225 protein-coding genes, 5 tRNA genes and 1 pseudogene (1 of these 231 only partly in view) are annotated in these 227,441 nt (G+C 66.3%); 115 read left to right on the top strand and 116 right to left on the bottom strand.

The annotated features are described in order from the left end of the window. From ASE70_RS01165 to dapA, 11 genes are all read right to left on the bottom strand, one after another. On the bottom strand, positions 1–241 hold the beginning of the coding sequence (locus ASE70_RS01165) for a glutathione S-transferase family protein (protein WP_200925580.1). The gene continues 407 nt to the left of window position 1, outside the view; only the first 241 of its 648 coding nucleotides appear in the window; the start codon lies at positions 239–241; its stop codon lies off the left edge, out of view. Positions 242–438: 197 nt separating this feature from the next. Further along, positions 439–1,533, bottom strand: a complete 1,095-nt coding sequence (recA, locus tag ASE70_RS01160; RefSeq protein WP_200909460.1) for a recombinase RecA — start codon at positions 1,531–1,533, stop codon at positions 439–441. A gap of 220 nt (positions 1,534–1,753) precedes the next feature. Further along, entirely contained in the window at positions 1,754–3,328 is a 1,575-nt protein-coding gene (locus ASE70_RS01155) for an MFS transporter (protein WP_056500482.1), read from the bottom strand. Between the two features lie 80 nt (positions 3,329–3,408). Next, positions 3,409–4,548 (bottom strand): hypothetical protein, encoded by a 1,140-nt coding sequence (locus tag ASE70_RS01150; protein WP_056500479.1) that lies wholly within the window; start codon positions 4,546–4,548, stop codon positions 3,409–3,411. A 190-nt stretch (positions 4,549–4,738) separates the two neighbouring features. Beyond that, positions 4,739–5,092 carry a response regulator gene (locus tag ASE70_RS01145; protein WP_056403449.1) on the bottom strand — a complete coding sequence of 118 codons (354 nt, stop codon included), beginning with the start codon at positions 5,090–5,092 and terminating at the stop codon, positions 4,739–4,741. Between the two features lie 55 nt (positions 5,093–5,147). After that, on the bottom strand, positions 5,148–7,535 hold the full coding sequence (locus ASE70_RS01140) for an ATP-binding protein (protein ID WP_056500477.1): 2,388 nt from the start codon (positions 7,533–7,535) through the stop codon (positions 5,148–5,150). Between the two features lie 510 nt (positions 7,536–8,045). After that, on the bottom strand, positions 8,046–10,109 hold the full coding sequence (locus ASE70_RS01135) for a M13 family metallopeptidase (RefSeq protein WP_056500812.1): 2,064 nt from the start codon (positions 10,107–10,109) through the stop codon (positions 8,046–8,048). Positions 10,110–10,339: 230 nt separating this feature from the next. Beyond that, complete coding sequence (locus ASE70_RS01130) at positions 10,340–10,921, bottom strand: DUF2062 domain-containing protein (RefSeq protein WP_443024818.1); 582 nt, start codon at positions 10,919–10,921, stop codon at positions 10,340–10,342. Beyond that, positions 10,914–11,396, bottom strand: coding sequence for an SsrA-binding protein SmpB (gene smpB / locus ASE70_RS01125; RefSeq protein ID WP_055759935.1), 483 nt, complete (start codon positions 11,394–11,396; stop codon positions 10,914–10,916). Before smpB ends, ASE70_RS01130 begins: the two co-directional genes overlap by 8 nt. A 184-nt stretch (positions 11,397–11,580) precedes the next feature. Next, on the bottom strand, positions 11,581–14,193 hold the full coding sequence (locus ASE70_RS01120) for an ATP-binding protein (RefSeq protein ID WP_056500473.1): 2,613 nt from the start codon (positions 14,191–14,193) through the stop codon (positions 11,581–11,583). A 65-nt stretch (positions 14,194–14,258) separates the two neighbouring features. Further along, positions 14,259–15,143 carry a 4-hydroxy-tetrahydrodipicolinate synthase gene (gene dapA / locus ASE70_RS01115; protein WP_056500470.1) on the bottom strand — a complete coding sequence of 295 codons (885 nt, stop codon included), beginning with the start codon at positions 15,141–15,143 and terminating at the stop codon, positions 14,259–14,261. Between the two features lie 78 nt (positions 15,144–15,221). Here dapA and ASE70_RS01110 point away from each other — a divergent pair, with 78 nt between their 5' ends. The 3 genes from ASE70_RS01110 (at position 15,222) to ASE70_RS01100 (ending at position 18,791) form a co-directional block, all read left to right on the top strand. Further along, positions 15,222–17,261 (top strand): lytic transglycosylase domain-containing protein, encoded by a 2,040-nt coding sequence (locus tag ASE70_RS01110; protein WP_056500469.1) that lies wholly within the window; start codon positions 15,222–15,224, stop codon positions 17,259–17,261. Beyond that, positions 17,258–17,740: a transcription elongation factor GreB gene (gene greB / locus ASE70_RS01105; protein ID WP_056403437.1), complete on the top strand. Its 483-nt coding sequence runs from the start codon at positions 17,258–17,260 to the stop codon at positions 17,738–17,740. Before ASE70_RS01110 ends, greB begins: the two co-directional genes overlap by 4 nt. Positions 17,741–18,014: 274 nt before the next feature. Beyond that, positions 18,015–18,791 (top strand): NYN domain-containing protein, encoded by a 777-nt coding sequence (locus ASE70_RS01100; protein ID WP_056403434.1) that lies wholly within the window; start codon positions 18,015–18,017, stop codon positions 18,789–18,791. Between the two features lie 338 nt (positions 18,792–19,129). Here ASE70_RS01100 and ASE70_RS01095 read toward each other — a convergent pair whose 3' ends face one another. After that, the gene (locus ASE70_RS01095) at positions 19,130–19,483 is read right to left on the bottom strand and encodes a hypothetical protein (protein ID WP_156347518.1); all 354 of its coding nucleotides are present in this window, start codon (positions 19,481–19,483) and stop codon (positions 19,130–19,132) included. Positions 19,484–19,493: 10 nt separating this feature from the next. Beyond that, positions 19,494–21,173: an energy-dependent translational throttle protein EttA gene (gene ettA, locus ASE70_RS01090; protein WP_056403428.1), complete on the bottom strand. Its 1,680-nt coding sequence runs from the start codon at positions 21,171–21,173 to the stop codon at positions 19,494–19,496. A gap of 295 nt (positions 21,174–21,468) precedes the next feature. Between ettA and ASE70_RS01085 the strand changes: the two genes are divergently transcribed. The 8 genes from ASE70_RS01085 (at position 21,469) to ASE70_RS01055 (ending at position 27,997) form a co-directional block, all read left to right on the top strand. Further along, positions 21,469–22,827, top strand: a complete 1,359-nt coding sequence (locus ASE70_RS01085; RefSeq protein WP_056500467.1) for a M20/M25/M40 family metallo-hydrolase — start codon at positions 21,469–21,471, stop codon at positions 22,825–22,827. A 142-nt stretch (positions 22,828–22,969) separates the two neighbouring features. Beyond that, the gene (locus ASE70_RS01080; protein ID WP_055999903.1) at positions 22,970–23,215 is read left to right on the top strand and encodes a hypothetical protein; all 246 of its coding nucleotides are present in this window, start codon (positions 22,970–22,972) and stop codon (positions 23,213–23,215) included. 281 nt (positions 23,216–23,496) lie between these two features. Further along, positions 23,497–23,970 (top strand): nuclear transport factor 2 family protein, encoded by a 474-nt coding sequence (locus ASE70_RS01075; RefSeq protein ID WP_056403422.1) that lies wholly within the window; start codon positions 23,497–23,499, stop codon positions 23,968–23,970. A gap of 38 nt (positions 23,971–24,008) precedes the next feature. After that, positions 24,009–24,836 carry a hypothetical protein gene (locus ASE70_RS01070; RefSeq protein ID WP_056500464.1) on the top strand — a complete coding sequence of 276 codons (828 nt, stop codon included), beginning with the start codon at positions 24,009–24,011 and terminating at the stop codon, positions 24,834–24,836. A 156-nt stretch (positions 24,837–24,992) separates the two neighbouring features. After that, entirely contained in the window at positions 24,993–25,406 is a 414-nt protein-coding gene (locus tag ASE70_RS20945) for a DUF3253 domain-containing protein (protein WP_327196818.1), read from the top strand. Then, positions 25,312–25,533 carry a hypothetical protein gene (locus ASE70_RS01065; protein ID WP_327196817.1) on the top strand — a complete coding sequence of 74 codons (222 nt, stop codon included), beginning with the start codon at positions 25,312–25,314 and terminating at the stop codon, positions 25,531–25,533. Before ASE70_RS20945 ends, ASE70_RS01065 begins: the two co-directional genes overlap by 95 nt. 109 nt (positions 25,534–25,642) lie before the next feature. Beyond that, a complete protein-coding gene (locus ASE70_RS01060; protein ID WP_056500459.1) occupies positions 25,643–26,767 on the top strand; it encodes a metallophosphoesterase in 1,125 nt (374 codons plus the stop codon). A 57-nt stretch (positions 26,768–26,824) separates the two neighbouring features. Further along, the gene (locus ASE70_RS01055) at positions 26,825–27,997 is read left to right on the top strand and encodes a winged helix-turn-helix domain-containing protein (protein WP_056500449.1); all 1,173 of its coding nucleotides are present in this window, start codon (positions 26,825–26,827) and stop codon (positions 27,995–27,997) included. Positions 27,998–28,100: 103 nt separating this feature from the next. Here ASE70_RS01055 and ASE70_RS01050 read toward each other — a convergent pair. The 3 genes from ASE70_RS01050 to ASE70_RS01040 all read right to left on the bottom strand — a co-directional run bounded on the left by ASE70_RS01050 (position 28,101) and on the right by ASE70_RS01040 (position 29,393). Next, positions 28,101–28,177, bottom strand: a tRNA-Pro gene (locus ASE70_RS01050). Positions 28,178–28,226: 49 nt separating this feature from the next. Next, a tRNA-Ile gene (locus ASE70_RS01045) sits at positions 28,227–28,302 on the bottom strand. A gap of 65 nt (positions 28,303–28,367) precedes the next feature. Then, positions 28,368–29,393: a LacI family DNA-binding transcriptional regulator gene (locus tag ASE70_RS01040; protein WP_056403409.1), complete on the bottom strand. Its 1,026-nt coding sequence runs from the start codon at positions 29,391–29,393 to the stop codon at positions 28,368–28,370. 169 nt (positions 29,394–29,562) lie between these two features. Between ASE70_RS01040 and ASE70_RS01035 the strand changes: the two genes are divergently transcribed. Continuing rightward, positions 29,563–30,438 carry an ROK family protein gene (locus ASE70_RS01035; RefSeq protein ID WP_056500446.1) on the top strand — a complete coding sequence of 292 codons (876 nt, stop codon included), beginning with the start codon at positions 29,563–29,565 and terminating at the stop codon, positions 30,436–30,438. A gap of 28 nt (positions 30,439–30,466) precedes the next feature. After that, on the top strand, positions 30,467–31,285 hold the full coding sequence (locus ASE70_RS01030) for an IclR family transcriptional regulator (RefSeq protein ID WP_056500443.1): 819 nt from the start codon (positions 30,467–30,469) through the stop codon (positions 31,283–31,285). On the opposite strand, the gene ASE70_RS01025 is transcribed toward ASE70_RS01030, so the two are convergent. Both ASE70_RS01025 and ASE70_RS01020 read right to left on the bottom strand, forming a co-directional pair. After that, the gene (locus ASE70_RS01025) at positions 31,222–31,458 is read right to left on the bottom strand and encodes a hypothetical protein (protein ID WP_056500440.1); all 237 of its coding nucleotides are present in this window, start codon (positions 31,456–31,458) and stop codon (positions 31,222–31,224) included. The genes ASE70_RS01030 and ASE70_RS01025 overlap by 64 nt on opposite strands. 213 nt (positions 31,459–31,671) lie before the next feature. Next, complete coding sequence (locus ASE70_RS01020) at positions 31,672–33,957, bottom strand: glycoside hydrolase family 3 N-terminal domain-containing protein (protein WP_056500438.1); 2,286 nt, start codon at positions 33,955–33,957, stop codon at positions 31,672–31,674. A 169-nt stretch (positions 33,958–34,126) separates the two neighbouring features. Between ASE70_RS01020 and ASE70_RS01015 the strand changes: the two genes are divergently transcribed. From ASE70_RS01015 to aat, 9 genes are all read left to right on the top strand, one after another. Further along, the gene (locus ASE70_RS01015) at positions 34,127–35,155 is read left to right on the top strand and encodes a LacI family DNA-binding transcriptional regulator (RefSeq protein ID WP_056500434.1); all 1,029 of its coding nucleotides are present in this window, start codon (positions 34,127–34,129) and stop codon (positions 35,153–35,155) included. Beyond that, positions 35,152–38,133: a TonB-dependent receptor gene (locus tag ASE70_RS01010; RefSeq protein WP_056500431.1), complete on the top strand. Its 2,982-nt coding sequence runs from the start codon at positions 35,152–35,154 to the stop codon at positions 38,131–38,133. Before ASE70_RS01015 ends, ASE70_RS01010 begins: the two co-directional genes overlap by 4 nt. Before the next feature lie 73 nt (positions 38,134–38,206). Then, positions 38,207–39,604, top strand: coding sequence for a glucoamylase family protein (locus ASE70_RS01005; RefSeq protein ID WP_056500428.1), 1,398 nt, complete (start codon positions 38,207–38,209; stop codon positions 39,602–39,604). A gap of 224 nt (positions 39,605–39,828) precedes the next feature. Next, positions 39,829–40,803, top strand: coding sequence for a cytochrome c oxidase subunit II (gene coxB, locus ASE70_RS01000; protein WP_056500425.1), 975 nt, complete (start codon positions 39,829–39,831; stop codon positions 40,801–40,803). Beyond that, on the top strand, positions 40,800–43,325 hold the full coding sequence (gene ctaD, locus ASE70_RS00995) for a cytochrome c oxidase subunit I (protein WP_056500422.1): 2,526 nt from the start codon (positions 40,800–40,802) through the stop codon (positions 43,323–43,325). Before coxB ends, ctaD (ASE70_RS00995) begins: the two co-directional genes overlap by 4 nt. Further along, positions 43,322–43,702, top strand: coding sequence for a hypothetical protein (locus ASE70_RS00990; protein ID WP_056500421.1), 381 nt, complete (start codon positions 43,322–43,324; stop codon positions 43,700–43,702). The genes ctaD (ASE70_RS00995) and ASE70_RS00990 overlap by 4 nt, the downstream gene beginning before the upstream one ends. Beyond that, entirely contained in the window at positions 43,699–44,292 is a 594-nt protein-coding gene (locus ASE70_RS00985) for a cytochrome c oxidase assembly protein (protein ID WP_056500419.1), read from the top strand. Before ASE70_RS00990 ends, ASE70_RS00985 begins: the two co-directional genes overlap by 4 nt. Then, complete coding sequence (locus tag ASE70_RS00980; RefSeq protein WP_056500417.1) at positions 44,289–45,338, top strand: c-type cytochrome; 1,050 nt, start codon at positions 44,289–44,291, stop codon at positions 45,336–45,338. Before ASE70_RS00985 ends, ASE70_RS00980 begins: the two co-directional genes overlap by 4 nt. A gap of 48 nt (positions 45,339–45,386) precedes the next feature. Next, positions 45,387–46,127 carry a leucyl/phenylalanyl-tRNA--protein transferase gene (aat, locus tag ASE70_RS00975; protein ID WP_056403377.1) on the top strand — a complete coding sequence of 247 codons (741 nt, stop codon included), beginning with the start codon at positions 45,387–45,389 and terminating at the stop codon, positions 46,125–46,127. A gap of 35 nt (positions 46,128–46,162) precedes the next feature. Here the strand turns inward: aat and ASE70_RS19455 are convergent. The 5 genes and pseudogenes from ASE70_RS19455 to ASE70_RS00955 form a co-directional block, all read right to left on the bottom strand. Beyond that, positions 46,163–46,396 (bottom strand): annotated as a pseudogene (locus ASE70_RS19455) (DUF2155 domain-containing protein); the annotation flags it as partial. 215 nt (positions 46,397–46,611) lie between these two features. Next, the gene (locus tag ASE70_RS00970) at positions 46,612–47,004 is read right to left on the bottom strand and encodes an NADH:ubiquinone oxidoreductase subunit NDUFA12 (protein ID WP_055995212.1); all 393 of its coding nucleotides are present in this window, start codon (positions 47,002–47,004) and stop codon (positions 46,612–46,614) included. Between the two features lie 45 nt (positions 47,005–47,049). After that, positions 47,050–47,541 carry a DUF192 domain-containing protein gene (locus ASE70_RS00965; RefSeq protein WP_235512416.1) on the bottom strand — a complete coding sequence of 164 codons (492 nt, stop codon included), beginning with the start codon at positions 47,539–47,541 and terminating at the stop codon, positions 47,050–47,052. A gap of 4 nt (positions 47,542–47,545) precedes the next feature. Beyond that, on the bottom strand, positions 47,546–48,067 hold the full coding sequence (locus ASE70_RS00960) for a cold-shock protein (RefSeq protein WP_056500806.1): 522 nt from the start codon (positions 48,065–48,067) through the stop codon (positions 47,546–47,548). A 130-nt stretch (positions 48,068–48,197) separates the two neighbouring features. Beyond that, the gene (locus ASE70_RS00955) at positions 48,198–48,728 is read right to left on the bottom strand and encodes a regulatory protein RecX (protein WP_156355892.1); all 531 of its coding nucleotides are present in this window, start codon (positions 48,726–48,728) and stop codon (positions 48,198–48,200) included. Positions 48,729–48,854: 126 nt separating this feature from the next. Between ASE70_RS00955 and ASE70_RS00950 the strand changes: the two genes are divergently transcribed. From ASE70_RS00950 to nusG, 6 genes are all read left to right on the top strand, one after another. Continuing rightward, on the top strand, positions 48,855–50,609 hold the full coding sequence (locus ASE70_RS00950; protein ID WP_056500413.1) for a fatty acyl-AMP ligase: 1,755 nt from the start codon (positions 48,855–48,857) through the stop codon (positions 50,607–50,609). A gap of 103 nt (positions 50,610–50,712) precedes the next feature. Further along, positions 50,713–50,788 (top strand) — tRNA-Trp (locus ASE70_RS00945). A gap of 26 nt (positions 50,789–50,814) precedes the next feature. Further along, the gene (locus ASE70_RS00940; protein ID WP_082439090.1) at positions 50,815–51,402 is read left to right on the top strand and encodes a YqaA family protein; all 588 of its coding nucleotides are present in this window, start codon (positions 50,815–50,817) and stop codon (positions 51,400–51,402) included. Between the two features lie 91 nt (positions 51,403–51,493). Continuing rightward, complete coding sequence (locus ASE70_RS00935) at positions 51,494–52,156, top strand: outer membrane beta-barrel protein (RefSeq protein WP_056500411.1); 663 nt, start codon at positions 51,494–51,496, stop codon at positions 52,154–52,156. Positions 52,157–52,439: 283 nt separating this feature from the next. Beyond that, the gene (gene secE / locus ASE70_RS00930) at positions 52,440–52,637 is read left to right on the top strand and encodes a preprotein translocase subunit SecE (RefSeq protein ID WP_055995225.1); all 198 of its coding nucleotides are present in this window, start codon (positions 52,440–52,442) and stop codon (positions 52,635–52,637) included. Positions 52,638–52,682: 45 nt separating this feature from the next. Beyond that, on the top strand, positions 52,683–53,222 hold the full coding sequence (gene nusG / locus ASE70_RS00925) for a transcription termination/antitermination protein NusG (RefSeq protein ID WP_055995227.1): 540 nt from the start codon (positions 52,683–52,685) through the stop codon (positions 53,220–53,222). A gap of 157 nt (positions 53,223–53,379) precedes the next feature. Here nusG and ASE70_RS19450 read toward each other — a convergent pair whose 3' ends face one another. The 4 genes from ASE70_RS19450 to ASE70_RS00915 form a co-directional block, all read right to left on the bottom strand. After that, positions 53,380–54,312 carry a DUF6414 family protein gene (locus ASE70_RS19450; RefSeq protein WP_443024817.1) on the bottom strand — a complete coding sequence of 311 codons (933 nt, stop codon included), beginning with the start codon at positions 54,310–54,312 and terminating at the stop codon, positions 53,380–53,382. Next, on the bottom strand, positions 54,245–54,421 hold the full coding sequence (locus tag ASE70_RS19445; protein ID WP_156355888.1) for a hypothetical protein: 177 nt from the start codon (positions 54,419–54,421) through the stop codon (positions 54,245–54,247). The genes ASE70_RS19450 and ASE70_RS19445 overlap by 68 nt, the downstream gene beginning before the upstream one ends. A 186-nt stretch (positions 54,422–54,607) precedes the next feature. Then, on the bottom strand, positions 54,608–55,105 hold the full coding sequence (locus tag ASE70_RS00920) for a hypothetical protein (protein ID WP_056500409.1): 498 nt from the start codon (positions 55,103–55,105) through the stop codon (positions 54,608–54,610). A gap of 192 nt (positions 55,106–55,297) precedes the next feature. Beyond that, positions 55,298–56,131, bottom strand: coding sequence for a hypothetical protein (locus ASE70_RS00915; protein WP_056500407.1), 834 nt, complete (start codon positions 56,129–56,131; stop codon positions 55,298–55,300). Between the two features lie 157 nt (positions 56,132–56,288). Here ASE70_RS00915 and rplK point away from each other — a divergent pair, with 157 nt between their 5' ends. Both rplK and rplA read left to right on the top strand, forming a co-directional pair. Beyond that, positions 56,289–56,726: a 50S ribosomal protein L11 gene (rplK, locus tag ASE70_RS00910; protein ID WP_055995235.1), complete on the top strand. Its 438-nt coding sequence runs from the start codon at positions 56,289–56,291 to the stop codon at positions 56,724–56,726. Between the two features lie 4 nt (positions 56,727–56,730). After that, complete coding sequence (gene rplA, locus ASE70_RS00905; RefSeq protein ID WP_055995239.1) at positions 56,731–57,429, top strand: 50S ribosomal protein L1; 699 nt, start codon at positions 56,731–56,733, stop codon at positions 57,427–57,429. 242 nt (positions 57,430–57,671) lie between these two features. On the opposite strand, the gene ASE70_RS00900 is transcribed toward rplA, so the two are convergent. The 3 genes from ASE70_RS00900 to ASE70_RS00890 are packed head-to-tail and all read right to left on the bottom strand — an operon-like array spanning position 57,672 to position 60,878. After that, on the bottom strand, positions 57,672–58,166 hold the full coding sequence (locus ASE70_RS00900) for a nucleoside deaminase (protein WP_056500404.1): 495 nt from the start codon (positions 58,164–58,166) through the stop codon (positions 57,672–57,674). Between the two features lie 46 nt (positions 58,167–58,212). Further along, on the bottom strand, positions 58,213–59,199 hold the full coding sequence (locus ASE70_RS00895) for a polysaccharide deacetylase family protein (protein ID WP_056500401.1): 987 nt from the start codon (positions 59,197–59,199) through the stop codon (positions 58,213–58,215). Beyond that, positions 59,199–60,878, bottom strand: a complete 1,680-nt coding sequence (locus tag ASE70_RS00890) for a sensor histidine kinase (protein ID WP_056500398.1) — start codon at positions 60,876–60,878, stop codon at positions 59,199–59,201. Before ASE70_RS00890 ends, ASE70_RS00895 begins: the two co-directional genes overlap by 1 nt. Positions 60,879–61,056: 178 nt before the next feature. Between ASE70_RS00890 and ASE70_RS00885 the strand changes: the two genes are divergently transcribed. The 8 genes from ASE70_RS00885 (at position 61,057) to ASE70_RS00855 (ending at position 67,722) form a co-directional block, all read left to right on the top strand. Next, complete coding sequence (locus tag ASE70_RS00885) at positions 61,057–61,524, top strand: Lrp/AsnC family transcriptional regulator (protein WP_056403342.1); 468 nt, start codon at positions 61,057–61,059, stop codon at positions 61,522–61,524. Between the two features lie 385 nt (positions 61,525–61,909). Then, the gene (locus ASE70_RS00880) at positions 61,910–62,431 is read left to right on the top strand and encodes a CvpA family protein (protein WP_056403339.1); all 522 of its coding nucleotides are present in this window, start codon (positions 61,910–61,912) and stop codon (positions 62,429–62,431) included. Positions 62,432–62,480: 49 nt separating this feature from the next. Continuing rightward, entirely contained in the window at positions 62,481–62,915 is a 435-nt protein-coding gene (locus ASE70_RS00875) for an iron-sulfur cluster assembly scaffold protein (protein ID WP_056403336.1), read from the top strand. Continuing rightward, entirely contained in the window at positions 62,915–64,699 is a 1,785-nt protein-coding gene (locus tag ASE70_RS00870; RefSeq protein WP_056500394.1) for a cation:proton antiporter domain-containing protein, read from the top strand. Before ASE70_RS00875 ends, ASE70_RS00870 begins: the two co-directional genes overlap by 1 nt. Next, entirely contained in the window at positions 64,696–65,058 is a 363-nt protein-coding gene (locus ASE70_RS00865) for a diacylglycerol kinase (RefSeq protein ID WP_056500390.1), read from the top strand. Before ASE70_RS00870 ends, ASE70_RS00865 begins: the two co-directional genes overlap by 4 nt. Before the next feature lie 120 nt (positions 65,059–65,178). Next, complete coding sequence (locus ASE70_RS20265; protein WP_200909573.1) at positions 65,179–65,319, top strand: hypothetical protein; 141 nt, start codon at positions 65,179–65,181, stop codon at positions 65,317–65,319. Next, positions 65,312–66,667 carry a putative O-glycosylation ligase, exosortase A system-associated gene (locus ASE70_RS00860; RefSeq protein WP_056403327.1) on the top strand — a complete coding sequence of 452 codons (1,356 nt, stop codon included), beginning with the start codon at positions 65,312–65,314 and terminating at the stop codon, positions 66,665–66,667. Before ASE70_RS20265 ends, ASE70_RS00860 begins: the two co-directional genes overlap by 8 nt. Then, entirely contained in the window at positions 66,664–67,722 is a 1,059-nt protein-coding gene (locus tag ASE70_RS00855; RefSeq protein WP_056500388.1) for an acyltransferase family protein, read from the top strand. Before ASE70_RS00860 ends, ASE70_RS00855 begins: the two co-directional genes overlap by 4 nt. A 351-nt stretch (positions 67,723–68,073) precedes the next feature. Here ASE70_RS00855 and ASE70_RS00850 read toward each other — a convergent pair whose 3' ends face one another. Continuing rightward, positions 68,074–68,628, bottom strand: coding sequence for a type 1 glutamine amidotransferase domain-containing protein (locus ASE70_RS00850; protein ID WP_056403323.1), 555 nt, complete (start codon positions 68,626–68,628; stop codon positions 68,074–68,076). Positions 68,629–68,733: 105 nt separating this feature from the next. Here ASE70_RS00850 and ASE70_RS00845 point away from each other — a divergent pair, with 105 nt between their 5' ends. The 5 genes from ASE70_RS00845 to ASE70_RS00825 all read left to right on the top strand — a co-directional run bounded on the left by ASE70_RS00845 (position 68,734) and on the right by ASE70_RS00825 (position 73,313). Continuing rightward, positions 68,734–69,762 carry a DNA topoisomerase IB gene (locus ASE70_RS00845; protein WP_056500385.1) on the top strand — a complete coding sequence of 343 codons (1,029 nt, stop codon included), beginning with the start codon at positions 68,734–68,736 and terminating at the stop codon, positions 69,760–69,762. 9 nt (positions 69,763–69,771) lie between these two features. Further along, positions 69,772–70,923: a mechanosensitive ion channel family protein gene (locus tag ASE70_RS00840; protein ID WP_082450469.1), complete on the top strand. Its 1,152-nt coding sequence runs from the start codon at positions 69,772–69,774 to the stop codon at positions 70,921–70,923. Between the two features lie 122 nt (positions 70,924–71,045). Further along, positions 71,046–71,501: a MaoC family dehydratase gene (locus ASE70_RS00835; protein WP_082439088.1), complete on the top strand. Its 456-nt coding sequence runs from the start codon at positions 71,046–71,048 to the stop codon at positions 71,499–71,501. A 13-nt stretch (positions 71,502–71,514) separates the two neighbouring features. Further along, positions 71,515–72,693 (top strand): acetyl-CoA C-acyltransferase, encoded by a 1,179-nt coding sequence (locus ASE70_RS00830; protein ID WP_056500382.1) that lies wholly within the window; start codon positions 71,515–71,517, stop codon positions 72,691–72,693. A 62-nt stretch (positions 72,694–72,755) separates the two neighbouring features. Next, a complete protein-coding gene (locus ASE70_RS00825; protein WP_056500378.1) occupies positions 72,756–73,313 on the top strand; it encodes a hypothetical protein in 558 nt (185 codons plus the stop codon). 90 nt (positions 73,314–73,403) lie between these two features. On the opposite strand, the gene ASE70_RS00820 is transcribed toward ASE70_RS00825, so the two are convergent. Then, positions 73,404–74,492 carry a branched-chain amino acid aminotransferase gene (locus ASE70_RS00820; RefSeq protein WP_056500376.1) on the bottom strand — a complete coding sequence of 363 codons (1,089 nt, stop codon included), beginning with the start codon at positions 74,490–74,492 and terminating at the stop codon, positions 73,404–73,406. Between the two features lie 58 nt (positions 74,493–74,550). On the opposite strand from ASE70_RS00820, the gene ASE70_RS00815 reads away from it, so the two are divergent. Then, complete coding sequence (locus ASE70_RS00815) at positions 74,551–75,054, top strand: MarR family winged helix-turn-helix transcriptional regulator (protein ID WP_055997103.1); 504 nt, start codon at positions 74,551–74,553, stop codon at positions 75,052–75,054. Position 75,055: 1 nt separating this feature from the next. Here ASE70_RS00815 and bla read toward each other — a convergent pair whose 3' ends face one another. From bla to ASE70_RS00785, 6 genes are all read right to left on the bottom strand, one after another. Next, positions 75,056–75,910 carry a subclass B3 metallo-beta-lactamase gene (gene bla / locus ASE70_RS00810; protein ID WP_056500371.1) on the bottom strand — a complete coding sequence of 285 codons (855 nt, stop codon included), beginning with the start codon at positions 75,908–75,910 and terminating at the stop codon, positions 75,056–75,058. Continuing rightward, positions 75,907–76,710 carry a pyrroline-5-carboxylate reductase gene (proC, locus tag ASE70_RS00805; protein ID WP_056500369.1) on the bottom strand — a complete coding sequence of 268 codons (804 nt, stop codon included), beginning with the start codon at positions 76,708–76,710 and terminating at the stop codon, positions 75,907–75,909. The genes bla and proC overlap by 4 nt, the downstream gene beginning before the upstream one ends. Beyond that, complete coding sequence (locus ASE70_RS00800) at positions 76,707–77,207, bottom strand: YbjN domain-containing protein (protein ID WP_056500364.1); 501 nt, start codon at positions 77,205–77,207, stop codon at positions 76,707–76,709. The genes proC and ASE70_RS00800 overlap by 4 nt, the downstream gene beginning before the upstream one ends. A 61-nt stretch (positions 77,208–77,268) precedes the next feature. Next, the gene (locus ASE70_RS00795; RefSeq protein WP_056500361.1) at positions 77,269–77,565 is read right to left on the bottom strand and encodes an accessory factor UbiK family protein; all 297 of its coding nucleotides are present in this window, start codon (positions 77,563–77,565) and stop codon (positions 77,269–77,271) included. 42 nt (positions 77,566–77,607) lie between these two features. Continuing rightward, the gene (locus ASE70_RS00790) at positions 77,608–78,162 is read right to left on the bottom strand and encodes a TspO/MBR family protein (protein WP_056403291.1); all 555 of its coding nucleotides are present in this window, start codon (positions 78,160–78,162) and stop codon (positions 77,608–77,610) included. 81 nt (positions 78,163–78,243) lie between these two features. After that, on the bottom strand, positions 78,244–78,990 hold the full coding sequence (locus ASE70_RS00785) for a TlyA family RNA methyltransferase (protein ID WP_056403289.1): 747 nt from the start codon (positions 78,988–78,990) through the stop codon (positions 78,244–78,246). 178 nt (positions 78,991–79,168) lie between these two features. On the opposite strand from ASE70_RS00785, the gene ASE70_RS00780 reads away from it, so the two are divergent. Next, entirely contained in the window at positions 79,169–79,837 is a 669-nt protein-coding gene (locus tag ASE70_RS00780) for an RBBP9/YdeN family alpha/beta hydrolase (protein ID WP_056403286.1), read from the top strand. Positions 79,838–79,985: 148 nt separating this feature from the next. Here ASE70_RS00780 and ASE70_RS00775 read toward each other — a convergent pair whose 3' ends face one another. From ASE70_RS00775 to ASE70_RS00745, 7 genes are all read right to left on the bottom strand, one after another. Beyond that, positions 79,986–80,396 (bottom strand): hypothetical protein, encoded by a 411-nt coding sequence (locus tag ASE70_RS00775; protein WP_056403283.1) that lies wholly within the window; start codon positions 80,394–80,396, stop codon positions 79,986–79,988. Beyond that, positions 80,393–82,315: a 1-deoxy-D-xylulose-5-phosphate synthase gene (dxs, locus tag ASE70_RS00770; protein ID WP_056500800.1), complete on the bottom strand. Its 1,923-nt coding sequence runs from the start codon at positions 82,313–82,315 to the stop codon at positions 80,393–80,395. The genes ASE70_RS00775 and dxs overlap by 4 nt, the downstream gene beginning before the upstream one ends. Positions 82,316–82,401: 86 nt before the next feature. Next, positions 82,402–82,872, bottom strand: a complete 471-nt coding sequence (locus ASE70_RS00765; protein WP_055995302.1) for a Fur family transcriptional regulator — start codon at positions 82,870–82,872, stop codon at positions 82,402–82,404. 40 nt (positions 82,873–82,912) lie between these two features. Then, on the bottom strand, positions 82,913–83,293 hold the full coding sequence (locus ASE70_RS00760) for a MerC domain-containing protein (RefSeq protein ID WP_055997110.1): 381 nt from the start codon (positions 83,291–83,293) through the stop codon (positions 82,913–82,915). A 101-nt stretch (positions 83,294–83,394) separates the two neighbouring features. Beyond that, positions 83,395–83,661 (bottom strand): UvrB/UvrC motif-containing protein, encoded by a 267-nt coding sequence (locus ASE70_RS00755; protein WP_056500358.1) that lies wholly within the window; start codon positions 83,659–83,661, stop codon positions 83,395–83,397. 31 nt (positions 83,662–83,692) lie between these two features. Further along, positions 83,693–84,010 carry a DUF2218 domain-containing protein gene (locus tag ASE70_RS00750; RefSeq protein ID WP_056500356.1) on the bottom strand — a complete coding sequence of 106 codons (318 nt, stop codon included), beginning with the start codon at positions 84,008–84,010 and terminating at the stop codon, positions 83,693–83,695. Further along, the gene (locus ASE70_RS00745) at positions 84,007–84,558 is read right to left on the bottom strand and encodes a PadR family transcriptional regulator (RefSeq protein WP_156355884.1); all 552 of its coding nucleotides are present in this window, start codon (positions 84,556–84,558) and stop codon (positions 84,007–84,009) included. The genes ASE70_RS00750 and ASE70_RS00745 overlap by 4 nt, the downstream gene beginning before the upstream one ends. Positions 84,559–84,649: 91 nt before the next feature. On the opposite strand from ASE70_RS00745, the gene ASE70_RS00740 reads away from it, so the two are divergent. The 4 genes from ASE70_RS00740 to ASE70_RS00725 all read left to right on the top strand — a co-directional run bounded on the left by ASE70_RS00740 (position 84,650) and on the right by ASE70_RS00725 (position 87,322). Then, complete coding sequence (locus ASE70_RS00740) at positions 84,650–85,954, top strand: replication-associated recombination protein A (RefSeq protein WP_056500352.1); 1,305 nt, start codon at positions 84,650–84,652, stop codon at positions 85,952–85,954. Then, entirely contained in the window at positions 85,951–86,280 is a 330-nt protein-coding gene (locus ASE70_RS00735; RefSeq protein ID WP_056500349.1) for a hypothetical protein, read from the top strand. Before ASE70_RS00740 ends, ASE70_RS00735 begins: the two co-directional genes overlap by 4 nt. Further along, positions 86,241–87,158 carry a hypothetical protein gene (locus tag ASE70_RS00730; RefSeq protein ID WP_235519502.1) on the top strand — a complete coding sequence of 306 codons (918 nt, stop codon included), beginning with the start codon at positions 86,241–86,243 and terminating at the stop codon, positions 87,156–87,158. The genes ASE70_RS00735 and ASE70_RS00730 overlap by 40 nt, the downstream gene beginning before the upstream one ends. Positions 87,159–87,248: 90 nt before the next feature. Then, positions 87,249–87,322 (top strand) — tRNA-Thr (locus ASE70_RS00725). A 32-nt stretch (positions 87,323–87,354) separates the two neighbouring features. Here ASE70_RS00725 and ASE70_RS00720 read toward each other — a convergent pair. Together ASE70_RS00720 and ASE70_RS00715 are read right to left on the bottom strand one after the other, a co-directional pair. Beyond that, the gene (locus tag ASE70_RS00720; RefSeq protein WP_056500345.1) at positions 87,355–88,035 is read right to left on the bottom strand and encodes a response regulator transcription factor; all 681 of its coding nucleotides are present in this window, start codon (positions 88,033–88,035) and stop codon (positions 87,355–87,357) included. Next, on the bottom strand, positions 88,032–89,543 hold the full coding sequence (locus tag ASE70_RS00715) for a sensor histidine kinase (protein ID WP_056500342.1): 1,512 nt from the start codon (positions 89,541–89,543) through the stop codon (positions 88,032–88,034). Before ASE70_RS00715 ends, ASE70_RS00720 begins: the two co-directional genes overlap by 4 nt. A 228-nt stretch (positions 89,544–89,771) precedes the next feature. Here ASE70_RS00715 and ASE70_RS19440 point away from each other — a divergent pair, with 228 nt between their 5' ends. Together ASE70_RS19440 and ASE70_RS00710 are read left to right on the top strand one after the other, a co-directional pair. Further along, positions 89,772–89,927: a hypothetical protein gene (locus tag ASE70_RS19440; protein ID WP_156347512.1), complete on the top strand. Its 156-nt coding sequence runs from the start codon at positions 89,772–89,774 to the stop codon at positions 89,925–89,927. Continuing rightward, a complete protein-coding gene (locus ASE70_RS00710; RefSeq protein WP_056500338.1) occupies positions 89,927–90,133 on the top strand; it encodes a hypothetical protein in 207 nt (68 codons plus the stop codon). Before ASE70_RS19440 ends, ASE70_RS00710 begins: the two co-directional genes overlap by 1 nt. Before the next feature lie 23 nt (positions 90,134–90,156). Here the strand turns inward: ASE70_RS00710 and ASE70_RS00705 are convergent, their stop codons facing one another. Genes ASE70_RS00705 through ASE70_RS00660 form a run of 10 tightly spaced genes read right to left on the bottom strand, consistent with a single transcriptional unit; the run spans position 90,157 to position 98,723 of the window. Then, complete coding sequence (locus ASE70_RS00705; RefSeq protein WP_056403252.1) at positions 90,157–90,435, bottom strand: hypothetical protein; 279 nt, start codon at positions 90,433–90,435, stop codon at positions 90,157–90,159. Further along, complete coding sequence (locus tag ASE70_RS00700) at positions 90,432–91,436, bottom strand: chemotaxis protein CheB (RefSeq protein WP_235512413.1); 1,005 nt, start codon at positions 91,434–91,436, stop codon at positions 90,432–90,434. The genes ASE70_RS00705 and ASE70_RS00700 overlap by 4 nt, the downstream gene beginning before the upstream one ends. 33 nt (positions 91,437–91,469) lie before the next feature. Beyond that, a complete protein-coding gene (locus tag ASE70_RS00695) occupies positions 91,470–91,907 on the bottom strand; it encodes a chemotaxis protein CheW (RefSeq protein ID WP_055995334.1) in 438 nt (145 codons plus the stop codon). 26 nt (positions 91,908–91,933) lie between these two features. Next, positions 91,934–92,296, bottom strand: coding sequence for a response regulator (locus tag ASE70_RS00690; protein WP_055995337.1), 363 nt, complete (start codon positions 92,294–92,296; stop codon positions 91,934–91,936). Between the two features lie 29 nt (positions 92,297–92,325). Further along, positions 92,326–92,883, bottom strand: coding sequence for a chemotaxis protein CheD (locus tag ASE70_RS00685; protein WP_235512412.1), 558 nt, complete (start codon positions 92,881–92,883; stop codon positions 92,326–92,328). Then, on the bottom strand, positions 92,871–93,899 hold the full coding sequence (locus tag ASE70_RS00680) for a protein-glutamate methylesterase/protein-glutamine glutaminase (protein ID WP_056500334.1): 1,029 nt from the start codon (positions 93,897–93,899) through the stop codon (positions 92,871–92,873). Before ASE70_RS00680 ends, ASE70_RS00685 begins: the two co-directional genes overlap by 13 nt. Next, the gene (locus ASE70_RS00675) at positions 93,896–94,759 is read right to left on the bottom strand and encodes a CheR family methyltransferase (protein ID WP_056500331.1); all 864 of its coding nucleotides are present in this window, start codon (positions 94,757–94,759) and stop codon (positions 93,896–93,898) included. The genes ASE70_RS00680 and ASE70_RS00675 overlap by 4 nt, the downstream gene beginning before the upstream one ends. Next, positions 94,756–96,933, bottom strand: a complete 2,178-nt coding sequence (locus tag ASE70_RS00670; protein WP_056500328.1) for a chemotaxis protein CheA — start codon at positions 96,931–96,933, stop codon at positions 94,756–94,758. Before ASE70_RS00670 ends, ASE70_RS00675 begins: the two co-directional genes overlap by 4 nt. A 15-nt stretch (positions 96,934–96,948) precedes the next feature. Beyond that, positions 96,949–97,212 (bottom strand): STAS domain-containing protein, encoded by a 264-nt coding sequence (locus ASE70_RS00665; RefSeq protein ID WP_156355882.1) that lies wholly within the window; start codon positions 97,210–97,212, stop codon positions 96,949–96,951. Positions 97,213–97,253: 41 nt separating this feature from the next. Continuing rightward, entirely contained in the window at positions 97,254–98,723 is a 1,470-nt protein-coding gene (locus ASE70_RS00660; protein ID WP_056500323.1) for a methyl-accepting chemotaxis protein, read from the bottom strand. 291 nt (positions 98,724–99,014) lie between these two features. On the opposite strand from ASE70_RS00660, the gene ASE70_RS00655 reads away from it, so the two are divergent. The 4 genes from ASE70_RS00655 to ASE70_RS00640 all read left to right on the top strand — a co-directional run bounded on the left by ASE70_RS00655 (position 99,015) and on the right by ASE70_RS00640 (position 105,453). Continuing rightward, on the top strand, positions 99,015–102,161 hold the full coding sequence (locus tag ASE70_RS00655; protein WP_056500320.1) for a TonB-dependent receptor: 3,147 nt from the start codon (positions 99,015–99,017) through the stop codon (positions 102,159–102,161). 102 nt (positions 102,162–102,263) lie between these two features. Next, the gene (locus ASE70_RS00650) at positions 102,264–102,965 is read left to right on the top strand and encodes a SapC family protein (protein ID WP_056403228.1); all 702 of its coding nucleotides are present in this window, start codon (positions 102,264–102,266) and stop codon (positions 102,963–102,965) included. Next, entirely contained in the window at positions 102,962–103,981 is a 1,020-nt protein-coding gene (locus ASE70_RS00645) for a cupin-like domain-containing protein (RefSeq protein ID WP_056403227.1), read from the top strand. The genes ASE70_RS00650 and ASE70_RS00645 overlap by 4 nt, the downstream gene beginning before the upstream one ends. After that, the gene (locus tag ASE70_RS00640; protein WP_056500319.1) at positions 103,978–105,453 is read left to right on the top strand and encodes a tryptophan halogenase family protein; all 1,476 of its coding nucleotides are present in this window, start codon (positions 103,978–103,980) and stop codon (positions 105,451–105,453) included. Before ASE70_RS00645 ends, ASE70_RS00640 begins: the two co-directional genes overlap by 4 nt. Before the next feature lie 22 nt (positions 105,454–105,475). On the opposite strand, the gene ASE70_RS00635 is transcribed toward ASE70_RS00640, so the two are convergent. The 4 genes from ASE70_RS00635 to ASE70_RS00620 all read right to left on the bottom strand — a co-directional run bounded on the left by ASE70_RS00635 (position 105,476) and on the right by ASE70_RS00620 (position 108,030). After that, positions 105,476–105,841 carry a PilZ domain-containing protein gene (locus tag ASE70_RS00635; RefSeq protein WP_162235902.1) on the bottom strand — a complete coding sequence of 122 codons (366 nt, stop codon included), beginning with the start codon at positions 105,839–105,841 and terminating at the stop codon, positions 105,476–105,478. A 62-nt stretch (positions 105,842–105,903) separates the two neighbouring features. Then, positions 105,904–105,988: transfer RNA gene (locus ASE70_RS00630), tRNA-Leu, on the bottom strand. A 42-nt stretch (positions 105,989–106,030) separates the two neighbouring features. Continuing rightward, positions 106,031–106,447: a DUF805 domain-containing protein gene (locus ASE70_RS00625; RefSeq protein ID WP_235519500.1), complete on the bottom strand. Its 417-nt coding sequence runs from the start codon at positions 106,445–106,447 to the stop codon at positions 106,031–106,033. Positions 106,448–106,524: 77 nt separating this feature from the next. Continuing rightward, complete coding sequence (locus tag ASE70_RS00620) at positions 106,525–108,030, bottom strand: YifB family Mg chelatase-like AAA ATPase (protein ID WP_056500311.1); 1,506 nt, start codon at positions 108,028–108,030, stop codon at positions 106,525–106,527. A gap of 114 nt (positions 108,031–108,144) precedes the next feature. On the opposite strand from ASE70_RS00620, the gene ASE70_RS00615 reads away from it, so the two are divergent. The 7 genes from ASE70_RS00615 to ASE70_RS00590 all read left to right on the top strand — a co-directional run bounded on the left by ASE70_RS00615 (position 108,145) and on the right by ASE70_RS00590 (position 112,317). Next, positions 108,145–108,426: a hypothetical protein gene (locus tag ASE70_RS00615; RefSeq protein WP_056403211.1), complete on the top strand. Its 282-nt coding sequence runs from the start codon at positions 108,145–108,147 to the stop codon at positions 108,424–108,426. A gap of 73 nt (positions 108,427–108,499) precedes the next feature. Then, complete coding sequence (gene rpmH, locus ASE70_RS18995) at positions 108,500–108,634, top strand: 50S ribosomal protein L34 (protein ID WP_055760361.1); 135 nt, start codon at positions 108,500–108,502, stop codon at positions 108,632–108,634. A gap of 5 nt (positions 108,635–108,639) precedes the next feature. Next, a complete protein-coding gene (gene rnpA / locus ASE70_RS00610; RefSeq protein ID WP_056403208.1) occupies positions 108,640–108,972 on the top strand; it encodes a ribonuclease P protein component in 333 nt (110 codons plus the stop codon). Positions 108,973–109,001: 29 nt separating this feature from the next. Further along, on the top strand, positions 109,002–109,214 hold the full coding sequence (yidD, locus tag ASE70_RS00605; RefSeq protein ID WP_056403487.1) for a membrane protein insertion efficiency factor YidD: 213 nt from the start codon (positions 109,002–109,004) through the stop codon (positions 109,212–109,214). A gap of 16 nt (positions 109,215–109,230) precedes the next feature. Then, a complete protein-coding gene (gene yidC / locus ASE70_RS00600; RefSeq protein ID WP_056500305.1) occupies positions 109,231–110,928 on the top strand; it encodes a membrane protein insertase YidC in 1,698 nt (565 codons plus the stop codon). Continuing rightward, positions 110,925–111,593: a ribosome biogenesis GTP-binding protein YihA/YsxC gene (gene yihA / locus ASE70_RS00595; protein WP_055995385.1), complete on the top strand. Its 669-nt coding sequence runs from the start codon at positions 110,925–110,927 to the stop codon at positions 111,591–111,593. The genes yidC and yihA overlap by 4 nt, the downstream gene beginning before the upstream one ends. A gap of 55 nt (positions 111,594–111,648) precedes the next feature. Continuing rightward, positions 111,649–112,317, top strand: coding sequence for a glutathione S-transferase family protein (locus ASE70_RS00590; protein ID WP_056403200.1), 669 nt, complete (start codon positions 111,649–111,651; stop codon positions 112,315–112,317). 25 nt (positions 112,318–112,342) lie between these two features. On the opposite strand, the gene ASE70_RS00585 is transcribed toward ASE70_RS00590, so the two are convergent. Next, complete coding sequence (locus ASE70_RS00585; protein ID WP_235519497.1) at positions 112,343–113,101, bottom strand: alpha/beta fold hydrolase; 759 nt, start codon at positions 113,099–113,101, stop codon at positions 112,343–112,345. Continuing rightward, the gene (locus ASE70_RS00580) at positions 113,088–113,525 is read right to left on the bottom strand and encodes a GFA family protein (protein WP_056500297.1); all 438 of its coding nucleotides are present in this window, start codon (positions 113,523–113,525) and stop codon (positions 113,088–113,090) included. Before ASE70_RS00580 ends, ASE70_RS00585 begins: the two co-directional genes overlap by 14 nt. A gap of 243 nt (positions 113,526–113,768) precedes the next feature. Here ASE70_RS00580 and ASE70_RS00575 point away from each other — a divergent pair, with 243 nt between their 5' ends. Further along, positions 113,769–114,308: a YitT family protein gene (locus tag ASE70_RS00575; protein ID WP_082439084.1), complete on the top strand. Its 540-nt coding sequence runs from the start codon at positions 113,769–113,771 to the stop codon at positions 114,306–114,308. 120 nt (positions 114,309–114,428) lie between these two features. On the opposite strand, the gene ASE70_RS20940 is transcribed toward ASE70_RS00575, so the two are convergent. From ASE70_RS20940 to ASE70_RS00550, 5 genes are all read right to left on the bottom strand, one after another. Next, positions 114,429–115,127: a methyl-accepting chemotaxis protein gene (locus ASE70_RS20940; RefSeq protein WP_056500295.1), complete on the bottom strand. Its 699-nt coding sequence runs from the start codon at positions 115,125–115,127 to the stop codon at positions 114,429–114,431. Between the two features lie 82 nt (positions 115,128–115,209). Beyond that, positions 115,210–116,235, bottom strand: coding sequence for an aspartate-semialdehyde dehydrogenase (locus ASE70_RS00565; protein ID WP_056403186.1), 1,026 nt, complete (start codon positions 116,233–116,235; stop codon positions 115,210–115,212). Between the two features lie 59 nt (positions 116,236–116,294). Continuing rightward, positions 116,295–117,653: a DUF418 domain-containing protein gene (locus tag ASE70_RS00560; protein WP_056500293.1), complete on the bottom strand. Its 1,359-nt coding sequence runs from the start codon at positions 117,651–117,653 to the stop codon at positions 116,295–116,297. Between the two features lie 75 nt (positions 117,654–117,728). Continuing rightward, positions 117,729–119,948: a S9 family peptidase gene (locus tag ASE70_RS00555; RefSeq protein ID WP_056500291.1), complete on the bottom strand. Its 2,220-nt coding sequence runs from the start codon at positions 119,946–119,948 to the stop codon at positions 117,729–117,731. A 222-nt stretch (positions 119,949–120,170) separates the two neighbouring features. Next, positions 120,171–120,653, bottom strand: a complete 483-nt coding sequence (locus ASE70_RS00550) for an SH3 domain-containing protein (RefSeq protein WP_056500287.1) — start codon at positions 120,651–120,653, stop codon at positions 120,171–120,173. Positions 120,654–120,751: 98 nt separating this feature from the next. Between ASE70_RS00550 and ASE70_RS00545 the strand changes: the two genes are divergently transcribed. Then, on the top strand, positions 120,752–121,753 hold the full coding sequence (locus ASE70_RS00545) for a 2-hydroxyacid dehydrogenase (RefSeq protein ID WP_056500283.1): 1,002 nt from the start codon (positions 120,752–120,754) through the stop codon (positions 121,751–121,753). Between the two features lie 43 nt (positions 121,754–121,796). Here ASE70_RS00545 and ASE70_RS00540 read toward each other — a convergent pair whose 3' ends face one another. Further along, complete coding sequence (locus ASE70_RS00540; protein WP_056500280.1) at positions 121,797–122,276, bottom strand: hypothetical protein; 480 nt, start codon at positions 122,274–122,276, stop codon at positions 121,797–121,799. Between the two features lie 368 nt (positions 122,277–122,644). Then, positions 122,645–123,325: a glutamine amidotransferase-related protein gene (locus tag ASE70_RS00535; RefSeq protein WP_056500275.1), complete on the bottom strand. Its 681-nt coding sequence runs from the start codon at positions 123,323–123,325 to the stop codon at positions 122,645–122,647. A gap of 127 nt (positions 123,326–123,452) precedes the next feature. Between ASE70_RS00535 and ASE70_RS00530 the strand changes: the two genes are divergently transcribed. Continuing rightward, the gene (locus ASE70_RS00530; protein ID WP_056500272.1) at positions 123,453–123,647 is read left to right on the top strand and encodes a hypothetical protein; all 195 of its coding nucleotides are present in this window, start codon (positions 123,453–123,455) and stop codon (positions 123,645–123,647) included. Positions 123,648–123,682: 35 nt separating this feature from the next. On the opposite strand, the gene ASE70_RS00525 is transcribed toward ASE70_RS00530, so the two are convergent. The 4 genes from ASE70_RS00525 to ASE70_RS00510 all read right to left on the bottom strand — a co-directional run bounded on the left by ASE70_RS00525 (position 123,683) and on the right by ASE70_RS00510 (position 127,721). Continuing rightward, a complete protein-coding gene (locus ASE70_RS00525; RefSeq protein ID WP_056500267.1) occupies positions 123,683–124,144 on the bottom strand; it encodes a hypothetical protein in 462 nt (153 codons plus the stop codon). Further along, positions 124,144–125,547 carry an NAD(P)H-dependent flavin oxidoreductase gene (locus tag ASE70_RS00520; RefSeq protein ID WP_056500789.1) on the bottom strand — a complete coding sequence of 468 codons (1,404 nt, stop codon included), beginning with the start codon at positions 125,545–125,547 and terminating at the stop codon, positions 124,144–124,146. Before ASE70_RS00520 ends, ASE70_RS00525 begins: the two co-directional genes overlap by 1 nt. A gap of 162 nt (positions 125,548–125,709) precedes the next feature. Beyond that, on the bottom strand, positions 125,710–126,846 hold the full coding sequence (locus ASE70_RS00515) for a glycosyltransferase (RefSeq protein ID WP_056500265.1): 1,137 nt from the start codon (positions 126,844–126,846) through the stop codon (positions 125,710–125,712). Beyond that, the gene (locus ASE70_RS00510; RefSeq protein WP_056403148.1) at positions 126,843–127,721 is read right to left on the bottom strand and encodes an alpha/beta fold hydrolase; all 879 of its coding nucleotides are present in this window, start codon (positions 127,719–127,721) and stop codon (positions 126,843–126,845) included. Before ASE70_RS00510 ends, ASE70_RS00515 begins: the two co-directional genes overlap by 4 nt. An 18-nt stretch (positions 127,722–127,739) precedes the next feature. Between ASE70_RS00510 and ASE70_RS00505 the strand changes: the two genes are divergently transcribed. The 8 genes from ASE70_RS00505 to ASE70_RS00470 all read left to right on the top strand — a co-directional run bounded on the left by ASE70_RS00505 (position 127,740) and on the right by ASE70_RS00470 (position 135,288). After that, positions 127,740–129,143, top strand: coding sequence for a protein adenylyltransferase SelO family protein (locus tag ASE70_RS00505; RefSeq protein ID WP_056500262.1), 1,404 nt, complete (start codon positions 127,740–127,742; stop codon positions 129,141–129,143). Between the two features lie 86 nt (positions 129,144–129,229). After that, positions 129,230–130,639 carry a succinylglutamate-semialdehyde dehydrogenase gene (gene astD, locus ASE70_RS00500; protein WP_056403141.1) on the top strand — a complete coding sequence of 470 codons (1,410 nt, stop codon included), beginning with the start codon at positions 129,230–129,232 and terminating at the stop codon, positions 130,637–130,639. Positions 130,640–130,716: 77 nt separating this feature from the next. Further along, entirely contained in the window at positions 130,717–131,505 is a 789-nt protein-coding gene (cobA, locus tag ASE70_RS00495; RefSeq protein ID WP_056403138.1) for a uroporphyrinogen-III C-methyltransferase, read from the top strand. Beyond that, positions 131,502–131,798, top strand: a complete 297-nt coding sequence (locus ASE70_RS00490) for a DUF2849 domain-containing protein (protein WP_056403135.1) — start codon at positions 131,502–131,504, stop codon at positions 131,796–131,798. Before cobA ends, ASE70_RS00490 begins: the two co-directional genes overlap by 4 nt. A 149-nt stretch (positions 131,799–131,947) precedes the next feature. Further along, the gene (locus tag ASE70_RS00485; RefSeq protein ID WP_056500259.1) at positions 131,948–133,582 is read left to right on the top strand and encodes a nitrite/sulfite reductase; all 1,635 of its coding nucleotides are present in this window, start codon (positions 131,948–131,950) and stop codon (positions 133,580–133,582) included. Next, a complete protein-coding gene (locus ASE70_RS00480; RefSeq protein WP_056500255.1) occupies positions 133,575–134,000 on the top strand; it encodes a DUF934 domain-containing protein in 426 nt (141 codons plus the stop codon). The genes ASE70_RS00485 and ASE70_RS00480 overlap by 8 nt, the downstream gene beginning before the upstream one ends. Next, on the top strand, positions 133,993–134,778 hold the full coding sequence (locus ASE70_RS00475; RefSeq protein ID WP_056403127.1) for a phosphoadenylyl-sulfate reductase: 786 nt from the start codon (positions 133,993–133,995) through the stop codon (positions 134,776–134,778). The genes ASE70_RS00480 and ASE70_RS00475 overlap by 8 nt, the downstream gene beginning before the upstream one ends. Positions 134,779–134,820: 42 nt before the next feature. Next, on the top strand, positions 134,821–135,288 hold the full coding sequence (locus ASE70_RS00470; RefSeq protein WP_056500253.1) for a hypothetical protein: 468 nt from the start codon (positions 134,821–134,823) through the stop codon (positions 135,286–135,288). Positions 135,289–135,447: 159 nt separating this feature from the next. On the opposite strand, the gene ASE70_RS00465 is transcribed toward ASE70_RS00470, so the two are convergent. The 9 genes from ASE70_RS00465 to ASE70_RS00425 are packed head-to-tail and all read right to left on the bottom strand — an operon-like array spanning position 135,448 to position 144,105. Continuing rightward, on the bottom strand, positions 135,448–137,124 hold the full coding sequence (locus tag ASE70_RS00465) for a GMC family oxidoreductase (protein WP_056500251.1): 1,677 nt from the start codon (positions 137,122–137,124) through the stop codon (positions 135,448–135,450). A gap of 23 nt (positions 137,125–137,147) precedes the next feature. Continuing rightward, positions 137,148–137,981: a sugar phosphate isomerase/epimerase family protein gene (locus tag ASE70_RS00460; RefSeq protein ID WP_056403118.1), complete on the bottom strand. Its 834-nt coding sequence runs from the start codon at positions 137,979–137,981 to the stop codon at positions 137,148–137,150. Next, positions 137,978–138,547 (bottom strand): gluconate 2-dehydrogenase subunit 3 family protein, encoded by a 570-nt coding sequence (locus ASE70_RS00455; protein ID WP_056403115.1) that lies wholly within the window; start codon positions 138,545–138,547, stop codon positions 137,978–137,980. The genes ASE70_RS00460 and ASE70_RS00455 overlap by 4 nt, the downstream gene beginning before the upstream one ends. After that, positions 138,544–139,377: a 3-keto-disaccharide hydrolase gene (locus ASE70_RS00450; RefSeq protein ID WP_235519493.1), complete on the bottom strand. Its 834-nt coding sequence runs from the start codon at positions 139,375–139,377 to the stop codon at positions 138,544–138,546. The genes ASE70_RS00455 and ASE70_RS00450 overlap by 4 nt, the downstream gene beginning before the upstream one ends. A 10-nt stretch (positions 139,378–139,387) precedes the next feature. After that, positions 139,388–140,311, bottom strand: a complete 924-nt coding sequence (locus ASE70_RS00445; RefSeq protein ID WP_235519490.1) for a hydroxypyruvate isomerase family protein — start codon at positions 140,309–140,311, stop codon at positions 139,388–139,390. Continuing rightward, positions 140,308–140,685: a c-type cytochrome gene (locus tag ASE70_RS00440; RefSeq protein WP_156355878.1), complete on the bottom strand. Its 378-nt coding sequence runs from the start codon at positions 140,683–140,685 to the stop codon at positions 140,308–140,310. Before ASE70_RS00440 ends, ASE70_RS00445 begins: the two co-directional genes overlap by 4 nt. A 2-nt stretch (positions 140,686–140,687) precedes the next feature. Beyond that, a complete protein-coding gene (locus tag ASE70_RS00435; RefSeq protein ID WP_056500247.1) occupies positions 140,688–141,830 on the bottom strand; it encodes a Gfo/Idh/MocA family protein in 1,143 nt (380 codons plus the stop codon). After that, positions 141,827–142,885 carry a sugar phosphate isomerase/epimerase family protein gene (locus ASE70_RS00430; RefSeq protein WP_056500243.1) on the bottom strand — a complete coding sequence of 353 codons (1,059 nt, stop codon included), beginning with the start codon at positions 142,883–142,885 and terminating at the stop codon, positions 141,827–141,829. The genes ASE70_RS00435 and ASE70_RS00430 overlap by 4 nt, the downstream gene beginning before the upstream one ends. Further along, positions 142,882–144,105 carry an MFS transporter gene (locus ASE70_RS00425; protein WP_235519488.1) on the bottom strand — a complete coding sequence of 408 codons (1,224 nt, stop codon included), beginning with the start codon at positions 144,103–144,105 and terminating at the stop codon, positions 142,882–142,884. The genes ASE70_RS00430 and ASE70_RS00425 overlap by 4 nt, the downstream gene beginning before the upstream one ends. 187 nt (positions 144,106–144,292) lie before the next feature. On the opposite strand from ASE70_RS00425, the gene ASE70_RS00420 reads away from it, so the two are divergent. After that, entirely contained in the window at positions 144,293–145,309 is a 1,017-nt protein-coding gene (locus tag ASE70_RS00420; protein ID WP_056500239.1) for a cupin-like domain-containing protein, read from the top strand. Here the strand turns inward: ASE70_RS00420 and ASE70_RS00415 are convergent. From ASE70_RS00415 to ASE70_RS00400, 4 genes are read right to left on the bottom strand one after another with little or no spacing between them, the layout of a single operon-like run. Next, a complete protein-coding gene (locus ASE70_RS00415; RefSeq protein ID WP_056500237.1) occupies positions 145,306–146,817 on the bottom strand; it encodes a tryptophan halogenase family protein in 1,512 nt (503 codons plus the stop codon). The genes ASE70_RS00420 and ASE70_RS00415 overlap by 4 nt on opposite strands. Then, a complete protein-coding gene (locus tag ASE70_RS00410) occupies positions 146,814–148,328 on the bottom strand; it encodes a tryptophan halogenase family protein (protein ID WP_056500232.1) in 1,515 nt (504 codons plus the stop codon). Before ASE70_RS00410 ends, ASE70_RS00415 begins: the two co-directional genes overlap by 4 nt. Continuing rightward, positions 148,325–149,728 carry a tryptophan 7-halogenase gene (locus ASE70_RS00405; protein WP_235519486.1) on the bottom strand — a complete coding sequence of 468 codons (1,404 nt, stop codon included), beginning with the start codon at positions 149,726–149,728 and terminating at the stop codon, positions 148,325–148,327. The genes ASE70_RS00410 and ASE70_RS00405 overlap by 4 nt, the downstream gene beginning before the upstream one ends. Positions 149,729–149,758: 30 nt before the next feature. Further along, positions 149,759–151,279: a tryptophan halogenase family protein gene (locus ASE70_RS00400; RefSeq protein WP_268795528.1), complete on the bottom strand. Its 1,521-nt coding sequence runs from the start codon at positions 151,277–151,279 to the stop codon at positions 149,759–149,761. Positions 151,280–151,637: 358 nt separating this feature from the next. On the opposite strand from ASE70_RS00400, the gene ASE70_RS00395 reads away from it, so the two are divergent. Then, positions 151,638–155,039, top strand: coding sequence for a TonB-dependent receptor (locus tag ASE70_RS00395; RefSeq protein WP_056500228.1), 3,402 nt, complete (start codon positions 151,638–151,640; stop codon positions 155,037–155,039). A 73-nt stretch (positions 155,040–155,112) separates the two neighbouring features. On the opposite strand, the gene ASE70_RS00390 is transcribed toward ASE70_RS00395, so the two are convergent. After that, a complete protein-coding gene (locus tag ASE70_RS00390; protein ID WP_055995492.1) occupies positions 155,113–156,624 on the bottom strand; it encodes a replicative DNA helicase in 1,512 nt (503 codons plus the stop codon). A 91-nt stretch (positions 156,625–156,715) separates the two neighbouring features. Between ASE70_RS00390 and ASE70_RS00385 the strand changes: the two genes are divergently transcribed. From ASE70_RS00385 to ASE70_RS00365, 5 genes are all read left to right on the top strand, one after another. Further along, entirely contained in the window at positions 156,716–157,198 is a 483-nt protein-coding gene (locus ASE70_RS00385) for a UPF0262 family protein (protein WP_056500225.1), read from the top strand. Beyond that, the gene (locus tag ASE70_RS00380) at positions 157,198–157,866 is read left to right on the top strand and encodes a GH25 family lysozyme (protein ID WP_056500221.1); all 669 of its coding nucleotides are present in this window, start codon (positions 157,198–157,200) and stop codon (positions 157,864–157,866) included. Before ASE70_RS00385 ends, ASE70_RS00380 begins: the two co-directional genes overlap by 1 nt. After that, positions 157,863–158,309: a cytidine deaminase gene (locus ASE70_RS00375; RefSeq protein ID WP_056403081.1), complete on the top strand. Its 447-nt coding sequence runs from the start codon at positions 157,863–157,865 to the stop codon at positions 158,307–158,309. Before ASE70_RS00380 ends, ASE70_RS00375 begins: the two co-directional genes overlap by 4 nt. 84 nt (positions 158,310–158,393) lie before the next feature. Beyond that, the gene (gene dcd / locus ASE70_RS00370; RefSeq protein WP_056500218.1) at positions 158,394–158,948 is read left to right on the top strand and encodes a dCTP deaminase; all 555 of its coding nucleotides are present in this window, start codon (positions 158,394–158,396) and stop codon (positions 158,946–158,948) included. A 2-nt stretch (positions 158,949–158,950) separates the two neighbouring features. Further along, the gene (locus ASE70_RS00365) at positions 158,951–159,172 is read left to right on the top strand and encodes a hypothetical protein (protein ID WP_055995508.1); all 222 of its coding nucleotides are present in this window, start codon (positions 158,951–158,953) and stop codon (positions 159,170–159,172) included. Here ASE70_RS00365 and ASE70_RS00360 read toward each other — a convergent pair. Then, positions 159,118–161,283: a ComEC/Rec2 family competence protein gene (locus ASE70_RS00360; RefSeq protein ID WP_235519484.1), complete on the bottom strand. Its 2,166-nt coding sequence runs from the start codon at positions 161,281–161,283 to the stop codon at positions 159,118–159,120. The two genes, ASE70_RS00365 and ASE70_RS00360, sit on opposite strands and share 55 nt — an antisense overlap. Before the next feature lie 64 nt (positions 161,284–161,347). Between ASE70_RS00360 and gltX the strand changes: the two genes are divergently transcribed. The 14 genes from gltX to ASE70_RS00290 all read left to right on the top strand — a co-directional run bounded on the left by gltX (position 161,348) and on the right by ASE70_RS00290 (position 176,466). Beyond that, entirely contained in the window at positions 161,348–162,778 is a 1,431-nt protein-coding gene (gltX, locus tag ASE70_RS00355; RefSeq protein WP_056500215.1) for a glutamate--tRNA ligase, read from the top strand. A gap of 18 nt (positions 162,779–162,796) precedes the next feature. Next, positions 162,797–164,080, top strand: coding sequence for a citrate synthase (locus ASE70_RS00350; protein WP_056403075.1), 1,284 nt, complete (start codon positions 162,797–162,799; stop codon positions 164,078–164,080). A 25-nt stretch (positions 164,081–164,105) separates the two neighbouring features. Further along, entirely contained in the window at positions 164,106–164,288 is a 183-nt protein-coding gene (locus tag ASE70_RS00345; RefSeq protein ID WP_055997145.1) for a hypothetical protein, read from the top strand. Positions 164,289–164,594: 306 nt separating this feature from the next. Further along, positions 164,595–164,870 carry an STAS domain-containing protein gene (locus ASE70_RS21045; RefSeq protein WP_056403073.1) on the top strand — a complete coding sequence of 92 codons (276 nt, stop codon included), beginning with the start codon at positions 164,595–164,597 and terminating at the stop codon, positions 164,868–164,870. Continuing rightward, positions 164,867–165,235: a response regulator gene (locus ASE70_RS00335; protein ID WP_055995518.1), complete on the top strand. Its 369-nt coding sequence runs from the start codon at positions 164,867–164,869 to the stop codon at positions 165,233–165,235. Before ASE70_RS21045 ends, ASE70_RS00335 begins: the two co-directional genes overlap by 4 nt. Beyond that, a complete protein-coding gene (locus ASE70_RS00330; RefSeq protein ID WP_443024815.1) occupies positions 165,235–167,226 on the top strand; it encodes a chemotaxis protein CheA in 1,992 nt (663 codons plus the stop codon). The genes ASE70_RS00335 and ASE70_RS00330 overlap by 1 nt, the downstream gene beginning before the upstream one ends. Beyond that, positions 167,213–167,737 carry a chemotaxis protein CheW gene (locus ASE70_RS00325; RefSeq protein WP_056403067.1) on the top strand — a complete coding sequence of 175 codons (525 nt, stop codon included), beginning with the start codon at positions 167,213–167,215 and terminating at the stop codon, positions 167,735–167,737. Before ASE70_RS00330 ends, ASE70_RS00325 begins: the two co-directional genes overlap by 14 nt. Positions 167,738–167,759: 22 nt before the next feature. After that, positions 167,760–169,562 carry a methyl-accepting chemotaxis protein gene (locus ASE70_RS00320; RefSeq protein ID WP_056500211.1) on the top strand — a complete coding sequence of 601 codons (1,803 nt, stop codon included), beginning with the start codon at positions 167,760–167,762 and terminating at the stop codon, positions 169,560–169,562. After that, the gene (locus ASE70_RS00315) at positions 169,559–170,038 is read left to right on the top strand and encodes a chemotaxis protein CheW (RefSeq protein ID WP_082450463.1); all 480 of its coding nucleotides are present in this window, start codon (positions 169,559–169,561) and stop codon (positions 170,036–170,038) included. Before ASE70_RS00320 ends, ASE70_RS00315 begins: the two co-directional genes overlap by 4 nt. A gap of 91 nt (positions 170,039–170,129) precedes the next feature. Beyond that, the gene (locus ASE70_RS00310) at positions 170,130–172,061 is read left to right on the top strand and encodes a methyl-accepting chemotaxis protein (RefSeq protein ID WP_235519481.1); all 1,932 of its coding nucleotides are present in this window, start codon (positions 170,130–170,132) and stop codon (positions 172,059–172,061) included. Between the two features lie 79 nt (positions 172,062–172,140). Then, positions 172,141–172,989 carry a CheR family methyltransferase gene (locus ASE70_RS00305; protein WP_056500208.1) on the top strand — a complete coding sequence of 283 codons (849 nt, stop codon included), beginning with the start codon at positions 172,141–172,143 and terminating at the stop codon, positions 172,987–172,989. Positions 172,990–172,991: 2 nt separating this feature from the next. After that, entirely contained in the window at positions 172,992–174,068 is a 1,077-nt protein-coding gene (locus ASE70_RS00300) for a protein-glutamate methylesterase/protein-glutamine glutaminase (RefSeq protein ID WP_056500206.1), read from the top strand. 45 nt (positions 174,069–174,113) lie between these two features. After that, positions 174,114–175,805, top strand: a complete 1,692-nt coding sequence (locus ASE70_RS00295; protein ID WP_056500204.1) for a hypothetical protein — start codon at positions 174,114–174,116, stop codon at positions 175,803–175,805. Between the two features lie 82 nt (positions 175,806–175,887). Continuing rightward, the gene (locus ASE70_RS00290; RefSeq protein ID WP_056500202.1) at positions 175,888–176,466 is read left to right on the top strand and encodes a biliverdin-producing heme oxygenase; all 579 of its coding nucleotides are present in this window, start codon (positions 175,888–175,890) and stop codon (positions 176,464–176,466) included. Here ASE70_RS00290 and ASE70_RS00285 read toward each other — a convergent pair. Genes ASE70_RS00285 through ASE70_RS00265 form a run of 5 tightly spaced genes read right to left on the bottom strand, consistent with a single transcriptional unit; the run spans position 176,443 to position 181,930 of the window. Beyond that, positions 176,443–177,051: a TetR/AcrR family transcriptional regulator gene (locus ASE70_RS00285; RefSeq protein WP_056403055.1), complete on the bottom strand. Its 609-nt coding sequence runs from the start codon at positions 177,049–177,051 to the stop codon at positions 176,443–176,445. The two genes, ASE70_RS00290 and ASE70_RS00285, sit on opposite strands and share 24 nt — an antisense overlap. Positions 177,052–177,105: 54 nt before the next feature. Continuing rightward, positions 177,106–178,491 carry a sensor histidine kinase gene (locus ASE70_RS00280; RefSeq protein ID WP_056500762.1) on the bottom strand — a complete coding sequence of 462 codons (1,386 nt, stop codon included), beginning with the start codon at positions 178,489–178,491 and terminating at the stop codon, positions 177,106–177,108. Positions 178,492–178,496: 5 nt separating this feature from the next. Continuing rightward, positions 178,497–179,591, bottom strand: a complete 1,095-nt coding sequence (locus tag ASE70_RS00275; protein ID WP_056500200.1) for a DUF2336 domain-containing protein — start codon at positions 179,589–179,591, stop codon at positions 178,497–178,499. A 35-nt stretch (positions 179,592–179,626) separates the two neighbouring features. After that, positions 179,627–180,799, bottom strand: a complete 1,173-nt coding sequence (locus ASE70_RS00270; RefSeq protein ID WP_056403046.1) for a hypothetical protein — start codon at positions 180,797–180,799, stop codon at positions 179,627–179,629. A 9-nt stretch (positions 180,800–180,808) separates the two neighbouring features. Then, positions 180,809–181,930, bottom strand: coding sequence for an anhydro-N-acetylmuramic acid kinase (locus tag ASE70_RS00265; RefSeq protein ID WP_082450514.1), 1,122 nt, complete (start codon positions 181,928–181,930; stop codon positions 180,809–180,811). 113 nt (positions 181,931–182,043) lie between these two features. Between ASE70_RS00265 and tyrS the strand changes: the two genes are divergently transcribed. After that, positions 182,044–183,270 carry a tyrosine--tRNA ligase gene (gene tyrS, locus ASE70_RS00260; protein WP_056500756.1) on the top strand — a complete coding sequence of 409 codons (1,227 nt, stop codon included), beginning with the start codon at positions 182,044–182,046 and terminating at the stop codon, positions 183,268–183,270. Positions 183,271–183,414: 144 nt separating this feature from the next. On the opposite strand, the gene ASE70_RS00255 is transcribed toward tyrS, so the two are convergent. Together ASE70_RS00255 and recG are read right to left on the bottom strand one after the other, a co-directional pair. Continuing rightward, positions 183,415–183,855 carry a DMT family transporter gene (locus tag ASE70_RS00255; protein WP_056500196.1) on the bottom strand — a complete coding sequence of 147 codons (441 nt, stop codon included), beginning with the start codon at positions 183,853–183,855 and terminating at the stop codon, positions 183,415–183,417. A 247-nt stretch (positions 183,856–184,102) separates the two neighbouring features. Then, on the bottom strand, positions 184,103–186,163 hold the full coding sequence (gene recG, locus ASE70_RS00250) for an ATP-dependent DNA helicase RecG (RefSeq protein WP_056403039.1): 2,061 nt from the start codon (positions 186,161–186,163) through the stop codon (positions 184,103–184,105). A 70-nt stretch (positions 186,164–186,233) separates the two neighbouring features. On the opposite strand from recG, the gene ASE70_RS00245 reads away from it, so the two are divergent. Continuing rightward, a complete protein-coding gene (locus ASE70_RS00245; RefSeq protein ID WP_056403036.1) occupies positions 186,234–186,500 on the top strand; it encodes an FAD assembly factor SdhE in 267 nt (88 codons plus the stop codon). A 115-nt stretch (positions 186,501–186,615) separates the two neighbouring features. Next, complete coding sequence (gene mfd / locus ASE70_RS00240) at positions 186,616–190,074, top strand: transcription-repair coupling factor (RefSeq protein ID WP_056403033.1); 3,459 nt, start codon at positions 186,616–186,618, stop codon at positions 190,072–190,074. A 293-nt stretch (positions 190,075–190,367) separates the two neighbouring features. On the opposite strand, the gene ASE70_RS00235 is transcribed toward mfd, so the two are convergent. The 3 genes from ASE70_RS00235 to ASE70_RS19435 are packed head-to-tail and all read right to left on the bottom strand — an operon-like array spanning position 190,368 to position 192,312. Next, a complete protein-coding gene (locus tag ASE70_RS00235; protein WP_082450461.1) occupies positions 190,368–191,375 on the bottom strand; it encodes a sensor histidine kinase in 1,008 nt (335 codons plus the stop codon). Next, on the bottom strand, positions 191,365–192,003 hold the full coding sequence (locus tag ASE70_RS00230) for an AI-2E family transporter (protein WP_268795531.1): 639 nt from the start codon (positions 192,001–192,003) through the stop codon (positions 191,365–191,367). Before ASE70_RS00230 ends, ASE70_RS00235 begins: the two co-directional genes overlap by 11 nt. 3 nt (positions 192,004–192,006) lie before the next feature. Beyond that, positions 192,007–192,312 (bottom strand): hypothetical protein, encoded by a 306-nt coding sequence (locus ASE70_RS19435; protein WP_056500190.1) that lies wholly within the window; start codon positions 192,310–192,312, stop codon positions 192,007–192,009. A gap of 2 nt (positions 192,313–192,314) precedes the next feature. Between ASE70_RS19435 and ASE70_RS19430 the strand changes: the two genes are divergently transcribed. From ASE70_RS19430 to ASE70_RS00205, 4 genes are all read left to right on the top strand, one after another. Next, on the top strand, positions 192,315–192,671 hold the full coding sequence (locus ASE70_RS19430; protein WP_235519478.1) for a cytochrome c oxidase subunit II: 357 nt from the start codon (positions 192,315–192,317) through the stop codon (positions 192,669–192,671). Then, entirely contained in the window at positions 192,668–195,118 is a 2,451-nt protein-coding gene (gene ctaD, locus ASE70_RS00215) for a cytochrome c oxidase subunit I (protein ID WP_056500186.1), read from the top strand. Before ASE70_RS19430 ends, ctaD (ASE70_RS00215) begins: the two co-directional genes overlap by 4 nt. Beyond that, positions 195,115–195,426, top strand: a complete 312-nt coding sequence (locus ASE70_RS00210; protein WP_056403025.1) for a hypothetical protein — start codon at positions 195,115–195,117, stop codon at positions 195,424–195,426. Before ctaD (ASE70_RS00215) ends, ASE70_RS00210 begins: the two co-directional genes overlap by 4 nt. Positions 195,427–195,490: 64 nt before the next feature. Further along, complete coding sequence (locus tag ASE70_RS00205; RefSeq protein WP_082450456.1) at positions 195,491–197,944, top strand: outer membrane protein assembly factor BamB family protein; 2,454 nt, start codon at positions 195,491–195,493, stop codon at positions 197,942–197,944. Between the two features lie 668 nt (positions 197,945–198,612). Here the strand turns inward: ASE70_RS00205 and ASE70_RS00200 are convergent. The 5 genes from ASE70_RS00200 to ASE70_RS00180 form a co-directional block, all read right to left on the bottom strand. Further along, positions 198,613–199,995 carry a porin gene (locus ASE70_RS00200; protein WP_056500181.1) on the bottom strand — a complete coding sequence of 461 codons (1,383 nt, stop codon included), beginning with the start codon at positions 199,993–199,995 and terminating at the stop codon, positions 198,613–198,615. Positions 199,996–200,061: 66 nt separating this feature from the next. Next, complete coding sequence (lpdA, locus tag ASE70_RS00195) at positions 200,062–201,474, bottom strand: dihydrolipoyl dehydrogenase (RefSeq protein WP_056500179.1); 1,413 nt, start codon at positions 201,472–201,474, stop codon at positions 200,062–200,064. A gap of 66 nt (positions 201,475–201,540) precedes the next feature. After that, positions 201,541–201,930, bottom strand: a complete 390-nt coding sequence (locus ASE70_RS00190; RefSeq protein WP_056403017.1) for an acyl-CoA thioesterase — start codon at positions 201,928–201,930, stop codon at positions 201,541–201,543. Next, positions 201,917–202,141, bottom strand: a complete 225-nt coding sequence (locus ASE70_RS00185; RefSeq protein WP_235512401.1) for a hypothetical protein — start codon at positions 202,139–202,141, stop codon at positions 201,917–201,919. The genes ASE70_RS00190 and ASE70_RS00185 overlap by 14 nt, the downstream gene beginning before the upstream one ends. After that, complete coding sequence (locus ASE70_RS00180) at positions 202,142–203,500, bottom strand: pyruvate dehydrogenase complex dihydrolipoamide acetyltransferase (RefSeq protein ID WP_056403014.1); 1,359 nt, start codon at positions 203,498–203,500, stop codon at positions 202,142–202,144. It lies immediately after the preceding gene. Positions 203,501–203,628: 128 nt separating this feature from the next. Here ASE70_RS00180 and ASE70_RS00175 point away from each other — a divergent pair, with 128 nt between their 5' ends. Together ASE70_RS00175 and ASE70_RS00170 are read left to right on the top strand one after the other, a co-directional pair. Further along, positions 203,629–204,084 (top strand): universal stress protein, encoded by a 456-nt coding sequence (locus tag ASE70_RS00175; RefSeq protein WP_056403454.1) that lies wholly within the window; start codon positions 203,629–203,631, stop codon positions 204,082–204,084. Between the two features lie 407 nt (positions 204,085–204,491). After that, entirely contained in the window at positions 204,492–205,781 is a 1,290-nt protein-coding gene (locus ASE70_RS00170; protein ID WP_056500176.1) for a M20/M25/M40 family metallo-hydrolase, read from the top strand. A 6-nt stretch (positions 205,782–205,787) separates the two neighbouring features. On the opposite strand, the gene ASE70_RS00165 is transcribed toward ASE70_RS00170, so the two are convergent. From ASE70_RS00165 to ASE70_RS00150, 4 genes are all read right to left on the bottom strand, one after another. Continuing rightward, complete coding sequence (locus ASE70_RS00165; protein WP_056500174.1) at positions 205,788–206,867, bottom strand: RcnB family protein; 1,080 nt, start codon at positions 206,865–206,867, stop codon at positions 205,788–205,790. Positions 206,868–206,971: 104 nt separating this feature from the next. Next, a complete protein-coding gene (locus ASE70_RS00160) occupies positions 206,972–207,454 on the bottom strand; it encodes a GAF domain-containing protein (RefSeq protein ID WP_056500170.1) in 483 nt (160 codons plus the stop codon). 170 nt (positions 207,455–207,624) lie between these two features. Further along, complete coding sequence (gene arfB / locus ASE70_RS00155) at positions 207,625–208,050, bottom strand: alternative ribosome rescue aminoacyl-tRNA hydrolase ArfB (protein WP_056403003.1); 426 nt, start codon at positions 208,048–208,050, stop codon at positions 207,625–207,627. Position 208,051: 1 nt separating this feature from the next. Beyond that, complete coding sequence (locus tag ASE70_RS00150) at positions 208,052–208,705, bottom strand: RluA family pseudouridine synthase (protein ID WP_056500167.1); 654 nt, start codon at positions 208,703–208,705, stop codon at positions 208,052–208,054. Between the two features lie 104 nt (positions 208,706–208,809). Between ASE70_RS00150 and ASE70_RS20260 the strand changes: the two genes are divergently transcribed. Further along, entirely contained in the window at positions 208,810–209,559 is a 750-nt protein-coding gene (locus tag ASE70_RS20260) for a M15 family metallopeptidase (protein WP_056500164.1), read from the top strand. A gap of 188 nt (positions 209,560–209,747) precedes the next feature. On the opposite strand, the gene ASE70_RS00140 is transcribed toward ASE70_RS20260, so the two are convergent. The 3 genes from ASE70_RS00140 to ASE70_RS00130 all read right to left on the bottom strand — a co-directional run bounded on the left by ASE70_RS00140 (position 209,748) and on the right by ASE70_RS00130 (position 212,212). Next, entirely contained in the window at positions 209,748–210,740 is a 993-nt protein-coding gene (locus ASE70_RS00140; RefSeq protein WP_235512400.1) for a glycoside hydrolase family 43 protein, read from the bottom strand. Between the two features lie 142 nt (positions 210,741–210,882). Then, entirely contained in the window at positions 210,883–211,485 is a 603-nt protein-coding gene (gene wrbA / locus ASE70_RS00135; RefSeq protein ID WP_056500161.1) for an NAD(P)H:quinone oxidoreductase, read from the bottom strand. 28 nt (positions 211,486–211,513) lie between these two features. Further along, positions 211,514–212,212, bottom strand: a complete 699-nt coding sequence (locus tag ASE70_RS00130; protein ID WP_056402991.1) for a pirin family protein — start codon at positions 212,210–212,212, stop codon at positions 211,514–211,516. A 92-nt stretch (positions 212,213–212,304) separates the two neighbouring features. Between ASE70_RS00130 and ASE70_RS00125 the strand changes: the two genes are divergently transcribed. Both ASE70_RS00125 and ctrA read left to right on the top strand, forming a co-directional pair. Then, entirely contained in the window at positions 212,305–213,207 is a 903-nt protein-coding gene (locus tag ASE70_RS00125; protein ID WP_056500158.1) for a LysR family transcriptional regulator, read from the top strand. Between the two features lie 151 nt (positions 213,208–213,358). Further along, a complete protein-coding gene (gene ctrA / locus ASE70_RS00120) occupies positions 213,359–214,060 on the top strand; it encodes a response regulator transcription factor CtrA (RefSeq protein ID WP_056500155.1) in 702 nt (233 codons plus the stop codon). A 555-nt stretch (positions 214,061–214,615) separates the two neighbouring features. On the opposite strand, the gene ASE70_RS00115 is transcribed toward ctrA, so the two are convergent. The 4 genes from ASE70_RS00115 to ASE70_RS00100 all read right to left on the bottom strand — a co-directional run bounded on the left by ASE70_RS00115 (position 214,616) and on the right by ASE70_RS00100 (position 219,212). Continuing rightward, positions 214,616–215,284, bottom strand: a complete 669-nt coding sequence (locus tag ASE70_RS00115) for a L,D-transpeptidase family protein (protein ID WP_056500153.1) — start codon at positions 215,282–215,284, stop codon at positions 214,616–214,618. Positions 215,285–215,493: 209 nt separating this feature from the next. Beyond that, entirely contained in the window at positions 215,494–217,167 is a 1,674-nt protein-coding gene (locus ASE70_RS00110; RefSeq protein WP_056500150.1) for an amidohydrolase, read from the bottom strand. Then, positions 217,164–218,030 carry an NAD(P)-dependent oxidoreductase gene (locus tag ASE70_RS00105; RefSeq protein WP_056500146.1) on the bottom strand — a complete coding sequence of 289 codons (867 nt, stop codon included), beginning with the start codon at positions 218,028–218,030 and terminating at the stop codon, positions 217,164–217,166. Before ASE70_RS00105 ends, ASE70_RS00110 begins: the two co-directional genes overlap by 4 nt. Before the next feature lie 207 nt (positions 218,031–218,237). Further along, positions 218,238–219,212: an SDR family oxidoreductase gene (locus tag ASE70_RS00100; RefSeq protein ID WP_056500143.1), complete on the bottom strand. Its 975-nt coding sequence runs from the start codon at positions 219,210–219,212 to the stop codon at positions 218,238–218,240. Positions 219,213–219,305: 93 nt separating this feature from the next. Between ASE70_RS00100 and ASE70_RS00095 the strand changes: the two genes are divergently transcribed. The 3 genes from ASE70_RS00095 to ASE70_RS00085 all read left to right on the top strand — a co-directional run bounded on the left by ASE70_RS00095 (position 219,306) and on the right by ASE70_RS00085 (position 221,877). Next, positions 219,306–220,547, top strand: coding sequence for a threonine ammonia-lyase (locus ASE70_RS00095; protein ID WP_056401955.1), 1,242 nt, complete (start codon positions 219,306–219,308; stop codon positions 220,545–220,547). 128 nt (positions 220,548–220,675) lie between these two features. After that, positions 220,676–221,464: an arginyltransferase gene (locus ASE70_RS00090; protein ID WP_056401952.1), complete on the top strand. Its 789-nt coding sequence runs from the start codon at positions 220,676–220,678 to the stop codon at positions 221,462–221,464. Further along, a complete protein-coding gene (locus tag ASE70_RS00085) occupies positions 221,461–221,877 on the top strand; it encodes a hypothetical protein (protein WP_056500140.1) in 417 nt (138 codons plus the stop codon). The genes ASE70_RS00090 and ASE70_RS00085 overlap by 4 nt, the downstream gene beginning before the upstream one ends. Positions 221,878–222,119: 242 nt before the next feature. Here the strand turns inward: ASE70_RS00085 and ykgO are convergent, their stop codons facing one another. Beyond that, entirely contained in the window at positions 222,120–222,245 is a 126-nt protein-coding gene (gene ykgO, locus ASE70_RS00080) for a type B 50S ribosomal protein L36 (RefSeq protein WP_055755695.1), read from the bottom strand. Between the two features lie 190 nt (positions 222,246–222,435). Between ykgO and ASE70_RS00075 the strand changes: the two genes are divergently transcribed. The 6 genes from ASE70_RS00075 to ASE70_RS00050 all read left to right on the top strand — a co-directional run bounded on the left by ASE70_RS00075 (position 222,436) and on the right by ASE70_RS00050 (position 227,414). Then, positions 222,436–223,050 (top strand): DUF4136 domain-containing protein, encoded by a 615-nt coding sequence (locus tag ASE70_RS00075; RefSeq protein ID WP_056500138.1) that lies wholly within the window; start codon positions 222,436–222,438, stop codon positions 223,048–223,050. Continuing rightward, on the top strand, positions 223,047–224,159 hold the full coding sequence (locus tag ASE70_RS00070; protein ID WP_056500136.1) for a M14 family metallopeptidase: 1,113 nt from the start codon (positions 223,047–223,049) through the stop codon (positions 224,157–224,159). The genes ASE70_RS00075 and ASE70_RS00070 overlap by 4 nt, the downstream gene beginning before the upstream one ends. Then, complete coding sequence (locus tag ASE70_RS00065; RefSeq protein ID WP_056500132.1) at positions 224,156–224,611, top strand: GNAT family N-acetyltransferase; 456 nt, start codon at positions 224,156–224,158, stop codon at positions 224,609–224,611. The genes ASE70_RS00070 and ASE70_RS00065 overlap by 4 nt, the downstream gene beginning before the upstream one ends. A 36-nt stretch (positions 224,612–224,647) precedes the next feature. Beyond that, positions 224,648–225,334: a 2,3-diphosphoglycerate-dependent phosphoglycerate mutase gene (gene gpmA, locus ASE70_RS00060; protein ID WP_056500129.1), complete on the top strand. Its 687-nt coding sequence runs from the start codon at positions 224,648–224,650 to the stop codon at positions 225,332–225,334. Positions 225,335–225,873: 539 nt separating this feature from the next. Then, complete coding sequence (gene purE / locus ASE70_RS00055) at positions 225,874–226,359, top strand: 5-(carboxyamino)imidazole ribonucleotide mutase (protein WP_055995641.1); 486 nt, start codon at positions 225,874–225,876, stop codon at positions 226,357–226,359. Then, positions 226,356–227,414 carry a 5-(carboxyamino)imidazole ribonucleotide synthase gene (locus ASE70_RS00050; RefSeq protein WP_056500125.1) on the top strand — a complete coding sequence of 353 codons (1,059 nt, stop codon included), beginning with the start codon at positions 226,356–226,358 and terminating at the stop codon, positions 227,412–227,414. The genes purE and ASE70_RS00050 overlap by 4 nt, the downstream gene beginning before the upstream one ends. Positions 227,415–227,441 lie beyond the last annotated feature (27 nt).

The following is a 227,441-nucleotide window of genomic DNA, read 5'->3' as shown; positions in this document are numbered from 1 at the left end:
GATATTCGACGATCGCGCCGGTTTCGGCGACGACCAGCGCACCGCCGCTGCTGCCGGCGTTGCCATCCTCGATCACCGGCGACTTGCCCAAGGGGTGAATACGGCGCAGCTCCGGCGGTGCCAGCATCGTCGCCTTGTTCCGCTCATAGCGCTTCACCTCATAGGGAAGCCGCAATTCCTCGAGCAGCCAGAGGACGCGTTGCGAGCGGGAGTTTTCGAGGTGATGGACGACGATCATCAGCGACATTCCTGCACGGGTTCAGCGGATTGCTACTGCAATGCCGGTGGCGGGCGTCGGTTGCACGCGATCGAAGCAACGGCCCAAAAGTCACAAAGGTCACACTTGCCACGTGTTCACCAACGCGCCGCTCCCCCGGTGATGGATCGACGACAAGCGATCGACCGGGCAGCACCGTGCCGCCCGGTCGATCTGCCCGATCACATATCGTCGTCACCATCGTCGGCGTCGGGACCGGCCATCATCTCTTCCGCGACCTTTTCGGTGCGCTGGCGGATCGCCGCCTCCAGCTTGTCGCGCAGTTCGGGATGTTCGGTCAGGAAGTTCTTCGCGTTCTCACGCCCCTGCCCGATCCGAACGCTGTCATAGCTGAACCACGCGCCCGATTTCTCGACCAATCCGGCCTTCACGCCCAGATCGAGGATCTCGCCGATCTTCGAAATGCCCTGCCCGTACATGATGTCGAATTCGACCTGCTTGAACGGCGGTGCGACCTTGTTCTTCACCACCTTCACGCGGGTGGTGTTGCCGATGATCTCGTCGCGATCCTTGATCTGTCCGGTGCGACGGATGTCGAGGCGGACCGATGCGTAGAATTTCAGCGCGTTGCCGCCCGTCGTCGTCTCCGGATTGCCATACATCACGCCGATCTTCATGCGCAGCTGGTTGATGAAGATCACCATGCAGCGCGAGCGGCTGATCGATCCGGTCAGCTTGCGCAAGGACTGCGACATCAGCCGCGCCTGCAGGCCGACATGGCTGTCGCCCATCTCGCCCTCGATTTCGGCCCGCGGCACCAGCGCCGCGACCGAATCCACCACCAGCACGTCGATCGCGTTCGAGCGGACTAGCGTATCGACGATTTCCAGCGCCTGTTCACCGGTATCGGGCTGCGACACGATCAGTTCGTCGATGTTGACGCCCAGCTTCTTCGCATAGACCGGGTCGAGCGCGTGTTCGGCGTCGACAAAGGCGACGGTGCCGCCGCCCTTCTGCGCCTCTGCCAGCACATGCAGCGCCAGCGTGGTTTTCCCTGAGCTTTCCGGGCCGTACACTTCGATCACGCGCCCGCGCGGCAGGCCGCCGACGCCGAGCGCAATGTCGAGGCCGAGCGACCCGGTCGAGATCGCCTCGACCTGCATCGCTTCCTTCTGGCCCAGCTTCATCGCCGAACCCTTGCCGAATGCACGATCGATCTGCGCCAGCGCGGCGTCGAGCGCCTTTTGCCGTTCGCCTGCCGCCTTGTCGTTTGCCGCCGCCATCTTGCTATCGACCGCCTTCAGATTTGCCGCCATGTCCAGCCTTTCGCGTAGAGCAACCGCGTCGAGGGTTCAACGCGTCTGTTGGATTTGCATGTATTCGTTTTGTTCCCATTCCGCAAGCGGTGTGGTGATCGTGGCGGCGATTCAGGTTGTGGGGGGTGAACCGCGTTGCCAAGCTCGGGGGCGCGCTAACGAAGAAGAAGCGGGACCCCGGATCAAGTCCGGGGTGACGGTACTCTGGTTGGGCCCCCCCCTACCCCGCATGGCCGATCTGGCCGTTGTCGGCATCCAGATCGCGCAAATCACGCCCGCGGGTTTCGCGGCCGAACCATGCGACCAGCACCAGCGACAAGGCGGTCGGGACCATGACCATCAGCGACGACGCCCCCATCGACAGCGCGATGCCGGCGATCGTCAGCCCCTGCGCGATCAGGCCGCCGGCCTTGGTACAGGCGGCGACCCAGCCGGTCGCGCGGCCGCGCACCCGCATCGGGAAACTCTCGGCGGCGTAGGGCAGGACGATGGCGATGATGCCGTTGGTGCCGACGATCAGCAGCGCGACCGGCAGGACCGGGCTGCCGCTGCCCGCTAGTTCCAGCTGCAACACCAGCAGCAGCCCGGCAAGCGTCAGCGCGATCATGACGGCGAGCGACCATTTCGTGCTCCACCGGCTGTAGAGGAAGGCGGCGAGGAAGACGGTCGGAAAGGCGATCAGCGCGCTTTCGGCCAGCAACCGGCTCGACACGCCGACCGAATAGCCCTTGGCGACCAGATCGGCGGGGAGCCACAGCAACAGGCCGAAATTGACGAGGCCCCAGGACAGCGCACAGATGCTGAGCGCCGCCAGCTTGCCATAGAGTTTGACCCCGGTCAGCGCGGTCGCGCGCGGGCCGGTGATGCGGACGGATGCGCGGGTGGCGGTCGCGCCGAAACGGCGCATCACCGCCTCCGCCTCCTGCACCCGGCCGCGCGCCAGCAGGAACTTGGCGGACTCGGGAATCAGCGCGCCGAGCAGGACCAGCGTCAGCCCGGTCGGCAGATTGGCCAGCCACAGGATGCGCCAGCCAAAGACCGGTTGCAGGATCGCCGAAATGCCGCTGGCGGCGAAATAGCCGCCAACCGCGCCCAGCCCGCCGACCAGCACGAGGCTCCAGCCGCGATGGCGGTTGGGCATCATCTCGGCGAGCAGCGCATAGGTGACCGGCAACATGCCGCCCGCCGCCGCACCCATCATGAAACACATGGCGATGTTCCATGCGAGGCTGGGCATCGCGCCGCAGATCGACGTGCCGACGAACATCACCGCCGACAACAGGATCGACGCCTTTCGCCCATAGACGTCGGCGATCCAGCCCCATAGCACCGATCCGGTGACGGTGCCGGCGAGCGCGAAGAACGGCACCAGCGACACGGTACGTTTGGGCACGCCATATTCGGAAATCATGCCGGGCACGGTGAAGCCCAGCGACGCGGGCTTCATCACGTCGATGACGAGCGCCACGACCAGCACCGCCATCAGGCCCCAATGGGCGAGCGACAATTCGGCATCCTCGGGCGCGGCGACGACGATATCGGCAGCGGCGGCGCGCTGCGCGGCCAAGTTGCGCGGGAGCAGGCCATAGGCGGCGACCAGCGTGCCGAGCACGATCAGCGCCATGCCGCCCAGCATCATGCCGTCCATCGGCATGCCGGCCATGCGATAGCCCATCGACCGCGCCATCGCGAACATCGGCAGATGCGCGACGACCCCGATCGTCACCGCGACACAGCCGAGCACGAACGCCCAGACGGCCTGCCGGTCGGACAAGGTACTGTTGATCGAACCCATCGCCTGCCACTCCCCGATGCCGGGGTAGCGGGTGGCGGTCGCCCCGAGAAGACGGAATTATCGGGGTGACGGCCGATGGATCAACCGGTCGTGGTTTCCTGTGCCGCGCGGCGTTTGTGCAGGTCGCTCAACGCCTCGGTTTCGGTAAGGTCGACGATATGGGTGGTGAGCGTGCCGGTGCGGCGCCGGACCCGCGATCCCGTGGGCGTGCCAATGGTCGCGCGTACCGTGAAGCGGTCGATGCGATACAGGCCGGGATGACCGGGCGCGACGCTGAGCGGTACATAGCGGCGCTCGGCGACCTGCTTGACGATGCCCGAACGCCATTGGCCCAGACCGGCATCGCGCAGCACCTCCACGCCCGCCGTCCGGCCGTCGGGACGAATCCAGTATCCGACATCGGCAAAGCGGATTTCCGAATCATGCCACGGATTCACGCTGGCGACGAAGTTGATGTCGAAAACCGGTTTGGAAAAGAGCAGGCGCGGCTGTTCGTCGGCCGACTGACGCAACCGGGCGGCCAGCACGTCGATCGCGCCGTCATCGCCCTTGGCCACGGCGATACGCGCGTCGAGCATCGCGCGCAGGTCGGCCATCCGCCGGTCACCCGGCCCGGCCAGCGCCACGGCGTCGTCGGCGAGGCGGCGTGCCGTCCGGTAATCGCCGCGGGTCGAGGCCACGACCGCGCGGCGGAGCGCTGCACCGGCCGCCATCGCCGGTTGGTTGGCGGCAAGCGCGAGCCGCTGAACCGTGTGATACGCGTCGTCGGCCGCGTGGCTCTGCCCGATACCCAGCATCGTATCGCCGAACGTCAGTTGCTCGGTCATGGTCGCGAGGTTGGCATTGCCGAGATGGCGACGCAGGATCAGCAGGTTGTTGCGGGCCGATGCGGTCCATAGTTCGCGGTCGCCCTCATGTTCGGCGACGGTGGCCAGCGTCGCATACAGGCTGGACACCGGGCCGGGCAGCTGCGCGGCATGGTCGCGATTGCGCCGGATCGCCGCCCGCAATGTCTTGCGCGCGACGTCGTAGCGGCCGCCGGCAAATTGTTCGACCGACGCCTGGAGCGATGCCTCCACCTCCTCGGCGGGCGGGCAGCCGCGCGCGAGGCAGGCGGCGAGCGCGTCTTCGGCACGGTGGCCGACGACCACGATTTCATCGGGGGCCGCCGCCGGGGGATGGGCGATCTGGGCGAGCAGGAGCAGGGCCAATCCGGACATGGCCACAGGCTCGTTCCGGCTCTGCGGCTTGTCAAGCAGCGGTATACGAAGTTAGCGCGGTTTTCGATCAAGTTGCCGCACGAAAATTGCCCTGCGGACGGCCGCCGAAGATCCGTTTGGCAACTCGCGAAGGAGCAAGGTTCAGGGCAGTGCCGGCCCGCAAAACGCGCAACCGCGCATTTTCAGACAGTTAAGCGAGGTCGTTCAGCGCCTTCTCGACCGCGTCCATCGTGAACGGCTTCGACAGCACCGGACGGTCGCGGTGCGCGGCCTCAATCATGTCGCCCGACCCGCCGGTCGCCAGCACGAAGGGGATGCCCGCCGCCGCCAGCCGGTCCGCGACCGGCCAGCTCTTCTCCCCGGCGCGCAGATGCACGTCGAGGATCACCGCATCGATGCCGCCGCGATCGACGGCCGCCAGTGCCGCGCCGACATTGTCGGCAGTACCGGTGACGGTTCGACCGAGCAGATCGAGGAAATCCTCAAGCATCATGGCGATCAGGGGTTCATCCTCAACGACGAGGATCCGGGCGGGCGAAGTCATATGCGCGGTCCTTAGCGGTCAAAGCGGGAACACCGCAACAGGATTCCACGTACCATCAGGTGTTCGACAGCGCGTCGCGCGCCGCCGTGGCGAGTTGCTGGACCGAAAACGGCTTGGGCAGGAACGAAACTTGATCCAGATCAATCGATCGACGCAGCTGCTCTTCGGCGTAGCCCGACATGAACAGGATCGGCAAGGTCGGATAGACTTTGCGTACGTGGCCGACCATCGTCGGACCATCCATCGTCGGCATGACCACGTCGGAAATGAGCAGGTCGATATGCGGCCGGTCGGCGAGCAGTTCGAGCGCGACCTCGCCATTTTCGGCGGTCATCACGGTATAGCCCTGTCGGGTGAGCGCACGTTCGGCGATGGCGCGGACCATGTCCTCGTCCTCGACCAGCAGGATCGTGCCCGACCCCCATGCCGGCGCGGTCGGTTCGGTCTTGAGCTTCGGGTTGGTGCCAAGGCGCGGCGGTTCGGCGGCGGCGGCATGGACCGGCAGGTGGATGACGAAGGTCGCGCCGCGCCCGGCACGCGATTCGGCAAAGATATAGCCGCCCGACTGTTTGATGATGCCATAGACGGTCGACAGGCCGAGGCCGGTCCCCTTGCCCACTTCCTTGGTGGTGAAGAAGGGTTCGAAGATCTTCGGCAGGATTTCGGGTGGGATGCCGGTGCCGGTGTCGGACACCTTCATCGTCACATAATCGCCGATCGGCAGGACGTCGTCGTCCATCGCGCGGACTTCCTGCGCGCTGGTCGCCAGTGTTTCGATGGTCAGCACGTTGCGGTTGCCGCCCTGCGACAGCATCGCGTCGCGGGCATTGACCGCGAGGTTGACGACGACCTGTTCGAGCTGCCCCGGATCGGCGCGCACCGACCCCAGACCGCGCCCGTGATTGACGACCAGTTGCACCGTCTCCCCCAGCAGCCGCTTGAGCAGGTTCGAGACTTCGGAAATGACGTCGGGCAGCTGCAAGACCTGCGGGCGCAGCGTCTGCTGGCGCGAGAAGGCGAGCAGCTGGCGGGTCAGGCTGGCGGCGCGGTTCGAATTGGCGCGGATCTGCTGGATATCGTCATAATCGCTGTCGCCGGGCGAATGGCGCATCAGCATCAGGTCGCAATGGCCGATGATCGCGGTCAGGATGTTGTTGAAATCATGCGCGACACCGCCGGCGAGCTGGCCGACCGCCTGCATCTTGGTCGCCTGTGCCACCTGCCGCTTGAGCTTGCCCTCCTCGCCCGTATCGCGCAGCGACAGGACGACGGCGGCCTCGCCCAGCCCGCGCGCACCGGCAATGGTCAGCGCGATCGGTTCGTCGGAACGATCGGCCAGCCGGACCGCCATGTCGGCATTGTGCTGCGCGCCACCAGCGAACCGGCGGACGGCATCGGCCAGCGCGGCCTTGTCCTCACGCACCACCAGATCGCCCGGATAGAGTGGCGGCGCGACCGGATTGACGCCGGTCGCGCGGATGAAAGCGTCGTTCATGTGCAGGAAGCGCCCGTCGCGATCGACCAGCGCCATGCCGACCGGCAACAGCGACACGAGCGCGCGCACCTGCCCCGCCGATCCCGGCGCGGCGATCGGCATCAGCCCGACCGGCGCCTCCTCCTCGTCGAGCAACGCCACCAGCATCGGCCCGGCAGGATCGTCGGTAATCGGGACCTGTACGATGCGCAGCGGATCGCCGCCCAGCCCCTCGCGTTCGAAGCGCACCCGACCGCGATGGTCGGTGACGAGGAACCGCGCGAAATCGCGGCCCTCGATCGCGGCGTCCTCATTGCCGACGGCACGGGCGCGGAACACGCGGTTGGCAGCGCGGATCCGGCCATCGGGGCTGAGCAGCGCGAGCATCACGCCGGCGACGCCCAGCCGGTCGCCGGCGGTGCCGGCGATCATGTTGCGCATCGTCATCGCCTCGGCAATGACCTGCCCGCCTTCGAACTGCCAGACGAGCATGTTGTCCCCGGCGCGGCTGAGCGTCACGTTGAGCGGGGCATCGCCCTGCCGCACCGTCGCCCGCGCCTCGCCGTCGCGCCACGCCGACCGGGCGGCCCCCGCCAGCGTGTTGGCATCGACCCCGTCGCCCAGCACGCCCGGCGGCGTCGGATATCCGCCGAACATCGTCGCGAACCGGTCATTGGCGCTGACCAGCCGCCCGGCCCGGTCGGTCACCGCCAGCGCGAGCGGACAGGTGGCGGCGATCGCCTGCACCAGCGACCAGTCGACGCTCGGCTCGACGGGTTCGCGGGTATCGGTCCAGTGCAGCACCGCCTGCGCCACGCCGGCCAGCACCACCGCCGCCGCGGCGAAGCCGGTCGCTACGGCCACGCTGCCGATCAGCCACAGGACGATGGCACCCGCAACGACCCCGGCGGCAAGCGCAGTGATCAGGGGCAGGACCGGCGACGGGCCAGCGGAAAATTTCGGCAGCATGGTTAGGCTGTTGGGATGGTTGGCCCCCGCACGTCAAGCGTTGTGCGGGTGACAGGGTGCGGCGCGCCGGCCGGATGGCGGCAAACGGAATGTTTGCTTGTGCAAATTCACGTTCGTCGCATTTCGGGCCTCTCTCGACTGAACCGGGAGAGGGATACAGGGGCCTGCCAACTCGACTGGTTTACGAAGGTTGAGAGCAGGGTGAGATGAGCCTCGCGGCTCGCACGCTCGCATCAGCGAGCGCCCCCCTCCCAGCTTCGACTAAAGCCAATCGACATTAAGCTGTCAGGCCAGCGAAATTCTCCCCTTCCTGACAAGGGAGGGGCTGGGGGTGGGTCGGTCTGGGGCTGGGCGAGTCGCTTCCTCGCTGGCCAACCCACCCCCGACCCCTCCCTTGTCAGAGAGGGGAGAAGTCGAAACCTTACTGAATGTCGGTCGGCCCTAGGCCTTTGCAGATGCAAAGACCAAGTCTGCGCATCCCTCTCCCCTAACGGGGAGAGGGAACGGCATTTACCAGATGCGGACGCGCTGTTCGGGGGGCAGGAACAGATATTCGCCCGCCGCCGGCTTGTAACCCGAATACCACGGGTCGAGATTGCGGACGACCCACGCGCGCTGTTCGGACGGGCTGTGCGGATCGGTCAGCAGCCGCTGGCGCAGATTCGCCTCGCGGTAGCTGCGCCGCCACACCTGTGCCCAGCCGAGATAGAAACGCTGTTCGGGGGTGAAGCCGTCGATCGCCTTCTGCTCGCCCGGATAGGCATGGGAATAGGCATCCCATGCCGCGGTCAGCCCGGCCAGATCGGCGATATTTTCGCCCAGCGTCAACTCGCCCTTCACATGCATGCCGGGCAGCGGTTCGTAGGCGTCATATTGTTTGACCAGTGCGGCGGTGCGTTCGTCGAACCGCTTCACGTCCTCGGCGGTCCACCAGTCGGTCAGGCTGCCGTTGACGTCGTATTTGCGACCCTGATCGTCGAAATGGTGGCTGATTTCGTGCCCGATCACCGCGCCGATCGCGCCGTAATTGATCGCCGGATCGGCGTTGGGATCGAAGAAGGGCGGCTGCAGGATCGCGGCGGGGAACACGATCTCGTTCATGACCGGATTCGCATAGGCGTTCACCGTCATCGGCGTCATGAACCATTCCCATTTCTGGATCGGCTTGCCGAGATGCTGGACGTTGTAACGCTGCTGCCACTGGTTCGCGCGGACCATGTTGCCCAACGCGTCGCCGGGCGTAATCGTCAGGTCGCTCATGTCGCGCCACTGGTCGGGATAACCGATCTTGGGCGTGAACGCGGCCAGCTTGGCGCGCGCCTTCGCCTTGGTCTCGGGTGCCATCCAGTCGAGGTTATCGATCCGGCGGCCCATCGCCTCGGTCACGTTGCGGACCAGTTCGTCCGCCGCCGCCTTGGTCGCGGGCGGGAAGAATTTCGCGACATAGGCCTTGCTGACATCGTCGGCGACCGCCTCCGACGTGAAGTCGACCGCACGCTTCCACCGTTCCTCCTGCTGCGGCGTGCCCGACAGGACGGTGCCGTAAAAGGCGAAATTCTCGGCATCGAACGCCTTGGGCAGCACGCTCGCAAAATTGTCGAGCGAGCGGAGCAGCAACTGGTCTTTCAGCACGCCGATCGGGGCCGCGCCGATCACCCTGGCCATGCCGGTGAACGCGGTCGGCTGGGCGACGATCACATCGGGGGTGCTGGCACCGAGGGTGCGGAAATAGGTCGCGAAGTCGAACCCCGGCGCTTTGCGCTGCAGTTCGGCGACGGTCATCTTGTTATAGGTCTTGTTCGCGTCGCGGCTTTCGATCCGGGTCCAGTGCGCGCGGGCAATCTTCGTTTCGAAGTCGACGACCGCCTTGGCCCGCGCCGCTGCATTCGATTCACCCGCCAGCGTCAGCACCTTGGCGAGATGCGCTTCGTAGGCCTTGCGCGTTTCGACCAGCTTGGCGTCGGTCGACAGATAGTAATCGCGGTCGGGCAGGCCGATGCCGCCTTGTGCGCTCTGCAACGCATAGACCTGCGGCTGCTTGTCGTCAGGACCGACATAGGCACCGAACGGCCCGCCAACACCGGTCTGCGCTGCCTTCGCCGCGAGCGCGGCATAGCCGGCCTTGGACGAAAGGCCCTTGATTTCGGTCAGCCACGGCTGGATCGGGGCCAGCCCCTTCGCCTCGATCGCGTCGCTGTCGAGGAAGGTCGCATAGGCGACCCCGATCTTCGAGTTGGGATCGCCCTTCGCCTCATCGAGCAGCTCGCGGGTCCGCGTCTTCGACAGGTCGTCCAGCGCGGTGAACATGCCGTAGCTCGACTTGTCGGCGGGGATCGGCGTGATCTTTTCCCACGCGCCATTGGCATATTTGTAGAAATTGTCGCCCGGCTTCACCGCGCGATCCATGCCGGTGACGTCGAAGCCGAAGTCGCCGATCTCGGGCTTGGGTGCCGGCGCAGGCTCGGCCATGGCGGTCGCGGGGGTGGGCGTGGCCGTCTCGACGGGCTGCGTGGTCGCGCAGGCCGACAAAGCGGAAGCCGCGAGCAAGGTGGTCAGGACGAAACTACGCCGCATCGGGAAAGCCTCTTCGTATCGGGTGATACGGTCATGCTGCACCCCGGCATATCGATCGTCAATATCTGGTTTGACCCAAAAGGCCCTCTCGCGTCCTTTCCATCTCCGTTTGCTTCGAGCGCAGGTTCGAGCTTGTCGAGAACCGTAGTCGAGAAGGGGTTGCCCCAAACACAGGGTTCTCGACGGACGCTTCTCGACAAGCTCGAAGCTGCTCGAACCGAACGGAGATGCTATAGGGAAGCCCGCGCTCCATGCCCCCGCCGCTTCCACTTGGCGGCGATCCACCACCGCCAACCGAGCGCCGCGACCGCATAGCCCAGCACCGCGCCGACCACCGAGCACACGACCATGCCGAGCGCGGTCGCCGGGCCGACCTCCGCCACCAGCCATTCGAGCCAGCCCGGCGGCGTGGCGACGGCGTCGCCGATCGGCCGGCCCGGCACGACCCGGTCGAGGTGGAGCAACCATGCCCCGACCTTGTAATAGAGAATGAACAGCAGCGGCGTGGTGATCGGGTTGGTGAAGAAAGTGGTCAGCGCCGCCGCCGGCACATTGGCGCGAAGCGGCAGCGCGAGGACCGCCGACGCCGGAATCTGACCCAGCGGGATCAGGATGCCGGTAAACATGCCCAGCGCCACGCCGCGCGGGACCGAGCGGCGGGTGAATCGCCATAATTCGGGCGCGAGGACACGGTGCGCGACCGGCCGCAGGAAGCGGTTGGCCTCCATCGATTCGCGCGTCGGCAGGTTCGCGCGGACCCAGCGGAGCGCACGGCTGCCCAGCCCCCGGTCGTCGCCAGCGGGATCAGCCACGGTCGCGGAGCAACCTTCCCTGTTCACGCTTCCAGTCCCGTTCCTTGATGTGCTCGCGCTTGTCGTGGGTCTTGCGACCCTTGGCCAGTGCCAGTTCGACCTTCGCCCGCCCCTTGCCGTTGAAATACACCGATAGCGCGATCAGCGTCATGCCGTCGCGCGCCACCGCGCCGTGCATCTTGTTTATCTCACGTTCGTGAAGCAGCAGTTTACGCGGACGACGCGGTTCGTGATTGAAGCGGTTGCCGTGGCTGAATTCGGGGACGTTGGAATTGATGAGCCACACCTGCCCGTCGCGGACATCGGCATAGCTTTCGGCAATCGACCCCTCGCCGAAGCGCAACGCTTTCACTTCGGTGCCGGTCAGGGCGATCCCGGCCTCGTACACGGTGTCGATCTCGTAATCGAACCGCGCGCGGCGGTTTTCGGCGACGGTCTTTTTCTTGTCGAACAGCTGGGGACGCGGACGGCTCATGCGCGGGACATAGGAGGTCAGGGGGCGCAGGGGAAGCGCCGGCCGCAAAGTCCTCCCCGCCCCGCGGGGAGGGGGACCGCCGCGTAGCGGTGGTGGAGGGGGGTGGCGGCGCACCGCAGCGTTGCGTGTGCGGACCGCCCCCTCCACCAGCTTCGCTGGTCCCCCTCCCCGTGCCGGGGAGGACTTACGCGTCCAGCGCTTCCCGGACCTTCCTTGCCAGTTCGTCGACGTCGAACGGCTTGGGCAGCAACCGCGTCCCCGGATCGAGCACGCCGTTATGCACCACGGCGTTGCGGGTATAGCCGGTGGTGTAGAGCACGCGCAGTCCGGGGAACATGGTCAGCGCGCGGTCGGCAAGCTCGCGCCCGGTCATGCGCGGCATCACCACGTCGGTGAACAGCAGGGTCACCTGCAACCCGTTTTCGAGCATCTCGACCGCCTCGAACCCGTCCGACGCATGGAAGACGGTGTAGCCGAGATCGCGCAGCACCTCGACCGAGAAGCTGCGGACGCGCATCTCGTCCTCGACCACCAGGATCGATTCATGCGCGCCGCCGCCGCGCACCGGCCCGGTGGTCAGGCGGGGGGTCGGGGTCGGCGTCTCGCCATAGAAGCGCGGCAGATAGAGGCGGACCGTCGTCCCCACCCCCGGCTCGCTATAGATGCGAACATGCCCGCGCGACTGACGGACGAAGCCGAACACCTGGCTGAGGCCAAGGCCGGTGCCGCGCCCGACCGGTTTGGTGGTGAAGAACGGATCGAACGCCTTGGCCAGCACCTCGGGCGGCATGCCGGTGCCGGTATCGCTGACCGCGATCAGCACATATTGCCCGGCCGCCATGTCCGCCTCGCGCGCATAATCGTCGCCGACATGGGCGTTCGCGGTTTCGATCGTCAGCCGTCCGCCGTCGGGCATCGCGTCGCGGGCGTTGACGGCAAGATTAACGATCGCATTTTCGAGCTGCCCGCGATCGGCCTCCGCCCGCCACAGGCCGGCACCGAGCACCGTCTCCACCGCGATGCGTTCGCCCAGCGTCCGCGCGAGCAGGTCGGTCAGGTCGGCGATCAGGCGGTTGCCCTCGACCGGTTCGGGCGACAGCGGCGACTGGCGCGAAAAGGCGAGCAGCCGCTGGGTCAGCGCGGCGGCGCGGGTGGCGCCGTCCTTCGCCGCCTCGACATAGCCGCCGACATCGTAGCGACCGCTGGCGAGCCGCCGGTCGATCATGTCGAGCCCGCCGATCACCACCGCCAGCATATTGTTGAAATCATGCGCGATGCCGCCGGTCAGCTGGCCGACGGCCTCCATCTTCTGCAACTGGCGTACCTGGGTTTCGGCAGCGGCGCGGGCGGAGGCGGCGTCGTGGAGTTCGGTCGCGACCCGTTCGAGCTGCGCACCCTGTCGCCCGACCTTCGCCTCCAGCCGGAGCAGCGCATCGGCGCGCTGGATCGTGACCCAGCTGATCTCCGCGACTTCCTGCACCAGCGCGATTTCGCCCGGCAGCCAGTGGCGGGGTTCGGCATGACCGATGATGAGCAACCCTTCGAGCCGCCCGTCGCGCCGCAGCGGTACGGCAAGGCCCGACCTCGCGCTGTAGCTGGCGACGGTATCGGGCTCGAACCGGTCGTCCTGTGCAAAGGCGTCGGACACAACCGTCCGGCCGGCGCGCAGCAGCGACGTGTTGCTCCGGCCCATCCGGTCGATCGAATGATCGCCGATCAGCGGCGGCAGCGCGCCGTCGTTCCAACCGGCGATATAGCGGACACGATTCTCCCCGACCCGCGCGAAGCAGACGCGGTGGACGTCGAGCCGTTCGCCGAGCGCCCGGGCGGTGAACCGCATGATCGTTTCGGGATCGGTCGCCGCGCGCTGACGGGCGCTGAGCGACAGGACGAACTCGCGCTCGACCTTCGCCGCCAGCGTCGCCAGCTCGGCCTGTTTGCGGTCGTCGATGTCGTAGCTGACGCCAGGGAAATGGGCGGGGCGGCCTTCGTCGTCGAAGCTGCACCGGCCCTGCGCCGAGACCCAGCGGCTGGTCCCGTCGGCACGCACCACGCGATATTCGGCGATGAAGGTGCCGTCGCCCGCCGGGTCCATCGCCACCGCGATCTGCTCTTGCGCTCGTGGCAGATCGTCGGGGTGGATCGCGGCGAAGAAGGTGCCGATCGGCGCCCCCGCCTCCGCCACCGCCGGATCGACGCCGTAGAGCAAGGCGAAGCGCGAATCGGCGCGGACGACGTCGCCCTGCACGTCCCAGTCCCATGCGCCGATATGGCGGCCCGCCGACAATGCCTGTTGCAACCGTTCGTCGGCGGCGGCGCGCTCGCGCTCGGCCACGACGCGGGCGGTCGTCTCGCCGGTGACGCACAGCAGGCCCGCGACCCGGCCCTCATCGTCGAAGGCGGGGGAATAGGTGAAGCTCCACCAGCTGTCCTCGGGCTCGCCGGTGCGGGCGAGGTCGAGCTTCATGTCGGTCGCGGTGACGCTGCCGCCGGCCATCGTCTGCTCGACCAGCGGCAGCAATTCGTCCCAGATGTTCGACCAGACGATGTCGAATCGCTCGCCCAGCGCGCCGGCGATCCGGATGCCCAGCAACGGTCGATAGGCATCGTTATAGAAGCAGCGCAGCTCCGGCCCCCATGCCAGGAACATCGGCGTGGGGCAGGAGAGCATCATCGCCAGCAGCGATCGAAGCGATACCGGCCAGGAATCGATCGGGCCGAGCGACGTGCGCGACCAGTCATGGGCAGCGATCTCGCGACCGGTAATGGTCTGCTGCGACAGGTGTCCGTTAGGCATATGAACGACGTTTTACGATCGACGTGGTGCTCCCGCAATAACGGGTGGCGAAGCTCGACTGCATTTCAGCCGACCAGCCCGGCATGCGCCAGCGCGGCATCGACCGCCGCCCGCGACGCCGCCGACGGTGGCGTCATCGGCAGGCGCAGGTCGGTCGGAAAGCCCGGACGGACCCGGCCCAGCGCGTATTTGACCGGCCCCGGCGACGCATCGCTGAACAGTGCGTCGTGCAGCGGATAGAGCCGGTCCTGGATCGTCAGCGCCCGGCCATAATCGCCCGTCGCACACGCATCCTGAAACTCGGCGCACATTGCCGGCGCGACATTCGCGGTGACCGAGATCGCTCCCACCCCGCCCATCGCGTTGAAGGCGAGCGCCATGTCGTCATTGCCCGACAGTTGCGCGAAGCCGTTGCCGCAGCGGGCGCGATGTTCGGATACCCGCGCCATCTGTCCGGTCGCGTCCTTGATGCCCACGACGACATCGGGAAACGCCTTCACGATGCGCTCGACCGTCTCGACCGCGATGTCGGTGATGGTGCGGCCGGGGACGTTGTAGAGGACGATCGGCAGGCCGCCATCACGCGCCAGCACCTCGAAATGGCGGAACACACCTTCCTGATTGGGGCGGTTGTAATAGGGCGGAACGAGCAGCGCGGCGGCGGCACCCGCTGCCTTGGCGGCATGGATATGATGCAGCGCGACCGCGGTGTCGTTCGATCCGCAACCGGCGATCACCGGCACGCGCCCGGCGGCCTGATCGACGCAGACGCGCACGACATGGTCATGCTCCTCGATCGTCATCGTCGCCGCCTCGCCGGTGGTGCCGCACGGGACCAGCGCGCTCGATCCGCTTTCCACCTGCCAGTCGACCAGCGCGCGGAACGAGGCTTCGTCGAAATTGCCGTCCGCAAACGGCGTGACGAGCGCCGGGATCGAGCCGGAAAACATGGTGGTTGCGCTCCGTGGAGAGGGATTCGGGCCGAAAAGGTGGCGACAGATAGGGCGCGCTTCCATATCATGTCCAGTATGCTGACCACCGTGTTCAAGAGCGCGTTCCTGCTCACCGGCGTCGCGAGCGCCGCCATGGCCACCGGGCTGTTCCAGACCGCTCCGCAGATGGCCCCGCCCGCCAACCCCCTGCCCCGCGCGCAACCGGCCATGCCGGTCGCCCAGCCGATGGTGCAGCCGATGCCCGCACCGGTCCCCTATGATCCGATCCAGCCGGTGCTGTCCGAATGGAAACGCTTGCAGCAATCGGATAATTATCCGTTCGCCGACTATGCCCGGTTCCTGCTGACGCATCCGGGCTTTCCGGGCGAGACCAGCCGGCGCGCGGCGGCCGAAACGGTGCTGCCCGATGGCGGACAGGATGTGGCGACGGTGTTGCGCTTCTTCACCCGCTTCCCGCCGCGCACTGCCGCCGGGCAGTTGCGCTATGCCGAGGCGCTGGCGGCAAGCGGTCGCCTGCCCGAGGCGCAGATGGCGGCACGGGCGGCATGGCGGCGCGGCGTGTTGCGTCCCGCCGACGAGGCACAGTTGATCGGCCGGTTCGCCAGCGCGCTGGCCCCTGCCGATCACGACGCGCGGATGGACAGGCTGTTGTGGCAAGGGGCGACGACCGCCGGCCTGCGGCAGGTCGGCTATGTCTCGGCAGCGATGCGGCCGACGTTCGACGCGCGCATGGCGTTCCGCACCAATGCCGCCGACGCCAGCGTCCGCGCCGAGCAGGCGGGCGTCGATCGCGCCGATCCGGGCTATATCGCCGATCGCGCCAGCTGGCTGCGCGGATCGGGCCAGTCGGGGGCAGCGCGCGCCTATCTGGCGCAGCCGCGCCGGCTGTCGCGAAGCCCGGGCGATGTCGAGGAATGGCTCGAAGTCCTGCTGACCAATGCCCGCGCGGCGCAGGCGGACAGCCAATATGATCTTGCCTGGCGCATCGCGTCGCAGATCGACGACGCGTTTCCGGTGGGCACGGTCGTCGCCGATGCCGGCTATGGCGAGCGCGACGACTATACCAGCCTTGCGTGGCTGGCCGGCACGGTGGCGCTCCAGCAGCTGAACCGGCCGAGCGACGCGACCGGCATGTTCGCCCGCTATGCCAGCGGATCGCGTACGCCGACCGTACGGACCAAGGGCTATTACTGGGCGGGCCGCGCGGCGGAGGCGGCGGGTGACCGGCCGACCGCCGATCGCTGGTATGCGCAGGCCGCCGATCTGGGCGACCTGTTCTATGGCCAGTTGGCGAGTGAACGGATCGGCCGTCCGCTGCGCGCCCCGCCCGCGACCGCCGTCGCGACGGCGGTGCCGGCCGATCTTCGCACCGCCTATATGAACGGCGAGATCGCGCGGGCCGTCCGCTATCTGGGGCGCACCGGGCAATATGCCGACCAGAGCCTGTTCATCCGCAAGATCGCCGAGGATGCGCGCAGCGACACCGACCACGCGCTGGCGGTCGAACTGGCCAAAACGATCGACCGGCCCGACCTGGCGGTGATGGTCGGGCGCAGCGCGCTGCTGAACGGGCATAGCGACTATACGCTGGCAGGCTATCCGTCGGTGCCGGTCGGCGGGCCGCAACAGGACCAGTTCACGCTGATCCACGCGATCGCCCGACAGGAAAGCCAGTTCGACCGCACCGCCGTCAGCCGCGCCGGTGCGCGCGGGTTGATGCAGTTGATGCCGGGCACCGCGCGGGAGACCGCGACCAAGCTGGGCCTGACCTATAGCCCGACCGCATTGAACGACCCGGCGTTCAACATGGCGTTGGGATCGAGCTATATTCAGCGGATGCTCGATTATTATGGCGGCAGCTATCCGCTGGCGATCGCGGCGTACAATGCCGGGCCGGGCAATGTGAACAAGTTCCTGCGCGCCAATGGCGACCCGCGCACGCCGGGCGTCGACATGGTCGAATGGATCGAAAAGATCCCGCTGTCCGAAACGCGCGGCTATGTGCAGCGCGTGCTCGAAAATGCCGTCGTCTATGACCTGATCCATACCGACAAGGCGCGGTCGCGCGGGCCGAACAATCTGAGCTGGTATCTGGGGAAGAATCGACCGGGATGAACGAGCCGCGTCCGAATTATATCACCGCGGCGGGCTATGCCGTGTTGAAGGCCGAATATGACCAGTTGCTGGGCAGCGAGCGACCGAAGCTGGTCGACGTCATTGCATGGGCCGCGGGCAATGGCGACCGGTCGGAAAATGGCGACTATATCTATGGTCGCAAACGGCTGCGCGAGATCGACCGGCGATTGGGGTTCCTCGCCAAACGGATGAAGGCGGCGCGGGTCGTCGACCCCGCCGCGCAGACCGAACGCGGGCGGGCCTGGTTCGGCGCGACGGTCACAATCGCCGACGAGGACGACAACCACCGCACGCTGGAACTGGTCGGCGACGACGAAGCCGATGCCGGCCGTGGGCGGATCGGCTGGAATTCGCCAATGGCGCGCGCCCTGCGCGGAAGCGCGGTCGGCGACGTACGGACGGTGGTGCTGCCGGTCGGGGCCAAGGAGTATGAGGTGATGGCGATCGTCTATCCGTGAGGGTGGACTCCTGCCCCTTCGTCACCCCGGACTTGATCGGGACCTCTGCGGAAGTCGCGACCCGTCCCCCTGCCGTACCCCCGCGCAGGCGGGGGCCCAGGGTTCCAAGCGCAAACCGCTGTTCTGCTTGGCTCTGGACCCCCGCCTGCGCGGGGGTACGGTCAGTTTGCGGCTAAGATTACTATTTTCGCAGAGGTCTCGACTTGCTCCGGAGTGACAGGCGAGCGTTCGGCAGGCATGGCGGCGGGCGGGCAGCTGGGCTAGACCGTCGGCCATGATCCACCTCCCCCACCCCACCGGCAACGTCGCGTTGCTGATCGATGCCGACAATGCCGGTGCCGCCTATCTCGATTCGGTGCTGACGGTGCTGGCCGAGTTCGGCACGGTCAATGTCCGCCGCGCCTATGGTAATTGGGAAAAGCCGGGGCTGAAAAGCTGGAAGGCGCTGTTGATGCGCCACGGGATCGAGCCGTTCCAGCAATTCGACATTACCAAGGGCAAGAACGCGACCGACATGCGGATGACCATCGATGCGATGGACCTGTTGTTGCGCGGGCGGATCACCGGGTTCGGGATCATGTCGTCGGACAGCGATTTTATGCCGCTGGCGCAGCGCATCCGGCAGGAAGGGGTGCCGGTCTATGGCTTCGGCACCGACCGCACGCCCGAGGGCTTCCGCGAAAGCTGCACCCGGTTCATCGATGTCGGGTCGCTCGATGTCGAGGACGTCGCGAACATGCCGCTGCCACCGGCGATCGGCGGCGTGGCCGCGCCCGCCGCGACCCCGGCGGCCAAGCCGGCCCCCGCCCCGGCCCGCAAGCAGCAGAAGATCGACGCCGCGCTCGTGAAGCTGTTGTCCGACGCCTATGACGCGTCGAAGGTCGACAAGCGCGGCTTTGCCAGCCTGTCGGAAGTGGGGCAGCGCGCCGCCAACCGGTCGAGCTTCGATACGCGCAATTACGGGTTCAAACGCCTGTCGGACCTGATCGAGAAGGTGAAGGCGTTCGAGGTCGAGCGGCGCGATACCGGGGTGTTCGTGAAGCTGGTTTGAGGTCAACGCCTCACGATATCCGCTTGCTTCGAGGAGGTTCGAGCCTGTCGGGAACCGGAGGTCGAGAAGGCGGTGCCGCTACCCACAACCCCGTTCGTGCGGAGTAGGGGCTGAGCGAAGTCGAAGATCCGTATCGAAGCACCCGTGGCGGTCCTTCGATACGCCATTTCGACACGCTCTATGGCTACGCAGGACGAACGGTGGGATGCGTTGAACGAGATTCTCGACGGTCGGTTCTCGACAAGCGCGAACCGGCTCGAAGCAAACGGGAGCGGTGAGGCGAACGGGGCATGCCCCGGCCGGCCCCTGAACCCCTTCGGGCGACGGCATCGAAAGCACTATGCGGGCCCCGGCCGGGCGTCCTCGAACGCCAGCGTACCGCCCAGTTGCCGGGTCAGGCTGTTCACCATCCGCATGCCGAGGCTGGTCGGCCGCGACGCGGTCGGGTCCAGCCCCTTCGGGTAGCCCCGATCCGCGACCGTCATCGTCAGGGAGCCATCGGCGCACCGCGTTTCGATCCGCACCGGACTGGTGCCCTCGCCACAGGCATAGTTGACCGCGTTGGCTGCCCGCACGATGTCGTGGCTGCGCAGCGCAGTCCCGCCGAATTCGGCCGGAATCCGCTGCTGGTCGAGGCGGTAGCGGATCGCATCGGCGGGGTATTCCGACCCCGCCCCGTTTTCCTCGACCACCGGCAAGGGTTCAGCGCGTCAGCTTCTTGTATGCCAGACGGGTCGGACGATCGGCGGCATCGCCCATGCGGCGACGCTTGTCGGCCTCATAGGCTTCGAAATTGCCTTCGAACCATTCGACATGGCTGTCGCCTTCGAAGGCGAGGATATGAGTGCACAGGCGATCGAGGAAGAAGCGATCGTGGCTGATGACCACGGCGCAGCCCGCGAACGATTCCAGCGCCTCTTCGAGCGCCCGCAGCGTCTCGACGTCGAGGTCGTTGGTCGGCTCGTCGAGCAGCAGGACGTTGCCGCCCTCCTTGAGCATCTTGGCGATGTGGACGCGGTTGCGCTCACCGCCCGACAGCTGGCCGACCTTCTTCTGCTGGTCCTGCCCCTTGAAGTTGAACGCACCGACATAGGCGCGCGTGCCCAGTTCCTGCTTGCCGAAACGGAACACGTCGAGGCCGTCCGACACTTCTTCCCAGACATTCTTGTTGGGATCGAGATCGTCGCGCGACTGGTCGACATAGCCGAGCTTCACCGTCTGCCCGACCTCGATCGTGCCGCCATCGGGCTGTTCCTGCCCGGTGATGAGCTTGAACAGCGTCGATTTGCCCGCGCCGTTCGGGCCGATCACGCCGACGATGCCGCCCGGCGGCAGGTTGAAGTCAAGATTCTCGAACAGCAGCTTGTCGCCATAGGCCTTGGTGAGCCCTTCGGCCTCGATCACCTTGCCGCCGAGCCGGTCGGGAATCTGGATCAGGATCTGCGCCTTGCCGACGACGCGATTTTCCTGGTTCTTGACCAGTTCGTCGAAGGCGCGGATGCGGGCCTTGGACTTGGTCTGGCGCGCCTTGGGCGTCTGCCGCATCCATGCCAGCTCGTCCTGGATCGCCTTGGCCTTGCCGGCCTCGTCGCGCTCTTCCTGTTCGAGGCGCTTGGCCTTCTTTTCCAGATAGCCCGAATAGTTGGATTCATAGGTGTAGTAGCGCCCGCGATCGAGTTCGAGCACCCAGTTGACGACATTGTCGAGGAAGTACCGGTCGTGGGTCACGAGGATGACGTTGCCGGTATATTCCTTCAGGTAATTTTCCAGCCAGCCGACGCTTTCGGCGTCGAGATGGTTGGTCGGTTCGTCGAGCAGCAGGATTTGCGGCTTTTCGAGCAGCAGCTTGCACAGCGCGACGCGGCGCTTTTCACCACCCGACAGGTTTTCGACCGATGCGTCGCCCGGCGGGCAGCGCAACGCCTCCATCGCGATTTCGAGCTGGTTGTCGAGGCTCCAGCCGTCGACCGCATCGATCTTCGCCTGCAGTTCGCCCATTTCCTCGAGCAGCTTGTCGAAATCGGTATCGTCCTGCGGATCGCCCATTTCGGCCGAGATGGCGTTGAAGCGATCGACCAGATCGGCGACCGGACGGACGCCGTCCTTGACGTTCTCCATCACCGTCTTCGTGTTGTCGAGCTTGGGTTCCTGCGCCAGATAGCCGACCTTGATCCCCTCGGCGGCCCATGCCTCGCCGGTGAATTCGGTGTCCATCCCCGCCATGACCTTCATCAGCGTGGACTTGCCCGCGCCGTTCGGACCGATGATCGCGATCTTCGCGTCAGGCAGGAATTGCAGGTGGATGTTGTTCAGCACCGGCTTGTTCGCGCCGGGGAAGGTCTTGGTCAGACCCTTCATCACATAGCTGTACTGTACGGCCATTGCCGAAGGCTCCGTTTCGAATGTCGGGAAGGGGTATAAGCGTTTGCCGCGATGTAGCGACGGGCCGGGGACTTGGCAACGCGGGGAACTTTGGCGCGGCGGACCAATCCTCCCCGGCACGGGGAGGGGGACCATGCGAAGCATGGTGGAGGGGGATCGCCTCGCAACGCAACGGTTTCATATGCGGCTCTCCCCCTCCACCAGCTTCGCTGGTCATCCTCCCCGCCCACGGGGAGGATTTGCGTTCTTCCAAGCTGACCGTATGGAACGGCACAGAACCAAAAAGGGGAACTCCATGCGCCGTCTGCTCTTAGCCGCCCTTGCCCTGCCCCTGCCCGCGTTCGCGCAGCCGATGGACGTCGCCACTCTGCGCGATGCGGCGCTGAACGACACCGTCGCATGGGACATTACCGAGGGGCTGACGACCGAGATCGGCCCGCGTCTTGCCGGCACCCCCGACGAGGCGCGCGCCCGCGACTGGGCGATGACGCGGCTGAAGGCATTGGGGTTCAGCAATGTCCACATCGAACCCTATCAGATGCCGGTGTGGGTGCGGGGCGAGGAACGTGCCGCGATCGTCAGCCCCTTCCCACAGCCCCTGGCGATCACCGCGCTCGGCAATTCGGGAGCGACGCCGGCGAAGGGACTGGAAGCGGAGATCGTCTATTTCCCGACGCTCGACGATCTGAAGGCGGCGCCGGCCGGTAGCCTGAATGGCAAGATCGCGTTCGTCAGCCACGCCATGGCCGCAACGCAGGACGGGTCGAGCTATGGCGCGTTCGGCGCGGTCCGTCGCGCCGGCCCGGCGATCGCTGCGCAGAAGGGGGCGGCGGCGATCGTCATCCGCTCGGTCGGCACCGATCATCATCGCAACCCGCATGCCGGCAGCACCAGCTTCCCCGCCGGTACGACGCCCATCCCGGCGGGCGCGCTGTCGGTGCCCGACGCCGAACAGCTCGAACGCGTGCTGAAGCGCGGACAGCCGGTCCGGTTGCGCCTGACGCTGACCCCGCGCCAGATCGGCATGCGCGAATCGGGCAATGTCATCGCGGAGGTTCCGGGCAGCGATCCGGCCGCCGGGATCGTCCTGATCGGCGGGCATCTCGACAGCTGGGATCTCGGCACCGGCGCGATCGACGATGCCGCAGGTCTGGGCATCACCACCGCCGCCGCCAAGCGGATCATGGACGCCGGCCGTCCGCGCCGCACGATCCGGGTCGTGTGGTTCGGCGCGGAGGAGGTGGGCGGCGTCGGCGGCGCGGCTTATGCGAAGGCGCATGCCGGTGACCGCCATGCCGTGGCCGCGGAGAGCGATTTCGGGGCCGACCGCATCTGGAAGTTCGACGTCGCCCTGCCCCCCGAATCGACCGCGATCGGAGACCGTCTGGCGACCGCGCTCGCCCCGCTTGGCATCACGCGAGGAACCGCCGTGGCCGGGGACGGGACAGATATCGGGCCGACGCTGGCGCAAAATGTTGCAGCGGTTGATCTGGCCCAATCGGGGCTGCGCTACTTCGATCTGCACCACACGCCCGACGATACGCTGGACAAGGTCGACCCGGAACAATTGCGCCAGAACGTAGCGGCATGGACGGCGATGCTGGCCATCGTTACCAACGCGCCGGAACCGATCGGACCGTTTCGTCGCAAGTGACCAACGGTTAACCATTGGTCGCAAAGCCGCATTCTTGCCACAATTGGCGATTGACGACAGCGTGGAAGGCGCTATTGCGGCAACTTCGCGACGGCGGTGACGCCGGCCTCTCGCGAAATGGATTTCTCTGGGAGTTACCCTTATGAAGAAGATCATGCTCGTCGCCGCCGCAGCCGGCCTCCTCTCGGTCGCCGCTTGCAAGAACACCCCGACCGACAACGCCGCGGACGCAGCGTCGGACAACCTGGAAATGCTGGCCGACAACCTCGAAGCGCAGGCTGAGAACACGTCGAACGAAGCCGTTGCCGCCGACCTGATGAACGCTTCGGAAAACGCCGAAGACGCGTCGGACGCGATCGAGAATTCGGCCGAGCTGAACGGCATGTAATCCATGTTCCCGCGTCCTTCGGGGCACGGGAAACCGGATTTCGGAAAGGGCGCCCCCGGCAACGGTGGCGCCCTTTTTCGTGCGTGCAGAATCGTTACGCCGGCGATCCCACGATGGCACGAATAAGGCATTATTGCGGCCTGCCGGTCGCCGGCTTTCGGAAGGCCCGACCCGTCGCCGATGTCGCGGTACCGACCGGTACATCGCGATCTACTCCAAATAGATGACAGGCGGCGGCAGTGGATCGCGCTATGGTTTCCGCCATAGGCGGGAGGCGATCGGTGACCGGACATACGGGCAATTTTGGGAAATGGATCCTGCCGATGGCGGCGATCTTGCTGTTGGCGTCCCCCGCCCTCGCGCAACCGGCACCGGGGATCACCATGCCGCCCGAAATAGGTGCGGCCTATGGCCGGCTGGGCAATGCGATGATGGCACATGACGCCGCCGGGGTCAGGACCGTCTGGGCCGAGGATTTCGTGGTCAACGCGCCGAACAACGCCGTCCTGCGTCGCGAGGAGGTGATCGCGGCGATGGCACAGGACCTGATCGACTATCGCGATTTTCGCAAACATATCTCGCTGATCGACCGCAAGCCCGAGGTCACCGTAGTGATGGGGTATGATACCATGGTTCCGATCAAGGGACCGGGTGCCGGCAAGCAGGTGCTGCGCCCCTTCACCGATGTCTGGGCCAAGCGCAGTGGCGGATGGCAGCTTATCGCCCGGCAGGCGACGATCGCCGCAGCGCAGTAAGCCGGCACCGGCTCGGCGTCGCCACTTCGGGAGGTCTCATGCCCTATCGCCACGCGCACCGATGGTTGATCCTGTTGTTTCCGATGATCGCCCTCGCCTTCTGGCCCGGCTATTTCGGGCGATTGGGGACCGCGCCGTTCGCGCTGCATGCGCACGGCATCACCGCGACCGCATGGCTGGCGCTGCTGACCGCGCAAAGCTGGTCGATCGCCACCGGCCGCATAGCGTGGCACCGGGCAAGCGGCCTCGCCACGTTCGTCGTCCTGCCGCTGTTCGCTGCGGCAGGTCCGCTCGCGCTGCACAGCATGGCATCTTCGTGGCGGACCGATGCCGATCCATTCCACGCTGCCTATGGTGCCCGGTTGGCGATCGCCGACCTGATCGCCGGGGCGGCCGTGATCGCGATGGTCGCCTATGCGCTATGGCAGCGACGTCGGGTGGCGGTGCATGCGTCGGCGATGCTGGCAACGGCGCTGCTGGTGCTGCCGCCGATCCTCGGGCGGTTGCTGCCGGCGGTCCCCGGCTATCCGAGCGGCGGCGTGGCGGGGTTCGACGGATTTCACCTGTCGTTCGAACTCGCTAACCTCCTGACGCTGCTGATCGCGATCGTCCTTGCGATGCGCAGGGAGGCGCGCGGCGTCGGCTTTGCCTTTGCCGCGATCGCAACCGCCGCGCAGATGATCGCGTTCGAGACGATCGGCGATACCGACGCGTGGCACCGCTGCGCGATACTGCTGACCGATATGCCGCCGCTGCTGCTGGCAGTCGCCGCGATGCTGGCGAGCGGGGCGCTGCTATGGTGGGCATGGCATCTGGTCCCGCCCCGTACGACGATGCGGCGCGACGTTGCTCCTGCCAGTCTTTAGCGATCGATGATGCGCTCCCCTCACCGTCCGCCATCCTGCGCAACGGGGTGGTAAGGTCGGACGAAGCAAGCTCGGGCGGCGGTGACGCGTGACGAAGACGATCCCGCTGCATTCGCACAGCTTGACCGGGAGGCGTACGCGACCGACGTAGTCAAGATGACCGACGCACGCGCCACGACGCTGGACCTTCTCGCGCGGCGCGCGGCAGGCGCGACGATCTGCCCGAGCGAGGTGGCACGTGCGCTGTCACCGGAGGACTGGCGCAGTATGATGCCGTCGGTCCACGCGGCGGTCGACGGGCTGGTCCGCGACGGATCGGTGCGGCTGAGCTGGAAGGGGAAGCCGTTGGCGACGCGATCGGGACCGTACCGGATCGGCCGTTCGGGCGACGAATCAGGCCTGCCCTCTCCCGCACCGATCGGCGATACGCTACCCTGCGAACATGGCGAAAAAGAAGCGCTACCTGACCGCGACGATGGCCGACGGCTATGTGAAGACGATCGGTCCGACCGCCGCGCCGTTCACCCATTACTGGCGCATCGTCGCGCACCTGCACGACGGCAAGACTGAGGTCTTCTGGGGACACGCCACCTCCGTCCGGGACGCGGCGAGCAAGGAGGCGCTGACCGAACAGGCCGCGCGGCGGCACGGCTGGAAGGGCTTCGATTTCGAGATCGCCGAGCTTACCGAACATTGATGCCCTGCGTCCGGCAGGTGGCCGTTCGCGATCGCCAGTCGCATCGCGCGGCGAGCGGCGCTACAGCGGTACGATCCCGGGCAGATTGCCTGCCGACGCGCCTTGAAGGATGTCGATCATCTTCCTCGTCTTCCTGATACCCGCGATCTACGTCGCGTCCCGCACCCTGTGGCCATTGGCGCTGCCGCTGTGGAGCAAGGTCGTCGTGGCGCTGCTCCTGCTCGTCATATCGCAATATCACCTGTGGAGCAGGCTGTCCTCGGGTTCGGTCTTCGCCCCCGAATTCCCGCGCCCGGTCGTCATCCTCTTCAACTGGGCGTTCGGGGCGCTGGTGCTGCTGTGGCTGGTTCAGATCGTGCTCGATCTCGGGCTGCTGACGACGGCGGCCGTCCGGTGGCAAAGCGTGGGCTTGCCGGATGCCGCGCGATATGGCGCGATCGGTCTGGCGTCGGTGGCCAGCGCGATCGCGGTCGCCAATGCGGTCCGGGTCCCGCCGATCCGCGACGTCGCGGTCGAGATCGCGGGCCTGCCGCCGCAATTCGAAGGGTATCGCATCCTTCAATTGACCGACCTTCACATCAGCAAACTGTTTCCCGGAGCCTGGGCCAGCGCCGTCGTGGCCCGCGCCAACGCGGCGGGCAGCGACGTGATCGTCGTTACGGGCGACTTCATCGATGGCTCGGTCGATATGCGCCGTAAGGACGTGGAGCCGCTTCGCGCGCTTCGGGCTCCGGACGGCATCTGGGCGATCCCGGGCAACCACGAATATTTCTTCGACTATGCGGCATGGATGCGACACCTGACCGCGCTCGGCTTCCGGATGCTGCCCAATGCCCATATGGTCATCCGGCGCGGCAGTGCTGAACTGGTCGTCGCCGGCGTGACCGATCTGTCCGCCCCGAGCGTGGGTGAGGCCGGCCCGGACCTCGGGCTGGCGCTGCGCGGCGCACCGACCGATGCGCCGATCGTCCTGCTCGATCATCAACCGCGGCAAGCGCTAGACGCCGCCGCGAGGGGTGTGTCGCTGCAACTGTCCGGCCACACGCATGGCGGCATGATGATGGGTCTGGATCGGCTCGTCGCCCGCGCCAACGGGGGTTTCGTCGCGGGCCGCTATCGGGTCGGCGACATGACCCTGTACGTCAGCAACGGCACGGGGCTGTGGCCGGGGTTCGCGCTTCGCCTCGGCGTGCCATCGGAGATGACCCGCTTCACCTTGCGCGCAAAGCCGTAACGGATGGATGCGGTCACCGGATTGACGATAGCGCCCAACCACGACCATCGTCCCCGCATGACCATCTCGCTGGCCGATGCGCGACGCATGGCCCTCACGGCCCAAGGGTTCGGTCGGCCACAGCCCGTACCGACGACGGCGGCGCACCTTCGCAAGGTTGCCGATCGCATCGGCCTGTTCCAGATCGACAGCGTCAACGTCCTCGCCCGTGCGCAGTATTTGCCGGCTTTCTCACGGCTCGGTGGCTATGACCGATCGCTGCTCGAACAGGCCGCCTGGGGTCCGAAGCGGCAGCGCCGGTTCTTCGAATATTGGGCGCATGAGGCGTCGTTGTTGCCGCTCGACCTGCATCCACTCCTGCGGTGGCGGATGGCGCGCGCCGAGCGGGGCGAGATCGGCTATCGGGCGCTGCGCCGCTTCGCGACCGAACGCCGGGGCGAAGCGGACGCGGTGCTGGCCCGCATCGCCGCAGAGGGGCCGCTGACCGCCGCCGAGTTCGAGAACGGTTCGAGCCGCAGCGGCTGGTGGGAATGGAGCGACACGAAACATGTCCTCGAATGGCTGTTCTGGTCGGGCCGGATCACGACCACGACACGGCGGGGCAGCTTCGCGCGGGTCTACGACCTGCCCGAAAAGGTCCTGCCGCCCGCCGTTCTCGCCATGCCGACGCCGACCGTCGCCGAGGCGCAGCGCGCGCTGATCGAGCGTAGCGCGCGGGCGCTCGGCATCGCGACCGCGGTGGACCTGCGCGACTATTACCGGCTGAAACCCGGCGAGGCGGATCATGCCATCGCCGATCTGGCGGAGGACGGCGTGCTGGTCCCCGTCCGTGTCGAGGGCTGGAGCCAGAAGGCGTGGTGCCATCGCGACGCTTCGCCACCGCGGCGGGTGCGCGGGGCGGCGTTGCTGGCACCATTCGATCCGCTGATCTGGGAGCGTAGCCGCACCGAACGCCTGTTCGGTTTCCGCTACCGGATCGAAATCTACGTGCCGCAGGACCGGCGAACGCACGGCTATTACGTGCTGCCCTTCCTGCTGGACGAGGCGCTGGTCGCGCGGGTCGACCTGAAGGCGGACCGGCAAGCAGATGTGTTGCTGGCGCACCGCATCACGCTCGAACCCGGTGCGCCCGACGATAGCTTGCGCCGCTTGCAAGTCGAACTGGAGCGGATGGCGATATGGCTCGGCCTGTCGACGGTACGCGTCGGCGAGGTCGTCCGCCCCGGTTGAACCGCGCAGTTTGCGGTTCGGCAATCTCACGCCATCGCCGCCGATGGATATAACGGTTCCCGATCAACGAGTTGGCGACGCGAAATCCGCAAATTTTATAAGGTGGTCGGGGAGACAGGATTCGAACCTGCGACATCCTGCTCCCAAAGCAGGCGCGCTACCAGACTGCGCCACTCCCCGACGGAGGGTTGCGCCTAGGCCGGTATCGGCCGCGACGCAAGCAGGCATTTGGTGGGCCCGGCAGGACTCGAACCCGCAACCTAGCCGTTATGAGCGGCCAGCTCTAACCATTGAGCTACAGGCCCCACCTGCGGGCGCAGCGATAGCGTCGCCGCCCACGCCTGCGCAAGGGCGTTGATGCCCCTGCCCTTTATGCGGAGTCGCGTTCGACCAGAACCGGCTGCATCATGACCGACGGTGCATCCTCACCGGCGATGCGGCGGAACAGCGCCGACACCATCGCATCGGCACCGCGGGCGATGTCCTGTCGCACCGTCGTGATGCGCGGCATCGCGCTGAGCGCCAGTGGCAGGTCGTCATAGCCGACGACCGGCATGTCGTCGGGCACGCGGATGCCGCGATCGGCCAGCACCCGCAGCGTCGTCAGCGCGATCACGTCCGAAGCTGCCGCGATACCGTCGATCTCGCCACCGACGCGGTCGAGATGCGCGGTCACTTCCTGCACCATGATGTCGGAGGCGAGATGGGTGTCGAGCTGGATCGGCGGATGGTCGATCCCCGCCGCCGCCGTGGCGGATGCAACCCCTTCGTAACGCTGGCGGATTTCCGGGGCGCGCAGTTCGCCGAGAAAGGCGATGCGCCGCGCGCCGCGCGCGATCAGGCGCTCGCCGGCCAATCGGCCGCCGGCGATGTTGTCGGTCCCGACCGCACAATGCACCTGCCCCGGCAGACCGCTGCTGCCCCACGCGACGAGCGGGCGATAGCGGCGGGCGACGCGTTCGATCGTATCGACCTGATCCGACTGGCCGATCAGCAGGACGCCGTCCATCATCCCTGAATCGACGATCCGTTCCAGCCAGTCGGTCGCGTCGGGAATGATCCGCGACAGCATCAGGTCATAGCCGTCCTCGGTCAGCCGGTCGGCCAGAAAGCCCAGCATCGTCATAAAGAACGGATCCGACAAATGCTGTCGCCGTTCATGACCGAGCGGCACGACCACGCCGATCACCCCGGTACGCTGGGTCCGCAACCGGCTGGCCATTTGGTTGGGGCGAAAGCTGTGTTCGGTGGCGAGCGCCTGTATCCGGTCCCGTGTTTCCGCATTCACCAGCGACTTGCCGGCCAGCGCGCGCGACACGGTGCCCGGCGACACCCCGGCCAGTCGCGCCAGATCGGCAATGGTTCGCACCCGCGCCTTGTGTGAATCTTGCTCCATGCCGCTGCTTGTACGAACAAAAACTCGCGATCCGCCAGCAAAATATCTGCCCGTATTCCAATGTTGCAAACGATTGCGAAAGACGATAGCGGATTGGGTACGGCCAGTTTACTTGCGATATCGGGCATGAGTGCGGCACAACGCCGGCCGACTTGGGGGAGAAGATCGAATGCATTCCGACACGATCGTGGCCGGTGTGGAACTGGGCGGCACCAAATCGATCGCGGTGGTCGGGCGCGGTCGCGAGATCATCGACCGGTTCCGGGTACCGACGACCACCCCCGACGAAACGCTGGGCGCGATCGCGGCGAAACTGGCGCAGTGGCGGCAGGAACATCGCCCCGCCGCGATCGGCATCGCCAGTTTCGGGCCGATATCGGTCGCCGATGGCATCATGCTGCCGACCCCGAAACCCCATTGGGCGGGTGCCGACATCGTCGCCCCGCTGGCGCAGGGGTTCGACAAGATCGCATTCCATACCGACGTCACCGGCGCGGCGCTGGGGGAAGGCGCGTTCGGAGCCGGGGTCGGCCTGTCCGACTTCCTGTACGTCACGGTCGGTACGGGCGTCGGCATGGGGATCATCGCCGGCGGCCGACCGGTCACCGGCATGATGCATCCCGAAGCGGGACATATCCGCGTTCGCCGTCGCGCAGACGATTCCTTTGCCGGTGCCTGCCCGTTCCATGGCGACTGCCTGGAAGGGCTGGTCAGCGGGCCGGCGATCGCGGCGCGAACCGGCGGACCGGCGCATCTGCTGCCGGCCGACGATCCGGCATGGCGCGACGTCGCCGATGCGTTGGGCGAAGCGTTCGCGACGCTGTTCCTGACCCTCTCCCCTGCCCGGATCATCGTCGGCGGCGGGGTCGGGCTGGGCCAGCAGCAGGTGCTGCCGATGGTGCGCGAGCGGGTCGTCGCCGCGCTGGGCGGCTATCTGGGCTTCGTCGATGCCGGATCGATCGACGTGCGGATCGTCCCGGCGGCGCTGGGCGAAGAGGCCGGTCCGCTGGGTACGCTGGTGATGGCGCAAGACGCGCTGGCGTAACGTCGCGCGCTGATCCACAGTTCGCGCGATGAACGACAGCACCGAGGAACCGTCCGGCGCATCGCGCGGCACGCAGACGCTGATGCGCGGCCTCGATCTGGTCGAGGCATTGCGCGACGAGCCGCTGCGCGTCGCCGAACTGGCGCGTACGCTGGGTCTGAGCCGGACGACGACGCACCGGCTGGCGGCGGCGCTGGTCGAGCGCGGCTATGTCGCGCAGGCCGAGCGCGGCTTGCTGACGCTGGGGCCGACGTTGCTGCAACTGGGGTTCACCGCGCATCGGCGCATCGACCTGGTCCGCGTGGCGCGGTCGCGCATGGAGGCGCTGTCGGCCGACACCGGGCTATGCGTCTTTCTGGGGCGGCGCGATGGCGATCATTCGCTTCACCTCGACCGGGCGGCGGGACGACAGCGGCTGGAAGTATCGACCCGCCCCGGCGACCGGCGGCCGGTGGCAAAAACCGGGCTGGGCAAGGCATTGCTGTTCGACGAGCGCGACGACGGCCTTGCCCGGCTGTACCGCGCGACCGGTGCCGACGATGGAGCGAAGATCGACCAGTGGGTCGCCGACATGCGTGCCGATATCGCGCGCGGCCATGTGATCCACGACAGCGTCGGCAATGACGGCATCCGATCGATCGCCGCGCCGATCCGCGACGTGTCCGGGGAAATCGTCGCGGCGATCGGCATCGCCACCGCCGCGCAATATCTGACCCCGGACAAGGTCGCGGCGATCGGCCCGCAGGTCGCAGCGACCGCGCGGGCGATCAGCCGCGACCTGGGCTATGCCGACCCCGATCCTTCAGTGCCGGCAGCTTCATTTTCCTTGCCGCCTTCGCTGCCGTGATAGTCCTTCAGGCTCTGTCCACCGTCGAACCGGCCTTCCTCGCTGGCGCCGTGCGGATTGGGATAGGCGCCACCGCCTGACTCGCCGCCGCCGGGTGCGGTGTTGACGCCATCGGGCTTGGCGGTGTCGCTGCTGCTGCCCACCGCCTGATTGGGTTGTTTGTCGTCGGCCATCGCGTGCTTCTCCTTCTTCGGGAAGGGGTTAACGCGTCGGTGGGCGATGTGGGTGCGCTATAAAAGCCCTCTCCCCGCTTGCGGGGAGAGGGTTGGGAGAGGGGCAGTCATGAGCCCTGTCGCTGATTGCGCCCCTCTCCCCGGCCCTCTCCCCTGGCAGGGACCCACGAAAGTAATACTTTCGTGAGACCCGGATGGGGAGAGGGAGCAGGGTTACGCCAGCACGAAACTTCCATTCACGCCTTCCGCCTCGGCGGACGGCGCTACCCAGAGGCGGAAGCTGCCCGGTTCGACCACCGGCCGGTTCTGCACTCCGATGAAGCGCAGATCATTCGCCCGCAGGGTGAATTCGACGACCTTAGATTCACCCGGTGCCAATTCCACGCGCTGAAACGCCTTCAGTTCGCGCACCGGCCGGGTGATACTGGCGGCGACGTCGTGGATGTAAAGCTGCACCACTTCGGTCGCCGCCCGGGTCCCGCTATTCGTCACCCGCGCCCGAACCTTGAGCGCGCCGTCGCTGTTCAGCCGCCCATCGCCGAGGTCGAGATCGCTATAGGCGATCCGGCCATAGGTCAGCCCGTGCCCGAACGGGAAGCGCGCCGCATTCGGCCCCTCCCGGTACCGCGCCTTGTAGTCGGCGAGCGGCCCCGGCGGATTGGGGCGACCGGTCGTCTTGTGCGCATAATAATAGGGCTGCTGCCCGGTCGCATAGGGGAAGCTGACCGGCAGGCGCGCCGACGGACCGACATCGCCGAACAGGATGTCGGCGGTCGCCGGGCCGCTTTCCGATCCGAGAAACCACGTCACCAGAATGGCGCGCGCGTCGAGGACCGGCTTGTCGAGCACCATCGCCCGGCCGTTGCGCAGCAGGAGGACGGTCGGCTTGCCGGTCGCCAGCACCGCCTCCGCCAGATCGAGTTGCGCCTTGGGAATGCCGATATCGACGCGCGACTGCGCCTCGCCCGACATGCGTTGCGATTCACCGATCGCGAGCAGGACGATATCGGCCTGTGACGCCGCGATCACCGCCGCCTCGATTCCGCCGGGGATCGCATCGGTGATGCCCGATCCGTCGACGGCAGTGACCAGTTTGGGATCGGTGACAGCGGCGCGGACGCCGGTCAGCAGGTCGACCGCTTCCGCATCCGAACCATAGACGTTCCACGTTCCGATCAGCTCGCGCTGCCCCTGCACGAACGGTCCGATCAGCGCGATGCGCTTGCCCGTTTTGGGCAGCGGCAGCAGATCGCCGTCATTCTTGAGCATGACGATCGCCCGCGCGCCCGCCTCACGCGCCAGCTTCAGATGGGCGGCCGTGCGCACGCGCTGCTTTTCGCGGCGCGGATCGATACGGCGGAACGGATTGTCGAACAGACCGAGCTGTACCTTCAGCGCGAGTACGCGGCGGACCGCCTGATCGAGCCGCTGCATCGGGACCTCCCCCTTCGCGACCAGATCGGAGAGGTGCTTGAGATAGAAACCCGACTGCATCGACATGTCGACACCGGCGAGGAAGGCGAGCTTCGTCGCGTCGCGCGCATCGGCGGCGAAGCCGTGCGCGATCAGTTCCTCGTCGCCGGTATAGTCGGACACGACCAGCCCGCCGAACCCCCATTCCTTGCGCAGGATCGTGTCGAGCAGCCACGGATTGGCGGTCGCCGGTACCCCCGACAATTCGTTGAACGACGCCATCGTCGTCGGTGCCCCGGCCGCGAACGCCGTCTGGAACGGGGGAAAATAGGTCTCGCGCAGCGTCCGTTCGGACACGTCGACACTATTGTAGTCGAGCCCCGCCTCGCCCGCGCCATAGGCGGCGAAATGCTTGGCGCAGGCCGCGACCGCATCGTCGGCCATCAGGCCGCGCCGGCCCTGAAAGCCGCGCACCCGCGCATCGGCCATGGTCTTGCCGAGCAACAGGTCCTCCCCTGCCCCCTCGATCCCCCGACCCCAACGCTGGTCGCGGGCGATGTCGACCATCGGCGCGAAGGTCCAGTCGATACCGGCCGCCGACGCCTCGACCGCCGCCGCGCGCGCGGTCCGTTCGGCCAGATCGGCGTCGAACGTCCCCGCCTCGGCCAGCGGCATCGGAAAGACGGTGCGGAACCCATGGATGATGTCGGCGGCGAACAGCAACGGCACCTTCAGCCGCTGTTCCTTCATCGCGACGGTCTGCATCCGGCGCGCCATGTCGGCACCGTTGCCGTTGAACACGCCGGTCAGCCGCCCGGCACGGACCTGCGCCAGTTGTTCGTCGAACGTCGCCGTCGTGCCGATCGGATTGAGCGCATTCGCCGCACCGCCCGCCCATGCCGCCGCCATCAGCGTCAGTTGTCCGGCTTTCTCCTCGACGGTCATCTGCCCGATGAGCGTTTCGACCGATGTCGGCAGCCGATCGCCCGTCTGTGCCAGCAAGGCGCGCGCCGGAGAGGCGCTCCACGCGGCGATCGCGCCGGCACCCATCATGATGGCCCGTCGCGAAATGCGAATGTCTTCCATGCGATCCCCTCTGTGTCGTTGGCGCAACGAAACCGGCGCGCTTGTGTTTCGAATCTGTAGTTGAAGCGCGTTTTAAGATCATGTAACCGGTTACATCAAGAGCGATCGGCCGCAAGCCGACGGATTCGTCGCGACGGGCGCGACGATATGGGAGTGGAACGGAACCAGCATGGCGAACGCCACCATCCGCGATGTGGCTCGCGCGGCGGACGTGTCCGTCGCTTCGGTGTCGCGCGTGCTGAACGGCCATGACAATGTCCGCGCCGAACTGCGCGAACGGGTCGAGGTGGCGGCGGCCAGGCTCGGCTATGTGCCGCATGCCGGTGCGCGCTCCCTCAGCCTCGCCCGGTCGAATGCGATCGGTGTCGTCCTGCCCGACCTGCACGGCGAATTCTTTTCCGAACTGTTGCGCGGCATGGACCGCGAGGCGTCGGCGCGCGGCCTGCAACTGCTGCTGTCGAACATGCATGCCGATCCGGCGCGCGGCGTAGAGGCGCTGCGGACGATGCGCGGGCGGGTTGACGGCATGGTGGTGATGGCCCCGCACATCGACCCCGATCAGCTGTTCGCGCACCTGCCGACCGGCGTGCCGGTGGTGCTGGTCAACTGCGCGCCGCATCACCAGCCGCGCCCCGAACTGCGCATCGACAATGCGCGCGGAGCGCGGGCGATGGTCGATCATCTGGTCGCGACCGGACGACGCCGCATCCTGCATCTCGCCGGTCCGATCGGCAATATCGATGCCGAGGAACGGGTGACCGGCTACCGCGACGGCATCGCCGCTGCCGGGCTGCAACCCATGGTCGAACGCGGCACCTTCCTCGAAGAATCGGGCATCTCCCTCGCCGAAATGCTCGTTCGGGAGGGGCGCGACGTCGATGCCGTCTTCGCTGCGAACGACATGATGGCGATCGGCGTCCTGATGGGATTGCGGCGCGCCGGAGTGGCGGTGCCCGACCGGATCGCGGTCGCCGGGTTCGACGACGTGCCGCTCGCCCGACTGATCTCGCCATCGCTCACCACGCTGCGCATCGACATCGCCGACCTGGGCGCACGCGCCATCGCCCGCCTGACCGACCGGATCGGCGGTGCGGACGACCGCAGCATCGAACTTCGCGCACCGACCCTGATCGTGCGCGAGACGACTTCACCAAGGGAAGACCCGGAAAACCGGGAAGCAAGGGGAATATACGCATGAGGAATATGATGTTCCGCGCGGCACTCGCCGCCGCAACGACGCTGGCGACGGGTGCGGTGGTGGTGCCGATGGCACCCGCTTTGGCGCAGACCACGACAGCTTCGGTGCGCGGCACCGTCCGCGATGCCGCCGGTGCCGTCGTCGGTGGCGCGACCGTCGTCGCCACCTCGACCGGTACGAACCAGTCCTATCGCGCGACGACCGATACGACCGGTCGCTACACGCTGAATGGCATTCGTGCCGGTGGCTATTCGATCACGGTGACCGGTCCCGGTGGCGAAACCGCGACCAGCGAAGTCACTGTCGGCATCGCGCAGGCGGCAAGCCTCGACGTGACGCTGGGCGCGGCTGCCGCGCCGGGAACCCCAGACGAGACGGTCGCGGCCACTGGCGACGATACGATCGTCGTGACCGGCCGCCGCCTGATCGAAAGCCGGACCAGCGAAATCGCGACCAACGTGACGCAGGAACAACTCCGCACCCTGCCGCAGACAGATCGCAACTTCCTGTCGTTCGCGGCGCTCGCTCCCGGCGTTCGCTACAATGACAGCGAAACCAACAAGGGCATTCAGGCCGGCGCCTCGACCGCATCCCAGGTCAACGTGTTCATCGACGGCGTCAGCCTGAAGAACAAGCTGCGCGAAGGTGGGGTCGCCGGCCAGCAGAACAGCCGCGGCAACCCGTTCGGCCAGTTGGCGGTCCAGGAATTCCGCGTCCTGACCCAGAACTACAAGGCCGAGTACGAACAGGCCGGTTCGGCGATCATCACTGCCGTCACCAAATCGGGCACCAATGAATTCCATGGCGAAGCGTTCGGCCAATATACCGACCGTGGCCTGACCGAACGCAGCTTCCTCGATCGCCGTAACGATCGTGCCAAGCCAGCCTTCGAACGCAAACAGTACGGCGTTTCACTGGGCGGTCCGATCGTCAAGGACAAGCTGTTCTTCTTCGGAACTTACGAAGGCAACGATCAGGATCGTGCATTCATCGTCGATTCTACCGGCACGGTAGACAATATCAGAGCGTTCGAAGCCGCATCCGGTCGGCAGATCAGTGAATTCGAAGGTAATTTCGTCAGCCCGTTCCGGGCAGATTTCTACTTCGGGAAGCTGACGTTCACGCCGGACGATGCTCAGACGTTCGATTTGTCGTACAGCCGCCGGGAAGAGACCGACATCCAAGGCTTCGGTGGTAACGTCGCTTACGAATTTGCGGAAAACAAGCGCAACACCGTCGAAACGTATCTGCTGAAATGGACGTATCGAGGCGACAATTTCATCAACGAGGCTAATCTAAACTATCTCAACTACAACTTCAGCCCGACCTCATTGAACCCGCAGCAGTCAAGCTTCAACTACGATACGGTTATTCAGTTCGGCGGCCGGGAAGCATCCCGACGGGAAATTCAGCAGGGCTACACACTCCGTGACGATTTCACCTATACCGGTTTCGACGACCACGCGATCAAGGTTGGCGCTCGGGTCGAAGTGACCGATATCGAATTCTCGAACCTTGCCTTTCTGCAACCGGGTTACACCTTCCGGATTGATACAGTCGAGAATCCAAATACGAATCCGGCGAACGACACCAATTTCACCTTCCCAGCGGAAGCTCGTTTGGGCTTGGGAAATGGTACGGTTCGCGGATCGAACACTCAACTTGGCTTCTATGTTCAAGATGACTGGGACGTAACCGATCGGCTACAATTGAACCTCGGCCTTCGCTGGGATTACGAAACAAACGGCAACAATAATGATTTCGTAACCTCCGCCAACGCGGCCGCTGCGCTGCGTGCCTTACCCGTAACCAGCTATTTCAACCCGGAAAACTACATCAGCACGGGCGAAAACCGTAAACCCTTCGCCGGCGCATTCGCACCACGCTTCGGCTTTTCGTACGACGTCTTCGACAATGCAACGACGGTCATCTTTGGTGGCTTCGGACGCTATTACGATCGCAACAACTTCAATAATACCGTCGATGAACAATCGCGCACGATCAACCCGATCGGCGTCTTCCGCTTTTCACGCGATGGCCAGCCGCGCAACGGCCTGCAAACAGTCCTGTGGGATCCGCGCTATTTGACGCGCGAAGGGTTGCTGGAACTGCGTGCGACATCGACCAGCGGTGCGCCCGAATTGTTCGCGGTAAAAAATAACACCAAGCCGCCGGTCAACGACCAGGTCAGCCTCGGCGTCCGTCAGCAGCTGGGTCCGTGGCAGGTGTCGGTGACGGGGTCATATCAACGTGGTCGCAACGGCTACACCAACCTGTTCGCGACCCGGCAGAATGGTGGAATTGGCCCATGTTGCGATACTTCGCCCTTGGTCCCGTTCGGCTTCTCCAACGCGCTGATAGGCTTCGACGGACTGGATACCCGATACAAGGCGATCTACGTAACGGCAGACAAGCCCTACACCCAGACTTCGGGCTGGGGCGTTAACATTGCCTACACGCTCTCGAAGGGCGAGCAGAATGGCGGCGACCTGTTCAGCCTCGACGCCGTTACGCCGGACGATTACGGATGGCGGCCGCGCAACGGCGACGAACGTCACCGTGTCGTTGTGTCCGGTATCGTCGATTTGCCGTTGGGGTTCCAGTTCTCTACTCTCAGCACCTTTGGTAGCGGCCAAGCGTTCCGGGTGACCGACGGCACCAATGGCGCAACTTCCGGTTTCAACGAATTCAGCGCGCGGTATCCCAACGAAAACTGCCTCAAGGGCGTTTTCGCCTTCTGCGAGGTCAACCTGACCCTCGCGAACAAATTGAAGATCCTGGGTGGCGAAACCGAAATCGCAGTGGATCTACTCAATGCGTTCAACAACAATAACTTCTCCGGCTTCGATGATTTCTTCAACAACCAGATCAACCCTGAAACCGGGCGTGCGGTCGATACCCTAGACCCGGCACGGATCGGGCGAGACCTGTTGACCCTGCCGCGGCGCATCCAGTTCCGCGTCGGCTACCGCTTCTAACCCTCCCCCTCCCCTGTCGGGACAGGCACCGCGCCTGTCCCGGCAATTTCGTATGCCGCAAAGGGGCTTGCCCGTGATCGATCGCCGCCATTTCCTTGCCGCCAGCACCGCCGCGCTCGTCGCCGGGTGCACTGCACGGACCGGGATCGGCTCCGGGACCACGCCCGACCTGATTTCGGATGTGCAGCAGCGGGCGTTCCGGTTTTTCTGGGAAACTACCGATCCTGCGACCGGCCTTGCACCCGATCGCTGGCCTACCCCCAGTTTCGCGTCGATCGCGGCGGTCGGGTTTGCGCTGACGGCCTATGGCGTCGGCGAAAAACATGGCTGGATCACCCGCGAACAGCATCGCGCCCGCACGCTCGCCACGCTCGAATTCCTTGCCGCTGCGCCGCAGGGCGACGGCGAAACCGGGTTCAGCGGGTATAAGGGCTTTTTCTACCACTTCCTCGGCGTGACGAAGGGACTGCGGTTCGCGCGATGCGAATTGTCGACGATCGACACGTCGCTGCTACTGGGCGGCGTGCTGTTTGCGCAGAGCTGGTTCGATCGCGCCGACCCGCAGGAAGCGCGCATCCGCGATCTGGCCGAGCGGCTCTATCGCGCGGTCGAATGGGACTGGATCGTGCCGCGTGCGCCCTTCGTCTCGATGGGCTGGCATCCCGAAAGCGGCTTCATCCGGTCCGACTGGGATAGCTATAACGAAGGCATGATCCTGTACGTGCTGGCATTAGCCAGCCCGACACATCCGCTGCCGCCCGCGACCTGGGGCGCACTGACGCAGAAATTCGAAAGAAGCTGGGGCAATCGCTGGGGCGAGCCGCATCTGCAATTCGCGCCGATGTTCGGTCACCAATACAGCCATGTCTGGGTCGATTTCCGCAGCATCCGCGACCCCTATATCGCGTCCAAGGGCATCGATTATTTCGAGAACAGCCGTCGCGCGACCCATGCACAGCGCGCCTATGCCAAGGAGAATCCGGGCGGCAAGGTCGGCTATGGCGACGATTGCTGGGGGCTGACCGCCTGCGACGGCCCCGGCGATTTCACGGTGACGATCGATGGCCGCGAGCGCGAGTTCTTCAGCTATTCGGCACGTGGTCCCGGTGAACGCGACGACGGCACGCTGGCCCCGACGGCGGCGCTGGGATCGATCGCCTTCGCCCCCGACATCGTCACGCCGATGATCGGCAAGATGCATGCACGCTATGGTGCCGGCATCTATGACAAATACGGCTTTCTCGACGCATTCAATCCGACGCTGACCCGCACCGACGACCCGCTGAAACACGGCAAGATCGTACCCGGCGTCGGCTGGGTCGATGGCGATTATCTGGGCATCGATCAGGGACCGATCGTGCTGATGATCGAAAATCAACGCAGCGGCATGATCTGGGAAGTGATGCGGCGCAATCCGAATATCCGGCGCGGGCTGGAACGGGCCGGCTTCACCGGTGGCTGGCTGGCCTAAGCATCGCGCTGCGGACGGCAGTTCGGGTGCGCCCGGTGGCAGCGTCGATCCGGGCGAAGGGCGACCGGGTGTTGCCACGATCGATGGCAATCCGGCGTGGATCGCCGTGGCCGGTCCGCCCATCCCGGCGCGCACCGGACCGATCCGGATCGTGATGGAACGCAACCGCCAACATGTCGTTTCGTATCCGTGTCGGATACTCCGACGCTGGGCGAAGGGGGATTATGCGGGGCGTAAAGGCCAGTGGCGGGATAACCGCGCTGCTCGTTCTGGGGGGCTGTAATCGACATCAATCGGCGCTGACGGTCTTTGGCGAAGAGGCGGCGACCGTCCGTCACCTGACCATCGTGATGCTGATCGGCGCGATCGTGATCGCCTGCGGCGTCGCCGCGCTGATGATCGCCGCCGTCCGCGCGCCGGAGGGTCGACTGACCTTGTCGGGCGGCATGCGCCTGATCGGCTGGGTCGGTGGCGTGGTGCCGGTGGTCGTGCTGCTCGGACTGCTGCTCTACAGCCTGCCCGCGATGCGCCCGTTGCCGGTGGCGCAGAACGATCTGCGCATCGCGGTCGAGGGCGAGCAATTCTGGTGGCGCGTCCGGTATCAGCCGCCGGGTGCAGCGCCGGTCGTCACCGCCAACGAAATCCGGGTGCCGGTCGGCCGCACCGTACAGTTCGACCTGACCGCCGGCGACGTGATCCACAGCTTCTGGATCCCGGGCCTTGCGGGCAAGATGGACATGATCCCCGGTCGGACCAACCGGCTGATCGTCCGCGCGACGAAGCCCGGAACGTTCCGCGGCGTCTGCACCGAATTTTGCGGCCTCAGCCACGCACTGATGGCGTTCGACGTCGTGGCGATGGAGCCGGCCGCGTTCGACGCATGGCTGGCGAACGAGCGCCGTCCTGCCGCCCCCGCCGCCGATACCGCTGCGGGCGCGCGGGCCTTTGCCGCCAATGGCTGTGCCGGTTGCCATGCCATTGCCGGAACCGACGCCGCCGGCGCGATCGGTCCCGACCTGACCCATCTTGGCAGTCGCAGTTCGCTGGGCGCGGGGACGCAACCCATGACCCGCACCGCGCTGGTCCGCTTCATCACCGATGCGCCGGCGGTCAAACCCGGTGCGCGCATGCCCGCCTATCCGCAAATGCCGCGCCAAGATGCGCAGGCGATCGCCGCCTATCTGGAAAGCCTGAAATGAGCCTGCACGCGCAAGACGATCCCGCGCTCCGCGCCGCGCAGGAGGAACGCCTTCGCAAGGTATGGGCACCACCGCAGGGTATTTTCCTGCGCTGGACCGACTGCAACAACAACCGCGTCGGTGTGTGGTACACGCTGACCGCATTCGCCTTCATGCTGTTCGCGGGTGTGCTGGCGCTCATCATGCGCACGCAGCTGGCGGTACCCGACAACGACCTCGTCTCGGCAAACACCTTCAACCAGCTGTTCACGTTGCACGGCTCGATGATGATGTTCCTGTTCGCCGTACCGATGTTCGAAGCGGTATCGATCATCCTGTTGCCGCAGCTGCTGGGCGCACGCGACCTGCCGTTCCCGCGCCTGTCCGCCTTCGGCTACTGGTCGTTCCTGCTGGGCGGGGTGTTCGTCGGGGGATCGATCTTCTTCAACGCCGCGCCCGATGGCGGCTGGTTCATGTATCCGCCGCTCACCACCCGCACCGACCTGTCGGGGCTGGGTGCCGATATCTGGATGCTGGGCCTGTCCTTTATCGAAGTGTCGTCAGTGGCGGCGGCGGTTGAGCTGATCGTCGGTGTCCTCAAATGCCGGCCGCCGGGAATGCGGCTGAACCTGATGCCGCTCTATGCGTGGTACATCCTCGTCGTCGCGGTGATGATCCTGTTCGCCTTCCCGCCGCTGATCGCGGGCGACGTGCTGTTCGAAATGGAGCGGTTGCTCAACTGGCCGTTCTTTGACGCGGCGCGCGGCGGCGATCCGCTCTTGTGGCAGCACCTGTTCTGGATCTTCGGTCATCCGGAGGTCTACATCGTCTTCCTGCCGTCGATCGCGCTGTTCGCGATGATGATCCCGACCTTCGCGCAGCGGCATCTGCTGGGCTATCCGTGGATCGTGCTGGCGGCGGTCGGCACCGCATTCCTGTCGTTCGGGCTGTGGGTCCACCACATGTTCGCGACCGGCCTGCCCAAGATCAGCCTCGCCTTCTTCTCGGCCGCGTCCGAAGCCGTCGCGATCCCGACCGGTATCCAGATTTTCGCGTTCATAGCGACATTGTGGGCCGGCAAGGTGAAATGGTCGACGCCGCTGCTCTATGCGACCGGCAGTCTCGCCATCTTCGTCATCGGCGGCCTGACCGGGGTGATGGTCGCGATCGCACCGTTCGACTGGCAGGCGCACGACACCTATTTCGTGGTGGCGCACCTGCATTACGTGCTAATCGGCGGCACGTTGCTGCCGTTGTTCGGCGGGCTATATTATTACTGGCCGCTGATTACCGGCAAGAAACTGTCGGACCGGTTGGGGCGCACCGCCTTCTGGACACTATTCGTCGGTGCGAACCTGACCTTTTTCCCGATGCATTTCAGCGGGTTGTACGGCATGCCGCGCCGGGTCTTCACCTATCCGAGCGAACTAGGCATCGATTATCTCAACCTCGCCTCGACGATGGGGGCGTATCTGTTCGCGACCGGTACCGCGATCATCTGTTTCGATCTCGCCCGCTCGCCATGGCGGCAAAAGGCGCAGCGCAATCCGTGGAACGCCGGCACGCTCGAATGGCTGGCGCATCCCGATGACGAGGATTGGGGCATCCGTTCGGTACCGCTGATCGAAAGCCGCTACCCGATCTGGGACCAGAAGGATTTCGTGAAGAAGGTCGACGAAGGCCGCTACTTCCTCCCCGATGCCGAGGAGGGGCGGCGTGAGACGATCGTGACCACCGTACTCGATGCGCGCCCGCTCTACGTCGTGCGCCTCGGCACGCCCAGCTGGGTGCCGATGCTGACCGCGATCGCGCTGGGCAGCGTGTTCATCCTGACCACCTATCACCTGTATTGGTGGTCGCTGGCCGGCGCGGTCGCGACGCTGGGCTTCGTGCTCTACTGGCTGTGGACCGGCACCGCCGAAATCCCGGAAAAGCCGTCCAAGCCGATCGGGCATGGCATCGAATTGCCGCTCTATGTCTCCGGCTCGGCCGCGCCGGGATGGTGGGCCATGTTCATCACGATGATGGCCGATGCGACCGCGTTTTCGGGGCTGGTGTTCGGCTATTATTTCTTCTGGACGGTGCATCCCGAATTCCCGCCATCGGGACCGGGCATGGATGGCCCCGGCACTTTCTGGCCGATGGTCGCGCTGGGCGTCGCGGCGGTCAGCTGGATTGCGACCGTCGCCGCGCGCGGGACCAACCGGCGCGGCAGTGTCGGCGCGGCGCGGCTGTTGCTGGCCATCGGCATCGCCGCCAGCCTTGCCGGTATCTGGGCGGGGTTGCAGGGGCCGCTGACCACCGGGCTCGATCCCGAACTGCACAGCTATCCCGCGATCGTGTGGGTGCTGGTGATCTGGACCACCGCCCATGCCGGGATCGGCGCGATCATGCAGGGCTATACGCTGGCGCGCAGCATCGCCGGGCGGATGACGCCCCGTCATGACGCAGATCTCAGGAACATCACCGTCTATCAGCATTTCATGGCCCTGACCGCCATCGTCACCTACGCGACGATCGGCCTGTTCCCAGGTGTCGCATGAAACGCGGGCTGCACGGCATGGTCACCCGGCTGAAAGTGACGCTATGGACGCTGATCGTGCCGCCGACCGTGTGGGCGGTGCATTTCCTGTTTTCGTACCTGTGGGCGGCGATCCATTGTGCGAAACTCGGCGGATTCCCGCGGCTGCCGATCCTCTATACGATCGGCACCATCCTGGCCCTGCTGCTGATCGCCGCCGCCGGGATCGTCGCGCATATCCAGTCGCGGGTGCCCGGCGACACGCCGCCGCATGAGGAAAGCACCGACACCGACCGCGTCCGTTTCCTCGCCTTCTCGACCGTGTTGCTCGCCGCGTTGAGCTTCGTCGGCGTCATCTTCACCGCCGCGCCGGTCGTGTTCCTGACGGATTGCCGATGAAGCGCGTCAGCCTGATCGCCGGACTGGTCCTGTTGCCGCTCGGCTGGCTGGCGGCGGCACAGGCGGGCATGGTCGGGCATATGGCCGGACACATGATCGCCGTCGCCGTCGCCGCGCCGCTGGTCGCATTCGGGCTGACCGACAGCGCCTATGACCCGGCCCGGCGCTGGCCGCACGTCGTCACCCCGCTCGCCATGTCGCTGGTCGAGCTGGCGACGGTATGGGGCTGGCACCTGCCCGCGCTGCGGATGCTGGCGGACAGCAATATGGCGGCGATGATCGTCGAACAAGCGATGTTCCTCGCCGCGGGCTGGCTGCTCTGGGCCGCCGTCCTCGGCACCGGGTCCGATCGCCGCGCGGCCGGCGTCGGCGCGCTGCTGCTTACCTCGATGCACATGACTCTGCTCGGCGCGCTGATCGGCCTCGCCCCCCGCCCGCTCTATCCGGCGATGGCGCATGGGCATCACGACCCGCTTGCCGACCAGCAACTCGGCGGGGTCGTTATGCTGCTGATCGGCGCCGCCAGCTATTTCCTCGGCGGCCTCGCGCTGCTCGCCACGTTATTGCGCCAACCGGAGCCGCAGCCATGACCATCCGCCTGACGTGGAAGCGCGTGATCGTCACGCTGCTCGGGCTGTTCGCGCTCGGCATGGCCTTTGCGTGGTCCGGGCTGTTCAACGTCGCCGCGTCGTCGGGGCATTGGGCGATCACCGACTGGTTCCTGCACTGGGTGATGCGCAATTCGGTGCAGACCCACGCCGCCTTCTCCACGTCGAAGGACGCGAAGGACGACAGCGGCCTCGTCAGCGCCGCGGGCTATTATGCATCGTCCTGCGCCTCGTGCCACGGCGCGCCGGGCGTGCGCCCCCTGCCGCTGATGCAGAAGGCCACGCCGCCTGCCCCCGACCTGTCGAAAAACGCAAAGGAGTGGACCGACCGGCAGCTGTTCTGGATCCTCGAACATGGCGTGAAGTTTAGCGGAATGCCCGCCTGGGCCGCGAAGGATCGGCCCGACGAAGTGAAGCGCATGGTCGCGTTCGTCCGCCTGCTGCCGACGATGACGCCGCAGCAATATCGCGTACTGGCGGGCAGCAATGCGCAGGGCTTCGGTGCTGCCAATGGCCGGTTCGACAGCTGCGCCGGTTGCCATGGCAGCGGCGGGCTGGGCCGGGGTCAGCGCGACATCCCGATCCTCGCTGGACAGGACCCGGCCTATCTTGCCGCCGCGCTCGAAGCCTATGCCACCGGCACCCGCCAGAGCGCGGTCATGGCCAATGCCGCCGCACAGCTGACCCCGGAAGAACGCGTAGCCCTCGCCCGGCGGTTCGCGGCGATGCCCGGTATCGCGCCGGGGCGCGGCGGCAATGGCGACGCCAAGGCGCGACAGATCGTCGAGCGCGGCCTGCCCGACAAACAGCTTCCCGCCTGTCGCAGCTGCCACGATGCTACCGGGGCCAAGCGTTTCCCGGTCATCGACGGCCAGCGCGCCGTCTATATCGCCGGACGGCTCCGCCATTGGCGCGGCGAAAAGGAGGTGGTCGATGCGCGCAAGGATCAGGCGACGATGCCGGTCATCGCTCGCCGCATTCCGGAGGACATGATCGAGCCGGTCGCGCGCTACCTCGCCGGCGAATGATGGCGGCCGACCATTGCCTGCACCGCCGGCCACGATAGGGTGCGGCCGATGGCGCCCCTGTTCGAGCTGGACCCGCAAACGCTGCTGCGCGCCTATGCCAGCGGCATCTTTCCGATGGCCGACGATCGCGATGCGCCCGGCATCTACTGGGTCGAACCCAAGCTGCGCGGTATATTGCCGCTCGACGGATTTCACCTGTCGCGCTCGCTGCGCAAGCTGATCGCGTCGGATCGCTACCGGGTCACCGCCGATCAGGCATTCGAGGATATCATCCGCCTCTGCGCCGAAAGCGCGTCCGACCGGCCGGAGACGTGGATCAACGGCACGATCGAACAGGCCTTCAACCGGTTGCACGAAATGGGACTGGCCCATTCGGTCGAGGTCTGGGACGGTTCGCGTCTGGTCGGCGGCCTATATGGCCTCGCGCTGGGGCAGGCGTTTTTCGGCGAATCGATGGTCAGCCGCGCGCCCAGCGCATCGAAGGTCGCGCTGGGGTGGCTGGTCGCACGACTGCGGGTCGGCGGCTTCCGGTTGCTCGACTGCCAGTTCCTGACCGATCACCTCGCGACAATGGGCGTGGTCGAGGTGCCCAAAAAGACCTATTCGGTGCTGTTGGCGGGTGCGCTGGGGCTGGGTTCGGCAGGCGCTTCCGGGCTGGCCTCGGCCGCGTTCGACGCACTCGATCGACGCACGGCTGGGCCCGGCGATGCGGCCCCCGCCCCGGCCGATACCGTGTCCGGCCCCCTGTCGGGGAAGGACATCGTGCAGCTCTTGGGCCACACGTCGTAGATCGGGTGGAGCACGACGTTCAGCGCCGGACGCTCCTTGAACAACCACCCCGAAAACGGTCGCCGCCATTTCGAATCCGCGCCCCGGACGTCCATCTGCACAAACGCGCCGGTATACTGCTCCTGCTCCCACGGCGCGGTGCGTTCGCAGGCGCGCAAGCGCACGATCACGTCACCGACCCGCGTCGCCTGACCGGGCTTGAGCGTCAGGTCGCGGGTTTCGCCGTTGCGCTTGTTGAGCAGGCCGACCACCGCGACCCGCTCGGCCATCGGCGTCGCCCCGGCCAGCAGGCTGCTGTCCAGCCCGGCATCGACGCTCACCACCTCGGGAGCGTTGGGATTGGGACGCACCGATTCGGGCACAGCGACCTCGGCGGTGGCCGGCGCGGTCGTTGCCGACTGCCGATGCAGCCGTTGCCAGCCGAACCAGCCTGCGACCGCCAACACTATCGCAATCGCCAGCCCGGCCAGCCAGCGGCGTGGGTTCACGCGTCGGGGCTCCACGCCTCGTAATCACCGGTCGCACGCACGCGCGCGCCACCCTTGTCGAGCACACCCGGCGGGCGATAGGCGAGCGCGGTACCGGTCTGGTTCTCGATCGGCGGCTTCTGCCACTGGCGCACCGGCGGCAGCGATTCGTCGGGCGTGCGATCGATCTGATGGTGCAGCCAACTGAACCATTCGGGCGGCACCCGGCTTGCGTCGTTCGATCCCGAATAGATCACCCAGCGCCGCGGGTTACCCATCGTGTCGCGACCACCCTCATAATAGGCGTTGCCGAGATGGTCGGTCCCGACCTGCGTCTTGCCGCGCAAGCCGAGCCACGTGCCGAAGGTGGCACCGTTCCACCAGGTGAAGACATTCGCGAGGATACCCATAAGCGACCGCTTAGCGCCTGCCCACGCCCGCGACAATGGGGCGGATCATTTCCACGTCACCTTGTCGCCGGCCGCGATTCCCAGTTCGGCGGCACGTCCGCCGGCGATCTCCAGGACCGCCGCGATCGGCTCGCCCGATTCGACCTTCGTGCGCGACAGCGGCACGGCATTTTCGCCGATCGTCGCGATGGTGCCGTCGGCGCGAATGAAGACGATGTCGAGCGCGTTGGGCGTATTCTCCATCCAGAAGCTCGCCGCCCGGGGCGGGCCGCCATCGGGGGGATAGGGCGCGAACAACATGCCGGCATCGGGTGCCAGCCGCGCGCGATACATCAGCCCTTGCTGTTGCTGCGCCTCGTTCGCCGCGACTTCTGACTTGAATATATGGGCCTTGCCGTCGGCGGTGGTGACGGTCACCGGCTTGACGACCATGCCGTGTCCCGAAACCGGATCGTTGCCGGGGGCTTCCCCCTTGCAGCCGTTCAGTGCCGCCAGCAACGCCACAGCCGCCAGTGCCGAAAATCGCAATCCCGTCACGCTGTCACTCGCCCGCTTCGACCGCAACGGCCATCGGCCCCTTCTGCCCCTCGACGATGCGGGCGACAAGCCGCTGTTCGGGCTCGACCTCCTCGATACCGCCCCGACGCAGCGTTTCCATATGGACGAACACGTCGCCGGCCTTGCTGTCGCGGACCAGAAAACCATAGCCTTTCAGCCGATTGAACCATTTCACCGTCACCGGTTCGAACGGTCCCGCCTGTTCGGCCATCGCCGTCCGGTCGGGGCGGTCGACGGGGCGGCGCACCGGCTCGACGGCCAGCGACAGGTCGATGTCGAGGATCTCGACCGCCTGCATCCCCCGGCTGCGCCGTGCGGCGGTGCAGGTGACGACCGCCCCTTCGGGCAGGGTGCGGCGGCCATGGGGCTCCAGCACCGAAAAATGGATCAGCACATCGCCGAGACTGGCGTCGTCGGCCACCGCGAAACCGAAGCCGCGGGTGACGTCGAACCATTTGACGACGCCGCGCACCGACACGACGGTATCGTCCCGACCGTTGGACATTGCCGCCGCCACGGCCGGCTGGACCGCGCAATCATCGACAATCGTTCGCGCTTCCAGACGCATGGTTGCTTACTCCCCCTGCCGCCCTTTGTAACACGATGTTTCATGAACGCGACGGTTTCTTTGCGCTTTAACCATCGTCGACCGCGTCCTCCCCGTCGCCCGGGGCCATCGCGGCGATCCGCCTTGCCAGTGCAGGCGAATGGCCGGCGCGGACCATCGCGCCGATCTGCTTTTCCCGGCGGTCGCGCTCGACCGGTTCGGTGGCGAACGGACCGATCCGCTTGCGGCGGGCAAAGGCCATGGCCGACGCTTCCGCGCCGTCGTCCAGCGTGTCGACGACCGCCTCGCTATCGTCGGTCCCGACCCCGGCATGGCGCAGCGCATCGCGCACCCGCCGCGCGCCCAGCCCACGCCGGGTCATCGATGCCGCCCGCGCTTCGGCGAACGCGCGGTCGTCGACATAGCGAAGGTCCGCCATCCGGTCGGCCAGCGTCGCGATATCGATCGGCCCTTCCCCGCCCCGCTCGCGCAGTTTGCGCGTCAGATAGGTGGCGAGCTTTGCCCGGGTCGTGGCGAAGCGTTCGACATAGCGCAGCGCCATCCGCTCCAGCGCGGGCTGGTCGAGGGGCGGGAGAGGGCGACGGGGGTCACGCGGCATGCGCCATGTTTGTGCCACACTACGCCGCGATTTTGAAATCAACTGTGCCGGGCGGCACTTTGCCGCTATGGCGACACGCTTCGAACGCCGCGCATGCGTGCGAACGGTGCCGAGAGTTGGACAAGAATGACGACAAAACTTGAAGGAAGTGTTGCAATCGCGCTGAAAGCGACCCCGACCGGCGACGCATTGCCGCGCCGGCTCGCGGATTTCGCGACGCTGGGCGAGGCGATGGACTATGCCGCGCAGGGCACGCGCGGGCTGAACTTCTACGATGCGCGCGGCACGTTGAAACACCCCTACCCGTTCCGCGAGATGCGCGAGGACGCGCTCCAGCAGGCCTATCGCCTGATCGCGAAGGGTGTTCAGCCCAACGATCGGATCGCGCTGATCGCCGAAACCGGTGCCGAATTCGCCGCGTTGTTCTTCGGCGTCGTCTATGCCGGCGCATGGCCGGTGCCGCTGCCGCTGCCCACGTCGTTCGGTGGTCGCGAGGCCTATGTCGAACAGTTGCGCGTCCAGCTGGACAGCTGCGATCCCAAGACCCTGTTCTACCCCGCCGAACTCGAAGCGATGGCGGGAGAGGCCGCGCGCATCGCCGGCGTCGAAGGCATGGATTGGGAAAGCTTCTCGGCGATCGACGCTCCGGTCGTCGATCTGCCTACGGCATCGACCGACGACATCTGCTATCTGCAATATTCCAGCGGCTCGACGCGCTTTCCGCACGGGACCGAAATTACCCATGCCGCGCTGCTCAACAACCTCGCCGCGCACAGCCATGGCATGCAGGTGGCCGCGGAGGATCGCTGCATCTCGTGGCTGCCCTGGTATCACGACATGGGGCTGGTCGGCTGTTTCCTGTCGGTCGTCGCCAACCAGGTCTCGACCGATTATCTGAAGACCGAGGATTTCGCACGTCGTCCGCTGGCGTGGCTCGACCTGATCAGCCGCAATCAGGGGAATTCGATCAGCTATTCGCCGACCTTCGGCTACGACATCTGCGCGCGGCGCATGTCGAGCCAGACCAAGGCGGCGGACCGGTTCGACCTGTCGCGCTGGCGGCTGGCGGGCAATGGCGCGGACATGATCCGTCCCGATGTGATGCAATCGTTCGTCGACGCCTTCGCCGATGCCGGGTTCAAGGCGTCGGCGTTCCTGCCGTCCTATGGGCTTGCCGAAGCGACGCTGGCGGTGGCGATCATGCCGCCGGGCGAAGGGATCATCGTCGAACTGGTCGAAGAGACCGAGCTTTCGGGCCATGCCGGCCGCGCCGACCGGCCGCAGCGTTACCGCGCGATCGTGAATTGCGGAAAACCGGTCCGCGACATGGCGATCGAGATCCGCGAAGAGGACGGATCGCCGCTTCCCAAGCGCGCGATCGGCAAGGTCTGGTGCAAGGGGCCGTCGCTGATGAGCGGCTATTTCCGCGATCCCGAAGCGACCGCCGCATGCATGGTCGACGGCTGGCTCGACACCGGTGACATGGGTTATCTGTCTGACGGCTATATCTATATCGTCGGCCGGGCGAAGGACATGATCATCGTCAACGGCAAGAACCACTGGCCGCAGGACATCGAATGGGCCGTCGAGCAGTTGCCCGGTTTCAAAGCTGGCGACATTGCGGCTTTTGCGATCACGACTCCCGGCGGTGAGGAAACGCCTGCCGTCCTCGTCCAGTGCCGTGCATCGGACGAAGGCGAGCGCCAGCGGCTGCGCGAGGAAATTCGCGAGCGCGTCCGGTCGGTTACCGGCATGAACTGCGTCATCGAACTGGTTCCGCCGCGCACCCTGCCCCGCACGTCGTCGGGCAAGCTGAGCCGAGCCAAGGCGCGCAAGCTGTATCTGGAAGGCGAGATCAAGCCCTACGCGATCGCTGCCTGATCGCGCGGAGCGGCATTTTTCGCTTTCCTACCGGCCACCGCTCCCCTAACCACAAATCGGCCTTGCCCTTCCGGTTCGACCGGGATAGAGGCCGCGTCCGCACACGAGTGTAGCTCAGCTGGTAGAGCATCGGTCTCCAAAACCGAGGGCCGGGGGTTCGAATCCCTCCACTCGTGCCAGCGCACCCCGCGCCGACCCTATATGGATGCCGACGATGTTCCGTGCGCTGTACGACTGGACGCTTCGCCTTGCCAACCATCGGCACGCGGTGCGTAGCTTGGCGGTCGTAAGCTTCTGTGAAAGCTCGTTTTTTCCGATTCCGCCCGATGTCGTGCTGGTGCCGGTCATCCTGCAGCACCGCAGCCGTGCCTATCAGATCGCGGCGATTTGTACGATCGCGTCGGTGCTGGGCGGCATGGTCGGCTATTCGATCGGCTATTTCCTGTGGGATACGGTCGGGGCGTGGGTCATCAACCTGTATGGGTTGCAGGACAAGGCGGCCAAGTTCCAGGCGGGGTTTGCGCAGTATGGCGCGGCGATCATCCTGCTGAAAGGGCTGACGCCGATCCCGTTCAAGCTGGTGACGATCGCGTCGGGGCTGGCCAAGTTCAACTTCGGCCTGTTCGTGCTGACGGCCGCGATCACCCGCGCCTTCCGCTTTTTCCTGATCGCGTTCTTGCTGAAGAAATATGGCCAGCCGGTGCAGACGTTCATCGAAAAGCGGCTGACGCTGATCGGCACCTTGCTGGTCGTGGCGCTGGTCGGCGGGTTCGCGGCGGTCAGTCTGCTCTGAACCGGACCAACGTACCGGAGACTTCGTACCGATTATACGATACCGACCCTGCCGTTCGACGCGATAACCGCGCGGACCAACGGGGGTTTTCATGAAGTTTCAGGCAGCGGCCATCATGGCCGCAACCATCGCGTTCGCACAACCCGCCGCCGGGCAGGACGCGCCGCCGCCCTATCCCGAAATGAAAGAGCGGGTCGCGCGCGATCCGCTGCAGGGGCTGCGCGTCGAGGCACTGGTCGGGTACGACCGGCTGGAAGGCAATTATTACGAAGACGATACGAAATATTACGATGGCTATGACGGCATCGGCTTCGGCGGCGAGATCGGCTACGACGTCGCGGTCAGCGCGAAGGTGCTGCTCGGCGCCTATGCCGGGATCGGCAAGTCGACGCAGAAGCAGTGCGACGAAATCTTCGGCAATGACGAACTGTGCCAGGAAGCCGGCGTCGCCCAATATGCCGGTGTCCGCGTCGGTTTCCCGATCGGGCCGCGGTCGGTCGCCTATCTGCGGGGCGGCTATTCGCACGCCAAGCTGAAGCTCGATTACGATGCCGTGGGCACCTCGGCCGACTTTTCGACCGACGAGCGCTATAGCGGCTATCACATCGGCGCGGGTGCGGAATATGGCATTGGCGGGCGCGCCTATCTGAAGGGCGACGTGGCCGTCACCCAATATTCGACCAACAAGACGCTGTATGACGGCGTCAATTTCGAACGCGTGCAGGCAACGGCCGGTATCGGCTTCCGCTTCTGAAAGGCGGTTTGGAACCGCGCGGTGGCGTTTTGCGGTGCCGGGCGGAGCAGCAGGCCGGCACCGCGTCGAAAAATCGCCCCTCGCGCGGTTCCAGACCAACCCTTGATCCGCACGGGCGGCGGGCGTGCCACCCCGTTGCCCCGCGCGCTTGCTTCCTCCGCGCTTGATCGCTAGATACCATGCCCAATCCGACAGCGTGGATGGGCAGCGCCGGTTTCCTGACAGGAACCGGACGGGGCCTTGTGTCCCGCCGTCGGTCAAACCGATAACGAAGGTCAGGCACGTGGCGAAGGTTACCCCAGTCGAATTCATGCGGCAGGTCCGGGCCGAAACCGCCAAGGTGACGTGGCCGACGCGCCGCGAAACCGTGATGACGGCGGTGATGGTCGTCATCATGACGACGTTGCTGGCGATATTCTTCCTCGGCGTGGATTCGGCGTTCGACGCGATCGTCAAGGGCCTGCTGAAGCTCGCACAGTAACCGATCGGTCTCCCGCACCCCCTTCGAAAAGTTCAAAGGATACGCATGTCGCGCTGGTACATCATTCACGCCTATTCGGGTTTCGAGGGCAAGGTCCGCGATTCGATCCTGAGCGAGGCGACGCGCCTCGGCCTCGATCACGCGGTCGAAGCGATCGAGGTTCCGACCGAGAATGTGACCGAAGTCCGTCGCGGCAAGAAGGTGCAGTCCGAACGCAAGTTCATGCCCGGATACGTGCTGGCGAAGCTGGACCTGAGCGATCAGGTCTATCACCTCGTCAAGAACACGCCGAAGGTCACCGGCTTCCTCGGATCGTCGGGCAAGCCGCAGGCGATCAGCGAGGCGGAAGCCACGCGGATGCTGAACAGCAAGGAAGAGGCCGCCGCCTCGCCCACCAAGCAGAAGATCAAGGTCGATTTCGAGATCGGCGATTCGGTCAAGGTGCTGGACGGTCCGTTCGCGAGCTTCAACGGCCTGGTCGAGGAACTGGACTTCGACAAGTCGAAGGTGAAGGTCTCGGTGTCGATCTTCGGGCGCGCGACCCCGGTCGAACTGGATTTCGAGCAAGTGGAACGAAGCAAGTAAGGCGCAGCCGAAACTTGCTGTCCGCACGCAGTTAGCGAAAGCTAACTGCGAGACGGCGGACACCGGCCGGCGGGTGCAACCCGACCGACGTCAACGGCGTAGGGCGAAGGCCCTGCGCCGTTTTTTGTCACCGCAGTAAAGAAGTCGCGCTGATAGCTCAGGCGACTTCTCGAAAAATCAGCAAAGGCGTTATCGCGAACGCACCTACTGGACGCCCCAAAGCGAACCGTACGATCGGTGCCAGCTGCTCGGACACCTGTCCCACCATACTGTTAAGGACGCCGATTTCTCCATTAAGTGTTTTATTCAGGTCAGGGACAACCCATTCAGGTAACGCCGTGAGAATACCTACAATTGACCATATGCCTGGAAGTCTAGAGCCATGCGCAAGTACGATTTCACTCGCTGGCATAGTTAGATACTCTTCTCTTAGAGCACCCCATACGAGAGAAGGTAAATCCTCCTCATCGGTAATGAGAGAAGCGTTTATAGAATGGGGAAGCATCTGGAGCATGTCCAGCAATAGTTCACTATTCTCTTGACTCTCTTTCTCTTCTCTTTTGAACGCCGCTTTTTCGGCTGCTGTCATATGGGCAGCCGACTTCTCTGGAGCGGCCCCTCCCATAATCTTTTTTTGTATGCTATTCACCTTCCACGCGTTTTTGATCATCCCGAGATCAGAAACGCTTAAATAGCCGTTTACTTTAACAAACTGCCCAATGCTACTCAACGAGATGTCGTTTTTCAGAATATTTTTCTCAATAACAAAATTCAGAAATTCTCTAGCGTTTGCCCAGTATGGATCGAATACCCTAGTGTATCCTTCAGCTATGGACAGTGACGCCTCTTTATCGGCGTCAATCTTACCCGATCCAAAGCCGATGTTTATTCCGCCCTGTTTCTTACTATTATTCTTGCTACCCCTTGTTCCGCTTTTATTTCTAGTGAGCTGCTGAAGAAATCCATCTCCTTCGAATTGGGACAAGAATGATCCAATTCTACGACTATCATGATACAGAAAATCAAGGACGGATATTTCTTCGGTATTTTCTTCCTCCGCCTTTGATGTCGTCAAATTCTCGTATGGCATCTTGTTCTATTTCCTCTATATTCCGCTTGTTATATTCATGATCCTTTAAAATATCTCGAAAATTACCAAACATGATGCGCAAGAGCGATTTTTTTGCTGATCCTTTCATGCGCAATTCCTTTGGAAAATTGATAATCGACTCGACTTATACGCCATCGGATGCACCAGCCGAACCATCAATGATCGCCGATCATCGCGAAAAATTTCTCCGCTCCACCGCCACTAAAAACGCGCAGCTTTGCCACGCAACTCTTACTAAACAGAATACCGGCGCGAAAAGCTTACCTGTTCAACATCAAACCGGCGCACTACTCCCCACCCCCGGCCCCCGCGTAGCCAGCGCATACAAATACCGCGCCCGCGCCTCCGTCCCCCACTTCAGCTTCCGCAACTGCCGCTCCTGCCCGCGATCCAGTACGACCTCACGATACCCCCGATCGATCAGACACGTCTCGAGCACGCCGACCATCGTCTGCTGCACCTCCGCGACATTGCCGCGAATGCTGCGGTGATAGACCATCGCATAATCGATCATCGGGTTGTTCGGACTAAGCGTCTGGTTTTCGAGGATGCGGTCCTGTTCGCGGGTGGCGGCGACGACCGATTTCGTCGGCTGCCACTTCCGAATATCCACCTTCGCCCCCTGCAATGCGCAGTCGCGGGCGTCGCGGCGATAGTCGTCGAACGAGATGCCAGACTTGCCCCAGGTCGTGGTCGGCGGGCGCTTGGCTGCCATGGCGGTGCCGGTGCTGGCGATCAGGGTCAGGATCAGGATCAGGAGCGTGCTTCGCATCGTCTTGCTTCCTTTTTCGTATACCTCTCCGGACCCGAAGGTGCGCCGGTTCGGGGGAGTCGGCAAGAGGCGATGGGTGCGTTTTGGGGGAGTTTGCTGCGGGCGGTACGCTCGATCATCGGGAGACCCCAGCCTGCGCTGGGGTGACGATCATGGGGGACGGTCCGGCCTCCGCCGACGCGACATCATGGGTCAGCCGCCCTTCGCCTTCACCCGCAGCACTTCCTCCAGCAGCAGGTCCCAGCCGCCCGGCTCCCATTGCGTGCGGCGGCCGCCCTTGCGCCATTCTTCCTGTGCATATTCGACCATGCGTGCTTCCTCTTCGCCGAGCATCCGGCACACCCCGATCGCCTGTACGCGGCGTTCGATCCAGGCGGCGTTGTTCTCGCCGCGTTTGGGCAACGCATCAGGATTGGTCAGCGCGCGTTCGCGGCGGACATTCCGATTGAGCATCTGCATCGCCTGTGCGACGGTCATCGGCGGGATGGCGGGCGGATCGTTGTGGCGCCAATGGTCGTGGGTGCCGGACTCGGGCAGGCCGCTTTCGAGCAGCGCCGCTTCCAGCCGTTCGGCACCGATGGCGATGGCAACCCGCATTTCCCACGCGAAGCCGGGATGGGTGCGGGCGCGGGCGTAGAAGCTCGAATGGGTGAAGCCGACGGCGCGTGCCGAGAGGCGGACATTGGCGGTGGCACTCAACGCGGCGAGGAAACGCTGTTCGGCGTCGCGGTCGATGGTGCGGGTTCGCGAGATGCGCAGTTGCAGACGGCCTTTCGATCGCACGACGCGCGCGGGGCCTTGCACCTGGTCGGGCCTGGCGAGGCGGGCGGCGGCGAGGGTCAGCGCCGCCTCCCATCGCTGCGCGAAATCGGGGTCGGCGTTCCGCCGCTGGCTCATCATCGCGCGGTTGAGACCGGTCACGCGCGCGGCGTCGCGGGCGTTGCCGGTGCGCTCGAGCTGGGCGAGAAACGCGGCGTTCTGCAGCGCCTGTTTGCGGGTATAGGGGCGTGGGGCGGGTGCGGTCATGGTGCCTACCGGATCAGGCGAAATCCTACATTGCAAGTGCGCAGTGTTTCGGCTAGGCGCGCCGCTTCCCAAACGACAGTTTTGGAAACCATGGCGGGAGGCCGGTCCGGCAGGATCGCGCCGCACGTACCGCTAAACTTGAAAGAGAGTGAGACTCATGGCCAAAAAGATTACCGGCTATATCAAGCTGCAGGTGCCGGCAGGCGAAGCCAAGCCGTCGCCGCCGATCGGGCCGGCGCTGGGTCAGCGCGGCGTGAACATCATGGAATTCTGCAAGACGTTCAACGCGCAGACCTCCAGCGGCGACATCGCCAAGGGCACACCGCTGCCGACGATCATCACCGTCTATGCCGACCGTTCGTTCAGCTTCGAGACGAAGACGCCGCCGGCGACCTATCTCATCAAGCAGGCGATCAACCTGAAGTCGGGTTCGAAGGAACCGGGCAAGTCGGTTGCCGGCAAGATCAAGCGTTCGCAGCTGAGCGAGATCGCGACGATCAAGATGAAGGATCTGAACGCCAACGACATCGACGCGGCGACGAAGATCATCGAAGGTTCGGCCCGCGCGATGGGCCTCGAAGTGGTGGAGGGTTAAGACTGTGGCCAAGCTGACCAAGAAGGCGAAGACCCTCGCCACCGCCGTCGACGCGCTCAAGCTGCACGGCATCGACGAAGCGATCGCGCTGGCGAAGACCCATGCGACCGCCAAGTTCGACGAGACGATCGAAGTCGCGCTGAACCTCGGCGTCGATCCGCGTCACGCCGACCAGATGGTCCGCGGCGTCGTGACCCTGCCCAAGGGCACCGGCAAGACCGTGCGCGTCGGCGTGTTCGCCCGCGGCGCGAAGGCGGACGAAGCCACCGCGGCGGGTGCCGATGTCGTCGGTGCCGAAGACCTGATGGACGCGATCCAGGGCGGCAAGATCGATTTCGATCGCTGCATCGCGACCCCGGACATGATGGGTCTGGTCGGTCGTCTCGGCAAGATCCTGGGTCCGAAGGGCCTGATGCCGAACCCGAAGCTGGGCACCGTCACCATGAACGTCGCGGCTGCGGTCGAGGCGGCCAAGGGCGGCCAGGTCGAATATCGCGTCGAAAAGGCCGGTATCATCCATTCGGGCATCGGCAAAGCGTCGTTCTCGGCCGCCGACCTGCGCGAAAACTTCGACGCGCTGGTCGATGCGGTGGTCAAGGCCAAGCCGACGGGCGCCAAGGGCAAGTATGTCCGCAAGGTCGCGGTTTCGTCGTCGATGGGCCCGGGGATCAAGGTTGACACGACCGAGGTCGCAGGCGCGTAAGCCAGAGCCGCACCGCTTTAGCGCGAGCTAAAACGGAGACGGCGACAGGCCGGCCGGCGGGGCGTAGCTTCCGACCGACGACGCGGGGTTAACTCCTGCGTCGGCCGACACACAGAATTGGGGTCGGAGGCTGATCGCTTCCGGCCCTTTTTCTTGGATGGCGTTTCTGTCGCGAGCACCCGACGCAATGGAACCCGGCCTTCGCCGGGATGACGGTGGTGGACCGGGAGTGGCGTTACCGCTCAAATATTCCCCTGCTCCTCCTCCGGCACGTCGTCGTCCGGGCCGTAATAGAGCTTCGCGCATTCCGCGCGCAGGCACCCGCCCTCGATCACGATGTCGTCGCGATAGGCGTCGCTGATAAAGGCCAGCGTATCGATGTGCCGGTCCTCGAAATACATGGCGTGCACATCGTCGCGGCCGGCACCATAGACGACGCGGGCGACTTTCGACCAGATCGAAGCCATGGTGCACATCCCGCACGGTTGCAGCGTCGAATAGAGCGTCGCGCCGCGCAACTCCATGTCGCCCTTGCTTTCGCAGGCGCGGCGGATCGCCATCATCTCGGCGTGGGCGGTGGCGTCGGGAAGTTCCTGTGTCTGGTTCGGTTGCGCCGACAGCACGCGGCCGTCGCGGACGATGATCGAGCCGAGGGGGGAGCAGGACGGGTCGTCGCCCTTGGTCCGGGCGATGGCGATCGCCTCGCGCATCCAGTGTTCGTCTTGCGCGGTGAGCATCGGCAATTCCTTTCGCGCGGCCCAACGCACGGGGAAGGCGAAAGAATCAGATAGCGGCGGCGAGGATGTCGTCGCTGGAGGCGGGATGGACGTCCAACGCCGCGAGCAGCGCCAGCACGGCATCCCACCAGCGCCAGAAGGCGGCGAGATCGGCGGCATCGCGGACATAGGGGGTGTGGCCGGGCACGAGGCTGGGCGAATGATAGGCGAAGTTGAGGACGCGCACCCCCTTGCCCACCGCCACCCGGATCGCCTCCAGCGCGTCGGCCAGCGGCATGTCCTCGGGCGTCAGCGCGACGCGGTGGAGCAGGCCCAGCCGGGCGAGTAGGCCCCGACCGCGCGGAAACCGGCCGGCACTTTCGTACAGCCGCACATCGCCGCGCCGCAGCCGCCCGGTGAACACGGTCGTCAGCGGCAGTTCGACGATGCCGTCGCCGGGTCCGGTGCGGAACGCATCGTTGCCGATGCCGCGATAGTCCGGCCCGCCCTGCGCCCGATAGTCATAGCGGGCGCGCATCGAGCTATCGAGCGCATAGCCGCGCGCCGCCAGCAACCCCAGCGTCGCCGGTCCCAGTCCGTAGCGCCCGGCCCGATAGACGGTTGGGCGGGTCCCGAAACCCCCGGTCAGCGCGTCGGTCAGGCGGTCGAGCTTGGCACCCTCCAGCGCGCGCGGCAGGTTGCCGGCGAAGCTGCTGTGCGCCGACAGGGTTTCGTCGAACGGCGGATTGACCCATGGGTGCAGCTGCGCGCCGATCGTGGCGCGGCCATGCGCAACGACCGCGCGCAGCGCGTCGAGGGCGGCAGGATCGGTCGCGACCGGATAGTCGACCAGATAGCAGCTTTCGACGCCGTGGCCGGCGAAGCGGCGATGTGCGTCGGGAAGCGCGGCGACCGCGCCGACACCCCAGCCGTCGTGACGGAACGGCGCGCGCCAGTCGAACTCTTCCTCGGTATCGACGAAGACGGTGAAGCGTTTGCCGAACCCTTCGCGCCAGACGACCGGTCGGCCATCGGCGGGCCGGAACGGCTGCATCAGCGGCGCTGCGCCCGTTCGATCTCCACCGCATGGGCGGCCGGCAGGCGCAGGGTCAGCGTCGCGGAACCGAACGCCAGCGTCCCGTCGAGCTCGCGCGCGAGGTTGCGGGCGAGACGCAGCGCGAAGCCGGTGCCGAGCAGCGACATATCCTCTTCGCCGTCATCGACGTCGAACACGCTGTTGCCGGGCCATGCGTCGAGCGCCTGCGGCCGGTCGAGCACGATCGACACATAGCCGTCGCCTTCGAGGCCGACCCGGACATGGATCGATTCATCCTGCCCGCCCGCCGAGACGAGGGTTGCGAGAAGCCGGGCGAGAAGGCGTTCGACGGCGCGGCGATCGCCGGCGACGGCGATGTCGGTCGGATCGACCTCGAGCAGCGTGCCGCGCAATTCGCACAACGACACGAGATCGGCGGCGATCACGTCGAACAACGGCCCGAGCGCGACGCGATCGTCGCGGAGATCGAGCGCATCGCCGTCGATCCGCGCGGCAAGATCGAGATCGTCGATCACCGCGACCAGATCGCGCGAATGGTTGAGGATCGCACCGGCACGGTCGCGATAGACGGGCAGCACCGGCCCCAACAATTCCTGCTGGATCATCTCGGCAAAGCCCGCGATTGCGCCCGCCGGGGTGCGCAGTTCGTGGACCAGCTGGCGCAGCTGGGCGATGCCGGCCTCGCGGTTAAGCGACGGTTCGGCGCGTTCGCCGTGATAGGGCCGCCGCGCGGTCCCGCGATAACCGATGAAGCGGCCGGTCGCATGGTCGAACGCGGGCACGCCCGACACGAACCATTCGCCGGTCGCATCGCTGTCGCCGCCGATGGTCAGCCGGGCATCGCGGAACGGCGCGCGCTTGCGCAGCGCGCCGGCGGCGATCGCGTCGAACCGGGCATGGCCGGGCGTCGCGCAGAAATCGAGCGACATGCCGATCAGCGGCGCACGGCTGACCCCGTCGACCCAGCGGATCTGACCGGCGGCGTCGGCTTCGAAGCGGAAGCTGTCCTGTGGCGCGATTTGCGGCGGGGGCGGCGGCGCGCCGTCATGGATGCGTTCGAACGCCTCGATCCGCGCCATGACGTCGGCGATGCGGAACGGGCCGGCGGGATCGGGTTCGGTCGCCGGATCGAGAAACAGCGGTTCCGGATCGATCGCCGGCGCACTCGCCGGAACGGCGGCAAGGGTCGGGACGACGGCGAGCGTCGGCGCGGCGACCGGGGGCGGCGCGACCGGTTCGGCCGGGCGCCCGTCGGCCAGCACCAGATCGACCGATCCGAAACTGTCGAGCGCGCGGTGGACCGCAGGGTCGATGTCGCGGCGGTTGCGCACCACGCCGCGCGCGGGCGGCGACAGGCGCGGCAACAGCGCCTGCCACCGATCGACCGACAGCGTCGCCCCGCGTAGTACCGGCAGGGCGGCTTCGATCACGTCGGTCGCCAGCAATTCGACCAGTTCGACCGGCGGACGGGCATATTCGAGGTCGCGGGCACTGGCCACGCGTACGCTGCGCGGCACATGGTCGCGCAGATCATGGAGCAGGGCGATGGCGCGGGGGTCGGCGGATACCCGTCCCCGGCCGATCAGGTCGACCAGTTGCCGCCACACCGACGCGCGCGCGCCCTCACCCGACAAATCGGCAGCGAGAACCGTTTCGAGAGTGTCGTCGAAGTGCACCAGCCACCCATGAACGTGCCGCGCGAAGCCGCAGCGCTAAGGAACCCTTAACGAGGAGAAGCGCATTCCGGAACCGCTCAATTTCGGTACGTCGCAATGTGGGACAATTACGCTTCCGCGCAATTTTGTGATGCTGTAGGTTGCGCTTTCATTCGAACAAACCCACGGACCGCACTATATGGCTTTCGATCGTATCGACCGGCAGATCCTGTCGCTGTTGCAGGAGGACGGTCGAATGACGAACGTCGAACTGGCCGAGCGCGTCGGGCTGACCGCGCCCCCCTGTTTGCGCCGTGTGCGGGCCTTGGAGGAGGCTGGCGCGATCAAGGGATATCACGCCGCGCTCGACCCGCGACTGCTTGGTTTCACGATCACCGTGTTCGCGCTGGTCAGCCTGAAAAGCCAGGCGGGCAGCGATCTGGCGGCGTTCGAGGCGCACATCGCGACGATCCCCGAAGTCCGGGAATGCCATATGCTCAACGGCGAGATCGATTTCATCCTGAAGATCGTCGCTGCCGATCTGGAAAGCTTCCAGTCGATGCTGACGACGCAGCTGATCACCGCGCCGAACGTCGCGAGCGTGAAGACGTCGCCGACCGTCCGGACGTCGAAGGCGTTGCCGGGGATACCGGTGGTTACGGAATAGGCGCTTTCGCTAAGCGGGAGCGAAATTCAGTTTGATGGGCGCAGGAATGGCGTTTTACCCCCTTTTCGTCACTCCCGCGCAGGCGGGAGCCCATATACGCGGCGTCGCGGATCGAGCCGAACCGTCAGCGTTTATGGATTCCCGCCTGCGCGGGAATGACGAAGTTACATGGGTATCGCTGAATGTCGATCGGTCCCAAGGTTTCGCCGGAACCGGAAGCCGGTTGGGAAGGCTTTCCGACAGATCGCCGATGTTTCCAACCTGGCCCCCGGCCTCCGCCGGGGTACGGAAGAAGGCCCCCGCGCGGGACGTTCGTCGCAGCCCCGCCGACCGGACAGGATCGGGAGCGCTCGACAATCCCCGCCCCGCCCGGCATAGCCCGGCCATGGGTCTGACCTCGCTCGATATCGCCGTTCTGCTCACCGTTGGCGGTGCGGCAGTGCTCGGCTTCCTGCGCGGGTTCGTGACCGAGATTTTGTCACTCGGCGCATGGGTGCTGGTCGTGCTGGCGCTCAAGCTGTTCCATACGCCGGTTGCCGCTGCGCTGGTCGGGCCGACCGGCACCGCCGGGGGGGCCGCGACGCTGGCCTTCGCACTGATCGCGGGGATCGGCTATTTTGCCGGGCGGCTGGTCGCCAATGCGATCGGCGCGCGGACGCGGGCGTCGGTGCTGGGCCCGGTCGACCGGGCTTTGGGGTTCGGCTTTGGTGCATTGAAGGGCCTGATCCTGACCAGTCTCGCCTTTCTATTGCTGTTGCTGGCGGCGGACTTCATCGGCGGCGGGCCGACGCGGCGACCGGTGTGGATCAAGGACGCGCGGACCTATCCGCTGCTCAACGCCACCAGCACCAGCGTGGTCGATTTCATCGATCGACGCCGCCGGGGCGAGCCGGTGTTCGGCGAATAATCGCGCGACCGACTCGCCAGCGTCACGATCGCGCCCTACATCCGGTCGCGTGACCGCCAATCTGTACAACACCGAAATCCTCCGCCTCGCCGCCGAGACCGCGCAGGCCGTCCGCCTGCCCAACCCCCATGCCAGCGTCGAGAAACGATCACCGATCTGCGGCAGCCGGGTGACGGTGGATGTCGCGCTGGACGAGGACGGTCGCGTCGCGGCGGTCGGAATGCTGGTGCGTGCGTGCGCACTGGGGCAGGCGTCGTCGGCGTTGCTGGCGCGCGAGATCGTCGGGCGGAATGCGGCGGAACTGGCCGCCGCTCGCGACGCGCTGGCCACGTGGCTGGCAAGGGAAGGCGATGCGCCCGAATGGCCGGGGTTGACGCTGTTCGAACCGGCGCGGCCGCACAGCGCGCGCCATGCCTCGATCCGGCTCGCGTTCGAGGCGGCGGCGGAGGCGGCGGCGATTGCCGGCCGGCGGGCTGCGGCCTGATGGAGCACGGCACCGCATCGCTGTTACGGGATTTCGCGCCGCTGCTGGGCGCGGCGCTGATCTTCGTCCTGATCTTCCGTAAACTGGGACTGGGTGCGACGCTCGGCTATCTGGTCGCCGGATCGGTGGTCGGGCCGCAGGTGCTGGGGCTGGTCGGCAACGCCGAATCCAAGCTGGCCATCGCCGAACTCGGCATCACGCTTCTGCTGTTCCTCGTCGGGCTGGAACTCAGCCCGTCGCGGCTGTGGCAGATGAAGCGCGATATCTTCGGGCTGGGGCTGATGCAGGTCGTGCTGTGCGGCGTCGCGATCACCGGCGTCGTGTGGCTGGCGACGCATTTCAGCTGGGCGGCGGCACTGGCGCTCGGCCTGCCGCCGGCGCTGTCGTCGACGGCGCAGGTGCTGCCGATGCTGCAATCGGCGGGGCGGATGAAGACGCCGTTCGGCGAGCGGGCGTTCGCGATCCTGTTGTTCCAGGACCTGTCGATCGTGCCGCTGATCACCATCGTCGCCGCGCTGTCGCGTAACCCGGCCGATGCCGCTGGGCCGCCGGGGTGGCAATTGGCGCTGTGGACGATCGGCGCGGTCGCAGGGCTGATTCTTGCCGGGCGGTTCCTGCTCAGGCCGATGTTCCGGCTGATCGGCAATATGGGCGAGCGCGAGATGTTCGTGTTCGCCGGACTGTTCACCGTGATTGCCAGCGCGGCAGTGATGCAGGCGCTGGGGCTGTCGACCGCGCTCGGCGCGTTCATCGCCGGCGTGATGCTGGCCGACAGCCCGTATCGCCACGAGCTGGAGGCCGATGTCGAGCCGTTCCGTTCGATCCTGCTCGGTCTGTTCTTCCTGGCGGTGGGCATGATGCTCGATCTGGGTGCGATCGTCGAGCGGCCGGTGTTCGTGGTCGGCATGGCGATCGCGCTGATCGCGACCAAGGGGCTGGTGATCTTCGGCATCGGGCGATTGTTCGGGATGCCATGGCGCGGGGCGCTGGCGCTCGGCCTATTGCTGAGCCAGGGCGGCGAATTCGGTTTCGTGCTGTTCGCGCAGGCGCAGAACGCGCTGCTGATCGCGCCGGAAGCGGCGAGCGTCTTCGGCGCGATCGTCACCCTGTCGATGGCGACCACGCCGTTCCTGATGATGGCGACGCGCCGGTTCCGCGCCGACCCGGAAAAGCGTGAGGGCGGTACGCCCGAAGGGCCGCGCCATGACGGGGCGAGCGCGGTCGTGGTCGGTTATGGCCGGTTCGGGCAGACCGTCGCGCAGATGCTGTTGGCGCAGGGAATCAGCGTCACCGTGATCGACCGCGACGTCGAGATGATCGAGATCGCCGGCAGTTTCGGCATGAAGGTCTATTATGGCGACGGCACCCGCATCGACCTGTTGCGGCTGGCGGGGGCACAGGATGCCGAACTGCTGCTGTTCTGCGTCGATGGCGATCCGCTGGACGGTGAATCGGTCGCGGCGATCCATCAGGCGTTTCCGACGCCCGGCATCTTCGTGCGGGCGTTTGACCGGCGCGCGGTCATGAAGCTGGCGGGTGCGCCGATCGAGGGTGTGTTCCGCGAGGTGCTCGATTCGGCGGTGACGATGGCGCGCGCGGCGATGGTCTCGGTCGGCGTCGACGATGGCGAGATCGACCGGACTGAGGATCTGTACCGCAAGACCGATGCGAAACGGTTGCTGCAGCAGTCCGAAACCGGCGACATTCGCCAGGGCCGCGAGATGATCTTCACCCATGCGCGGGTCAGCGCCGCGGCAGGTACCGTCGCCGACGACGCGGGATGAAGGGGCGGCCGCTCCGCGAACGGCTGGGCTTCGCGGTTGCGGGACTACGGACGGCGCTGCGTCGCGAGGCAAGCTTTCGCAGCCATCTGGGTTTCGCCGCCGGAGCGTTGGTTGCGCTGATCGTTCTGCGACCGTCCCCGGTCTGGTGGGCGCTGGTCGGCGTGACGATCGCGATCGTGCTGGCACTGGAACTGGTCAATTCGGCACTGGAAGGCGTGATCGACCTGTTGCATCCCGCGCGGCACCCCGAGATCGGCGTGATCAAGGATATGCTGGCGGGTGCCGTATTGGTCGCCGCCATCGCCGCGCTGGGTGTGGCGGCGGCGATGGTCGTCGATGCGATCCGGGCCGCGGGCTGACCACTGCGCCGTTCCCGCCGACCTCACCACGTCATGCTGCTGGCCCCCGCTTCCCATCGCGCTTAACGTCGCGTCAACCCGCCCGTGCGATACCGGCGGTCGACGCGAAGGGGCCGGCTGATGATCGACAATTTCTCGCTGGGCCTTACCCATTTCCTGATGCTGCTCGCGGTATGGCACCTGCTGCGGCGCGATGATCTGGATCGCGAGGGCGAGCCGGCCAGGGTGCGCGTGAAGCGGGGCAAACGCCCGGGTGCGTGATCTCGTCTTCGTCGCGTTCCTGTGCGCGTTGTTCGCTGCCGGGTTGCGGCGGCCGTTCGTGTTCGTGCTCACCTATGTCTATATCGACATCGTCGCGCCGCAGCGGCTGACCTATATCCTGCTCAACTCGGTGCCGATTTCGCTGATCGCCGCCGGCATGTCGGTGGTCGCGTGGATCGCGGTCGACGACAAGCGCGATACGCGTATCGCGCCGCGACAATTGCTGATGCTGGCGCTGCTCTTTTATTGCCTGTGGACCACGAAGACCGCCGATTTTCCGGTCGACGCGCAGTATAAATGGGAATGGGTGTGGAAGGCGCTGGCGTTCGCGATCTTCCTGCCGCTCACGCTGCGGACGAAATTGCGAATCGAATCGCTGCTACTGTTCATGGTGCTGTCGGCGGCGTCGATCATCATCGTCGGCGGGATCAAGACGCTGGGATCGGGCGGCGGCTATGGCGAGCTGAACCTGATGGTGTCGAACAATGCCGGCCTGTACGAAGGGTCGACGATCTCGACCGTCGCGATCGCGATCATCCCGCTAATCCTGTGGTTCACCCGGTTCGGCACGGTGTTCGCGCCCGACTGGCGGGTCCGGACCTTCTGCTATGCGCTGGCCTTTTCCTGCCTGCTGATTCCGGTCGGCACGTCGACGCGGACCGGGTTGCTGTGCATCGTGCTGCTGGGCGTGCTGAGCCTGCGCGACGTGAAGCGGCGGCTGACCTATCTGGCGGTGGCGGGTGCGGCGGGACTGCTGGCGCTGCCGTTCCTCCCGTCCGCCTTTACCCAGCGGATGGAGACGATCGGCACCTATCAGGCCGACGCATCGGCATCGACGCGGCTGGCGGTGTGGGCCTGGACGCTGGACTATGTGAAGCAGAACCCGTTCGGCGGCGGGTTCAACGCGTTCCTGCAGAACCGTATCCGCTATGAAAAGGTCGCGGTGGTCGGCGACACCGGCAACCGCACGGTCGAGCGCAGTCTGGAGGTCGACAAGGCGCGCGCCTATCACTCCGCCTATTTCGAGATGCTGGGCGAACAGGGCTGGCCGGGGCTGATGCTGTGGCTGGCGATCAATCTGGGCGGGCTGTTCCGCATGGAAGTGCTGCGGCGACGCTATGCGAAGGCCGGCGAGGACGAGGCGTGGGTGGTGCCGCTCGCCGCCGCGCTGCAGAACGGGCACATCGTCTACCTGTTCGGGGCGAACTTCATCGCCATCGCTTTTCAACCCTTCGTCTTCATGCTGATCGGCGCGCAGATCGGCCTCGACACCTATCTGGCGCGCAAACGGACCGAGGCGGCCTGGCGGCCGCTCCAGCGGCGCAAGGCGGGGACGATGGCGGCATGAACGAGTTGAAGGCACTGACCGGCGCGCGCGGGATCGCCGCATGGTGGGTGGTGTTGTTCCACCTGCGCGGATCGATGGGCGCGCTGCACCCGGCGATCGAGTCCGCGATCGCCAAGGGGTATCTGGCGGTCGACTTCTTCTTCCTGCTGTCGGGCTTCGTGATCTGGCTGTCCTGGGGATCGCGGTTTCGCGAACGTGGGTTCGGCGAGGCGGGACGATTCCTGTGGAAGCGGATGGCGCGCATCTGGCCGCTGCATCTGTTCGTGCTCGGCTGCGCAGTCGCCCTCGCGATCGTGCTGGCGGCTAGTGGGCGCAATATCGACCGCTTCCCCTTTTCCGAATTGCCGCTGCATGTGGTGCTGCTGCAAAGCTGGGGTTTCGTCGAGCCGCTGGCATGGAATGATCCGGCGTGGTCGATTTCGGCGGAATCGGCGGCGTATCTGCTGTTCCCGGTGCTGGCGGTGACGATCGACTGGCGGCGGGTGCCGAGCTGGGCGCTGGTGGCCGTGGTCGCAGTGCTGCTGTTCGGGCTGCTGCCTTTTGCCGGGCAGGATGGGCTGGGTGCCGATCTGCGACGCTTCGCGGTGGCGCGGTGCGTGATCCAGTTCGCGGCGGGAACGGCGATCGGCGCGCTGTGGGTCCGGTGGCAGCGGCGCGACGGGGTCGCGGGGATGGCGGTGCTGCTGGCGGGGCTGCTGGTGCTCGGATGGGGGCTGAAGCTGTTGCCCGAGCCCTATGCGTTTCCGCCAGCGCTGGCGTGTCTGTTGCTGGCGTTGGCGATCACGTCGAACCGGCGGGGCAATCCACTCGAATGGTGGCCGATCCATCGGCTGGGCGAGATCAGCTATGCGACCTATCTCGGCCATTTCCTGCTGTGGTTCGTGTTCAAGCTGGTGTTCGTCGACGATGCCGCGACCGCGCCGTCATGGGTGCTGGCGCTGTATGGGGTCGCGGTGATCGGGTCGTCGGAACTGCTGTATCGCTATGTCGAGCGGCCGGCGCAGGGGTGGGTGAACCGGTTGTGGGATCGGCGGAGGGTCGCGGTCCGGGTTTGAAGGGCTGACGGCAGGCTCCTACCGTTTCAGGTTACGCCTCGTTGTCCCCGACAAGGCGGGGACCCACAGCCGCAATGGCTGCGATCCGACCGCAAACCCTAACGCATATGGATCCCTGCTTTCGGAGACCTCCGCGAAGGTCGTAAGCTTGTCGAAAACTCGCCGTACCCCCGCGCAGGCGGGGATCCAGAGCCAAGCAAAACAACGGGATGCGCTTGGAACCCTGGACCCCCGCCTGCGCGGGGGTACGGCAGGGCTGGAACCAGTACTTTCGCAGCACCCTCCCTTGGCGGGAATGACGAACGCCGGTTACCGCGAACACGGGGCGGAGGTTGCTCCGCCCCGCCCCGTTCACGCCTCGGCCAGTTCGCTTTCGATCGCCTCGATCATCGCCTTTGAGAAGGCGGGAATGTCGTCGGGCATGCGGCTGGTGATGAGGTTGCCGTCGATCACCACTTCCTGATCGACCACTTCCGCGCCGGCATTTTCGAGGTCGGTGCGCACCGACGGCCAGCTGGTGACGCGGCGGCCATCGACCACATCGGCTTCGACCAGCAGCCATGGCGCGTGGCAGATGGCGGCGACGATCTTGTCGTCGTCCATGAATTCGCTGACGATTTCGACCGCGCGTTCCTCCATGCGCATCTTGTCGGGATTGCCGACGCCACCGGGCAGCAGCAGCGCATCGAACTGTTCGGTATCGACATCGTCGAGCGTCAGGTCGGGGGTGATCGTGCGCGCCTTTTCGCTGTCGTTGACGACGCCCTGGATCGGATCGGTCTTGATCGAGGCGAGGGTCACCTGCGCCCCGGCGTCGAGCAGCGCCTGACGCGGATCGAACAGTTCGGATTCCTCGAACCCGTCGGCGGCGAGGATCAGCACGCGGGCATTGGCGAGGTCGGCCATGGGTAATCTCCTGTTACGGTCCGCCCCTAACCGGTCGGCACCGGCCGGGTTCCGGAACGAAGCGACGAGCCGAACATTGATCGGATCACCTGCAGGGAAAGCCCGATGGAACCAGCCGAAGACGACCTCCCCTGCCCCGCCGGCTGTACCTTTTCGGACTGCGCGGCGACCGGCATCACCCGCAAGAAGCTGACGCGCGGCTGGGGATATTACGACGCGGACGGCGAACGCATCACCGACCGCGACGAGATCGACCGGCTGAACGCCGTCGGCCTGCCGCCCGCCTATCGCGACGCATGGTTCTGCCCCGACCCTTCCGGCCATATCCAGGCGATCGGTTGGGACGACAAGGGTCGCAAACAATATCGCTATCACCCCGATTTCCGCGAAGCGCAGGAGACGGCGAAATATGATCGTTGCGCCGCATTCGGCCATGCCCTGCCCCGTTTGCGCGCGCAGGTCGAACGCGATCTTGCCAAGCGGGCGCTGTCGCGCGAGCGGGCGGTGGCGGCGGTGGTGCGGCTGCTCGATCTCGGCCGGGTCCGGGTCGGCAACGAAGGCTATGCGCGGGTCAACAAGAGTTTCGGCGCGACGACGCTGCGCAAGCGCCACGCCAAGCTGTCGGGCACCTCGCTGAAGCTGCAATATAAGGCGAAGTCGGGCAAGCTGCGCATCCTGACGATCACCGACCGGTCGCTGGCGAGCTTCGTCCGGAAATGTCAGGACCTGCCGGGACAGCATCTGTTCCGCTGGGTCGATGCCGAGGGTGAGACGCATCCGGTCACGTCGGGCGACGTCAACGCCTATATCCGCGAGGCGATGGGTGGGGACTTCACCGCCAAGCATTTCCGGACGTGGGGGGCGAGCGTGCTGGCCTTCACCTCGCTGGCCGAGGCAGAGCATGATATCAGCATGAAGACGATGCTGGGCCCGGTGGTCGACGCGCTGGGCAATACCCCGGCAATCGCCCGCAAATCCTATGTCCATCCGCTGCTGATCGATCTGGTCAAGGACGGGCAGACCGCATTTCGCGAGACGCTGCGCCTGCCGCGCAGTGCCAAGTATCTCAACCGGCACGAACGGGGGCTGATTGCGCTGCTCGAAGCGCAGACGAAGGTCGCCGAAGCCGCGTGAAAGGATTGCATGACTGCCCAGAATAGTTCGGCCGCCGCGACGGTCGAAAAGAGTTTCAGCGCCGGTCAGGCGCAAGCGCAGGCGCAGCTGTTGTTACAGGACAGCGCACGGTGGATTGCCGACAACTGGTTGCAGGTGCTGGTCGCGCTGGGCGTCGGGGCGGCGATCGTCCTCGCGCTGCTGGTCGTGCGGCGTTGGGGTATGCGGCTGTGTCGCAACGATCGCGCCGGATGGGGCACCGTCGCCGGGCGGGCGGTGGCGCGGACCGGCCTGTTCTTCATGGTGACGCTCGCCGCCAAGCTGGTCGACGGCTATGCCAGCGCGCCGCCGATGGTGACCGCGACGATCGAGTTCCTGTTCACCGTCGCCGCGGTGTTCCAGGCGGCGATCTGGGCACGCGAAGTGATCCTGGGCGTGGTCGAGCGACGGACGGCGAGCGACCATAATCACGGCGAGGCGCTGGCATCGGCAATGGGGCTGATCCGGTTGCTCGTTACTTTCGCACTGTTCGCCATCGCGCTGATCGTCGTGCTCGACAATCTGGGGGTGAACGTCACCGGGCTGGTCGCGGGATTAGGCGTCGGCGGCATCGCCATCGGTCTGGCCGCACAGGGAATTTTCGCCGATCTGTTCGCCGCGCTGTCGATCATCTTCGACAAGCCGTTCCGGCGCGGCGACAACGTCAGTTACGATCAGACCAATGGCGCCATCGCCGAAATCGGGCTGAAATCAACGCGGATCCGGTCGATCACCGGCGAAGAACGCATCATTTCGAACAAGAACCTGCTCGACAAGGAGATCACGAACAACAGCCGGCGCGAGCATCGCCGCGCGTCGTTCGTGATCGGCGTGACCTATCAGACCGATGCCGACACCTGTGCGCGTATCCCGGCGATGCTGCGCGAGATCGTCGAGGCCGAACAACGCGTGTTCGTTCGCTGCGGCTTTGTCGGCTTCGGCGCGTCGAGCCTCGATTTCGAGGTCATCTTCGATTCGCCCGGCGTCGACTATGCGGCCTTTTACGACGGGCGGACCGCGGTCGGCATCGCGATCCTGCGGCGGTTCAATGCCGAGGGGATCGAGATCGCCTATCCGACGCAGGTCAACATGACGGCCCGGGCCGATGGCTCGATCATCGACCCCGCCCCTGCGGCAAGCTGATCTTTTCGAAGATAGGGTTTGGATTGCAGCTAGTTTGATGGGGCCGCTTTGCGGTTTCCGGTGTGTTTTCGCTTGCGACTGCCGGTCGTGCGGCTATGCTTCGGCCGGACAAGGAGAGGTCGGTGACGGCGATCACGGCGGAAGCAATGGCGGAACGGATCGGCGGCGAATGGCTGTCCGACTGGATGACGCTGGACCAGTCGCGGATCACCGCCTTTGCCGATGCGACCGACGACCATCAGTTCATCCATGTCGACCCGGTGGCGGCCGCCGCGACGCCGTTCGGCGGCACGATCGCGCATGGTTTCCTGCTGCTGTCGCTGATGCCGAAGCTGGCCGCGAGCAGCGGGATGCCGGCGATCGTCGGCACGCGGATGGGCGTGAATTACGGTGGCAACCGCGTGCGTTTCGTCCGGCCGGTCCGGTCGGGGTCGCGCCTTCGCGGGCGCTTCACGCTGGTGGCGTTCGAACAGAAGCACCCCGGTCAGTGGCAGCAGACCATCAGCTATGCCGTCGAGGTCGACGGTACCGATCAACCCGCGCTGATCGCCGAATGGATCAGCCAAATCTTCACCTGAACAAGGACCCGCCATGCGCTCAGCCGTCATCGTTTCGACCGCCCGTACCCCGATCGGCCGCGCCTATCGCGGGGCGTTCAACAACCTGCCCGCGCCGACGATGGCCGCGCATTCGATCCGGGCGGCGGTCGAACGCGCCGGGATCGAGGGGGGCGAGGTCGACGACGTGCTGTTCGGCGCGGCGCTGCAACAGGGGCATCAGGCGGGTAACATCGCGCGTCAGGCAGCATTGCGCGCGGGCCTGCCGACGACGGTGTCGGGCATGTCGATCGACCGGCAATGCGCCAGCGGGCTGATGGCGATCGCCACCGCCGCCAAGCAGATCGTACACGACCGCATGGACATTTGCGTTGCCGGCGGCGTCGAATCGATCAGCCTCGTCCAGACGCCGCAGATGCGGATCGCGGCCGATCCCGAATTGCTGGCGATGCACGGCGACATCTATATGCCGATGCTCCAGACCGCCGAGATCGTCGCCAAACGCTATGACATCTCGCGCGATCGGCAGGACGCCTATGCGCTCCAATCGCAACAGCGCACCGCCGCCGCGCAGGCCGCCGGGCTGTTCGATGCCGAACTGGTGCCGGTGACCGCGACGATGAACGTCGTCGACAAGGCGACGAAGGAAGTGTCGGCGCATGAAGTCACGCTGACCAGGGACGAAGGCAACCGCGCCGACACGACGCTGGAAGGGTTGCAGTCGCTCAAACCCGTGATGGGCGAACAGGCGGTCATCACCGCGGGTAATGCCAGCCAGCTGTCGGACGGGTCGTCGTCCTGCGTGCTGATGGAAGAGTCGGTCGCCGCGGCACGCGGGTTGCAGCCACTGGGCCGCTATGTCGGCATGGCAGTGGCGGGCACCAAACCCGACGAAATGGGGATCGGCCCGGTCTACGCCGTGCCGAAGCTGCTCGAACGCTTCGACCTGTCGGTCGATGATATCGGGCTGTGGGAGCTGAACGAGGCGTTCGCGGTGCAGGTACTGTATTGCCAGGACATGCTGGGCATCCCGAACGACCGGTTGAACGTCAATGGCGGCGCGATCTCGATCGGGCATCCGTACGGCATGTCGGGGGCGCGGATGACCGGTCACGCACTGATTGAGGGCAAGCGGCGCGGGGTGAAATATGTCGTCGTAACGATGTGTGTCGGTGGCGGCATGGGTGCTGCGGGACTGTTCGAGGTCCTTTGATCCGTCAACATTCAGTTGACCGCGGCGAGTCAATGGTTGATTGACAAATCGTCAAGCAATCATTGACGAAGCAGCAGATGCGGATGCAGGAAGAACAACGGTTGCGGACGAGGACGGCGTCGATCGTCCTCGATTGGGCAGAGGAGCGCGAGCCGCCCTTTTCCGGTGAGGGGAAGGCCGATTTTGCCAAGGCCATCGTCGCGGCGCATGTCGTTGCCGATGAGGCGCGGCTGAACCTGAACCGCTGGATCGATGCAGCGCGACGGGCCGACATGAGCTGGGCGGAGATCGGCGAAACGCTGGGCATCAGCAAGCAGGCGGCACAGCAGCGGTTCGGGCGGGTTACCGGCTATGCCGAAGAACGGTCGGAGGGCGGCACGTTCGTTCGTACGGGCGCGACGGCGTTCAACGAACTGCGCATTATGGCGGAGGAAGGCAGGAGGGGTAACGAGTTGGTTGCGCTTGGCGCGCTGACTCTCAGCTTCCGTCCTAGCGAGCGGCTATGGGAATATTGCCGTCGGATCGGGACCGGCAGCGACGCAACGCGCCTGCAAGCCGAAGGCTGGGAGCATGTCGCCAGTTGGCTGCCGTTTCATTATTATAAGCGGGCGATCGGGTAGCGGGTGGGCCGGGATGGCAGGCAGTGCTCCGGACCGGGCGTGGCGCACTGCCCCTCTCCCAACCCTCTCCCCCGAAGGGGAGAGGGCTTTTTAGCCGATGCGTTGCATCCAGTCGTGCGGGTCGTTGCTGCGGCCGCGCTGGATGTCGGTCAGTTGCTTGAGCAGCGCCTGCGTCCGTTCCCCTGGCTGGCCGTCGCCGATCTGGAAGCTGAAGTCCGCCGACGACACCTTGCCGATCGGGGTGACAACCGCGGCGGTGCCGCAGGCGAATGCCTCGACTAGCCGGCCGCTGGCGGCATCGGCCTGCCACTGTTCGATCGAATAGCGTTCCTCGCGCACGTCGATCCCGGCATCGCGGACCAGCGTCAGGATCGAATCGCGGGTGATGCCGGGCAGGATCGTGCCGGTCAGCGGCGGGGTGAGCATCGTGCCGTCGTCAAACACGAAGAAGATGTTCATGCCGCCCAGTTCCTCGACCCAGCGGCGTTCGACCGCGTCGAGGAACACGACCTGATCGCAGCCCTGCCGGATCGCTTCCGACTGGGCGAGCAGGCTGGCGGCGTAATTGCCGCCGCACTTCGCATCGCCAGTACCGCCCGGCGCAGCGCGGGTGAATTCCTTCGACACCCACAGCGACACGCTCTTGGCACCGCCCGGCCAGTAGTTGCCGACCGCCGAGGCGATGACGCAATAGAGATACTCGGCGGACGGCTTCACGCCGAGAAACGTCTCGCTCGCGATCATGAACGGGCGCAGATAGAGCGCGCTGCCCTCCCCGGCCGGAATCCAGTCGCGCTCGGCCAGCGTCAGTTCGCGGCACGACGCGACGAACAGGTCCTCGGGCAATTCGGCCATGGCGAGGCGCTTTGCCGAGCGGCGGAAGCGGGCGGCATTCTGTTCGGCGCGGAACAGCGCGACGCCGCCATCGGGCAGCGTATAGGCCTTCAGCCCTTCGAAAATTTCCTGTGCGTAGTGGAGAACGGCGGCGGCCGGGTCCATGACGATCGGCGCCCGCGCGCTGATCTTGGCGTCGTACCAGCCCTTGTCCTCCGACCAGCGCATCGTCGCCATATGGTCGGTAAAGACGCGCCCGAAACCGGGATTGACGATCCGTGCCGCCCGCTCTCTCGCCGCGACCGGCGTCGCATGGGATTCGAAGGCGAAGGTCGGCTGCGTCATGGCGTCCTCATGGATGAATGCTTGCGATGGCGTAGGCCGGATGGCAGAAATGGTCAACATGACTGCCCCAATATCGCCCGCCCAGCCGATGGCCGCATCGGCATTGTTCCTGCGCGAAGCGGAGGTACGGCGCGGGATCGAACTGCTGTATTTCGGCTATAGCCATCTGACGCGGACGATCGATGAGGAATTGGCCGCGCAGAATCTGGGGCGTGCGCATCACCGCGCGCTGTATTTCATTGCCCGCCGGCCCGACCTGTCGGTCAGCGAATTGCTGCGGTTGCTGGCGATCACGAAACAGTCGTTGGGGCGGGTGCTGAACGACCTGTCGTCGCGCGGCCTGGTCGAGAGTCGGGCAGGCGACCGCGATGCGCGGCAACGGTTGCTGAAACTGACGCCCGACGGACAGGCGCTGGAGGCGCGACTGTACGAAATGCTCAACGCGAAGCTGTCGCGTGCCTATTCGGGTGCGGGGCAGGACGCGGTCAGCGGCTTCTGGGCGGTGCTGGAGGGTCTGATCCCGGCGGGCGACAAGGCGGCGGTGGCGGCGCTGGGGCGGTAGGTCAGCGCGCTTCGTCGGCCAGCCTTTTGTCGAGACGTCGGGTCGCGGCGTCCGCATAGGCACGGCAGCCGTTCCGGTCGACCAGCGGCTTTTGGCCTGCCAGTCGTTCCGCCATGTCGCTTGCCCCCGGATGCGGGGTGAGGACGATATCGCACGGCAGCGCCGCCACCCGGGCGATCGTCGCGCGTAGCCGTGCGACATAGGCCGGATGGTCGCGAAAGCGGTAGGCGTCCGACGATACGGCGGACAAGCTATCGGCGAAGACGATGGTGCGGCAGACCGTTCCCGCGCACGACCGCCACGACCAACTCATGCCGTCGGGCGAATGGCCGGGGGTCAGATGCGCGGTCAGTCGAATCGGGCCGAGCGTGACCGATTGGCCGTCGGTCAGGACGCCGGCGACCGGAACGCGATCGACCGGGGACAGGATGTCGCGTTGCGGATCGTCGGCCGCGAACCGGCCGCGTTCGATCACTTCACGCGCGGCAGCACTTGCACGCAGTTTCGCACCGGTCGCGCGACGCAGCGCGGCGAGGCCGCCGGCATGGTCGATATGGCTGTGGCTCATCAGCAGCAGCTTCACATCCTGCGGGCGGAAACCCAGCTTGCGGATGTTGTTTACGATCGACGGCACCGCTTCGGCGGTCGCGGCGTCGATGACGACATGCCCCCGCGGTCCGGCGATCAGCAGCACGGTAATGCCACAGGTGCCGATGTCATAAACATTGCCGAAGATGCGGACCGGCGGCGCGGGATCGCTCCAACCGTCCTTGCCGGCGCATTGTCGTGCGCGGGCGGTGACGTCGGCCGGCGGGGCTGCGGTCAGTGTCGCCGCGAGCAGGATCGCGCCGATCATCCCCGCGCCGCCGCCGCCATCTCGGCATTGCGCCGTTCGGACGCAGCGAGGGTGGCGGCGATCAGGCGTTTCAGCGCGTCGCCGTCGTCGAGGACGTTTAGCCCCTGTCGCGTCGAGCCGCCGGGGCTGGCGACACGATCGGCCAGCGTTGCGGGCGGGACATCGGCACCCGTCGCCATCGTCGCCGAACCCTGCACCGTGGCGATGGCGAGGCGTTGCGCCTGATCGGCGGGCAAGCCGAGCGCCGCCCCCGCCGCTGCCAGCGTGTCGATGAACCGAAATACGAACCCCGGCCCGCAACCCGACAAGGCGGTGACAGCATCGAACAGCGCGGCATCGTCGATCCATTCGACCAGTCCGAGCGGGCGCATCAATGCTTCGGCAGTCGACCGGGCATTGCCATCCGATCCGTGCGAGTGGAGCGCGACCACCCCCTGCCCGATCGCGACTGGCAAATTAGGCATGGCGCGGACGATCGTCCCGGCGTCGAACCGGCGGGCGAGCGCCGCTTCCTCGACCCCGGCAAGGATCGAGATCAGCAGCGGCACGCGGGCGATGCGGGGGGCCAGATCAGGCGCGATCCCGTCGAGTTGCTGCGGCTTGACCGCCAGCACGACGATCGCCGGACGCGTTTCTGGCAGCATGAGCGCATGGGTGACGCCCGCCGGAACCTCGCGCGGGCTGCGGGTAACGACCGTGATCGCCGCCGGGTCGACGCCGTCCGCGATCCAGCGATCGAGCATCGCCCCGCCCATATTGCCGCAGCCGATCAGCCACAGCGGTCCGGGCAGGGCGGTCATGCCTCGCCCTGCGTCTCGATCATCGACGCGGCGATGGCTTCCTTCGGCGTCTTGCCGCCCCACAGCACGAACTGGAACACCGGGTAGAAGCGTTCACATTCGTCGATCGCGGCATCGATGATCAATTCGGCCTGATCGATGGTCAACGCTGGTTCGTCGCCCAGCATCGCGGCATGGCGATACAGCAGGATGCCGCTCGACGACCAGAGTTCGAAATGGCCGATCCACAGCTGTTCGTTGATGAGGCCGATGGTCTCGTAGATCGCACCGCGCCGCTCATCAGCGACGCGAATATCGGGCAGCGCGAGGAATTGCAGCACACCGTCCTCTCCGCGCCAGATCGCGCGGAGTTCGAATTCGGTCCAGCTGCCCTTCACGTTCGCGACGATCTCGTCGCCGTCCCGCTCATGCTTCCAGCCGTGCGCCGCGAAATAGCGCTCCAGCGTATCGATCGGAGCGGCGTCGTCGCCGTCCTCTTCCACTTCGTCCAACATCATCCCCACGTCTTAGCCGCGCGCGTCGCCTCCGTCACGCGCCACGGCGGACGTGCGGCAGGAATCAAAGCGCGCCTTCGCCCGCGCCCGACGTGTCGGACGTAGCCGGCGGTGCGAAGGCCTCCCTGCCTTCCAGCGCGTCGAGCCGGGCGCGCAGCGCATCGGCTTCGTCGCGGGCAGCGACGGCCATGGCCTTCACCACTTCGAATTCGTCACGGCTGACGAAATCCATGCCGCCGAGAAACGTCTTGGCCCGCTCGCGCGCTGCCGCCTCGCCCTCACGCGCTATGCCGGCAATGGTGCCGGCAGCGCCGTTCACGAACTTGGCGAAATCGTCGAACAGGCGGTTGTCGGATTGCATGGAAAATCCTTTTCGTTGGCAAAGTCGGAACGCCGCCTGCCGTTACAATGCGATTTGGGTGGAATGGGCCGGCGGCACAAGGGTTTCGGCGTCGGGATTGCGCCGGTCGATCTGCCAATTGAGCGCCGATGCGATCACCAGCCACGCCAGATACGGCACCAGCAGCCACGCCGCGAGCGGACGGATGCGGCCAAAAGCGAAGGTCGTGGCAAGCGCGGTGAAGAACAGCGCGACAATCAGCATCAGTGCGAGGCTCACCTGATGCGCGCCGAAGAACAGCGGCGACCAGACGAGGTTCATCACCAGTTGCACGACGAACAGCGCGACGGCGATGCCCCGCCCCCGCGCGCCGCGCGCGCTGAGGACGATCGCCAGCGACAGACCCATCGCCACGTACAGGATCGTCCAGACCACCGGGAAGGCCCAGTTCGGCGGCCGCAGCGCCGGCAGGTCGAGCATCCGGTACCAGCCGTTATCGTCGCCGGCGACGACCAGCTGGCCCGACGTGAAACCGAGCAGCAGGATCAGCGGCACGCATATGACGGCCCGTCGCAGGAATTCCGAACGCAACTGCCACTTCGACGCGATCTCGTTCATCCCGTACCCCGGTGCCGGCCACACGTCGTGCGCGGCCGTTCAGGCGGCATTGCTTGCTGTGTGCGCCGCGTCATTGCAAGCCTAAGCGACCAATTCGGGGGCGGTGGCGGCGATCAGGAACTCGATATTGCCCTCGGGCCCGGTAATCGGGCTGCGATCTATGCCAATTACCTGCCAGCCGATGCCGGTCAGCCACGCCGCGACCTCGTCACAGACGCGGGTGTGGATGGCGGGATCTCGCACCACACCGCCCTTGCCGACCTCTTCGCGCCCCGCCTCGAACTGCGGTTTGATGAGGGCGAGCAGCCGCCCGCCGGGCTTTACGAAGCCGAGCGGGACGGCCAGCACCTTCGACAGGGCGATGAAGCTGGCGTCGCAGACGACCAGATCGACGGGTTCGGGAATATGAGCGGCCGTCAGCAGCCGGGCGCTCAATTGTTCGAGGACGACGACGCGCGGGTCCTGCCGCAATTTCCAGGCAAGCTGGTTCGTACCGCTGTCGACGGCATAGACGCGGGTCGCGCCGTTGGTCAGCAGCACGTCGGTAAAGCCGCCGGTCGACGATCCGACGTCGATCGCGATCACGCCGGTCACGTCCCAGCCGAAATGGTCGAGGCCGTGCGCCAGCTTGACCCCGCCGCGCGAAACCCACGGATGATCGCGCCCGCGCACGTCGAGCACGGCGGCGTCGGGAAGCTGCTGCCCCGGCTTGTCGACCTTGCGGTCGCCGACGAAGACCAGGCCGGCCATGATGAGCGCCTGCGCCCGGGTGCGGCTCTCGGCGAGGCCGCGATCGACGAGCATCTGGTCCGCGCGTTGCTTTGCCATGGACGGCGCATGGCGCGGCTTTCGGTTTGTCGCAACCCTCGATCCGTTGAACGATTGGCTATTGCCTATCATTGCAGTAGGAATATCTCTGGTGATGAAGGTCGACCCGGCCCCGATCCCCTCCCCTAAAGCTGACGGGTCGGCCTTCATCGATAGCGAACCGTACAGGAGCGTGACGATGGCGCAGTTTTCGACACCCCCGACCGCCCTGCCGACGGTGCTGACCGTGCCGGGATTGAATGGCTCCGGACCGTCGCACTGGCAGACCCTGTGGGAACAGTCGCGACCGGACACGGCGCGCGTCGAACTGGGTTTATGGTCGCGCCCTTTGCGCAATGCGTGGGTGACGAAGCTGGATCAGGCGATCCGGCAGGCGCAGGCGCCGGTGGTGCTGGCGGCGCATTCGCTCGGCTGCCTTGCGGTCGCATGGTGGGCGCAACTGTCGGGACAGCCTTATGGCTGGCCGGTCGCTGGCGCATTGCTGGTCGCGCCGGCGGATGTCGACCGGCACGGCGCGCCGATGGAGTTGCAGGGATTCGCGCCGACGCCGCGCTTCTCGCTGCCCTTTCCGTCGATCGTCGTGGCGTCGACAGACGACCCATGGGTGTCGATCGAACGCGCGCATTCGATGGCCGCCGATTGGGGCAGCCATTTCATCGATGCCGGAGCGCAAGGGCATCTGAACGCCGCCAGCGGTATCGGCTGGTGGGAAGAGGGCCAGGAATTGCTCGAACGCGTCATTTCGGCATCGGGCGACGGGCATGGCCATATCCGCCTGCCCAGCGATGCGCGCTCGGTGCTGGCGATCAACGCGACCGACGCGGCTCAGGGGCAGTTTTTGCGGTAAGGGAAAAGGGTTCGGCGACCGTCAGTCGGGTAGCAGCGGCAAATCCGTGCCGGAAATCTCCCTTCGATCGCCGATCATGGCCGGCGTTCGACCCAGCCGATCGCCGGCCGTGATTGATGCGGACATCGATCGTGAAAACGAAAGGGAATTATGCCGACCGATGCATGGTGACAACTGACTGAAGATATAGCGCCAAATCGCGAAGGTCGTGGAGCGGCGGAATAGCATCGGCTTCCGGCCGTTCGAACCCGAGTTCCTCGCATCCCGTCGCCGCGATATCGGCAATCTCCGTTTCGTCGACGGCGAGAAAAGCACGAAAATCGTCGTCAGGGTGCGGTGCCACGCCTTTACCATAAAAAGATTGGATCAGATCACGCACCTTCTCTGCGACCAGCGGTGATACCCCTGCCCCCGCAAGCATCGCGTCGAAATCCGCGACCGTCCAGCCGGCGCGCTCCGCGCTGGCCAGCCTGAACCGCCGCCACATCCGCCAGTTGAACCAACCGACCGCGATCACCGCCAGCGCGATGATCGCGACCGCCTTTTGCGGGCCGGTCATGCGCGGACTTCGGCGGCCCCGCTTTCGTTCCAGCGCAGCGCCTGCAACACGGTATCGACGATCTGCGGCGCGTTGAGGCCGGCTTCGTCATATTGCTTCTGCGGGCTGTTCTGATCCTGGAAGCTGTCGGGCAGGCGCATCGTGCGCAGCTTCAGGCCGGCGTCGATCAGGCCGGTATCGCTGGCGAAGGTCAGCACATGCGCGCCTAGTCCGCCGACCGCGCCCTCCTCGACCGTCACCGCGACCTCGTGCGTGGTCAGCAGACGGCGGATCATCGCTTCGTCGAGCGGCTTGGCGAAGCGCAGGTCGGCGACGGTCGTCGACAGCCCCTTCGCCTCCAGCGCGTCGGCGGCCTTGAGCGCTTCTTCCAGCCGGGTGCCGAGCGACAGGATCGCGACCTTGTGCCCTTCGCGCACCAGCCGCCCCTTGCCGATTTCCAGCTTCTGCGGGGTTTCGGGCAGCGCGACGCCGACGCCGTTGCCGCGCGGATAGCGAACCGCGATCGGGCCGGCGTCATATTCGGCGGCGGTATAGGTCATGTGGACCAGTTCGGCCTCGTCCGCCGCCGCCATCACCACCATGTTCGGCAGGGTGGCGAGATAGGTCACGTCGAAGCTGCCGGCATGGGTCGCGCCGTCCGCCCCGACCAGCCCGGCGCGATCGATCGCGAAACGGACCGGCAAATTCTGGATGCAGACATCGTGCACGACCTGATCGTACGCACGTTGCAGGAAGGTCGAATAGATCGCGCAGAACGGCCGCATCCCCTGCGCCGCCAGCCCGGCGGCGAAGGTCACCGCATGTTGTTCGGCGATACCGACGTCGAAGAACCGACCTGAATGCCCCTTCGCAAACTTGTCGAGCCCGGTGCCCGACGGCATCGCGGCGGTGATCGCGCAGATACGGTCGTCGGTCTCGGCCAGCTTGCTGAGCGTTTCGCCGAACACGTTCTGATATTGCGGCGGGCCGGCCGGGGCCTTCACCTGCGTGCCGGTGATGACGTCGAATTTCTGCACGCCGTGATATTTGTCGGCCGCAGCCTCGGCGGGGCCGTAACCCTTGCCCTTCTTGGTCACGACATGGATCAGGATCGGCCCTTCGGCGGCATCGCGGACATTTTCGAGGACCGGGATCAGATGGTCGAGATTGTGACCGTCGATCGGGCCGACATAGTAAAAGCCCAGCTCCTCGAACAAGGTGCCGCCGGTGGCCATGCCGCGGGCGAATTCGTCGGTCTTGCGCGCGGCGGTGTGCAGCGAGCGCGGCAGGCGGCGGGCGATCTTCTTCAACGTCTCGCGGATGCCGAGGAACTCGCGGCTCGACACGATGCGCGACAGATAGGCCGACAGGCCACCGACCGGCGGCGCGATCGACATGTCGTTGTCGTTGAGGATGACGACCAGACGGTTGCCGGCCTGTTCGGCGTTGTTCATCGCCTCATAGGCCATGCCCGCCGACATCGCGCCGTCGCCGATCACGGCGATGCCCTTGCCCGGCGTGCCCGCGATCTTGTTCGCGACGGCAAAACCGAGCGCGGCCGAGATCGAGGTCGAGCTGTGCGCCGCCCCGAACGGGTCGTATTCGCTTTCCGAGCGCTTGGTGAAGCCCGACAGCCCCCCGCCCTGCCGCAGCGTGCGGATGCGGTCGCGACGGCCGGTCAGGATCTTGTGCGGATAGCATTGATGGCCGACGTCCCAGACGAGCCGGTCGGCCGGGGTATTGAAGACATAATGGATCGCGACGGTCAGTTCGACGACGCCGAGACCGGATCCAAGATGACCGCCGGTCGTCCCGACCGCGCTGATGGTTTCATGTCGCAATTCATCGGCGAGTTGCCGAAGATCGCCGGCGGAGAGCTTGCGAAGGTCGGCGGGCGTCTGAACGGTATCGAGCAGCGGCGTGCTAATTGGATCGGCCATCATCCTTGCTTATCGCAGGTCAGCCACAGTGTCGATTGTTCGTGGCACGCCGTTCGGACAAAGCGCGGCGATGCTTCGGGAAAGCGTCAGTCGTGCACCGTTCCTGCACAGTCCGCGCACGTACCCCGAACCTCGATCACCGGACGGACGGGCGTGAAGCCGGCCCCGCTGGCGGCGGAGCGGACGCTGCCGGTGATCCGGTCGTCGTCGATATGCGTCGTCTGTCCGCAGCGGTCGCAGACGAGGAAGATGCAGTCGTGGATGCAATCGGGATGACTGTTCGCCAGATAGGCATTGGCGCTTTCGACCCGGCGGGCAAGGTTCGCGTTCACGAACAGGTCGAGGATGCGATACACGCTGTTGGGGGCCACCCGCCGCCCCTGCGCCTTCGACACGGCATCGGCAATGTCATAGGCGGAAGCCGGTTTGTCGAACGAGGTGAGCACATCGAAAATGCTCGCACGCATCGCGGTCCATTGTTCGCCGGCGCGGGTCAGCGCGACTTCGGCAGCCTTGCTCCACGCGGGGCCGTGATGATCGTGATGCTCATGCGCCATCGCGGTGAGATAAGCGCCCACGCCATTGGCGGCAAGCCGGTCAGCAGCCAGCGCGGCGGTTCAGATGATGACCATACGCCAGCAGCGCGACACCGCTCAGCGTCGCGATCGCTTCGGGCACCCCGTGCGGCAGGGTCAATGCCAGCGCCATCACTGCGAGCCCGACACCGCCGATCGCGGTCGGCAGACGCTGGCCGTGACGCAGATAACCTGCGCCCAGTGCGACGATGCCGAGCAGCACCGCGAAGGCGAGACCGAGTTCGTGGATCGCAGGATGCAGCAACGCGCCGCCGACCGAGGCGAGCAGCGCCATGATCGCGATCGTCGTGACGCAATGCACCGCGCACAGCGCCGATAATACGATGCCGGCGCGGTCGAGGCGACCTTCGTGCAACCAGGATCGGGCGGTGGAACTGCGCATCGCCGCCTTATGCTCCGGATCGCGCGAAGATACAACATATCGCTTCATCGCAGTCCCAACGCCGTGTCCGGGCTTTGGTTCGATGCACATCGCTACGAACGCTATCGTTTCCGGGTCACCATCGGATCGGGCTTTTTCGGCGGTTTCCAGCCGGCGGGCGGATCGACGCGCTGGCGGCTGGTACCCAGACCCATCGCGCCCGGTTGCTGACGGGTCAGGCCGGTCGTGTCGGCGGCGGTCGCCGCGTCCGCCTGCGCACCGCCGCGCAACAGGTTGATCCGGTCGCGCAGCCGCGAGGCTGTTTCGAAATCCATCGCGGCGGCGGCGGCCTCCATCTGCTGGCGCAGGGTATCGATCGAATCGGTCATCGGACCCGAACGCACGAAGCCGCGCCGCGCCTCATCGCCAGTCGAAGCCGAGCGGCGCTTCGCGAAAGGCGAAGCGATCGAGGTGGCGGGCAACGGCACCCTCCAGCCCTGTCAATTGCTCGGTCGAGGTCGCATCGATGCGGACGGTCAACGCATCGTCGGCAGCGTCGAACGTCACCAGCGCATCGCCGGGATGGTCGGCCCCGCGCGCGTCGCGGGGGAACACGACCGTGCCGTGATGCGCGTCGAACGCGACGGTCAGGTTGTGCTGCCAATGTTTGCAAAGCTGTTGCAGATACCGGCTGGCATGGGCGGTCGCGACGATCGCGGTGGCGGTGTGGGTGGTCACAGGCGTTCGACCTTTTGCGCGGCTTCGTCGAGGATGGCGGCGACGCGGTGGAGGGTTTCGGTGTCGACGTCCGCCGCCGCCAGCCGATGATGGATCGCGGTGCGCAGATTTGCACGGGCGCGGTGGATCGGACCGGCATCGGTGCGGGCGCGATGTTCGCCCAGTGCCGCGAGCCGTTCGAACAGTTCGCCGACCTGCGCCGCATCGGTCGTCAATTGCGCGGTGCCGGCTTCCGTCACCGCGAACCGCTTGCGCGTCCCCTCGCTCGCCTGCTCGTCGATCAGTCCCATGTCGGTCAACAGCGTCAACGTCGGATAGACGACGCCGGGGCTGGGCGCATAGGCACCGCCGGTCTTGCCCTCGATCGCGCGGATCAGGTCGTACCCGTGACGCGGCGTTTCGGCGATCAGTGCCAGCAGGACCAGCTTCAGTTCGTCACCGCCCAGCACCCGCCCGCGCGGTCCGCGCGGACCACCATGTCGACCACGCCCGCCCATGCCCGGCCCGCCGGTCCATGAATCATATCCCATTCCAAATTGCATCTTCATTCTCCGATATATCTTAAACACTAAGATATATCTGAAACGATCGTCCGCAAGATCGGCTTTCGGCTTTTTTCGCGCACCCTATATTGTCCGCATGGCCGACCTTTTCGCCGACTTCGCTCCGCCCCCGCCCGAGACGCCGACCGGCGGACCGCTCGCCGACCGGTTGCGCCCGAAAACGCTGGCGGAGGTGGTTGGGCAGGATCATCTGACCGGCGCGGATGGCGCGATCGGGCGCATGGTCGCGGCGGGCAAGCTGTCGTCGATGATCCTGTGGGGTCCGCCCGGCACCGGCAAGACGACGATCGCCCGCCTGCTGGCCGATGCGGTAGGCCTGCGCTATTCCCAGATTTCGGCGGTGTTCTCGGGCGTCGCCGACCTGAAGAAGGTGTTCGCCGAGGCACGCGACCATGGGCGGATCGGCAAACGCACGCTGTTGTTCGTGGACGAGATTCATCGCTTCAACCGCGCGCAGCAGGATGGTTTCCTGCCCTATGTCGAGGATGGCACGGTCACGCTGGTCGGGGCGACGACCGAGAATCCGTCGTTCGAACTGAACGCGGCGTTGCTCAGCCGGGCACAGGTGCTGATCCTGCACCGGCTCGACGCTGCTGCACTCAACGAATTGCTGACCCGCGCCGAGACGACGGAGGAACGCCCCCTGCCCCTGACCGATGCCGCGCGGGCGGCACTGGTGGCGAGCGCCGATGGCGACGGGCGCTTCCTGCTCAATCAGGCGGAGACATTGTTTTCGATTCAACTGCCCGAACCGCTCGACCCCGCCGGGCTGTCGGCGCTGCTGCAACGGCGCGTCGCGGTCTACGACAAAGATCGCGAGGGGCATTACAATCTGATCTCGGCACTGCACAAATCGCTGCGCGGATCGGACCCGCAGGCAGCGCTCTATTACATGGCGCGGATGCTGACGGCGGGTGAGGAACCGCTCTATGTCCTGCGCCGGCTGACGCGGTTCGCCAGCGAGGATATCGGCCTCGCCGATCCGCAGGCGCTGGTGCAATGCCTCGCCGCCAAGGATGCCTATGACTTTCTCGGCAGTCCCGAAGGCGAACTGGCGATCGTGCAGGCCTGCCTCTACCTCGCCACCGCGCCCAAATCGAACGCGGCGTACAAGGCGCAGAAAGCGGCCTTCGCCAGCGCGCGCGAGACGGGATCGCTGATGCCGCCTCCATCCATCCTGAACGCGCCGACCCGGCTGATGAAGGATATCGGCTATGGCAAGGACTATGCCTATGACCACGATCAGGCCGACGGATTTTCGGGCGCTAAGTACTGGCCGGAGGAGATGACGCCGAAACGCTTCTACGAACCGACCGGGCGTGGCTTCGAACAGCGGATCACCGAACGCATGGCGTGGTGGGACGAACGGCGTCAGTCATGAGGGACTGGACCGACGTCGTGGCGATCGGCTGCGCTCTGCCGGGCGTCGAGCCGGGCAGCAGCTGTGGACAGCCGGCGCTGCGTTTCAGGAACAAGACGCTCGCCGGCACGACCGCACCCGGGCTCTACAGCTTCGTGCTGCATGTCGCCGAAGGCGAGAAGGACATGCTGATCGAGACCGATCCGGCGACCTTCTGGCAGACCGACCATTATCGTGGCTGGCCGGCGGTGCTGGTGCGCTACGGGACCGATGCCGGCGATCGCATCGCGACGCTGCTGCGCCGGGCATGGTGGGACCGGGCGACGATCGCCCAGCGCAAGGCGTAGGGCGAGCGGCCCTGACCCGGCACTTCACCCGGTTCGCAGCAATCGACTGGTCGGGACAGGCGGTCGCGCACCCGAAGGGGCTGGCGGTCGCCGAGGTCGGTGACGCCGGTCCCGAACTGGTCGTGCGCAAGGGCGGATGGTCGCGGGGCGCGGTGCTCGACTGGCTGGTCGGGCTGGCGGCTGCGCGAGCCGACACCCTGATCGGGCTGGACCTGTCGCCGGCACTGCCGTTCGTCGACCGGGATACCTATTTTCCGGGCTGGAACGCGTCGCCGCCCGATGCGCGGGCGCTATGGGCGATGGTCGACACGATGGCGGCGGACGATCCGTTTCTGGCGGCATCATCGGTGGTCGCCGATGCGGAACTCTCGCGGCACTTTCGGCGGCAGCGCGCGTGCGGCGACCTGTTCGGGGTGGGCCGCGGACGGTTGCGGGTGTGCGAGGAACGGCAGTTGCTCGCCGGGCTGTCGCCGACCAGCTGTTTCAATCTCGTCGGCGCGGCGCAGGTGGGGAAGTCGAGCCTGACCGGCATGCGGGTGCTGCACCGGTTGCGCGGCGCGATCCCGGTCTGGCCGTTCGATCCGCTGCCCGATACCGGGCCGGTGATCGTCGAAATCTACACGACCATCGCGGCGCGGGCGGCGGGGGTGCGCAAGGGATTGAGCAAGTTGCGCGATGCCGCATCGCTGGATGCGGCGCTGGCGGCGCTGGGCAGCGCCACACACGTCCCGATCGCCCGCTACGACGATCACGCCACCGACGCGCTGCTGAGCGCGGCATGGTTGCGAACGGTCGCGGGCGATGCCGGGTTGTGGACGCCGGCCGGGCTGACGGCGCAGGTCGCGCGGACGGAGGGGTGGACGTTCGGGGTGCGGTGAGGCGGGTAGCGTCGCGACGAGCGGGTCGAATATCCCGCCCCGCCCGCCGTTGTGCTGACGCACGCCGCTTGGTACAGAGCGCGAGGAAGTGCCCCGTTACGTTAATGGTAAACGGCTTCCTTTGTAACGAAGAGACGCGGGTTCGATTCCTGCACGGGGCACCACCATCCCTAATTCCCCGCCTGGGCGGACAAGCCTAGCGCGGTGGCGCAAGCCGGTACCCGACGCCGGGTTCGGTCAGGATCAGCCGGGGATCGGTCGAATCCTCCTCCAGCTTCTGCCGCAGATAGCCGATATAGACGCGCAGATACTGGCTGTCCGCCGATGGCGATCCCCAGCCGACCTCGAGCAGCCGCTTGTGCGTGACGACCTGTCCGGCGCTCATCGCCAGCGCCTGCAACAGGTCGAATTCCTTGCGCGACAATCGGATCGGTTCGTCTTCGATCCGGACAGACCGGGCGTCGAAGTCGATCGCCAGCGGGCCGCTATGATAGGTCCTGGGCTTCACGCGTACGCTGGCACGCCGCCGCACCGCCGCGCGGATGCGCGCGGTCAGTTCGCCGATCTCGAAGGGTTTGTTGACATAGTCGTCGGCCCCCTCGTCCAGCGCCCCGATCTTTTCGCTTTCCTGATGCCGCGCCGAGATCACGATGACCGATGCCGCGCTGATCGCGCGCACCGCGCCGATCACGTCCTTCCCGTCCATGTCGGGCAGGCCGAGGTCGAGGAGGATCAGTTCGGGGTCGGTCCGTCGTACCGCCTCTACAGCGGAATTGCCGTCGCAGGCGGTCGCCACCTCATACCCCGCCGCACGCAACGTCGGCTCCAGCACGGCGACCAGCGACGGTTCGTCATCAACGATGAGGATGCGGGTCAAGTCGCGGGCATTCCTCTGGCGATCGGCAGTTCGATAACGATCTTCGTGCCTCCGTTCGCCACGCCCGGCGTCTGCGCCGCGATCGATCCGCCCAGCGCCTCGACGAAGCCCTTGGCGATCGCCAGTCCCAGGCCGCTGCCGCGGGGCGACGCCTCGCTCCGCCGCACCCGGTAGAAACGCTCGAACACGCGGACTAGGTCGTCCTCCGGAATACCGCAACCCTCGTCGGCGATGCCGATCCGGCAGCGATCGCCCAGATCCTCGGCGCTCAGCACGATGCGGGTGCCATCGGGACCATAGAGGATCGCGTTGTCGAGCACGTTGATGAGCACCAGTTCGAACAAGGCCGGGTTCGCCGACACGACCAGTCGCGGGTCCATGCCGACCGTTTCGAACCGGCGGTTGCCGGCGCGCGGGCGCACGCGCTGGATGGCGACGCCGATCATCTCGGCGACGCCCAGCGTCTGCAACGATGCCGGGTCGTCGCCGACCTCCAGCTTGCTCATTTCGAGCAGGTTCGCCGTATAGCGATTGAGCCGTTCGCAATCGTCGACGATCTGGCGCAGAAACTGTTCGAACGTGACGGCATCCAGCTTGTCGCGGTAGATCAGCAGGCTCGACGCCGACGCGCTGATCGCGGTCAGCGGCGTGCGGAAATCGTGGCTGACCGAATTGAGCAACGCGGTCTTCAACTCCTCGGCCCGAACGGTCGCGCGGCGTTCGGCATTCTGTTCCGACAGGATGGCGCGTTCGAACGCGACCGAGACGCTGCCGCCAAAGGTCTTGAGCAGGGTCAGGTCCATGGGGCCGCCGCCGGTTTCCTCGAGCAACAGGACGCCGATCGCCCCTTCGCTGCCGTCCAGCCGGAACGCCACCAGCGGACGGTCGATCAGAATGCCCTCGTCGCTGGCGAGCAACGCGGCGATCACATCGTCGATCGCGCACAGGGTCTCGTCCGGACCGACGCGATCGAGACCGCCCGGCCTTAGCCGGAAGATCGTCAGGCGTGCGTTGAGGATCGGTTCGGCGACGCGGGCCAGCGCGGCGGTGATATCGACGACCCGCCCGGCCGATTGCAGCGCCCGACTGAGCCGCAGCAGGTTGGTCAGCCGGGCATTGCCCAGCCGCGCCAGTTCCGAGCGGTCGCGCAACCGCCCGGCGAGGATGCCGGTCACGATCGCGCACAGGTTGAAGATGAACAGCGGCGCGAGATCGCGTTCCGTCCCCAGCCGGAACGAGAAAGCAGGCTGGGTAATGAAGAAATTGAAGATCAGGAACGCCGCAACCGCCGCGATCAGCGCACTGGACAGGCCGCCGACCGCCCCGGCGACGGTGACGCCCAGCATGAACACCAGCGCGGCGGTGACCTCGTCATAATGGGCGGCGACCAGATTGCCGACCAGCGCGAGGACGAGGATGACGGTCGCGGTCGAGGCGAGTTCCTGCCGGGTCAGCGACAGCTTCAGTCCGCGCGAGGCGAGGTCGGCGGTGATCGGATAGGACGGCATAGCGGCAGGCTCACTCCCACGAACGCGCCGCGGCACGGCCCGTGCGCCCGGACCATGCGTAGCCGGGCACTGGACGCCGTCCATACATAAGAAAGCTATAGTAACGGCTTAATGAGTCGTTGGCCTAGCGGTCCGTTCGGGCATCGCCACGGCTGACCTGCGCGGGAATCGCATCCCGTCCGGCACCTTCCGCTGCCCCCATATCGACGTCGTATCGGGAGAGGACCTATGCAGTGGCCGTTTATTCGTCGTCAGCGTCTGAATGACGCGTTGCTCGACGCCGATCGCCGATTCAATCAGATCGACCGCGCGGCGCGGACCTATCGCGACGAGCGCGACCGACTGAAGGCGGCATTGTCCGCGGTCAGCAATTACCCGCATTGATGATGGTCGACATCGCCGCCTTCGTCGCGATTCCGATCGGCAATATCGTGATGACGATCGGCTTCCTCAAGCTGATCTGGGTATCGGACGGGACGCTCGCCTATGCCGGCGGGGGCCGCGCGACGCGGAACCTGCCCGGTCTGGCATGGGTCGCGGCCGGGGCGGCGCTGTGTTTCCTGCCGCTGGCGCTGCGCTATCCGGGATAAAGTCGGTCGCCCGCGCGGGCGGGTCAGGCGGCGTGGCAGCGTAGCCGCGCCAGCATGTCCTCCAGCGTAACTTCGGACAACTGATCCTGCCCGTCGCCACCGCGCAGCACGCTGGCGAGGTTGAGCAGGATCTGCGTGACGTGATCGATCGATTGCAATCCGGTCAAATGCCGGCGCAACGTCGCTTCGTCGCTGCCGAGTTCGAAGGCGAGGTCGCCCAGCATCCGCGAGGCGCGCACCAGTTCTTCGGCCAGTGCGCCGCCCATCGGGATCGGCTGCGGAAAGGTCGCGGGCGCGTTCATTTCGAGCACAGTTTCAGGACGCTGGCGGTCAGCGCGTCGGGCGCGACCGGCTGCGTGACCATGCCCCGCGCCAGCGTGTGGCCGCCGCCGCCCTCCGCCGGGGAAAAGGCATAGCTGCCCGCACCCAGCATCGCCTTCAGACCGCCGCCGCCGTCTTCGCTGCCGTCGATCATCAGCACGCCGACCGCATTGGCCCCCGCCGCCTTGGCAGCGGCGGCGAACAGCAGCGAGATCGACGGACGCTCGCCCGCTACCGGATCGCGCGCCAGCAAGCGCAATTTGCCCGACGGCCATGCGTCGACGACGACGTGATGGTCGCCCTGTGGCGCGAAATAGATGGTGCCCTGCTCGATCTTCATCCCGTCCTGCGCGACGACGACCTTCGGTGCGACCTGCGTCCCGAGCTTTTCGACCATGCCATCGACCAGACCCGGCCCCAGATGCTGCACGACGATCGTCGGCGGGCAGTTGGCGGGAAAGGCACCGAACATGCCGAACATCGACGCGGTGCTCGACGCATCACCGCCCAGCACGATCAGGCGACCGTTCCAGTCGATCGGTGCCGCCGCCTTGGCCGCCGGACCCTTACTCTTCATCGGCGCATTGCGGGCCGACTTGATGCGCTTGCCCAGCTTGGCGATGATCGCGTTCAGTTCGGCCGGGGCCGCGACGCGCGGCTTGGGCAGGCAGTCGATCGCCCCCAGCCGCAGTGCCTCGATCGTCTCGCCCGCGCCGTCGGTGGTGCGGGTCGAGAACATGATGACCGGCATCGGCTTCGATTCCATGATCTCTGCCAGATATTCGATGCCGCTCATCCCCGGCATTTCGACGTCGAGCGTGATGACGTGCGGTTTCAGCGACGCGACCATCGACCGTGCTTCGGCAGCACCATCCGCAAGGCCAACGACCTCCACACCCGGAATCCGTTCCAGCGCTCCCGAAATGAGCGCCCGCATGGTCAACGAGTCGTCGACGACGAGAACCTTGGTGCTTGCAGCCATGATGTCAGTGTCCCAAAAAGATTACGCGGTACTTCAGGCGGCTTCGGCGACCGGCTGGTCGACCAGACGGTCGAGCGCCAGCACCAGGATCATGCGATTGTCGATCGTCGCCAACCCTTCGAGGAAGCGCGAGGCTTCGGTGTCGCCCATGTCGGGGATCGGCTGCATCGCATCGGGATGAATCGACACGATGTCGTTGACCGCATCGACGATGATGCCCTGCAGCTGTTCGCCGATGCGCACGACGATGATGACGTGGCGCGCCGACGGATCGGTCATGCCCCAGTTCAGCCGGTGGCGCAGGTCGAACACCGGCAGCACGACGCCGCGCAGGTTCACGACACCGCGGACATAGGGCGGCACGTTGGGCAGCGGCGTCGCCGGCGACCATGCGCGGATCTCGCGGATCGCCATGATGTCGACGCCCAGAATCTGGTCGCCCAGCTGAAAGGTGATAAGTTGGCGGGACATGCTCTAATCCTCGGGCGGAAAACGGGTCAGTGCAGCACGCGGCGGATGGCGGCCGCGAGCTTTTCGGGGTGGAACGGCTTGACGATCCAGCCGGTCGCGCCGGCATCGCGGGCGCGCTGCTTCTTTTCGTCCGAGCTTTCGGTGGTCAGCACCAGGATCGGCAGGCTGCGACGCCCCTGCCCGCGCACTTCGGCGATCAGGCCGAAACCGTCCATGCGCGGCATGTTGATGTCGGTGATCAGCAGGTCGGGCTGTACGCCGTCGAGCTTTTCGAGCGCATGGACGCCGTCCTCCGCCTCGATCACGCTATAGCCCAGGTCGGTCAACGCCACCCGCAGCAACATCCGCATGCTGGGCGAATCATCGACGGTCAGGATCGTCTTTGCCACGGTAGGCTCCCTCGGTACGAAATCAGTCATCAAAAAAATTCCACGTCGCCGACGGCGGCGGGGGGCGGTGGTGGCTTGCGGACCACGATCACCGGCGGTGCCGCATCGACGACCGACCGGCACCGGGCCAGTCCGACCGCCGCGCGAAACTCGACGCGGCGTGCCCGCGTGCCCCCGACATCCTCGCCGACCAGCGCGATCCGCTCGTTGCGCAGGAAGGTGCGGGCAAAGGCGATGTTGGCACCTCCGATATCACGAAATCCTTCCCGCATCGTTGCACCGCCGAAGATTCGTGCGCGCAAACGCGATCTTGCGGCACCCATGGTCAACATTGCGTTGATAAGTACTTCCATCGCGTAAACGCCGTAGCGTTGCATCGATGCCTGGTCCGACGCCGTGCCATCGGCCAGCAGATAATGGTTGATGCCGCCGATCTGTGCGACCGGATCGTAGAAGCAGGCCGCGACGCAGCTGCCCAGCACCGTGGTCAGCACGACATCGGGTTCGCGGCTGACCTGCGTCTCGCCCTGCGCCACGGTGATCCGGCGCATACCGTCGCGGGCGGACAGGGCGTTCACAGCGCACATTCGGCGAGCAGCCGTCCGGCGATGCGGCGCAGCGGCAATTGTTCGGCGACGCCGCCAATCTGCCACGCGATCGCGGGCATGCCGTACACGACGCTGGTCGCCTTGTCCTGACCGAAGGTCTTCGCGCCGGCGGTTCGCATCGCCTTCATCCCCTCCGCGCCGTCGCTGCCCATGCCGGTCAGGATCGCGGCGGTGGCGTCGCGTCCGGCAAGACGCGCGACCGAATGGAACAACCGGTCGACCGACGGGCGGTGGCCGTTGACCTTGTCCCCTTCGAGCAGGCGGCAGTGCCGCCGGTCGCCGGTGCCCGCCAGTTCCATGTGACGCTCGCCACCCGGCGCGAGATAGATCTTGCCGACGCCCAGCACCGCGCCCGGCCGCGCTTCCTCGACGCTCGGCGCGCACAGCCGGTTGAGCCGGGCGGCGAAACTGGGCGTGAAGGTCGCGGGCATGTGCTGCACGATCATCGTCGGCGGGCAATTGGCGGGAAATGCCGACAGCAGTTCGATCAGCGCCTCGACGCCGCCGGTCGATGCGCCGATCGCGATCATCGATCCGGGACGCGGCGTATAGGTCGCGCGTTCGTGGACCACCGGGGCCACCGGCGCGACGCGCGCGGCCGGACGCGTCTGCGACGCGGCACGAACCAGATCGGCGAGGTCCAACCCGCTATGATCGTTGTGCGCCATCAGCCGGTTCTTGTCGAAACAGTCGAACGCCCCCCGCTCCAGCGCGGTCAGGCTGGCCTCGGCACCTTGCGCGGTCAGAGTCGACAGCATCACCACCGGCGTCGGGCGCAGCCGCATCAGCCGGTCGAGAAAGTCGAGGCCGCTCATGCCCGGCATCTCGATGTCGAGCGTCACGACATCGGGGTCGAGCGCCTTGATCTGGGCCCGTGCCTCGTCGGCGCTGGCGGCGGTGCCGACGACCTCGATCGCCGGATCGGCCTGCAGCTTGCGACGGATGATCGCCTGCATCGAATAGGAATCGTCGACGATCAGCGCGCGGACGGTCATGCCGCCACCTTCTGATAGGCGGTGCGACCGATCGGACGGAATTTGTCGATTACCGCGCCGAGCAACCGCTCCGAATGACCAATGTACAGCATCCCCCCCACCTCCAGTCGGTCGGCGAGCCGGGCCAGGAGCTTTTCCTTGGTCGGTTCGTCGAAATAGATCATCACATTGCGACAGAAGATCGTGTCGAACCGCCCCTTGATCGGCCAGTCGCCGAGCAGGTTGAGCGGCCGGAACGCGATCGCGTCGCGCAATAGCGGGTCGACGATCAGATCGTCGCCCTCCCCCCGGGCCCATGCGCTGCGCAGTGCGGCGGGCACGGTGCGCATCGTTTCCTTCGAATACTGCCCGGCCCGCGCCTTTTCGAGGACGCTGGGTGACACGTCGGTCGCCAGCATCCGCAGATCGGCCTTCAGCAGTCGCTGCGCGAGGCTGCGGTCGGCGCCGAACGCTGCCATCAGCCACGAATAGGGTTCCTCGCCGCTCGAACATGCCGCCGACCACAGGCGGACACGGCCCCCCTTGTTCAGCCGGTCGACCAGCCCCGGCCAGATGCGATCGACGAAATCCTCGAAATGATGATTTTCGCGAAAGAAGCTGGTGTGGTTGGTGGTCAGCGCATCCACCGCGCGGGCGCGCTCTTCGGCGTCGCGGCCGATGAATGCGACATAGTCGGCAAAGCTCGACAGACCGGAGGCGCGAACCCGCGGCGCGATCCGGCCATAGACCAGCTGCGCCTTGCCGTCGGGCAACAGGATGCCGACCTCCTGATACACCAGCGCGGCGATCGCGCGGTGGTCGGCGGGCTGGAAGTCGAACTCCCGCGTCCGACCGTTGTCGAGGGCGGCGGCGGCGCTCATGCGGCGATGGCCGCCGGCGCGCGGTTGGCGAAACGGCTGCGCGAGGTCAGGGCATCGACATCGGCGATCAGCGCGACGCGCCCGTCGCCGAGGATCGTCGCCCCCGCCACGCCGTCGATCGCCTGGTAATTTGCCTCGAGGCTCTTTACGACGACCTGCCGCTGATCCTGGATCGAGTCGACCAGCAGCGCGGCCTGTCCATGATCGCCCTCGACCACGATCAGCACCGCATCGGTCGCGTTGCGCTGCGCGCCGGCGATGCCGAGATGATCGGCGATGCGCAGTACCGGCACATAGGAACCGCGCACGTCGAGCAGCGTCCCCTCCGGCCCCAGCCGGTTGAGCGTCAGGTCGGTCGGCCGCAGGCTTTCGACGATATGGCCGAGCGGGATGACGAACGTCTGTTCGCCGACCGTCACGATCATGCCGTCCAGCACCGCCAGCGTCAGCGGCAGGCTGAGCGAGAAGCTCGACCCGAAGCCTTCGCGCGACTGGATGCCGATGCGCCCGCCCAGCGCCTGTATGTTTTTGCGCACCACGTCCATGCCGACGCCCCGGCCGGAGACGTTGGTGATTGCCGCCGCAGTCGAGAAGCCGGGCGCGAAGATCAGATTGTCAATCTCTTCGTCGGTCAGCGCCGCATCGGGCAGGATGATGCCCTTCTCGATCGCCTTGGCCTTCACCCGCGCCCGGTTGATGCCCTGTCCGTCGTCGGCGACGGTGATGACGATCCGGCCCGACTGGTGCGCGGCCGACAGGCGGACGACGCCTTCGGCCGGCTTGCCGGCGGCGACGCGCACGTCGGGCATCTCGAGGCCATGGTCGACGGCATTGCGGATCAGGTGGGTCAGCGGCTCGCCGATGCGTTCGACGACGGTCTTGTCGACCTCGGTCATCTCGCCATCGACCTCGAGGCGGACGCGCTTGCCGGTCTCGCCCTCCAGTTCGCGAACGATCCGCGGTACGCGGCTGAACACCGTCTTCATCGGCTGCGCGCGGATCGCCATCGTCGATTCCTGTAATTCGCGCGTCAGATGTTCGAGGTCGTTGAGCTCGGAAATCCCGCCCATCGCGTTTTCCGCAAGGCGCTGGGCGAGCATCGCCTGGGTGATGACCAGTTCGCCGACCAGGTTGACCAGCCGGTCGAGCTTGTCGAGGTCGACGCGGATCGTCTGCGCCGCCGGGGCAACGGCCGCCGCGGCGCGCGGCGCGGCCTTCTCGTCGGCCGGGGCCGGCGCGACCGCAACAGGTGCCGGCGCGGCAGGTGCAGGCGCAGGCGCAGGCGCGGGCGGTGCGGGCGGCGGAGCGACCGGCTCCTCGACCGCCGCTACCGGTTCGGCGACCGAGTCGAGCAGGTCGAACAGCGAATCGACATCGTCCATGATCGACGCTTCCGGCACACCCTTGCCGAGCGTGATCGCGTTGCTGTCCGAAAATTCGAAGACCGCGCGGATATCGTCTTCGGCGACGCTGGCGGGCAACGCCACGTCCCACGCCAGATAGCCGGTTTCGGGATCGAGCGCGTCGAGACCCGGCAGCGCGCTGCGATCGCACAGCGTCACCTTGCCACCCAGCAACGTCAGTTCGCGCAGCAGCAGCAGCGGTTCGGCACCATGTTCGAACGCCTTGGCACCCGGTTCGTAGCGCAGCCGCCAGCCGTCATCGGCATCGGCACCCTCTTCGGACGGGTCGACATCGCCCAGCATCGACATAAGATCGTCGAAATCGTCGGAGATCGCGGGGGCTGGTACCGCCGCAGCAGGGGCCGCCGCCTTGGCCGAACCGCCATGCGCCGCGCCGCCGCCCGCCGCCGCCGACAGCCGGTCGAGCATCGCCGCATCGGACGGCGGCGTGCCGCCATCGCGGGCCGCGGCGACATGGTCGGCCAGCATGTCGAACGCGCCCATGACCACGTCGAGCAGCGGCGAGGTCAGTTCCAGCGTGCCGTTGCGGATCAGGTCGAGCAGCGTTTCATATTGGTGGGTATAGGCCTGCAACCGTTCGTGCCCGAACGCGCCCGCCCCGCCCTTGATCGAATGCACGCAGCGGAAGACCGCGTTGATCGTCTCCGAATCGCGGTCGCCGTCGCGCAGCGATGCGAAATTGCCTTCCATCGCGGCGAGACCTTCCTCGCACTCCTGAAAGAAGATCTGCTGGATTGCGTCGAGGTCCATGGGTTCGCTCCGAAATCAGGCGGCGAGAAGGGTGTCGAGCGCGGCCAGCGTGGCCATGTCGGCAAAGGCGGGGCTGGCACCGACGACGCGGAAGTCGAGACCGGCAAGGTCCGCCGCCGCTTCGGTGGCGGCAAGGACCTGTAGACAGGCCTGACCGATCCGCTCGACCGGCGATGCGTCGAGGGTGATCGACTGACCGGCGTCGATCGCGGTGCGCATCGCCAGCCGAAGCGGAGCGGCGGCGGCGGTATCGAGCACGGGAGCAAGGGCGATGGGCATCGGAAAATCCTGTTCGGGAAAGACGTGGGTCACCGGAGCGATCAGAATTCGGACCAGTCGTCTTCGTTGACGACCGGTGCAGCCGCAGCGGCTCCGCCACCGCCGCCGGCAGCGACCTTCTTGCGCGATCCGCGGGCGATCTCGCGACCGACCTGCGCGGCGCGCGCTTGCAGGCGGTGGACCGCGGTCGGCATCTGCTGGACATGGCCGCCCCCGCCCATGCCGCCGCGGTAGTTGCCGCTGTCGACCGTGAAGCGGGCGACTTGTCGCGCAAGCTCCTGCGCCTCTTCGGCAAGGGTGCGGGCGGCGGCGTTCGCCTGTTCGACCATCGCCGCATTCTGCTGCGTCACGCCGTCCATCTCGCCGACGGCGGTGTTGACCTGCTGCAGGCCGGTCGCCTGCTGATCGGCCGAAGTGGCGATGGTGCCGACCAGCGTGCTGATCTCACCGATGCGGTTGATGATCCGTTGCAGCGCCTTGCCGGTCTCGCTGACCAGTTCGACGCCCATGGCGACCTGTTCGGACGATGCGGTGATCTTGGACTTCACGTCCTTGGCCGCATCGGCCGACCGCTGGGCAAGCGCCCGGACTTCGCTGGCGACGACGGCAAAGCCCTTGCCCGCATCGCCGGCCCGCGCCGCTTCGACGCCGGCGTTGAGCGCCAGCAGGTTCGTCTGGAACGCGATCCCGTCGATCACGCTGATGATGTCGCCGATTTCGCCCGAGGCGCGCTCGATGCCGTTCATCGCCTCCACCGCGCGGCGGACGACATCCCCCGACTGTTCGGCTTCGTCACGGGTTTCGATGACGACCATGTTGGCCCGGCTGGCACCGGAGGCGGTTTCCTTCACCGTGCTGGTGATCTGGTCCATCGCCGCAGCGGTCTCTTCGAGGCTGGCGGCCTGTTGCTCGGTGCGCTGCGACAGGTCGTCGGAGGCCTGACGAATGTCGTTGGCACCGTTGTTGATGCCGCTGGTCGCGTCGCGCACGGCCGACAATACTTCGGACACCGCGTCCATCGCCGCGTTGAAATCGATGCGGAGGCGTTCGTAATCCGACGGGAAGCTCTGTTCGATGCGATAGGTGACGTCGCTGGCGGCCAGACGCGACAGCCCCTGCCCCAGCGAACCGACGACCTGCTGCTGCGCCGCGGCGGCTTCCTTCACCACCCGGCCGTTTTCGCGGAAGACCTCCATCGCCCGCGACATGCGGCCGACACAATCCCGATGGTCCGCGTAGCTGATCGGCGACGTCAGGTCGCCCCGCGCCACCCCCTCCATCCGTTCGACCGTGCCGACATAGGGTCCGCAGACCATGTTGCGGAACAGGACGCCGAGCAGGATGGCGACGATGACGGTCGCCCCGGTGATCCCCAGCAGCATCGGTTCGGACAGCGTGTCATTGACGGCCAGCACGGTCGTGACGAACGGGACGCACATCAGGATGACGTAGACGATCCCCATGACGAGGAATTTCGTGCGGATCGGTGCGTCCTTGCTGAACCATCTCATCGTCAACCTGCTCCCCCGAAACGCTTCCGCACGGACGCGCTGTCGTATCGATCCATGGGTAGTAGCGATGAGGCGATAACTTACGGTTAACATCGAAAATGCGCCGTTCGCGCCGTACCCGGCACCCCGGTTTCGACGATAAATGGATACAAGATAATATCTTACCGGCAGCGAATCGTACCGTTCGCGCATTGACAACGCTGGACAGGTTGGTAGCGTTACCACAGCCGGATCATCCGGCGAGAATGATGGACGGATCGAACCGTCAGAACCATTTAGGGGAGATTCCGCATGAAGGGCCACCTTCTTCGCACGCTCGCGCGCACGTCCTCGACCATTGCGCTCGCCGCATTGTTCGCCGCACCGGGCATCGCCGCCGCGCAGACCACCGACACCGCCACCAATGCCCAGCCGGGCGCGACCGAAGGTACTGCGGGCAGCGTTGCCCAGCCGACCGGTCAGGACCCCGTGCAGGAAGACGGCGGCGAGATCGTCGTTACCGGCATCCGCGCGTCGCTGAACCGCGCGATCGATATCAAGCGCAATTCGGCGGGCGTCGTCGATGCGATTTCGGCCGAGGATATCGGCAAGTTCCCTGACACGAACCTTGCCGAGTCGCTGCAGCGCATCACGGGCGTGTCGATCAACCGCGTGAACGGCGAAGGCTCGCAGGTCTCGGTCCGCGGCTTCTCCGGCGGGTTCAACCTCGTCACGCTGAACGGGCGTCAGCTGCCCGCCTCGAACGTCGACACCAGCGGCGCAGGCGATTTCGCGCGCGGCACCGGCCGCTCGTTCGATTTCCAGAATCTCGCCTCCGAAGGCGTGTCGGCGCTGGAGGTCTACAAGACGGGCCGCGCCGCCATCCCTTCGGGCGGCATCGGCGCGGCGATCAACGTCGTCACCCGCAAGCCGCTCGATTCGCGCGAAACCGGCGTCACCGGATCGTTCGGCGTGAAGGCGCTGCACGATGTCAGCACCATGGCCGGCGAAGGTGGCCGCGTCCTCCCCGAAGTGTCGGGCCTGCTGAGCTGGCGCAACGACTCGCGCAGCATCGGCCTATCGGTGTTCGGCAGCTACCAGCGCCGCGACAGCACCTCGGCACAGAGCGCACCCAATTATTTCACCGTGGTGCCGACCGCCAGCGTCCTCAATCCCGCCGGCCCGTATGTGAACGGGCAGACGCAGATCGAGAACCGGCCGACCACCCCGTTCGCGCTGATCCCGAACGACAGCCGCTACCAGTTCTCCGAAAACAAGCGTGAGCGCATCAACGGGCAGGCGGTGCTGCAACTCGCCCCGACCGACCGGCTGACCTTCACCGCCGACGCGCTGTTCGCGCAGAACCGGCTGGAGGAGCAGCGCAGCGAGCAGACCAACTGGTTCAACCGCCCGTTCGGCCAGATCCGCTTCAACGGCAACGACGTGATCGCCACGCCCGAATTCATCTCGGAATCGATCAACGGCGTGAAGGATCAGGGGTTCGAACAGCAGTTCCGCGCGACCAAGACCCAGCTTCAGTCCTACGGCCTGAACGGCAAGTGGGAGATGACCGACAATCTGACGCTGAACCTCGATGGCTATCATGCCGTGTCGAAGTCGACGCCGGATGCCGCCAACGGCACGTCGGTGACGCTGGTGTCGCTCGGCGCGCCGGTCATCAGCAGCCAGGCGATCGACTACAGCACCGGCTTCCCGCGGGTGACGCAGACGATCAACGATACGATCAACGGCAACGGCAACGGCGTCCTCGACATCGGCGATCTCGGCACGCAGATTTCGCGCACCAACACCGCGACGCAGCGGCAGCGGATCAATGGCGGTCGCGCCGATCTCGGCTGGGATCTGGGCGGCGGCAGCCGGTTCGATTTCGGCGGCACCTATACCGATTCGCAGATGACCAGCGCGCGGGTGCAGACGCAGCAGCAGCTGGGCGACTGGGGCATCACCGATCCGGGCATCGTGCAACGGCTGGCGTCGAACGTCGTCAAGACCTTCTGCCTCGACTGCAAGTTCGACACGTTCAGCCCGGCGGACGTGAAGCGCACCGCGTTCCGCGGCAACGCGGTCGTGTTGAACGACCTGTTCTCGAACTTCTACGCCGCAAACCCGATCAACACGACCGCCAATGATTTCGACAGCGTCGGCGAAAAGATCTGGGGCGTGTACGGCCAGATCACGTGGAAGGGCGAGATTGCCGGGCGCACCGCCAACCTGGTGTTCGGCACCCGCTACGAGGAGACGAAGGTCCGCTCGACTGCATTGCAGGCGATCCCGTCGGCGATCAAATGGGATGCCGACAACGACTTCTCGTCGGTCATCTCGTCGTCCGCGTCGACCGTGTCGCAACGTGGCAGCTATACCAACCTGCTGCCGGCGGTCGATTTCAACATCGAGGTGCTCGACAATGTCGTCGCCCGCGCATCGGCCAGCCGCACGCTCGCCCGCGCCGATTACGGCAACCTGTTCGCATCGACCACGGCGGGCGCGCCGTCGCGGCCGGTGGCACTGGGCGGTCGTCCCACCGGTAACTCGGGCAATGCCGGGTTGCTGCCGCTGGTATCCGATAACTTCGATGTCTCGGTCGAATGGTATTACAAGCCGTCGAGCTATGTCTCGCTCGGCTTCTTCGACAAGCGGGTGCGCAACTTCATCGGGACCGGCGTCTTCAACCGCAGCCTGTTCGACCTGCGCGATCCGTCGTCGGGTGCAGCGGGCACGCGATCGGGCACTGCGGCCGACCGGCTGCGTGCGCTGGGTGCCGACCTCAGCGACGTCAACCTGTTCACCTACACCGCGCTGCTCAGCCAGAATGGCGGCAACACCGCTCAGGCCGACGCCAATTTCCAGGCGAACCGGAACGCGGCGGGCGCGCTGAACCAGGATTACGTCAACAGCATCCTGCAATCGGTCGACATCTTCGCCAATGGACAGGACCCGCTCTACGACTTCGCAGTGTCGCAGCCGGTCAACAACCGCGACGGCCATATCTACGGCTTCGAACTGGCCGGGCAGCACTTCTTCGGCAACACCGGCTTCGGCGTGCAGGCGTCGTACACGAAGGTGTATGGCGACGTGAATGCCGATATCGCCGCCGACCCCAGCGTCAACGTGTTCGCGCTGACGGGGCTTGGCGACAGCGCCAACGGCTCGATCATCTATGACAAGAGCGGGCTGTCGGCGCGCGTGTCGTACAACTGGCGCGACAAGTTCCTTGCCGCGACCAACCAGGGCGACAGCCGCAACCCGTTGTTCGTCGCGCCGTTCGGTACGCTCGACTTCAACATCAGCTACGACCTGAACGACCGCATGGCGCTGTCGATCGAGGGCGTGAACCTGACCAGCGAGCCGCTGGTGCAATATGGACGCGATCGCAACGCGCTGGTGTTCGCGCAGGAACTGAAGCCGCGCTTCCTGCTCGGTGCCCGCTACCGCTTCTGATCGCGGTCAAGTGACTGGAAAGGGCCGTTCGGACCGCCGAACGGCTCTTTTCTTTGCAACCCCTTCTTCATACCATGGCGGCACCCTGCCCCAAGGATCGCGATGCCCAACCCCGTGTTGCTCAACAATGTCGACCATCATGACCTGACCGTCGCGGTGGTGCACGACGCCGCGCATGGCGACGCGGTGAATCAGGTGCTGCTGTTCCCCAACGAGTTCGAGGCGGCACAGCGCGACTATCCGATCCTGTTCCGGCGCGACGATCGCGGCGGCGTCTATGCCGTCGCGCTGCTCGGGCTCGACCCGGACGACAATCTGTTCCTCGGTTCCGATGGCGGCTGGCCGGCAAGCTATATTCCCGCCGTCCGCCAGCGCGGACCGTTCGCGCCCGATCCGGCGGGCGAAGGCGTGCGCATCAACCTCGACGACCCGCGCGTGCGGCGCGACGGTTCGGGCGAGCCGCTCTATCTGCGCCATGGCGGCACCGCGCCCTATCTCGCGCATGTCGAGGCGGTGCTGAGCGTCATTCGTGAGGGGCAGGCGATCAACGCCCCGCTCTTTGCCGCATGGGAGGCAGCCGGATTGCTGCGCCCGACCACGATCGACGTCGATCTGGGTGACGGCCAGACCTGTGCCATCGCCGACATCCTCGTCATCGCCGACGACCGGCTCGATGCGCTGGATGCCGACACGCTGGCGACGCTGCATCGTAGCGGTGCGCTGCGCGCCGCATTCATGGCGTCGGCGTCGCTCGACAATATCCCGCGGCTGATCGAACGGCGGCAACGGCGGCACGCCGCATGACCCACCCGCGCGTCGTCCGGTCGATCGAGGCGGCGCGCACGGGCGGCTGGTCGCCGGCGGCGCTGGTCGCGGCGAACGAACCGGTGGTGCTGCGCGGCCTTGCCGCCGGCTGGCCGCTGGTCGCGGCGGGGCGCGACGGCCCGGACGCCGCCATCGCCTACCTCAAGCGGTTCGACAGCGGGCGGCCGGTCGTCGCCTTTACCGGCGATGCGGCGATGGGCGGGCGGTTCTTCTACCGCGACGATTGCAGCGGGTTTAATTTCGATGCGGACCGGGTCGGGCTGACCGCCTGTCTCGACCGCATCGTCGACGGACTCGACGATCCCGCCGCCCCCGCCATCTATGTCGGGTCGACCGATCTCGACCTGTACCTCCCCGGACTGCGCGGCGAGAACGACCTGCCATGGCCCGCCGGGACGCCCACGCCGATGGTCAGCATCTGGATCGGCAACCGCACGACCGCCGCGACGCATTACGACATGTCGAACAACCTTGCCGCGTGCATGGTCGGACGGCGACGCTTCACCCTGTTCCCGCCCGATCAGGTCGCGAACCTCTATCCAGGCCCGCTCGAACCGACGCCCGGCGGACAGGTGGTGAGCATGGTCGATCTGCGCGCGCCCGATCACGACCGTTTTCCCCGCTTTGCCGAGGCGATGGCGCATGCGCAGGTCGCGGAGCTGGAGCCGGGCGACGTCCTCTTCTACCCGGCTTTATGGTGGCATAATGTCGAGGCGCTCTCGCCGTTCAACGCCATGATAAATTACTGGTGGAACGACGCCCCGGCGTATGCCGACAGCCCGATGACGACCCTGCTACACGCGCTGCTGTCGCTGCGGGACCGCCCGGCGGCGGAGCGCGCCGCATGGGCGGCGATGTTCGACCATTATGTGTGGAGCGGCGGCGAGGAAGCCCGCGCGCATCTGCCCGCCGCGATCCAGGGCGACCTCGCCCCGCTCGACGAAGCCGCCGCCCGCCGGTTGCGCGCGCGCCTGTTGCAAAGGCTGAACCGATGACGCGCATGCGGATCGTGATCGCGGGCGGCGGCACCGCCGGCTGGCTCGCCGCCGCGCTGCTGACCCGGCAGCTGTCGTCGCTGGTCGAGGTGACGCTGGTCGAGTCCGAAGACATCGGTACGGTCGGCGTCGGCGAAGCGACGATCCCGACCATCCGTTCGTTCCACGCGCTGCTCGGCCTCGACGAAGCCGACTTCATGGGCGCGACCGGGGCCAGCTTCAAACTGGGCATCGCGTTCGAAAACTGGGCGCGCGCAGGCGACCGTTACCTCCACTCGTTCGGCGAGGTCGGGCGATCGACGTGGATGGGCGATTTCCAGCATTTCTGGCTGGAGGCACGGGCGCAGGGCGTGGCGGGGCCGATCGGTGCCTATTGCCTCGAACACGAGGCGGCCGAGGCGGGACGGTTCGCGACCGGGCCGGACGCGCCGCTTAACTATGCCTATCATTTCGATGCCGGCCGCTACGCGGCCTATTTGCGCACCCGCAGCGAGGCGCAGGGGCTGACCCGGGTCGAGGGCAGGATCGCCCGTGTCGAACGCGTGGGCGAGAGCGGCGACATCGCCGCGCTTGTGCTGGACGACGGACGGCGCGTCGCGGGCGACCTGTTCCTCGACTGCACCGGGTTCCACGCGCTGCTGATCGAACAGACGCTGGGCGTAGGGTTCGAGGATTGGGGCCATTGGCTGCCGACCGATCGCGCGCTGGCGGTGCAGACGGTCGCGACCGGCCCCGCGCCGCCCTATACCCGCGCCATCGCCCATGACGCCGGCTGGCGCTGGCAGATCCCGCTCCAGCACCGGGTCGGCAACGGGCTGGTCTACAGCTCGCGCCATTTGAGCGACGATGCCGCACGCGACCGGCTGCTGGCGTCGGTCGAGGGGCAGACCCTGACCGAGCCGCGGTTGATCCGGTTCCGCACCGGGCGGCGGTTGACGACATGGGAACGCAATTGCGTGGCGATCAGCCTTTCGAGCGGGTTCGTCGAACCGCTCGAATCAACCAGTATCCATATGGTCATGATCGCGCTCACCCGCCTCGTCCAGCTGCTGCCGTTCGGCCATCCGGGCGAAGCGGCACGGGCGCGCTTCAATGAACAGTCGCGCCGCGAGATCGAAGCGGTGCGCGATTTCGTGCTGCTGCACTATCATCTGAACCAGCGGCCCGAACCCTTCTGGCGCGAACGGCGCGAGATCGCGCCGCCCGACACGCTGGCGGAACGCATCGCGCTGTTCGCGCAAGGGGCGCATGCCTATCAATCGGCCGACGACCTGTTCCGCGTCGGATCGTGGTTGCAGGTGATGCTGGGCCAGGGGCTGGAACCGGCGGCCCATCACCCGCTCGCGAAAATGATGCCGCCGGGGCAACTGGCCGCCGTGCTGCGCGACCTGAACGACGGAATCGCGGCCCGGGTAGCGGCGTTGCCGGCGCATCAGCAGTTTCTCGACCAGTATTGCCGCAGCAGCGCGTGACGCTGGGGGCGGCGGATCGGCGCTACTCGCCGCGCCGATAGGGGCTGTGGATATTGTCGAGCCAGCCCGCGACCGTACGCGACGCCGGCACCACCGTTCCGCGCGGACGACGGGCGGCGGCGATATCGACGGTCGCCCCCTCGAAATGCAGCCCGGCGCGCCCGTTTTCGACCCAGCGTACGGTCGCCTCGACATGGTGGACGGTACCCATGGTGACCAATACCCGGTCGCCGGCGGCGAGATCGGCGAGATTGTCGATGCAGGTGCCCGTTTCGGACAGGTTGCGGACACGACATTCGACGACCTGACCGCGGGTTTCGATCCGCGCGTTCAGGATCACGCTGTGACGGCGCGGTCGTTCGGCGGACGATGCATCATCTTCGTTCATGACGACCATATCCTGGCAGATCGTCGGTCGGTGCCGGGCGGGGCACCCGGCATCCGCGAAATTGGTGCCCCTGGCCGGGCTCGAACCAGCACTCCTCTCGGAATCCGATTTTGAGTCGGACGCGTCTACCAATTTCACCACAGGGGCACGCAGCGGTCCGTTAGCGCAAGCCGACAGCGCCTGCAACCGTCAGGAAAACACGTCGACGTCGTTGCTGCCATGGGGGTCCTTGGGATCGGGACCATAGCGGTTCGGCCCCGGCGTTCCGGGCAGGCACATGAAGATCAGCACGATCAGTCCGCCGACATAGGGAATGAAGCTGAGCAGCACCAACCACCCGGTCCGGTTTTGATCGTGGAATCGCCGCACCTGCACCGCGATCGACGGGACGATCAGGGCAAGCCCCATCAGTCCTAACAGTATCAGCCACAGCGCCGGCAACCCGTTCGCCGGCGTGAAGTTGCTGTCATAGCTGAAGGCACCGGACATCGCCGCAATGACGCCGATCAGGATCGCGGCGATCAGATAGCCGAGCGAGAACATCCAGTATTCGAGCCGCCGGGACCGCCCCGCAAAATCCGCGTAACGCCGAAGCGGCAGCGTCATCCAATACATCGTCCATCTCCCCGTCATCGTCGCACGATATCGTCATCGTTGCGGTTCGCCGCGCCAATGGCAATGCTTCAATTGACCGGTGCCCGCCGCCGGTAACTCAGCGCTTCCGCGACATGTGCCCGACCGACGCCGTCCGCCTCCGCCAGATCGGCGATCGTCCGGCTGACCCGCAGCACGCGGTGAAACCCGCGCGCCGACAGCCGCATCGTTTCCGCCGCCTGCGCCAGCAATGCCCGCGCCGACACGTCGAGCACCGCTGCCTGTTCCAGCACGCTGCCGTCCGCCTCGGCATTGGTCCGCACGCTGGTCGCGGCATAGCGTTCGCGCTGTACCGCCCGCGCCCGTGCCACCCGCGCCGCGACCTCCGCCGATCCTTCGGCTGGCGGCGGCAGGACCAGATCGGCCGCACTGACCGCCGCCATTTCGATCGCCAGATCGATCCGGTCGAGCAGCGGCCCCGATACCTTCGCCTGATAATCGGCGGCACAGCGCGGCGCCCGCGCACAGGCGAGCGCCGGATCGCCCAGATGCCCGCAACGGCACGGGTTCATCGCCGCGATCAGCTGTACCCGCGCCGGAAAAGTCACATGCGCATTGGCCCGCGCGACGCTGACCTGCCCGGTCTCGAGCGGCTGGCGCAGCGAATCGAGCACCGCGCGCTGAAACTCGGGCAGTTCGTCGAGGAACAGCACGCCCAGATGCGCCATGCTGATCTCCCCCGGCTTCACCCGCAGCCCGCCCCCGGTCAGCGCCGCCATCGACGCCGAGTGGTGCGGCGTTCGGAATGGCCGCACCCGCGTCATCCGCCCGCCGGTCAGCGACCCCGCGACCGACGCGACCATCGACACTTCCAGCGCCTCGGCGGCATCGAGCGGCGGCAGGATCCCCGGCAGGCACGACGCGAGCAGTGACTTGCCCGCGCCCGGCGGTCCGACCATCAGCAGGTTGTGACCACCCGCGGCCGCGATCTCCAGCGCCCGCTTGGCCGTCTCCTGCCCCTTGACCTGGCGCAGGTCGTTGCCGCTCCATTCATCCTCCGCGCCGCCGGGCTGCGGATTGCCGAGCAGTTGCTCGCCCTTCATATGATTGAGCAGCGACAGCAGATCGGGTGCCGCGATGACCGGCGTGCCGGCCCATGCCGCCTCTGCCCCCTGTTCGGCCGGGCAGATCAGCGAACGCCCCTCGCCGCTTGCCAGCATCGCCGCCAGCAGGACGCCGGGCGATCCGGCGATCCGCCCGTCGAGGCTCAGTTCGCCGACGACGACATGATCGGCCAGCCCCTCGGCATCCACCACGCCCATCGCCGCCAACAGGCCCAGCGCGATCGGCAGGTCGTAATGCGATCCTTCCTTGGGCAGGTCCGCCGGCGACAGATTGACCGTGATGCGTTTGGGCGGCAGCGCCAGCCCGATCGCGGCGATCGCGGCGCGCACCCGTTCGCGGCTTTCGCCCACCGCCTTGTCGGCCAGTCCGACCACGACGAATGCGGGGACGCCCGGTGCCAATTGCACCTGCACCTCCACCCGCCGCGCCTCCAGCCCGAGATACGCCGCCGTCGATACGATCGCGACCATGAATGCCCCTGTTCCCCGTGTCCGGTCGTGTCCCGCATCAGGTCGGCCCGGTCAAGCGACCGCGCATCGCAGGCGTCTTGAACCGGCAACACACGGGTGGCATGGCAACCTATCATGCAGATCCTCCTCCTGGCGCTCGGTGCCTTGCTGATCCTCGCGACGCCGGTCGTCGCGGTGCTGCCGGGACCGGTCGGGATCTTCACCTTCGCCGCCGGGCTGGCGCTGATCCTGCGCAACTCGCGCCGGGCGCGCCGCCGCTTCGCGCGGACCATGCGCCGCTTCCCGCGACTGCGCGCGATGTCGGACCGGGCGCTGCGCCGTCCCAGTGCCAAGCGGCGGCGGCTGCGCGCGGAGACCATCCCGACCTCCGTTGACTTGAAGGCGGTGCATCGCTAAGGGGCTCGTCACGCGGCCGCCGTCACTGGCGGCTTTTTACGTTCTAGCAGTTTGAATACCCGGGGAATGAGTGATGAAGCGGACTTTTCAGCCGAGCAACCTGGTACGGGCCCGTCGTCACGGCTTCCGCTCGCGCATGGCGACGCCGGGCGGCCGCAACGTGATCCGCGCCCGCCGCTCGCGCGGCCGGAAGAAGCTGTCGGCCTGACCAAGATGCTTCGCCGCCGGGATTATCTGGCGGCGAATGCGGGACGCCGGGCGCCTATGCCCGGCTTCGTCCTGCTGGTGCGACAGCGCCGGGCGGACGAACTGGCCGAATCGCCGAATGCGATGCGAATCGGCATTACCGTATCGAAGAAGGTTGGAAACGCCGTCGTCCGCAACCGGATGAAACGGCGTTTTCGCGCGCTTGCCGCCGAAATGCTGCCCGATATGGGCGTCGCCGGTGCCGATCATGTGCTGATCGGACGCGCGAGCGGCATCGAACGCCCTTTCGACGATCTCAAGGCCGACCTGACCAAGGCATTGCGCAAGGTACGGCGGTGACCGGTGATGGCGAATCGCTCCGGCCGGGCATCGCCGCGCGCCTGCTGATGCTGGTCGCGCGCGCATGGCAATTGGGGCCGTCGCTGATCCTGCCGCCGTCCTGCCGCTATCAACCTTCCTGTTCGGCCTATGCAATCACCGCCATTGCCCGCTATGGCGCGGCAAAGGGGGGGTGGCTGGCCGCGAAACGGATCGCGCGCTGTCATCCCTGGGGCGGGCACGGCCACGACCCGGTGCCTTAGAGCCTGAGGATTTCGCGTGAAGAACGACCAGAAGAATTTCCTGCTGTTCGCGGTACTGGCTGCGCTGGTGCTGTTCGGCTGGCCGTATATCGCCAACCACTTCTTTCCGGCTGCCAATCCGCCGGTAACGAAGCTGGAGGACGGGAAGAGCAAGGCCGTCGCCAATCCGGCGACCGACCCGGCCGCCGACACCGCGAACGCGATTCGCGACCGGGCGCTCGTGCTGCGCGAAACCCCGCGCATTCCGATCGAAACGCCTGCCGTGCGCGGATCGATCAACCTGCGCGGCGGGCGGATCGACGATCTGGTGCTGGTGAAGCACAAGGAAACGATCGACGCCAATTCGCCGCCGGTCCGGCTGCTGTCGCCGTCGGGCACCGTCGATGCCTATTTCGCGCAGTTCGGCTGGAGCGGCACCGGCGTGTCGGCCCCGCCCGCCGACGCGCTATGGACCGCCAGCGGTACGAAGCTGACCCCGCAGACGCCGGTCACGCTGTCGACCACGGTCGGCACGCAGCGGTACCAGATGCAGATTTCGGTCGACGACGGCTATATGTTCACCGTCCGCCAGAGTGTCGCCAATGCCGGGCCGCAACCGATCCAGGTCGCGACCTATGGCCTGCTCAGCCGCCGTGGCGCCCCGGTCGACAAGGATACGATGACGATCCAGGTCGGCCCGGTCTACGAAGCCGGCAACGGCGTGAAGTTCGACGTCAACTATAAGGACATCGACGAAAAGCCCGAGACATTCGCCACCAGGGGCGGCTGGATCGGCTTCACCGACCATTACTGGATGACCGCGCTGATCCCTGATCAGGGCGTACAGCACACGCTCACGCTCAAGGGCGGCGACCAGCGGCATCAGGCCGACTATCGTTCGCCGACGCTGGCGACGCTCGCACCGGGGCAGGCGCTGACGCAGAGCGTCCGCTTCTTTGCGGGTGCCAAGGAGAACAAGCTGCTCAACGCCTATGAGGCGCAGGGCGTGCCTTATTTCTCGCGCGCGATCGACTGGGGCTGGTTCCGCATCGTCGAGGAACCGATCTTCGTCTATCTCGACTGGCTGTTCCGTCTGGTCGGCAATTTCGGCGTCGCGATCATCCTGCTGACGGTCACGATCCGCGGTCTGATGTTCCCCATCGCCCAGCGCCAGTTCGCGTCGATGGCGGCGATGCGCGCCATCCAGCCGAAGCTGAAGGCGCTGCAGGAGCGGTACAAGGACGACAAGCCGCAGCTGCAGCAAAAGATGATGCAGCTGTACAAGGAGGAAAAGGTCAATCCGGTCGCCGGCTGTCTGCCGACGCTGATCCAGATTCCGATCTTCTACGCGTTGTACAAGGTGCTGTTGCTGACCATCGAGATGCGGCACCAGCCGTTCGTCGGCTGGATCAAGGATCTGTCGGCTCCCGATCCGGCGACGATCCTGAACCTGTTCGGCTATCTCGACTTCACCCTGCCGCACTTCCTCGCGATCGGCGTCGTGCCGGTGCTGCTCGGCATCTCGATGTACTTCCAGTTCAAGCTGAACCCCGCCCCGATGGACGACATGCAGAAGCAGGTCTTCGGCCTGATGCCCTGGGTGCTGATGTTCATCATGGCCCCGTTCGCGGTCGGGTTGCAGGTCTACTGGATCACGTCGAACCTGCTGACCATCGCGCAGCAGCAGCTGCTCTATGCGCGGCATCCGGCCCTGAAACAGGCGGCCGCGAAGTGAACGACCTGCCACCCCCGCCGCCCGGCGACGACCGCTTCGATCCCGACCAGATCGAAGCGGCGCGCAAAATCTTTGCCGGGCCGATCCAGTTTCTGAAGTCAGCGCCGGCGCTGGAGCATCTGCCCAGCCCCGACGTGCCCGAGATCGCCTTTGCCGGCCGGTCGAACGTCGGCAAATCGTCGCTGCTCAACGCGCTGACCGGCCGCACTTCGCTGGCGCGGACCTCGGTCACGCCGGGGCGGACGCAGGAGCTGAACTTCTTCGATATCGGCACGCCGCTGAAATTGCGGCTGGTCGACATGCCCGGCTATGGTTTCGCCAAGGCACCCAAGGACATGGTCCGCAAGTGGCGCTATCTGGTGAACGACTATCTGCGTGGGCGGCAGGTATTGAAGCGGACGCTGGTGCTGATCGACTCGCGCCACGGCATCAAGGACGTTGACCGCGACGTGTTCGAAATGCTCGACAAGGCAGCGACCAGCTATCGCATCGTCCTGACCAAGACCGACAAGATTAAGGCGACCGAACTGGAAGCGGTGTACGAAGCGGTCGGCGACGAAGTCCGCAAGCGTCCTGCCGCGCATCCCGACGTCATCTCGACGTCGAGCGAAAAGGGCATGGGCATCGCCGAACTGCGCGCAGCGGTGATCGAGTCGATCGGCTGACGTCGCGTCCGCCGATGGCTCGACACGCCAAGGGCGACGTGGCACGAGCGGCCGCATGCTGAAGCTCATCATCGGGAACAAGGCCTATTCCTCTTGGTCGCTGCGCGGCTGGCTGGCGGCCAAGCTGTCGGGCCTGCCGTTCGAGGAGGTCGTCGTGCCCCTCTACGACGCCGACTGGGACAAGCGCCGCGAGGGTGACGAGTTCGCGCCGTCGTCGGGCAAGGTCCCGATCCTGTGGGACGGCGACGAGATCGTCGTGTGGGACAGTCTGGCGATCGTCGAATATCTGAACGAGAAATCGGGCGGCGACAAATTCTGGCCGGCCGATCCCGCTGCGCGCGCGATGGCGCGGTCGATGGCGGCGGAAATGCATTCGGGCTTCGCGCCGCTGCGCCGCAAGCACAGCATGAACGTCCGCCAGGTCTATGACCCGACCCGGCCCGACGACGATGTCGCCGCCGACCTGTCGCGCATCTACGAGCTATGGGCGCAGGCGCGCGCGCGGTTCGGACACGGCGGCGACTTCCTGTTCGGGGAATTCGGCGCGGCGGACATCATGTTCGCACCGGTCGCGACACGGATCGTCACCTATTCGCTGCCCTGCCCGCGCTTTGCGATGGGGTACATCATCACCCTCATCAACCATCCATGGATGCAGGACTGGATCGCCAGTGCGCAGGAAGAGGAGTGGGTGCTCGAGCAATATGAGCAAGCGGTGAAGTAAACTCCTCCCCGCTCGCGGGGAGGAATTACGCTAAAAACGCCGCGATCGCGTCGCCCAGTTCGCGCTTCACCACCGCGCTCATATGGTTCCCCGGCGTCTCGACCAGCCGCGCATCGGGCAGCAGGTCGGCGAGCGCGCGGTGGCTGCCATTGTCGTCATCCTCCTCGCCGGCCAGCACCAGCACCGGCTTGCTGATCGCCGCCAGTTGCTCGCGCGAGGTATCGACGAAGGTGTCGAGGATGCCGAGCAGCGCCACCGGATCGCCGCCGGTGGTCTTTAGGAACGCCTCCGCCATCCATTCATTCGACCCGCGTTCGAAACTGCCGAGGTTGGTCAGGATGCGCCGGAAATGCGCCGCGCGCCGCCCGGTATCGAGCAACCCCTCCAGCCCCATGCCGCTCAGCACCAGCCTGCCCGGCGTCGCGCCCATCGTCACCATCCGCACCGCCGTGCGCGCGCCGAGCGAATAGCCGCCCAGATCATAATCGGTCAGCCCGAGATGCTCGATCAGCGCCATGCCGTCGCGGGCCAGCGCATCGGGCGGATAGGCGGCGGCGTCCTGCGGCCGGGCGCTGAGGCCGTGCGCGCGCAGGTCGGGCAGGATCACCCGCCGGCCGAGCGCCGCGATCTTCGCGGCATGGCCGTATTTGATCCAGTTGGTCTGCGCATCGCTGAAATAGCCATGGATCAGCACGACCGGCCGCCCCTCGCCCAGTTCGCTCCAGGCGATTTCGACCCCGTCGAAACTGGCGAAGCGATGCGTCGTAGGTTCAGGATGTGCCAAGTGCGTTCTTCCAGCGTTCGACGGTGGGGCCATGTTCGTCCGCGCGATATTCGGGCAGGCCGCGTGTGTCGAGCCATTGCGGATGGCGGCTTTCGACCCCGAAATGATGGTGCGGTCGGAACCGCGCCGGTTCGTCGAAGCTGCCGATCGTCAGATCGATGTTGTCGCCATCGGGAAATTCGAAGCTGATCGGCGTCCCGCAATCGCGACAGAAACCGCGCCTGGCGATCGGCGAGGACGCGTATAGATCGGGCTGTAGATCCCATGCCACGTCGTGCCTGGCCACGTTCTTGAACGCGATCGAGACGCCGCCGGTCGCGCGCTGGCACATGCGACAATGGCAGAGATAGGCTTCATCGTCGCGGATCGTCACCGTATAGCGGATCCGCCCGCACTGGCATCCGCCCGACATGATCTCGGCCATGCGACATCCTTTCGTTGCCACCTCACAACCGCATGGCCCCGGCGCGGGTTCCGGTCATGGTCGACGTCCGAATTAGCCGCTTCACCTGCCGCCCGATCCGCGATAGATATCCGCGCAATAAAAGAACATGGGGAGAGGGTGCCGGCCTGACCGGAGATCGACGCCATCGCCCCCGCCCTGCCCCACAACGGCGTACCGCACAGCCGGTCCGAAGACGTCTATGCCATCGTCGTCGGATGCGTGATGATCGCGCTCGGGTTGGCGTTGCTGCGTGCCGCAGGTCTGGTCACCGGCGGCATCGCCGGCATCGCGTTGCTGGTATCGTATCTGGTGCCGCTGCCGACCGGCGTGCTGTTCACGCTGATCAACATCCCGTTCTTTCTGTTCGCCAAACGGGCGATGGGCACGCGGTTCATGGTGCGCACGATCGCGGTCAATGCCGGGATCGCGCTGTTCTCCACGATGGCGCGCTATGGATTCCGGATCGTCGAAGTGCATCCGGCCTTTGCCGCGATTGCCGGCGGTACCGTCATCGGCATGGGCATCCTCGCGCTTGCCCGGCACGATGCCGGGGTCGGCGGAACCGGTGTCGTGACGCTGTGGCTGCAACGCACGCGCGGCTGGAATGCGGGACGGACACAGATCGCGATCGACCTCGGCATTCTCGCGACGTCGTTCGCGGTGGTGGCACCGGTGCAGGTCGCATGGTCGGCATTGAGCGCAGCGGCGATCAGCGGCATCCTGATCGCATGGCACCGGCCGGGACGCTACACGGGGTACTAAAGGCGATCGATGTTCACGAACCGATCACATCTCTCCTCTCCCTTCCAGGGAGGGGAGCAACATCGCAAAACCGTCGACGAATATCGATCGGCCCAAGGCCTGATGCGTTAGCACTTGCCCTCAAGCCACCAATACCGGCCGGCCATGGTCGCGCAACATCGTCGCGGCGCGTTCGGTTGCCGCGCGGATATCGTCGGCCAGCGATTTGACCTCGCGCGCCACCACGGCGAAACCGGTACCCGCCTCGCCTGCCCGTGCCGCCTCGATCGCGGCATTCAGTGCGACCAGCCGGGTCTGGGCGGTGATATCGCCGATCGATGCGACGATCCCGGCCAACTGGTTCATCGCCGACTGCAACGCCTCCCGCTGTTCCTCCAGCGCCATGCGGAAGCGGTTGCCCTCGTCCAGCCGCGCCTGCACCTCGCGTTCCAGTACGATCTGCCGTGTCATGTCGGTGCCGATCTTGACGATCGTCGACGGGCGCCCCTGCGGATCGAGCACCGGATTATAGGTCCCCTGCAACCACACGTCGCGACCCTGTCGATCGATCCGGCGGTATAGTCCGCCCTCGAACGCTCCCGCCGCCAGCTTGCGCCAGAATGCGGCATAGGCCGGCGATACGGCGTCGGCCAACGAACAGAAGATGCGGTGATGCCGTCCGCGAACCTCGCTTAGGGTATAGCCCATGGTGCCGAGGAACGCGTCGTTGGCCCATAAGATCGTGCCGTCGAGCGCGAATTCGATCACCGCCTGCGACCGGCAGATCGCTTCCCATGCACCCCGGTGCAAGGCATCGTCGCGGACGGTTCCCGTATCCATGCGAAAACCCTAGCGCGGATCGGTTAACGACCCTTTAGGACATGCGCGTGCTTCGAACCGAACTGCGTCCGCGAACGTACCGTCAATCCTTGCGCAAATGGCGACGTCCCAGCAATTCAGCGATTTGCACGGCGTTCAGCGCCGCACCCTTGCGCAGATTGTCCGACACGCACCACAGCGCCAGACCATTCTCGACCGTCGAATCCTCGCGGACGCGGCTGACATAGGTCGCGAAGTCGCCGACGCATTCGATCGGCGTCGCGTATCCGCCGTCCTCGCGCTTGTCGACCAGCATGATGCCGGGAGCCTCGCGCAGGATCTTTTGCGCATCTTCGGCCGACAGCTCGTTTTCCATCTCGATGTGGATCGCTTCGCTGTGACCGACGAACACGGGCACGCGGACACAGGTCGCGACGACCTTGATCTTGGGGTCGAGGATCTTCTTGGTCTCGACCACCATCTTCCACTCTTCCTTGGTCGACCCGTCGTCGAGGAAGCTGTCGATGTGCGGGATCACGTTGAATGCGATCTGCTTGGTGAACTTCTTGGGGTCCGCACTGTCGCCGACGAAGATGTTGCGGCTCTGTTCGAACAGCTCGTCCATGCCCGCCTTGCCCGCGCCCGACACCGATTGATAGGTGGCGACGACGACGCGCGTGATCTTGGCAGCATCGTGGATCGGCTTCAGCGCCACGACCATCTGCGCGGTCGAGCAATTGGGGTTCGCGATGATATTCTTGACGCGATATCCGTCGATCGCCTCGGGGTTCACTTCGGGCACGATCAGCGGCACGTCGGGGTCCATGCGGTACAGCGACGAATTGTCGATCACCGTGCAGCCGGCGGCGGCGAACTTCGGCGCATAGACGGCGGTCGCTTCGCTGCCGATCGCGAACAACGCCATGTCCCAGCCGGCCGGATCGAAATGCTCGATATTCTGGATCTTGTACTGTTTGCCGGTCTCGCCGAAATCAGCCATGTCGCCGGCCGAGCGCGACGATGCCAATACTGCCAGATCGTCGATCGGAAATTCGCGCTCCGCCAGGATGTTGAGCATTTCGCGACCGACATTGCCGGTCGCGCCGGCGACGACTACCCGATATCCCACTTGCTTACTCCGCGATCAAATCTTGCGCGCGGAATAGCCCTTTCGCAGCTTTTGTAAAGTCACGCCGCCGCCAGCGTCGGCCCCGGCAGGACCTCCGGCACCCCCCGCGGATGGCGGAATGGCTGGTGCTGCCAATAGGCGAGACTGCGCCACGCCCATTCCAGCGGCCCCATCGCGAAGAACCGTGCCCAGATCAACGCGGCGAGCGCACTTACGACGATGACCCCGGTCGCGATCGCGAACTGCCCGGCATGGCCGTAGCGGCCCCACAGGTTGAAGCCGTACGGCGCGAACAGGATGTGCAGCCCGATGATCTGTTCGACGAAATAGACCGAGAACGCCATCCGCCCGACCGTCTTTAGCGGCGCAAGGACCCGGGTGCCCGCGACCGATCGCATGGCCAGATTGACCGCCGCGACGTGGCCGATGCTGACCGCGATCCGCGCCGCCTCCTGCGTGAACCAGATCGTCTTGGCCGTGGGCAGCATCGGCATCAATTCGACCACCCCGATCGCGCGTGCGGTCAGGCCGAAGCCATAGGTGGCGAGCATCAGCCCGAGATAGAAGCGCGACGTCCGCCCGCCCTGGATGATGCGCCATTTCCACAGCGCGATCCCGATCAGCATCGTGCAGAACGCCTCGACGACGACCATCACCAGCAATCCCTTGCCGATCATGAACTTCATCCAGCCGTCCCAGTAATAGCTGGCATAGGGCAGCCAGCCGCCGGCATGCGCCTTGCGCTCCTTGACCAGATCCTTGGCCATTTTCTCGTTCGGCCGGCGACGCTCTAGCTTCTTGTTCCATTCGGCCAGCGCCTTGGCATCGTCCTTCGCCACCGGTATGGCCGCGATCCGTGCCGCCTGCGCCCGCTCGACCTTCGTCTGGAGGGCGACCCGATCGACATACTCCATGCCGCCCATCGCCAGATTGGCCACCATCATCAGACTGCCCAGCGCGACCAGCGCCTTCGGCCCCAACAGGCGGAACGGGAACAGGAACAGCGACGCGATCGCATAGACGGTCAGGATATCGCCGACCCACAGCACGACGAACACGTTGACCAGCCCGAAGAACAACAGCCACAGCGTCCGGCGATAGAACAGGTCGGCGACCGCCACCGGGCCGTCGGGCCGCATCGCCCGCGCGGTCAGCACCATGAAGCCCGCCCCGAACAGCAGTTCGAGCACGCCGCGCTGCGTCCCTTCGAGGAAGATCGTGACGAAGCCCCACGCGACCCGGTCGATCGGCGTCCATCCGATCCAGCGGAAGTCGGCGAACAGCAGCGTCGTCGCCGATGCCTGCATCGTCACGTTCATATAATAGATGGCAAGGATCGCCAGACCCCGCAGGACGTCCAGCACCTCGATCCGCGCACGCCCCGTGACCGGTGCGATTCCGCCCGCAACTTCCCCCATCGCCCGACTCCCCCAAGCCCCTGCGCCGAAACGCTAGGCGCGGGGAAAGTCGAACGTCAATACGCTATTTGGAGGTTACTTCCCGACGACCTGCCGGTCGAGGAAGTCGAGGATCGTCTTCCACAGATGTTCGCTGATTCCCGGTCCGCCGACGCGGTGGGTCTGTCCGGGATACAGCATCAATTCGAACGGCGTCGCCGATTTCTGCATCGCCGCCATCATCGCCGTCGAATGTTCGAGCACGACGTTGTCGTCGGCCATGCCGTGGATCAGCAGCAGCGGATCGCGGATTTTCGCCGCATCACCCACCGTCGCCGATGCCGCATAGGCGTCGGGCACGGTACGCGGATCGCCCATATAGCGTTCGGTATAATGGGTGTCGTACAATTCCCAGCGCGACACCGGCGCGCCCGACACGCCCGCCGCGAATACGCCCGGTGCCTTTTCGAGCATCTTCAGCGTCATATAGCCGCCATAGGACCAGCCATAGGTCGCGATCTTGTCCGGCGCGACGAACGGCAGCGTCTTCAGATACTCGGCACCGGCGATCTGGTCGTCGACCTCGACCGTGCCCATTGCCTGATGGATCTGGTCCTCGAACGCCTTGCCGCGTTCGGGCGATCCGCGATTGTCGATCTCGAACCAGATCCAGCCGCGGTCGACCAGATACTGGCGCAGCGCCCCGCCCCATGCCCGGCGCACGACCTGGCTGCCCGGCCCGCCATAATGCGAGAAGAACACCGGATAGCGCTTGCCCGGCTCCAACCTGGGCGTGATCATGTTCCAGTACAGCGTCGAACCGTCGGCGGCCTTGATCGTCCCGAACTCGGTCGGACGATGGCTGGCGACATAGGGCGCATAGGGGTGATCGCCGGTCAGCGCATTTTCGTTGATCCACGCGATCCGCTTGGCGGCGGTATCGGCCAGATAGGTCTGCGACGGCTGATCGGGGTTGGAGCGCGACACGATCAGCCGCGACGCCTTTCCATCCATCGACGCGCTGTACGACCAGCCTGGCTCGGTCATCCGCGTGACCACGCCCGGCTTGTTCAGGTCGACGCGGTACAACTGCCGTTCGAGCACGTCGTCCTTGTTAGCGAGGAAATAGAGGCGGCCCTTCGCCTCATCGACCCCGGCCAGATCGGACACCATCCATTTGCCGCTGGTCAGCTGCGCCCATTTGCCGCCCTTCCAGCGGTACAGATGCGCGTAGCCGTCGCGTTCCGACGACCAGATCAGGCTGCCATCCTTCATCAGGTGATAGGCGTCGGACAGGTTGACCCAGCTCTTCGGCCCGGTTTCCTCGGTGAACAGGATCGCCGCCCCCCCCGTCGCCGGATCGACGCGCAGCATGTCGAGCTTCGTCTGCGTCCGGTTCTGCCGCTGGACCAGCAGCGCCTTGCCATCGGGGGTCCAGTCGACCCGCGCCAGATAGATGTCGGGATCGGGGCCGAGATCGACCTTCACCTTGCCCGACCCGTCCGGCTTCATGACATAGAGCTCGACCAGCACGTTGGGCGTCCCCGCCTTCGGGTAACGCTGCTGATAGATGCTGGTGCCCTCCGCCCCGATCGCGGAGCGGGTGACGATGCCGACCGGTGATTCATCGAAGCGTTCGACCGCGACCAGCCGGTCGTCGGGCGACCACCAATATCCGGTGCGGCGGTTCATTTCCTCCTGCGCGACGAACTCCGCCTCGCCGAAATGAACGGTATCCTTGCCCTCGGTCGTGACCGGCGTCTCGCGCCCGGTCTTCAGGTCGAGCGTCACCAGATTCTGGTCGCGCACGAAGCTGACATAACGCCCCTCGGGGCTGACCACCGGGTTCAGCTCGCCGCTCTCGCTATTGGTCAGGCGGCGGACGCTGCCGTCGATCGACGCGAGATACAGATCGCCGTCGAGCGGCACGAGGATCGACTTGCCATCGGGTGCCCAGTCATAGGCGAGGATGCCGCGCTTGCCGGTCAGCGAGCGGTCGCGCTCGCGCTGCATCTTTTCCGCCTCGGACAGCGCGGCACCGGTACCGACCTTCTTCGAATCGACCAGCATCCGCCATTCGCGGGTGGTCGTGTCCATCGCCCACAGGTCGAACCGCTCGCGTTCATCGGCACGGTTGCGCAGCAGCGTCACATATTTCCCGTCGGGCGACAGGCGCAGATTCTGCGGGGCCGCCCCGTTCAGGTCGGGGCTGGCAAAGACCCGTTCGAGGGTCAGGTCGCCCGGCTTCGCCGGTTCACTCGCCATGCCGGCCTGCCCCATTGCCAGCAACGCCGCACCCATCAACCATTTGACCATATTGCCCCATATGTCCTGCGGTCCAACCGCGTCGATCGTATCAACGGTTATCGCTTGGCCGGGGGCGGACGTAAATGGGGGAGTTTGGCCGGGTGGGACTTGGCTCCCTCCCTTCGTCGCTCCCGCGAAGGCGGGAGCCTATAGACGCCGACGTCGCGCTTCCTGCCCGACCGCCGGCGTGTATGGATTCCCGCCTGCGCGGGAATGACGAGTGTCAGGCCGCTACATCGCCTCGCCCGGATCGACGCCCCACAGCCGCGCCTGCTCGACATAGCCGCCGCGCCCGCGCACGTCGAAGAAGCACCACGCGCCGTTGCACCGCGACAGCCGCCCGACCACGCCCGGGGCCGCGCGCCACACCACCGCCGCACCCGATTGCGGCGATGCGCGCAGTTCGATCACCTCGCGCCCGACAAAGGCGGTGCGGCGGTCGCTTAGCAACCCGACCTGCAACCAGCCGCGCGTGCCATCGGGGTCCTCGACCCGGCGCCAGTCCTGATAGACGTCGACGACCTTGATCGGCAGGTCGGCCCGGCGATACACCCATTGCGTCGGGTAATTCTTGCCGGGACCGCTGCGCATCCGTGCCTCGCCCGCCGCGATCGACGCATAATAAGGCGGCTTGCGGCGCTGCGCCTCCGCCGATCCGGTCGCCAGCACCACCAGCATCGGCGCGACCGCGATCGATCGCCTTGCGAAGCGCATGTTATCGTCCCCTTTTATCCGAACCCCGCCTCTATCGGCAACCGCACCGTGCCCGCAAGCCGTTGACGCAGGTTCGCCCAGTCGCCAATCCGGTACCCATGACCGTATCCGCTCCCCCGCCCCGCCATCCGCGAGTCCAGGTGACGCGGCGTCTGCCGGCGGCGACCGAGGGGCGGATGGCGACGCTGTTCGACACGGTGTTCAGCCCCGACGACCATGCCTTTACCCGCGACGAACTGGCCGCCGCGATGGCCGATTGCGACGTGCTGGTTCCCGCCGTCACCGACGTGATCGACGCCGCGCTGATCGACGCCGCGCCCGATCGCCTGCGCCTGATCGCCAATTACGGCGCGGGCGTGAACCATATCGACCTGAAGGCCGCCCGCGCGCGCCGGATCATCGTCACCAACACGCCGGGCGTCCTGACCGAGGATACCGCCGACATGGTCATGGCGCTGATCCTCGCCGTGCCGCGCCGGCTGGCCGAGGGCGAGAAACTGGTCCGGTCGGGCGAGTGGAAGGGGTGGAGCCCCGGCGGGATGCTCGGCCACCGTATCGGCGGCAAGGCGCTGGGCATCATCGGCATGGGCCGCATCGGTCAGGCGGTCGCACGGCGCGCGCGCGCCTTCGGCCTGTCGATCCATTACCACAACCGCCACCGCCTGCCCGAGGTGGCCGAGGCCGAACTGGGCGCGATCTGGCACGCCGATCTCGACGAGATGCTGGGCGTGATCGACCTGCTGACGATCCACACCCCGCGCAACGCCGACAGCGAAAACCTGCTCGACGCCCGCCGCATCGCCCGCCTGCGCCGCCACGCCTATCTCATCAACGCCTCGCGCGGCGGCATCGTCGACGAAGAGGCGCTGATCGACGCGCTGGAGGGCGGACGCCTCGCCGGTGCCGGGCTGGACGTATGGGCGCACGAACCGGCGATCGACCCGCGCCTGCTGGCGCTGCCCAATGTGGTGATGACCCCGCATATGGGCTCGGCGACGCTGGAGGGCCGCGTGGCGATGGGGGAAAAGGTGATTACCAATATCCGCGTCTGGGCCGACGGGCATCGGCCGCCGGATCAGGTGTTGGAGGGGTTGCGGTAGGGCGAATGGTCGAAAGGCGGCTTTCGCCCAGTAGCGACCCTCGTCAGCCAGAGATTGGTGAACCCTTTTCGCAAGCTGTCAGGGCCTTTCGCGCAATCTGGTCGAGCCACTCGTCATCTGACGGCTCAGTCCAAGGTCGTAGGACATCGACTAAGGCGGGATCGGCAACCATTTCGGCGGCCTCGAAAAGGGGCATACCGACCCATTCGCCTGACAACGCTTTTAGTACGAGCGGCAGCGCCAGCCTTCGGTCGCGCTGTGCAATACCGACCAGCGCTTCTGCTCGAACGACATCGTTTTCATCGTTGGCGGCCGATAGCAACGCCTCGCGTATTTCAGGCGTATCTGCTTCCGCTGATGCGAGCAGCATCGTCGCCCAATCACGGTTAGAGACATCAGCGTCCCGCGTCATCGCGATAAGCTTTTGCATGTTCGCATCAGCAAAGGCCGAGCCGGAGAGCGGCACTTCGTCGGCGGCAACTGCTTTCAAAAAGTCGGAGGCAGGTTCGTAAAGCTCGGTCATTGAACTCGCGTATCACCAACAAGGACCGACAGCTAACCACCAGAGTGGACCACTCGACACTTTCCTACACAGCCCCTGACTGCCAACATCGCCGCCGGTCCCTGCCAAACCCGCGCTCTTTGACACCGCCGCTCCCCGCAACACGCAAACGCTGTGCAAGTGTGACCTTTGTGACCTTTGGCGGAAATTCCCGACCCAATCGACCTGGAAGGGACCCGGCTGAAGACAGCACGGCCGATCGAAATTTACGTCACCCCGGACTCGATCCGGGGTCCCGCTTCTTCTTCTCCTCCGACGCAGAAAGCGGGACCCCGGATCAAGTCCGGGGTGACAACGAACGGTACGACATCGCAAACCGGCGACCGCCCCTACCCTTCCAGCCCCGCCAGCCACTCGCCGATCATCGCCTGCCCCGCCCGCACCGCCGCCGGACCCAGCGTCCGATATTCCTCGGTCAGGCTGCCGCGATGGTTCGGGCAATCGAGATAATCGAGCCACGCCTCGAACCGCGCATCCTCGCCCATCTCGGCATGGAATTGCAGCGCCAGCAGGTTGCGCCCCCGCCGGAACCCCTGCCGATAGCGCGGCGTCGTCGCCAGCAACTCGGTCCCGTCGGGCAGGTCGAACGTGTCGCCATGCCAGTGCAACACCGGCACGCCCGCGACATGGCGCAGCGGACTTGTGAGGTCCGGCGTCAGGTCGACCGGCGCGAAGCCGATCTCGCACCCGCTGCCCTTGTACACGTCGGACCCCATTGCCGCCGCCATCATCTGCGCGCCTAGACAGATGCCCAGCGTCGGCCGATCCGCTGCCAGCCGCCGCGACAGCGCCGCGATCTCGCCCGGAATCCAGGGATGCTCGGCGACGTCATAGACGCCCATCGGCCCGCCCATGACGATCAACAGGTCGGGCGTGGTCAGGTCGGCGGTCGCGAAGGCCGGATCGGTCACGTCGATCCGGTCGATCGCATATCTCGCCGCCTCTACCGGTGCACGGTATCCGGCACAGCCTTCATAGGGAACGTGGCGAACGATCAGCGCGGATTTCATGGGCCATAGTCTATCGCGCCGCAGGTTAATGGCACCTGTAATGTTTCTTTGTGTTGCAATGGGACGGGTTTGGAACCCCGGCGACGCAAAATCATTACCCGGACGTAGCGTAAACAGGAGTAACCCGATGAAAAAAATCGTGACTATCGCCCTCGCCCTCGCCGCCGGCAGCTCGCTGACCGCCTGTTCGACGCTGCGCGGCGGTGCGATCGGCGCGGCGGGCGGTGCCGGCATCGCGGCGGCGACCGGCGGAAATGTCGAAAAGGGCGCGGCCGTAGGCGGCGTCGGTGGTGCGGTGGTCGGGACCGTCGTCGACGATTGATGCGGAACGACCGGGGCGGCACGACGCCGCTCCGGTCAGCCGTTCAGCAGCGCGATCCGGGCAAGGTCCTTTGCGCGTCCGAACCGCGCGAGCATCGCCACCAGCTCGGCCCGGTCTGGCACCGGTACCACCAATCCTTCGTCCACTTCGACAAAAACCCGCGATCGAGGCCGGACCGGCTCCCACCGGTTCGCATGGCACAGTTCAAAGCCAGCCATGCACTCCACCTCGACGCCAGCCACATCCAGCGCGGCATAGAAGGGCGAACGGAACCGGCCGTTATCGTCCGGCGTGCGGACCCGGACCCCGGGCAATGCGCGGATCAGCGCGACATCCTCGATCCCGATCAGAACATCGATGTCGCCGACCGCGACCGGTCGCCGGGCATGCAGCGCGACCGACGCCCCGGCGATGACCCACCACGGTGCCGTCGCGGCCCGCAACACACCGACCATCATCGCCATCGCGTGGCGATGCGCCACCGACAGCCCGGCCATCAATCGCCGGTGAGGATGCGGTCGACCAGCTGTTTCACGCTCGGCACGAAGCCGTTCGAATAGAAGGGGTCACGCTTGAAATTATACGCGGCATGGCCGGCGAACATCAGGTTCCGGTCGGTCGGCCCGCCATGGGCGATGTCCTGCAACGTCTTCTGGATACAGAAGCTGCGCGGATCGGCCAGTCGCCCGGTCGAATTGGTCTCGCTATCGGCCCAGCTCGAAAAGCTGCACTGCGACAGGCAGCCCATGCAATCCGCCTGATCCTTGCGAATGACGCCCTTCTCCTCGGGCGTCACGAACACCAGCGTATTGTCCGGCGTCTTGAGCGCATCGGTGAAGCCCAGCCCGAACCATTCGCGCGCGCGGAGCAGATCGCCCTGCGTCACCCAGAAATTCCTGCCCTTCACCCCGACGTCGAGCTGGAAGACATGGTCGCCCGCCTCCTGCGTCGAAAAGGCGATCTGCCGCTCCGACCGCGCTTCGAGGCTGCGGAGGAACGGGTTGCGGACCGCCGACGAATAGAAGCCGGTCGGGCTGAACCGGTGCAACAGCACCTCGCCCCGCTCGATCTCCATCAGCTTCGCCTTCCACTCGGGCGGGATCGGGCTTTCCTGCGTCAGCAGCGGGCGGGTGCCGAACTGGAACGCGATCTTGCCCAGCTCGGGATTGTCGATCCACTCGTTCCAGTCGCGCAGATACCACACGCCGCCGGCCATCACGATCGGCACGTCGTCGGAAATGCCGCCCTCGCGCATCGTCGCGCGCAATTCCTTCACGCGGGGATAGGGGTCCTGCGGCTCCAGCGGGTTCTCGGCGTTCGACAGGCCGTTATGCCCGCCGGCCAGCCACGGGTCCTCATACACCACCGCCGCCAGCCACTCCGCCGCCTTCGAATAGGCACGCTTCCAAAGCGCCCGGAACGCACGGCCCGACGACACGATCGGCAGATAGCTGACGCCGTAGGACGCGGTGATCTCGGACAGCTTGTACGGCATGCCCGCGCCGCAGGTGACGCCCGACACCAGCCCGCGCGTCCGCTCCAGCACACCGTGCAGGATGCGCTGCGCCCCGCCCATTTCCCACAGGACGTTGATGTTGATCGCGCCGTTGCCGCCCGCGATCTCCCACGCGCGCCGCACCTGCTGCACCGCACCCTCGATCGCATAGTCGATCAGTTCCTCATGGCGTTCGCGGCGGGTCAGCGCCTTGTACACCTGCGGGATGATCTTGCCCTCGGCATCATAGCTGTCGGCATTGACCGCAGACACGGTGCCGATGCCGCCTGCCGCCGCCCATGCACCGGCCGATGCGTGATTGGTCGCGGCAACGCCCTTGCCCCCTTCGATCAGCGGCCAGACTTCGCGACCGTTATAGACGATGGGCGACAGACCTTTGAACAACATAACCTCCAGCGGGAACTTCGGTGCGGGCGGACGGGCCGACGATCGCATAGGAGCGTCATTAATCGCAGCGGACGCCGAACGCGAGCAAATTGCGTGGATCGCACGGTGCCGCACCCGCTGAACCACGTTACCCGCCGCCGGGCCGGGTCTGGCAAGCTGCTACCCCAACGCCCCCGGCCGCCCGATCGCGCGTTCGTACAGCGCCTTGTAGCTCGCGATCATGGTCGTCTCGTCGAACTCGGCATAGGCCTTGGCGCGGTTGCTCTCGCCGACACACTGGCGGGCGGCGGCATCGACGGCCAGCGACTGCAACCGGTCGCGCAGATGCACTTCTATCCGGTCGTTGCCCAGATACGGCCGGTTCGGTTCGGACACCATCCGCGCGATATCGCCGACCGGGGGCGCGACGATCGGCAGCCCCGCCGCCATCGCCTCCATCACCGAAATCGGCTGCTGCTCGCTTTTCGACGACAGCGCGAAGATGTCGAACAGCCCCATATAGCGCCACGCCTCGGGCAGAAAGCCGGGCAGGTGGACGCGGTCGTCGATCCCCATCGCCTCGGCCGAGTCGAGGATCGCCTGCCGCTCCGGCCCCTCACCGACGATCACCAGCCGTACCTTGACCGAAATCCCGCCGACCGACCGCACCAGCAGCGGCAGGTCCTTCACATCGCGCAGTCCCGCGACGCAGCCGATCACGATCTCACCCGGTTTTCGCCGAAAGCCGGGGATCGCATCGGGTGCAGGCCCGTGCGCGAACCGGGCGACCGGCACGCCGTTGCCGATCAGGTGCAGTCGTCCCTCGGGCTGTTTCCACGCCGTCTGCGCAACCTGCAACAGCCGCTGCGACGGCACGACCAGCGCATCGGCCGCACCCAGCGCGAAGCGTCGATACAGGTTGCGCACCGGGTTCAGCCGGGTCGCCTCGTCCTCGTTGAAGCCGTCCTCGTGATGGATCACCGGCGGCGCGCCCTTGGCGAACACGCGCTTCGCCATCACCCCGTCGATCGCGCCCCAGTTATAGGTCAGCACCAGATCGAAGCGGCGCATGAACTTCGCGATCGCCTCGAACCGCGCGACCGATGGCTTGCCGGTCAGCGGCGGCGGGTTCTGCGCGATCTCATAGCGGATGTGGTTGCCGATCGCCGCCTGCGCCTCGGTCCGCTCGGGTACGCCCGATACGATCGTGTGGACCGCGTTCGATCCCCACGCGTGCATCAGCCGCACCGCCCGCGCCTCCTTGCCGCCATAGGCGAAGGAGGAATGGAGGTGGAGAATGCGGACCGGCGCGGTCACGCCCCCGCCACCCGCGCCAGCAACCGGTCGATCGCCGCCGCTGCCGCCGGTTCGGTCAGCGTCGGGGCATGGCCGACCCGCGCGACCGTCGTCAGGTCGGCGCTATCGATCCGCTCGGCCATCGCCGCACCGACCTGTGCGGGCAGGATATCGGACAATTCGCCGCGAACGATCGACACCGGCTTGCCCGCCAATGCCGCATAGGCGCGCCACATGTCCGGCCCCGCCTCGTTGCCCGGCACGCGGAACGGCTCGGCGATCTTCATGTCATAGTCGAGGAGGATGCGGCCCGCCGAATTCAGCCGGTGTACCCGCTTGGCCATGTGCAGCCAGTCCTGCACCTCATACCCCGGATAGACGTCGCCGTTATTCTCCGCGACCGCGCGCGCCGCGTGCATCCACGTCGGATGGCTGACCTGCCGGCCGACATAGCCGCGGATGCGCCCCAGCCCGACCGGATCGAGTTCCGGCCCGACATCGTTCAGCAGCGCCGCCGCGATCCGGTCCCGATCGGTCGCGGCCAGCAGCATCGTCAGGATACCGCCCAGCGAGGTGCCGAACGCGACGACCTGCGGCAATTCCAGCTGGTTCAGCAGCGCCTCGACATCCTGCAGATAGACGAGCGGCACATAGGTCATCGGATCGCGGGCATAGCCGCTCTCGCCGCGCCCGCGCATCTCGGGCACGATCAACCGCCATTCGCCCGCCAGCCGGTCGGCGACATCCTCCCAGTCGCGCGCATTGCGGGTCAGCCCGTGCAGGCACAGGATCGCCGGTCGATCGGCCGGTCCGCCATAGTCGCGATAATGCAGCCGGAGGCCGTCGTTCGACCACCAATAGCCATCGGTGAAGCGTTGCTTGTCGGATAGCGCCATCGCCCCCCATATCGCCGCATGGCCGAAAACCCGCAACCCGCTCGCTATCGCCCCCGCACCGATATTATGGGTCTCGGCGATCCGTTCTACGACGCCGTGGCCCCGGCCTCGTTCCCGACGCACATCCTGCGCTTTCGCAACGACGACGCGGCGGCGCAGATCGGGATCGGGTCGGGCGACGGCACCGCCGACACCCTGCCCCTGACCGACGAAGCATGGCTCGACCATTTCGGCCGCTTCACCCCCCTGCCCGGCAGCATCCCGCAACCGCTGGCGCTGCGCTATCACGGCCACCAGTTTCAGTCGTACAACCCCGATATCGGCGACGGACGCGGCTTCCTGTTCGCGCAGGCGACCGACCACCGCGACCGTCTGCTCGACCTCGGTACCAAGGGGTCGGGCCAGACGCCGTATAGCCGGTTCGGCGACGGGCGTCTGACGCTGAAAGGGGGCGTGCGCGAAGTGCTGGCGACCGAGATGCTGGGGGCGCTCAACGTCCCCACCTCGCGCAGCTTCTCGCTGATCGAGACCGGCGAGGAGCTGGTCCGCGGCGACGAACCGTCGCCGACCCGTTCGGCGGTGCTGGTGCGGCTGAACCACAGCCATGTCCGCATCGGCACGTTCCAGCGGCTGGCGTACGAACGCGACGCCGAGGCGATGCATCGGCTGGTCGACTATGTCCTGACCCGCCTGCATCGTCGCACACCGGGCGGCACGCCGGCGATCGACCTGTTCGACGAAGTCGTCGGTCGGGTCGCCACACTCGCCGCGCGGTTCATGGCGGCCGGGTTCGTGCACGGCGTGCTCAACACCGACAACATCAACGTCACCGGTGAGAGCTTCGACTATGGTCCGTGGCGGTTCGCCCCGACCTGGGACGCGGGCTTCACCGCCGCTTATTTCGACCATCACGGCCTCTACGCCTTTGGCCGTCAGCCCGACGCGATGCACTGGAACGTCATGCAACTGGCGGTGGCGCTGCGCACGGTGGTCGACGCACCGCCGCTGATCGAGGTGCTGGAAACCTTCCCCGAACGTCATACGACGGCGGCAGCCGAAGCGCTGCTGTGGCGGCTGGGCGTCCGGCCCCGTGATCCCGCCAGCGACCGCGCGCTCGCCGATGCGGTAAAGGCGGCGCTCGCCACCTCGCACATGCCGATCGACGATTTCTTTTTCGAAGCGTTCGGCAGCTGGCTTCCCGAAGGCGACGACTGGACCACGTTCGAGGAAGTCCGCGCGCGGCTGTCGGAGTATCGTCCGCGCCGCGACCGCAGCCATTCCTATTGGTCCGACGGCACGCCGTGTTCGATGCTGATCGGCGAGGTCGAGGCGATCTGGGCCGCCATCGCCGAACGCGACGACTGGACACCGTTCCACGAAAAGGTCGTCGCGATCCGCCGCATGGGACAGGCGCTTGCCTGAACCGGGCCTATCGTAGCACATAACTGGCATCGTCGCGCGATCTGGTCCAAGGATGCGCAGCAAACAGGAGCCGGATACAACCACGCATGGCCGAACTCGTCTCGACCGAACCCGCAACCGGCGCGACCCTGTGGCGCGCTCCGATCGGCGATGCCGATACCGAAGTCGCCGCCGCCCGTGCCGGCTGGGCCGGCTGGGCCTCGCGCTCGCTCGCCTACCGGATCGAAGCGATGCGACGCTTCGCCAACGTCGTGCGCAGCCGGTCGGAGGCGTTCGCCGATGTGATCGCCCGCGAAACCGGCAAGCCGCTCTGGGAAGCGCGGACCGAGGTCGAAACGGTCATCGCAAAGGTCGAAATCTCGATCACCGCATACGGCGAACGCACCAGCCAGCGCCGGCTGGAGGCGCAGTCGAATTCGCGCATGGCGCTTCGCCACAAACCGCATGGCGTGCTGGCGGTGCTGGGGCCGTATAATTTCCCGGCGCATCTGCCCAATGGCCACATCATCCCGGCGCTGATCGCCGGCAATGCGGTCGTGTTCAAACCGTCCGAGAAGACCCCGGCGAGCGGCGCGTTCCTCGTCGACTGCTACCGTGCGGGCGGCGTGCCCGAGGATTGCGTCCGGCTGCTGATCGGCGGTCCCGAACAGGGGCGCGCGCTTGCGGACCATCCCGATATCGACGGGCTGCTCTTCACCGGATCGGCCCGCACCGGCATCGCGCTCAACCGCCAGTTCGCCGAAACACCCGACAAGATCCTCGCGCTCGAAATGGGCGGCAACAACCCCATCATCGTCTGGAGCACGCCCGACCTGTATGCCGCCGCCGTGCTGGTCGTGCAGTCGGCGTTCACCTCCGCCGGGCAACGCTGCACCGCCGCGCGTCGCCTGATCGTCGAACGGCGGCTGGCCGAACCGCTGCTGGCCGAGATCAACCGGCTGTGCGAACGCCTGATCATCGGCGAACCCCATGCCGATCCCGCACCGTTCATGGGGCCGGTGATCGATAACGAAGCCGCCGATCAGTTGACGGAAAGCTTCCTGTCGCTGACCTCGCGCGGCGGGCGTCCGCTCCGCTTCCTGCAGCGGCTGGTCGACGGGCGTCCGTTCCTGACCCCCGGCATCATCGACATGTCGGATACCGCCGAACGCAGCGACGTCGAACTGTTCGGGCCGTTGTTGCAGGTGTTCCGCGTCGACAGCTTCGAAGCCGCCATCGCCGAGGCGAACAATACCCGCTACGGCCTGTCGGCGTCGCTGATATCGTCCGATCCGCAGCTGTATGACGGCTTCTGGGCCAATATCCGCGCCGGCATCGTCAACTGGAACCGCCCGACCAACGGCGCGTCCTCCGCCGCGCCGTTCGGCGGGATCGGCTGGTCGGGCAATCACCGCCCCTCCGCCTATTACGCCGCCGACTATTGCGCCTATCCGGTCGTATCGACCGAAGCCGAGCAGGCGCGCGCGTCGATCGGTATCGGGCTGCGCAACCAATAGGCCGCTAAACAATCCCTTCCCGCCTCCCAAGCAAGCGTCGGTTGCTTGGGGGCGGCGTCACCCGCATCTACGCTATCATGGCAACGCTACTCGATCCGAACGCGCGCGGGCGCGTCATTCTCGTCGGGGCGGGTCCGGGCGATCCCGGCCTGCTGACCGTCCGCGCGGTGGAGGCGCTCAAGACCGCCGACGTCGTCGTCCATGACGGGCTGATCGATCCGCGCGTGCTCGATCTGGCTCCGGCGACCGCACAGCGCATCTCGGTCGCCAAGCAGCGCGCCCGCCACACCCTGCCGCAGGAATCGATCAACGCGCTGATCGTCGCCCACGTGAAGACGGGCGCGATCGTGATCCGGTTGAAGGGCGGCGACCCGTTCATCTTCGGCCGCGGCGGCGAGGAGGTGGACGCGGTGCGCGCCGCCGGCCTGCCGGTAGAGGTCATTCCCGGCGTCTCGGCGGCGCTCGGCTGTGCGGCCGGCGCGATGCTGCCGCTGACCCATCGCGACTGGTCGTCGGCGGTCAGCTTCGTCGCCGGCCAGTGCAAGGGCCTGTCCGATCAGGACTGGTCGGGCCTTGCCGGACAGGGCCGCACGCTGGTGATCTACATGGGCGTCGCGACTGCGGAGGCCATTGCCGACAAGCTGATGGCCGATGGCGTCGCCCCCGACATGCCGGTCGCGGTGCTGGAACGCGGCACCTATGCCGACGCCCGTGCGCTGCGCACCCTTCTCGCCGATCTCGGCCCGATGGTCGCACGTGAGGATGTGAAGAGCCCGGCGGTGATCGTCGTAGGGGAAGTCGTGCAACTGGCCGATGCCGAGGACAAGCTCGGCAACTGGGCTAAGGCTGCGGAGGCACTGGCATGAAGCTGCTGACCGGAAACGATCTCGCCAGCGGCGACGTGACGTGGTGGACCGGCCGCGACTGGTCCCGCCATGTCGAGGACGCCGCCGATGTCGGCGAGGACGGCGAACGCATCGCCTCGGTCGAGGAAGCGGCGCGGCGGGTCAACGTGCCCTATGTGATCGATGCGGTGGCGACGCCCGAAGGCCCTCGCCCGGCGCATATCAAGGACCGCATCCGGGCGCTGGGTCCGACGGTGCGAACCGACCTGACGCTCAAGCCCGCCGATCCGCAAGCCGGAGCGTGGGTCATATAAATCCTCCCCGGCACGGGGAGGGGGACCATGCACAGCATGGTGGAGGGGGTTGGCCTGCTCCACGACGGTTGCGTTGCGCGGCACTCCCCCTCCACCAGCCTGCGGCCGGTCCCCCTCCCCGCCAAGCGGGGAGGATTTAGGAAGAAGCGATGTACCAGTACGATACCTATGACCAGTCGATCGTCGATGCCCGGGTCGCGGAATTCCGCGATCAGGTCGAACGCCGCCTGTCGGGCCATCTGACCGAGGACCAGTTCAAGCCGCTGCGGCTGATGAACGGCCTCTATCTCCAGCTTCACGCCTATATGCTGCGCGTCGCCATCCCGTACGGCACGCTGTCGTCGGCGCAGATGCGGGTGCTGGCCGATATCGCGCGTACCTATGATCGCGGCTATGGCCATTTCACGACGCGGCAGAACCTTCAGTTCAACTGGATCAAGCTGGCCGATACGCCCGACATTCTGGAAAAGCTGGCGAAGTTCGAGATGCACGCCATCCAGACCAGCGGCAACTGCATTCGCAACATCAGTTCCGACCAGTTTGCCGGTGCCGCCGCCGACGAGACGACCGACCCGCGTCCATGGGCGGAATTGCTGCGCCAGTGGAGCACCTTCCACCCCGAATTCAGCTACCTGCCGCGCAAGTTCAAGATCGCGGTGATCGCGGCAGACGAAGACCGCGCGGCGATGCGGCTGCACGACATCGGCCTGCGCATCGTCGAACGCGACGGCGTGGCCGGTGCGCAGGTCTATGTCGGCGGTGGCATGGGCCGCACCCCGATGATCGCGCCGTTGGTCAACGACTTCGTGCCGTTGTCGGACCTGATGAGCTATCTGGAAGCCGCCTTGCGCGTCTACAATCGCTACGGCCGCCGCGACAATATGTACAAGGCGCGGATCAAGATCCTGATCCACGAGATCGGCGTCGACAAATACCGTGCCGAGGTCGCCGACGAATTCGCGCATATCAAGACGCTGGGCATCGACCCTCCGCAGGCCGAATTCGACCGCATCGCCGCTTTCTTCGCCGATCCGGCCTATGCCGACACGTCCGGCGACGCGCCGGTCGATCGCAGCGACGCCGGCTTCGCGGCATGGCTCGACCAGAATACCCATGCGCACAAGCGTGCCGGCTACACGATCGTCACGATCAGCCTGAAGCCGGCCGGCGGCATCCCCGGTGACGCATCGGCCGATCAGATCGACGCGATGGCCGATCTGGCCGAGGCGCATAGCTTTGCCGAACTGCGTGTCACCCATGCGCAGAACATCGTCCTGCCGCACGTCCGTTCGGTCGATCTGCGCACGGTCTATGACCGGCTGGTCGCGATCGGGCTGGCCGAGGCCAATCTCGACCTGATCACCGACATCATCGCCTGCCCCGGCCTCGATTATTGCAGCCTCGCCAATGCACGGTCGATCCCGCTCGCGCAGAAGATCGCCGACCGCTTCGCCGATCCGGTGCGCCAGCGCGATCTGGGCGAATTGAAGCTGAAGATCAGCGGCTGCATCAACGCCTGCGGCCATCATCACGCCGGGCATATCGGCATCCTCGGCGTCGACCGGAAGGGTACCGAGAATTTCCAGCTGTTGCTCGGGGGATCGGGTGCGGAGGACGTGTCGCTCGCCAAGATCACCGGCCCCGGCTTCTCGGAGGACGGCGTGGTCGACGCGATCGAGCGGGTGACCGACCGCTATCTCGCCGAACGTGCGACCGGCGAGCGTTTCGTCGACACCTATCGCCGGATCGGCATGGAACCGTTCAAGGAGGCCATTTATGGTTGAGCCACTGCGCCTGCGCAACGACGCTGCGCATGACGAACCCGCCGTCACCCTCGACGCGTTTCTGGGTCAGTCGAACGCTACCGCTGTGCGGATCGAGGCGGGCGACGATGCGCGCCTGCTCCTTCCGCATCTCGACCGGCTGGCGCTGATCGAGATCAGCTTTCCGAAGTTTCGCGATGGGCGCGGCTATTCCGCCGGACGTATCCTGCGCGAGGCCGGCTATACCGGCGAATTGCGGGCCGAGGGCGATGTGCTCGTCGACCAAATTCCGCTGATGCGCCGCTGCGGCTTCGACAGTTTCGCCCCCGCCGCACCGGTCGATGCCGCCGCACTGGCGCGCGCGCTCGAACGCTATGACCATGTCTATCAATCGGCGGCCGACGCGCAGGTGCCGGTGTGGAAATTACGTCATGGCTGATGCCGACCCCGATATTCGCGTCCGCGACCGGCTGGACATCGCCCCGCGCTTCACCACCGCCGATGCGCAGGCGCTGAACGACCGCTTTCAGGGCGTATCGACGCACGACATGCTGACCGTGGCGTTGCGCGAACGCCTGCTCGGCAATGTCGCGGCAGTGTCTTCGTTCGGGGCGGAGTCGGCGGTGTTGCTGCACCTGATCGCATCGGTCGACCGGTCGGTGCCGGTACTGTTCCTCGAAACCGGCAAGCATTTCCCCGAAACGCTCGCGTATCGCGACCTGCTGGTCGACCGGCTGGGCCTGACCGATTTCCGCAACCTGCGCCCCGATCCGACGCTGCTGGCGGCAAAGGACGCGACCGGGTTGCGCTGGTCCTACGACCCCGATGGCTGCTGCGACCTTCGCAAGGTCGAACCGCTTGCGCGCGGTCTGGCCGGGTTCGACGCCAGCTTCACCGGTCGGAAAGCGTTCCAGTCGACGACCCGCACTGCACTGCCGCGCTTCGAAATCGACACATCGGACACGGTCGGCCGGCTGAAGATCAATCCGCTCATCACCTGGACGCCGGCCGATATCGACGCGTACTTCGCCGAACACGACCTGCCACGCCACCCGCTGGTCGAACAAGGTTTTCCGTCGATCGGCTGCCAGCCCTGCACCAACCGCGTAAAGCCGGGCGAAGACCCGCGCTCGGGCCGCTGGGCCGGTTGGGAAAAGGTCGAATGCGGCATCCACACGCCGCTGCCCGACGGGGATCCGAACCTCCCGAGCTTCTGACCCACGCTTGCCCCGCCCCGGTTTCCGGCGCAGAGCGGCGCGATGCAGCAATCGGTAGTCGCCTATTTCACCAACGGCCGGATCATCGTCGCACCGGTCTCCCGCACCATGTCGGGCGATACCATCGCGACCGATCCCAAATGGTTCGGCAAATCGGCAAAAAAGTCCGTCGTCGCACAGTCGATAGGCGATGCCCTGTCGGGATCGCACAGCGGCGTAGCCGATCCGACGCCCGAACAATGGAAACGCCAGTTCATCCCCTTTCAGGACGCGGCGGCGGTCAAGAACTTCAAGACGTTCATGCGCGAGGCTCGGCGCGTCGATATCGACCGGACCGGTAACACGGTCGTGCTTACGCCCTCCGACAATCTCGGCGCGAACAACGGTTTCGAACCGCGGCCGGACGATGCAAAAACGGTCACCACCGGCCATGACGAGGCGGTGGCCGCCGCACTGCTGGTCCTGCTCGGGTTACGGCCGGATCCGGCATCCACTTCCACCGAAGCCTGACCCAAACGTCGCCCCGGCACAGGCTGGGGTCTGTTGCGGCTCCTGCCACGTTCTGTCTGTAAGAGACTCCAGCCTGCGCCGGGTGACGTCGACAGCGGGAAAGCGATCCGCCGCAAACGTCACCCCGGCGCAGGCCGGGGTCTCTAGGTTACGCTGCCCTTACGCCCAGGGCTTGGTCCGCACCGCATGGTCGGCCGCACGGGCAGTCAGCGCCATGAAGGTCAGCGACGGGTTGACGCACGATACCGACGCCATCTGCGCGCCATCGGTGACGTAGAGGTTCGACGCGTCATGCGCCTGGCTCCAGCCGTTCAGCACCGACTTGCGCGGATCGGCACCCATGCGGGCACCGCCCATCTCGTGGATCGCGTCGCCGGGGACATGCTCGCCTTCGTAACTGCGGACATTGGTCAGGCCCGCCGCCTTCAGCATCTTCTCGCCCTCGATGCGCGAATCGGCCATCATCTTCAGCTCGTTCTCGCGGAACTTCACGTCGAATTTCATCAACGGTACGCCGAACCGGTCGACCTTGTTCGTATGCAGCGAAACCCGATTGTCGGCATAGGGCAGGCATTCGCCGAACGCGCCCATGCCGAACTTCCACGGGCCATATTGCCGCATCCCATGCTTCATGTCCTTGCCGAAACCGACCGGAGCCATCGGTTCGCGCCGGGCGCTGCCCTGATAGCCATAGCCCCGCCGGAAGCCGACGCCTTCCTGGCCCTTCAGGTTGCGGAAGCGCGGGACATAGACTCCGCCCGGCCGCCGGCCATATTCGATCATGTCGGTCATGCCGGGGACATCGCCTTCGACCCCGACGCGGAAGATATGGTCCATGACATAGCGGCCCAGCGTACCGCTGGCGTCGAAATGACTGCGCCCGCCGCCGCCCATCCGCGAATTCATCAGGATCTGGGTGGATGCCATGGCCGACGCACACAGGAAGACGAGGTTCGCCTGCACCGTTTCCGCCTGCCCCGTCTTGGCATCGATGAAGCGGACGCCGGTCACCTTCTTGCGGGCGGCATCATATTCGAGGTTGGTGACGACCGCATCCGACCGCAGCGTCAGCCGCCCCGTCGCCCGTGCCGCCGGCAGCGTCACCGCCTGCGTCGAGAAATAGGCACCGAACGAACAGCCATTGCCGCACTGGTTGCGGAACTGGCACTTGCTGCGGTTCTGGTCCGGCTTGTCCTCGGTCATGTTGGACAGGCGGGTATTGATCAGCTTGCGGCCCGGAAACTTGGTTTCCAGCTCCTGCTTCAACCACTTTTCCGCGACGTTCATCGGCATCGGCGGCTGGAATTCGCTGTCGGGCAGGTACGGCAGATTTTCACGCGATCCCGATACGCCGATATATTTTTCGACATAGCTGTACCACGGCGCGACGTCGTCATAGCCGATCGGCCACGCACCATCGACGCCTTCGCGCTTGTTCGCCTCGAAATCGTCGGCGCTCCACCGGAACGTCCAGCGTCCCCAGATCAGCGATTTGCCGCCCACGGCACCGGGGCGAATCCAGTAGAATTTCTCGCCTTCGTCGAACGCATAGGGGTTCAACCGGTCGTCATTGTAGAAGGACCGGTTGCTCGGCGAGACATAGCCATGTTTGGCGATGAAATAGTCGCTGTCCATCAGCGGCTTGGGCATTTGATTGCGCGCCGGCACCTCATAGGCCGGCTTGCCGTCATACGGATAGCCATCGATATGCTCGACCATGCGGCCACGGTCGAGCATCAGGACGCGCAGGCCCTTTTCGGTCAATTCCTTGGCGGCGAACCCGCCGCTGACGCCCGATCCGATGACGATCGCGTCGAACCTGTTGGTGACTGCCATGTTTCCCCTCCCAGGGTATTTGTTTAGTAACGCAGCGCCTTGAGCGTCCGGAAACTGGTGGTGACGTCGGGCAGATAGGGCGCGGGTGCCTGATCATTCTCGACATAGAAGTGACGGACGCCGGCACTGCCGCGACGGCGGAACAGCGCGGCGAAATCAGTCTTGCCGGCACCGACCGCGGTCATGCTGCCATCGGCCCGCGCGTCCTTGACGTGGTACGCATAGAGCCGCGGCCCGAGCCGGTCGATCCATGCGCCGACATCCTCGCCGGCATGGCCGACCCAGTAGAGGTCGAGCTCGATCTTCACCAGCGCCGGATCGGTCGCCTTCAGCAATCGCTCGTACAGGCTGACCCCGCCCGGCTTCACCGTGAATTCGAAGTCGTGGTTATGATAGGCGAAGCCCAGCCCGGCCTTGCGCAGGTCGGTTGCGAAGCGGTTGAAGTTCGGCATCGCCGCATTCCAGCCGGCTTCGTTGCGATGCTGGTCGACCATGTACGGCAGAACGACCGTATCGGCCCCAAGCGTCTTGGCCATTTCGACCTGCTTGTCGAACGCGCCGAGCAACGCTTCGTACGGCACGTGGATCGACGGTGCCTTGAGGCCCAGCCGGTCCATCGTCCGCCGCAGCAGCTTGTGGTCCATGGCGTCATAGCCGCCACCGCCATATTCGACTTCCTTATAGCCGATACGGGCGAGGTCGCCGAGCGTCTTGACCGGGTCCTTCTGGAACAGGTCGCGCACCGTATAGAGCTGAAGCCCGACGGCCTTGATCTGGGCCGCCTGCGCGATGCCGGTGACGCCGAGTGCGGCGATGCCGCCTGCCCCGGCCAAGACGTGCCTGCGATTGACGATCATGCGCTGTACACCTTGTTGACCTGCGAATAGGGAAAGGCACCGTTATATTCGCCCGGTACCGGCAGATATTCGCGCTCCTGCGTCATGCCGATTTCCGACGTATAATAGCCGGCGATGACCAGCTGGCGGAATGCTTCGAAGAAGGTCTTGCCGCCCGGAATCTGGTCGTTCATCGCCAGCGTCAGCAAAGCGTCCTGCTGCGCCGGCGTCGCCTTGGCACCCGTGACCTTATAGTCCGCCATGCTGCGCTTCTCGATCGCATCCAGCCCGGCGACGATCGGCACCCGCTCAGCCGGATAGGACCAGTCGGCGAGTAGCTTCTCGATATAGGCTGGCACGCCCGCGGCGATCGCGCCCGGCGTATCGGTGGTCGGGATGACGCGTTCGCTCAAGCCCGTCATCAGCGCGCGTTGCGGCGCGGTGAACACGGCGGCGCTCGGCGGACCATCGCTGATCGTCGGCACGCCGACCGGTCCTTGCGCTCCGACAGCGCGCGCGAGCGGCGCGTACAGCGCGGTGCCGAACATCGCCGCGACACCGGCCAGAGCCGTCCTGCGATCGATCATTTGCTGTTCTCCTTCAGATCCTGCGCGATCGCGCTCTCGGGCAGCGGTCGTACCCAGATGTTGCGGAACGACACCGGCGAGTCATGATCCTGCAACTGGATCGGCGCGGCATCGCCATGCGCCTCGTATTTGGCGATCTGCCGCCAGATCGTCGTGCCCAGCATCGCCTGATGATTTTGCACCACCACCCCGTTCAGGATCGCGGTGACATAGGCCGGTCGCACCAGCGACCCGTCGGCGGCAAAGCGCGGCCGTTCGAACACGACGTCATAGGTCTGCCATTCGCCGGGTTTGCGCGACGCATTTACCAGCGGTGGCTTGAAGCCATAGACCGCGCCGACCGTGCCATCGGCATAGGTCGGGTTCTGATAGCCATCTAGGATCTGCACCTCGTAGCGCTGCATGAACCAGATGCCGCTATTGCCGCGATCCTGCGACGTCTTGGTCGGCGGATTGGGGCTGCGGAATTCGAGGTGAAGCTGCACGTCGCCGAAGCTCTGCTTCGACACCAGATCGCCGCCACCTTTGCCACCCGGCCCTCGCGCCGGTACGGTCATCACACCGTCCTTGACCGGCCATGGCGTACCCTTTGGCAACCACGCGTCGGTCGAGCGCCCGTCGAACAGCACGATCGCATCGGACGGCGCACCGCCCGGCTGTGCCGCGGGCGTCACGACCGTCGGCGTCGGCCGGTCGGCATCGTGAACCTTCCACTGTCCGCCCGGCAGTATCGGCGTATCCCTGAAACCCGGCTTGTCCTGCGCACCGGCGGAGCCCGCCAGCGCCATCAGCACCGATCCGAGCACCGTTATCGTACGGAGCCTCATCATCCCCTCCCCTTCATGCCTGGTCGATCCGGCGATAGGCTGCGACCAGCGCATCCTCCCCCGGCCGACCCTTGATCGAATTGCCATGTTCCATGCCGATCACGCCGGCATAGCGCTTGTTCCGCAGCCATTTGACGACGGTGGCATAGTTGATTTCGCCGGTCCCCGGCTCGTTGCGGCCGGGATTGTCGCCGAACTGGATATAGCCGATCTCGTCCCAGCACGTGTCGAGCGTCGGGATCAAATTCCCTGACTGAATCTGTTCGTGATACAGATCGGCAAGAATCTTGACCCCCGGACTGTTCGCACCGCGCGCGACGGCATAGCCCTGCGCGACGGTCTGCATATAGACGCCGGGATGGTTGGTCCGCGTGTTCAGCGGTTCCATGACCATGGCGATGTCATGCGGCGCGACGATATCGCCCGCGCGGCGCATCACGTCGATGACCCGTGCGGTCTGGATGTCCTGCGGCACCTTCGGGTCCATGAACCCGGTCACCACCGTCATCCGCGTCGCCGACAGCCGCTTGGCGACCTCGATCGACGCGCGGATGTCGTTCAGGAACGCTTCGCGCTCGGCACCGTCGTTCGCGCCCAGCAGCGGCCGCGATTGCGCCCATTTCGGCATGCTGGCGACGAACACGCCCATCGTCATGCCGCGCTGTTGCAGCGCCTTCGCCATCGCCGTCTGTTCGGCGATACTGCGCCCGGCCGCCTCATTGTCTTCCCACGCCATGAAGCCCTGATCGGCGGCATAGGCGATCTGTTCGATCCGGTCGCCACGACTGGCGAAGCTGCCTTCGTGCGGCGCGAATTTCAGCGAGAAGCGCGCAGCGTTGCTGCCGCCGCCTTCGCGCCGTTGCGACGCACCCACCCCAGCGGCCAGCGTCGCGGCGGCGGCCCCTGCGATGACCGTGCGCCGCGACACGCCGCTCACTTGGCCGACGTCAGATAGGCGATGATGGCGGCACGCTTCGCCGGATCGGGCGTCGCGATCGGCATCCGCGTGCCCGGCACCTTCTTGGCCGGTGCCGTCAGATACACGTCGAGCGTCTTGGCGTCCCAGCGCAGCTTCGACGCCTTCATCGCCGGCGAATAGTTGAAGCCCGGCACCGACGCCGCCGGCCGTCCGACGACGCCGAACAGATTGGGGCCGATACCGTTGCGGCCACCCTTGTTGACCGTGTGGCACGCCTTGCAGGCGTTGAACGCGGGCGGTGCCGCGGTCTGGGCGGTGGTTGGCGTCGCCGTGGCGAGCAGCGCGGTCGCACCGGCCGCACCCACGATTGCCATACCCGTCAGCAGTTTCATCTTTACTCTCCCGCTTCCACTGAGTTCCATTTTCGGTCGGAGTTCGCGTTCGCGATCACCGCCTCGATAAAATTCATCGTCCGCAGACCATCGGTCAGGCCGGGGACGAAGCGTTCGTCCTGCCCGCGAATCGCCGCCGCAAACCCTTGATACAGATTGGCAAAGGCTTCGATATAGCCCTCGGGATGGCCCGACGGCGTACGCAGCAATGCCTGGGTCGATCCGGCCAGTCCCGGCCCGCCCGCCCGCACCACTTCGGCCGGCCGGTCAAGCCAGCGCAGCGTCAGCGTGTTCGGCTCCATCTGCGCCCATTCGAGAGTGCCAAGCTCTCCCGACACGCGCAGTTTCAGGCCATTCTCCTCGCCCGCCGCGATTTGGCTGGCCTTCAGCGTACCGCGCGCGCCGCCTTCGAAGCGCAGCAGCGCGCTGACATCGTCGTCGAGCCGCCGCCCGGCGACATGCGCGGTCAGGTCGGCCGACACCTCGCTCACCCGCACGCCCGCGACACGCTCGGCAAGGTGAAAGGCATGCGTGCCGATATCGCCCAGACAGCCGCCCAGCCCGGCCTTCGCCGGATCGGTACGCCATTCGGCCTGCTTGTTACCTTCGCCATCGATCGGCAGGCTTAGCCAACCCTGTAGATACTCGACCTGAACGAGCCGGATCTTGCCCAGATCGCCGCGTGCGACGCGCGCCCGCGCCTCCTCGACCAGTGGATAGCCGCTATAGGTGAAGGCCAGCGCGAACTTCGCCCCGCTCTTGCGCGCCGCGGCGGCGATGGCGCGGGCTTCGTCGCTGCTCATCGCCATCGGTTTTTCGCAAAAGACGTTGATGCCCGCTTCCAGTGCGGCGATCGCCATCGGCGCATGCAGGTGGTTCGGCGTGACGATCGCCAGCGCGTCGATCCGCTCGCCCTCCGGCAGCGCGCGTTCGGCCGCGATCAGCGCGTTCAGATCGCCATGGACACGCTGCGGGTCGAGCCCGAGCGACGCACCGCTGCGGGCGTTGCGGTCGGGGTCGCTGCTGAACGCGCCGGCCACCAACTGCCAATCGCCGTCCAGCGCCGCCGCCTTGCGGTGGATCGCGCCGATGAACGCGCCCTCGCCACCGCCGGCCATGCCCAGCTTCAACGCCCTGCCGCTCATTCCGCCGACAATCCCATCAGCTTGCGGATCGCCGCCCGGTCGACGCCGCTCTTGGCGAAATCGTCGAAGGCGTGATCGGTCAGCTTGATCATATGCGCCTCGATGAACGGAGCGCCTTCGCTGGCACCATCGTCGGAGTTCTTGAGCGCGCACTCCCATTCGAGCACCGCCCAGCCATCATAGCCATATTGCGCCATGCGGCTGAACACGCCCGAAAAATCGACCTGTCCGTCGCCCAGCGAGCGGAACCGCCCCGGACGATCGACCCAATCCTGATAACCGCCATAGACGCCCGAGCGCCCGGTGGGATTATATTCGGCATCCTTGACGTGGAAGCACGAAATCCGGCCGTGATAGCGATCGATGAAGTCGAGATAATCGAGCTGTTGCAGCACGTAATGCGACGGATCGAACAGCAATCGGGCGGCATTATGCCCCTTCACCGCCTCGAGGAAGCGTTCCCATGTCGCCCCGTCGTGCAGGTCTTCGCCGGCATGGACCTCGAACGCGCAATGCACGCCATTGTCCTCGAACACGTCGAGGATCGGGGTCCAGCGCCGCGCCAGTTCGGCAAACGCTTCCTCGACCAGCCCGGCGGGCCGCTGCGGCCACGGATAGACATAAGGCCATGCCAGCGCACCGGAGAAGGTCGCATGCGCCTTCAGCCCCAGATTAGCGCTGGCCTTGGCCGCCATCTTGACCTGCTCGACCGCCCAGCCCTGCCGCTCGGCAGGTTTGCCGTGCACTTCGGGCGGCGCGAAGCCGTCGAACAGCGTGTCATAGGCGGGATGGACCGCGACCAGCTGCCCCTGCAAATGGGTCGACAGTTCGGTCACTTCGATACCGTGGTGCGCCAGCTTGCCGCGCAGATCGTCGCAGTAATCCTTGCTCTCCGACGCGGTTTTCAGGTCGATCAGCCGCGTGTCGCACGGGATCTGCACGCCGACATAGCCGAGGCCCGCGGCCCATTCGGCCATGTTCTCCAGCGTGTCGAACGGCGCCTTGTCGCCCATGAACTGCGCCAGGAAGATGCCCGGCCCCTTCATTCCCGTCATGCCAGCGTCTCCTTGCGACGATCGTCGCGGAAGGTGAATTGGAACAGCAGCGCGATCGCCGCGGCGGCGACCGCCGGATAGATCCACATGCCCTGCCAGTCGGCGATGGTCGGCGTGGCCGGCAGCTGCGCATAGATCATCGCGCCGATCTGCGAGCCGAGGAGCATCCCGACGCCATAGGTGAACAGCGTCAGCATGCCCTGCGCCTGCGCATTGACGCCCTTCGGCGTGGCGATGGTGCCGACATAGATCGCCCCGGCGACGAAGAAGAAGTCGTAGCACACGCCATGCAGCGCCACGCCGACATAGATCGCCCACATCCCCGACCCGCCGTCACCGATCGCGAACAGCGCATAGCGCAGCGCCCATGCGGCCATGCCGACCAGCAGCAAAGGCTTCACGCCGAAGCGGCGATAGAGCCATGGCATCGAGAACATGAACACCAGTTCAGACATCTGCCCGATCGCCAGCGTCCCGCTGACATTCTCGATCCCCGCCGCGCCGACATAGGGCGAGGCATAGGCGTAATACATCGCCAGCGGCACCGAGATCAGCGTCGCGCAGAGGATGAAGATCAGGAACGACTTCTGCCGCATCAGCCCGAACGCCTCGACGCAGAAAACCTGCGCCAGCACGCTGCCGCCCTGCGGCTTGTCGGCCTCGACCGCCGGCAGGGTGAAGCTGTAGACGCCGAGCGCGACCGACACGACCGCCGCGACCCAGAAGATCTTCGGGCTGGCGGACAGTCCCGCCCAGCCGATGATGAGGCCGGCGGCGATCCAGCCGATCGTACCGAACGCGCGGACGAACGGGAAATTGTCGGTCCGGTCGCCGAAGCTCTTGAGCGCGATCGTGTTCGCAAGGCCGACGGTCGGCATGTACAGGATCATGTAGCCTAGCAGCAGCCACACGAACGTCCCGCCCTTTTCCGGGGTCAGCAGCGTCGGCAGCAGGTACAGCAGCACGCCGCCGACCAGATGCAGGATCACCATCAACATGCGAGGCGCGACATAGCGCACCGCGACCATGCCGAGCAGCAGCGACCCGACGATCGACGCGATCGGCCCCATCGAAAACGCGTTGCCGATCAGATTGCCGATCCCGACCGTCTGCATCACCAGGCCGAGCGTGACCTGCCACGCCCCCCAGATGAAGAACTGCATGAACATCAACGCGCTTAGCCGCGCGGTCAGACTCCCGTCGACCGATCGATCGGTCACGGGCCCGACACCCTCCGCTATGGCCATCGCCATCCCCTCCGCAGTATTGTCTGCTAATTCGTTTGCAACGCTAGGTAGGTCGACGCGCCCTGTAAAGACGCGATATCATCGACTTCCGCAAACCGGCGATTTACAGGCTGTTACATCCGGCGCGTCGGCGCGCCACGGTTTTGGCAGGCATTTCCATATGACGCGCAGTTTTCAGCCGATCCGTGAATGGCACGACGTCGATCGTCTTCGGTTCGAGACCGAGATCGTGCCGCTGCGCCAGCCGGCGGTCCTTCGCGGGATCGCCGCGTCGTGGCCGGCGGTTCGGGCCGCACGGCAGTCGGACGAGGCGTTGCGCGACTATATCGAGGCGACCGATCTCGGCAAACCGGTCCCCGCCTTTCTGGGGCCGCCGCAGATCAACGGGCGATTCTGGTACACCAACGACCTGCGCGGGCTGAACTATCAGCAGCGGATCGCCCCGATCGGCGAATTGCTGCGCGCGCTGATGAGCGTGCGGGACGAGGAACAGCCGCCGGCCTTCTATGCGGGCGCGGTGCCGATCGCCGAAAACTGCCCCGACTTCGCCCGCGACAATGTGCTGGGCGTTGCCGGTCCGGGCGCGGTCGCGCGGCTGTGGGTCGGCAACCGCGTCACCGTGTCGACCCATTTCGACATGTCGGAAAACGTCGCGGTGGTGGTCGGCGGACGACGCCGCTTCACGCTGTTCCCGCCCGAACAGGTCCGCAACCTGTATGTCGGGCCGTTCGACTTCACCTTTGCCGGGCCGCCGGTCAGCATGGTCGACCTGCGCAATCCCGACCTCGAACGCTATCCGCGCTATGCCGAGGCGCTGGAAACCGCATTGGAAGCCGAACTCGAACCCGGCGACGCGATCTACATCCCCTATATGTGGTGGCATCAGGTCGAGGGGCTGTCGCCGATCAACGTCCTCACCAACTATTGGTGGCCCCTGACCCCGCGCGATTGGCAGGGGTCCCCCTTCCGCACGCTGATGCACGCGGTGATGAGCATCCGCGACCTGCCCGAGCGCGAGCGCGACATATGGCGGACATGGTTCGACCATTATGTCTTTGGTGCGGGCCATGACGCCGTCACCCACATTCCGGCCGCCGGTCGCGGCGCGCTGGGCGAGATGACGCCCGACAGGGCACAGCAGGTGAAGCATTATCTGATCGACGACCTGCGTCGTTAGGACGGACTGCGACAAAACCGGTCGATGAACGCCATATGGTCGGGCATCGCCCGCACCCCGGCATCCATCGCGCCGGCGATATGGGTCATGCGGCGATCGAGTTCGTCCGCCGACAGGATGTCGGCGATCGGGTGATGCCGCTTCGGGTGGATATTCTGCCCGTGCAGCACCGCCAGCCAGCTCGTCGCGCTGAACAGTTCGTTGTCGTGCCGGTACAGCCGCGCATTCTCGCGGAAGATGGCGATGCGTTCCTCGAGCGACGCCGGGATCGCCATGTCGCGGCAGCGCCGCCAGAGTGGGCTGTCGTTGCGGGCCGTCGCCTTGTAATGCAGGATCAGGAAGTCGCGGACCTGTTCATACTCCAACCGCGTGCGCCGATTGTAATAATCGATATCCGGCTGATTGAACGACCGATCGGGGAAGTTGGTCAGCAACCGCGCAATTCCGGTCTGGATCAGATGAATCGACGTCGATTCGAGCGGTTCGAGAAACCCCGCCGCCAGCCCCAGCGCGACGACGTTCCGGTCCCACGCCTTGCGCCGACACCCCGCCGTGAAGCGCAGGAAGTTCGGGTCCGCCAGCGGTGCGCCGTCGAGGCCGTCGTTCAGCATCGCCAGCGCGGTGTCGTCGTCGACATAGTCCGAACAATAGACATGGCCGTTGCCGGTGCGCGACTGGAGCGGGATGCGCCAGCGCCAGCCGACGCTGGTCGCGGTCGCTCGCGTATAGGGCGTCGGATCGCCGACGCGGGCGCAGGGCCGCGCCACCGCCCGATCGCACGGCAGCCATTCGCACCAGTCGTCATAGCCAGCGTTCAATGCGCCTTCGATCAACAACCCGCGAAAGCCCGAGCAGTCGATGAACAGGTCGCCCGCGACGCGGCTGCCATCGTCGAGCAGGACATGATCGACATGGCCGTTCGCACCGTTCAGCGCGACGTCGACGATCCGCCCCTCGGTCCGCACGACGCCCGCCGCTTCGGCCCGTTCGCGCAGATATTTGGCATAGAGCGCGGCATCGAACTGAAACGCGTAGCTGATGCCGGCCAGCGGCGATCCGCGACGCGACGGATCGGGCCGCATGAATTTGCCCGCCCGCGCCGCACCGACGCCGATGCTGAAGCGATCGAGCGGCAATGCACCCCCCGCCTGCGCGTGGCGATACCAGAAATGGTGGAAATGGATGCCCTCCATCTCCTGCCCATAGGTGCCGAAGGGGTGGATATAGCGCTCGCCAATCTGCCCCCAATCGACGAATTCGATGCCCAGCTTGAACGTCGCGCAGGTCCGCCGGACGAAATCATCCTCGTCGATGCCGAGCAGGCGATTGAAATACTGGATGTGCGGGATCGTCGCCTCGCCGACGCCGACCGTGCCGATCGCTTCGGATTCGACGACGCGGATCGCCATGCCGCTGCCGGCCAGCATGTGCGACAGCGCCGCCGCCGCCATCCATCCGGCCGTGCCGCCGCCGACGATCACGATGCTGCGGATGTTCGCCTCGCTCATGCCGCCATCGCCGGTGCCGGGCAGTAGCGGGCGAGGAAGTCGCCATGCGTCGGCATCCGCGCCACCGCCGCCGCCATCGCGTCGCGCATCGACGCGAGGCTGCGTGCGACATCGCGTTCGGGCAGCGTCGCGACGATCGGATCGGAGGACGTCGGCACGATCCCCTGCCCCAGCATCACCGCGACCCAGCTCGGCCGGGTGAACAACTCGTCATTGTAGCGGAACACGCGTCCGGTTTCGCGGAACAGTTCGATCTTGTGAAGCAGCGTATCGGGCAGTCGCATGGTGCGGCAATGGTTCCAGAACGGCGTGTCGTCGCGCGTGGTCGCTGCATAATGCAGGATGATGAAGTCGCGCACCTGTTCGAACTCGGTGCGCATATGGCGGTTATATTCGGTGCGCAGGATGTCCGGAATGTCGCCGCGCGGGAACAGCGAGATGAACCGGCTGATCCCCTCCTGAATCAGATAGATCGACGTCGATTCGAGCGGTTCGAGAAACCCCGCCGCCAGCCCGATCGCGATGCAGTTGCCCGACCAGAAGGTATCGCGACACCCTGCCCTGAACCGGATGCGACGCGGATCGGCAAGTGCCGGCGCATCGAGACCGGCCAGCAGCGTCGCACTCGCCGCTTCCTCGGTCGTGAAGGCGCTGGCAAAGATATGGCCGTTGCCGACCCGCCGCTGCGTCGGGATGCGCCATTGCCAGCCGGCGTCGCGCGCGGTCGCGCGGGTATAGGGGGTCGGCGGCCCGGCATGTTCGCTCGGCACCGCCAGCGCGGTATCGCACGGCAGCCAGTGGCTCCAGTCGACGAACCCGCTGCCCAGCGTCTCGCCCGCGAGCAGCGCCCGGAACCCGGTGCAGTCGAAGAAGAAATCGCCCGCGACCCCGCGTCCGTCGGCAAGGGTCAGGCCGGTGATCGCGCCATCCGCCCCCCGCCCGACCGCACCGACGATCCCCTCGATACGGACGACGCCGCGCTTCTCGGCATAGCGGCGCAGGAAGCGGGCATAGAGCGTCGCGTCGAAATGATAGGCATAGCGGATCTGCGACAGCACCGATCGCGGGTTCGGGTCGGGCAACGCGAACCTGCCCGCCCGTGCCGCCACCGCGCACAGGCTGTATTCCTCGATCGGTTGCGGCGCGCCATGCTCGCGGGCCCGCAGCCAATATTGGTGGAAGTCGATTCCCTGCATGTCGACGCCATGCTGACCGAACGGGTGGACATAGCGATCCCCCCTGGCACCCCAGTCGACGAACTCGATACCCAGTTTGAACGTCGCCTGCGTCGCGGCCATGAACTCGGCCTCGTTGACGCCCAGCATCTGGTTGAAAGCGAGGATGTCGGGGATCGTCGCTTCGCCCACCCCCACCGTGCCGATCGCATCGGATTCGACCAGGGTGATCGCGACGTCCTTCGGATCGAGCAGGCTCGACAGTGCGGCGGCGGTCATCCACCCCGCCGATCCGCCGCCGACGATCACGATCCGGCGCAACAGCGGCGCACTCATACCATTCCCCGCTTCAGATATTGTTCGAGTTGCGCGCGATAGAGGCGCGCGGGCGGCAGCTTCGCCACCGCCTGTTCGATGTCGCGTTCCATGGTCGACAGATACTGCCGCACCCGGCCCGGGTCGGCGCGATCGGCCAGCCGGTCGTGCCGACGGGGCCGCGATCCCAGCCCCAGATGCAGGATCGTCCAGTCCTCCGGGTGAAAGGGTTCGAGGTCATAGGCGACCAGCACCCCGCGATCGGCGAACATGGCCAGCTTGCGCGCCAGCTTCTCCGGCACACACTCCGCCGTCGCCGCCTGCCAATAGGGGCCGTCCGGCAGTCCGTCCGCCGTAAAGAACGCGCGCTGGAACAGGTCAGCATGGTCATGATCGTCGGCGAACCGGCGATCATATTCGCGCGCCTCGACCACCATGTCGCGCCGCGCGGGGATCAGCGTCAGCAGCCGTTGAATATCCTGTTCCAGCAGCATCATCGGTGCCGGCGTCAGAGGCTCGACTACCGCCGCCGCCTGTCCGATGCCGACGCAATTGCCGACCCAGCCGTGCGACCGGCGGCCAAGCACGACCTCGGCTGGACCCGCCGCCGACACCCGCATCCGGCGGACGCGCCCTTTCAACGGGGTCTCGCTCTGCCAGCCATCGGGCGTCACCCGCACCGTCCGCAGTGGCGTTTCGTCGCCCCCCGCATCGTCCTCGACCGCGAGCGCGATCCGTCGCGTCCCCCGCCAGTCGGGTGCTAGTGCCGCCAGCAACAGCGCAGCGGGACCGCTGCAATCGACATACAGGTCGGCGGTCAACAGCGAGCCATCGTCCAGCCGCACGCCCGCGATCGCACCGTCCGCAACCTCTACACCGACGACCGAACCGCCGACCCGCTCGACCCGCCCCGCCGGCACCGCCGCCGCGAACAACGCGGCATAATCGACCGGGTCGAATTGATAGCCATATTCGGCGCGGCCCAGCGGGTGCTGGCCGTCGCCCTCGCGCGGCGGATGGACGAACACGCCGCGCCGCGCCGCCTGTACCCCGGCGATATAGGGCGTGATCGCATCCCCCCCGACCAACGCCAGATACTGATGCAGTTGCACCCCGTCGATCACCGGGAACGGCAGCGCAAATCCCTGCATCCAGCCGCGCCCGCCCCAATCGGCATAGCGCGTTCCCCAGGAGAAGCTCGTATCGCTGGTCAGGATCAGTCGCCGCTCATCGACCCCGGCCGACAGGTTGAAGGCATAGGCCGACGGCGCGGTCACGCTGCCATAGAACAGGTCGCTTGCCCGCTGGTCACCCGCATCCACGCGCATGATCGCGACATGCGGCGGCAGCTGCGCCGCCAGCGTCGCCACGGTCATCTCGGCGGCCAGTCCGCTGCCGCACACCAATATGCGTCCGACCACTGCGGATGTTTCGACCCCCTGCATCGTCGGTCAGGCCGCCAGACCGGCCGCGGCCGGCGATCGGCGGATATAGTCGGCATGGTCAGGCGTCGCCTGCACCGCCTGCGCCACCGCACGCCGTAGCGCCGCCGCCCGAGCGGCGATCGTCGCATCGTCCTGCGCCAGCACGCGCGGATCATATCCCTTCGGCATCAGCCTCTGCCCCAGCATGACCGCCACCCAACTGGGCGGCAGGAACAATCCGAACTGATAGGGTACGACATAGCCGCGCGTCAGCCACGCATCGATCTTCGCCTGCAAACTGTCGGGCAAGGTCAGCGCACGGAAATGCCGCCACATCTCGCTGTCCTCGCGCTCGGTCGCGACATAGTGGAGCAACAGGAAGTCGCGCACCCGTTCGAAATGCAGCGCCATCCGCCGGTTATATTCGGCGATATCGCCCGCGTCGAAGGCGCGTGTCGGGAACAGCGCCAGCAATTCGGTAATGCCGTCCTGGATCAGATGGATCGACGTCGATTCGAGCGGTTCGAGAAACCCGCTGGCCAGCCCGATCGCCACGACATTGCGCTTCCAGAAATCGCGCCGCCGCCCCGTCGTGAAGCGCAGCCGTCGCGGTTCGGCCTGCATCGGGGCGTCGAGATTGGCGATCAGCTGATCCTGCGCATCGTCGTCGGAGATGAAGCTGCTGCAATAGACATGACCGTTGCCGACCCGGTGCTGCAACGGAATCCGCCACTGCCACCCCGCCGTCCGTGCCGTCGCGCGGGTATAGGGGCCGAGCGGTCCGCGACTGTAGGTCGGTACCGCAACCGCCCGGTTGCACGGCAGCCAGTTGCTCCAGTCGTCATAGCCCGACTGAAGCGCCCCTTCGATCAGAAGCCCACGAAACCCCGAGCAGTCGACGAACAGATCGGCGTCCAGCACCCGCCCGTCGGCCAGCGTCACGTTGCGGACGTGACCATTCTCACCATACAGCGCGAAGTCGACCACCTTGCCCTCGATCCGCTCGACGCCGCGTGTCTCGGCATAGCGGCGCAGGAAGCGGGCATAGAGCGAGGCGTCGAACTGATAGGCATAGCCGAAGCTCGATTCGACCTGCCGCACGTCGCTGCCCGGATGGCGGAAGCGGTTGTGTTCGGCGGCGATCACCGGGAACGAATATTCGTCCAGCCGGGTCGCATCGCCCAGCTCGCGCAGTCGCAGCCATTGGTGGTAAAACGGGATGCCGTCGTCGGTCGGTCCGTAATTGCCGAACGGATGGATGTAGCGGTCGCCGATTCGGCCCCAGTCGCAAAACTCGATGCCCAGCTTGTAGGTCGCTTCGGTCGCCCGCATCAGGTCCGATTCGGCGATACCGAGCGTCGTGTTGAACGCCCGGATGTGCGGCAGCGTCGCCTCGCCCACCCCGACCGTTCCGATCTCGTCCGATTCGATCAACTGCACCCGCACGCCCAGACCCTGCAGCCTGTTCGCAAGCGCAGCGGCGGTCATCCATCCGGCGGTGCCGCCACCGACGATACAGATGCGTTCGATGTCGTCCGGTCCGGTCACCTCTTGCCCGACCCGGCCATCGTCAAATCCGCCATTGTGCCGTCCTCTCAACAGTCACGACGCGCCGCACAAGAGTTGCTGCAATTACAGCTGAACCTCACTGCGATGCAGCATACATTCAATACGTAATGTTATTTTGCTTAATAGACAAAGCGTCGCCGGCGGACAATTGTCAACGACGTCGTCTAAATATGTTACCGCTATCTTGCCGGGGTAAATCAGATCCGTTATGCCTCCAACCGTTGCCGCACCATTGTCTGCCGTTTCGTATCGATAAACGAAAAACGAGCAGCAAGGATCGGGCACAGGGGACACCGGGCGGCGCGCCAAGACGCCGCTACAGGGAGGGGATTGATTGATGAAGATGCAGGTACTCGCGTATCCGTCGCGTTCGGCCAGGCGGTTGCTGATGGCCACCTCGGCGCTGACCCTCGCGCTCACGCCGGCGGCGGCCTTTGCCCAGACCGCGATCACACCGCCGAACGAGAAAGTGCCCACGCCGCTGGCGAACGCGCAGGACGCGACGCCCGAAGGGGAAATCGTCGTCACCGGCATTCGCGCCGCGCTTGAATCGGCCAAGGAAATCAAGCGTCGCTCGTCGACCTTCGTCGATTCGATCACCGCATCGGACATCGCCACGCTGCCCGACCTTTCGGTCGCCGAAGCGATCGGTCGTATTCCGGGCGTGACTATCTCGCGGTTCCCGACCAACGGCGGCAGCCCCGACTTTCCGTCCCCCGAAGGTCGCGGCAACCTCGTGCGCGGCCTCGGCTTCGTGCGTTCGGAATTCAACGGTCGTGACGCATTCTCCGCCAATGGCGGTCGCTCGCTCGACTTCTCCAGCATTCCGCCCGAACTGGTCGGCGGCGTCGACGTCTACAAGAACCAGAGCGCCGACCTGATCGAAGGCGGCATCGGCGGCACGATCAACCTGCGCACGCTCGAACCGTTCGACAGCAAGAAGGACCTGTTCGTCGTCGCGTTCGACGGCACGTTTTCCGATCTTCGCGAAAAATGGTCGCCGCAGGGCAGCATCACCGCGGGCAAGCGCTGGAAAACCGGCATCGGCGAGATCGGCATCCTCGGTTCCTATTCGCGCTCCCGGCTCGATTCACGGATCAACGGCTGGCAGCAAAGCCCGCCGATCCCGCGCGTCCTCGACGCCAACGGCAACGTCCCCGAAACCGGCAACTTCAACGACGACAACCGGACCAACGAATTCATCGGGGCCGATCCGTCGCGCATCGTCGGCATCACCCCCGGCTTCCAGTTGCGCAACACCGACTTCGATCGCGACCGCATCAGCTATTACGGGGCGGTGCAGTGGCGCAACGACAGCCTGCAGGCGACGTTCAAGTATATTCGCGTCGAAACCAAGATCAACAGCACCGAGCGGACGCTGGAATGGTTCCCCGATCATAATGGCGGCGTCCAGATCGGCGTCCAGAACATGCAGCTGAACAAGAACTGGGGTTCCAGCGGGCTGCCGATGTGCAGCGGCCCCGGTGGTCGTCCGGTCGCTCCCGGCGATTGCGAAACCCTGTATCCGGTACAGGGCGGCCTGATGGAATCGGGTCTCGTCACCAGCAACAACGATTCCTGGACGGGTGCGCGCGGTCGCGACATCGGCATGCTCGGCGTCGGCAAGCAGGAGGAAGCGACCACCGAAGATTTCAGCCTGAACCTGAAATGGACCGCGAGCGAGCGGCTGTTCGTGACGGTGGACGGTCAATATACGAAGGCCGATGCCAGGCAGCGGCAGATTTGGGGTGGCATGAACAGCTACTTCAACTATTCGGTGAAGCCGGACCTCGACCACCCGCGCGTCGAATTCTTCATCGATCCGACGCACCGCTTCAATCCCGGCAATACGCGCTTTACCGGCGACCGTGATCCGGTGACCACCGACGGTGTCATCACCACGCCGGGCATCTTCATTCCGACGCCGACCAGTTCGAGCGACTTCAACGGTGCCAATTTCCAGTTCGCCGCCGATCAGTTCCAGAACGGCGAAGGCGACCTGTACTCGCTGCGCGGCGACCTGAGCTACGACGTGTCGGGCGCGGACGGCCTTGCCGGCTGGTTCGACAGCGTGAAGTTCGGTGCCCGTTTCGCTGAGCGCAGCCAGGTCAATTCGGAAATGGCGCTAAACTGGGGTGCGATCGCGCCGGCATGGGCCGGTGGCTATGGCATCGCCGGCACGTTCCAGAACCCGAACAAGGGCTTCGAAGCGGTCAGCTTTAAGGACTTCTTCCGTGGCGACGGCGTCATTCAGGGCAGCAACACCGACTTCGTCTTCGTGAACCAGAATATCCTCAACGACTATTCCGCGTTTCGCAAATATATCGCCAGCGAACCGCAGCTGGCGACACTGGGTAGCTGGGTCCCACGCGGCACCGACAACGGTACGCGCTTCGGCCAGGGCATCTATCGTCCCGAGGATACGTCCGACATCACGGAGCGGACGAAGAACGCCTATGTCCGCGTCGACTTCAAACATGATTTCGACGGCGACATGTCGATCGACGGCAATATCGGCGTGCGGTACGTCCGTACCGAGCTGCAATCGTCGGGCTTCCAGGCATTTCGGCCGTTCAATCCCGATCTGCCGTCCTGCAGCCTTACCGGCGGTCCGGGGCAGCAGAATTGCCAATACACGTTCGACCCGGACACCGGTAAGCGGCTGCGTACCGACGACGCCGAAAGCCGCGACGACATTCGCGACTTCGCACCGCAGGCGGTCGCCTATGCAGAACAGGCCGCGATCCCGACTACGCTCAACCTTGTTGACGAACGGTGGCTGCCGTCGTTCAACATGAAGTTCAACCTGAACCGCGAGATGCTGTTCCGCTTCGGCTACAGCAAGGGGCTGAGCCGACCGAACGTGCAGGATCTGCGCGCGTCGCAGGAATATGTGGTCACCACCACCACCACCCGGTACGACCAGATCACCGATCGGAACGACCCGCTATTCGGCGTGGATCGCGGTGCGCAGGACGTCTCGGCCAGCGAAATCCGCGTCAGCCGCGGCAACCCGTTCCTGAAGCCGACGACCGCCGACAGCTTCGACCTCTCGTACGAATGGTATTTCAAGGGCGGCTATCTGTCGGTCGCGGGCTTCTACAAGAGCCTGTCGAACATCATCACCAACGGCGACCTGTCACTGGGAACGACGACGCTCGACGGCAAGACCCTGAACATCGTCTACAACGGCGCGGTCAATCAGGCGAAAGCCAAGGTGAAGGGCGTCGAGGTCGGGTATCAGCAGTTTTTCGACTTCCTGCCGGGGCCGTTGAAGCATCTCGGCGTCCAGGCGAACTACACCTTCATCGATGCGACCACGACACCGCCAGGCAACGGTGCCGACGCCAATGGCGACGGGGTGCCGGACGATGTGACGCAGGTGTTCCGCTGGGGCGTCAGCGACCTGCTCGGCCAGTCCAAGCACATCGCCAACGCGGTCGCGATCTATCAGGACAAGGTGGTCGAGGCGCGTCTCGCCTATAACTGGCGCTCGTCGTACCTGCTGACCTATCGCGACTATGTAACGGGCAACCCGATCTTCGCGGAAGATGCAGGCTTCCTCGACGCGTCGCTGAAGTTCAACATCGGCAACCTTCAGATCCGCGGATCGATCGCCAATATCCTTGACACCAAGAGCAAGGCATATGGCATCATCGACACCGATGGTCAGAAGTATGACCGGTTCAGCTTCCTGAACGATCGCCGTATCGTAGTGGGCGCGCTGTTCCGTATCTGACGTCGACAGCACAAACACATCGGGGGAGGTGCCACCGGCACCTCCCCCTTTTTTTTGCGTCAGGACCGACCGGTCATTCGTCCAGACCGCTGAACCCGCTGCCGGCATAGTCGCTGAACTTGGTGATCTGCGGCTCGAACTTCAGCGTGACCTTGCCCGTCGCACCGTGGCGCTGCTTGGCGATGATGAGCTCGGCGAGGCCATAGACCCGTTCCATATCCATCGCCCATTTGGCATGGTCCTCGAACACCTTCGCATCGTCGCCGTCGCGCGGACGCTTCGGCTCCTTGGCCGCGACATAATAGTCTTCGCGGTACACGAACCAGACCATGTCGGCGTCCTGCTCGATCGAACCGGATTCGCGAAGATCGGACAATTGCGGCCGCTTGTCTTCCCGCTGTTCGACGGCACGCGACAACTGCGACAATGCCATCACCGGCACGCCGATATCCTTGGCAAGCGTCTTCAACCCGCGCGAAATCTCCGAGATTTCCTGCACGCGGTTGTCGCTGCCCTTGCCCGACCCCTGCAACAGCTGGAGATAGTCGACCACGACCAGCCCCAGTTCGCCGTCCAGCTTGCGCTGCAACCGGCGGACGCGGGTGTGCAGCCCTGAAATCGTCAGGCCAGCGGTATCGTCGATATAGAGCGGCAGCTGTTCGAGATCGGCGGCGGCGTTGGCGAGGCGGGTGAAATCCTCCTTGCGGATCTTGCCCATGCGCAGCGCTTCGGAACTGATCGACGCCTGCTCCGCCATGATACGCGTCGCCAGCTGGTCGGCGGACATTTCGAGCGAGAAGAACGCGACCTTGGCCCCGACCGACTTGCCCTTTTCCATGCCGGCGCGCTGATCGTCCATGTACCGCTGGGCGGCGTTGAAGGCGATGTTGGTGGCGAGCGACGTCTTCCCCATGCCGGGGCGGCCGGCAAGGATGATGAGATCGCTGTGGTGCATGCCGCCGATCCGGCCGTTGATCGAATCGAGCCCGGTCGTGACGCCCGACAGACCGCCGCCCGAATTCATCGCGCGTTCGGCCATGCGGACCGCCATCGTCGTCGCCTGCGCGAACGATTTTACCGCATTGGTCGTATTCCCCTCGGCCGCGACCTTGAACAGCGCTTCCTCGGCCGCCTCGATCTGCTTTTTGGGGTCGACTTCGGTCGAAGTGTCGGTGGCGTTTTCGACCAGCGTGCGCCCGACCGTAATCAGCGCGCGCAACTGGGCAAGGTCGTAGATCTGCTGCGCGAACTGGCGCGCGCCGATCAGGCTGGCATTGCTGCCGGTGATCTCGACCAGATATTGGGTGCCGCCGCGCGCCGCGAGCAATTCGTCATTGTCGAACATCGGGCGCAGCGTCACCGGGCTGGCGATCATGCCGGTGCGGCGCACATCGCGGACCCGTTCGAAGATGCGCGCATGGGCGGGATCGTAGAAATGTTCGGTGTCCAGCCGTTCGACCATGTCGTCGGCAAGGCCGTTGTCGATCAGCATCGCGCCGAGCAAGGCCGCCTCCGCGTCGACATTGTGGGGCACGCGCGGTGGTTGCGGGGGAGTACCCCCGCCGATGCTGTGAACAGTAGCCATCGCCCCTTCTCCCAGACCTGAGGCTTACGCTCAACCGGTTGACAGCGCATTTTGCGGTGGACGCCACGCCACGAAGCGGCGACAGGAGGCCATGGCCGATCCCCGGATCATCGACGTCACCCTCGACGAGCGCACGATCCTGTGGCGCAGCGCCGATATCGAGCAGGAACGACGGATCGCGATCTTCGATCTGCTGGAGGCGAATCACTTCGCCCCGGCCCGTGTGTCGCCCGACAATTATGCCGGTCCGTATCGCATCGCACTATCGGTGCCTGAAGGGCGACTGGCGATCGATATCGCACGCGAGGACGGCAGCCTGATCGAGACGCTGGTGCTGGGCATGGCGCGCCTGCGCCGCCCGATCCGCGATTATTTCGCGATCTGCGACAGCTATTACAAAGCCATTCGACAGGCGACCCCGCACGAGATCGAGACGATCGACATGGCCCGGCGCGGCATTCACAACGAAGCGGCCGAGGCGCTGCGCGAGCGACTGGACGGCAAGGTCGAGATCGATTTCGACACCGCCCGCCGGCTCTTCACCCTGATCTGCGTGCTGCATATCAAGGGCTGATGCGGTTCAGGTCGATTCTCGTCGCGCTGGCGGTGCTGGCACTCGTCGCGCTGTTCGCGTGGCGATGGTCGTTCGGCTGGACGCCCGAACGCGCCCGGTTTCCGGTGCAGGGCCTGACGGTCTCGGCGGCGGACGGCGCGATCGACTGGCCGACCGTCCGCGCTCGCGGGGCGGACTTCGCCTATGTCACGGCATCGCAGGGGACGCAGCGCGATGCGGCATTCGAGACGAACTGGAACGGCGCGCATTCTACCGGGCTGCGACAGGGCGCGCTCCACGTCTTTTCGCTGTGCGAGCCGACCGCCGATCAGGTCACCGCCTATCTGACCACCGTGCCGCGCGCGGCCGACGCCCTGCCCGCGACGCTGGCGCTCGACTTCGCCGACGACTGCGCCACCCGCCCGACGCGGGCGCAGGTGCTGACGGCGATCCGCGGCTTTCTGGCTCCCGCCGAATATCATGACGGCCGGCCGATGATGCTGCGCATTTCGCCGGCGTTCGAGGACGAATATCGCGTCAGCGCGGCGATCGTCCGCCCGCTCTGGGCGCAGCGGCGCTTCTTCGAACCCACCTATCTGGCGCAGCCATGGCGGATGTGGCAGGCGAACCCGGCACGGCGGTTCGATGGCGTCGCGCGTCCCGTCGCGTGGAGTGTAGCCGCCCAATGACCGATCCCGCCGCCCTGATCGACGCCGCGCGCGCCGCCGCCGCAAACGCGCACGCGCCGTATTCGCGCTTCGCGGTGGGCGCGGCGCTGTTGATGGACGACGGATCGATCGTCACCGGGGCCAATTTCGAAAATGCCAGCTACGGCCTGTCGCTCTGCGCCGAGACCGTCGCGATCGCGACCGCCTCCGCCGCCGGCCGCCTGCGCCAGATCGTCGCGATCGGCGTGATCGGCGGCGCGATGGACGCGGACGGCCGCGCCACCGGCACCACGCCGGTCAGCCCGTGCGGCCGCTGTCGACAGGTCATCAACGAAGCCGCGCAGATGGCCGGCCGCGACCTGCCGGTCCATTGCGGCGCGGCGGAGGGCGATTCGATGCGGACCTATCGCCTGTCCGAGCTGTTGCCCGACGCCTTCGGGCCGGCCGATCTCGGGATCGGCTGACCGCCTTCACCACGTCGGGTATGAAGCCGCTTGCCCTGCCCCCGCGATCCGGCGATGGAGCGGCCAGCAGCAAGAGGGCATGATATGACGATCCTGTCGGATCACTGGATCCGTAAAACCGCGCTGGCGACGGGGATGATCGAACCCTTCGTCGAATCGCAGCGGCGCGAGGGCTGCATCAGCTATGGCCTGTCGTCCTATGGCTATGACGCGCGGGTGTCGGACGAGTTCAAGATCTTCACGAATGTCGACTCGGCGGTCGTCGACCCGAAGGATTTTGCGCAGAACAGCTTCGTCGATCGCAAGACCGACGTCTGCATCATTCCGCCCAACAGCTTTGCGCTGGCGCGTACTGTCGAATATTTCCGGGTACCGCGCGACGTGCTGGTCATCTGTCTGGGCAAATCGACCTATGCCCGCTGCGGCATCATCGTCAACGTGACCCCGCTAGAGCCGGAATGGGAAGGGCATGTCACGCTGGAATTTTCGAACACGACGCCGCTGCCCGCCAAGATCTACGCCAATGAAGGCGCGTGCCAGTTCCTGTTCCTGAAGGGCGACCAGCCGTGCGGGACCAGCTATGCCGACCGTGCGGGCAAATATATGGGCCAGCGCGGCGTGACGCTGCCGCGGCTCTGACCATGATCGGGCGGAACTGGACCGGACGGAGCGCCGTGGTGCGGTCGGCGGCGTTGCTGCCGATCCTTGCGCTGTTCGGCCCGAAGCTGCCGATGCCATGGGCGTTCGTGCTCGGTGGAATGCTGATCGCGTGGTTCGCCTTCGTCTGCGCGCGCGTCGCGATCAACGATCATCGCAAGGCGTCGGAAACCCCGCCCTTTCGCCCGTTTCGCCGTTCACGATAGGGCGGACGCGGCGGCGCGATCGTCTGCGGCACCTCCCATGGATGCCGCCCGCCGCCCCGCACCGTCGTCACCCGAGCGTCGGCCAGCGATATGGCCACTCCGCCGGTGCCGGCGAGCGTCGTCCGGTCGAGCTTCAGCCAGCGCGGGGTGCAGGCGGCGGGCAGACGCCGGTCGCTGACCACGATGTCGGCGCGGCGGCAGGCGGCGACCAGTTCCGCCCATGGCACCGCATAGCCGCTGCGGGTGGCGACGATTGTCCAGCGCCGGTCGCCCGCCTGCCGGGTGGCGATGCACAGATCGGCGCTGCATTTCACGCCCGGCTGCTCCGACAATGGCGGCAATGTGCCCTCGACACCGCCGCCTTCGCCCAAAGTCGATCGGACATAATCGCCCGCCCGGTCGCGCAGGATCGCCATGCCGCCGGCCGGCGTCGCCAGCGCCAGATGCCGTCCGTCGCCGGTCACCAGCAGGTCGGGTGCGGGCGTCGCCAACGCCCACAGCCCACCGATCGCCAGCGGCACCAGACCCCAGCGCCGGATGGCCGTGCGCCACAATGCGATCCACAGGCCGCCGGCCACCATCAGCGCGAACGCACCGTCCGGCATCGCGGGCAACGCCGCGACCGACCCCGGTGCCGCCGCCACCGTCCGGGCGATCCACAGCAGCAGCGCCAGCGACCGCTCGACCACCCACCATGCCGGCGCGCCCAGCCCGCCGAGATCGAGCAGCAGCGCCAGCGCCTCCAAGGGCATGGTGACGAAGGTCGTCAGCGGGATCGCCACGATATTGGCGAGCGCACCGTACAGCCCGGCCTTGTGGAAATGATACAGGCCGATCGGCATCAACGCCGCCTCGACCAGCAGGCCGGTCAGCAGCAGCGAGCCGAGACTGCGCGCGAACCGCCGCCAGACCGCTTCGTCGCGTTGCAGGAACCAGCGATGGACGCGAGGATGTTCGTGCAGCGCGACGATCGCGGTGACGGCAGCGAAACTCAGCTGGAAACTCGGACCCGCCAGCGATTCGGGCAGGACCAGCAGCACCAGCAACGCGCCCGTCGCGATCAGCCGCAGCGTGATCGCTTCCCGCCCCAGCGACAGCGCGGCCAGCACCAGCAGCGCGGCGATACACGATCGCACCGTCGGCACGTCCGCGCCCGACAGCCAGGTATAGGCAAGCGCGGTCATCGCCCCCGCCCCTGCCGCCACGACCGGCAGCCGACACCGCAGCGCGATCGGCGGGAACAGCGCCAGCAGTTTCAGCACCAGCGTCATCGTACCGACGACCACCGCCGTCACGTGCAGTCCGCTGATCGACAGCAGATGGGCAAGGCCCGAGCGCCGCATCGCTTCGGCATCGGCTTCGGCGATCGAGCCGCGGTCGCCGGTCACGAACGCGGCGGCGATCCCGCCCTCGCTGCCATCGACGCGCGCGACGATATGTCCGGTCAGCGTCGAACGCAGCGCGGCATTGCCCGGATCGCCCGGCGCGACGACCCGGATAGGCGCGAAGCCGCGCCCGGTCGCGCCGATCCCCTGAAACCACGCGGTCCGCGCAAAGTCATAGGCTCCCGGCAGTGCCGCCATCGGCGGCGGCATCAGGCGGGCGCGGAGCGATAGCCGGCTCCCCGGTACGACCCCGGGGGGTAGATCATCTTCCGCGATATTCACCCGCACCACCGGCGGCAGTCGCGCGGCTACGTCCGGACGCAGCGTCAGCCGCACCAGTTCGCGCGCCGGGAGCGGCTCGACCCGCTCGACCCGCGCCTCGAACGCCGCGACGACCGGCCGGGCCAGCACCGGTGCCGCGACCCGCTCCGCGCGCCACCAGATCAATCCGCAGCCGAGCATCGCCAGCAATCCGCCGATGGTGATCGCCCGCGCCGTCCGCGTCCCCCATGGCAGGACCAGTCCGGCCAGCGCCACCGCCAGCCCGGCCAAAAGCACCGCCGCCCACGCCGCCGGCCCCGGCAGCACGAACCACGCCGCGATCCCCGTCCCCAGTGCGACCGGCATCCACAGCGGCAATTGCCCCCGCTCCGCCTCGGCAAAGCGTTCCAGCGCGCCGAGGAACCGAGCCCCGACGTGCGTGGTTTGAAGCAGGCGGGGTGCCATGCTAGGGGCGTTCGCGGCTGAGCTTGCCATATCTGTTCCACCCGATTTCTGGGAGCATCCGCGCTTGGGCGCAACCACTTCCGCGACGCCTGTCGTCACCCGTTTCGCGCCGTCACCGACCGGCTTTCTCCACATCGGCGGCGCACGCACCGCGCTGTTCAACTGGCTCTATGCCCGTCGCCATGGCGGTCGTTTCCTGCTGCGGATCGAGGATACCGATCGCGCGCGGTCGACCCAGCCGGCGATCGACGCGATCCTTGACGGGATGCGCTGGCTCGGCCTCGACTGGGACGGCGACGCCGTGTTCCAGTTTGCACGCGCCGATCGCCATGCCGCCGTCGCGCACCGGCTGCTCGACGCCGGCCATGCCTATCGCTGCTATGCCACCCCCGCGGAACTGACGGCGCTGCGCGAGGAACAGCGCGCCGCCGGCAGGCCGATCCGCTACGACGGCCGCTGGCGCGATCGTTCGCCCGAGGACGCCCCCGCAGGCGCGCCGTTCGTGGTACGGCTAAAGGCACCCAAGGAAGGGTCGGTCACGATCGCCGATCAGGTGCAGGGCGACGTCACCGTCGCCAATGCCGAACTCGACGATTTCGTGCTGCTTCGATCGGACGGTACGCCGACCTACATGCTCGCGGTCGTCGTCGACGATCACGACATGGGCGTCACGCACGTCATTCGCGGCGACGATCACCTCAACAACGCCTTCCGCCAGCTCGCGCTGATCCGCGCGATGGACGCGGTCGAAGGCGGCTGGCCCGATCCGGTCTATGCCCATGTGCCGCTGATCCACGGTGCGGACGGGGCCAAGCTGTCGAAGCGCCACGGCGCGCTGGGTGTGGAAGCCTATCGCGACGAACTGGGCGTGCTGCCCGAGGCGCTGAACAACTATCTGCTGCGTCTCGGCTGGGGGCATGGTGACGAGGAGATCATCAGCCGCGAGCGTGCGACCGAGGTGTTCGACCTGTCGGGCGTCGGACGTTCGCCGTCCCGTTTCGATACGAAGAAGCTGCTGAACCTCAACGGCTATTACATCCGCGAGGCCGACGATGCCCGCCTGGCCACGCTCGTCGCGGAGCGGTTGCCCGACGGGATCGACCGTGACCTGTTGCAGCGCGCCATGCCGGTGTTGAAGGTCCGCGCCGCCGACATCAACGAACTGGCCGCCAATGCCGCCTTCTTTTTCAGGTCGCGCCCGCTGGCGATGGACGATGGGGCGACCACGCTGCTGACGCCCGAGGCACGGGCGATCCTGACGCAGTTGCACGCCAAGCTTGACGCACTCGCAGCATGGGATACGGAGACGATCGAAGCTGCGGTACGCGAGGTGGCGGAGGCCGCGGGGTTGAAGCTGGGTGCCGCCGCGCAACCGCTTCGCGCCGCGCTGACGGGTTCGCGCACCTCACCGGGGATTTTCGACGTGCTGGCCCTGCTGGGCCGCGAAGAGAGCCTCGGCCGCATCGAAGACCAGATGGCCAAACCGGCCGCATAACCTAACAGGAGACGCCAGATGGCCGATAACGCTAAACTGCAGGTCGCGGGCAAGGACGTCGAATTTTCGGTGCGATCGGGCACCATCGGCCCCGACGTCGTCGATATCCGCAAGCTATATGCGCAGACCGGCGCGTTCACCTACGATCCGGGCTTCACGTCGACCGCCAGCTGCGATTCGGCGCTGACCTATATCGATGGCGACGAAGGCGTGCTGCTGCACCGCGGCTATCCGATCGGGCAACTGGCCGAAGAATCGTCGTTCATGGAAGTCGCCTATCTGCTGCTGAACGGCGAACTGCCGTCGGGCGACGAACTGGGCAATTTCACCAACACGATCACCCGCCACACGATGCTGCACGAACAGCTCGCGACCTTCTATCGCGGCTTCCGTCGGGACGCGCACCCGATGGCGATCATGTGCGGCGTAGTGGGCGCGCTGTCGGCATTCTACCATGACTCGACCGACATCACCGATCCGGTCCAGCGGACGATCGCGTCGCACCGTCTGATCGCCAAGATGCCGACGATCGCGGCGATGGCGTACAAGTACAGTGTCGGGCAGCCGTTCCAGTATCCCGACAATTCGCTCAGCTACACCGGCAACTTCCTGAAGATGACCTTCGGCGTGCCGGCCGAAAAGTATGAAGTGAACCCGGTCGTCGAAAAGGCGCTGGACCGCATCTTCATCCTCCACGCCGATCACGAACAGAATGCGTCGACCTCGACCGTGCGTCTGGCCGGTTCGTCGGGGGCCAATCCGTTCGCCTGCATGGCCGCCGGCATCGCCTGCCTGTGGGGTCCGGCGCATGGCGGGGCCAACGAAGCCGCGCTCAACATGCTGCGCGAGATCGGCACGCCGGAACGCATTCCGGAATATATCGCCCGTGCCAAGAACAAGGACGATCCGTTCCGCCTGATGGGCTTCGGTCACCGCGTCTACAAGAATTACGATCCGCGTGCGACCGTGATGCAGAAGACGGTGCGCGAAGTGTTCGAATCGCTCGGCGTCAACGATCCGGTCTTCGAAACCGCACTGCGGCTCGAGGAACTGGCGCTGTCGGACGATTACTTCATCGAAAAGAAGTTGTTCCCGAACGTCGACTTCTATTCGGGCGTCATCCTGTCGGCGATCGGCTTCCCGACCACCATGTTCACCGCGCTGTTCGCGCTTGCCCGCACCGTCGGCTGGGTCGCGCAGTGGAACGAGATGATTTCGGACCCCGAACAGAAGATCGGCCGTCCGCGTCAGCTCTACACCGGTCCCGCACAGCGCGATTACGTGCCGGTGGGGCAGCGCTGAGATGCGCATCGTCCGGCGCGTAGTGATGATCGTTGGTGCGATCCTCGCGTTCGTCGGGCTATTCTGGCTGGGTCAGGGGATGGGGATCATCCGCTGGCCCGCCAGCTCGTTCATGATCGACCAGTATCTGTGGGTCGTCACCGGATCGGTCGTCGCCGCGCTCGGCTTCCTGCTGGTCCTCATCGCACGGCGACTGCCCGGCCGATAAGCCGCATCGACTCGGGCGCGGCGCGCCCGGGTCCGATCGATCCATGCCGGCCCCGAACATCGACCGGCGCGCGCCTTTCCCACATCGATGATCGCCGCCCGCGACCAACCCCGACGCCGCAAGTCACGGGCAACCTCTCCGCCCGACGTCCGACTACCGCCCGAACGTTACCGTTGGTCAACCGGAAATTTATCGGGCACCCGCGTACTTAAATCGATCTTAATCCCCGTCTGTCAGAGAAATCGGCAGCTCTACTGGGGGCAAGATCGAATGACCTCTGCTTTTTGCGTACCCGCCAACTTGTCGATGGCCAATATCGGTGCCGTCGCCGATGAACTGCGCGTTCTTCCACCGGACGGGGACATCGTCCTCGACGTCGCCGATCTGGCTGCCCCGGACCTCAGCGTCCTGCAGCTGATCGAAAGCCTGCGTGTGGAGGCCCGGCTGCATGGCGGCACCGTTCGTCTTGCCGCGCCGGCCAACGACGCGCTCACCGCCCTGCTGCGCCGTGCCGGCTTCGCCGACGCACCGATGCCGGCTGCCGATCATGATTTCTGGTTTCACGGAGTATCCCTGCAATGACCGCCTCGATCCTCGCCGTCGATGATTCCGCCAGCCTGCGCATGGCGATCCGCATCGCCCTGTCCGGTGCCGGCTACACGGTCACCGAGGCCGGCGACGGTGTGGAAGGTCTGGCCAAGGCGACCGCGACCAAGTTCGACATGATCGTCACCGATCTGAACATGCCCAACATGGACGGGCTGTCGATGATCCGCGAACTGCGCAAGCAGCCGGCGCAGGCCGGGGTGCCGATCATCTTCCTGACCACCGAATCCGATCCGGAGATGAAGAACCAGGCCAAGGCCGCCGGTGCCACCGGCTGGCTGGTCAAGCCGTTCGTCCCCGATCAGCTGGTCAAGATCGCCCGCAAGGTGCTGGGCCGGTGATGGCCGACGATCCGATCGCTGCTTTCCGCGTGGAGGCCGGCGAGGTGCTCGACCAGGTGGAACAGGGGTTGCTCGACCTCGGCCACCGGCTGGACGACATGGACCTCGTCAACGCCGTGTTTCGCGGGCTGCACACGCTGAAGGGCTCGGGCGCGATGTTCGGCTTCGACGCGCTCGCGGGCTTCACCCACCACTGCGAAACCGCGTTCGACCGCGTCCGCAAGGGACAGGTCCCCGCCACTGCCGGGCTCGTCTCGGTAATCCTGTCGGCGCAGGACCATATGCGCGCGCTGGTCGACGGCGATGCGCCCGCTGCCGAAGGCGACGCGATCCTCGCCCGCCTGCAACAGGCGATCGACGAAGCGTCGGGCACCGCCCCCGCCCCCGCCGCCGCAAAGGCACCGACCCGGACCGGGTGGCAGATCGCGTTCAGCCTGCCGGTCGATGCGATGGCCAACGGCACCAACCCGCTGATGCTGCTCGACGAACTGCGCGAACTGGGCGACTGCACCATCGTCGCCACGACCGACAAGGTCCCGCCGCTGTCGACGCTGGTTCCGACCGAATGCCATATCGGCTGGAACGTCACGCTGGTCGGCGACGTCAAGCGCGACGATATCGAGGATGTCTTCATCTTCGTGATGGACGACATGGTATTGTCGATCGAGCCGCTCGCCGTGGAGGACACCGACGACGCGCCGGCCGACGCCGTCACGATCGACGGAGCGCCGGTCGCCGAGGATATCGTCGCGATCGCCTCGATGGTCGCCATCGCACCGCCCGCCGACACCCCCGCCGCCCGCTCGACCGCCAGGGCCGAGGAAAGCGTGCGCGTCCCCGCCGGGCGTCTCGACGCGCTGATGGACCGGGTCGGCGAACTGGTGATCGCCCAGAGCCGCCTGTCGCAATGCGCCAACCGGGGTCAGGATCTGGTGCTGCGATCGGTTTCCGAAGAGATCGAACGGCTTGCCGGCGAATTGCGCGACACGATGATGGTGATGCGCATGGTGCCGGTCGGATCGCTGTTCTCGCGCTTCCGCCGCCTGATCCACGATCTGGCGCGCGACACCGGCAAGACGATCGAATTCGACACCGCCGGCGAAGCGACCGAAGTCGACAAGACCGTGATCGAACGCCTGTTCGACCCGATGGTCCATCTGGTCCGCAACAGCTGCGACCATGGCCTCGAAACGCCCGACGACCGGGTCGCCGCCGGCAAGCCCGCCGCCGGTTCGGTCAAGCTCGCCGCGCATCAGGCCGGCGGCGAGGTCGTCATCACCATCCGCGACGACGGCCGTGGCATCAACCGGGCCCGCGTCCGTGCCAAGGCAGAGGCGAACGGCCTGATCCAGCCCGATCAGGCGCTGAGCGACCACGACCTGCTCCAGATGATCTTCGCGCCCGGTTTCTCGACCGCCGCGACCGTCACCAGCCTGTCGGGTCGCGGTGTCGGCATGGACGTGGTGAAGCGGACGATCGAGGGCTTACGCGGATCGATCGACGTACAGTCGACCGAGGGCGAGGGATCGCTGATCGCGCTGCGCATTCCGCTGACGCTGGCGATCATCGACGGTCTGCTCGTGCGCGTCGGCACCGGCCGCTACGTCATTCCGCTGACCGCGGTCGAGGAATGTATCGAACTGTCGCTGGAGGACGATCTGCGCCATCGCGGTCGCAGCCTCATCACCCTGCGCGAAAAGCTGGTCCCGTTCCTGCGCCTGCGCGAGATGTTCGCCACCGATACCCGCCCCGATCCGTTCCAGAAGATCGTCGTCGTATCGACGCCGCAGGGCCGGGTCGGCCTCGTCGTCGACCAGATCATCGGCAACCATCAGACGGTCATCAAGCCGATGTCGGCGCTCCACCGCGACGCCGCCACCTTTGCCGGCGCGACGATCCTCGGCGATGGCGAGGTCGCGCTGATCCTCGACATCGCCCAGCTCATCGCGCTCGGCCAGCCTCGTGAGGAGACGCTGCGTGCAGCCGGTTGAGAACCACCAGGCCGCCGGCCTGGTCCCATGGAACAGCGACGATCAGCTCGAAGTGCTGGTCTTCGACCTCGGCGGACAGAGCTTCGCCCTCGAAGCGGTGCTGGTCCGCGAAATCCTCGACATGATGCCCGAAACGCGGGTGCCGGGTGCGCCGGCGCTGGTCGGCAACGTCATCAACTTTCGCGGGCGGATCATCCCGCTGGCCGACCTGCATCCGGCGTTCGGCATGGACGTGTCGACCTCGACCAAGGACAGCCGGATCGTCGTCATCGAAATCGAGCTCGACGGCGTACCGACGATCATCGGCCTGCGCACCGACAAGGTGCACGAAGTCGCGACCTTCGCGGCGACCAGCAGCGAGACCGCGCCGGTCGTCGGTCTGCGCTGGCGGCGCGAACATGTCCGCTCGCTGGTCCGGCACGGCGACGACGACATCGTCGTGCTGCCCGACCTTACCGCGATCTTCCAATCGATTACCCGCGACCATGCCGTCGCTTCATCCATTCACTGATCCCTAAAGGGGGGATAGAATCATGCGTGCAACGTTGAAGATGAAGCTCGGCGTCACTTTCGGAGTGATGATCGCCCTGCTGCTGGCGGTGGTTACGATCGGTATCACCAAGATGGGGACGATGAACCAGGGTTTCGTCGAACTCATCGACGGTCCGGTGTCGCGCCAGAACCGCAACCTGACGATCAAGGTTACGCTCAACGAACTGCTGCGTCTCGAAAAGAACATGGCGCTGAGCGACGACATGACGTTTGTCGGTCAGCTCGATCAGGAATCGGTCGCAAAGGTTGCCCAGCTCGATCAGATGATCGCGGTCGCGATCCAGAAGACCGCCGAACGGTCCAGGCCGGACTGGGCGAAGGTCGACGCGAACTGGCAGGAGTACAAGGGCGTCAACGCCAAGATCCGGACGCTCGCACTGGCCAACAACGATGCCGACGCAGCCCGTATGACGCTGACGACGTCGCGCGAACTGATGAAGAAAATGTCCGCGTCGTTGGACGTTCTCATTCAGCGCAGCAGCGAGAAGATGGCGGAATCCCGGGCCGAGAGCGAAGCGGCTTACAGCAGCGCGCGGACGATGCTGATGACGGCAGCCGTGATTGCCGTCCTGATCGCCATGGGTGGCGCGGTGTGGATCAGCATGATCGTGTCGCGTGGTCTGAAGCGGGTCGGCGGCGCGCTCGACGCGGTTGCCACCGGCGACCTCGACAACGACGTGACCGTCACCAGCAATGACGAGATCAAGGACCTTGTCGACACCGTCAACCGGATGACCATTGCCTTGCGCAAATCCGCGACGCTGGCCGATGCGATCGCCAAGGGCGACCTGACCGTCGAGCACACGCCGCTGTCGGACAAGGACAGACTGGGCCATTCGCTGGTGTCGATGGTCGAGCGGCTTCGCAGCGTCGTGGGCGACGCGTCGGGCGCGGCGGACAATGTCGCCTCCGGCAGCCAACAGCTTTCGGCTTCGTCCGAACAGGTGAGCCAGGGCGCGACCGAACAGGCCGCCGCTGCGGAAGAGGCTTCGGCGTCGATGGAGCAGATGGCGGCCAACATCAAACAGAATGCCGACAATGCCGCCCAGACCGAAAAGATAGCGCGCCAGTCGTCGAAGGATGCCGAGGCCAGCGGTGTCGCGGTCGAACGCGCCGTCGGTGCGATGCGGACGATCGCGCAGAAGATTGGCATCGTGCAGGAGATCGCCCGCCAGACCGACCTGCTGGCGCTGAACGCGGCGGTGGAAGCAGCCCGTGCCGGCGAACATGGTCGCGGCTTTGCGGTCGTCGCTTCGGAAGTCCGCAAGCTGGCCGAACGCAGCCAGACTGCGGCCGCCGAAATCAGCGCGGTATCGGGTGATACCGTACAGGCAGCGGCGCAGGCCGGCGAGATGCTGACCAGGCTGGTCCCCGACATCCGCCGGACCGCCGAACTGGTGTCCGAAATCAGCGCGGCCTGCCGCGAACAGGACATCGGTGCGTCGCAGATCAACCAGGCGCTGCAACAGCTCGATCAGGTAACGCAGCAGAACGCATCGGCCTCCGAACAGATCACCTCGACGTCCGAGGAACTGGCCGGACAGGCCGAGGAACTGCAGTCGAGCATCGCTTTCTTCCGGATCGACGATGGTTCGGTCGCGGCGACGAAGCGCCCCGCCCCGGCCAAATCCGCAAAGGCCAGGACGGCACCCGCACCCAAGCCCAAGGCAAAGGCCAAGGCGAACTCGGTCGCTGACCAGCAGGCCCGCGCCCGTGGCTTCGCGCTCGACCTGATGCAGGGCGGGCCGGACGGGGACGACGCCGCCTTCGGACGCGCGGCATGACCGGCGCGGCACCGGTGCAGGTCGTCACCTTCGGCCTGGGGGAAGAGGTGTTCGCGGTCTCCGTGACCATGGTCCGCGAGATCCTCGATTATACGCCCGCCTTTCGCGTACCCGGCGGACCGGCATGGATGCTGGGCCTGACCGATGTGCGGGGTCAGGGGGTGCCGATGGTCGACCTGCGCACCCGGCTCGGCCTGTCGCCGGTCGAACCGACGCTGGCCACCCGCGTGCTGATCGTCGACGTCGCCCTGCCCGACCGGACGCTCGCGCTCGGTCTGGTGGTCGACCGGGTGATCGCGGTCGCGACCTTCGAACGCGACCGGCTGGAATCCGCACCCGATGTCGGGATGCGCTGGCGGTCCGACTATATCCAAGGGGTGGTTCGCGAAGCCGACGGCTTCGTCGTCATCATCGACACGGCGGAAATTTTTTCCAACGACGACCCCGCGATCGCGACCCTCGCCGCCGCGGCCTGAACCCGTCGCCGTGTCGCATCGGGCGGCGGGATGCGACACGGCCGGCAATCCACCGGCCGCCAACCAGAAAACAGAAAAGAGGATGCCCACCATGTCGATGTTCGCGCAGTTCAAACGTTCCGCCCGGCCCGCCACGGCGATTGCCGAGATCCACGCCCTGACCCGTTCCATCGCCGCCGGCGACCTGTCGCAACGGCTGCGCGAGGATGCGGCGACCGACGAGGCGCGGGACCTCCTGGCCGCGGTCAACGCCATGCTCGACACCGCGCTCGCCCCGGTTTCCCGGCTCGATGCGGCGGTGGGCCATGTTCTGGCCGAGCATGATCGCGGCGACATCGACGTACTGTTGCAGACCGACGCCTTTCCCGGCGATGTCGGGCGGATCGCGAGCCAGGTGAACCGGCTGGTCACGGCGCATATCGATACGAAGAAGGCGGCGTTGGGCTGCGTTCGCGAACTGGCGAACGGCCATTTCGATGTGCCGTTCGATCGCCTGCCGGGCAAGAAGGCGTTCATCAACGACACGATCGAAACGCTGCGTGGCAATCTGCGCATGCTGATCGCCGAAATGAACCATATGTCGGCCGAACATGATCGCGGCGACATCGACGTACAGGTCGCTGTCGACAAATTCCCCGGCGACTTCCGCACGATGGCGATCGGCATCAATACCATGGTCGCCGGCCATATCGCGGTGAAGAAAAAGGCGATGGCCTGCCTCAAGGCGTTCGGCGAGGGCGATTTCGAAGCGACGCTCGAACCCTTCCCCGGCAAGAAAGCCTTCATCAACGAAACCATCGAAACGCTGCGCAGCAATTTCAAGGAAATCTCCGGCGAAATCCGTCGCCTGATCGGCGCGGCAACCGCCGGTCGGCTGAACGAACGCGGCGACGCCGCGCGGTTCGCCGGGGACTATGCCGCCATCATCGCCGGCATCAACGGGATGCTCGACGCGATCATCCTGCCGATCGCCGAGGGCAATCGCGTACTCGACCGCGTCAGCACCGGCGACCTGACCGGCCGGGTCGAGATCGCGTGCGACGGCGATCATCAGCGGATGAAGGACGCCATCAACCGTCTGGTCGACAATCTGTCGAAATTCGCGAACGAGGTGGCATCCGCTTCCGATCAGGTCGCCGCAGGCAGCCAGCAGCTGTCGGCTTCGTCCGAACAGGTGAGCCAGGGCGCGACCGAACAGGCCGCCGCCGCCGAGGAAGCATCGGCGGCGATGGAAGAGATGGCGGCCAACATCAAACAGAATGCCGACAATGCCGCCCAGACCGAGAAGATCGCGCGCCAGTCGTCGAAGGACGCCGAGGCCAGCGGCCTTGCGGTCGACCGCGCCGTCTCCGCGATGCGCACCATCGCCGAAAAGATCGGCATCGTGCAGGAAATTGCACGGCAGACCGACCTGCTGGCGCTGAACGCCGCGGTCGAGGCGGCACGGGCCGGCGAACATGGTCGCGGGTTCGCGGTCGTCGCTTCCGAAGTCCGCAAGCTCGCCGAACGCAGCCAGAGTGCCGCCGCCGAGATCAACGCCGTCTCGTCCGACACGGTCAAGGCCGCCGGCCAGGCAGGCGAGATGCTGACCAAGCTGGTCCCCGACATCCGTCGCACCGCCGAACTGGTGTCCGAGATCAGCGCGGCCTGCCGCGAACAGGACATTGGCGCATCGCAGATCAACCAGGCGTTGCAACAGCTGGATCAGGTGACGCAACAGAACGCATCGGCATCGGACCAGATTTCGTCGACCGCCGACGAACTGGCGGGCGAGGCGGAGGAACTGCAGACCAGCATCGCCTTCTTCCAACGGGCCGATGGCCCGGCGAAGGCACCGGCGACCGTGGCGACGGCTCCCGCGCGGCGTGCACCGGCCAAGGGCAAGGCGAAGACGCCCAAGGCACCGGTCAAGGCGCGTGCCGGCAACATCGCCGAGCAGCAGTCCCGCGTCCGTGGCTTCGCACTCGATCTGTCGCAGGGCGGCAGCGATGCCGAAGACGCCGATTTCAGCCGGGCGGCATAACCGCCGCCCTGCGCCTTGCCCGCCCCCGGAGCTGACGACGTGACCGTCGCCGCCACGTCGATCGATTGGAACCTGCCCGATGTCCGCACTGCCCGCCCTGTCTCCCGATCAGGATCGACTGAGCCCGCTTAAATTCGCGCGGCTGTCGGCGCTGATCTTCGATAAGACGGGGATCAAGATGCCCCCCAGCAAGGCGACCATGTTGCAGGGCCGGTTGCAACGGCGGATGCGCGAGGTCGCTATCGACACGCTGGATGCCTATTGCGATCATCTGTTCGACGGCAGCGCGCACCCCGACGAGATGATCCACCTCATCAATGCGGTGACGACGAACAAGACCGACTTCTTCCGTGAACCCGGCCATTTCGACTTCATGGCGCAGACCGCGCTGCCGACGCTGGCCGATACCGGCCAGCGCCGCATCCGGGCGTGGAGCGCCGCCTGTTCGACCGGGGCCGAACCGTACACGATGGCGATGGTGCTGGACCAGTTCGCGCAGAAGAGCGGGGTGGATTACGGCATCCTCGCGACCGACATCGATACCGCCGTGCTCGAAACCGCCCGGCGCGGCATTTATCCGGCGGAGCTGATCGAACCGGTGCCGGCGGCCCTGCGGCAACGCTATGTCGCCACGTCGCGCGACCGTCGGTCGAGCCAGGCGCGGATCGTGCCGGCGCTGCGCTCCGCGATCGGGTTCGCCCGGCTGAACCTGATGGATGCCAGCTATCCGGTCGGTGCGCCGATGGACATCATCTTCTGTCGCAACGTGCTGATCTATTTCGACAAGGAGACGCAGGAAAAGGTGGTGCGCCGGCTGTGCGACTGCCTGCGTCCCGGCGGCTATCTGTTCCTTGGCCATTCGGAATCGATCGCCGGCATGGACCTGCCGGTCTCGACCGTTTCCTACACCGTTTTCATGAAGGACTGAGCATGGCCAAGATCCGCGTCCTTGTGATCGACGACAGCGCCAGCGTGCGCCAGGCGATGACCGCCATCCTGAACGAAGACCCCGAGATCGAGGTGATCGCCGCTGCCGCCGATCCCTTTGCCGCCGCGCGGTACATTCAGGAGGAAATACCCGACGTCATCACCCTCGACGTCGAAATGCCGCGCATGGACGGCGTGACGTTCCTGCGCAAGCTGATGAGCCAGAAGCCGATTCCCGTGGTGATGTGCTCGTCGCTGGTCGAGGAAGGGTCGGAAACGCTGCTGCATGCACTGGAAGCCGGCGCGGTCGACGTGATCCTGAAACCGCGCCTGGGCGTCGCCGACCACCTGAACGATTCCAAGATGCGTATCCGCGACACGGTGAAGGGTGCGGCCCGCGCCCGGCTGCGGTCGCGCAGCGCATCGGGCCGCATCAGTTCGCCCCCCGAAAAGCTCACCGCCGATGCCGTCCTGCCGCCGCCCACCGGCCGCGCGATGAGCCGCACGACCGAAATGGTCGTGTGCATCGGCGCGTCGACCGGCGGGACCGAGGCGCTGCGCGAGGTGCTGGAGGCACTGCCCGCCAACTCGCCCGGCATCGTCATCGTCCAGCATATGCCCGAAAGCTTCACCCGCGCCTTCGCGAAACGGCTGAACGGCCTGTGCCAGGTCGACGTGAAGGAGGCCGAGGACGGCGATACGGTGATGCGCGGCCATGTGCTGATCGCGCCCGGCGGCCTGCGCCATACCCTGCTCGAACGGCAGGGTGCGCGCTATGTCGTGGCGGTCCGCGAAGGGCCGCTGGTCTCGCGCCATCGTCCGTCGGTCGACGTGCTGTTCCGGTCGGCGGCGCGCAACGCCGGGTCGAACGCGGTCGGGATCATCATGACCGGTATGGGCGACGACGGCGCGCGCGGCCTGCTGGAGATGAAGCAGGCCGGTGCCCGCACCTTCGCCCAGGACGAAGCGACCTCGATCGTGTTCGGCATGCCCAAGGAAGCGATCGCGCGCGGTGCCGCCGATCGGGTCGTACCGCTTCAGAATATCGCCCGCGAATTGCTGATGGCCACGGCGCGATGATCGCTGCCCCCGCCTCCAGCCGCCCTCTCGCCTAGGACCTACGTGATGCAGCATTTACGGATCGACACGGCGCAGGCGATGACGATCGAGGCAGCCGATCTGAAGCGGATGCTCGCCCTGATGGCGGCGAGCATGGATGCGCGCTTCGTCCGCGCCGGCACGACGCTCGCGACCGCAATCGACACGATCGACCGCATCATCACCTCGATCGAGGGGGTGACCGGGGCGCTCGACGAAAGCGTCGCGGGTATCGCCGTCACCAGCCTGAAGGACGTCGCCGCGCAGCTCGACGCGCTGCCGGCGGTACAGGCCGAACGCGAAGCCGACATGGCGCGCATCGGCACCGCCTCGCGCGTGCTGCGCGACCATGTGATGGACATGCGGCAGGCGCTGCGCGTGCTCCACATCTATGGCATGAATATCAAGATCGCCGCGTCGGGCGAGGCCGCATTCGTCGGCTTCGTCAACGACATGGGCCAGCGGCTGGCAGCGGGTGAGGAACATCTCGAAGGCTTCCTCGCCAAGCTGAAGGAATTGTCGGGCAGCGTCGGCAGCGTGCAGCAGGCCGGCCGCCTGCTCGCGACCGAGGCGAAGAAGATCCTGCCCGCCGTACCCAAGCGGCTGACCCACGACGCCGACGCGCTGCACGGCCATCTGGGCAATGTCGCCGCCATGGCGCGCGAAGTGGCGTCGATCGCCCGCACCGTGCAAGGCCGCGTCGCGACGATGCTGGGTGCGTTGCAGGTCGGCGACAGCACACGCCAGCGGGTGGAACATGTCGTCTCGGCGCTGCAACTGCTCGACGGGCTGACCCTCGCCGAACCGGCGCACGAGGAAGTCACCGGCGTCGTCCACCATCTGCTCGCCGCGCTGCTGGAGGCGAGTTCAGTCGATTTCGACCGCGACGCATCGCTGCTGGTCGCGTCGCTCAAGGCATTGCAGCCCGACACCCACGGCCTGCTGACCCTGATCGAGGACGATGGCGGCAGCAACGGCCGCCCGTTCCTGATGCAGATCGATCAGGCGGTCGGCGAGATCGCGATCCTGACCGGACAGTTGCAGGAAGCCGACCAGCGTTCGGCATCGATGCTGGGCCTCATCACCGAAACGGTCGACGAACTGACCGGTCGCCTCGAACATCTTCAGCGCGTCCAGTTCAACGTTCAGGACATCGCCACCAACACCCGCCTGCTGTGCCGTCGCCATGGCGATCTGGGCAAGGCGGTGTCGGTCGTCGCGGGCGAGGTGGACATCTATGCCCATTCGCTCGGCAACGCCATGCGCGGCATCGGCCAGCCGATCCACGAACTGGCCCAGGTCAACGCCGCGCTCGCCGCCAAGCGCGACAATAGCATCGGGGGCGATATGGGTACCAAGCTGGCCCAGGCGCTGAGCGTTATCCGCGAGGGGTGCCAGCGCACCGACATGGCGGTGCGCGAAGGCGGCGACGACGCCCGGCAGCTGCTCGAGCTGTTGACCATCACCGGCGACGAGATCGGTGCCGAACTGGCGCTGGGCGCGACGATGCGACAGGCGGCGATCGTGCTGTCGGCCAGCACGCTGTCGCCCGACCTGTCCGACGACGCGCTGGACACGCTCGGCACGCTGCTGCCGCAGATCGCCACGCTCTACACCATGGCGCAGGAACGCGACATTCACGCGGCGAACGTCCCCCCCGGCTTCGCGGTCGCAAGCGCGGTCGTCGAGGAAGACGAGGACGACGACGGGCTCTTCTGAGAAGCCGTCTGACCGGATGCGGCCTGCTTCTCACCGAAGCGGGCCGCTATCCCCGGCGCGGGGAAACCGCTAGAGCGCGGGCGTGTCCACCCCCGTGCCCCCGACCCGATCGCAACGCCTGAAGACCGCGACCACCGACCTGCACGACCGGCTCGATGCGCGGATCATGGCGCTCAATCCCTTCGCAGCGCCCGAACGCTATGTCCGGTTCCTGCGCGTGCAGCAGGCGTTTCACGACGCGCTCGCCCCGCTCCATGCCGAACCGGCGTTACGGGCGCTGATCCCCGATCTGGCGGAACGCGATCGCTCCGCCGCGATCGCCGCCGATCTGCGCGACGTCGCACTCCCGCCGCCCGCGTTGCCCGATGCCGATCCGGTGCCGGCCGACCTGCCCGCCGCGCTCGGCTGGCTCTACGTCGCCGAAGGATCGTCGCTGGGCGCGGCGTTCCTGATCAAGGCGGCGCAGCGCATCGGCTTCGACGCCGATCATGGCGCGCGCCACCTTGCCGGCCATCCCGATGGTCGCGCCGCACACTGGCGACGCTTCACCGCCGTGATCGACGCTGCGGCGATGACCGATGCGGAGGAGGCACGCATGATCGATGCCGCGCGCGCCGCCTTCGCCCGGTTCCGTGCGCTAACCGAGGCGGCCTTCGCCTGACGCGACGGCCAGCGTCTCGCGCACGCGGGCCAGCGCCATCTCGACCGGCTCCGCCTCCCCCATCAGCGCGAAGCTGCCGGTCAGGTCGAACATGCAATGGCCGTGGACGGTCGCTACCAACGAGCGGGCGAGATGCGGCACTTCCGGTGCCTTTTCCGCTGGCAGCACCGCCGCGATTTCGCGGATCACGATCCGGGTAAGTTCGCCGCGCTGGCGGTGATCTTCGTCGGGCAACACGAAATCGCCGGGCAGATGATGGTCATAGATTGCCAGCCACAGATTGCGGTTGGTCCGCGCGAACGCGAAATAGCTTTCGACCAGACAGCGGATGCGGTCGCCGCCGCTCGCCGCCAGCATCGCCTCCAGATCCCTCGCCCAGAGGCCGAAGGTTCGCGTGTTCAGCGCGACGACGAACCGGTCGTAACTGCCGAAGACGTTGTAGAGCGTGCCGATCGAATAGCCGATCCGCTTGGCGACCTCACGCGCCGAAAACCGTGCGAACCCGACCTCGGCCAGATGCCGATGCCCCTCGACCAGCAGCATGCGTTCGATCTCCGCGCGGCTGTGATCCGACCTGCGTCCCATGGCGCGGGTGATAGCATCGAACGCGGGCGAAGCGACCGCGAAAGTGGCGCATTCTTACCCCGCCGGCGCGTCGAACCGCCCCGGCAGCACCAGCACGAACCGCGCGCCCTGTCCCGGCGCACTGTCGACCAGGATGTCGCCGCCCATCGCCCGTGCCAGCCGCCGCGCGATATACAGGCCAAGGCCGCTGCCCCCCGCCTCGGTCGGGTCGACCCGGCCGAACTTCGCGAAGATGCGCTCGTGATCGGCGGCGGCGATGCCCTTGCCCTGATCGGCGACGATCACGCAGGCATTGTCGCCATCGCGTTCCAGCCGGATCCACACCGTGCCGGTCGGCGGCGAATATCGCACCGCATTGCCGATCAGGTTGACCATGACCTGCAACACCCGCCGGAACTCGCCATGCGCGGGCAGCGAATCGTCGAACGACGGCCGATCGATCCGGACATTGCCCTGCACCGCCCGCACCGCCAGCAATCCCGCCGCCCGTCGCGCGACATCGGCCAGGTCGATCGCCTCGTCCGCGACCTCGAAATCGGTCCGCTCGATCGCCGACAAATCCTCCAGATCGTCGACCAGCCCCATCAGGTGGCGGCCGGCACTGGCGATATCGGCGGCATAGGCGACATAGTCGTCGCGCAACGGACCATCGGCCTGCGCCGACATGCTGTCGGCATTGGCGATGATCCGCCCCAGCGGATGGCGCAGCGCCCGCCCGATCCGCCGGCTGAACCCGTCGGGCAGGTCGGTGTTCGGCTCGCCGGCAGGCGTCGTGAAGGGGGCCGGTGGTGGTGGATCGATCGCATGGACCGCGCCGTCGAACCCGGCGAACTGACCGCGCGCGTCGATCCGCGGCACCGCCGACAGCCGGACCCGGTGCCGCGTGCCGCGAATACCCGCCTCCTGCCCGTCGAACCGCGCCTGCGACGCCAGCGCGCCCAGGATCGGAAACCCGCCCTCGCCATCGTCGCTTAGCGAAAACAGGCGGGTGATCGGCTGCCCCAGCACCGTCTGCGAATCGAACCCGAACCGGTCCCCGGCCTGATCCGATACATGGGTCAGGTGCAGCGCCGCATCGGTCGTCCACATCCAGTCGGCATCGGCGCGCAGGAAATCAGCGGCGCGGCGCGGGGCGTGGACCGCCTCCCACGGCGCGCCCGCCTGCCAGCCGCTGACCTCCAGCCGGATGCCGAGTTCGTCGGGTTCGGCGCGCACCGTCAGCGTCACGTCGTCATCGCCATCGGCAGCGACGATCGCCCGGGTCAGCGGAATGCCCAGCCGCCGGACCAGCCGCACCAGCGCGGCGATCTGCGGTACCGCGACCGCTCGCCCCTGCCCACCGCCGGCCCGGCGGTTCAGATCGGCCAGCCGCGGTTCGGCGTCGAGCAACAGCCCGTCCGCCGACAGCCGCCCGATGGCGGGCGCCGCGCCTAACCGCATATCGATCACTCAGCAGATCCCAACGCCAACATCGCGGCGTGATATTCCGCATCCAGCGCCATCGGGGCAAGTGCCACGCGCGCCGCTTCGGGCGTTACCGCCATGATACTGTCGATCCGGTCGGCGAATTGTTCGATATCGCGCAGCGGCTCGGCCTCGGTCAGGGCAAAACCGATGCGCGCGATCGTCGCCCGATCGGTGGCCAGCGCCCGCAGCACGACCCATAGCCGCGCACCGTCGATATCGGTCACCAGATCGCGGACCCGGTCGAATGCCAGCCCGCTCGCCCGCGCAACGAACGCGACGAACAGCACCAGCCGCCCGTCGCCGATCGCCTCGGTCAACAACGCGGGCACTTCCTCGCCCTGCGCATCAATCGCCTGTGCCAGCCGCATCGCCGCGATCTCCAGCGGCACCAGTTCGCCCTGCATGTCGATCGCGCGGCGCACCGCTTCGGCCAGCGCAGCGTCGAGCGCACCGATCGCCTCGCCCGCCGGCACCGATTCGCGCAGCGCCGCCGCGACCCACCATGCGATCCGGGCATGGAGCGGCCGGACCAGATCGACTGCCGCGACGCCGCCATCGATCACCGACCCGCGCCGCGCCTGCGCCGCCAGCATCGCGATCGCAGCGGCGGAGACCAGCCGGTCGCTCGCCTGTGCCAGCCGTGCGATCATCGTCGGCCGGTCCCCGACCTCGATCACCATCGTCGGCAGCGCGCGGGCAATCGTGTCGAGCCGGACGCGGGCGAACAACTCGCCGAACAGCGCCGGATCGCGAAACAGCCCCGCCCGCCGGACGCGGCCGAAGGTCGACGGCACCATCCGCAGCCCCTGCGCCACCTCCGGCTGCCCGCGCGAGGTAAGCAGCCGCACGGCATGGTCGCGGATCTCTGCCTCGACGCTGGCGACGGTCGCGCGCATCGTCGCGTCGAGCCGCGCCGCCGTGCGATCGTCGATCCGGGCGTCGACAGGCAGGTGGAAATGATCGGCGGCCGCGCGCAATCGACGATGGCCGGCGCGCTCCGCCGCCGCGACATGGTCGAGCAGGTAAGCGGCCGAAGCATCGGCATCGCGGGTATCGAGCAGATCGTCGGACATGGTACTCGCATTAACCAATGGCGGTTAAGGCGATCCTAAGCCCGACGCCGCAAATGTTCGATAGCATGGGCAAGCGTAACGCCTGCATGAACCGCGACCAATGCCAGCCCCGCCGTCACGATGCCAGCCAGTGCGAATGGCGCAACCAGTACCAAAGCCGTCGCCGCCGTCGCCGCCCAGGGCGGTCGCGGTGCCGGAATCCGTCGCGTCAGGATCGTCACGACGACCCCCGTCAGCGCCAGTACCGCCGCCGTTCCCGCCGACACGATCAGCGACTGGACCAGCCCGATCCCAAGGATTCCTGCCACTCCAAGTACTTCCAGCCCGCGTTCCTGCAAGGCGGCATGACCGTCCTCGCCGCGCAGCCAGCCAAGCAGCGAACCCGCCGACAGCAGCACCATCGCCATGAACAGCAACACCGCCGCGCCACCGACGTCCCAAAATGGGATCGCGGCCAACCCGAAAAGGCCGAGCACGCCGCCGGCGATACCGACCGCGATATCGGGCACCTTGCGCCGGACCAGCAACGGCAGGACCAGCCGCGTGACCGGGGTGAAGACGAACCGGTCGATCCATCCGGTGCGCTGTTCGGCCAGCGACGCCAGCACATCCTTGCTGCGCACCTCCAGCGTGCCGGCATCGCGCTCGACCCCGTGCCCCGACCGCGCGGCCTTGGCCGGCAGCAGGACGTGCTTTGCGCGGGCCTGTGTCGCGACGCGCAGCAGTGTGGACTGGAAATCATATTCACGCGGCAGCCGGGCGGCGTCCTCCAGCCGATCGACCGACAGCGTCGCGACCCCGGCCCAGCAATGCCCCGAATCGACCCGCTCGACCGATGTCGCATCGCCGGTCGGGGTAACCAGCAGCGTGTCGGCGGGTTCCAGCGCCATGTTGGCGACCACCGCGTCGGTCGTGACCAGCCCGTCGGCCAGCGCGACGATGACCGCAAGCGGGTGCGCCTTGGCCTTCGCTTCCTCGGCCGACCGCACGATATCGACGGTCGTCCCGCGCCGCCCGATGCGATTGACCGCCGCCGCCAGCGCGGGCGTCATCCGCCCCACCGCGACCAGCAATTGTGCCGCGCCCGCCGCGATCAACAATCGTGCCTGATATTCGATCAGGCTCATACCGCCGAACGGCAGGGTCGCCGCCAGCACGCCCGGCTGGTGTTCGGCTTCTTCGGTCGCGAAAATCAGGCCGGTGAGCATCGCGTCCGGTTAGGCGGTCACGACCCGCAACGCCAGCCCCGCCCGCGTCGCCCGGTACAGGGTGCCGCCGGTCAGTGGCGCGGGAACACCGGTCGTCCCCGGAAAGGTGATCGGCAATCCTCTGAGCGACCGCACCGCCAGATACGCGAACCCCTCCGCCTCCAGTGCGTCGCCGTCCCAGCCATGGGTGTCGCTCGGCTCGACGATGACGCCGGCACGCTCGGCGATCATCCGCAGCATCACCGGATTATGCCGTCCGCCCCCGCCGACGATCAGCCGCGTCGGTCGCGCCGGCAGCCGGTCGATCGCCTCGGCGACGCAGGCGGCGGTGAACGCGGTCAGCGTCGCCGCCCCGTCCGCCGGCGACAGTCCGCGCGCCGGCTGGATGGTAAAATCGTGCCGGTCGAGCGACTTGGGGACGGCCAGGTCGAAGAACGGATGGTCGAGCATCGCGGTCAGCACCGCCGCATCGACCTGCCCCGACGCGGCCAGCGCACCGCCTTCGTCAAAGCGCGCGCCGCTTTCCGCCTCGACCCAGCTATCGACCAGACCATTGGCCGGCCCGGTATCGAACGCGACCAGATCGTCGCCGTCGCCGACATAGGTGATGTTGCCGACTCCGCCGAGGTTCAGCACCGCGACCGGCCGCGCCATCCCCGCCGCCCGCGCAGCATGATAGACCGGCAGCAACGGCGCCCCCTGCCCACCGGCCCGCACGTCGTCGACCCGCAGGTCGGCGACAACATCGATCCCGGTCGCCGCCGCCAGTGCCGCGCCGTCGCCCAGCTGCCATGTCCAGCCCTTGTCGGGACGATGCGCGACCGTCTGGCCATGAAAGCCGATCACATCGACCGACCGCGCCTCGACCCCCGCCCGCTCCAGCAGCGCGGCGACGGCGGCCGCATGAGTGCGCGTCAGCAACGTCTCGGCCCGCTCGATCAACGGATGCTCGCCCGGATCGTTGAACAGAAGCGCCAGCTCCGTCGCAGCGGACAAGGCAGCGCGGTCCTCATCGCTGTACGGCGTACCGACGAACGCCACCGGCCGCACGTCGCGCTCGCCATCGGTTTCGAGCAGCGCCGCGTCGATCCCGTCGAGCGAGGTTCCAGACATCAGACCGATCGCAAGCATGGACTTCTCCGCCGGGCGTTCATCCCGCCCCATACACGCTTCATACCACTATCCCGGCAAGCGCGAAGTCGAGATCCGTGGACTTTGGTGCGGTGGCGACGCTACACGGCCGCATGACCGCATACACGTCCGACCTGCTGCGCACCCTGTCCGAACGGGGCTATATCCATCAGCTGACCGATGCCGCCGGCCTTGACGCGCTGGCGAACCGGCAGGTCGTACCGGGCTATATCGGCTTCGATCCGACCGCGCCGTCGCTGCACGTCGGCAATCTGGTCTCCGTCATGCTCCTGCGCCGGATGCAGCAGGCCGGGCACAAGCCGATCGTGCTGATGGGCGGCGGCACCGGCAAGATCGGGGACCCCAGCTTCAAGGACGAAGCCCGCAAGCTGTTGGCCGAAGACGGCATTTCCGCCAACGTCGCGTCGATCAAGCGCATCTTCGAACGCTTCCTGACCTTTGGCGACGGTCCGACCGATGCCGTCATGTTCGACAATGCCGAATGGCTCGACCGGCTCGAATATATCCCGTTCCTGCGCGAGGTCGGGCAGCATTTCTCGGTCAACCGCATGCTGTCGTTCGATTCGGTGAAGCTGCGCCTCGATCGCGAACAGTCGCTGTCGTTCCTCGAATTCAACTACATGATCCTGCAGGCCTATGACTTCCGCGAATTGTCGCAGCGTCACGGCTGTCGCCTGCAAATGGGCGGCAGCGATCAGTGGGGCAATATCGTCAACGGCATCGAACTTGGCCGCCGCATGGACGGGACCGAAGTGTACGGCGTCACCACGCCGCTGATCACCAAGGCCGACGGCAGCAAGATGGGCAAATCGGTCGATGGCGCGATCTGGCTGCACGAGGACCAGCTGCCGCATTTCGATTACTGGCAATTCTGGCGCAATACCGACGACCGCGATGTCGGCCGCTTCCTGCGCCTGTTCACCGACCTGCCCTTGGGCGAGATCGCCCGGCTGGAGGCGTTGCAGGGTGCCGAGATCAACGAGGCGAAGAAGATCCTCGCCAACGAAGCGACCGCCATGTGTCGCGGTGCCGATGCCGCGTCACAGGCCGCCGAAACCGCGCGCCGAACGTTCGAAGAGGGCTCGGCGGGCGACACGCTCCCGACCTTCGGCGTCAGCGGCGCGATCAACGTCGTCGACGCGCTGGTCGCACTGAACCTCGCCGCGTCGAAGGGTGAGGCACGCCGCCTGATCAAGGGCGGCGGCGCGCGCGTCGATGGCGAGCGGGTCGTCGATGAAGCGCAGGTTATCGCCGTCGACGCACCGGTGCGCGTATCGGCGGGGAAAAAGAATCACGGCCTGCTGACGCCGGCGGCCTGACTTCTCCCCACCCATTCCGTTTGGTTCGAGCAGCTTCGAGCGAAGTCGAGAAGCGTCCGTCGAGAACGCCGTAGTTTAGGGCACCCCCATCTCGACTACGGTTCTCGACAAGCTCGAAGCAAACGGAGGAGGTTGAGGAAGGGCTCAGCCCCGCCGGATCAGCACCGCCCCCACCAGCACCAGCCCGACCCCGGCCAACCGTACCGCGCTGATCGGCGTTCGCGGCAGGCCGATCAGCCCGAAGCGATCGATGACGACCGCCGCGACCACCTGCGCCGCGATCATGATCGTCAGCATCGACGCCAGCCCCAGCCGCGGCGCGGCGAACGCCGCCGCCGCGACGAAGAACGCGCCATAGGCTCCACCCATAAACATCCACGGCCGCGCATCACGCAGGTTCGCCAGCGGCGTTCGGTCGGCCATCAACCACACGCCCGTCAGGATCACCGTCCCGACCGCGAACGACACCAGCGCCGCCAGCAACACCGACCCGATGCTCCGCCCGAGCGCAGCGTTGGTCGACGGCTGGACGGCAAGGCCGATACCGCCGAGCAGGGCGACGATCAGGGGAGCAAGGGCGTTCATGGGAGCTGCGCTATCGCGGCCCCATCACCGCGACAACCTTCTTGTCGTCATTCCGGCGAAAGCCGGAATCTACGGAGACGGTGACGTTTCGCCTACGTCGTAAACACCCGACACAATGGATTCCGGCCTGCGCCGGAATGACGGGCGTGCGGGTGAATGCTCGCCGCAAAAACTCGTCATTCCCGCGCAGGCGGGAATCCATACACATCAACCGTTCGGCTCCACCCGCACGGCAGCGACCAGACCATCACCCCGATCGCAACCGCCCGACGCCCGCATCCCGCTCGAACAGATACAGCGCCACTCGCGCCGCCTGCCCCCGTGGCCCCTCCAGCCCACCATCCCGATCGACCAGCAACCGCGCATCGGCATTGGCGACCGGCAGCAACTCGCCCAGCATCTCGGGGCTGGCCAACCGGAACATCGCCTCGCCCGACTGCCGCGTGCCCAGCAACTCGCCGCCACCGCGCAGCCGCAAATCCTCCTCGGCGATGCGAAAGCCGTCATTGCTCTCGCGCATCAGCGCCAGCCGCGCGCGCGACGTCTCCGACAGGCTGTTCCCCCGCAACAACAGGCACACCGACTTGCCGCCACCCCGCCCGACCCGCCCGCGCAACTGGTGCAACTGCGCCAACCCGAACCGGTCCGCCGCCTCGATCACGATCAGCGTCGCATTAGGCACATCGACCCCAACCTCGATCACCGTCGTCGCGACCAGCACGCCTGCGCGCGCCGCCGAGAACTCGGCCATCACCGCGTCCTTCTCCAGCGGCTTCATCCGTCCATGGACCAGCGCCACCTTGTCGCCGAACCGCTGGCGCAGCGCCTCGGCCCGCGCCTCGGCGGCAGCAAGGTCGGACTTCTCGCTCTCCTCGACCAGCGGGCACACCCAATAGGCCTGCTTCCCCGCCGACAAATGCCGCGCAAGGCCGTCGATCACCGCGTCGAGCTTGTCCTCCGACATCACCACCGTCTCTACGGCCTCGCGCCCCGGCGGCATTTCGTCCAGCCGGCTGACGTCCATCTCGCCATATTGCGCCAGCGTCAGCGTGCGCGGGATCGGCGTCGCGGTCATCACCAGCAGATGCGGCGGCCGCACCGCCTTCGCCTGCAACATCATCCGCTGCGCCACGCCGAAACGATGCTGTTCGTCGACCACCACCAGCCCCAGATCGCGATACGCCACCGCTTCCTGAAAGATCGCGTGCGTGCCGATCAGAATGTCGATCGACCCGTCAGCCAACCCCATCAGCACGCCCTCGCGCACCCGCCCCTTGTCACGGCCCGTCAGCGCGGCGACGGTGACCCCGGTCCCCGCCAATTGCCGCTGCAACGTCGCATAATGTTGCCGCGCAAGGATTTCGGTCGGGGCGAGCAACGCCCCTTGCGCCCCGCCCTCGACCGCGATCAGCAGCGCCATCAGCGCGACCAGCGTCTTGCCCGACCCGACATCACCCTGCAGCAGCCGCAGCATCGGCTGGGTCTGCGCCATATCGCCCTCGATCTCGCCGATCGTCCGCGACTGCGCACCGGTCGGCGTGTACGGCAGGTCGAGTTTGGCCCGCAGCCGCCCGTCGCCGGTCAGCGACCGCCCCTTACGCGCCCGTGCTTCACCCCGCACCAGCAACAGCGCCAACTGGTTGGCGAACACCTCGTCATAGGCCAGCCGCTCGCGCGCCCTGGCATCGGCCGGGTCGGCATGGATACGCGCCAGCGCCTCCTTCCACGCCGGCCACTCCCGCTTGGCAAGCAAACTCGGCTCGATCCATTCGGGCAGCTCGGGCGCTCGCTCGATCGCCTGCGCCGCCAGCAGCCCGACCCGGCGCGACGTCAGCCCTTCGGACAGCGGATACACGCCCTCGCGCTCGGGCAACGATTCCGCTTCTTCGAGCGGCAGCACATGGTCGGGATGGACCATCTGCAATTCCTGGCCGTACGTCTCCAGCTTGCCCGACACCAACCGCGTTTCGCCCAGCGGGAACAGCTTCTTCACCCAACCCGACGATCCGCCGAAATAGGTCAGGTTGACGATGTTGCCGTGTTTGTCCGCCGCATGGACCCGCGTCGGCCCGCGCCCCGCGCTGACCCGGTAATCGGTCGCGGTCAGCGGGATCGCGATCACCCGACCGGCATCCTGCGTCATCAATTCGTCGCGCCGCAGCCGGTCGACCCACCCGCTCGGCAGGTGGAACGCGACGTCGACCACGCGCCGCAGCTTCAACCGGTCGAGCGGTTTGGCCAGCGCCGGCCCCACGCCTTTCAACGTGATGACTTCGGCAAACAGCGGGTTGAGCAGATCGGGACGCATGACTATCTGGTCCTATATCCGAACCGGCGGCCGCTGCCAGCGTCCGTCGGTCTATCGCCATTGGAGTCCCATGGACCGCGAGACCCGCCTCAAGCGCCTGAAATTCCGCAGCTGGCATCGCGGCACCCGCGAAGCCGACCTGATGATCGGCGGCTATTTCGACGCGCACGCCGCGACATGGAGCGACGCGGACATGGACTGGTTCGAGGTATTTCTCGAGGAACAGGACGTCGACATCATGGCATGGGCGATGGGCGTCCAGCCCGCCCCGACGCAGTTCGACCATCCCGTCCTGCACGCGATGCGGAAAATGGATTTTGTGCCCGTTTCGCGCTGACTCCCTCTCCCCTTCAGGGGAGAGGGTCGGGGAGAGGGGCAGTCACAACATCCGCCCCGAACTCCCCCTCTCCCAACCCTCTCCCCCAAAGGGGGAGAGGGCTTTTAGGTAGCCGATGCCCGACCTCTCCAAGATCCTGTCCGCCCCCCGCTCGCTGACCCTCGCGGGCGTTCCGGCAGGCTTCCTCCCCGTCCTCCTCGCCGACCTCGCGCGTGGGACCAAGGGCGACCTCGTCTACATCGCCCCCGACGAAGCGGCGATGCGCGCCATCGCCACCACCGCCCCCTTCTTCGCCCCCGACCTGTCGGTCCTGCAATTTCCGGCATGGGACTGCCTGCCCTATGACCGCGCCAGCCCAACGCTGCGGTCGATGGCCGAACGTCTGTCGGCGCTCCACGCGCTCCAGACGGCGGCGAAAGGCCCCCGCCTGATCGTCACCACCGTCAACGCCGCGAGCCAGCGGACGCTGACCCCGTTCCGCATCCGCCAGCTGGTCGCGCGCCTTGCCCCGGGCGAGCGCATCTCGCTCCCCCGCCTCTCCGCGCTGCTGCAAGCGAACGGCTATAACCGCGTCGACACCGTTCATGACGCCGGCGAGTTCGCCGTCCGCGGCGGCCTCGTCGACCTGTGGCCGTCGGGCTCCGACTCGGGTCTCCGCCTCGACTTCTTCGGCGACGAGATCGAAACCGTTCGCACCTTCAGCCCTGAAGATCAACGCACCACCGGCCGCGTCGACGGCTTCACCCTGCTCCCCGCTTCCGAAGCGCTGCTCGACGAAGACTCGATCAAGCGGTTCCGCACACGCTACCGCGAGAAATTCGGTGCGACCGCGACCGGCGACCCGATCTATCAGGCGATCAGCGACGGCCGCCGCCTCTCGGGCATGGAACATTGGCTGCCCTTTTTCGAAGAGCGGCTCGAAACCTTCTTCGACCACCTTTCGCCCGAAACGGTCATCGTCCGCGACGCGGGCGTGCCGGCCGCCGCCGAACAGCGTTTCGAATCGATCGCCGACTATCACACCAACCGTGTCCGCGCGCAGACCAACGATCCCGGCAGCTACCGCCCGCTGCTCCCCGCCGCGCTCTATCTGTCGGCCGACGAATGGGTCGCCCGCCTGTCGGACACCGCCGCGCATCAGGTCACGCCCTTCCACGCCCCCGACAGCGCCACCTCGATCGATTTCGAGGTCGAGTCCCCACGCGACTTCACCCCCGAACGCACACAGCAGGCGAACATCTACGAAGCGGTCGTCGATCACATCGCCGCGCTGCGTAAGCAGGGTCGCAAGCCGATCCTCGCCAGCTATTCGGAGGGTGCGCGCGAACGGTTGATGGGCCTGCTCGCCGATCACGACCTGACCGGCGTCTCGACCGTCGAGATGTGGCAACAGGCGCTGGGCGGCGCGAAGTCGACCGTCTCGTTCGTCGTCCTGCCGCTCGACCATGGTTTCACCGCCGCCGATGTCGCGGTCCTGACCGAACAGGACATGCTCGGCGACCGCCTCGTCCGCCGTGCCAAGCGCCGCAAGAATACCGACGCCTTTCTTCAGGAACTGGCCACCCTCTCGCCCGGCGATCTCGTCGTCCACGCCGACCACGGCATCGGCCGCTATGTCGGGCTGACGCAGGTGCCGGTGGCGAAGGCCCCGCACGACTGCGTCCAGCTCGAATATGCCGGCGGCGACAAGCTCTACGTGCCGGTCGAAAATCTCGAAGTCCTCAGTCGCTATGGCGCGGGTGAGGAAGGCGCATCGCTCGACCGCTTGGGCGGCGAGGCATGGCAGCGGCGCAAGGCGCGGATGAAGGACCGCATCCGCGAAATCGCGGGCGACCTCATCGCCACCGCCGCCAAGCGCGCGATGCGCCCCGCCGACATCGCCGAACCGGACGCGGGCGGCTATCCCGCCTTTGTCGATCGGTTCCCGTATCAGGAAACCGACGATCAGGAACGCGCCATCGCCGACGTCCTCGAAGACCTTGGCGCGGGACGCCCGATGGACCGCCTCGTCGTCGGCGATGTCGGTTTCGGCAAGACCGAGGTGGCGCTCCGCGCCGCCTTCGTCGCCGCCATGGCCGGGATGCAGGTCGCGATCGTATGTCCCACGACCCTCCTCGCCCGCCAGCATTACAACAACTTCAAGGCCCGCTTCGAAGGCTTCCCGATCGAAATCGGCCGCCTCTCCCGCCTGGTCACCGCGACCGAGGCGAAGAAGGTCCGCGACGGCCTGACCGACGGCACCATCGACGTCGTCGTCGGCACCCACGCCGTGCTGTCGAAACAGGTCGATTTCAAACGGCTCGGCCTCGTCATCGTCGATGAGGAACAGCGGTTCGGCGTGACGCACAAGGAACGGCTGAAGGCGATGAAGGCCGACGTCCACGTCCTGACGCTCACCGCCACCCCGATCCCGCGCACGCTGCAAATGGCGATGTCGGGCCTGCGTGAACTGTCGGTGATCCAGACCCCGCCGGTCGATCGCCTCGCGGTCCGCACCTACATCATGCCATGGGACCCGGTCGTGCTGCGCGAGGCGTTGCTGCGCGAACATTATCGCGGCGGGCAGGCCTATTTCGTCACCCCGCGCATCGCCGACCTGCCCGATATCGAGAAATTCCTGACCGAGGAAATTCCCGAAATCCGCTACGTCGTCGCCCATGGCCAGATGGCCCCGACCGAGGTCGAGGAACGCATGTCGGCCTTTTACGACAAGCGGTACGACCTGCTCGTCTCGACCACCATCGTCGAGAGCGGCCTCGATATTCCGTCGGCCAATACCCTCATCATCAACCGCGCCGACAAATTCGGCCTCGCCCAGCTCTACCAGCTGCGCGGCCGCGTCGGGCGATCCAAGACCCGCGCCTATGCGTACATGACCACGCCCCCCGAACGGCTGGTCAGCGACGCGGCGGAAAAGCGGCTGAAGGTCCTGTCCGACCTCGAATCGCTGGGTGCCGGTTTCCAGCTCGCCTCCCACGACCTCGACATTCGCGGTGCCGGCAACATGCTCGGCGACGAACAATCGGGCCATATCAAGGAAGTCGGCTTCGAACTCTACCAGTCGATGCTCGAGGAGGCGATCCTCGACGCCAAGGCCGGCGGCATCCGCGACGACAAGCCCAAAGACTTCTCGCCCGCGATCACCGTCGACGCGCCGATCCTGATCCCGGAGGACTATGTCCCCGACCTCGACCTGCGCATGGGCCTCTATCGCCGCCTCAACGACGTCGAGGACCGCGCGGGCATCGACGCCTTCGCCACCGAACTGATCGACCGGTTCGGCAAACTGCCGGTCGCCACCGCCAACCTGCTGCAACTGATCGAGGCGAAGCTGAACGCGAAGAAGGCTTGCGTCGCCAAGATCGACATCGGTGCCAAGGGCGCGATCGTCAGTTTCCATGAGGACAAGTTCCCGAGCGTCGAAGGGCTGCTCGCCTATGTCGACAAGCTGGCCGGCACCGCGAAGCTCCGCCCCGACATGAAACTGGTCATCAGCCGCAGCTTCGGCGACCCACAGGCGCGCCTGAACGCGGCGCTCCAGATTTCGCGGGGACTGGCGAAGGCGGCGGGGTAGAAGCCGGTCTTCCCGTTTCACGGAAGCGATCGGCTGTTTGGAGTCGCTTTCGCTCAAACGTGATCGCCCTCACCCTTCCGCGGCCGTGCCGCTCCCTCCCTCTCCCGCCGGGAGAGGGAAAGACGCCGAAGGCGGCGAAGGGTGAGGGCAACCAAAGGCGATAGAGTTTGACCCTAGCGCAGCCGGATTCCCACCGTTCGTACCCGACGCCTCCCCGGCCGTCCCCTCCACCATTGGCTCGCGCCGTTACGGATGGGCCCGCGACCAACGCACATTGAATCTCTCCGGCATCATCATGCCTCGGTACGACCGTCTCCCGGATACTCCAGGTCGAGCGTCGCGGTGAAGTGGCAGCCGGTGTCGGTCTTCTGGCGCGAAACCACGCCGTTCCGCTGCTTGGCCAGCAGGCGGACGAGGCGGGAACCCATGCCGCTGACCACGTCTTCGGCGCAACCGGCACCATCGTCGCGGACGTCGATCCGCAAGCCGCGGCTCGTTCGTTCCACGATCACGTCCACTGCACCCCCGCGATCGTCGGGGAATGCATATTTGAAGGCGTTGGTGACGAGTTCGTTGACGATCAGCCCGATCGTGACCGCATCGGCACTGCTGATCGCGATCGTGGACGCTTCGAGCCGCACTGCAATTGGCCGGATGCCCCGCAGCAGATCGCCCAATCCCGTGCATAGCCCGCGCAGATAGTCGCCGATATCCACTTCTCCGATGCCTTCGCGGTAGCGCAGCCGGTCCTGCGCCGCAGCGATCACGTTGACGCGCGCGACGGCCGTCGCCAGCGCTTCCTGCACCGCCGGATCGCGACTGGAGCGCGCCTGAAGTTGCAGGGCGGACCCGATGATCGCCAAATCATTCTTGGTCCGGTGCGCCAGCTCGTCCAGCAACAGGCTCTTGTTGCGCTCCGCCCGGTCGAGCCGCGCCGCGACCTGACGCAGCGTATCGGTGACGGTGACGACGAAGCCGCTGGTCAGGATGAATATGCCGAGCGGGACGAGGCTGGCCAGCGGCAGCGTAAGGCTGTTATATGGGTAGATGAAGAAATAGGCCGAACTGGCCGTCGACAGGGCGATGGCAAGAAGCCCGCATCGGCGATCGAACAGCAGGGCCGCGAGAAATACCGCCGGCGAGAACAGCAGCGTCGGGAAACTCTGGAGCGGTTGCCCCAGGAGATATCGCACCACGGTGGCCACCGCGACGATCGCCACCGTCCCTGCGATCGACACCGCCAGCGACGGCACATGCCGGGGGAACCACGCGGGCAGCGCAGTCGATGTTTCAGTCGTCATCGCGGCTCACCGTTTCCGGTTTACGGGGCTCGATCCACAGGCACCTGACCAATACCCAGGCTGCGACGGTGAGCGGCCCGCCGAGAAGTATCCCGACGATACCGAACATGCCACCGAACAGGAAGAGCGCGAACAGTGTCACCGCAGGCGGGATCGATACGGCAAAGCGCATCACCAGCGGTGCCATGGCGTTGCCCTCGATCTGCTGCCACACGACGAAGAAGCCCGCCGTCCACATGAATGTCTCAACGCCCGTGGTCAGCGCGATCAGCAGCGCCGGCACCGCACCGAGAAAGGGGCCGACCAGCGGGATGAATTCGAACAGTCCGGCCACGATCGCCAGCGCCAGCGCGGAGGGGACACCGATCAGCGTCAATCCGATCAGCACGGCGAAAAAGGTTGCGGCCATCGACACCAACTGCCCCAGCAGCCAGTTGCGCAGCGCATCGCCCGTTTCCCGCACGGCGACGCCCGCGCGGGACCGAGCGGAGCGCGGGAGCATCGCCAGCATTCCCTTGTGGTACTCGGCCGGGCTGGCCGCAAAGTAGATGCCGCCCAGCACTGCGAGCAAGAGTCCGGTCATCGCAGCCGTCATCATCCCGAACATCGATTGTGCGACCGATGCGATCGTCTAGCCGTCCGGGGAGACCGTATCGATCACGCTTTGCACGCGGTCTTCGCCGACCCATGCCGCGAAACGCTGCCATGCGTCCGGCAGCGCATCGCCCAGACCAGACAGTTGCGACCGAAGTTCCTGTCCGAACAGAATGCCGACGCCGGTCAGCAGCCCGAGGATCAGCACCCCCGCGAGCGCGATCGCCCATCCCTTGCGAAGCGGCAGGACGCGACACAGCCCGTCGGCCGCAGCATGCAATATCACCGCGACCAGCACCCCGGCAAAGGCCAGCAACAGCACGTCGTGCAGCCGCCAGATCACGATTGCCAGCGCAACGAGCGGTCGCGATCGACATCGTCGCGCGGCAATATGCCTGGGATGTCGGATATCCCGGCGGGCGTCGGACGCGCGACGTCCTGCATATTCCGGCGAACCGCCCGGTCGACCTGCGCATCACCGCAACGGACGTGATCCACAGCTTCTGGGTGCCGCGCCTCGCAGGCAAGATGGATGCGATACCGGGTCATACCAGCACGTTGCGGATCCAGGCCGATCTGCCCGGCACCTATCGCGGCGAATGCGCCGAATATTGCGGGACCGGCCATGCGGGCCACGGCTTTACCGTCGTCGCGCACGATGCCGCCGAATGGACCGCCTTCATTGGGGAGCGCGCGCGATGAAGGCGTTGCGACTGCATCACGAACTGACCGCGATCTGGCGTACCGAACCGGGCTGGCGCGGCGCGCTGCGCTCGGTCAACCACAGCGACATCGGCAAGCGCTTCATCGTCGCCGCCTTCGTCTTCTTTGCGATCGGCGGCGTGCTGGCCATGCTGATCCGCGCGCAGCTCGCCACGCCGCGTAGCGCGTTCGTCGGGCCGGAGGTCTATAACCAGATCTTCACGATGCACGGCAGCATCATGATGTTCCTGTTCGCCATCCCGATGTTCGAGGGGCTGACGATGTACCTGCTGCCCAAGATGCTGGGCAGCCGCGATCTCGCCTTTCCACGGCTGTCCGCGCTTGGCTGGTGGTGCTATCTCTTCGGCGGCACGATCATCATCGTCGCGATGCTGGCGGGTGTCGCGCCCAACGCGGGATGGTTCCTGTATCCGCCGCTGTCGGGCAAGACCTTCACGCCCGGCATCAACTCCGATGTCTGGCTGCTCGGCATCACCTTTGTCGAGATTTCGGCGATGTCCGCCGCGATCGAGATCGCGGTTTCGGTCCTGAAGCTACGCGCCCCGGGAATGCGGCTGGACCGGATGCCGATCTTCGCATGGTACATGTTGGCGACGGCGGGGATGATGATCTTCGGCTTCCCGCCATTGATCCTCGGATCGATCCTGCTGGAGATCGAGCGCGCGTTCGGATGGCCGTTCTTCGACCCCGCGCTCGGCGGCTCGCCGCTCTTGTGGCAGCATCTGTTCTGGCTGTTCGGCCATCCGGAGGTCTACATCATCTTCCTGCCCGCGGCGGGCGCGGTATCGACCATCCTGCCGGTGATGGCGCGCACCCGGCTGCTGGGATATGGTGCGATCGTCGCGGCGATCATGGCGCTCGCCTTCCTCAGCTTCGGGCTGTGGGTCCACCACATGTTCACCACCGGCATTCCGCACATGGCGCTGGGCTTCTTCTCCGCCGCGTCCGCGCTGGTCGCGGTGCCGACCGCGGTGCAGATCTTCGCCTGGCTCGGCACGCTGTGGGGCGGCCGGCCCGAGATGAAACTGCCGATGCTGTACCTCATCGGCTTCTTCATCGTCTTCGTCCTGGGCGGGCTGACGGGCGTGATGCTGGCGATGGTCCCGTTCGATGGGCAGGCACACGATACCGCGTTCGTCACCGCGCATCTGCATTACGTGCTGGTCGGCGGGTTCGTGTTCCCGATGCTGGCCGCCGCTTATTACTGGCTTCCCCATTTTACCGGACGGCAGCGGGTGATGCGGATCGGCGAAGCGGCGTTCTGGCTGATCTTCATCGGTTTCAACATGACCTTTTTCCTGATGCACCTGACCGGACTGCTTGGAATGCCGCGGCGGGTCGACACCTACCCCGACGGGATGGGCTGGACGCTCCTGAACCTGCTGTCGTCGGTCGGCAGCTTCGTGCAGGCGTTCGGTTTCGCGCTGTTCCTGATCGACGTCGTGCTGCAGATCAGGCTGGGTCGACGGCACGCGCGCGATCCCTGGAACGCGCAGACGCTGGAATGGGCGATGCCCACCCCGGCCCCGGATTACAATTTCGCCAGCATCGCCACGGTGAGCGATCGCGAACCGCTGGCGACGATGCCCGATCTTGGCGTGCGGCTGGCGCGCGGTGAGGGGCTGCTGGCGGTGGCGCGGAACGGCTGGCGCGAGACGATCGCGGTCGACATGACCACCGGCACGCCCGACCATGTCGCGATCCTGCCGGGCAACAGCTGGTTGCCGATCGCCACGGCCGCGACACTCGGCGGCTTCTTTCTGTCGATGCTTGCCGGCCTGTATGTCGTCGCGCCGCTATTCCTGCCGGTGGTGGCGTGGCTCGGCTGGCGCTGGGCGTGGACCAATGGGCGGCGCGAGGACACCGGGCTGGTGGACGTCGGACAGGACCGCCGGTTGCCGACCAGTTTCGAGGCGGCGCGCACCACCGGCTGGTGGGGCAGCGTCCTGGCGCTCGGTGCCAGCGCCACGCTGTTCGCGTCATTGCTGTTCGGCTACGCCTTTCTCTGGACGGTGGCACCCAACTGGCCGCCGCCCGCGCTGATCGCGCCCTCGCTGTTCGCGCCGCTGCTGGCGGTAGCGGGTGCGGGTTGTGCCGTCGTGATGGCACGACGGGGCAAGACGGCGATCGCGGCCGGCGGACAGGGTGCAGTTGTGCTGGCCCTCGTCATGCTGCTGGTCGGGGCGGCACCATCGCCGACCGGCCATGCCTATGCCGCGACCAGTGCCGCGGTCGCTGCTTATGGCGTCTTCCATGCGGTGGTCGCCATGCTGATGCTGGCGTTCGTCGTCGCGCGGCAACGGGCCGGCTTCCATTCCGCTGCCCGTTCGGGCGAGCTTCGGATCGTGCGGCTGTGGAGCGATCACGCCGCGGGTGCCGGAGCCTTCTGTGCGATCCTGCTCGTCGTGCCGGGGTGGCTGGCATGATCGTACTGCTGCGCCTGTCGGCAGGGCTGATCGGTTGGGTCGTCGCGTTCTGCCTGATGTACGGCCTGCACGGGATTGGCTGCGCACGACGGTGGGACCGGGTCGACGCCCTTGGCGGCGACCTGCACCGCACGGCGCTGGTCGCCACCTGGCTGGTCTGTCTGCTCGCGACGCTGTTGGCGGCGGTGTATCTGTCGCGCCGACGAACGACGTTGCTCGATCGAGCCACCATGGCGACGGGCTGGACCGGTTTCGTCGCCACTGCCGTCACGTTCGTGCCGCTGCTCATCATTCCGTCCTGCCTGTGATGCTGGTCGGGAACTTTGCTGCGATGCGGCATTTTAAAAACCATCGACATCACGCGGGGCCGAAATGACCGACCGTTCGACGAAACCGCGGATCGCGCGTGCGCTGCAGGGTGGCGGCAGGATCGGAATGCCAAACGCGCGTGGTGGCTGGCGGATCGTGCTGCTGGCGGTGCAGACGGTCGCCGGGCTGCTGGGGCTGGCGATGCTCGGACTCGGCCTGTGGCTGATCGCATTGGGCGGAAACTGGTATTACGCGATCTGCGGCGCGCTCCTGACCGCAGGCGCGATCGCCACATGGCGCGGTCATCACCCCTTCGGACTGATCGGACCGGTCGCGGCGCTGGCACTCAGCATCGTCTGGGCCGTGTGGGAAATCGCGGGCAAGGGCTGGCAGCCGGTATGGGCGATCGATCTGGCGGCGCGGATCGGCGTGATCGGCGCGCTGGCCGTCATCGCCCTCGCCGCATGGCGCGCGGGCAGCGGCGACGCCCGACACCGGCGCGTCGTCTACATCGGCACCGGGGCGGGACTTGCCCTCGTGGTCGGCGGTATCGCACTGGCATGGGAGCGTCCGACCGGACCGGGCACCGCTGCCGCCTCCGTCGCCTACCCCGCCGATACCGACTGGACGGCGTTCGGTGGCACCAACGCCGGCGAGCGTTTCTCCCCCGCCGGACAGGTCACCCCGGCCAATGTCGGCACGCTGCGCGAGGCATGGCGCTTCCATACCGGCGACGAACAGCCGAACGAGCGCGTCCACTACGCGGCACAGAACACGCCGCTCAAGATCGGAGACACGCTGTTACTATGCTCTCCGGGCAACATGGTGTTCGCGCTCGATCCGGGCACCGGCGCGGAACGCTGGCGGTTCGATCCGAACGTTGCCCCGCGGGCGATGGAATCGATGTTCAGTGCCGCCTGTCGCGCGGTCGGCTATCATGCTCGGGCGGACGCAGGCGATGCGGCCTGTGCGCGGCGGGTGTTCGTCGCGGCGGCGGACGGACGGCTGATCGCGTTGGATGCCGCGCGGGGCACCCCCTGCTCCGGCTTCGGGCGCGGCGGTACGGTGGACCTGACCGCGGGCATGGGGTTGCGCGAACCCGGTCATGCGTCGAGCAACTCGGGGCCGGCGGTCGTCGGCGATCTGGTGATCGTCGGCCAGCAGGTCAGCGACAACCAGCGGCGCGACGCGCCATCGGGCGTGGTGCGCGCTTACGACGCGACCGACGGGCGGCTGCGCTGGGCGTGGGACGCCAAGCGGATCGATCGGCCGCAGGTGCCGCTTGCGCCCGGGGAAACCTGGCCAGCGGGGACGCCCAACGTCTGGAACGTGATTTCCGCCGACGAAGGGCTGGGGCTGGTGTTCCTGGCCACCGGCAATGCCGGCAACGATCATTTTGGCGGCAACCGCGAGGCGGCGGACGACCGTTTCTCCTCCGCCGTCGTCGCGGTGGACGTGGCAAGTGGTGCGACGCGCTGGGCCTTCCGCACGGTCGATCGCGACCGGTTCGACTATGATCTCGGCGCGCAGCCCGTTGTGACCACGTTGCCGATCGCCGGCGTGAACCGGCGCGTCGTGATTCAGGGTACGAAGACCGGATCGCTGTTCGTGCTCGACGCCGCGACCGGTCGCCCGTTGCGCCCGATCGCGCAGGTGCCCGCACCACAGGGAGGCGTATCGGGCGAGATACTGTCGCCGACCCAGCCCCAGTCGATCTTCTATCCCAATTTCGCCGGGGTGCCGCAGCGTAATCCCGAACGAATCGACGCGCGCCACGCCTTCGGCCTGACCCCGATCGACGCCGCGCTGTGCCGCATCCAGTTTCAGCGGATGCGCTATGACGGGATGTACACGCCCCCGACCGATCAGGGCCTCGGCACGCTGCTCTATCCCGGCACGATCGGTGGGCTCAACTGGGGCGGGCTGGCGATTGACCGGGCGCGCGGGCTGGTCATCACCAACAACAGTCGGCTCGCCAACCAGGTACGCCTGATCCCCCGCGCGGACGTGTCGGACCCGGCGATCGGCGACGGCGGGCGCCGCCCGGATCAGACGGTCGCTCCGCAAAAGGGTGCGCCATGGGGTGTCGACCGGCCGATCTGGCTGTCGATCCTGGGCGTGCCGTGCAACACCCCGCCCTGGGGCTTCATCGCCGCGACCGACCTGAACACCGGCCGGCTGGCATGGAGCAAGCCGCTCGGCAGCGGCTTCGACGCCGGTCCGCTGGGCATGCCGATGCGGGTCCGCATCCCGCTCGGCACCCCGAACATCGGCGGCGCGGTGACGACTGCCACCGGCCTCACCTTCATCGCCGCGGCGCAGGACAACTATCTTCGCGCGTTCGAAACGGCCACCGGACGGCTCTTGTGGAGCGGGCGCCTTCCGGCGGGCGGACAAGCCTCGGCGATGACGTACATGCACAAGGGCCGGCAATATGTGGCGATCGGGGCGACCGGACACGGCCAGTTGCAGACGAAGGCCGGCGATGCGCTGGTGGTCTACGCGCTGCCGCGATGATGTCGGGATGCCAGAATGCAGGCATCGTCGTGGGTGTCGGGTTCCGGGCGGAACCCTCCCGATGCACCATGCAACCTGTCCGAGGCGCGACGCAGGACAGTTCGTCGGGAACACCATCGCGGCGTCGCGGCATCTTGCCCTCTCTTCACCTTGAAGATTGCCTGATCAGGTCCGCGACGGTCATTCCCGCATTCGAGACGGCGGGATATGACTGCCGGATCAGGCTTGCATCGCCCGGATTAGCGCCGGCCTGTCGATGAAGGGGATAGCGCGTCCGGGATTGAAGGCCAGCGCGGTCAGGCTGACTCGACGCGGACCTTCTCCAGCCCATGCATCGGAAACGCCCCCTGATGCATCCACCGCCCGATCGACCGAAACGGGTGCCCGACGGTAGCATTGCGGACAGGAATCCGACCGGTGGGGTTTCATCGACCCTGTCATCGTAACGCGATGGTGCCCGATCGACTACCCGTTTCGAAAAGGCCCGGTCAGCGCATCGGCCCGCGACCGACGCCGCTTTCCGACTTTCCTACACCGCAGCCGACTGTCAAATTCTGCGGCACGCCGTAGCCGGCCAAGCTCTTTGACCCCGCCGCTCCCCGTCCCGCGCGCAAACAGCGCGCAAGTGTGACCTTTGTGACCTTTGGCGCGCGCCCGCCGGAAAAAACCTAATAATTCAGCTGCAACTGCGTCCGGAACACGTCGCCCTCGGCCCGTCCCGACCGCCGTTCGTCCGCCTCGGCGCGTTCCATCCGCGCATAGGCCAGCGTCAGTTCCAGCGCCGGCACCGGCTGGAACTCGATGCCCAATTCGATCTCGTCGGTCTCCAGCCGCGGCGCGTTGACCGCCGCCTTCCACCCGCCGCGAGAGGTCTGCCAGCGGACATAGGGCATGAACGGCCCGACCGGCGACTGCCGCACCCGCGCGGTGCCCTGTACATAGCCGCCATATAGCGACCGTGTCGTGATGCCGCGCAGCACCGGGTCATATTCCGGCCCGCGCCCCCAATTCCATTCGGCCTGCACCCCGAAGGGCTGCGGATACAGGATCGCGTGCAGCCCGATGCGATCGTCGGCAAAGGCGACCGGACTGACCCCGCCGGTGCGGATTTCGGGCTGGACGCGATTGGTATAGCCGCTCGCCCCGACCTCCAGCACCTGCTTGCCGCCGATCTCGAACGGCCATGTCGCCAGGGCCACCGCCATCACCGCATCATTCGCTTCCTCGCGATTGATGCCCTGTCCGTTATATACGCCGATCCCGAACGCACCGTAATTCCCGAACAGCTTCTGCCCGTCCTTGGTCAGCCGTTCCCAGATATCGTCGACCTGCTGCGGCGTATAATAAGCGACGACACCGATATCGCGCTCGCTCGGCACCCCGCTGTTGATGGCATCGCTGCGGTCGAGTGTCAGCCGGTTCGACGACGACTGCATATTCTCCCACCCGAACGGCACCTTCGACTGGCCGAAGCGCAGGCGAAACCGCTTGTTGGTGTCGAGGAACGCATCGAAATAGGCGTCGCGCAGTTGCAGGAACCCCTCGCGCCGCTCGCCGACCGACTGGTTCGACACGGCGGTCGCGAAATCGGGCTGAAGATAGAAGGACACCCGATCGCCCAGATCGCCCTGCAACACCAACCGGATGCGGCGGAAGGTGAAGCCGGTATCGTCGCCGATGCCGCTGTCATGGACCGAGCGCAGCCGGGCGATCCCGTCCGGAGCCGTGCGATCGCCGGAGATGATCTCGTTCAGCCGCAACTGGGTATAGCCGCGCAGCCGGATGCGGTCGTACCATTTCTCGCGGGATGGCTTGGCCGGGGCGGCAGCGACCTGCGTCGGGGCTACAGGCTCGGCCGCGACCGGGGCCGGCGTCGTTGCAGGTGCAGCGGCGATGACGGACGGTCTGGCTGCCGTCTGCGCCGCCTTCATTTCGGCGATGACCGCCTTCAACTCGTCGATCTGCCGCTGAAGCTCCTGCACCGTCTGCGCCGCAGCGGGCGGTGGAACCATGAAGGATGCGGCGACCGCCGCGGGCAGGAAGGGCTTCATGGACCCGCGCCATGCCGCTGCGGCACGACGCGGGTCAAGCGATGATGATGACGCTTCGTTCACGTCCTACATATGCAGCGTACGACCATAGGCCCCGAGCACCGACTCGTGCATCGATTCGGAGATCGTCGGATGGGCGAACACCGTCTCGGTCAGTTCCTTCTCGGTCGTCTCAAGCTGGCGGGCGATGACATAGCCCTGGATCATCTCGGTCACTTCCGCGCCGACCATGTGCGCGCCCAGCAGTTCGCCGGTCCTGGCATCGAACACCGTCTTCACGAAGCCTTCGGCCTCGCCCAGCGCGATCGCCTTGCCGTTGCCGATGAACGGGAATTTGCCGACCTTGACGCTGTAGCCCGCTTCCTTGGCCTTCGCCTCGGTAAAGCCGACGCTGGCGACCTGCGGCCGGGCATAGGTGCAGCCGGGGATGTTGTTTTTGTCCATCGCGTGCGGATGGACGTCCTTGTTGCCCAGCGCCTTGGCGATGGCTTCGGCGGCGATGACGCCCTCATGGCTCGCCTTGTGCGCCAGCCACGGCGCACCGGTCACGTCGCCGATCGCCCAGATGCCGTCGACATTGGTCTTGCCATAGCCGTCGGTCTTGATGTGGCCGCGCTCGGCCTCGATCTTCAGCGCCTCCATGCCGATATTCTCGGTATTGGGCACGATGCCGATCGCGACGATCGCGTGGCTGAACTCGACCTGTTCGACCTTGCCGTCCGGCCCCTTGATCGCGGCCTTGACCCCTGCCGGGCTCGCTTCCAGCTTTTCGAGGCCCGACTTGGTCTTGATCGTCATGCCCTGCTTGGTCAGCGCCTTGTGCATGAACTCGCTGACCTCGACGTCTTCGACCGGCATGATCCGGTCGAGCATCTCGACGATCGTCACGTCGGCACCCATGTCGTTGTAGAAGCTGGCGAACTCGACACCGATCGCGCCCGAGCCGATGACCAGCAGCTTGGTCGGCATTTCGGGCGGCACCATCGCATGACGGTACGTCCAGATCTTCGCGCCATCGGCCTTGGCGAACGGCAGGTCGCGGGCACGCGCACCGGTCGCGATGATGATATGCTTGGCTTCGAGTTCGGTGGTCTTGTCGCCCTGCTTGACGCTCAGCTTGCCCTTGGCAGTGATCGTGCCGACGCCTTCATGGACGACGACCTTGTTCTTCTTCATCAGCCCCTTGACGCCGGCATTCAGCTGCCCGGCGACCTTGCGGCTGCGATCGACGACCTTGGCGAGGTCGAACGCCGGCTTTTCGTTCGACAGGCCGTATTGCGCGGCGTGCATCATGTAGTGATAGATTTCGGCCGAGCGCAGCAGCGCCTTGGTCGGAATGCAGCCCCAGTTGAGGCAGATGCCGCCCAGCCGCTCGCGCTCGACGATCGCGACCTTCAGGCCAAGCTGGCTCGCGCGGATCGCCGCGACATAGCCGCCGGGGCCGGAGCCGAGCACGATCAGGTCGTAAGATTCAGCCATCACTTTACCTTTTCGCTCGATGCTGCCCGGTCGAGCAGCCGTAATGATTGCAGGAAGATATCAGGATCAGGCGGTGATCGCCCGCGGCTTGCGGTCTTCGTCGATCGCGACGAACACGAAACGCGCCTGCGTCACGCGGTCGACCGCCTCGCCGAACCGATCGCGGCGCCATGCCTCGACCTCGATCGTCATCGACGTGCGCCCGACCTTCACCATGTCGGTATAGACCGACACTTCGTCGCCGACCGCTACCGGTGCGTAGAATTGCATGGCGTCGACCGCGATGGTCACCGCGCGCCCCTTGGAATGACGCGCCGCGACCAGTCCCGCCGCCATGTCCATCTGCGACATGATCCAGCCGCCGAAGATATCGCCATACGGATTGGTATCGGCAGGCATCGCCGTCACGCGCAGCGCAGGCTGGCCGACCGGCGGCACGGCGTTATTCTCGACCATCCTGCATCCCCCCCTTGGCACGTTCCTCGGCCATGGCCCGCTGCGCCTGTCGCACGCCGAGAATGACGACGACGGCCATCGAAACCCATGTCACCAGCCAGATATCGTGCCGACCCCGCGGATAGGACCATGCCGACAGCCAACCGATCCCCCATGCCGCCACCAGTCCGGCAACGACAGAGGCGATTTCGGTCAGCAGCCGCATACGCATTTACGCGATCAGGCCGAGGGGCGACTCCACCAGCGCCTTGAAGAGCTTCAGCATCTCCGCCCCGTCCGCGCCGTCGATCGCGCGGTGGTCGAAGCTGCCGGTCGCAGTCATGACCGTCGCCACGCCCAGCGCATCGTCGACGATGTACGGCCGCTTCTCGCCGGCACCGACCGCAAGGATCATGCCCTGCGGCGGATTGATGACCGCTTCGAACTGCTTGATGCCGAACATGCCCATGTTCGACAGCGACGCGGTACCGCCCTGATATTCCTCGGGCTTCAGCTTGTTCTCCTTGGCGCGGCGGCCAAGGTCCTTCATCTCGGTGCTGATCTTCGCCACGCCCTTGTTCGCGGCATCGCGGATGATCGGCGTGATGAGGCCGGTCGGCGTCGACACTGCCACCGACACGTCGGCGCGCGAATACTGCACCATCTCGTTACCGAGGAAGGTGACGTTGCACTTGGGGCTGTTTTCCAGCGCGACGCCCAGCGCCTTGATCAGCAGATCGTTGACCGACAGCTTCACGCCGCGCGCGTCGAGCGACTTGTTCAAATCGCCGCGCAGCTTGAGCAACGCATCCAGACGGATATCGACCGTCAGATAGATGTGCGGAACCTGCTGCTTCGATTCGGTCAGGCGACGCGCGATCGTCTTGCGGATGTTCGACAGCTTCTCGACCGTGTGCGGGATCGAATCGTCGAACCACACCGCCGCGGGCTTGGGTGCTTCTGCGACCGGAGCGGGAGTTGCCGCGGCGCTCGGTGCGGGCGCAGCCGATTCGGTCTTGGGCGCGCTCGCCGCACCCGGCTTTGCGTTCTCAACATCGGCCTTGACGATGCGGCCGTTCGGGCCGCTGCCGGCGATACCCGACAGCTCGAGGCCCTTGTCGGCGGCGATCCGGCGCGCCAGCGGGCTGGCCTTCACGCGACCACCATCGCTCTGCGCGGCACCGGCACCGGCCGGACGGCCGTGGTCCGACGTACCCGCAGGAGCCGGCGCGGCTTCGCTGCCGGTCTTGTTCGGATCGGTCGGGTCGGGCTTGCCCTTGAACTGGTCGTCGGCAGGCTCGGGCGTTTCCGCCTTTGTGGGCGCAGCGTCGATCGCCGACGCATCCTCGCCCTCTTCCAGCAGGATCGCGATGACCGCGCCGACCTTCACATTGTCGGTACCCTCGGCGATCAGGACCTTGCCGATGGTGCCTTCATCCACGGCTTCGAATTCCATCGTCGCCTTGTCGGTTTCGATTTCCGCCATGATGTCACCGGATTTGACGGTGTCACCTTCCTTCACCAGCCATTTGGCCAGCGTCCCCTCTTCCATGGTCGGGGACAGGGCGGGCATCTTGATCTCGATCGGCATGGGGCAGATTGGTCCTCTCAGGCTCGTCGCGCCTCTTCGCTGTCGGGCGCGTCCGGGTCAAGCCCCGGTACAGCTTGCACGACGCCGCCGAACCGGCGCATGAACGCCGTTCCGGAGCGGAGGACATCGTGCGGACATATCTGGTCGTCGTCGACGAAAGCCCCGAAAGCGCCGTTGCGCTCCGTTTCGCCGCCCGTCGCGCGGTCAAAACCAATGGTGGCGTCGAGGTATTGGCGCTGGTCGAGCCGCAGGAATTCGCCCCTTGGGGCGGCGTGCAGGCGACGATCGAGGAGGAGGCGACCGAACGCGCCGAAGCCTTGGTACAGGCGGCGGCAGGCACGCTGATCGCCGAGTCGGGACTGCAACCGCATCTGACGGTCCGCACCGGCGACGGCCCGCGAATCGTGCGCGAGATGATCGCCGCCAATCCCGATATCGCCGCGCTGGTGCTGGGCGCCGCCGCGACCGGATCACCGGGACCGCTGGTCACCCATTTCGCCGGAACCGATGCCGGCGCGCTGCCCGTCCCGTTGATGATCATCCCCGGCAGCCTCGATCGTGCCGGGATCGACCGCCTGAGCTGATCGCCGGACAGCCGGCGTTCAGCTTCGCAACGTCATGCAGCGATAGAGATACCGTGCGGGGGAGAGCGTCGCTTGCGAGTCGCGCTCGATCCCCCGCGGGCTGCTGCTGTTCGCCGGATGTCCGGCAGCGTCCTCTCTTATTATTCAGCGCAGCACTGGTGAGGGGCCGTTAGCGCGGAAGCGGCACAAAAAAAAGGGCCGGCAAAGCCGACCCTGTAAAGTTTTAGGAGAGGATGCCTGAAAGGCACAGTCGTTGTGCACCGCACCCGGTCCGTTAGCAATTGCAAAAAACGAAACCAAACATTCTATTTAGACAATTTAACCATCCGGCCGGTGGGTTTTCGCGCGCAACGGGTATCTGCCGAAACCGGTTGAGCCGCTGCGGATAAGATTGCATCCTCCCGCAAATGCGCCAGATTCTGCTCCTGCCCGCCCTGTTGCTCGCCACCGCCGCCCCGGCCCGCGACGCCCCCAAGCCCGATCGGCTGCGCGCCGACGTCGCCAGATTGGTCGGCTTTGGCACGCGCCATACCGCGTCCGACTCCGATCATCCGACGCGCGGCATCGGCGCGGCGCGGCGGTGGTTCGCCGACGAACTGACCCGGATCGGACGCGATTGCGGTGATTGCATCACCGTCGCGAACATCGCGCGCGGCTTTACCGGCCCCCGTGCGCCGCAGGGCGTGAACGTCGTCGACGTGCTGGGCTTCCAGCGGGGACGCGATCCCCGCCGAGTCGTGATCGTCATGGGCCATATCGACAGCCGGGTCAGCGACGTGATGGACGCGACCAGCGACGCGCCGGGCGCGAACGACGATGCGTCGGGCGTGGCGCTGATGCTGGAGGCGGCACGTATCCTGTCGAAGGAGAAATTCGACGCGACCATCGTCTATGCCGCGCTGTCGGGCGAGGAACAGGGGCTGTGGGGCGCGCAACTGCTGGCCGACACCGCCCGGGAAAAGGGCTGGGTGGTGACCGCCGTGCTGAACAACGACATCGTCGGCAACACCATCGGACAGGATGGTCGCCGCGTCGCCGACCGGGTGCGCGTCTTTTCGGAAGGCATTCGCGCGTCCGAATCGATCGATCAGCAGATCGCCCGCCGCGCCGCCGGTGGCGAGTACGATGGCCCGTCGCGCGCGCTGGCCAAGACCGTCGATGTCGTGGCCGCGACCCTGCCCGGCGGCGTCGACGCGTTTCTCGACCGACGGCCCGACCGCTTCGGCCGGGGCGGCGACCACGAACCGTTTCTGAAGCTGGGCTATCCTGCGATACGGTTTTCGGTCGGTGTCGAAAATTACGATGCGCAACATCAGGACCTGCGCCGCGACGGAACGCGGATCTATGGCGACACGATCGACCGGATGGACTTTTCTTATCTGGCGAAGGTCACCGCGCTGAACGTCGCGACGATCGCCCGACTGGCCGCCGCACCGGCCGCCCCCGTGACCGCATCGATCGAAGGTGCGCTGTCGACCGACACCAAGGTCCGCTGGTCGCCGGTCGCGAACGCCGCCGGCTATCGCATCCGCTGGCGGCGCAACGATGCGCAGGCGTGGACCGAGCAGCGCGACGTCACCGGCGTCGAAGCGGTGCTGAAGGGCGTCATCGTCGACGATCACTTCGTCGCGGTGTCGTCGCTGTCGGCGAACGGTGCGGAGAGCATACCGACCTTCGCCGGCAGCCCGCCCCGCTGACCTTTTCTACCGCCGCAACATCTTCGACCGATACACCCGCCGCGGCGCAGCCCGCCGCGGCTCATAGGTCACGACGTCCTCGGTCGTCGTCGTGACCACCGTCGGATGCTCGACCGTCACCGTCGTGATCGTGCGGGGCGGATAGTAATAGCCATCGGCGACATACCCCCCCGCCGGCCCCTCGGTCGTGGTGGTCGTCGTGGTGTAACTGCGCGCGACGGGCGCCGCGCCGATATGCCGCTCGACATAGCGCGTACGGGACGGCGGAGGCGGTCCGATCGGCTGCACCTGCTCGCGCATCGGGCCGAACACGACCTCCGGCGCAACGGGCAGGTCGTCGAAGCCGTCGTCATGGCGATCGTCGGGCGCAATCGGCACGTCTTCATACGGCAGCGGATACTCCGCCCCGTAACCCGGCTGCGGCGGGGGTGGCGGCGGCGGCGGAGCGCGGCGATCCTCGGCCCGGTCGATCGCGGTGCCGGCCAGCGCGCCGACCCCGGCCCCCAGCACCGTACCGCCCAGCCGGTTGCCGCGTCCGGCGATCACGTTCCCGGCCACCGCGCCCGCGACACCGCCGATCACGGCCCCGCCGATGCCGTCATCGCGCCGTTCGGCCGCATAGCGTTCATAGTCGCGATCGTCGCGGACATAGCGCCCGGTATCACGCGCGTCCCAATCAAGGCCGCTGCGAACGTCATAGACCCGCCCGTCGCGATCGGCGAGCACGGCATCGTCATAATAGCGATACCAGCCATAGCCCGCCTGTGGCCGGCTCAGCCCATAGCCCGACCAGTCCTGAATGAAGAAGCTCGGGGCGACCCAGTAGCGCGGCAAGACCCAGCCGCGCGCCGGCGGGCGATACGCCGCCCATCCGCCCGGCGCATAGGTGCCGCCGACCCAGCGCCCGCGCACCTTCCCGCCCCAACGCGGTCCGGGCAGGTTCACGCGCGGCGCACCGGCCTGGACCGCCGCCCCGCGCGGCAGCGCCGCAGGTGCCTGCCCCACGCGCTGCGCCTGTGCGACACCGATGGTCAGGCCGGAGGTGGCAAGGAGCGCAACGGCGGCAGCAAAGAACGGCGTTCGCATCGGCCGAAAAACTCCCTGAACGGCGAAACAACGGTTCGACGCCCTATCATGCCGCCCGGTTCCGGGCCAATCCGGTGCCGGTGTCCCGCCCGTCCCGTGCCGGGTCAGGCGATCCGTGGCCCCAGCACCGCGACCAGTGCCTCGCATCCCGCCCGATCCGCATCATCGAACCGTCCCGGCAACGGGCTGTCGAGGTCGAGCACCCCGATCAGCCGCTCGCCGACCACGACCGGCACCACCAGTTCGCTGCGGCTATCGGCGTCGCAGGCGATGTGGCCGGGAAACGCATGGACGTCGGCGACCAGCTGGCTTTCGCGCGAAGCCGCTGCCGTGCCGCACACCCCGCGCCCCATCGCGATGCGGATGCACGCCGCCTTGCCCTGAAACGGGCCGAGCACCAGTTCGTCCCCGACCAGCCGATAAAATCCCGCCCAGTTGAGATCGGGCAGATATTGCATCAGCAATGCCGACGCATTGGCCATGTTGGCGATCGCGTCGCGCTCGTCCGCCGTCAGCGCGTCGAGCGCGCCGAGCAGGTCGCGGTACAGGTCGCCCTTGGCGCCGGTGGCAATATCGAACTGGTACATGCCTCGCGATGTAGGCGGAACGGAGCCGCGTTCCAATCCTCCCCGCTCGCGGGGAGGGGGACCAGCGAAGCTGGTGGAGGGGGATCGCCACGCAATGCAACCGTTCCGTATGCGGACCTCCCCCTCCACCACCGCTTCGCGGCGGTCCCCCTCCCCGTTCCGGGGAGGATCTAATCCATCCGCACTTTGCCCCGCCCGGCCTTGACCTGCGACCGCCCCTTCTTCGCATCGACCCGCCGTACCTGCGACGCCTTGGTCGGTTTGGTCGCGCGGCGCTTCTTCGGCACGATCGTCGCCTCGCGGATCAGGTCGAACAACCGCTCGCGCACTTCGCGCCGGTTCATCTCCTGCGATCGCGACCCATCGGCGCGCAGCGTCAGCACCCCGTCCTTGGTCAGTCGCGATCCCGCCAGCACCGCCAGCCGGTTCTTGACCGCATCGGGCAGTCCCGGCGACGCACCCACGTCGAACCGCAACAGGACCGCGCTGTCGGTCGTGTTGACATGCTGTCCGCCCGGACCCGACGCACGGGTAAAGCTTTCGACCAGCTCGCCGCTATCGATCGAGATCGACCGGGTGATCGGGATGCGCGGCACTTTAGATTTCGTCGAACCCCGCCGCGACGAAGCTGCGCGGCCACGGCGCGGTCACGTCGATCGCGGGCTTGTTGTCGCGCGGCACCATCAGGCCGACGGCGTGGAGCAACATGCCGCTTCGCCCGCCCTGCCCATAGACCGGATCGCCCGCCACCGGACAGCCCAGCCCCTCGGCCATGTGTACGCGGATCTGGTGGGTACGGCCCGTTTCGGGGAACAGCGCGACCAGCGCGCGGTCGCCGACCGTCCGCAGGACGCGCCAGTTGGTCCGCGCCGGCTTGCCCTTCGCATCGCCGACCATCCGCCAGCCGTCCTCGATGCTGCTGACCTTGGCCAGCGCCATGTCGATCTCGCCCGATTCGCCGGCGGGGATACCGTCGAGGATCGCCAGATAGCGTTTGGTCACCCGCCCCTGTTCGAATGCCTGCTGGAACCGGGCATGCGCCTTGGGATTGCGCGCCAGCAACAGGCAGCCGCTGGTATCGCGGTCGAGCCGGTGTACCGGCGTCGGTTCGCGTTGGAAGGTGAAGCGCAGTTCGTCCGCGCGGCTGACGATGCTGGGCGATCCGTCACGAGGCGGATCGACCGGCAGGCCGGCGGGCTTGTCGAGGACGATCGCTTCGCCGTCGATGAACAGGACTAGGTCGTCGAGCATTTGCCTCCCTTGCCATCGTTGGCGACGCCGTGCCAGTGCGCTCGCGCGGTCAACCGCCCAAGCCGGAGACCATCGTGCGTCGATCCTTCGTCCTTACCTGTCTCATGATCCCGCTCGCCGGCTGCGCGCCAGCGACGCCGCAGGCTCCGGTGCCGGTCGCTGCGCCCTCCCCGGTCGCCACGCCGGCCGCGCCGCCACCGGCAGCGATCCCGACCCCGTCTGCTCCGGTCACCGGCCCGGTCGCGCTGTGCGGACGCGGCACCGTCCAGCGTACCGCCGACGGTCGCCTGTTCCATCATTTCCCCTATCCCGACACAGCGGCAAGCACGCTGATCGACGCCCCGCCGGCATTGGGCGCGTCGTGCAAGGTCCACCCGGCGATGCTGCCCGACCTCACCCGCCTGCTCGCCGCTGCCGATGCCTATCCGGTGGTCGCAGGCACGGTGCGCGCGGTATCGTGCCATCGTTCGGTCGCGCTCCAGCAACTGACCTTTTGCGGCGGTATCGGTCCCGATGGCTCGGGCAGCTTCGCCGAACGCTCCTGGGCCTCCGCCCCGCCGGGGTTCAGCGAGCATTCGACCGGTTACGTCATCGACTTCGGCAGTGCGACCGCGCCTGCGTGCGATGCCGACGCCTGTTTCGGCGCTACCCCCACCGGCCGCTGGCTCCGCGCCAACGCCGCCCGGTTCGGTTTCGAAATGTCGTTCCCGGCGGGCAACAAACAACAGGTGAAATGGGAACCGTGGCACTGGCGCTGGGTCGGCACGACGGCCAGCGAAGCCGGCACAGTCCCGGCACGAACGATGTTCGCGAAGGCTCGCGCACGGTTTCCGGCCGAACCGAAGGTCGACTGATCGGCGACGAAAAGAATTAATGGGTTCACGCGGAGGCGCAGAGACGCGGAGGAGTTCCGCGCGTGACAACCTCACCCGCGTCAGCGGGCCTCATTCGTAGCAGCCGCAGACCCGGTCTACCGTTCGCGGATCGGTCGCCACGATCGAGCCTCTCTGCGCCTCCGCGCCTCCGCGCGAACCCATTCTTCCTACTTGGCGGCCGTAACCCCCGCATCGGTCTGCACGACCGGCTTCATCGTCCCGTCCGGGTTATAATACAGCCGCTCGACCGTCACCGCGCGCCGCCCGATCGCACCGTTCAGGTCGCCGATCGCCAGTGTGGCGTTGTGCAGGAACAGATACCAGTCGCCCTTGAACTGCGCGATGCCGGGATGGATGGTGAAGCTGTATTTCCCCGAGTCCGTAAGCTCGCCGCGATAGGTCCATGGCCCCTTGATCGACGGCGCGGTTGCATAGGACACACGTTCGTCGCGATGCTTCGACCGGTCGAGCGAGGCGTAGGTCAGGTAATAGGTGCCGTTCCGCTCGTGCAGCCACGGCCCTTCCTCGAAATGCGGCGGGGTGATGTCGGTGATCGGCCCGTCGATCTCGATCATGTTGGGCTTGAGCTTCGCGATATAGCATTGCCGGTTGCCCCATGCGATCCACGTCGTCCCGTCGCGGTCGGTGAAGACGGTCGGATCGATATCCTCCCAGCTATGCGTGCCCTTCGGCGTCATCTGGTTGGTGATCAGCGCCGACCCCTTGGCATCGACGAACGGGCCGGTCGGCTTGTCCGACACCGCCACCGCAATTGCCTTCCCCGGATGGGTGTCGTCATGCTCGACCGCGGCATAGAACCAGTATTTGCCGTTCTTCTGGATCGTCTGCGATGCCCAGGCATCGGCCTTCGCCCATTTGAAGTCGGCAACCTTCAGGATCGGGCCGTGATCGGTCCAGTGGCGCATGTCGGTGGTCGAATAGACCAGCCATTCGCGCATGTTGAACATCTGATCGCGTTCCGCCTGATCGTGCCCGACATACAGGTACAGCCGGTCGCCGACGACCAACGGCGCGGGATCGGCAGTGAACTTGTCGCGAATGATCGGGTTGCTGCCCGCTACCGGTGCCGCACGATGCTGCGCCGGCGCTGCTCCCGCTACCGCCGCCAACGCCACGGCCATCCATCCCAAATTACGCACGCGCCTCTCCCGTCCTTGTTTTGACGGGATGATAACCGATAGCGTTACCATTCCAACCATTTACGGTCATGGCCCGGGCTGATTTCCGACCCGCCGCACCGTCGATGGAAAAGGGGCGACCCGTGGGCCGCCCCGTTCCTTCTTATCCGAACACCTTGGCCGCGAGTTCGGCGATCCGCTTGCCCTGATGCCGGGCACCGCCCAGTTCGATCTCGGTCGGCTGACGGCTGCCGTCGCCGCCGGCGATCGTCGACGCGCCATAGGGCGTGCTGCCGTTCACTTCGTCCAGCCCGGTATGGCCTTCATAGGCATAGTCGAGCCCGACGATGGTCAGCCCATGATGCATCAGGTTGGTGATGATCGAGAACAGCGTGGTTTCCTGCCCGCCATGCTGGGTCGCGGTCGAGGTGAAGGCACCGCCGATCTTGCCGACCAGTCCGCCCTTCGCCCACACGCCGCCGGTCGTGTCCCAGAACGCGGCCATCTGGCTCGACATCCGGCCATAACGCGTGCCGGTCCCAACGACGATCGCGTCATAGTTGGTCAGTTCGTTGGGATCGGTCAGCAACGCGTGATGATCGGCAACGACGAAGCCCGCCGACTTGGCGACCTCGTCTGGGGCCGTCTCGCGGACGCGGCGGACATCGACGTCGGCCCCGCCCGAACGGACGCCTTCGGCAACGGCGTCGGCCATCTTCGCGATATGCCCATAGGACGAATAATACAGCACCAGAACCTTGGCCATGTGGCGATACTCCCGTTCGGTTGTTCGGTTATTCGGAATCGACCAGGACGATTTCGGCGTCCCTGGTCGCGGTGATGGTGACGGTCTGCCCGCCGACCAGCGCGGCACCGTCGCGCGCCTCGAAGGCGACTCCGTCGATGGTGATCGCGCCGGTTGCCGCGACCAGATAGGCGTGACGCCCTGCCCCCACGCTATGTTCCACGCTTTCCCCGGCCTTCAGCGTCGCGCCCAGCACGCGGGCGTCGGCACGGATGCGCAGCGCATCGCCGTCATCGTCGAAACCGCTGGCCAGCACGACGAACTTACCGGAGCGTTCGCCCTTGGGAAACGGCTTGGCGCCCCAGGTCGGCGCGCCGCCCTTCTGGCGCGGTTCGATCCAGATCTGGAAGATGCGGGTCGTTTCCGGCTCCAGATTATATTCGGCATGGCGCACGCCGGTCCCGGCGCTCATCACCTGCACGTCGCCCGCCGCCGTGCGGCCCTTGTTCCCCAGCGAATCCTGATGGGTGATCGCGCCCGACCGGACATAGGTGATGATTTCCATGTCCTTGTGCGGATGCGCCGGAAAACCGCTGTTGGCGGCGATCTCGTCGTCGTTCCACACCCGGATCGCGCCCCAGCCCATCCGCTGCGGGTCGTAATAGTTGGCGAAGCTGAAATGATGGCGGGCGTTCAGCCAACCGTGATCGGCATGGCCCAGGCTGGTGAAGTCACGTTTGTCGATCATCGTCGATCTCCTTGCTTGACCCCCAAGATAAGCACCGCGATCATGACGTAAATGGAAACGTCGGAAACCGATCGTTTCGTGATGGAGGGTATATGCGGCTTCCTGATTTCGAAGCATGGGCGATGTTCGCCTGCGTGGTCGAGCATCGCTCGTTCAGCGCCGCCGCCCAGTCGATCGGTGTATCGAAGGCGACGGTGTCGAAAGCCGTCGCCCGGCTGGAAGTGTCGCTCGGCACCACCCTGTTCCACCGCACCTCGCGCCGGCTGACGCTGAGCGACGCCGGTCAATCGCTGGCGGAACGTGCCGGCCGCATCCTTGCCGAGGCACAGGCGGCGGAGGAACAGGCGCGCGACGCCGCCGCCGCCCCGACCGGGCTGGTGCGGGTCGCGGCACCGATGTCGTTCGGCCAGACCCATGTCGCCCCGGCCGTCGCCGACTTTCTGAAGGCGCATCCGGGCGTCGAGATCGACCTGACCCTGTCCGACGCCAAGGTCGACATCGTCGCCGATGGCATCGACATCGCGCTGCGCATCGCCGAACTGCCCGACAGCTCACTGCGCGCGCGGCGGCTGGGTCCGGTTGCGGTACGGATCGTCGCCTCGCCGGACTATTGGCAGGCGCGGGGCCGCCCCACCCATCCCGCCGATCTCAGCAGTCATGCCTGTTTCCGCTACACCAACATGCCCAACCCGCTCTGGCATTTCCGGCGCGGCGAAGAGGAAGTGAGCGTCCGGCCCGGCGGCCCGCTGGCGGTGAACAATGGCGAGGCGATGTTGCCCGCGCTCCGCCTCGGTCTCGGTGTCGCGCGCCTTCCCGACTTTCTGGTCGATGCCGATATCGCCGCCGGTCTGCTCGAACCAGCGCTGCCCGACTGGTCGAACGGGGCGGTCGCGTTGCACCTGCTGACCCCGCCCGGCACGCTGCGTCCGGCCCGTGTCGCGGTGCTGATCGACTTTTTTTCCAGCCGCTTCCGGACGCTTTGCCCCCGTGATTAGAAGGGGAATCATGCGCCCAACTTAACCAACAGATTTTAGGGAACATTTCACATTAGTGGGAAATTAACCTTTTGCGTTCAGAGGTGTTTACGTTAATGTTTTGGTCGCGCGCAGGGTTTTGGAACGCGTGCCGCGAAACGGGGGACTGCCGATGCGCGTGCTACTGATCGAGGACGAGCCGAATACCGCCAAGGCGATCGAGCTCATGCTGACGACCGAAGGGTTCAATATCTACACGACCGATCTGGGCGAGGAAGGCCTCGATCTGGGCAAGCTGTACGATTACGACATCATTCTGCTCGACCTGAACCTGCCCGACATGCACGGCTATGACGTGCTGAAGAAGCTGCGGGTCGCCCGGGTGCAGACGCCGGTCCTGATCCTGTCGGGCATCGATGAAATGGATTCGAAGGTCCGTTCGTTCGGCTTCGGCGCCGATGATTATGTGACCAAGCCGTTCCACCGCGAGGAACTGATCGCGCGCATCCACGCCGTCGTCCGCCGGTCGAAGGGGCATTCCCAGTCGGTGATCCGCACCGGCAAGCTATCGGTGAACCTCGATGCCAAGACGGTCGACGTCGACGGCGCGCGGGTCCATCTGACCGGCAAGGAATATGCGATGCTCGAGCTGCTCTCGCTGCGCAAGGGCACGACGCTGACCAAGGAAATGTTCCTCAACCATCTCTATGGCGGGATGGACGAACCGGAACTCAAGATCATCGACGTCTTCATCTGCAAGTTGCGCAAGAAGCTCAGCATGGCCTGCGAAGGCGAGAACTATATCGAAACCGTCTGGGGCCGTGGCTATGTGCTGCGCGAACCCGAAGAAGTGAGCGAAGCCGCCGTCGCCTGACGACCCGGCGGCGACCTCCCCCGCGCGCAATGTTGCCTCGGCGAAAGACGGGGCGATTGCGTTTTCGGGCGGTTTGGGACCGACGAAATCTCGGACCGACGCGGACGCTCCCGATTATTGCAGGCCGAAGCGCTATAACCACCCGTTGCCCCGGACTTGATCCGGGGCCCGCTTTGTACCGATTACCATAAAAAGGGCGACCCCGCACCAAGCCGGGCCCAATGCAAAGGTCGCGCCCGACCACTGCGTGACCGTACCCTCGCGCAGGCGGGGGTCCAGAGCCAAGCACAAGAACGGCCTTTGTCAGCGGCCCTGCCGATGTCTCGATCATCCCCGGTGCGACGAGCCCATCGCCATCACCGCAAAACCCTCAGCGGGAACGCTATGCAGTTCGCTCGGCGCAGGAATAGCGTTCCATCACCTTTCGTCACTCCCGCGAAGGCGGGAGTCCATACACGCCATCGTCGCGGATTCAGCCAAACCCTCGGCGTCCATGGATTCCCGCCTGCGCGGGAATGACCAAATTCCGTGGTTATGACTGAATATCGATCGGTCCTACGTAATCGCCCCACCCATCGCCAACCGCTTGCCGTTGGTGATGATCACCCGATCGCCCACCCGCGCCGCGCCGAACAGCTTCTTTGCAAAGGCGGTGGGGACGCCGATGCAGCCATGGGTCGCGCCCCCCTCCTGCACATCGCTGCCATGGATCGAAATGCCGTCAGTGGTCAGCCGCAACATGTACGGCATCGGCGCGTCGTACAGGTTGCTGACATGGTCCGCATCCTTCTCGGTGATCTTCAGCGCGCCGAGCGGCGTCGGTTTCCAGTCCGCCCCGTACAGCACCACCGCCGCGCCGATCTCATAGCCATCGCGGAACACCGACAACACCTGCGCATCGAGGTCGATGGTCACGACCAACGGCCCTGATGCCGGTGCCCCATCCTCGTCCCAAACCCAACGGCCATGGGTGAACGGCCCCTCGATCGGCAGTACGCGGCGCACGACCATCGCCTCGGGTCTGACGATCGATGAAGCGGAAGCTGCGGGCGTCGGCATGGGCTTCGCTTGCACGACCGGCGCGCCAGCCACCGAATCAATCCGCTTCGGAGCTGGCGGCGCCACCTGCTCGGCCCGCAGTACCAACGCCGCCCCGCCGGCCGCCGCACCCGCGACGCCGACCAGCAACGCAATCCCTACTCCGGTCCGCCAAGACGCCTGCATCGATCCTCCTGTTAGACGACCGATCTAACCCATTTCGCTTACCAAATCCTCCCCGGCACGGGGAGGGGGACCATGCACAGCATGGTGGAGGGGGCTGTCCGCGTACGGCACGGTTGCGTTGCGTGGCACACCCCCTCCACCACCGCTTCGCGGCGGTCCCCCTCCCCGCGGGGCGGGGAGGATTGAAATGCGCCGGCCCGAACCAGCGCTTACCGCCCGGCCTCGGCCTTCGCCTTCTCGACGATCGGCCACGCCTTGTACCCGCCGACCCAGGTTTCGATGACCCTGGTCGCGCGCAGGTCGGCCGCACTCGCCGCCACCGGATCGCGATCGACGACCAGGAAATCGGCCTTCTGCCCCGGCAGCAGCGATCCGAACCGCTGTTCGGCGAACCCGGCGAACGCCGCATCCTGCGTGAACGCCTTCCACGCCTGTTCGCGCGTCACCTTTTCCTCGGGACGCCACCCGCCCGGCGGCTGGCCATTGGCGTCCTCGCGCGTGAACGCCGCCGCCCAGCCGATGAACGGGTTCGGATGTTCGACCGGATAGTCCGATCCGAACGCCAGCCGCCCGCCATCCCGCAGCACCGTCGCCCATGCATAGGCCCCGGTCAGCCGCGCCGGCCCCAGCCGCGCCTCGGCCATCGTCCGGTCGCCGGTGGCATGGACCGGCTGCATCGACGCGATGATGCCGTTTTTACCCAGCCTTGGCAGATCGGCCGGGTCGAGCACCTGCGCATGTTCGATCCGCCAGCGGCGATCGTCCTTGTACGACGCCGCCAGTTCGTCGATCGCGTCGAGCACCTGCCGGTTCGCGCGGTCGCCGATCGCATGGATGGCGAACTGGAACCCGTCCATCGTGCCGCGGCTCAACAGGTTCAGCAGCGTCGTATCGTTGATGAACGACAGCCCGCTCTGCTTGGGCGCGTCGGCATAGGGTGCCTTCAGCCACGCTCCGCGCGACCCCAGCGCGCCATCGGCATACAGCTTGATCCCACCCATGCGCAGCCGGTCGCCATACAGCCACGGCGTCGGCCCCGCGCCGGCGATCGTCAGCGCCGGTTCGAGGCCCGCGGCATAGCTCATGATCCGCACGCGCAACTGGCCGATATCGCCCATTCGCCGGAACACCAGCCAGTCGTCGACCGACGTTCCCATGTCCGCCGTCGCGGTGATGCCGTTCGACAGCAGCATGTCCTGCGCCTTCAGGAACGCGGCATTGCGTTCGCGCGGCGACGGTTTGGGTTTGGCGGCATCGAACAGGCTGGCGGCATTGTCGACGAACACGCCCGATGGCTGTCCGTTCGGCAGCAATTCGATGCGCCCGCCCGCCGGGGCGACGGTCTTCGCCGTGATCCCCGCCGCCTTCATCGCCGCGCCGTTCGCCCACACCGCATGGCCATCGGCACGTTCGAGCAGCACCGGCTTGTCCCCGGCCGCCGCATCCAGTTCGGCCGCGGTCGGGAACCGGCCCAGCCCCCATGCCTCCTGATTCCAGCCACCGCCGACGATCCACTGCCGGTTGCCGTTGCTGCGCGCATAGGACTGGATCGCCGCCTGCGCATCGGCCAGCGACTTCGTATTCGACAGGTCGAGTTCGAGCGCACGATAGCCGAGCGACATCACATGGCCATGCGCGTCGATCATGCCGGGCATCACGACCCGCCCGCCCATGTCGCTGCGCCAGTCGAGCTTCTTCGGGGCCTTCTCGCCCTTGGGCACCAGCCGCACGACCTTGCCCTCGCGGTCGATCAGGATGCCGCCGAACCGCACCACCTTCCCCTGCGAATCCAGCGCGACGCCGTTGATGTTGTCGACCAGCCCGTCAGCCTGCGCGGTCCCGGCCAAGAGCAGCGCGGCGACGGTCAGGGCATGGCGAATCATTTCGCGATCCTTCGCACCAGCGCGCTGGTATCCTGCCGCCCGCCACCCATGGCCTGCACCTCGGCATAGAATTGGTCGACCAGCGCCGTCACCGGCAGCGTCGCGCCGTTGCGCCGCGATTCGTCGAGCGCGAGCCCCAGATCCTTACGCATCCAGTCGATCGCGAACCCGAAATCGAACTGATCCTGCGCCATGGTCGGCCAGCGATTGACCATCTGCCAGCTTTGCGCCGCCCCGCCCGATACCGCTTCCAGCACCTTGTCGAGATCGAGGCCCGAGCCTTGCGCGAACCGCAATGCTTCGGACAGGCCGCCCAGCACGCCCGCGATGCAGATCTGGTTGACCATCTTGGTCGTCTGCCCCGCACCCGCGTCGCCGACATGCACGATCCGCTGCGCATAGGCCTGCATCAGCGGCTCGGCAGCGGCGAACGCCTCCGCGCTGCCCCCGCACATGATCGACAGCTTGCCATTCTCGGCCCCGGCCTGTCCGCCGGACACCGGCGCGTCGAGGACCAGCAGCCCCTTGGCCGCCCCCGCCTCGGCCAGTTCGCGCGCGATCGCGGCCGACACGGTGGTATGATCGGCGAACAGCGCGCCCGCCTGCATCGCGCCGAACGCGCCATCGGTACCCAACGTCACCTGCCGCAGATCGTCGTCGTTGCCAACACAGGCGAACACCGCCTCCGCCCCCGAGACGGCCGCCGCCGGGGTATCGGCCACCTCGCCGCCGTGCTTCGCTGCCCACGCCTCCGCCTTGGCGCGGGTACGGTTATAGACGGTGACCTGATGGCCGGCGGAAAAGAGGTGCCCGGCCATGGGCGCGCCCATGACGCCGGTGCCGATGAATGCGAGTTTTGCCATGGGCGTCGGATCTATGGACTTAGCAGGCCATGGGAAAGGGGAGATGTGTCAGGCGTACGGTTCGCCCAGCCCCATCGTCATTCCCGCGCGCGCCTCGTCATTCCCGCGCAGGCGGGAATCCATATGCGCTAACGTTTCAACTCTATCGCTGACATCGGCGCGTATAGACTCCCGCCTTCGAAGGGAGGGCTACCGTAAGGGGCTATATCAAGCCGGCTGCCCACCCCCACCGGTCGCCCCGAAAATTTGCCCCGTCGAAAAGCTGTTCGCCGGATCGGCCGCCGCGACATACAGCCCGGCAATCTCGGCCGGCTGGCCCGGCCGCCCCAGCGGACTGCTCTTCCCGAACGTCTGCTGCTTTTCGGGCGTAGCGCCGCCGCTGACCTGCAACGGCGTCCAGAACGGTCCCGGCGCGACCGCATTCACGCGAATCCCCTTCGCCGCCAGTTGCTTGGCCATCGCCTTGGTAAAGTTCAGCACCGCGGCGCGGGTCAGCGCGTAATCGACGATATCGGGCGATGGATCACCTGCCTGCTCGGACGAGGTATTCACGATCACCGACCCCGCCCCCATCCGCTCGACCGCTGCCTTGGTCAGCCAGAACGGGGCATAGACGTTGGTCTTCATCGTATCGTCGAAATCCTGTGACGAAATCGACGCGATATCGGGCCGGGTCTGCTGCCGCGCGGCATTGTTGACGAGAATGTCGAGCCCGCCCAGCTGCGCCGCCGCCTGCTGGACCAGTTGCCGGCAAAAGCCTTCGTTGCGCAGGTCGCCGGGGATCGCCACCGCCTTGCGCCCCGCCGCACGGATCAGCGCGACGACTTCGCGGGCATCAGGTTCTTCGGCGGGCAGGTAGTTGATCGCGACATCCGCGCCTTCGCGGGCATAGGCGATGGCCGCAGCGCGACCGATGCCGCTGTCCCCGCCGGTAATCAGCGCCTTCTTGCCCGTCAGTCGACCCGATCCCTTATAGCTTTGCTCGCCATGGTCGGGCCGCGGGCTCATCTTTGATGCCAGCCCCGGCCATGGCTGGCGCTGCACCGGAAACGGCGGCTTGGGATAGGCGGCGGCAGCGGCGGTGGTCGGCTGCGTGCCCTGCGCGACGGCAGGCGCGGCACTGGCGGCCACGCCGGCAAGGGCGGCGCCCGCCACGAAGGTGCGGCGATCGGTATCGGTCATGGTTCGGCTTTCCGGCTGGAGCGATGTCACCCAAGCAGACGCGCGCCGGGTCGACGGGTTCCCCTTGTCCGCCAAATCGGCTACCCGCCCGCGATGGCTACCAACCCGATCGCTCCGTCCGCCCTGCCCCTCACCGTCGACGATGTTCGTACCGCGGCGATGCGGATCGGCGGCTCGATCGTGCGCACGCCGACGCTCATCAGCCGGACCCTGTCCGACCTGACCGGCGCGACCGTCTATCTGAAATTCGAAAACCTTCAGTTCACCGCCGCTTACAAGGAACGCGGCGCGCTCAATACCCTGCTGCAACTCGACGAGGCCACCCGTGCCAAGGGCGTTATCGCCGCCTCCGCCGGCAACCATGCGCAGGGCCTTGCCTATCACGGCAACCGGCTGGGCGTGCCTGTCACCATCGTGATGCCGCGCCCGACTCCGACCGTGAAGGTCATGCAGACGCAGAGCCATGGCGCGACCGTCGTGCTGGAGGGCGAAACCTTCGATGCGGCCTATGCCCATGCCCTGAAGCTGGAGGCCGAACAGGGCCTGACCTTCGTCCACCCGTTCGACGACGCCCGGATCATGGCGGGCCAGGGCACCGTCGCGCTCGAAATGCTGGAGGACGTGCCCGATATCGACACGCTGGTCGTGCCGATCGGCGGCGGCGGCCTCATCAGCGGCATGGCGACCGTCGCCCGCGCGGCCGATCGCAGGATCGAGGTCGTCGGCGTGCAGGCCGAACTGTTCCCGTCGATGTACAACCGCCTGCACGGCACCACGATGGAGTGCGCGGGCGATACGCTGGCGGAGGGGATCGCGGTCAAGCAGCCCGGCGGCCTGACCGCGCAAGTCGTGGCGGCGCTGGTCGATGACATCGTACTCGTCAGCGAACGCCAGCTGGAAGAAGCCGTCAGCCTGCTGGTCCAGATCGAAAAGACCGTGGTCGAGGGAGCCGGTGCCGCCGGTCTCGCCGCGCTGCTCGGCCATGGACAGCGGTTCAGGGGCAAGACCGTCGGCATCGTGCTGTGCGGCGGCAATATCGACACCCGCCTGCTCGCCAACGTCCTGCTGCGCGATCTCGCCCGGTCGGGTCGTCTCGCCCGTCTGCGCATCCGGTTGCAGGACCGCCCCGGCGCGCTGTTCCACGTCGCGAAGATCTTCCACGAACACACCGTCAACATCATCGAAGTCTATCACCAGCGCGTCTTCACGACGTTGCCGGCCAAGGGCCTCATCACCGACATCGAGTGCGAGACGCGCGACCGCGACCATCTCGACCGGCTGATCGACGGCCTGCGCGCCGGCGGTTATGAGGTCAGCACGGTCGAGCTGGCCTAGCGCCCGATGTTCCGGAACGGGAAGCGGTCACGCGGATAAACAATCGTGACCCGCTTTCCGTCGGTTAGGATAATCGCCATATCTCCGGCGCTACGCCCGTTCGGCATGTCTGATCGAAGGAACCCTGGGTGACCGCGCCGTTTCGTTTCCCCCGCTTCTTCGTCACCTCGCCCGCGCCCTGCCCCTATCTGCCGGGGCGGCAGGAGCGGAAGGTGTTCACCGAACTCAACGGGCCCCATGCCGACGAACTGAACGATGCGCTCGGCCGGATCGGGTTTCGCCGCAGCCAGTCGGTCGCCTATCGCCCCAGCTGCGTCGGGTGCAGCGCCTGCGTGTCGGTGCGGGTCGTCGCCAGCGACTTCACGATGAACGCGACCCAGCGCAAGCTGATGCGCCGCCATGCCGATCTCGACATCCGCGCGTGCAAGCCATGGGCGACCGACGAACAATTCCGCCTGCTGCGGCGCTATCTGTCGGTGCGGCATCCCGGCGGCGGCATGACCGCGATGGACGAAACCGATTTCGCCGACATGGTCGAACATTCGCCGGTCAGCTCATGGGTGATCGAATATCGCGAACCTTCGGTCGACGGCGTACCCGGCAGGCTGGTCGGCGCGTGCATCACCGATGAACAGGCCGACGGGCTGTCGATGGTCTACAGCTTCTTTGAAACCGATCCCGAAGCGCGCGCCGGCCTCGGCACGTTCATCATCCTCGACCATATCCGCCGTGCGCGCGCCACCGGCTTGCCCTATGTCTATCTCGGCTATTGGGTGCAGGGATCGCCGCGCATGACCTACAAGACCAAGTTCCGCCCGCTCGAAATCCTCGGACCGGCGGGCTGGACGGTACTCGACGACGCGACGGCTGCCGCAGCGGCCGCGGTCGGATCGGCGGGCACGGCGGTCCCCGCATGATCGCGGCGCTGGTCGCGCTGGCCTTCGTCGCGCAGGCGGCGCGGCCGCCCGTATTCGATCAGCGCCGCATCGACCTGCTGCAATTCGAAGTCCGCCTGCCCGAGCCGCTGAGCGCTGCCGACCGGGCCAAAGCCGTCGCGACCTTCACCGCCGACACCCGCACGATCCGCGCCTGCCCCGACGCCGCCCGCGTCGCAGCACGCTACCGGGAGGACCGGATCTTTTCCGGCACCCTCACCTCGCGTCCGAACGTCCCCTATGCCGCCTTGCCCGCGCCGCTCCGGATCGAACTGGCGAAGGTACCGACCGGCCGCGCGACCCGCCCGTTCGGATCGAGCAAGGAATTGCGCGTCCTGATCGCCTGTTCCGAACCGAAACTGCCGCGAAACGCCGCGTCGCAAGGGACGATCTAAGGCCCCGTCCGTGGGTCTTCCCGGACGATGTACTTCCTCTCGTCACCCTCGCCCAGGCGGGGGTCCAAACACGCCGACGTCGCTGGTCTGACCGAAGCAGCAGCGTCTATGGCTTCCCGCCTGCACACCAAGAATGAAATTCGCCAAACCCACAACACGAAAAGGCACCCGACCCACCAAGGGTCAGATGCCTGTCCGAATCACCCACCGGCACAGCCCGATCGGGCCGCACCGACCGCGAATCAGCCCTGGCGGGCCTTGAAACGGCGGTTGGTCTTGTTGATGACGTAGATACGGCCGCGACGGCGGATCACGCGGTTGTCCCGGTGGCGATCCTTGAGCGACTTCAGCGAATTGACGATCTTCATGTCACGGCTCTCAAACGGCAAAAGGGCCGCTCGCACGGCCGGAAAAGATGGCGTCCAGCTATCGCCGGCCGGGCCGTTCGTCAAGAGCGGAACGGCGTCCGATCGAAACACCAGCGCAATGAACCCTTCCGTGGCCGATACGCGTTTGGCATTTCAGCAATCGGTCGTGTCGTAAACGAAGGTGAGTCGCATGAACAAGGCGTTCGGGATCGGGGTGATGGCCGTGGCGGCGGTACTCGCATCGGGCTGTACCACCACCGGATCGCGCGTCCGCCCGGTCGATGTCACCCGCTTCCACCTCAACCAGCCGGTCGCGCGGGGCAGCTTCTCGCTCGAACCGCTGTCGACCAACGGCAGTGTCAGCCCCGAATTCCAGAACTACGCCAACGCCGTCGGTCGCGAGATGGAAAAGATCGGCTTCGTCCGCGCCGGCACCGGCCCGTCCGACCTGATCGTTTCGGTCGGCTTCACCCGCGCCACCCGCGGTTTCGTCGAGAAGCGACCGCCGGTGTCGATCGGCATCGGCGCGGGCGGTGGCGGCGGTGGCTGGCGCGGCGGTGGAGTCGGTCTGGGCGGCGGAGTCGGGTTCGGCATCGGCGGCGGACAGCGCGAAGTCGTCGGGACGGAAATGATGGTCCAGATTCGCCGCCGCAGCGATTCGACAACCATCTGGGAAGCACGTGCAGTCACCGATTCGCTCGAAAACACGCCGGGCGCGCAGCCGGTGTTCCAGGCGGATCGTCTGGCGAACGCGATGTTCCGCAACTTTCCAGGCGAGTCGGGAATCACTACGACGGTGAAATGAGCATCACCATCAACGCCGCGTTCGACAGCGGCAATATCCGCCTGGTCGCCATTCAGGGCGACGTGATCGATCTGGAGATCGTCGCCGACCACGCGTCCGACTTCTACCAATGGTTCCATTTCCGCGTCGCCGGCGCCCGCGGGCGGACGCTGACCTTCCGCGTCGTCAACGCCGGTGGATCGGCCTATGCGTTCGGCTGGCCCGGTTACGCCACGCGGATGAGCACCAACCGCACGGCATGGCGACAGGTCGATACCGGCTATGCCGACGGCGTCCTCACCTTCAACGCGACCTTCGACACCGATCTCGCGTGGTTCGCGTATTTCGCGCCCTATACCATGGACCGCCATGACGACCTGATCGCGCGCATCGCAGCACTGCCGGGAGTCGCCCACTGCGAACTGGGCCAGAGCCTCGATGGTCGCGCGATCGATTATCTGACGCTCGGCAATGGCCCGTTGCAGGTCTGGGCCTATGCCCGCCAGCATCCCGGCGAATCGATGTGCGAATGGTTCATGGAGGGGCTGCTCGAACGCCTGACCGATCCGGCCGACGCGGTTGCCGCCGATCTGCGGCAGCGCATGACCTTCCACTGCGTCCCCAACATGAACCCCGACGGGTCGTATCGCGGCCATCTGCGCACCAATGCCGCGGGCGTGAACCTTAACCGCGAATGGCACGCCCCCTCGGCCGAGCGCAGCCCCGAAGTGCTGTGCGTCCTCGGCCGCATGGACGAAACCGGCGTCGACATCGCCATCGACGTCCATGGCGACGAAGCGATCCCCGCCAACTTCATCGCCGGCTACGAAGGCATCCCCAACTGGACCGACGAGCATGGCGCGCGCTTCACCGCGTTCGGTGCGGCATGGGCGGCGGCTACGCCCGATTTCCAGACCAAGCTCGGCTATCCCATATCGGCCGCCGGCCGGGCGAACCTGTCGATGTCGACCAATCAGCTCGCCAACCGGTTCGGCGCGCTCGGCATGACGCTGGAAATGCCGTTCAAGGATCACGATCCCAATCCCGATCCCGAATTCGGCTGGTCGCCCGAACGGTCGAAACGGCTGGCGCATAGCTGGCTGGAAGTGCTGGCGGACATCACGCGGTGATCGTCCGTCCGGGAGGCCTCGACCATCCGGCGACTGCCGCGCTGCTGGCGGCGCATCTGGCCGATATGCACGCCAGTTCGCCGCCGGGCAGCGTCTATGCGCTCGACCTGTCGGGGCTGGCGACGCCCGACATCGCGTTCTTCACCGCGTGGGACGGCGACGACCTGCTCGGCTGCGGTGCCTTGCGCACGCTCGACGACGGTACGGGCGAGGTGAAATCGATGCGTACCAATCCCGCGGCACGCGGTCGTGGCACCGCGCAGGCGATTCTCGACCACATCATCGGCCATGCGCGCGCGGCAGGCCTGACCCGCCTGCTGCTCGAAACCGGCACCGGTACGATGTTCGATGCGGCCCACCGGCTGTACGCCCGCAACGGCTTCGTGCCCTGCCCGCCCTTGGGTGGCTACGTTGCGACCGCCTTCAACCGGTTCCTCTCCCGCCCGCTTTAGGCTAGTCGCGACCCCGACAACCGCAATGGAGGCCACATGCCCACGCTCGTCCTGATCCGCCACGGCCAGTCCGCCTGGAATCTCGAAAACCGCTTCACCGGCTGGTGGGACGTCAACCTGACCGAGAAGGGCGAGGGCGAAGCCAAGGCTGCGGGCGAGTTGCTCGCCGAAAAGGGCCATGATTTCGACGTCTGCTTCACCAGCTATCAGACGCGCGCGATCAAGACGCTCAACCTCGCGCTGGAGGCGATGGGCCGCCTGTGGCTGCCGGTCGAAAAGGACTGGCGTTTGAACGAGCGGCATTATGGCGGCCTGACCGGGCTCGACAAGGCGGAGACCGCCGCACGCCATGGCGACGAACAGGTCAAGATCTGGCGTCGCAGCTTCGACGTGCCGCCGCCGCTGCCCGAAGCCGACAGCCCATGGGACCTGTCGGCCGACCGCCGCTATGCCGGGATCGACATTCCGCAGACCGAAAGCCTGAAGGACACGATCGACCGCGTCCTCCCTTATTGGGAAAGCCGCATCGCCCCCGAACTGAAGGCCGGCAAGCGCGTCCTGATCTCGGCGCACGGCAACTCGCTGCGCGCGCTGGTGAAGCATCTGTCGGGCATTCCCGATGACGAGATCACCGGCCTCGAAATCCCGACCGGCCAGCCGATCGTGTACGAACTGGCCGACGACCTGACGCCGACCGACCGCTATTACCTCAGCGAGCGGTAAGCGCGTTCAAGCCGCTTCCTGAGGAGGGCGCGACGTCCCGATAACCCGTCACCCCAAGGTCCCGCTTCTGATCGACCGCAGCGAAGAAGCGGGACCCCGGATCAAGTTGGGACCTGTACGAAAGTTGCCGGCTTAGCCGAAAACGCGCCGTACCCCCGCGCAGGCGGGGGTCCAGAGCCCAGCAAAACAACGGCTTGCGATCGGGACCCTGGACCCCCGCCTCCGCGGGGGTCCGGCAGGGGGCAGGAATCGGTACGTTCGCTCAAGTCCCGATCAAGTCCGGGGTGACGCAATACGCGGGCCGAGCGACGGCAACAAAAAACCCTGTCCTACACGTAAAAACCCCGCCAAACTCCCTGCCGGCCCCAAATCCCGGCCGCTGCTCTTTGACCTGACAAAACATCCACCGCACAAACTGCGCACGAGTGTGACCTTTGTGACCTTTGGGCATTGGAATACGCCGCTGCGGCATCCTTCCGCTTGCCCTGTTTCGGCCCCTTGCCTAAGCAGCGCCCTCCCCCAAGCGTTACGGGCAGACAATGAACGACGCACCGTTGGTCGGCATCATCATGGGCAGCACTTCCGATTGGGAGACGATGCGCCACGCCGCCGAAACCCTGACCAAACTCGGCGTTCCGCATGAGACGAAGGTCGTCTCTGCGCACCGCACCCCCGCCCGGCTGGTCGACTATGCGACGACCGCGGTTCAACGCGGGCTGAAGGTCGTGATCGCCGGTGCCGGCGGCGCGGCCCACCTGCCGGGCATGGTCGCGTCAATGACCCGCTTGCCCGTACTGGGCGTGCCCGTCGAATCGCACGCACTGAAGGGCATGGATAGCCTGTTGTCGATCGTGCAGATGCCCGGCGGCGTGCCGGTCGGCACGCTGGCGATCGGCAAGGCGGGGGCGATCAACGCCGGCCTGCTCGCCGCCTCGATCCTCGCCACCGCCGACGATGCGCTGGCCGAACGGCTCGACGCGTGGCGGTCCGCGCAGACCGATGGCGTGGCGATCGATCCGCAATGATCCCGCTGCCCCCCGGATCGACGATCGGCATCATCGGATCGGGTCAGCTCGGCCGGATGATCGGCGTCGCCGCCGCGCAGCTCGGCTACCGCATCCATGTCTATGCCCCCGACAGCGGTCCGGCCAACGACATCGCCTTCGCGCACAGCCGCGGCGACTATGACGATATCGACGCGTTGCGCGCCTTCGCCCGGCAGGTCGACGTCGTCACCTACGAATTCGAGAATATCGCCGCCGCCCCGATCGAGGCGCTGGGCGACAAGGTCCGCCCGTCGGCCCGCTCGCTCGCGGTCGCGCAGGACCGGGTCCGCGAAAAGCGTTTCGTCGAGGGACTTGGCGGCCGTCCCGCCCGCTGGGCCGACGTGTCCGACCGCGCCGCACTCGACGCGGCGATCGACGCCGTCGGCTGTCCGGCGGTGCTCAAGACCACCCGCTTCGGCTATGATGGCAAGGGGCAGGCACGGCTGCTGTCCGCCGCCGATGCCAGCGCGGCGTGGCTGGCGATCGGCGGCGGACCGGCGATCCTCGAAGCGTTCGTCGACTTCGAACAGGAATTCTCGGTCGTGCTGGCACGCGGTGTCGATGGCGCGGTCGCGCTGTATCCGTCGCCGGCGAATGTCCACAAGGACGGCATCCTCGACACCTCGACCGTTCCCGCCCCGTCGATCGAACCGTGGCGCGCCGAGGCCGAGGCGCTGGCCTGCAAGGTGGCCGACGCGCTCGACCATGTCGGCGTGCTGACGCTAGAATTCTTCTGCGGGGCCGACGGCGCGGTGTTCAACGAAATGGCCCCGCGCGTCCATAATTCCGGCCACTGGACGATCGAAGGTGCGGAGACGTCGCAGTTCGAGAACCATGTCCGCGCGGTGCTGGGCCTGCCGCTCGGCGGCACCGACCTCACCGGAACGCGGGTCAAGATGACCAATCTGATCGGCGACGATGTCGACCAGTGGCAGGCGCTGCTGACCGAACCCGGCGCGCACCTTCATCTTTACGGCAAGAACGAAGCCCGCCCCGGCCGCAAGATGGGCCACGTGACACGGGTCGAACGTTAAATCCTCCCCGGCACGGGGAGGGGGACC

It is taken from the genome of Sphingomonas sp. Leaf22, assembly GCF_001421715.1.
GTDB lineage: Bacteria > Pseudomonadota > Alphaproteobacteria > Sphingomonadales > Sphingomonadaceae > Sphingomonas.
The sequence above is the reverse complement of the archived record's forward strand: the minus strand, read 5'-3'. Positions and strand labels throughout refer to the sequence as shown.

Coding starts and splice junctions, on each gene's coding strand:
- ASE70_RS00650 (WP_056403228.1), top strand. CDS start 102,264: ATGCCCAACCCCGTGTTGCTCAACAATGTCGACCATCATGACCTGACC.
- ASE70_RS00870 (WP_056500394.1), top strand. CDS start 62,915: ATGGAGCACGGCACCGCATCGCTGTTACGGGATTTCGCGCCGCTGCTG.
- ASE70_RS00210 (WP_056403025.1), top strand. CDS start 195,115: ATGATCGTACTGCTGCGCCTGTCGGCAGGGCTGATCGGTTGGGTCGTC.
- ASE70_RS00420 (WP_056500239.1), top strand. CDS start 144,293: ATGACGCGCAGTTTTCAGCCGATCCGTGAATGGCACGACGTCGATCGT.
- ASE70_RS00205 (WP_082450456.1), top strand. CDS start 195,491: ATGACCGACCGTTCGACGAAACCGCGGATCGCGCGTGCGCTGCAGGGT.
- ASE70_RS00270 (WP_056403046.1), bottom strand. CDS start 180,799: ATGCTCACCGGCCTGATTTTCGCGACCGAAGAAGCCGAACACCAGCCG.
- ASE70_RS00790 (WP_056403291.1), bottom strand. CDS start 78,162: ATGAACGAGATCGCGTCGAAGTGGCAGTTGCGTTCGGAATTCCTGCGA.
- ASE70_RS00170 (WP_056500176.1), top strand. CDS start 204,492: ATGCGCCAGATTCTGCTCCTGCCCGCCCTGTTGCTCGCCACCGCCGCC.
- ASE70_RS00670 (WP_056500328.1), bottom strand. CDS start 96,933: ATGGACCTCGACGCAATCCAGCAGATCTTCTTTCAGGAGTGCGAGGAA.
- ASE70_RS00540 (WP_056500280.1), bottom strand. CDS start 122,276: ATGACCGAGCTTTACGAACCTGCCTCCGACTTTTTGAAAGCAGTTGCC.
- ASE70_RS01015 (WP_056500434.1), top strand. CDS start 34,127: ATGGCGAACGCCACCATCCGCGATGTGGCTCGCGCGGCGGACGTGTCC.
- ASE70_RS00820 (WP_056500376.1), bottom strand. CDS start 74,492: ATGACGCAGCCGACCTTCGCCTTCGAATCCCATGCGACGCCGGTCGCG.
- ettA (WP_056403428.1), bottom strand. CDS start 21,173: ATGGCCGTACAGTACAGCTATGTGATGAAGGGTCTGACCAAGACCTTC.
- ASE70_RS01025 (WP_056500440.1), bottom strand. CDS start 31,458: ATGGCCGACGACAAACAACCCAATCAGGCGGTGGGCAGCAGCAGCGAC.
- ASE70_RS00320 (WP_056500211.1), top strand. CDS start 167,760: ATGCGTGCAACGTTGAAGATGAAGCTCGGCGTCACTTTCGGAGTGATG.
- ASE70_RS00410 (WP_056500232.1), bottom strand. CDS start 148,328: ATGAGTGCGCCGCTGTTGCGCCGGATCGTGATCGTCGGCGGCGGATCG.
- ASE70_RS00555 (WP_056500291.1), bottom strand. CDS start 119,948: ATGGTCAAATGGTTGATGGGTGCGGCGTTGCTGGCAATGGGGCAGGCC.
- ASE70_RS00760 (WP_055997110.1), bottom strand. CDS start 83,293: ATGCGCAGTTCCACCGCCCGATCCTGGTTGCACGAAGGTCGCCTCGAC.
- ASE70_RS00765 (WP_055995302.1), bottom strand. CDS start 82,872: ATGGCGCATGAGCATCACGATCATCACGGCCCCGCGTGGAGCAAGGCT.
- ASE70_RS00715 (WP_056500342.1), bottom strand. CDS start 89,543: ATGCCGTCCTATCCGATCACCGCCGACCTCGCCTCGCGCGGACTGAAG.
- ASE70_RS00700 (WP_235512413.1), bottom strand. CDS start 91,436: ATGGCTGCAAGCACCAAGGTTCTCGTCGTCGACGACTCGTTGACCATG.
- ASE70_RS00185 (WP_235512401.1), bottom strand. CDS start 202,141: ATGCGTATGCGGCTGCTGACCGAAATCGCCTCTGTCGTTGCCGGACTG.
- ASE70_RS01010 (WP_056500431.1), top strand. CDS start 35,152: ATGAGGAATATGATGTTCCGCGCGGCACTCGCCGCCGCAACGACGCTG.
- ASE70_RS00510 (WP_056403148.1), bottom strand. CDS start 127,721: ATGGCGCTATCCGACAAGCAACGCTTCACCGATGGCTATTGGTGGTCG.
- ASE70_RS00940 (WP_082439090.1), top strand. CDS start 50,815: ATGCCGACGATGTTCCGTGCGCTGTACGACTGGACGCTTCGCCTTGCC.
- ASE70_RS00980 (WP_056500417.1), top strand. CDS start 44,289: ATGACCATCCGCCTGACGTGGAAGCGCGTGATCGTCACGCTGCTCGGG.
- ASE70_RS01040 (WP_056403409.1), bottom strand. CDS start 29,393: ATGGAGCAAGATTCACACAAGGCGCGGGTGCGAACCATTGCCGATCTG.
- ASE70_RS01055 (WP_056500449.1), top strand. CDS start 26,825: ATGACCATCTCGCTGGCCGATGCGCGACGCATGGCCCTCACGGCCCAA.
- ASE70_RS00190 (WP_056403017.1), bottom strand. CDS start 201,930: ATGGTCGAGAATAACGCCGTGCCGCCGGTCGGCCAGCCTGCGCTGCGC.
- ASE70_RS00050 (WP_056500125.1), top strand. CDS start 226,356: ATGATCCCGCTGCCCCCCGGATCGACGATCGGCATCATCGGATCGGGT.
- ASE70_RS00705 (WP_056403252.1), bottom strand. CDS start 90,435: ATGAACGCGCCCGCGACCTTTCCGCAGCCGATCCCGATGGGCGGCGCA.
- dxs (WP_056500800.1), bottom strand. CDS start 82,315: ATGGCCGATCCAATTAGCACGCCGCTGCTCGATACCGTTCAGACGCCC.
- ASE70_RS00840 (WP_082450469.1), top strand. CDS start 69,772: ATGACTGCCCAGAATAGTTCGGCCGCCGCGACGGTCGAAAAGAGTTTC.
- ASE70_RS20945 (WP_327196818.1), top strand. CDS start 24,993: ATGACCGACGCACGCGCCACGACGCTGGACCTTCTCGCGCGGCGCGCG.
- ASE70_RS00200 (WP_056500181.1), bottom strand. CDS start 199,995: ATGAAGCCCTTCCTGCCCGCGGCGGTCGCCGCATCCTTCATGGTTCCA.
- astD (WP_056403141.1), top strand. CDS start 129,230: ATGGCCGAACTCGTCTCGACCGAACCCGCAACCGGCGCGACCCTGTGG.
- ASE70_RS00100 (WP_056500143.1), bottom strand. CDS start 219,212: ATGACCGATACCGATCGCCGCACCTTCGTGGCGGGCGCCGCCCTTGCC.
- ASE70_RS00970 (WP_055995212.1), bottom strand. CDS start 47,004: ATGGGTATCCTCGCGAATGTCTTCACCTGGTGGAACGGTGCCACCTTC.
- ASE70_RS00435 (WP_056500247.1), bottom strand. CDS start 141,830: ATGAGCGGCAGGGCGTTGAAGCTGGGCATGGCCGGCGGTGGCGAGGGC.
- ASE70_RS00575 (WP_082439084.1), top strand. CDS start 113,769: ATGATCGCGCTCGGGTTGGCGTTGCTGCGTGCCGCAGGTCTGGTCACC.
- ASE70_RS00955 (WP_156355892.1), bottom strand. CDS start 48,728: ATGCCGCGTGACCCCCGTCGCCCTCTCCCGCCCCTCGACCAGCCCGCG.
- aat (WP_056403377.1), top strand. CDS start 45,387: ATGGCGCCCCTGTTCGAGCTGGACCCGCAAACGCTGCTGCGCGCCTAT.
- ASE70_RS00430 (WP_056500243.1), bottom strand. CDS start 142,885: ATGACGGGAATGAAGGGGCCGGGCATCTTCCTGGCGCAGTTCATGGGC.
- ASE70_RS00305 (WP_056500208.1), top strand. CDS start 172,141: ATGTCCGCACTGCCCGCCCTGTCTCCCGATCAGGATCGACTGAGCCCG.
- ASE70_RS00485 (WP_056500259.1), top strand. CDS start 131,948: ATGTACCAGTACGATACCTATGACCAGTCGATCGTCGATGCCCGGGTC.
- nusG (WP_055995227.1), top strand. CDS start 52,683: ATGTCGCGCTGGTACATCATTCACGCCTATTCGGGTTTCGAGGGCAAG.
- ykgO (WP_055755695.1), bottom strand. CDS start 222,245: ATGAAGATCGTCAATTCGCTGAAGTCGCTCAAGGATCGCCACCGGGAC.
- ASE70_RS00635 (WP_162235902.1), bottom strand. CDS start 105,841: ATGAACGAAGATGATGCATCGTCCGCCGAACGACCGCGCCGTCACAGC.
- ASE70_RS00535 (WP_056500275.1), bottom strand. CDS start 123,325: ATGAAATCCGCGCTGATCGTTCGCCACGTTCCCTATGAAGGCTGTGCC.
- ASE70_RS00345 (WP_055997145.1), top strand. CDS start 164,106: ATGATCGTTGGTGCGATCCTCGCGTTCGTCGGGCTATTCTGGCTGGGT.
- rnpA (WP_056403208.1), top strand. CDS start 108,640: ATGCTTCGCCGCCGGGATTATCTGGCGGCGAATGCGGGACGCCGGGCG.
- tyrS (WP_056500756.1), top strand. CDS start 182,044: ATGACCGCATACACGTCCGACCTGCTGCGCACCCTGTCCGAACGGGGC.
- ASE70_RS00470 (WP_056500253.1), top strand. CDS start 134,821: ATGCAGCAATCGGTAGTCGCCTATTTCACCAACGGCCGGATCATCGTC.
- ASE70_RS00675 (WP_056500331.1), bottom strand. CDS start 94,759: ATGAGCGCCGCCGCCGCCCTCGACAACGGTCGGACGCGGGAGTTCGAC.
- ASE70_RS19445 (WP_156355888.1), bottom strand. CDS start 54,421: ATGAAAGGATCAGCAAAAAAATCGCTCTTGCGCATCATGTTTGGTAAT.
- ASE70_RS00620 (WP_056500311.1), bottom strand. CDS start 108,030: ATGGTCGCGATCGTATCGACGGCGGCGTATCTCGGGCTGGAGGCGCGG.
- ASE70_RS20265 (WP_200909573.1), top strand. CDS start 65,179: ATGATCGACAATTTCTCGCTGGGCCTTACCCATTTCCTGATGCTGCTC.
- recG (WP_056403039.1), bottom strand. CDS start 186,163: ATGCGTCCCGATCTGCTCAACCCGCTGTTTGCCGAAGTCATCACGTTG.
- coxB (WP_056500425.1), top strand. CDS start 39,829: ATGCGGGGCGTAAAGGCCAGTGGCGGGATAACCGCGCTGCTCGTTCTG.
- ASE70_RS00300 (WP_056500206.1), top strand. CDS start 172,992: ATGGCCAAGATCCGCGTCCTTGTGATCGACGACAGCGCCAGCGTGCGC.
- ASE70_RS01060 (WP_056500459.1), top strand. CDS start 25,643: ATGTCGATCATCTTCCTCGTCTTCCTGATACCCGCGATCTACGTCGCG.
- ASE70_RS00935 (WP_056500411.1), top strand. CDS start 51,494: ATGAAGTTTCAGGCAGCGGCCATCATGGCCGCAACCATCGCGTTCGCA.
- ASE70_RS00590 (WP_056403200.1), top strand. CDS start 111,649: ATGCTGAAGCTCATCATCGGGAACAAGGCCTATTCCTCTTGGTCGCTG.
- proC (WP_056500369.1), bottom strand. CDS start 76,710: ATGACCGCCCTGCCCGGACCGCTGTGGCTGATCGGCTGCGGCAATATG.
- smpB (WP_055759935.1), bottom strand. CDS start 11,396: ATGAGCCGTCCGCGTCCCCAGCTGTTCGACAAGAAAAAGACCGTCGCC.
- ASE70_RS00315 (WP_082450463.1), top strand. CDS start 169,559: ATGACCGGCGCGGCACCGGTGCAGGTCGTCACCTTCGGCCTGGGGGAA.
- ASE70_RS00265 (WP_082450514.1), bottom strand. CDS start 181,930: ATGCTTGCGATCGGTCTGATGTCTGGAACCTCGCTCGACGGGATCGAC.
- ASE70_RS01135 (WP_056500812.1), bottom strand. CDS start 10,109: ATGCGGCGTAGTTTCGTCCTGACCACCTTGCTCGCGGCTTCCGCTTTG.
- ASE70_RS01150 (WP_056500479.1), bottom strand. CDS start 4,548: ATGTCCGGATTGGCCCTGCTCCTGCTCGCCCAGATCGCCCATCCCCCG.
- ASE70_RS00775 (WP_056403283.1), bottom strand. CDS start 80,396: ATGACCGGCCCGCAAAAGGCGGTCGCGATCATCGCGCTGGCGGTGATC.
- ASE70_RS00280 (WP_056500762.1), bottom strand. CDS start 178,491: ATGCGGTTAGGCGCGGCGCCCGCCATCGGGCGGCTGTCGGCGGACGGG.
- ASE70_RS00625 (WP_235519500.1), bottom strand. CDS start 106,447: ATGACGCTGCCGCTTCGGCGTTACGCGGATTTTGCGGGGCGGTCCCGG.
- ASE70_RS00865 (WP_056500390.1), top strand. CDS start 64,696: ATGAAGGGGCGGCCGCTCCGCGAACGGCTGGGCTTCGCGGTTGCGGGA.
- ASE70_RS00830 (WP_056500382.1), top strand. CDS start 71,515: ATGCGCTCAGCCGTCATCGTTTCGACCGCCCGTACCCCGATCGGCCGC.
- ASE70_RS01080 (WP_055999903.1), top strand. CDS start 22,970: ATGAAGAAGATCATGCTCGTCGCCGCCGCAGCCGGCCTCCTCTCGGTC.
- ASE70_RS00255 (WP_056500196.1), bottom strand. CDS start 183,855: ATGAACGCCCTTGCTCCCCTGATCGTCGCCCTGCTCGGCGGTATCGGC.
- ASE70_RS00390 (WP_055995492.1), bottom strand. CDS start 156,624: ATGGCTACTGTTCACAGCATCGGCGGGGGTACTCCCCCGCAACCACCG.
- ASE70_RS20260 (WP_056500164.1), top strand. CDS start 208,810: ATGATCCCGCTCGCCGGCTGCGCGCCAGCGACGCCGCAGGCTCCGGTG.
- ASE70_RS00960 (WP_056500806.1), bottom strand. CDS start 48,067: ATGTCCAACGGTCGGGACGATACCGTCGTGTCGGTGCGCGGCGTCGTC.
- ASE70_RS00235 (WP_082450461.1), bottom strand. CDS start 191,375: ATGACGACTGAAACATCGACTGCGCTGCCCGCGTGGTTCCCCCGGCAT.
- ASE70_RS00665 (WP_156355882.1), bottom strand. CDS start 97,212: ATGCCCATCGCCCTTGCTCCCGTGCTCGATACCGCCGCCGCCGCTCCG.
- bla (WP_056500371.1), bottom strand. CDS start 75,910: ATGATCGGCGCGATCCTGCTCGCGGCGACACTGACCGCAGCCCCGCCG.
- ASE70_RS00125 (WP_056500158.1), top strand. CDS start 212,305: ATGCGGCTTCCTGATTTCGAAGCATGGGCGATGTTCGCCTGCGTGGTC.
- ASE70_RS00480 (WP_056500255.1), top strand. CDS start 133,575: ATGGTTGAGCCACTGCGCCTGCGCAACGACGCTGCGCATGACGAACCC.
- ASE70_RS00365 (WP_055995508.1), top strand. CDS start 158,951: ATGATCGGGCGGAACTGGACCGGACGGAGCGCCGTGGTGCGGTCGGCG.
- ASE70_RS01100 (WP_056403434.1), top strand. CDS start 18,015: ATGATCCACCTCCCCCACCCCACCGGCAACGTCGCGTTGCTGATCGAT.
- ASE70_RS00530 (WP_056500272.1), top strand. CDS start 123,453: ATGAAAAAAATCGTGACTATCGCCCTCGCCCTCGCCGCCGGCAGCTCG.
- ASE70_RS00475 (WP_056403127.1), top strand. CDS start 133,993: ATGGCTGATGCCGACCCCGATATTCGCGTCCGCGACCGGCTGGACATC.
- purE (WP_055995641.1), top strand. CDS start 225,874: ATGAACGACGCACCGTTGGTCGGCATCATCATGGGCAGCACTTCCGAT.
- ASE70_RS00395 (WP_056500228.1), top strand. CDS start 151,638: ATGAAGATGCAGGTACTCGCGTATCCGTCGCGTTCGGCCAGGCGGTTG.
- ASE70_RS00845 (WP_056500385.1), top strand. CDS start 68,734: ATGGAACCAGCCGAAGACGACCTCCCCTGCCCCGCCGGCTGTACCTTT.
- ASE70_RS01155 (WP_056500482.1), bottom strand. CDS start 3,328: ATGGGTTCGATCAACAGTACCTTGTCCGACCGGCAGGCCGTCTGGGCG.
- ASE70_RS00360 (WP_235519484.1), bottom strand. CDS start 161,283: ATGGCACCCCGCCTGCTTCAAACCACGCACGTCGGGGCTCGGTTCCTC.
- ASE70_RS00110 (WP_056500150.1), bottom strand. CDS start 217,167: ATGATTCGCCATGCCCTGACCGTCGCCGCGCTGCTCTTGGCCGGGACC.
- ASE70_RS01140 (WP_056500477.1), bottom strand. CDS start 7,535: ATGCTGCCGAAATTTTCCGCTGGCCCGTCGCCGGTCCTGCCCCTGATC.
- ASE70_RS00160 (WP_056500170.1), bottom strand. CDS start 207,454: ATGTACCAGTTCGATATTGCCACCGGCGCCAAGGGCGACCTGTACCGC.
- ASE70_RS00525 (WP_056500267.1), bottom strand. CDS start 124,144: ATGGCCGGGCTGTCGGTGGCGCATCGCCACGCGATGGCGATGATGGTC.
- ASE70_RS00415 (WP_056500237.1), bottom strand. CDS start 146,817: ATGAGCGAGGCGAACATCCGCAGCATCGTGATCGTCGGCGGCGGCACG.
- ASE70_RS00560 (WP_056500293.1), bottom strand. CDS start 117,653: ATGGGGGAAGTTGCGGGCGGAATCGCACCGGTCACGGGGCGTGCGCGG.
- ASE70_RS01020 (WP_056500438.1), bottom strand. CDS start 33,957: ATGGAAGACATTCGCATTTCGCGACGGGCCATCATGATGGGTGCCGGC.
- ASE70_RS00460 (WP_056403118.1), bottom strand. CDS start 137,981: ATGATCGTCAATCGCAGGCACGTCTTGGCCGGGGCAGGCGGCATCGCC.
- ctaD (WP_056500422.1), top strand. CDS start 40,800: ATGAGCCTGCACGCGCAAGACGATCCCGCGCTCCGCGCCGCGCAGGAG.
- ASE70_RS00655 (WP_056500320.1), top strand. CDS start 99,015: ATGAAGGGCCACCTTCTTCGCACGCTCGCGCGCACGTCCTCGACCATT.
- ASE70_RS00855 (WP_056500388.1), top strand. CDS start 66,664: ATGAACGAGTTGAAGGCACTGACCGGCGCGCGCGGGATCGCCGCATGG.
- ASE70_RS00330 (WP_443024815.1), top strand. CDS start 165,235: ATGGCCGACGATCCGATCGCTGCTTTCCGCGTGGAGGCCGGCGAGGTG.
- ASE70_RS00780 (WP_056403286.1), top strand. CDS start 79,169: ATGGCGCAGTTTTCGACACCCCCGACCGCCCTGCCGACGGTGCTGACC.
- ASE70_RS21045 (WP_056403073.1), top strand. CDS start 164,595: ATGGCCAATATCGGTGCCGTCGCCGATGAACTGCGCGTTCTTCCACCG.
- greB (WP_056403437.1), top strand. CDS start 17,258: ATGAACGAGCCGCGTCCGAATTATATCACCGCGGCGGGCTATGCCGTG.
- ASE70_RS00275 (WP_056500200.1), bottom strand. CDS start 179,591: ATGTCCGACGATCTGCTCGATACCCGCGATGCCGATGCTTCGGCCGCT.
- ASE70_RS00685 (WP_235512412.1), bottom strand. CDS start 92,883: ATGTGCGCTGTGAACGCCCTGTCCGCCCGCGACGGTATGCGCCGGATC.
- ASE70_RS00165 (WP_056500174.1), bottom strand. CDS start 206,867: ATGCGAACGCCGTTCTTTGCTGCCGCCGTTGCGCTCCTTGCCACCTCC.
- ASE70_RS00440 (WP_156355878.1), bottom strand. CDS start 140,685: ATGAAACTGCTGACGGGTATGGCAATCGTGGGTGCGGCCGGTGCGACC.
- ASE70_RS00465 (WP_056500251.1), bottom strand. CDS start 137,124: ATGGCAGTCACCAACAGGTTCGACGCGATCGTCATCGGATCGGGCGTC.
- gpmA (WP_056500129.1), top strand. CDS start 224,648: ATGCCCACGCTCGTCCTGATCCGCCACGGCCAGTCCGCCTGGAATCTC.
- ASE70_RS00950 (WP_056500413.1), top strand. CDS start 48,855: ATGACGACAAAACTTGAAGGAAGTGTTGCAATCGCGCTGAAAGCGACC.
- ASE70_RS00075 (WP_056500138.1), top strand. CDS start 222,436: ATGAACAAGGCGTTCGGGATCGGGGTGATGGCCGTGGCGGCGGTACTC.
- ASE70_RS00350 (WP_056403075.1), top strand. CDS start 162,797: ATGGCCGATAACGCTAAACTGCAGGTCGCGGGCAAGGACGTCGAATTT.
- ASE70_RS00640 (WP_056500319.1), top strand. CDS start 103,978: ATGACGCGCATGCGGATCGTGATCGCGGGCGGCGGCACCGCCGGCTGG.
- ASE70_RS00310 (WP_235519481.1), top strand. CDS start 170,130: ATGTCGATGTTCGCGCAGTTCAAACGTTCCGCCCGGCCCGCCACGGCG.
- dapA (WP_056500470.1), bottom strand. CDS start 15,143: ATGTTTTCCGGCTCGATCCCGGCGCTCGTCACGCCGTTTGCGGACGGC.
- ASE70_RS00490 (WP_056403135.1), top strand. CDS start 131,502: ATGAAGCTGCTGACCGGAAACGATCTCGCCAGCGGCGACGTGACGTGG.
- ASE70_RS00375 (WP_056403081.1), top strand. CDS start 157,863: ATGACCGATCCCGCCGCCCTGATCGACGCCGCGCGCGCCGCCGCCGCA.
- ASE70_RS00180 (WP_056403014.1), bottom strand. CDS start 203,500: ATGCCGATCGAGATCAAGATGCCCGCCCTGTCCCCGACCATGGAAGAG.
- ASE70_RS00785 (WP_056403289.1), bottom strand. CDS start 78,990: ATGGCAAAGCAACGCGCGGACCAGATGCTCGTCGATCGCGGCCTCGCC.
- ASE70_RS00505 (WP_056500262.1), top strand. CDS start 127,740: ATGGCCGAAAACCCGCAACCCGCTCGCTATCGCCCCCGCACCGATATT.
- ASE70_RS01030 (WP_056500443.1), top strand. CDS start 30,467: ATGAACGACAGCACCGAGGAACCGTCCGGCGCATCGCGCGGCACGCAG.
- recA (WP_200909460.1), bottom strand. CDS start 1,533: ATGGCGGCAAATCTGAAGGCGGTCGATAGCAAGATGGCGGCGGCAAAC.
- ASE70_RS00285 (WP_056403055.1), bottom strand. CDS start 177,051: ATGGGACGCAGGTCGGATCACAGCCGCGCGGAGATCGAACGCATGCTG.
- ASE70_RS01085 (WP_056500467.1), top strand. CDS start 21,469: ATGCGCCGTCTGCTCTTAGCCGCCCTTGCCCTGCCCCTGCCCGCGTTC.
- ASE70_RS20940 (WP_056500295.1), bottom strand. CDS start 115,127: ATGGATACGGGAACCGTCCGCGACGATGCCTTGCACCGGGGTGCATGG.
- ASE70_RS00545 (WP_056500283.1), top strand. CDS start 120,752: ATGACCGTATCCGCTCCCCCGCCCCGCCATCCGCGAGTCCAGGTGACG.
- ASE70_RS00755 (WP_056500358.1), bottom strand. CDS start 83,661: ATGACCGATTCGATCGATACCCTGCGCCAGCAGATGGAGGCCGCCGCC.
- ASE70_RS00800 (WP_056500364.1), bottom strand. CDS start 77,207: ATGATGTTGGACGAAGTGGAAGAGGACGGCGACGACGCCGCTCCGATC.
- ASE70_RS00730 (WP_235519502.1), top strand. CDS start 86,241: ATGGTGGGACCGGGCGACGATCGCCCAGCGCAAGGCGTAGGGCGAGCG.
- ASE70_RS00920 (WP_056500409.1), bottom strand. CDS start 55,105: ATGCGAAGCACGCTCCTGATCCTGATCCTGACCCTGATCGCCAGCACC.
- ASE70_RS00895 (WP_056500401.1), bottom strand. CDS start 59,199: ATGCAGCCGTTCCGGCCCGCCGATGGCCGACCGGTCGTCTGGCGCGAA.
- ASE70_RS00680 (WP_056500334.1), bottom strand. CDS start 93,899: ATGACCGTCCGCGCGCTGATCGTCGACGATTCCTATTCGATGCAGGCG.
- ASE70_RS00795 (WP_056500361.1), bottom strand. CDS start 77,565: ATGCAATCCGACAACCGCCTGTTCGACGATTTCGCCAAGTTCGTGAAC.
- ASE70_RS00660 (WP_056500323.1), bottom strand. CDS start 98,723: ATGAGATGGTTCAGCAAGGACGCACCGATCCGCACGAAATTCCTCGTC.
- ASE70_RS00740 (WP_056500352.1), top strand. CDS start 84,650: ATGGCCGACCTTTTCGCCGACTTCGCTCCGCCCCCGCCCGAGACGCCG.
- ASE70_RS00295 (WP_056500204.1), top strand. CDS start 174,114: ATGCAGCATTTACGGATCGACACGGCGCAGGCGATGACGATCGAGGCA.
- ASE70_RS00900 (WP_056500404.1), bottom strand. CDS start 58,166: ATGCTCACCGCGCAAGACGAACACTGGATGCGCGAGGCGATCGCCATC.
- ASE70_RS01145 (WP_056403449.1), bottom strand. CDS start 5,092: ATGACTTCGCCCGCCCGGATCCTCGTCGTTGAGGATGAACCCCTGATC.
- ASE70_RS00985 (WP_056500419.1), top strand. CDS start 43,699: ATGAAGCGCGTCAGCCTGATCGCCGGACTGGTCCTGTTGCCGCTCGGC.
- ASE70_RS00695 (WP_055995334.1), bottom strand. CDS start 91,907: ATGTCCCGCCAACTTATCACCTTTCAGCTGGGCGACCAGATTCTGGGC.
- ctaD (WP_056500186.1), top strand. CDS start 192,668: ATGAAGGCGTTGCGACTGCATCACGAACTGACCGCGATCTGGCGTACC.
- ASE70_RS00450 (WP_235519493.1), bottom strand. CDS start 139,377: ATGATGAGGCTCCGTACGATAACGGTGCTCGGATCGGTGCTGATGGCG.
- ASE70_RS01070 (WP_056500464.1), top strand. CDS start 24,009: ATGCCCTATCGCCACGCGCACCGATGGTTGATCCTGTTGTTTCCGATG.
- ASE70_RS01110 (WP_056500469.1), top strand. CDS start 15,222: ATGCTGACCACCGTGTTCAAGAGCGCGTTCCTGCTCACCGGCGTCGCG.
- ASE70_RS01120 (WP_056500473.1), bottom strand. CDS start 14,193: ATGCCTAACGGACACCTGTCGCAGCAGACCATTACCGGTCGCGAGATC.
- ASE70_RS00335 (WP_055995518.1), top strand. CDS start 164,867: ATGACCGCCTCGATCCTCGCCGTCGATGATTCCGCCAGCCTGCGCATG.
- rplK (WP_055995235.1), top strand. CDS start 56,289: ATGGCCAAAAAGATTACCGGCTATATCAAGCTGCAGGTGCCGGCAGGC.
- ASE70_RS00990 (WP_056500421.1), top strand. CDS start 43,322: ATGAAACGCGGGCTGCACGGCATGGTCACCCGGCTGAAAGTGACGCTA.
- ASE70_RS00885 (WP_056403342.1), top strand. CDS start 61,057: ATGGCTTTCGATCGTATCGACCGGCAGATCCTGTCGCTGTTGCAGGAG.
- ctrA (WP_056500155.1), top strand. CDS start 213,359: ATGCGCGTGCTACTGATCGAGGACGAGCCGAATACCGCCAAGGCGATC.
- ASE70_RS00095 (WP_056401955.1), top strand. CDS start 219,306: ATGGCTACCAACCCGATCGCTCCGTCCGCCCTGCCCCTCACCGTCGAC.
- ASE70_RS00615 (WP_056403211.1), top strand. CDS start 108,145: ATGCAGATCCTCCTCCTGGCGCTCGGTGCCTTGCTGATCCTCGCGACG.
- ASE70_RS00550 (WP_056500287.1), bottom strand. CDS start 120,653: ATGCGCTTCGCAAGGCGATCGATCGCGGTCGCGCCGATGCTGGTGGTG.
- ASE70_RS00735 (WP_056500349.1), top strand. CDS start 85,951: ATGAGGGACTGGACCGACGTCGTGGCGATCGGCTGCGCTCTGCCGGGC.
- ASE70_RS00150 (WP_056500167.1), bottom strand. CDS start 208,705: ATGCTCGACGACCTAGTCCTGTTCATCGACGGCGAAGCGATCGTCCTC.
- ASE70_RS00880 (WP_056403339.1), top strand. CDS start 61,910: ATGGGTCTGACCTCGCTCGATATCGCCGTTCTGCTCACCGTTGGCGGT.
- ASE70_RS00105 (WP_056500146.1), bottom strand. CDS start 218,030: ATGGCAAAACTCGCATTCATCGGCACCGGCGTCATGGGCGCGCCCATG.
- ASE70_RS00645 (WP_056403227.1), top strand. CDS start 102,962: ATGACCCACCCGCGCGTCGTCCGGTCGATCGAGGCGGCGCGCACGGGC.
- ASE70_RS00710 (WP_056500338.1), top strand. CDS start 89,927: ATGATGGTCGACATCGCCGCCTTCGTCGCGATTCCGATCGGCAATATC.
- ASE70_RS00130 (WP_056402991.1), bottom strand. CDS start 212,212: ATGATCGACAAACGTGACTTCACCAGCCTGGGCCATGCCGATCACGGT.
- ASE70_RS00070 (WP_056500136.1), top strand. CDS start 223,047: ATGAGCATCACCATCAACGCCGCGTTCGACAGCGGCAATATCCGCCTG.
- ASE70_RS19450 (WP_443024817.1), bottom strand. CDS start 54,312: ATGCCATACGAGAATTTGACGACATCAAAGGCGGAGGAAGAAAATACC.
- ASE70_RS00085 (WP_056500140.1), top strand. CDS start 221,461: ATGATCGCGGCGCTGGTCGCGCTGGCCTTCGTCGCGCAGGCGGCGCGG.
- mfd (WP_056403033.1), top strand. CDS start 186,616: ATGCCCGACCTCTCCAAGATCCTGTCCGCCCCCCGCTCGCTGACCCTC.
- cobA (WP_056403138.1), top strand. CDS start 130,717: ATGGCAACGCTACTCGATCCGAACGCGCGCGGGCGCGTCATTCTCGTC.
- ASE70_RS00455 (WP_056403115.1), bottom strand. CDS start 138,547: ATGATCGATCGCAGGACGGCTCTGGCCGGTGTCGCGGCGATGTTCGGC.
- wrbA (WP_056500161.1), bottom strand. CDS start 211,485: ATGGCCAAGGTTCTGGTGCTGTATTATTCGTCCTATGGGCATATCGCG.
- ASE70_RS00815 (WP_055997103.1), top strand. CDS start 74,551: ATGACTGCCCCAATATCGCCCGCCCAGCCGATGGCCGCATCGGCATTG.
- rpmH (WP_055760361.1), top strand. CDS start 108,500: ATGAAGCGGACTTTTCAGCCGAGCAACCTGGTACGGGCCCGTCGTCAC.
- dcd (WP_056500218.1), top strand. CDS start 158,394: ATGACGATCCTGTCGGATCACTGGATCCGTAAAACCGCGCTGGCGACG.
- ASE70_RS00915 (WP_056500407.1), bottom strand. CDS start 56,131: ATGACCGCACCCGCCCCACGCCCCTATACCCGCAAACAGGCGCTGCAG.
- ASE70_RS00115 (WP_056500153.1), bottom strand. CDS start 215,284: ATGCAGGCGTCTTGGCGGACCGGAGTAGGGATTGCGTTGCTGGTCGGC.
- ASE70_RS01065 (WP_327196817.1), top strand. CDS start 25,312: ATGGCCGACGGCTATGTGAAGACGATCGGTCCGACCGCCGCGCCGTTC.
- ASE70_RS00580 (WP_056500297.1), bottom strand. CDS start 113,525: ATGGCCGAGATCATGTCGGGCGGATGCCAGTGCGGGCGGATCCGCTAT.
- ASE70_RS00745 (WP_156355884.1), bottom strand. CDS start 84,558: ATGAAGATGCAATTTGGAATGGGATATGATTCATGGACCGGCGGGCCG.
- ASE70_RS00245 (WP_056403036.1), top strand. CDS start 186,234: ATGGACCGCGAGACCCGCCTCAAGCGCCTGAAATTCCGCAGCTGGCAT.
- ASE70_RS00850 (WP_056403323.1), bottom strand. CDS start 68,628: ATGGCCGACCTCGCCAATGCCCGCGTGCTGATCCTCGCCGCCGACGGG.
- lpdA (WP_056500179.1), bottom strand. CDS start 201,474: ATGGCTGAATCTTACGACCTGATCGTGCTCGGCTCCGGCCCCGGCGGC.
- ASE70_RS00385 (WP_056500225.1), top strand. CDS start 156,716: ATGGCCGATCCCCGGATCATCGACGTCACCCTCGACGAGCGCACGATC.
- ASE70_RS01035 (WP_056500446.1), top strand. CDS start 29,563: ATGCATTCCGACACGATCGTGGCCGGTGTGGAACTGGGCGGCACCAAA.
- ASE70_RS19440 (WP_156347512.1), top strand. CDS start 89,772: ATGCAGTGGCCGTTTATTCGTCGTCAGCGTCTGAATGACGCGTTGCTC.
- ASE70_RS00380 (WP_056500221.1), top strand. CDS start 157,198: ATGCGGTTCAGGTCGATTCTCGTCGCGCTGGCGGTGCTGGCACTCGTC.